The sequence below is a fragment of the Paraburkholderia graminis C4D1M genome (genome assembly GCF_000172415.1).
GTDB lineage: Bacteria > Pseudomonadota > Gammaproteobacteria > Burkholderiales > Burkholderiaceae > Paraburkholderia > Paraburkholderia graminis.
In genome coordinates this window covers 1-194,084 of the sequence record NZ_ABLD01000010.1, presented here as the reverse complement: position 1 = coordinate 194,084, position 194,084 = coordinate 1, and the positions used below count along the sequence as shown (strand labels likewise).

At 63.6% G+C, this 194,084-nt stretch carries 176 protein-coding genes, 6 tRNA genes, 1 other RNA gene, 3 pseudogenes and 1 riboswitch; of the genes and pseudogenes, 80 read left to right on the top strand and 106 right to left on the bottom strand.

From position 1 onward, the window contains the following. The 4 genes from rplS to rpsP form a co-directional block, all read right to left on the bottom strand. On the bottom strand, window positions 1–311 hold a 311-nt coding region (gene rplS, locus BGRAMDRAFT_RS18250), incomplete at its 3' end, for a 50S ribosomal protein L19 (RefSeq protein WP_044021323.1). Between the two features lie 146 nt (window positions 312–457). Beyond that, window positions 458–1,225: a tRNA (guanosine(37)-N1)-methyltransferase TrmD gene (gene trmD, locus BGRAMDRAFT_RS18245; protein ID WP_006050282.1), complete on the bottom strand. Its 768-nt coding sequence runs from the start codon at window positions 1,223–1,225 to the stop codon at window positions 458–460. 38 nt (window positions 1,226–1,263) lie between these two features. After that, window positions 1,264–2,010 carry a ribosome maturation factor RimM gene (rimM, locus tag BGRAMDRAFT_RS18240; protein ID WP_006050281.1) on the bottom strand — a complete coding sequence of 249 codons (747 nt, stop codon included), beginning with the start codon at window positions 2,008–2,010 and terminating at the stop codon, window positions 1,264–1,266. Between the two features lie 132 nt (window positions 2,011–2,142). Then, window positions 2,143–2,397: a 30S ribosomal protein S16 gene (gene rpsP, locus BGRAMDRAFT_RS18235; RefSeq protein WP_006050280.1), complete on the bottom strand. Its 255-nt coding sequence runs from the start codon at window positions 2,395–2,397 to the stop codon at window positions 2,143–2,145. Between the two features lie 171 nt (window positions 2,398–2,568). Between rpsP and BGRAMDRAFT_RS18230 the strand changes: the two genes are divergently transcribed. Together BGRAMDRAFT_RS18230 and BGRAMDRAFT_RS18225 are read left to right on the top strand one after the other, a co-directional pair. Further along, window positions 2,569–3,756 carry a PQQ-dependent sugar dehydrogenase gene (locus tag BGRAMDRAFT_RS18230; protein WP_409372881.1) on the top strand — a complete coding sequence of 396 codons (1,188 nt, stop codon included), beginning with the start codon at window positions 2,569–2,571 and terminating at the stop codon, window positions 3,754–3,756. Window positions 3,757–4,173: 417 nt separating this feature from the next. Then, window positions 4,174–4,641 carry an NINE protein gene (locus BGRAMDRAFT_RS18225; RefSeq protein WP_006050276.1) on the top strand — a complete coding sequence of 156 codons (468 nt, stop codon included), beginning with the start codon at window positions 4,174–4,176 and terminating at the stop codon, window positions 4,639–4,641. Between the two features lie 33 nt (window positions 4,642–4,674). Here the strand turns inward: BGRAMDRAFT_RS18225 and BGRAMDRAFT_RS18220 are convergent, their stop codons facing one another. After that, window positions 4,675–5,820 (bottom strand): PA0069 family radical SAM protein, encoded by a 1,146-nt coding sequence (locus tag BGRAMDRAFT_RS18220; protein ID WP_044021321.1) that lies wholly within the window; start codon window positions 5,818–5,820, stop codon window positions 4,675–4,677. Between the two features lie 97 nt (window positions 5,821–5,917). Then, on the bottom strand, window positions 5,918–6,418 hold the full coding sequence (locus tag BGRAMDRAFT_RS18215; protein ID WP_006050274.1) for an Lrp/AsnC ligand binding domain-containing protein: 501 nt from the start codon (window positions 6,416–6,418) through the stop codon (window positions 5,918–5,920). A 108-nt stretch (window positions 6,419–6,526) separates the two neighbouring features. On the opposite strand from BGRAMDRAFT_RS18215, the gene BGRAMDRAFT_RS18210 reads away from it, so the two are divergent. After that, window positions 6,527–7,870 (top strand): D-amino acid dehydrogenase, encoded by a 1,344-nt coding sequence (locus BGRAMDRAFT_RS18210; RefSeq protein ID WP_332309988.1) that lies wholly within the window; start codon window positions 6,527–6,529, stop codon window positions 7,868–7,870. Window positions 7,871–8,068: 198 nt separating this feature from the next. Here BGRAMDRAFT_RS18210 and BGRAMDRAFT_RS18205 read toward each other — a convergent pair whose 3' ends face one another. The 6 genes from BGRAMDRAFT_RS18205 to BGRAMDRAFT_RS18180 all read right to left on the bottom strand — a co-directional run bounded on the left by BGRAMDRAFT_RS18205 (window position 8,069) and on the right by BGRAMDRAFT_RS18180 (window position 14,426). Next, window positions 8,069–9,859: an acyl-CoA dehydrogenase gene (locus BGRAMDRAFT_RS18205; RefSeq protein ID WP_006050272.1), complete on the bottom strand. Its 1,791-nt coding sequence runs from the start codon at window positions 9,857–9,859 to the stop codon at window positions 8,069–8,071. Between the two features lie 132 nt (window positions 9,860–9,991). Further along, a complete protein-coding gene (locus tag BGRAMDRAFT_RS18200) occupies window positions 9,992–10,927 on the bottom strand; it encodes an electron transfer flavoprotein subunit alpha/FixB family protein (protein WP_006050271.1) in 936 nt (311 codons plus the stop codon). Window positions 10,928–10,948: 21 nt separating this feature from the next. Continuing rightward, on the bottom strand, window positions 10,949–11,698 hold the full coding sequence (locus BGRAMDRAFT_RS18195; protein WP_006050270.1) for an electron transfer flavoprotein subunit beta/FixA family protein: 750 nt from the start codon (window positions 11,696–11,698) through the stop codon (window positions 10,949–10,951). A 237-nt stretch (window positions 11,699–11,935) separates the two neighbouring features. Next, window positions 11,936–12,733, bottom strand: coding sequence for a MetQ/NlpA family ABC transporter substrate-binding protein (locus BGRAMDRAFT_RS18190; protein WP_006050269.1), 798 nt, complete (start codon window positions 12,731–12,733; stop codon window positions 11,936–11,938). A 15-nt stretch (window positions 12,734–12,748) separates the two neighbouring features. Then, the gene (locus BGRAMDRAFT_RS18185; RefSeq protein ID WP_006050268.1) at window positions 12,749–13,402 is read right to left on the bottom strand and encodes a methionine ABC transporter permease; all 654 of its coding nucleotides are present in this window, start codon (window positions 13,400–13,402) and stop codon (window positions 12,749–12,751) included. Beyond that, window positions 13,392–14,426, bottom strand: coding sequence for a methionine ABC transporter ATP-binding protein (locus BGRAMDRAFT_RS18180; protein WP_006050267.1), 1,035 nt, complete (start codon window positions 14,424–14,426; stop codon window positions 13,392–13,394). Before BGRAMDRAFT_RS18180 ends, BGRAMDRAFT_RS18185 begins: the two co-directional genes overlap by 11 nt. 240 nt (window positions 14,427–14,666) lie before the next feature. Between BGRAMDRAFT_RS18180 and BGRAMDRAFT_RS18175 the strand changes: the two genes are divergently transcribed. Further along, the gene (locus tag BGRAMDRAFT_RS18175) at window positions 14,667–15,599 is read left to right on the top strand and encodes an alpha/beta hydrolase (protein WP_006050266.1); all 933 of its coding nucleotides are present in this window, start codon (window positions 14,667–14,669) and stop codon (window positions 15,597–15,599) included. Between the two features lie 3 nt (window positions 15,600–15,602). Here BGRAMDRAFT_RS18175 and BGRAMDRAFT_RS18170 read toward each other — a convergent pair whose 3' ends face one another. Further along, window positions 15,603–16,403, bottom strand: a complete 801-nt coding sequence (locus BGRAMDRAFT_RS18170) for an enoyl-CoA hydratase (protein ID WP_006050265.1) — start codon at window positions 16,401–16,403, stop codon at window positions 15,603–15,605. A 13-nt stretch (window positions 16,404–16,416) separates the two neighbouring features. Continuing rightward, complete coding sequence (locus BGRAMDRAFT_RS18165; RefSeq protein WP_006050264.1) at window positions 16,417–17,340, bottom strand: histone deacetylase family protein; 924 nt, start codon at window positions 17,338–17,340, stop codon at window positions 16,417–16,419. A gap of 313 nt (window positions 17,341–17,653) precedes the next feature. On the opposite strand from BGRAMDRAFT_RS18165, the gene mltB reads away from it, so the two are divergent. Continuing rightward, window positions 17,654–18,826: a lytic murein transglycosylase B gene (gene mltB / locus BGRAMDRAFT_RS18160; protein WP_006050263.1), complete on the top strand. Its 1,173-nt coding sequence runs from the start codon at window positions 17,654–17,656 to the stop codon at window positions 18,824–18,826. Window positions 18,827–18,965: 139 nt separating this feature from the next. Here the strand turns inward: mltB and cysM are convergent, their stop codons facing one another. The 17 genes from cysM to gyrA form a co-directional block, all read right to left on the bottom strand. Further along, window positions 18,966–19,868 (bottom strand): cysteine synthase CysM, encoded by a 903-nt coding sequence (gene cysM / locus BGRAMDRAFT_RS18155; protein WP_006050262.1) that lies wholly within the window; start codon window positions 19,866–19,868, stop codon window positions 18,966–18,968. A 259-nt stretch (window positions 19,869–20,127) separates the two neighbouring features. Beyond that, complete coding sequence (locus BGRAMDRAFT_RS18150) at window positions 20,128–20,493, bottom strand: ComEA family DNA-binding protein (protein WP_006050261.1); 366 nt, start codon at window positions 20,491–20,493, stop codon at window positions 20,128–20,130. A 76-nt stretch (window positions 20,494–20,569) separates the two neighbouring features. Continuing rightward, on the bottom strand, window positions 20,570–21,562 hold the full coding sequence (gene rfaD / locus BGRAMDRAFT_RS18145) for an ADP-glyceromanno-heptose 6-epimerase (protein WP_006050260.1): 993 nt from the start codon (window positions 21,560–21,562) through the stop codon (window positions 20,570–20,572). Window positions 21,563–21,703: 141 nt separating this feature from the next. After that, window positions 21,704–22,717, bottom strand: a complete 1,014-nt coding sequence (rfaE1, locus tag BGRAMDRAFT_RS18140) for a D-glycero-beta-D-manno-heptose-7-phosphate kinase (protein WP_006050259.1) — start codon at window positions 22,715–22,717, stop codon at window positions 21,704–21,706. Next, window positions 22,683–24,086, bottom strand: coding sequence for a UDP-glucose dehydrogenase family protein (locus tag BGRAMDRAFT_RS18135; RefSeq protein WP_006050258.1), 1,404 nt, complete (start codon window positions 24,084–24,086; stop codon window positions 22,683–22,685). The genes rfaE1 and BGRAMDRAFT_RS18135 overlap by 35 nt, the downstream gene beginning before the upstream one ends. A gap of 68 nt (window positions 24,087–24,154) precedes the next feature. Then, window positions 24,155–25,330: a lipopolysaccharide assembly protein LapB gene (gene lapB, locus BGRAMDRAFT_RS18130; RefSeq protein WP_006050257.1), complete on the bottom strand. Its 1,176-nt coding sequence runs from the start codon at window positions 25,328–25,330 to the stop codon at window positions 24,155–24,157. A 70-nt stretch (window positions 25,331–25,400) separates the two neighbouring features. Beyond that, on the bottom strand, window positions 25,401–25,694 hold the full coding sequence (locus tag BGRAMDRAFT_RS18125; RefSeq protein ID WP_029967902.1) for a LapA family protein: 294 nt from the start codon (window positions 25,692–25,694) through the stop codon (window positions 25,401–25,403). A 382-nt stretch (window positions 25,695–26,076) separates the two neighbouring features. Further along, window positions 26,077–26,400, bottom strand: coding sequence for an integration host factor subunit beta (locus BGRAMDRAFT_RS18120; RefSeq protein ID WP_006050255.1), 324 nt, complete (start codon window positions 26,398–26,400; stop codon window positions 26,077–26,079). A gap of 94 nt (window positions 26,401–26,494) precedes the next feature. After that, on the bottom strand, window positions 26,495–28,228 hold the full coding sequence (gene rpsA / locus BGRAMDRAFT_RS18115) for a 30S ribosomal protein S1 (RefSeq protein ID WP_006050254.1): 1,734 nt from the start codon (window positions 28,226–28,228) through the stop codon (window positions 26,495–26,497). Between the two features lie 188 nt (window positions 28,229–28,416). Beyond that, a complete protein-coding gene (gene cmk / locus BGRAMDRAFT_RS18110) occupies window positions 28,417–29,100 on the bottom strand; it encodes a (d)CMP kinase (protein ID WP_006050253.1) in 684 nt (227 codons plus the stop codon). 34 nt (window positions 29,101–29,134) lie between these two features. After that, entirely contained in the window at window positions 29,135–30,439 is a 1,305-nt protein-coding gene (gene aroA, locus BGRAMDRAFT_RS18105; protein ID WP_006050252.1) for a 3-phosphoshikimate 1-carboxyvinyltransferase, read from the bottom strand. 33 nt (window positions 30,440–30,472) lie between these two features. Then, window positions 30,473–31,414, bottom strand: a complete 942-nt coding sequence (locus tag BGRAMDRAFT_RS18100) for a prephenate dehydrogenase (protein WP_006050251.1) — start codon at window positions 31,412–31,414, stop codon at window positions 30,473–30,475. Between the two features lie 51 nt (window positions 31,415–31,465). Then, complete coding sequence (hisC, locus tag BGRAMDRAFT_RS18095; protein WP_006050250.1) at window positions 31,466–32,578, bottom strand: histidinol-phosphate transaminase; 1,113 nt, start codon at window positions 32,576–32,578, stop codon at window positions 31,466–31,468. An 87-nt stretch (window positions 32,579–32,665) separates the two neighbouring features. Then, complete coding sequence (gene pheA, locus BGRAMDRAFT_RS18090; RefSeq protein ID WP_006050249.1) at window positions 32,666–33,748, bottom strand: prephenate dehydratase; 1,083 nt, start codon at window positions 33,746–33,748, stop codon at window positions 32,666–32,668. A gap of 75 nt (window positions 33,749–33,823) precedes the next feature. Then, the gene (gene serC / locus BGRAMDRAFT_RS18085; protein WP_006050248.1) at window positions 33,824–34,906 is read right to left on the bottom strand and encodes a 3-phosphoserine/phosphohydroxythreonine transaminase; all 1,083 of its coding nucleotides are present in this window, start codon (window positions 34,904–34,906) and stop codon (window positions 33,824–33,826) included. Window positions 34,907–35,222: 316 nt separating this feature from the next. Further along, window positions 35,223–35,825: a DUF2059 domain-containing protein gene (locus BGRAMDRAFT_RS18080; protein ID WP_006050247.1), complete on the bottom strand. Its 603-nt coding sequence runs from the start codon at window positions 35,823–35,825 to the stop codon at window positions 35,223–35,225. Window positions 35,826–35,944: 119 nt separating this feature from the next. Next, window positions 35,945–38,599: a DNA gyrase subunit A gene (gene gyrA / locus BGRAMDRAFT_RS18075; RefSeq protein WP_232292291.1), complete on the bottom strand. Its 2,655-nt coding sequence runs from the start codon at window positions 38,597–38,599 to the stop codon at window positions 35,945–35,947. 487 nt (window positions 38,600–39,086) lie between these two features. Here gyrA and ompA point away from each other — a divergent pair, with 487 nt between their 5' ends. From ompA to BGRAMDRAFT_RS18055, 5 genes are all read left to right on the top strand, one after another. Beyond that, window positions 39,087–39,734 carry an outer membrane protein OmpA gene (gene ompA, locus BGRAMDRAFT_RS18070; RefSeq protein ID WP_006050245.1) on the top strand — a complete coding sequence of 216 codons (648 nt, stop codon included), beginning with the start codon at window positions 39,087–39,089 and terminating at the stop codon, window positions 39,732–39,734. Between the two features lie 144 nt (window positions 39,735–39,878). After that, on the top strand, window positions 39,879–40,577 hold the full coding sequence (ubiG, locus tag BGRAMDRAFT_RS18065; protein ID WP_006050244.1) for a bifunctional 2-polyprenyl-6-hydroxyphenol methylase/3-demethylubiquinol 3-O-methyltransferase UbiG: 699 nt from the start codon (window positions 39,879–39,881) through the stop codon (window positions 40,575–40,577). 25 nt (window positions 40,578–40,602) lie between these two features. Next, a complete protein-coding gene (gene gph, locus BGRAMDRAFT_RS18060) occupies window positions 40,603–41,316 on the top strand; it encodes a phosphoglycolate phosphatase (RefSeq protein ID WP_006050243.1) in 714 nt (237 codons plus the stop codon). A 149-nt stretch (window positions 41,317–41,465) separates the two neighbouring features. After that, window positions 41,466–41,835: a transfer-messenger RNA gene (gene ssrA, locus BGRAMDRAFT_RS33410) on the top strand. 312 nt (window positions 41,836–42,147) lie between these two features. After that, window positions 42,148–42,507: a COG4315 family predicted lipoprotein gene (locus BGRAMDRAFT_RS18055; protein ID WP_006050242.1), complete on the top strand. Its 360-nt coding sequence runs from the start codon at window positions 42,148–42,150 to the stop codon at window positions 42,505–42,507. Window positions 42,508–42,595: 88 nt separating this feature from the next. Here BGRAMDRAFT_RS18055 and BGRAMDRAFT_RS18050 read toward each other — a convergent pair whose 3' ends face one another. Both BGRAMDRAFT_RS18050 and BGRAMDRAFT_RS18045 read right to left on the bottom strand, forming a co-directional pair. Further along, a complete protein-coding gene (locus BGRAMDRAFT_RS18050; RefSeq protein ID WP_006050240.1) occupies window positions 42,596–42,859 on the bottom strand; it encodes a hypothetical protein in 264 nt (87 codons plus the stop codon). A 121-nt stretch (window positions 42,860–42,980) separates the two neighbouring features. Beyond that, the gene (locus BGRAMDRAFT_RS18045) at window positions 42,981–44,060 is read right to left on the bottom strand and encodes a substrate-binding domain-containing protein (RefSeq protein WP_006050239.1); all 1,080 of its coding nucleotides are present in this window, start codon (window positions 44,058–44,060) and stop codon (window positions 42,981–42,983) included. Window positions 44,061–44,194: 134 nt separating this feature from the next. On the opposite strand from BGRAMDRAFT_RS18045, the gene BGRAMDRAFT_RS18040 reads away from it, so the two are divergent. Genes BGRAMDRAFT_RS18040 through BGRAMDRAFT_RS18025 form a run of 4 tightly spaced genes read left to right on the top strand, consistent with a single transcriptional unit; the run spans window position 44,195 to window position 49,495 of the window. Then, window positions 44,195–44,680 (top strand): NAD(P)H-dependent oxidoreductase subunit E, encoded by a 486-nt coding sequence (locus tag BGRAMDRAFT_RS18040; protein WP_006050238.1) that lies wholly within the window; start codon window positions 44,195–44,197, stop codon window positions 44,678–44,680. After that, a complete protein-coding gene (locus BGRAMDRAFT_RS18035) occupies window positions 44,677–46,242 on the top strand; it encodes a formate dehydrogenase beta subunit (RefSeq protein WP_006050237.1) in 1,566 nt (521 codons plus the stop codon). Before BGRAMDRAFT_RS18040 ends, BGRAMDRAFT_RS18035 begins: the two co-directional genes overlap by 4 nt. A gap of 15 nt (window positions 46,243–46,257) precedes the next feature. Beyond that, entirely contained in the window at window positions 46,258–49,236 is a 2,979-nt protein-coding gene (fdhF, locus tag BGRAMDRAFT_RS18030) for a formate dehydrogenase subunit alpha (RefSeq protein ID WP_006050236.1), read from the top strand. 7 nt (window positions 49,237–49,243) lie between these two features. Then, window positions 49,244–49,495, top strand: a complete 252-nt coding sequence (locus tag BGRAMDRAFT_RS18025; protein WP_006050235.1) for a formate dehydrogenase subunit delta — start codon at window positions 49,244–49,246, stop codon at window positions 49,493–49,495. Between the two features lie 30 nt (window positions 49,496–49,525). On the opposite strand, the gene BGRAMDRAFT_RS18020 is transcribed toward BGRAMDRAFT_RS18025, so the two are convergent. The 3 genes from BGRAMDRAFT_RS18020 to BGRAMDRAFT_RS18010 form a co-directional block, all read right to left on the bottom strand. Continuing rightward, window positions 49,526–51,253 (bottom strand): FAD-dependent monooxygenase, encoded by a 1,728-nt coding sequence (locus tag BGRAMDRAFT_RS18020; protein WP_006050234.1) that lies wholly within the window; start codon window positions 51,251–51,253, stop codon window positions 49,526–49,528. Between the two features lie 186 nt (window positions 51,254–51,439). Continuing rightward, a complete protein-coding gene (locus tag BGRAMDRAFT_RS18015) occupies window positions 51,440–52,513 on the bottom strand; it encodes a cation diffusion facilitator family transporter (RefSeq protein ID WP_006050232.1) in 1,074 nt (357 codons plus the stop codon). Next, window positions 52,510–52,869, bottom strand: coding sequence for an ArsR/SmtB family transcription factor (locus BGRAMDRAFT_RS18010; RefSeq protein ID WP_083803828.1), 360 nt, complete (start codon window positions 52,867–52,869; stop codon window positions 52,510–52,512). The genes BGRAMDRAFT_RS18015 and BGRAMDRAFT_RS18010 overlap by 4 nt, the downstream gene beginning before the upstream one ends. A gap of 125 nt (window positions 52,870–52,994) precedes the next feature. Between BGRAMDRAFT_RS18010 and BGRAMDRAFT_RS18005 the strand changes: the two genes are divergently transcribed. Beyond that, window positions 52,995–54,842, top strand: a complete 1,848-nt coding sequence (locus tag BGRAMDRAFT_RS18005; RefSeq protein WP_006050230.1) for a tetratricopeptide repeat protein — start codon at window positions 52,995–52,997, stop codon at window positions 54,840–54,842. Between the two features lie 197 nt (window positions 54,843–55,039). Here the strand turns inward: BGRAMDRAFT_RS18005 and tcuC are convergent, their stop codons facing one another. Continuing rightward, window positions 55,040–56,341: an MFS transporter gene (gene tcuC, locus BGRAMDRAFT_RS18000; protein ID WP_044021330.1), complete on the bottom strand. Its 1,302-nt coding sequence runs from the start codon at window positions 56,339–56,341 to the stop codon at window positions 55,040–55,042. A gap of 356 nt (window positions 56,342–56,697) precedes the next feature. On the opposite strand from tcuC, the pseudogene BGRAMDRAFT_RS17995 reads away from it, so the two are divergent. Both BGRAMDRAFT_RS17995 and BGRAMDRAFT_RS34565 read left to right on the top strand, forming a co-directional pair. Next, a pseudogene (locus tag BGRAMDRAFT_RS17995) lies at window positions 56,698–57,213 on the top strand (N-acetyltransferase family protein). A 338-nt stretch (window positions 57,214–57,551) separates the two neighbouring features. Further along, on the top strand, window positions 57,552–59,264 hold the full coding sequence (locus BGRAMDRAFT_RS34565; protein ID WP_157140628.1) for a hypothetical protein: 1,713 nt from the start codon (window positions 57,552–57,554) through the stop codon (window positions 59,262–59,264). Window positions 59,265–59,332: 68 nt separating this feature from the next. Here BGRAMDRAFT_RS34565 and BGRAMDRAFT_RS17980 read toward each other — a convergent pair whose 3' ends face one another. The 3 genes from BGRAMDRAFT_RS17980 to BGRAMDRAFT_RS17970 all read right to left on the bottom strand — a co-directional run bounded on the left by BGRAMDRAFT_RS17980 (window position 59,333) and on the right by BGRAMDRAFT_RS17970 (window position 64,051). Continuing rightward, on the bottom strand, window positions 59,333–60,082 hold the full coding sequence (locus tag BGRAMDRAFT_RS17980) for a DUF2968 domain-containing protein (protein WP_006050225.1): 750 nt from the start codon (window positions 60,080–60,082) through the stop codon (window positions 59,333–59,335). 433 nt (window positions 60,083–60,515) lie between these two features. After that, window positions 60,516–62,165, bottom strand: a complete 1,650-nt coding sequence (locus BGRAMDRAFT_RS17975) for a gamma-glutamyl-gamma-aminobutyrate hydrolase family protein (RefSeq protein ID WP_006050224.1) — start codon at window positions 62,163–62,165, stop codon at window positions 60,516–60,518. A 128-nt stretch (window positions 62,166–62,293) separates the two neighbouring features. Beyond that, on the bottom strand, window positions 62,294–64,051 hold the full coding sequence (locus BGRAMDRAFT_RS17970) for a cation:proton antiporter (RefSeq protein WP_006050223.1): 1,758 nt from the start codon (window positions 64,049–64,051) through the stop codon (window positions 62,294–62,296). A gap of 181 nt (window positions 64,052–64,232) precedes the next feature. Here BGRAMDRAFT_RS17970 and BGRAMDRAFT_RS17965 point away from each other — a divergent pair, with 181 nt between their 5' ends. From BGRAMDRAFT_RS17965 to guaD, 10 genes are all read left to right on the top strand, one after another. Further along, on the top strand, window positions 64,233–64,919 hold the full coding sequence (locus BGRAMDRAFT_RS17965) for a DUF2848 domain-containing protein (RefSeq protein WP_006050222.1): 687 nt from the start codon (window positions 64,233–64,235) through the stop codon (window positions 64,917–64,919). Between the two features lie 7 nt (window positions 64,920–64,926). After that, entirely contained in the window at window positions 64,927–66,288 is a 1,362-nt protein-coding gene (locus BGRAMDRAFT_RS17960) for an MFS transporter (RefSeq protein WP_006050221.1), read from the top strand. 77 nt (window positions 66,289–66,365) lie between these two features. After that, window positions 66,366–67,046, top strand: a complete 681-nt coding sequence (locus tag BGRAMDRAFT_RS17955; RefSeq protein WP_006050220.1) for a GntR family transcriptional regulator — start codon at window positions 66,366–66,368, stop codon at window positions 67,044–67,046. An 80-nt stretch (window positions 67,047–67,126) separates the two neighbouring features. Then, on the top strand, window positions 67,127–68,506 hold the full coding sequence (locus BGRAMDRAFT_RS17950) for an amidase (protein WP_006050219.1): 1,380 nt from the start codon (window positions 67,127–67,129) through the stop codon (window positions 68,504–68,506). Between the two features lie 162 nt (window positions 68,507–68,668). Next, the gene (locus tag BGRAMDRAFT_RS17945; RefSeq protein ID WP_006050218.1) at window positions 68,669–69,178 is read left to right on the top strand and encodes a disulfide bond formation protein B; all 510 of its coding nucleotides are present in this window, start codon (window positions 68,669–68,671) and stop codon (window positions 69,176–69,178) included. A 517-nt stretch (window positions 69,179–69,695) separates the two neighbouring features. Further along, window positions 69,696–71,240: a xanthine dehydrogenase small subunit gene (gene xdhA, locus BGRAMDRAFT_RS17940; protein WP_006050217.1), complete on the top strand. Its 1,545-nt coding sequence runs from the start codon at window positions 69,696–69,698 to the stop codon at window positions 71,238–71,240. Then, on the top strand, window positions 71,240–73,699 hold the full coding sequence (gene xdhB, locus BGRAMDRAFT_RS17935) for a xanthine dehydrogenase molybdopterin binding subunit (RefSeq protein WP_006050216.1): 2,460 nt from the start codon (window positions 71,240–71,242) through the stop codon (window positions 73,697–73,699). The genes xdhA and xdhB overlap by 1 nt, the downstream gene beginning before the upstream one ends. 144 nt (window positions 73,700–73,843) lie before the next feature. Beyond that, entirely contained in the window at window positions 73,844–74,860 is a 1,017-nt protein-coding gene (gene xdhC, locus BGRAMDRAFT_RS17930; protein WP_006050215.1) for a xanthine dehydrogenase accessory protein XdhC, read from the top strand. A 48-nt stretch (window positions 74,861–74,908) separates the two neighbouring features. Then, window positions 74,909–75,955 (top strand): adenosine deaminase, encoded by a 1,047-nt coding sequence (locus BGRAMDRAFT_RS17925; RefSeq protein WP_006050214.1) that lies wholly within the window; start codon window positions 74,909–74,911, stop codon window positions 75,953–75,955. A gap of 102 nt (window positions 75,956–76,057) precedes the next feature. Continuing rightward, window positions 76,058–77,425 (top strand): guanine deaminase, encoded by a 1,368-nt coding sequence (guaD, locus tag BGRAMDRAFT_RS17920; protein WP_006050213.1) that lies wholly within the window; start codon window positions 76,058–76,060, stop codon window positions 77,423–77,425. 24 nt (window positions 77,426–77,449) lie between these two features. Here guaD and BGRAMDRAFT_RS17915 read toward each other — a convergent pair whose 3' ends face one another. After that, a complete protein-coding gene (locus tag BGRAMDRAFT_RS17915; RefSeq protein WP_006050212.1) occupies window positions 77,450–78,682 on the bottom strand; it encodes an NAD(P)/FAD-dependent oxidoreductase in 1,233 nt (410 codons plus the stop codon). A gap of 121 nt (window positions 78,683–78,803) precedes the next feature. Here BGRAMDRAFT_RS17915 and BGRAMDRAFT_RS17910 point away from each other — a divergent pair, with 121 nt between their 5' ends. Then, window positions 78,804–79,532 (top strand): class I SAM-dependent methyltransferase, encoded by a 729-nt coding sequence (locus tag BGRAMDRAFT_RS17910; RefSeq protein WP_006050211.1) that lies wholly within the window; start codon window positions 78,804–78,806, stop codon window positions 79,530–79,532. A 43-nt stretch (window positions 79,533–79,575) separates the two neighbouring features. Here BGRAMDRAFT_RS17910 and BGRAMDRAFT_RS17905 read toward each other — a convergent pair whose 3' ends face one another. The 18 genes and pseudogenes from BGRAMDRAFT_RS17905 to BGRAMDRAFT_RS17820 all read right to left on the bottom strand — a co-directional run bounded on the left by BGRAMDRAFT_RS17905 (window position 79,576) and on the right by BGRAMDRAFT_RS17820 (window position 96,714). Further along, window positions 79,576–80,019 carry an excinuclease ABC subunit A gene (locus BGRAMDRAFT_RS17905; RefSeq protein ID WP_006050210.1) on the bottom strand — a complete coding sequence of 148 codons (444 nt, stop codon included), beginning with the start codon at window positions 80,017–80,019 and terminating at the stop codon, window positions 79,576–79,578. A gap of 72 nt (window positions 80,020–80,091) precedes the next feature. Beyond that, window positions 80,092–80,517 carry a hypothetical protein gene (locus tag BGRAMDRAFT_RS17900; protein WP_044021313.1) on the bottom strand — a complete coding sequence of 142 codons (426 nt, stop codon included), beginning with the start codon at window positions 80,515–80,517 and terminating at the stop codon, window positions 80,092–80,094. Between the two features lie 55 nt (window positions 80,518–80,572). Further along, the gene (locus BGRAMDRAFT_RS17895) at window positions 80,573–81,826 is read right to left on the bottom strand and encodes a beta-ketoacyl-[acyl-carrier-protein] synthase family protein (RefSeq protein ID WP_006050208.1); all 1,254 of its coding nucleotides are present in this window, start codon (window positions 81,824–81,826) and stop codon (window positions 80,573–80,575) included. Further along, a pseudogene (locus BGRAMDRAFT_RS17890) lies at window positions 81,823–83,048 on the bottom strand (beta-ketoacyl-ACP synthase). The gene BGRAMDRAFT_RS17895 and the pseudogene BGRAMDRAFT_RS17890 overlap by 4 nt, the downstream one beginning before the upstream one ends. Next, a complete protein-coding gene (locus BGRAMDRAFT_RS17885; protein WP_006050206.1) occupies window positions 83,048–83,773 on the bottom strand; it encodes a 3-ketoacyl-ACP reductase FabG2 in 726 nt (241 codons plus the stop codon). Before BGRAMDRAFT_RS17885 ends, BGRAMDRAFT_RS17890 begins: the two are co-directional and overlap by 1 nt. After that, complete coding sequence (locus BGRAMDRAFT_RS17880; RefSeq protein ID WP_006050205.1) at window positions 83,770–84,255, bottom strand: hotdog family protein; 486 nt, start codon at window positions 84,253–84,255, stop codon at window positions 83,770–83,772. The genes BGRAMDRAFT_RS17885 and BGRAMDRAFT_RS17880 overlap by 4 nt, the downstream gene beginning before the upstream one ends. 5 nt (window positions 84,256–84,260) lie before the next feature. Next, window positions 84,261–85,457 carry a beta-ketoacyl-[acyl-carrier-protein] synthase family protein gene (locus BGRAMDRAFT_RS17875; protein WP_006050204.1) on the bottom strand — a complete coding sequence of 399 codons (1,197 nt, stop codon included), beginning with the start codon at window positions 85,455–85,457 and terminating at the stop codon, window positions 84,261–84,263. Beyond that, complete coding sequence (locus BGRAMDRAFT_RS17870) at window positions 85,454–87,919, bottom strand: MMPL family transporter (RefSeq protein ID WP_006050203.1); 2,466 nt, start codon at window positions 87,917–87,919, stop codon at window positions 85,454–85,456. Before BGRAMDRAFT_RS17870 ends, BGRAMDRAFT_RS17875 begins: the two co-directional genes overlap by 4 nt. Then, on the bottom strand, window positions 87,919–88,599 hold the full coding sequence (locus BGRAMDRAFT_RS17865; protein WP_006050202.1) for an outer membrane lipoprotein carrier protein LolA: 681 nt from the start codon (window positions 88,597–88,599) through the stop codon (window positions 87,919–87,921). The genes BGRAMDRAFT_RS17870 and BGRAMDRAFT_RS17865 overlap by 1 nt, the downstream gene beginning before the upstream one ends. Beyond that, on the bottom strand, window positions 88,587–89,018 hold the full coding sequence (locus BGRAMDRAFT_RS17860) for an acyl-CoA thioesterase (protein WP_006050201.1): 432 nt from the start codon (window positions 89,016–89,018) through the stop codon (window positions 88,587–88,589). Before BGRAMDRAFT_RS17860 ends, BGRAMDRAFT_RS17865 begins: the two co-directional genes overlap by 13 nt. Beyond that, entirely contained in the window at window positions 89,015–90,628 is a 1,614-nt protein-coding gene (locus tag BGRAMDRAFT_RS17855; protein ID WP_006050200.1) for an HAL/PAL/TAL family ammonia-lyase, read from the bottom strand. The genes BGRAMDRAFT_RS17860 and BGRAMDRAFT_RS17855 overlap by 4 nt, the downstream gene beginning before the upstream one ends. Continuing rightward, on the bottom strand, window positions 90,615–92,339 hold the full coding sequence (locus BGRAMDRAFT_RS17850) for a glycosyltransferase family 2 protein (RefSeq protein WP_006050199.1): 1,725 nt from the start codon (window positions 92,337–92,339) through the stop codon (window positions 90,615–90,617). Before BGRAMDRAFT_RS17850 ends, BGRAMDRAFT_RS17855 begins: the two co-directional genes overlap by 14 nt. Further along, window positions 92,339–94,045, bottom strand: a complete 1,707-nt coding sequence (locus BGRAMDRAFT_RS17845; RefSeq protein ID WP_006050198.1) for an AMP-binding protein — start codon at window positions 94,043–94,045, stop codon at window positions 92,339–92,341. The genes BGRAMDRAFT_RS17850 and BGRAMDRAFT_RS17845 overlap by 1 nt, the downstream gene beginning before the upstream one ends. Continuing rightward, window positions 94,045–94,707 (bottom strand): COG4648 family protein, encoded by a 663-nt coding sequence (locus BGRAMDRAFT_RS17840; RefSeq protein ID WP_006050197.1) that lies wholly within the window; start codon window positions 94,705–94,707, stop codon window positions 94,045–94,047. Before BGRAMDRAFT_RS17840 ends, BGRAMDRAFT_RS17845 begins: the two co-directional genes overlap by 1 nt. Further along, on the bottom strand, window positions 94,707–94,964 hold the full coding sequence (locus BGRAMDRAFT_RS17835) for an acyl carrier protein (protein ID WP_006050196.1): 258 nt from the start codon (window positions 94,962–94,964) through the stop codon (window positions 94,707–94,709). The genes BGRAMDRAFT_RS17840 and BGRAMDRAFT_RS17835 overlap by 1 nt, the downstream gene beginning before the upstream one ends. Beyond that, a complete protein-coding gene (locus BGRAMDRAFT_RS17830; protein WP_006050195.1) occupies window positions 94,961–95,260 on the bottom strand; it encodes a phosphopantetheine-binding protein in 300 nt (99 codons plus the stop codon). The genes BGRAMDRAFT_RS17835 and BGRAMDRAFT_RS17830 overlap by 4 nt, the downstream gene beginning before the upstream one ends. Next, a complete protein-coding gene (locus tag BGRAMDRAFT_RS17825; protein ID WP_006050194.1) occupies window positions 95,235–96,029 on the bottom strand; it encodes a lysophospholipid acyltransferase family protein in 795 nt (264 codons plus the stop codon). The genes BGRAMDRAFT_RS17830 and BGRAMDRAFT_RS17825 overlap by 26 nt, the downstream gene beginning before the upstream one ends. Then, entirely contained in the window at window positions 96,013–96,714 is a 702-nt protein-coding gene (locus tag BGRAMDRAFT_RS17820) for a beta-ketoacyl synthase chain length factor (protein WP_006050193.1), read from the bottom strand. The genes BGRAMDRAFT_RS17825 and BGRAMDRAFT_RS17820 overlap by 17 nt, the downstream gene beginning before the upstream one ends. 521 nt (window positions 96,715–97,235) lie before the next feature. Further along, a riboswitch (yybP-ykoY riboswitch) is annotated at window positions 97,236–97,454 on the top strand. A 10-nt stretch (window positions 97,455–97,464) separates the two neighbouring features. On the opposite strand from BGRAMDRAFT_RS17820, the gene BGRAMDRAFT_RS17815 reads away from it, so the two are divergent. Continuing rightward, complete coding sequence (locus tag BGRAMDRAFT_RS17815) at window positions 97,465–98,037, top strand: TMEM165/GDT1 family protein (protein WP_006050192.1); 573 nt, start codon at window positions 97,465–97,467, stop codon at window positions 98,035–98,037. Between the two features lie 75 nt (window positions 98,038–98,112). Here the strand turns inward: BGRAMDRAFT_RS17815 and BGRAMDRAFT_RS17810 are convergent, their stop codons facing one another. Continuing rightward, a complete protein-coding gene (locus BGRAMDRAFT_RS17810; protein ID WP_006050191.1) occupies window positions 98,113–98,811 on the bottom strand; it encodes a DUF4136 domain-containing protein in 699 nt (232 codons plus the stop codon). A 270-nt stretch (window positions 98,812–99,081) separates the two neighbouring features. On the opposite strand from BGRAMDRAFT_RS17810, the gene pepN reads away from it, so the two are divergent. From pepN to BGRAMDRAFT_RS17785, 5 genes are all read left to right on the top strand, one after another. Further along, window positions 99,082–101,787: an aminopeptidase N gene (gene pepN, locus BGRAMDRAFT_RS17805; protein ID WP_044021312.1), complete on the top strand. Its 2,706-nt coding sequence runs from the start codon at window positions 99,082–99,084 to the stop codon at window positions 101,785–101,787. A 197-nt stretch (window positions 101,788–101,984) separates the two neighbouring features. After that, a complete protein-coding gene (locus BGRAMDRAFT_RS17800) occupies window positions 101,985–102,266 on the top strand; it encodes a type II toxin-antitoxin system RelE/ParE family toxin (protein ID WP_029967972.1) in 282 nt (93 codons plus the stop codon). Between the two features lie 16 nt (window positions 102,267–102,282). Continuing rightward, the gene (locus BGRAMDRAFT_RS17795) at window positions 102,283–102,738 is read left to right on the top strand and encodes a HigA family addiction module antitoxin (RefSeq protein WP_044021311.1); all 456 of its coding nucleotides are present in this window, start codon (window positions 102,283–102,285) and stop codon (window positions 102,736–102,738) included. A 165-nt stretch (window positions 102,739–102,903) separates the two neighbouring features. After that, window positions 102,904–103,920: a class 1 fructose-bisphosphatase gene (locus BGRAMDRAFT_RS17790; protein WP_006050187.1), complete on the top strand. Its 1,017-nt coding sequence runs from the start codon at window positions 102,904–102,906 to the stop codon at window positions 103,918–103,920. Between the two features lie 55 nt (window positions 103,921–103,975). Continuing rightward, window positions 103,976–104,051, top strand: a tRNA-Thr gene (locus BGRAMDRAFT_RS17785). A gap of 125 nt (window positions 104,052–104,176) precedes the next feature. Here BGRAMDRAFT_RS17785 and BGRAMDRAFT_RS17780 read toward each other — a convergent pair. Beyond that, window positions 104,177–104,377, bottom strand: coding sequence for a hypothetical protein (locus tag BGRAMDRAFT_RS17780; protein WP_175130875.1), 201 nt, complete (start codon window positions 104,375–104,377; stop codon window positions 104,177–104,179). A 675-nt stretch (window positions 104,378–105,052) separates the two neighbouring features. On the opposite strand from BGRAMDRAFT_RS17780, the gene BGRAMDRAFT_RS35005 reads away from it, so the two are divergent. Both BGRAMDRAFT_RS35005 and BGRAMDRAFT_RS17770 read left to right on the top strand, forming a co-directional pair. Continuing rightward, on the top strand, window positions 105,053–105,202 hold the full coding sequence (locus BGRAMDRAFT_RS35005; protein WP_006050185.1) for a hypothetical protein: 150 nt from the start codon (window positions 105,053–105,055) through the stop codon (window positions 105,200–105,202). Between the two features lie 279 nt (window positions 105,203–105,481). Beyond that, window positions 105,482–106,078, top strand: coding sequence for a chorismate mutase (locus tag BGRAMDRAFT_RS17770; protein WP_006050184.1), 597 nt, complete (start codon window positions 105,482–105,484; stop codon window positions 106,076–106,078). Window positions 106,079–106,169: 91 nt separating this feature from the next. Here BGRAMDRAFT_RS17770 and BGRAMDRAFT_RS17765 read toward each other — a convergent pair whose 3' ends face one another. The 3 genes from BGRAMDRAFT_RS17765 to BGRAMDRAFT_RS17755 form a co-directional block, all read right to left on the bottom strand. Further along, a complete protein-coding gene (locus BGRAMDRAFT_RS17765; RefSeq protein WP_029967980.1) occupies window positions 106,170–107,324 on the bottom strand; it encodes an exonuclease domain-containing protein in 1,155 nt (384 codons plus the stop codon). Between the two features lie 195 nt (window positions 107,325–107,519). After that, window positions 107,520–108,890: a group II intron reverse transcriptase/maturase gene (gene ltrA / locus BGRAMDRAFT_RS17760; RefSeq protein ID WP_006046962.1), complete on the bottom strand. Its 1,371-nt coding sequence runs from the start codon at window positions 108,888–108,890 to the stop codon at window positions 107,520–107,522. Window positions 108,891–109,372: 482 nt separating this feature from the next. Beyond that, complete coding sequence (locus BGRAMDRAFT_RS17755; RefSeq protein ID WP_006050182.1) at window positions 109,373–109,576, bottom strand: cold-shock protein; 204 nt, start codon at window positions 109,574–109,576, stop codon at window positions 109,373–109,375. A 428-nt stretch (window positions 109,577–110,004) separates the two neighbouring features. Here BGRAMDRAFT_RS17755 and BGRAMDRAFT_RS17750 point away from each other — a divergent pair, with 428 nt between their 5' ends. Beyond that, the gene (locus BGRAMDRAFT_RS17750; RefSeq protein WP_006050181.1) at window positions 110,005–110,268 is read left to right on the top strand and encodes a hypothetical protein; all 264 of its coding nucleotides are present in this window, start codon (window positions 110,005–110,007) and stop codon (window positions 110,266–110,268) included. Window positions 110,269–110,806: 538 nt separating this feature from the next. Further along, window positions 110,807–111,952 carry a porin gene (locus BGRAMDRAFT_RS17745; protein WP_006050180.1) on the top strand — a complete coding sequence of 382 codons (1,146 nt, stop codon included), beginning with the start codon at window positions 110,807–110,809 and terminating at the stop codon, window positions 111,950–111,952. A 126-nt stretch (window positions 111,953–112,078) separates the two neighbouring features. Here the strand turns inward: BGRAMDRAFT_RS17745 and greB are convergent, their stop codons facing one another. Beyond that, window positions 112,079–112,648, bottom strand: a complete 570-nt coding sequence (gene greB / locus BGRAMDRAFT_RS17740) for a transcription elongation factor GreB (RefSeq protein WP_029967984.1) — start codon at window positions 112,646–112,648, stop codon at window positions 112,079–112,081. A 120-nt stretch (window positions 112,649–112,768) separates the two neighbouring features. On the opposite strand from greB, the gene BGRAMDRAFT_RS17735 reads away from it, so the two are divergent. Both BGRAMDRAFT_RS17735 and BGRAMDRAFT_RS17730 read left to right on the top strand, forming a co-directional pair. Continuing rightward, window positions 112,769–112,845 (top strand) — tRNA-Arg (locus BGRAMDRAFT_RS17735). 68 nt (window positions 112,846–112,913) lie between these two features. Continuing rightward, a tRNA-Arg gene (locus BGRAMDRAFT_RS17730) sits at window positions 112,914–112,990 on the top strand. Between the two features lie 117 nt (window positions 112,991–113,107). Here the strand turns inward: BGRAMDRAFT_RS17730 and BGRAMDRAFT_RS17725 are convergent. From BGRAMDRAFT_RS17725 to BGRAMDRAFT_RS17705, 5 genes are all read right to left on the bottom strand, one after another. Beyond that, complete coding sequence (locus tag BGRAMDRAFT_RS17725; RefSeq protein WP_006050178.1) at window positions 113,108–113,599, bottom strand: phage protein NinX family protein; 492 nt, start codon at window positions 113,597–113,599, stop codon at window positions 113,108–113,110. 92 nt (window positions 113,600–113,691) lie between these two features. Then, a complete protein-coding gene (locus tag BGRAMDRAFT_RS17720) occupies window positions 113,692–116,055 on the bottom strand; it encodes a RelA/SpoT family protein (protein WP_006050177.1) in 2,364 nt (787 codons plus the stop codon). Window positions 116,056–116,184: 129 nt separating this feature from the next. Next, a complete protein-coding gene (rpoZ, locus tag BGRAMDRAFT_RS17715; protein ID WP_006025620.1) occupies window positions 116,185–116,388 on the bottom strand; it encodes a DNA-directed RNA polymerase subunit omega in 204 nt (67 codons plus the stop codon). A 60-nt stretch (window positions 116,389–116,448) separates the two neighbouring features. Continuing rightward, the gene (gene gmk, locus BGRAMDRAFT_RS17710) at window positions 116,449–117,132 is read right to left on the bottom strand and encodes a guanylate kinase (RefSeq protein ID WP_006050176.1); all 684 of its coding nucleotides are present in this window, start codon (window positions 117,130–117,132) and stop codon (window positions 116,449–116,451) included. 17 nt (window positions 117,133–117,149) lie between these two features. Then, window positions 117,150–118,073, bottom strand: a complete 924-nt coding sequence (locus BGRAMDRAFT_RS17705; RefSeq protein WP_006050175.1) for a YicC/YloC family endoribonuclease — start codon at window positions 118,071–118,073, stop codon at window positions 117,150–117,152. Window positions 118,074–118,293: 220 nt separating this feature from the next. Between BGRAMDRAFT_RS17705 and rph the strand changes: the two genes are divergently transcribed. The 5 genes from rph to BGRAMDRAFT_RS17680 all read left to right on the top strand — a co-directional run bounded on the left by rph (window position 118,294) and on the right by BGRAMDRAFT_RS17680 (window position 121,575). Further along, on the top strand, window positions 118,294–119,034 hold the full coding sequence (gene rph / locus BGRAMDRAFT_RS17700) for a ribonuclease PH (protein WP_006050174.1): 741 nt from the start codon (window positions 118,294–118,296) through the stop codon (window positions 119,032–119,034). Continuing rightward, complete coding sequence (rdgB, locus tag BGRAMDRAFT_RS17695; protein WP_006050173.1) at window positions 119,027–119,674, top strand: RdgB/HAM1 family non-canonical purine NTP pyrophosphatase; 648 nt, start codon at window positions 119,027–119,029, stop codon at window positions 119,672–119,674. The genes rph and rdgB overlap by 8 nt, the downstream gene beginning before the upstream one ends. Next, window positions 119,671–120,900, top strand: coding sequence for a radical SAM family heme chaperone HemW (hemW, locus tag BGRAMDRAFT_RS17690; protein ID WP_006050172.1), 1,230 nt, complete (start codon window positions 119,671–119,673; stop codon window positions 120,898–120,900). The genes rdgB and hemW overlap by 4 nt, the downstream gene beginning before the upstream one ends. Window positions 120,901–120,956: 56 nt before the next feature. After that, window positions 120,957–121,046 (top strand) — tRNA-Ser (locus tag BGRAMDRAFT_RS17685). A gap of 157 nt (window positions 121,047–121,203) precedes the next feature. Next, window positions 121,204–121,575 (top strand): DUF3800 domain-containing protein, encoded by a 372-nt coding sequence (locus BGRAMDRAFT_RS17680; protein WP_006050171.1) that lies wholly within the window; start codon window positions 121,204–121,206, stop codon window positions 121,573–121,575. A gap of 23 nt (window positions 121,576–121,598) precedes the next feature. Here the strand turns inward: BGRAMDRAFT_RS17680 and BGRAMDRAFT_RS17675 are convergent, their stop codons facing one another. Both BGRAMDRAFT_RS17675 and BGRAMDRAFT_RS17670 read right to left on the bottom strand, forming a co-directional pair. Next, window positions 121,599–121,829: a hypothetical protein gene (locus tag BGRAMDRAFT_RS17675; RefSeq protein ID WP_006050170.1), complete on the bottom strand. Its 231-nt coding sequence runs from the start codon at window positions 121,827–121,829 to the stop codon at window positions 121,599–121,601. A gap of 162 nt (window positions 121,830–121,991) precedes the next feature. Beyond that, complete coding sequence (locus tag BGRAMDRAFT_RS17670; protein WP_006050169.1) at window positions 121,992–123,212, bottom strand: Bcr/CflA family multidrug efflux MFS transporter; 1,221 nt, start codon at window positions 123,210–123,212, stop codon at window positions 121,992–121,994. Window positions 123,213–123,462: 250 nt separating this feature from the next. Here BGRAMDRAFT_RS17670 and BGRAMDRAFT_RS17665 point away from each other — a divergent pair, with 250 nt between their 5' ends. The 10 genes from BGRAMDRAFT_RS17665 (at window position 123,463) to BGRAMDRAFT_RS17620 (ending at window position 131,846) form a co-directional block, all read left to right on the top strand. Then, window positions 123,463–124,050, top strand: coding sequence for a hypothetical protein (locus BGRAMDRAFT_RS17665; RefSeq protein WP_006050168.1), 588 nt, complete (start codon window positions 123,463–123,465; stop codon window positions 124,048–124,050). A gap of 166 nt (window positions 124,051–124,216) precedes the next feature. Further along, window positions 124,217–125,500 (top strand): glutamate-1-semialdehyde 2,1-aminomutase, encoded by a 1,284-nt coding sequence (hemL, locus tag BGRAMDRAFT_RS17660; protein ID WP_006050167.1) that lies wholly within the window; start codon window positions 124,217–124,219, stop codon window positions 125,498–125,500. 58 nt (window positions 125,501–125,558) lie between these two features. Further along, complete coding sequence (gene ribD, locus BGRAMDRAFT_RS17655) at window positions 125,559–126,716, top strand: bifunctional diaminohydroxyphosphoribosylaminopyrimidine deaminase/5-amino-6-(5-phosphoribosylamino)uracil reductase RibD (protein ID WP_006050166.1); 1,158 nt, start codon at window positions 125,559–125,561, stop codon at window positions 126,714–126,716. A gap of 15 nt (window positions 126,717–126,731) precedes the next feature. After that, window positions 126,732–127,346: a riboflavin synthase gene (locus BGRAMDRAFT_RS17650; RefSeq protein WP_006050165.1), complete on the top strand. Its 615-nt coding sequence runs from the start codon at window positions 126,732–126,734 to the stop codon at window positions 127,344–127,346. Window positions 127,347–127,633: 287 nt separating this feature from the next. After that, window positions 127,634–127,870: a type II toxin-antitoxin system CcdA family antitoxin gene (locus BGRAMDRAFT_RS17645; RefSeq protein ID WP_149029194.1), complete on the top strand. Its 237-nt coding sequence runs from the start codon at window positions 127,634–127,636 to the stop codon at window positions 127,868–127,870. After that, window positions 127,870–128,184 carry a CcdB family protein gene (locus tag BGRAMDRAFT_RS17640; RefSeq protein WP_006050163.1) on the top strand — a complete coding sequence of 105 codons (315 nt, stop codon included), beginning with the start codon at window positions 127,870–127,872 and terminating at the stop codon, window positions 128,182–128,184. Before BGRAMDRAFT_RS17645 ends, BGRAMDRAFT_RS17640 begins: the two co-directional genes overlap by 1 nt. Before the next feature lie 190 nt (window positions 128,185–128,374). Then, window positions 128,375–129,511 (top strand): bifunctional 3,4-dihydroxy-2-butanone-4-phosphate synthase/GTP cyclohydrolase II, encoded by a 1,137-nt coding sequence (ribBA, locus tag BGRAMDRAFT_RS17635; protein WP_006050162.1) that lies wholly within the window; start codon window positions 128,375–128,377, stop codon window positions 129,509–129,511. A gap of 48 nt (window positions 129,512–129,559) precedes the next feature. After that, window positions 129,560–130,066: a 6,7-dimethyl-8-ribityllumazine synthase gene (gene ribH, locus BGRAMDRAFT_RS17630; protein ID WP_006050161.1), complete on the top strand. Its 507-nt coding sequence runs from the start codon at window positions 129,560–129,562 to the stop codon at window positions 130,064–130,066. Further along, window positions 130,063–130,497 (top strand): transcription antitermination factor NusB, encoded by a 435-nt coding sequence (gene nusB, locus BGRAMDRAFT_RS17625; protein ID WP_006050160.1) that lies wholly within the window; start codon window positions 130,063–130,065, stop codon window positions 130,495–130,497. The genes ribH and nusB overlap by 4 nt, the downstream gene beginning before the upstream one ends. A 152-nt stretch (window positions 130,498–130,649) precedes the next feature. Next, complete coding sequence (locus tag BGRAMDRAFT_RS17620; RefSeq protein ID WP_006050159.1) at window positions 130,650–131,846, top strand: pyridoxal phosphate-dependent aminotransferase; 1,197 nt, start codon at window positions 130,650–130,652, stop codon at window positions 131,844–131,846. 172 nt (window positions 131,847–132,018) lie between these two features. Here the strand turns inward: BGRAMDRAFT_RS17620 and BGRAMDRAFT_RS17615 are convergent, their stop codons facing one another. After that, window positions 132,019–133,233, bottom strand: coding sequence for a lytic transglycosylase domain-containing protein (locus tag BGRAMDRAFT_RS17615; RefSeq protein ID WP_006050158.1), 1,215 nt, complete (start codon window positions 133,231–133,233; stop codon window positions 132,019–132,021). A 614-nt stretch (window positions 133,234–133,847) separates the two neighbouring features. Here BGRAMDRAFT_RS17615 and BGRAMDRAFT_RS17610 point away from each other — a divergent pair. Together BGRAMDRAFT_RS17610 and BGRAMDRAFT_RS17605 are read left to right on the top strand one after the other, a co-directional pair. Then, window positions 133,848–135,416: a UbiD family decarboxylase gene (locus BGRAMDRAFT_RS17610; protein ID WP_006050157.1), complete on the top strand. Its 1,569-nt coding sequence runs from the start codon at window positions 133,848–133,850 to the stop codon at window positions 135,414–135,416. A 58-nt stretch (window positions 135,417–135,474) separates the two neighbouring features. Continuing rightward, entirely contained in the window at window positions 135,475–136,173 is a 699-nt protein-coding gene (locus tag BGRAMDRAFT_RS17605) for a LysE family translocator (protein WP_006050156.1), read from the top strand. 81 nt (window positions 136,174–136,254) lie between these two features. Here BGRAMDRAFT_RS17605 and BGRAMDRAFT_RS17600 read toward each other — a convergent pair whose 3' ends face one another. From BGRAMDRAFT_RS17600 to BGRAMDRAFT_RS35000, 3 genes are all read right to left on the bottom strand, one after another. Continuing rightward, complete coding sequence (locus BGRAMDRAFT_RS17600; RefSeq protein ID WP_006050155.1) at window positions 136,255–137,229, bottom strand: threo-3-hydroxy-L-aspartate ammonia-lyase; 975 nt, start codon at window positions 137,227–137,229, stop codon at window positions 136,255–136,257. 191 nt (window positions 137,230–137,420) lie between these two features. Beyond that, complete coding sequence (locus tag BGRAMDRAFT_RS17595; RefSeq protein ID WP_006050154.1) at window positions 137,421–137,732, bottom strand: hypothetical protein; 312 nt, start codon at window positions 137,730–137,732, stop codon at window positions 137,421–137,423. 368 nt (window positions 137,733–138,100) lie between these two features. Beyond that, entirely contained in the window at window positions 138,101–138,262 is a 162-nt protein-coding gene (locus tag BGRAMDRAFT_RS35000; protein WP_165919826.1) for a hypothetical protein, read from the bottom strand. 274 nt (window positions 138,263–138,536) lie between these two features. On the opposite strand from BGRAMDRAFT_RS35000, the gene BGRAMDRAFT_RS17585 reads away from it, so the two are divergent. The 4 genes from BGRAMDRAFT_RS17585 to BGRAMDRAFT_RS17570 all read left to right on the top strand — a co-directional run bounded on the left by BGRAMDRAFT_RS17585 (window position 138,537) and on the right by BGRAMDRAFT_RS17570 (window position 140,847). Continuing rightward, complete coding sequence (locus tag BGRAMDRAFT_RS17585; RefSeq protein WP_006050152.1) at window positions 138,537–139,493, top strand: Rossmann-like and DUF2520 domain-containing protein; 957 nt, start codon at window positions 138,537–138,539, stop codon at window positions 139,491–139,493. 77 nt (window positions 139,494–139,570) lie between these two features. After that, window positions 139,571–139,891, top strand: a complete 321-nt coding sequence (locus BGRAMDRAFT_RS17580; RefSeq protein ID WP_006050151.1) for an EthD family reductase — start codon at window positions 139,571–139,573, stop codon at window positions 139,889–139,891. 233 nt (window positions 139,892–140,124) lie between these two features. Then, window positions 140,125–140,688, top strand: coding sequence for a YggT family protein (locus BGRAMDRAFT_RS17575; protein WP_006050150.1), 564 nt, complete (start codon window positions 140,125–140,127; stop codon window positions 140,686–140,688). A gap of 85 nt (window positions 140,689–140,773) precedes the next feature. Then, a tRNA-Gly gene (locus tag BGRAMDRAFT_RS17570) sits at window positions 140,774–140,847 on the top strand. Between the two features lie 67 nt (window positions 140,848–140,914). Here BGRAMDRAFT_RS17570 and BGRAMDRAFT_RS17565 read toward each other — a convergent pair. After that, on the bottom strand, window positions 140,915–141,187 hold the full coding sequence (locus BGRAMDRAFT_RS17565) for an aggregation-promoting factor C-terminal-like domain-containing protein (RefSeq protein WP_006050149.1): 273 nt from the start codon (window positions 141,185–141,187) through the stop codon (window positions 140,915–140,917). Between the two features lie 548 nt (window positions 141,188–141,735). On the opposite strand from BGRAMDRAFT_RS17565, the gene trmB reads away from it, so the two are divergent. Further along, window positions 141,736–142,518 (top strand): tRNA (guanosine(46)-N7)-methyltransferase TrmB, encoded by a 783-nt coding sequence (gene trmB, locus BGRAMDRAFT_RS17560; RefSeq protein WP_006050148.1) that lies wholly within the window; start codon window positions 141,736–141,738, stop codon window positions 142,516–142,518. Between the two features lie 107 nt (window positions 142,519–142,625). Here trmB and BGRAMDRAFT_RS17555 read toward each other — a convergent pair whose 3' ends face one another. The 3 genes from BGRAMDRAFT_RS17555 to BGRAMDRAFT_RS34555 form a co-directional block, all read right to left on the bottom strand. After that, window positions 142,626–143,468 (bottom strand): undecaprenyl-diphosphate phosphatase, encoded by an 843-nt coding sequence (locus BGRAMDRAFT_RS17555; protein WP_006050147.1) that lies wholly within the window; start codon window positions 143,466–143,468, stop codon window positions 142,626–142,628. A gap of 87 nt (window positions 143,469–143,555) precedes the next feature. After that, the gene (locus BGRAMDRAFT_RS17550) at window positions 143,556–144,146 is read right to left on the bottom strand and encodes a DUF1439 domain-containing protein (protein WP_006050146.1); all 591 of its coding nucleotides are present in this window, start codon (window positions 144,144–144,146) and stop codon (window positions 143,556–143,558) included. 74 nt (window positions 144,147–144,220) lie between these two features. Next, the gene (locus tag BGRAMDRAFT_RS34555; RefSeq protein WP_006050145.1) at window positions 144,221–144,529 is read right to left on the bottom strand and encodes a YkgJ family cysteine cluster protein; all 309 of its coding nucleotides are present in this window, start codon (window positions 144,527–144,529) and stop codon (window positions 144,221–144,223) included. Between the two features lie 266 nt (window positions 144,530–144,795). Between BGRAMDRAFT_RS34555 and hemN the strand changes: the two genes are divergently transcribed. Continuing rightward, a complete protein-coding gene (gene hemN / locus BGRAMDRAFT_RS17540) occupies window positions 144,796–146,181 on the top strand; it encodes an oxygen-independent coproporphyrinogen III oxidase (protein ID WP_006050144.1) in 1,386 nt (461 codons plus the stop codon). A gap of 106 nt (window positions 146,182–146,287) precedes the next feature. Next, a tRNA-Leu gene (locus BGRAMDRAFT_RS17535) sits at window positions 146,288–146,372 on the top strand. A 141-nt stretch (window positions 146,373–146,513) separates the two neighbouring features. Here BGRAMDRAFT_RS17535 and BGRAMDRAFT_RS17530 read toward each other — a convergent pair. Then, window positions 146,514–147,919: pseudogene (locus BGRAMDRAFT_RS17530) on the bottom strand (amino acid permease). A gap of 215 nt (window positions 147,920–148,134) precedes the next feature. Between BGRAMDRAFT_RS17530 and BGRAMDRAFT_RS17525 the strand changes: the two are divergent. Next, window positions 148,135–149,148, top strand: a complete 1,014-nt coding sequence (locus BGRAMDRAFT_RS17525) for an alpha/beta fold hydrolase (RefSeq protein ID WP_006050141.1) — start codon at window positions 148,135–148,137, stop codon at window positions 149,146–149,148. A gap of 22 nt (window positions 149,149–149,170) precedes the next feature. Here BGRAMDRAFT_RS17525 and BGRAMDRAFT_RS17520 read toward each other — a convergent pair whose 3' ends face one another. The 9 genes from BGRAMDRAFT_RS17520 to BGRAMDRAFT_RS17480 form a co-directional block, all read right to left on the bottom strand. Then, window positions 149,171–150,007: a M55 family metallopeptidase gene (locus BGRAMDRAFT_RS17520; RefSeq protein WP_006050140.1), complete on the bottom strand. Its 837-nt coding sequence runs from the start codon at window positions 150,005–150,007 to the stop codon at window positions 149,171–149,173. Next, a complete protein-coding gene (locus BGRAMDRAFT_RS17515) occupies window positions 150,007–151,104 on the bottom strand; it encodes a DmpA family aminopeptidase (RefSeq protein WP_006050139.1) in 1,098 nt (365 codons plus the stop codon). Before BGRAMDRAFT_RS17515 ends, BGRAMDRAFT_RS17520 begins: the two co-directional genes overlap by 1 nt. Further along, window positions 151,101–152,006, bottom strand: coding sequence for a glutathione ABC transporter permease GsiD (gsiD, locus tag BGRAMDRAFT_RS17510; RefSeq protein WP_006050138.1), 906 nt, complete (start codon window positions 152,004–152,006; stop codon window positions 151,101–151,103). The genes BGRAMDRAFT_RS17515 and gsiD overlap by 4 nt, the downstream gene beginning before the upstream one ends. Before the next feature lie 7 nt (window positions 152,007–152,013). Then, window positions 152,014–152,934 carry a glutathione ABC transporter permease GsiC gene (gene gsiC / locus BGRAMDRAFT_RS17505; protein ID WP_006050137.1) on the bottom strand — a complete coding sequence of 307 codons (921 nt, stop codon included), beginning with the start codon at window positions 152,932–152,934 and terminating at the stop codon, window positions 152,014–152,016. Between the two features lie 118 nt (window positions 152,935–153,052). Continuing rightward, a complete protein-coding gene (gene gsiB / locus BGRAMDRAFT_RS17500) occupies window positions 153,053–154,615 on the bottom strand; it encodes a glutathione ABC transporter substrate-binding protein GsiB (protein ID WP_006050136.1) in 1,563 nt (520 codons plus the stop codon). 123 nt (window positions 154,616–154,738) lie between these two features. Further along, complete coding sequence (locus tag BGRAMDRAFT_RS17495; protein ID WP_006050135.1) at window positions 154,739–156,661, bottom strand: dipeptide ABC transporter ATP-binding protein; 1,923 nt, start codon at window positions 156,659–156,661, stop codon at window positions 154,739–154,741. 59 nt (window positions 156,662–156,720) lie between these two features. Further along, entirely contained in the window at window positions 156,721–157,722 is a 1,002-nt protein-coding gene (locus tag BGRAMDRAFT_RS17490; protein WP_006050134.1) for an isoaspartyl peptidase/L-asparaginase family protein, read from the bottom strand. Further along, window positions 157,719–158,702, bottom strand: coding sequence for a MurR/RpiR family transcriptional regulator (locus BGRAMDRAFT_RS17485; RefSeq protein ID WP_006050133.1), 984 nt, complete (start codon window positions 158,700–158,702; stop codon window positions 157,719–157,721). The genes BGRAMDRAFT_RS17490 and BGRAMDRAFT_RS17485 overlap by 4 nt, the downstream gene beginning before the upstream one ends. Window positions 158,703–158,859: 157 nt before the next feature. Continuing rightward, window positions 158,860–160,113: an MFS transporter gene (locus tag BGRAMDRAFT_RS17480; protein WP_006050132.1), complete on the bottom strand. Its 1,254-nt coding sequence runs from the start codon at window positions 160,111–160,113 to the stop codon at window positions 158,860–158,862. A 93-nt stretch (window positions 160,114–160,206) separates the two neighbouring features. On the opposite strand from BGRAMDRAFT_RS17480, the gene BGRAMDRAFT_RS17475 reads away from it, so the two are divergent. Together BGRAMDRAFT_RS17475 and BGRAMDRAFT_RS17470 are read left to right on the top strand one after the other, a co-directional pair. Beyond that, on the top strand, window positions 160,207–160,926 hold the full coding sequence (locus BGRAMDRAFT_RS17475) for a pseudouridine synthase (protein WP_006050131.1): 720 nt from the start codon (window positions 160,207–160,209) through the stop codon (window positions 160,924–160,926). A 222-nt stretch (window positions 160,927–161,148) separates the two neighbouring features. Further along, complete coding sequence (locus BGRAMDRAFT_RS17470; RefSeq protein WP_006050130.1) at window positions 161,149–161,337, top strand: hypothetical protein; 189 nt, start codon at window positions 161,149–161,151, stop codon at window positions 161,335–161,337. A 103-nt stretch (window positions 161,338–161,440) separates the two neighbouring features. Here the strand turns inward: BGRAMDRAFT_RS17470 and BGRAMDRAFT_RS17465 are convergent, their stop codons facing one another. Then, a complete protein-coding gene (locus tag BGRAMDRAFT_RS17465) occupies window positions 161,441–162,499 on the bottom strand; it encodes a Rossmann-fold NAD(P)-binding domain-containing protein (RefSeq protein ID WP_044021327.1) in 1,059 nt (352 codons plus the stop codon). A 137-nt stretch (window positions 162,500–162,636) separates the two neighbouring features. On the opposite strand from BGRAMDRAFT_RS17465, the gene BGRAMDRAFT_RS17460 reads away from it, so the two are divergent. The 3 genes from BGRAMDRAFT_RS17460 to BGRAMDRAFT_RS17450 all read left to right on the top strand — a co-directional run bounded on the left by BGRAMDRAFT_RS17460 (window position 162,637) and on the right by BGRAMDRAFT_RS17450 (window position 165,601). After that, the gene (locus BGRAMDRAFT_RS17460) at window positions 162,637–163,668 is read left to right on the top strand and encodes a CDP-6-deoxy-delta-3,4-glucoseen reductase (protein ID WP_006050128.1); all 1,032 of its coding nucleotides are present in this window, start codon (window positions 162,637–162,639) and stop codon (window positions 163,666–163,668) included. A gap of 261 nt (window positions 163,669–163,929) precedes the next feature. Beyond that, window positions 163,930–165,114 carry an acetylornithine transaminase gene (locus BGRAMDRAFT_RS17455; protein ID WP_006050127.1) on the top strand — a complete coding sequence of 395 codons (1,185 nt, stop codon included), beginning with the start codon at window positions 163,930–163,932 and terminating at the stop codon, window positions 165,112–165,114. Window positions 165,115–165,133: 19 nt separating this feature from the next. Further along, complete coding sequence (locus BGRAMDRAFT_RS17450) at window positions 165,134–165,601, top strand: GNAT family acetyltransferase (RefSeq protein WP_044021325.1); 468 nt, start codon at window positions 165,134–165,136, stop codon at window positions 165,599–165,601. A 142-nt stretch (window positions 165,602–165,743) separates the two neighbouring features. Here BGRAMDRAFT_RS17450 and BGRAMDRAFT_RS17445 read toward each other — a convergent pair whose 3' ends face one another. From BGRAMDRAFT_RS17445 to BGRAMDRAFT_RS17415, 7 genes are all read right to left on the bottom strand, one after another. Continuing rightward, on the bottom strand, window positions 165,744–166,448 hold the full coding sequence (locus tag BGRAMDRAFT_RS17445) for an ABC transporter ATP-binding protein (protein WP_029968028.1): 705 nt from the start codon (window positions 166,446–166,448) through the stop codon (window positions 165,744–165,746). Between the two features lie 17 nt (window positions 166,449–166,465). Continuing rightward, window positions 166,466–167,242 (bottom strand): ABC transporter ATP-binding protein, encoded by a 777-nt coding sequence (locus BGRAMDRAFT_RS17440; protein WP_006050124.1) that lies wholly within the window; start codon window positions 167,240–167,242, stop codon window positions 166,466–166,468. 23 nt (window positions 167,243–167,265) lie between these two features. Continuing rightward, on the bottom strand, window positions 167,266–168,435 hold the full coding sequence (locus tag BGRAMDRAFT_RS17435) for an ABC transporter permease subunit (protein ID WP_006050123.1): 1,170 nt from the start codon (window positions 168,433–168,435) through the stop codon (window positions 167,266–167,268). 22 nt (window positions 168,436–168,457) lie between these two features. Further along, complete coding sequence (locus tag BGRAMDRAFT_RS17430; protein ID WP_006050122.1) at window positions 168,458–169,408, bottom strand: branched-chain amino acid ABC transporter permease; 951 nt, start codon at window positions 169,406–169,408, stop codon at window positions 168,458–168,460. A 229-nt stretch (window positions 169,409–169,637) separates the two neighbouring features. Further along, window positions 169,638–170,837 carry a branched-chain amino acid ABC transporter substrate-binding protein gene (locus BGRAMDRAFT_RS17425; RefSeq protein ID WP_006050121.1) on the bottom strand — a complete coding sequence of 400 codons (1,200 nt, stop codon included), beginning with the start codon at window positions 170,835–170,837 and terminating at the stop codon, window positions 169,638–169,640. Between the two features lie 544 nt (window positions 170,838–171,381). Continuing rightward, window positions 171,382–172,341, bottom strand: coding sequence for a 4-hydroxy-3-methylbut-2-enyl diphosphate reductase (gene ispH, locus BGRAMDRAFT_RS17420; protein WP_006050120.1), 960 nt, complete (start codon window positions 172,339–172,341; stop codon window positions 171,382–171,384). Window positions 172,342–172,343: 2 nt separating this feature from the next. Continuing rightward, the gene (locus BGRAMDRAFT_RS17415; RefSeq protein ID WP_006050119.1) at window positions 172,344–172,799 is read right to left on the bottom strand and encodes an FKBP-type peptidyl-prolyl cis-trans isomerase; all 456 of its coding nucleotides are present in this window, start codon (window positions 172,797–172,799) and stop codon (window positions 172,344–172,346) included. Between the two features lie 177 nt (window positions 172,800–172,976). Between BGRAMDRAFT_RS17415 and radC the strand changes: the two genes are divergently transcribed. From radC to nadB, 4 genes are all read left to right on the top strand, one after another. Then, window positions 172,977–173,741 carry a RadC family protein gene (radC, locus tag BGRAMDRAFT_RS17410; protein ID WP_006050118.1) on the top strand — a complete coding sequence of 255 codons (765 nt, stop codon included), beginning with the start codon at window positions 172,977–172,979 and terminating at the stop codon, window positions 173,739–173,741. Between the two features lie 283 nt (window positions 173,742–174,024). After that, window positions 174,025–174,258, top strand: coding sequence for a 50S ribosomal protein L28 (rpmB, locus tag BGRAMDRAFT_RS17405; protein WP_006050117.1), 234 nt, complete (start codon window positions 174,025–174,027; stop codon window positions 174,256–174,258). Window positions 174,259–174,268: 10 nt separating this feature from the next. Then, window positions 174,269–174,436, top strand: a complete 168-nt coding sequence (rpmG, locus tag BGRAMDRAFT_RS17400) for a 50S ribosomal protein L33 (protein ID WP_006050116.1) — start codon at window positions 174,269–174,271, stop codon at window positions 174,434–174,436. Between the two features lie 238 nt (window positions 174,437–174,674). After that, window positions 174,675–176,273, top strand: a complete 1,599-nt coding sequence (nadB, locus tag BGRAMDRAFT_RS17395) for an L-aspartate oxidase (RefSeq protein WP_006050115.1) — start codon at window positions 174,675–174,677, stop codon at window positions 176,271–176,273. Window positions 176,274–176,354: 81 nt separating this feature from the next. Here the strand turns inward: nadB and nadC are convergent, their stop codons facing one another. The 6 genes from nadC to purN all read right to left on the bottom strand — a co-directional run bounded on the left by nadC (window position 176,355) and on the right by purN (window position 183,308). Continuing rightward, complete coding sequence (nadC, locus tag BGRAMDRAFT_RS17390) at window positions 176,355–177,284, bottom strand: carboxylating nicotinate-nucleotide diphosphorylase (protein ID WP_006050114.1); 930 nt, start codon at window positions 177,282–177,284, stop codon at window positions 176,355–176,357. Then, entirely contained in the window at window positions 177,284–178,423 is a 1,140-nt protein-coding gene (gene nadA, locus BGRAMDRAFT_RS17385; RefSeq protein WP_006050113.1) for a quinolinate synthase NadA, read from the bottom strand. The genes nadC and nadA overlap by 1 nt, the downstream gene beginning before the upstream one ends. A gap of 130 nt (window positions 178,424–178,553) precedes the next feature. Further along, a complete protein-coding gene (locus tag BGRAMDRAFT_RS17380; RefSeq protein WP_006050112.1) occupies window positions 178,554–179,750 on the bottom strand; it encodes a DesA family fatty acid desaturase in 1,197 nt (398 codons plus the stop codon). 202 nt (window positions 179,751–179,952) lie between these two features. Next, entirely contained in the window at window positions 179,953–181,326 is a 1,374-nt protein-coding gene (locus BGRAMDRAFT_RS17375; RefSeq protein WP_006050111.1) for a mechanosensitive ion channel family protein, read from the bottom strand. Between the two features lie 72 nt (window positions 181,327–181,398). Then, on the bottom strand, window positions 181,399–182,658 hold the full coding sequence (locus BGRAMDRAFT_RS17370) for an RsmB/NOP family class I SAM-dependent RNA methyltransferase (protein WP_006050110.1): 1,260 nt from the start codon (window positions 182,656–182,658) through the stop codon (window positions 181,399–181,401). Beyond that, a complete protein-coding gene (gene purN, locus BGRAMDRAFT_RS17365; RefSeq protein WP_006050109.1) occupies window positions 182,655–183,308 on the bottom strand; it encodes a phosphoribosylglycinamide formyltransferase in 654 nt (217 codons plus the stop codon). Before purN ends, BGRAMDRAFT_RS17370 begins: the two co-directional genes overlap by 4 nt. A 116-nt stretch (window positions 183,309–183,424) precedes the next feature. Here purN and BGRAMDRAFT_RS17360 point away from each other — a divergent pair, with 116 nt between their 5' ends. The 6 genes from BGRAMDRAFT_RS17360 (at window position 183,425) to dut (ending at window position 190,844) form a co-directional block, all read left to right on the top strand. Continuing rightward, window positions 183,425–184,420: a bifunctional riboflavin kinase/FAD synthetase gene (locus tag BGRAMDRAFT_RS17360; protein WP_006050108.1), complete on the top strand. Its 996-nt coding sequence runs from the start codon at window positions 183,425–183,427 to the stop codon at window positions 184,418–184,420. A gap of 166 nt (window positions 184,421–184,586) precedes the next feature. Beyond that, window positions 184,587–187,424, top strand: a complete 2,838-nt coding sequence (ileS, locus tag BGRAMDRAFT_RS17355) for an isoleucine--tRNA ligase (RefSeq protein ID WP_006050107.1) — start codon at window positions 184,587–184,589, stop codon at window positions 187,422–187,424. Window positions 187,425–187,435: 11 nt separating this feature from the next. Then, a complete protein-coding gene (lspA, locus tag BGRAMDRAFT_RS17350) occupies window positions 187,436–187,942 on the top strand; it encodes a signal peptidase II (protein WP_035569887.1) in 507 nt (168 codons plus the stop codon). A 139-nt stretch (window positions 187,943–188,081) separates the two neighbouring features. After that, window positions 188,082–189,296 carry a bifunctional phosphopantothenoylcysteine decarboxylase/phosphopantothenate--cysteine ligase CoaBC gene (gene coaBC, locus BGRAMDRAFT_RS17345; protein ID WP_006050105.1) on the top strand — a complete coding sequence of 405 codons (1,215 nt, stop codon included), beginning with the start codon at window positions 188,082–188,084 and terminating at the stop codon, window positions 189,294–189,296. Window positions 189,297–189,360: 64 nt separating this feature from the next. Then, window positions 189,361–190,380 (top strand): LLM class flavin-dependent oxidoreductase, encoded by a 1,020-nt coding sequence (locus BGRAMDRAFT_RS17340; RefSeq protein ID WP_006050103.1) that lies wholly within the window; start codon window positions 189,361–189,363, stop codon window positions 190,378–190,380. A gap of 17 nt (window positions 190,381–190,397) precedes the next feature. Beyond that, on the top strand, window positions 190,398–190,844 hold the full coding sequence (gene dut / locus BGRAMDRAFT_RS17335) for a dUTP diphosphatase (protein ID WP_006050102.1): 447 nt from the start codon (window positions 190,398–190,400) through the stop codon (window positions 190,842–190,844). A 95-nt stretch (window positions 190,845–190,939) separates the two neighbouring features. Here dut and clpA read toward each other — a convergent pair whose 3' ends face one another. Both clpA and clpS read right to left on the bottom strand, forming a co-directional pair. Beyond that, window positions 190,940–193,237 carry an ATP-dependent Clp protease ATP-binding subunit ClpA gene (gene clpA / locus BGRAMDRAFT_RS17330; RefSeq protein WP_006050101.1) on the bottom strand — a complete coding sequence of 766 codons (2,298 nt, stop codon included), beginning with the start codon at window positions 193,235–193,237 and terminating at the stop codon, window positions 190,940–190,942. After that, window positions 193,234–193,548, bottom strand: a complete 315-nt coding sequence (gene clpS / locus BGRAMDRAFT_RS17325) for an ATP-dependent Clp protease adapter ClpS (RefSeq protein WP_006050100.1) — start codon at window positions 193,546–193,548, stop codon at window positions 193,234–193,236. Before clpS ends, clpA begins: the two co-directional genes overlap by 4 nt. Between the last annotated feature and the right edge of the window lie 536 nt (window positions 193,549–194,084).

Below are 194,084 nucleotides of genomic sequence, written 5' to 3'. Positions count from 1 at the left end.
AGGTAGTACAGCTTTGCACGACGCACATCGCCACGACGCTTGACGACGATGCTTGCCAACAGCGGCGAGTACGTCTGGAACGTACGCTCGACGCTTTCGCCCGACGAAATCTTGCGGACGATGAACGACGAATTCAGACCACGGTTACGCTTGGCGATGACGACGCCTTCGTAAGCCTGGACACGCTTACGCGTACCTTCAACCACGTTCACGCTGACAATCACCGTATCGCCGGGAGCGAATTCGGGAATGGTCTTCTCGCCGAGGGCGCGCGCGATTTCTTCCTGCTCGAGTTTTGCAATCAGATTCATCACTGACTCCTAAGTCCATCTTGTCGGCGTTCGTACCTGCCTTGCATCGATATGCGCGGCTACGGCCCCGATAGAGGATGGGTTCACATCAGGCGCCGAACACGCATGTGCGGCGCCGCCTGGTGTCCGCTCGAAAGGCCGGGGCTCTACGCCTTCGGCTCTTCCTTCGCGAGACTTGCAAGCCATGCCTCGTCGGCACGGCTCAACATCTTGTTCTTTCTGGCCTTAACGATCAAATCGGGCCGCTTGTGCCACGTATTGCGCAAAGCTTCCCGCCGACGCCACGCTTCGATCTCCGCATGATGGCCGCCGAGCAGCACATCGGGCACACGCACGCCGTGGTATTCCTCAGGCCGCGTGTAGTGCGGACAATCGAGCAGCACATCGACAAAACTGTCCTGTACCGCCGACTGCGAATCGTTGAGCACGCCGGGCAACTGGCGCACGACTGCATCCATCAACGCCATGGCGGGCAACTCGCCGCCCGACAGCACGAAGTCGCCGAGACTGATTTCTTCGTCGACAACCCGGTCGAGCAAACGCTGGTCGATCGCCTCGTAGCGGCCGCACAGCAAAATCAAACCAGGCTGGGAGGCGAACTTCATCACACGTTCGTGATTCAGCGTGGCGCCTTGCGGCGACATCATCACGACACGCGGGGCGCCGATGCCCTGCTCCGCCTGCGCAGCCTTCGCTGCACCGATCGCGTCTTCCAGCGGCTTGGCCAGCATGACCATGCCGGGGCCGCCGCCGTACGGGCGATCGTCGATTGTGCGGTAGTTGTCCGTGGTGAAATCACGCGGATTCCACGTACGCAACCCATAGCGCTGCTGCTTTGCTGCCCGGCTGGTAATGCCCCAGTCGGTCAGCGCGCGAAACATTTCGGGAAAGAGCGTGACGACATCGAACTGCATCGCTCTCTCCGTTGTAGCGAACTCGATTTGCTGAACTATCAATAATCGGCTTCCCAGTCGACGATGATCTGCTTCGCCGCCTGGTCCACCGTTTTGACAAACACGCCGACGAACGGGATCAAGCGCTCGGCCGTGCCCGGCTTGCCGGTTTTGTCGGCCGCTGCGTATTCGATGCGCAGCACCGAATGCGCACCGTTGTCGATCATGTCTGCAACCTTGCCCAGGTTGACGCCGGCAAGGTTCACCACGTCCAGGCCGAGCAGGTCAACCCAGTAGAATTCGTCGGCTTCAAGCGCCGGAAATTCGCTGCGGCTCACGTAGACGCGCGAGCCGCGCAGCGCCAGCGCCGCGTCGCGGTCAGCGACGCCGCCCAGAAGGGCCACGACACTGTCGCTATGCGTTTTGGCTTGCAGCGACGGCGCCGACTGGCGCTCGCGGCCTTTCATGAGCCACCAGCGCTTAGCGCTCAGCAAAGCGTCGCCGCCATGCCCGGCGTCCGCATGCGCGGCCACCTTGACCCAGCCTTTGAGGCCGTAAGCGTCGACGACTGCACCGACTTCGACCGCGTCGGCCGGCCAACTCTCCGCCGTTTCCGCGCGCATTGCTGCTGCCTCGGAACCGGCGTTTTCAACATTGGCTTTCGCCTTGCCGCCGGCCCGCTCGCCCGACTTGCGGACGAATGCACCGAACGGCGCCTGAGCAGGCGTCTTTGCGCGCGGGCTCGCCTCTTTAGTCGCTTCCGCTGGCTTTACGCGACCTGAACTGCCGGAATCACGCTCAGACATGACGGGACCTCAGATTGAGCCTTGCTGCGAACTTCGACGCCTGTTTCGGCAAAACATTTTGCGCATCGGACTGCTCACGCGAGTTGCGCGAGCCGCCGGCCAAACCGACGACGATACGCATGCGAGCTACCATTAAGCAGCCGGCTGCGCCTTTTGCGCTTCTTTCACGAGACGCTCGACGGTCGGCGACAGTTGTGCGCCAACGCCTTGCCAATACGTCAGGCGATCTTGAGCGATACGCAGCGATTCGCCCTTCGTAGCGACCGGGTTGTAGAAGCCAACGCGCTCGATGAAGCGGCCGTCACGACGGTTACGCGAGTCGGTTGCGACGATGTTGTAGAACGGGCGCTTCTTGGAGCCGCCACGAGCCAAGCGGATGATGACCATACTAGAATCCTTGAAAACCGGGGTTCGGAACGACTGAAACACGCGATTATAGCGGGAAACCGACGCCATAACAAACACTTACCCGGATAAACTGAGCAATCGGGGTGCGTCGCCCCGACAGCGCGGGCGCGCAAGCTGGCGCAAACACATGGAGGACCTGACGGAATGCCTGTGAAATCTCTGCTGCAAACCGCGCTGTTTCGCATCCTTTCCGCCCGCCGGCCTGCATCCGTTTGCCGTCCGCGCGGTTTTCGTGGTTTCCGCAGTTTTGGCAGCGCGGTGGGCGCGTTGCTGGCCGCCTTTGCGTGCAGCGCCCTGGCCGCGCCGCCTGTGGAGCGCATCAAACTGCCGCCGGGCTTTCATATCGAAGTCTTGTCGGACGCAGTACCGAGCGCACGCGCGATGGCTTTGTCGCCAAAGGGCATTCTCTATATAGGCAGCCTCGACGGCCACGTCTATGCGCTCGAACTGCAAGGTGCGCGAGTCGCCGCCCGACATATCGTGGCCACGGGTCTCGATGCCCCCGTCGGCGTCGCCTGGCACGACGGCGCGTTGTACGTTTCGGCGGTGTCGCGAATTTTACGCTTCGATTCGATCGACACGCGCCTGAGCGCGCCGCCGCAGCCGGCGGTCGTTACGGACAAATTGCCCGCCGAGACTCATCACGGGGCGAAATTCATTGCTTTCGGGCCAGATGGCAAGCTTTACGTCCCGCAAGGCGCGCCCTGCAACGTCTGTCTGAAAGATCGCGACCGCTACGCGATGATCGGCCGCATGGACCCAGACGGCAGCCATTACGAGGTGGTCGCGCGCGGCATACGCGACTCTGTCGGCTTCGCATGGCATCCGGCGACGCACGAACTCTGGTTCACCGACAACGGCCGCGATCTGCTAGGCGACGACGTACCGGACGACGAACTCAACCGCGCCCCGCGCGCCGGACTCGATTTCGGCTTTCCGTACTGTCACGCCGACGCGGTAGCCGACCCGCAATTCGGCGCGGGCCATCCATGCAGCGCATTCACCCCACCGGTCGTCAAATTGGGCGCGCATGTCGCCGCGCTCGGCATGCGCTTTTATAGCGGCTCGATGTTCCCGGCCGACTACCGCCACAACATTTTCATTGCCGAGCACGGTTCCTGGAACCGCAGTAAGAAGTCCGGCTACCGCGTGGTAAGAGTCGTGACGGAGCCGGACGGCAGCCACGTGCGGCAGGAGGTTTTCGCCGAGGGATGGCTTCAGCCGGGAGAAACCGTGTGGGGCCGCCCCGCCGACGTGCTGCCGCTGCCAGACGGGTCGCTGCTCATCAGCGACGACTACGCCGGCGCGATTTACCGCGTCACGTACTCGGTGCCTTGAGCGGCTACCCTGGTGCCGGGCGGCTCGGGGCTTGTGGTCGCGGTCCGGCACGTCACGCGGACGGATGTGCCCGGGGCAGGCTAAGACGCATGGGCCGGGCGTGCCGCTGCCGGTGTGAAGCCGGCGATGCCGCAACGGTGGTCGCTGCCGACGCCAATGCTGAAGCCCTCGGCGATGCCGCACCTGCAACCGCCGCCGAAGAACACGGCAACGCCCCCGCCTTGCCTGCGCGCCCGCCGCCTGAGGCTCTACGCCACGTGACCGGTCGCCCGCCGGCGGCGTAGAATGCGCGACGGTTCGCGGCCAACAACGCGGCCAACAATTCACCGCTCATTTGCACCACAGCTTTCGACCATCCGTCCGCGCTGCCGTCTTTGCCCGTCAGTTCGCGCTGCCCATCACGTTACCCACGCCCACATGTCCACGTCTGCTTCGACCTCGACTTACTTCCGATCCAAAACGATTACCGCCGCGCTGGCGTTTTTTCTGGGCAGCCTCGGCGCGCATCGCTTTTATCTGTACGGTCCGCGCGACGTCTACGGCTGGGCCCACGTGCTCGGCACCGTAATCGGCATTCCCGGCGCGATGTTGCTGGTAGCGAGCGAACGCTCTTCGATACTCGGCTGGGTGCTCGCATTCCCCGGCGCCGTTTCGCTTCTGGCCGCGTTTCTCGCCGCGATCGTCTACGGTCTGCGTCCGGACGAAAAGTGGGATCGGCAATTCAACGCGCACACACAGCGACAAAGCCGCTCCGGGTGGACGGTGATCTTCGTGGTGATCTTTTCGCTGCTGATCGGCGCGTTTCTGTTGATGACCGGTCTCGCCATTTCCTTCCAGACCTACTTCGAAGGCCAAGTCCAGGCGGCGAAGGCGCTGTCGCAATAGCAGAAGGACCACGCGCACTACACGCACCATCGGCTAAAAAAGATCGAGCTGCGGATTATCGCCACTCGCGGCCTGCCTCCGCGGCACCTCATGACGCTTGAAGTGCGACATATCCAGAATGCCGCGGTCGCGCTGATTCAGCCCTAGACGGCGCACCGCCTTGTGGAATCGCTGCTTGAGCAGATCGGCCCACAAGCCTTCCCCCTTCATTCGGGTGGAGAAAGACGAGTCGTAGTCCTTGCCGCCCCGCATATCGCGCACACGCGCCATGACCCGTTCGGCGCGATCGGGAAAATGCGCGGCCAGCCAGTCTTTGAACAGCGGCGCGACTTCCCACGGCAGGCGCAGCACGATATAGCTCGCGTTGCTGGCGCCGGCTTCCGCACACGCTTCGAGCACGCGCTCCATGTCCGGCTCCGTGACAAACGGAATCACTGGCGCAATGCTCACCCCGACCGGAATGCCCGCTTCGCTCAGCGTGCGGATCGTGCGCAAGCGCCGCGACGGCGTAGCCGCGCGCGGTTCGAGCGTGCGCGCAATGCCGGCGTCGAGCGTCGTGATGGTAATGGCCGCCATGAATTGCCCGCGAGCCGCCATGGGCGCAAGCAGATCCAGGTCACGCTCGATCAGCGACGATTTCGTAATCGCCGCAAAAGGATGATTACGCTCGCTCAGAATCTCGACGACGCGCCGTGTGAGCCGCCACTCGCGTTCTGCAGGCTGCCACGCGTCGGTATTGACGCCGAGCGCAATGGGCTCCGGCTCATAAGACTTTTTCGACAGCTCGCGCTCAAGCAGCTCGGGCGCGTTCACCTTCGCATAAATGCGGCTTTCGAAGTCGAGCCCCGGCGAGAGGCCGAGATAACTATGCGTGGGCCGCGCAAAACAATAAATGCAGCCGTGCTCGCATCCGCGATAGGGATTCAGCGACACGCTAAACGGAATGTCCGGCGACGCGTTGCGAGTAAGAATGCTTTTCGCCCTTTCCTCGAACACCTGGGTGCGCAGCGCCTTCGGCGCTTCACCTTCTTCCGGCGTGGCCAACCAACCGTCGTCCACCGCTTCCCGCTGGTCGACCTCGTAACGGCCTTGCACGTTCGTGACCGCGCCGCGCCCCTTGCGGGGCACCGGCGGCGCGATTGGAAACTCGGCAGCGGAAGGCAAATCGGGCTCGGTCACGGCTGGCTGGACAAGTGAACAGGGCAAACAAAACGGCGCAAAACACCTGTATAAATATACAGCGTTTACGCCGTTTGTCGAGCCCCGTGCAACGAGCCTAGCGCGTGGTTTCATCCCCGACCGGAATGGTCAGCGTTTCCTTGATCTCCTCCATCACCACATAGCTTTTCGACTGCACGGCGCCCGGAAGCTGAAGCAGGATGTCGCCGAGAAGCTTACGGTAGTCGGCCATCTCGCCGATGCGCGCCTTGATCAGATAATCGAAATCGCCCGACACGAGATGGCACTCGAGCACTTCGGGGATCTTCTGCACCTCGCGGCGAAACTGGTCGAACATGTTGCCGCTCTTGTGGTCGAGCGTGATTTCGACGAACACCAGCAGCGCCGCGCCCAGCTCGGCCGGATTCACGCGCGCATAGTAGCCGGTGATCACGCCGTCGCGCTCCATGCGCTTCACACGCTCGATGCACGGCGTGACCGACAGTCCGACCTGCTCCGCGAGGTCTTTCATGGCCATCCGGCCGTCCTGCTGCAGCAGCCGAAGAATCTTGTGATCGAGCTTGTCGAGGGTTCGGACCGGCTGACGTTGGGTGCGCATAGTGTTTCTTCTGAAAATCGCAGAAATACAATAACAAAACCTGCAAGCTCGCCAATAGTATAGCGCTTAACACTGGGCGCACCGCGTTTCACGTCGTTAATCGAACGATTGAAGCGAACTGAACAACACAACGCCCGCGAATCTTGCGAATCATCTGGAGCAGCTATGCGAATCGTCGTTTTGGGCAGTGGCGTCGTCGGCGTAACGAGCGCGTATTACCTCGCACGCGCGGGTCATGAAGTGACCGTGATCGATCGTGAGCCGGGCCCGGCGCTCGAAACCAGTTTCGCCAACGCCGGCCAGATCTCGCCGGGCTATGCGTCGCCGTGGGCCGCGCCCGGCGTGCCGCTGAAAGCCGTCAAGTGGATGTTCCAGAAACACGCGCCGCTCGCCATTCGCCTCGACGGCACGCAGTTCCAGTTGCAATGGATGTGGCAGATGCTGCAGAACTGCACGGCGTCGCGCTACGCGGTCAACAAGGGACGCATGGTCCGCCTCGCCGAATACAGCCGCGATTGTCTGCAAGCGCTGCGCGCCGAAACCGGCATCCACTACGAAGGCCGCACCGGCGGCACGCTGCAGGTATTCCGCACGCAGCAGCAATTCGACGGCGCGGCCAAAGACATCGCCGTGCTGCGCGAGGCCAACGTGCCGTTCGAACTGCTGTCGGCGGCGGAACTGGCTCAGGCCGAACCGGCGCTCGCTGCGGTCTCGCACAAGCTCACCGGCGGTCTGCGCCTGCCGGGCGACGAAACCGGCGACTGCCAGATGTTCACCACGCGTCTCGCCGCGCTGGCCGAGCAGATGGGCGTCAAATTCCGCTACAACACGCCGATCGACGCGCTCGCCATGGCCGGCGACCGCATCGCCGGCGTGCAGTGCGGCCAGGAATTGGTACGCGCCGATTCGTTCGTCGTCGCACTCGGTTCTTACTCGACGAAATTTCTGTCCGGCCTCGTGAAGATTCCGGTCTATCCGCTGAAGGGTTACTCGATCACGGCGCCCATCGTCAACGAAGCCGCCGCGCCGGTTTCCACCGTGCTCGACGAAACGTACAAGATCGCGATTACGCGCTTCGACAACCGGATTCGCGTCGGCGGGATGGCTGAGATCGTCGGCTTCGACAAGTCGTTGCGGCAAGCGCGCCGTGAAACCCTCGAGCTGTGCGTGAACGATCTGTTCCCGGGCGGCGGCGACACGTCGAAGGCCAGCTTCTGGACCGGCCTGCGGCCCATGACGCCGGACGGCACGCCGATCGTCGGCCGCACCCCCGTGCCGAACCTGTTCCTCAACACGGGGCACGGCACGCTCGGCTGGACAATGTCGTGCGGTTCGGGCCAGTTGCTCGCCGATGTGATGTCCGGCAAGCAGCCGGCGATCAAGGCAGACGACCTGTCGGTGCATCGCTATTTCGGCGAGACCGGCGCTGCACATCGTCCGGCTTATGCCTGAAGCTTCTAGCGCCGGGCGTGGTCATGCTCGGCGCGTTTCCAGCCGGCTGTAACAGCACAAGCCGGCTCGCCAAAAGACAAACGGCGCCTTGCGAACTGACCGCAGAAATTGGATCAATGTCCAATTGCCTGCGCTTCAGTTAAACGCTGCAAGGCGCCGTTTTCGTTTACTCAGCAAGACCTCAGACTTCGCGCCGCATCAAAACTGATCCGCGGACAACGCCAGCACGCCCTCGCCGCCCTTCGCACTGACAATCGACGCCTCCAGCGCGGTCGCGAGCGGCAACACATGCTCCGCGTAGAATTGCGCCGTCGCGATCTTCGCGCCGTAAAACTGCTGGTCTTCGTCGCGCTTCTGAGCGGCCGCGAGCAGCGCACGCGCCATTTGCCAGCCGCCCAGCACAATGCCCGCGAGCTTCAGATACGGCACGCTGCCGGCAAACACGGCATTCGGATCGCCCTTCGTGTTCGCGACGACGAAATCGACCACCGCGCCCAACGAGCGCTGCCCCTCTGCAAGATACTTTTCCATCGATCGGAACGCCTGACCTTGTTGCGCGCCAAGCAATCCGACCGTTTCGGCAACGCTTGCCAGCAGCGACTTCGCGACTTTGCCCCCGTCACGCACCGTCTTGCGGCCGATCAGATCGTTCGCCTGAATCGCGGTCGTGCCTTCGTAGATCGGCAGAATGCGAGCGTCGCGGTAATACTGCGCGGCGCCCGTCTCTTCGATGAAACCCATGCCGCCGTGCACCTGCACGCCAAGGCTGGTTACGTCGATCGACGACTCCGTGCTCCAGCCCTTCACGATCGGCACGAGAAACTCGTAAATCGCCTGATGCTCGGCGCGCTTCGCTTCGTCCGGATGACGATGCGCAATGTCGCAATGCCCAGCCGCGACATAAGCCAGCGCGCGCGACGCTTCGGTGAGCGCGCGCATCGTCGAAAGCATGCGGCGCACGTCGGGATGCTCGATGATCGCCACCGGCTGTTTCGCGGAGCCGTCGACGGGACGGCTTTGCACGCGCTCCTTCGCATAGGCCGCCGCCTTCTGATACGCGCGATCCGATACGCCGACGCCTTGCATGCCCACGGCGAACCGCGCCGCGTTCATCATGATGAACATGTACTCGAGACCGCGATTTTCCTCGCCGATCAGATGCCCGATCGCGCCGCCGTGGTCGCCGAATTGCAGCACCGCCGTCGGACTCGCCTTGATGCCGAGCTTGTGCTCGATCGACACGCAATGCACGTCGTTGCGCTCGCCGAGCGAACCGTCCTCGTTGATCAAAAACTTCGGCACGATGAAGAGCGAGATGCCCTTCACGCCTTCGGGTGCATTCGGCGTGCGCGCAAGCACGAGATGCGCGATGTTCTCCGCCATGTCGTGCTCGCCCCACGTGATGAAAATCTTCGTGCCGAACAGCTTGAACGAGCCGTCGCCTTGCGGCTCGGCGCGCGTGCGCACGAGCGCGAGATCCGAGCCGGCCTGCGGCTCAGTGAGGTTCATTGTGCCGGTCCATTCGCCTGAAATGAGCTTCGGCACATAGGTCTGTTTTTGCGCGTCGGTGCCGGCGGTCAGCAGCGCCTCGATCGCGCCGTCGGTCAGCAACGGACACAGCGCGAACGACAGATTCGATGCGTTCAGCATCTCAACGCAAGCTGTGGCGATGAGTTTCGGCAGCCCCTGGCCTTCATACTCCACAGGATGCTGCACGCCTTGCCAGCCGCCCTCGGCGAACTGACGGAACGCTTCCTTGAAGCCGGGCGTCGCCGTCACGACGCCGTCTTTCCAACTGCTCGGATTGCGATCTCCTTCGACGTTCAGCGGAGCCAGCACCTCGCCGCACAGTTTCGCCGACTCTTCCAGCACGGCCTGAGCGGTGTCGAGGTTCGCGTCCTCGAAGCCCGGCAGCGTCGCGATCTGTTCGAGATCCGCCAGTTCGTTCATCACGAACAGCATGTCCTTGATGGGCGCCGTATAGCTCATTTTCTGTTCTCCTCCTGCCTGATGGAAAAAGGGCGCGGGACTTGTTCGGTCCAGCGCCCTTCTTGTGTCGCCAATGCGTTGCGAAACGCCGTTAAACGGCTTTGCAGATGGCTTTATATGGCGCTAACACGCTCAGCCGAGTTCGCTCACGAGTTCCGGCACAAGCGTGAACAGATCGCCGACGAGACCGTAATCGGCGACGCTGAAAATCGGCGCTTCCGGGTCCTTGTTGATCGCGACGATCACTTTGCTGTCCTTCATGCCGGCCAGATGCTGGATCGCGCCGGAAATGCCGACGGCCACATACAGTTGCGGCGCGACGATCTTGCCCGTCTGCCCGACCTGATAGTCGTTCGGCACAAAGCCGGCGTCGACCGCCGCGCGCGATGCGCCCAGCGCCGCGTTCAGCTTGTCGGCCAGCGGTTCGAGCACCTTCGTGTAGTTCTCGCCGTTGCCGAGGCCGCGACCACCCGAAACGATGATCTTCGCCGACGTCAGTTCCGGACGGTCGAGCTTCGTCACTTCGCGGCTCACGAACTGCGAGATGCCCGCGTCTGCCGCCGCTTCGATTTTTTCCACCGATGCGTTGCCGCCTTCAGCCGCCACTGCGTCGAAGCCGGTGGTGCGGACCGTGATGACCTTGATCGGATCAGCCGATTGCACCGTCGCAATCGCATTGCCCGCGTAAATCGGACGCTCGAAAGTGTCGGTGGAATCGACCGCCGTGATGTCGCTGATCTGCGCGACGTCGAGCTTGGCGGCGATACGCGGCGCGATGTTCTTGCCGTAAGCGGTAGCCGGCGCGAGGATATGCGAGTAGTCCTTCGCGATGTTCAGCACCGTCGCCTCGACGTTTTCCGCGAGTCCTTCGGCGAGTTGCGGCGCGTCGGCCAGCAGCACTTTCGAAACGCCCGCGATTTTCGCGGCTGCGTCCGCTGCGGCCTGCGCGTTCTGGCCTGCTACCAGTACGTGAATGTCACCACCGATCTTCTGCGCGGCTGCAATGGTGTGCAGCGTCGCGGCCTTGATCGATGCGTTGTCGTGTTCTGCAATTACAAGATTCGTCATTTGCCCTGTCTCCCGCGTTCCTTAAAGCACCTTGGCTTCGGTCTTCAGCTTCTCGACCAGCGTCTTCACGTCCGGCACCTTCACGCCGGCGGAGCGCTTCGGCGGCTCAACGACCTTCAGCGTCTTTAGACGCGGCGTGACATCGACGCCGAGGTCTTCGGGCTTGACGACTTCCAGCGGCTTTTTCTTCGCCTTCATGATGTTCGGCAGCGTCACGTAGCGCGGCTCGTTCAGGCGCAGATCGGTCGTGATGACAGCGGGCAATTTGAGCGACAGCGTTTCCGCGCCGCCATCCACTTCGCGCGACACGGTCGCCTTGCCGTCAGCGACGACAACCTTCGACGCAAACGTCGCCTGCGGCAAACCAGCCAGCGCGGCGAGCATCTGGCCGGTCTGGTTGGAGTCATCGTCGATAGCCTGCTTGCCGAGAATCACCAGTTGCGGCTGTTCCTTGTCGACGAGCGCCTTCAGCAGCTTCGCGACAGCCAGCGGCTGCAATTCTTCGTTCGACTCGATGAGGATCGCGCGATCCGCGCCGATGGCGAGCGCCGTGCGCAGCGTTTCCTGCGATTGCGTCGCGCCCGCCGACACGGCGATCACCTCGGTCGCCACGCCCGCTTCACGCAGACGCACCGCTTCTTCAACCGCGATTTCGTCGAACGGATTCATCGACATCTTCACGTTCGCGATGTCGACGCCCGTGCCGTCCGACTTGACCCGGACCTTCACGTTGTAGTCGACCACTCTCTTGACTGGCACCAGGATTTTCATGCACACGCTCCAAAGTTACGAATACGTCAACCCAACGAACATTATAACGACTGCCCTCGTGGCAGCTTTGTCGCGGGCGCTCTAGCAGGAGGATATCGCTCCCCAGCGGCGTGACGGCAATATCGAACGGTCGTTCTATTTTAATCGCGAAAAAACCCGGGTGACAACCCCGGGTTCCGATTTACGACTCTAATTTTCATATCGCCGGCTGCTCACGCGGTATCTGACGGCTTCAGATCACCAGGCCGTGACCACCGAACCGCCGAATTTGCTGTCGACAAACTGCTTCACTTCCGGCGAATGGTAGGCGGCCACGAGCTTGGCGACCCACGGCTTGTTTTTGTCGGCCTCGCGGATCGCGATAACGTTCACGTACGGACCCTTCGGGTCTTCGATCGCGATCGCATCCTGCTTCGGCTTGAGGCCGGCTTCCATCGCGAAGTTGGTGTTGATCGCGGCGGCATCCACGTCGTTAAGCGAGCGCGGAATCTGCGCAGCGTCCAGTTCGACAATCTTCAGCTTCTTCGGATTTTCGACGATGTCGAGCGGCGTCGCCTTCAGGCCCGCTTCGGCACGCAGCTTCAGCAGCCCCTGCTTTTGCAGCAGCAGCAAGGCGCGGCCGCCGTTGGTCGGATCGTTCGGCACGGCGATCTTCGCGCCTTGCGGCAGTTCGGCCAGCGACTTCACCTTCTTCGAGTAGATGCCCATCGGGTACGTGACCGTATCCGCGACGCGAATCAGCTTGTAGCCGCGGTCCTTGACCTGCGCCTGCAAGTACGGGTCGTGCTGATAGCTGTTGGCGTCCAGATCGCCGCCCGCGAGCGCCGCGTTCGGCTGCACGTAGTCGGAGAACTCGACGACCTTGATGTTCAGACCGTTCTTTGCGGCGACGCTCTTCACGACTTCCATGATCTGCGCGTGCGGACCGCCGGTCACGCCGACCTTGATGGTGTCTTCAGCGTGGGCCGCATTCGCGGCGAACAGCGACGCGGCGCCGAATGCCGCGACCAGCTTGAGTATGAAACGACGTTGCATGATGGACCTTTTGATTTATTTATGGCTCAGACGACGCACGAGCCAATCCCCGAACGACTGCACCAACTGCACGAACACGATAAGAATCACGACGACTGTCAACATGACTTCCGGCAGAAAACGCTGATACCCGTAGCGAATGCCGAGGTCGCCAAGACCGCCGCCGCCGATCGCACCGGCCATCGCCGAATAACCGACCAGCGAGACAAACGTGATGGTCAAGCCGGCCACGACGCCCGGCAGCGATTCCGGCAACAGCACCTTGAAGACGATCTGGCTGGTGGTCGCGCCCATCGCCTGAGCCGCTTCGATCAGCCCGCGATCGACTTCGCGCAGCGCCGTTTCCACGAGACGCGCGATGAACGGCGCCGCGGCAATCGTCAGCGGCACCACGGCCGCGGCCGTGCCGATCGACGATCCGACCACGAGGCGCGTGAACGGAATCACCGCCACGAGCAGGATGATGAACGGCGTCGAGCGCACCGCATTCACGACCATGCCGACGACGCGATTCACCGCGACGTTCTGCAACACGCCCTGACGGTCGGTCAGATACAGCAGCACGCCGAGCGGCAAGCCCACCAACGCGCCGACCAGTCCGGAAATGCCCACCATCACGAGCGTTTCCCAGAACGACTGGACGAACATATCGAACATTTCACTCAACATACGAGAGCTCCTCCACCACCACACCCTGTTCGCGCAGATACGCGAGCGCCTGCGCCACCTTCGCCGGTTCGCCGCCCGCGAGCACCGCGAGCGAGCCGAACGCCTGCCCCTGAATCTCGTCGATCTGGCCGTGCAGGATGTTGAAGTCGAGTTCGTAGCGGCGGATCGTCTCCGAGAGAATCGGCTGATCGACGCCCGAACCCGTGAACGCGAGGCGCAGCAAGTGACCGCTGCCCGTCTTCAGACGTTCGGCGACGCGCGCCTTCATCGCGGGCGGCAGTTCCTGCGCGATCACGTCGCCGATCAGCGCGCGCGTGACTTCGTGATGCGGCTGCAGAAACACGTCGATCACCTTGCCCTGTTCGACGACGCGGCCCGCGTCGAGCACGGCGACGCGATCGCACACCTGCTTGATCACATCCATCTGATGCGTGATCAGCACGACGGTCAGGTTCAGTTCGCGGTTGATGCGCTTGAGCAGATCGAGAATCGAGCGGGTGGTTTCGGGATCGAGCGCGGACGTCGCTTCGTCGGAAAGCAGCACCTTCGGCTTGCTTGCCAACGCGCGCGCGATGCCGACGCGCTGCTTCTGCCCGCCGCTGATCTGCGCCGGGTAGCGGTCCTTCTGCGCGGACAGGCCCACGAGTTCCAGCAGCGGCAACACGTTCGCCTCGATCTCGTCGCGCTTCATGCCGGCAAGCTCGAGCGGCAACGCGACGTTCTCGAACACCGTGCGCGACGACAGCAAATTGAAGTGCTGAAAGATCATGCCGATCTCGCGGCGCGCTTCGCGCAATTGCGCGGCGGGCAGCGTGGTCAGATCGCGGCCGTCGACGACGATGTTGCCTTCGGTCGGACGCGTCAGCAGGTTGATCGTGCGGACCAGCGTGCTCTTGCCCGCGCCGCTGCGGCCGATGATGCCGAACACCTCGCCCGCCGGAATCGACAGATTGACGTTGTGCAGCGCCTCGACCCAGCCCCGGGGCCCCGCGAACCGCTGAGAGATATTGCGTATTTCGATCATGGAAAAACGAAACGGCGGGTTTGCCGACGAGCGTCGTGCGCTCCCCGGCCAAGCGGCCGCCGTTACTTTTATTGGGAATTTGAGCCCGCGATTCTACCGCGCCCGGGGCATTCCCTTTAATAATCAATTACGATCTTTTCATAACTGTTAGATATTAGAGGACGGACCCGCCGCCCATTTCCGCTGACGCGAGGGGCGACGGTCTATGATCGCGCGAACCCCAATTCACGGACGCGCGCCATGGAGACCTCGCAACAGCCCTTCGCCTCTGACGATGAAACCGGAGCAGACAGCGCGGAGCCGGTGCGCTCGACCGCCACCACGGCGGATGGCCTCGAACTGCCGCTATACCGTTGGCCAACCCGCGAAGCGCCGCGCGCGAGCATTGCGCTGATTCCCGGACTCGCCGAGCATGCGGGCCGCTATTCGGCGCTGGCCGCGCGGCTCAATGCAGCCGGGATCGAACTGCTGGCGATCGACTTGCGCGGTCACGGCCGCGCGCCCGGCAAGCGCGCCTACGTCGAACGATTCGACGATTACCTGCTGGATGCGCAGGCGTTGCTCGACGCCGCGGCGCGCACTGTGCGGACCGAGACGCCGCTGTTCCTGATGGGCCATAGCATGGGCGGCGCTATCGCCGCGCTCTACGCAATCGAGCGCGCCAGCGCCGCCTCGCAAGCAACAGGCAGCCGCGCCAATCTGAGCGGTCTGATCCTGTCGAGCCCCGCGCTCGCGCCTGGCCGCGACGTGCCGGGCTGGATGCTCGCGCTGAGCCAGGTTATCAGCCGCGTCTGGCCAGGCTTTCCGGCGATGAAAATCGACGCCGCCCTGCTGTCTCGGGTGCAATCCGTCGTGGACGCCAATCGCAGCGACCCGCTCGTGCATCACGCGGCGATTCCGGCGCGCACCGGCGCGGAACTGCTGCTCGCGATGGCGCGGATCGAACGCGGACGCGCGGGACTGCGTCTGCCGCTTCTCGTCTATCACGGCACCGCCGATAAACTCACGGAGCCCGAAGGCAGCCGCGCGTTCGGCGAGCACGCCGGCTCGCCGGACAAGACGCTCCGGCTATACGAATTGGGCTATCACGAGACGATGAACGATCTCGACCGCGATCGCGTGATCGGCGAACTGATCGAGTGGGTTCTTCAGCGCGCGCAGCGGGCGCTTTAACGCCTAGCGCTTCCAGTCAGGCGGGCGTTTGTCGATGAACGCCTGCACGCCCTCGAGCGCGGAGTCGTCCATCATGTTGCAGGCCATCGTCTGGCCCGCGAGTTGATACGCGGCCTCTATGCCCATTTCCAGTTGCCGGTAGAAGAGACCCTTGCCCGCGCTCACCGCTTCCACCGGTTTCGCGCAGATGCTGGTGGCAAGCCGCGCCACTTCCGCGTCGAGCGAGTCCAGCGGCACGACGCGATTGACGAGGCCCTGCTGCTTCGCCTCGGCGGCGTCGATGAAATCGCCGGTCAACAGCATTTCGAGCGCCGCCTTGCGCGACAGATTGCGCGACAGCGGCACCGACGGCGTCGCGCAAAAGAGCCCGAGATTCACGCCCGACACAGCGAAACGCGCGGTATCGGAAGCCACGGCGAGATCGCACATCGCGACGAGCTGGCAGCCCGCCGCCGTCGCGATGCCATGCACTCGCGCGATCACCGGCTGCGGCAAGCGCTGGATCGTCAGCATGAGTTTCGTGCAGCGGGCGAACAGCGCCTGGTAATACGCAAGCGACGGCGCCGCGCGCATTTCCTTCAGATCATGTCCCGCGCAGAACGCGCGCCCCGCGCCGGCGATCACGACCACGCGCGCCTCCGATCGCGCGACTTCGTTCAGCGCGTCCTGCAACGCGTCGAGCATGCCTTCGGAGAGCGCGTTGAAAGCGTCGGGCCGGTTCATCGTCAGACGCACGACGCCGGGTACGCCGTACGCGCCGGTTTCCGTCTCCACTAGCGAAGCGCTGCGTGCATCCTCGTTCATGGCTTGCTCTCCCTCAGATTTCGGCCAGCGCGCGCACGTGGGCAACCACGCTGCGCCCGAGCGCGGACAGGTTGTAGCCGCCTTCGAGACAACTCACGATCCGCCCGCTCGCATAGCGTTTCGCGACGTCGCGCATCTGCTCGGTAATCCACACGTAGTCGTCTTCGACGAGGCCCATGTTGCCGAGGTCGTCTTCGCGATGCGCGTCGAAGCCCGCGGAAATGAACAGCATCTCCGGCTTGAAGTCGTTCAGCCGCGGCAGCCACAGCATGTCCACCGCCTCGCGCACGGCCATGCCTTTCGAGCGCGCGGGCATCGGCACATTGCACATGTTGGGCGCCTGATTGTCCGCGCCCGTGAACGGATAGAACGGATGCTGGAAGATGCTGCACATCAGCACGCGCGGGTCGCCGGAAAACGCCGCTTCGGTGCCGTTGCCGTGATGCACGTCGAAGTCGATGATCGCAACGCGCTGCAAGCCGTGCACCTCGAGCGCATGACGCGCGGCGATGGCGACGTTGTTGAAGAAGCAGAAGCCCATTGCACGCGCCGGCTCGGCGTGATGGCCGGGCGGGCGCACGCTGCAAAAAGCGTTGTCGAAGCGGCCTTCGATGACCGCGTCGGTAGCGGCCACCGCCGCGCCGGCTGCGCGTAACGCTGCCTGCAAGGTGTGCGGGTTCATCGACGTGTCGGGGTCGATCTCGGCGCGGCCCTCGGCGGGCGAACAGCTACGGATGTAGTCGATGTGCGCCTGCGTATGCACGCGCAGCAGCGCCGCTTCGTCGGCGAGCGGCGGCGATTCGCGTTCGATCAACGCGTCGATGCGGCTCGCGATCAATTGATCTTCGATGGCCTGCAGCCGTGCGGGGCATTCGGGATGCCATTGCCCCATATCGTGCAGCAGACAGTCGGCGTGGGAATAGAAACCTGTTGCCATGATTCTTTTCTGCGGCGCAGCGCTGGCAGCGTGCGCGGCGTGTCTCCGTCCAGGGGCGCGCGCCCACGGCGCGCCAACATTCATGAAGTTACCACACGACGCAGCGATGACGCGTCGTTCCGCATCACGCCGCTGTGACGTGTCCGGCACAGTTTCGCAAGAGGCCTCGGGTATACTGCCCGTTCCGTTTTCCTCCCGTCTTTGTCCTTTCGCTCTGCGCCCCCAGCTCACTATGACCGTCAAGCTTGCTCTGTCTGCACGAAACCGGCTCAGCATCCGAACCATCGCCGCCGCACTCTCCACCGCATCGTGCATGTTCATGGCAACCACTCCGGCTCTCGCGCAGAGCACCGGCAAAAAACCGCCCGTACTTGTCGCTCAGGCGCAGCCGCAAACCGCCGTTCCGCAAGGGCAAACGTTTGAGGAAGAAATTATTCCGCAGCGTTACGCGAACAACGCGAATGTCGATGCGTTCATCAACGACATGGCGGCGCGCTACGATTTCGACGAAGCGGCGCTGCATTCGCTGTTCGCCGGCGTCAGCTATTCGGCGACCGCGGTGAAGCTGGTAACGCCGTCGCCGTCGGCCGCGGTGAAAAACTGGCGCGTGTACCAGTCGCGCTTTCTCGATCAGATCCGCATCAACGCCGGCATCCGTTTCTGGCGCGCGAATCGGGCCACGCTGCAGCGCGCGTATGAAGAGTTCGGCGTGCCGCCGGAAGTGATCGTCGGCATTCTCGGCGTGGAGACGATTTACGGGCGTTTCATGGGCAACTTCCGCGTGCTCGACGCACTGACCACGCTCAGTTTCGATTACCCGAATACACCGAATCGCGCGGACCGCCAGGCGACCTTCCGCAAGAATCTCGAAGACTACCTGGTGTGGACGCGGGATTCGCAGATCGATCCGAGCACGGTGCTCGGCTCGTACACCGGCGCGATCGGCATTCCGCAATTTCTGCCGAGCAGCATCGTGCAGTATGCGGTCAGCTACGATGGCCACAAGGACATCGACCTGCGCACGAGCCAGGCCGATGCAATCGGCAGCGTCGCCAACTATCTGCGCAAGAACGGCTGGGAAAACGGCCGGCCGGTCGTGTGGAAGATCGGTAGCGATGCGGGCAGCCTCGGCGTCGCGCAAGCAGCCGCCGACGGCGCGCCGGAACCGCATTGGCCGCTCGACCAGTTGTTGCGCGCCGGGCTCGTGCTCAATGAGCCGAACGTGAATATCTCTTCCGAAGTGGCAACGCCGGTTACGGTGGTCGACCTGCCCTCGCCCGGACGCGGCACGGAATACATGCTGGGCCTGAAGAACTTCTATGTGCTGACGCGCTATAACCGCAGCTTCTTTTATGCGCTCGCGGTTTATCAGTTGGGGCAGCGCATCAAGTCGCAGATGGAAGCGAGCGACGGCGGCAATGCCAACGGAAATTCCAACGGCAATTCCGTCGATAACGCGGCGCCGGCGAGCGACGCTTCGCAATGACACCATGCAACGCGAGGCGCGCTGTCTGAGCGCTTCGCATGTGATGTGATGGAAAAGAAAAAAGCGCCGGCAGGCGCTTTTTTCTTTGTCCGCAAGCAGCAAGGCGCCGAACGCCGCCAGCCGCACCCGTATTGCCGCCTTACGCCGGAAACACGCCCGTCGACAAATAACGGTCGCCGCGATCGCAGACGATAAACACGATGGTCGCGTTCTCGACTTGCCGCGCGACGCGCAACGCGACTTCGCACGCGCCGCCCGACGAAATGCCCGCGAAGATCCCTTCCACCGATGCAAGCCGCCGGGCCATTGCCTCGGCTGCCGCCTGGCTCACGTTCTCGACGCGATCCACGCGGCTGCGGTCGAAAATTTTCGGCAGATACGCTTCCGGCCATTTGCGGATGCCTGGAATGCGCGAACCTTCCTCCGGCTGCGCGCCGATAATCTCGATTGCCTGGTTCTGCTGCTTCAGATACGTGGACACGCCCATGATCGTGCCGGTCGTCCCCATCGACGAAACGAAGTGGGTGATGCGCCCTTCGGTATCGCGCCAGATTTCGGGGCCCGTGCCTTCGACGTGCGACGCCGGATTGTCCGGGTTCGCGAACTGATCGAGGATGATGCCCTTGCCGTCGCGCTGCATCTGTTCGGCGAGATCGCGCGCGTACTCCATGCCGCCCGTGACCGGCGTGAGGATGATTTGCGCGCCATACGCGGCCATGCTCTGACGGCGCTCCACCGACAGGTCTTCCGGCATGATCAGCACCATCTTGTAGCCGCGGATCGCCGCGGCCATCGCGAGTGCGATGCCGGTGTTGCCGCTCGTCGATTCGATCAGCGTGTCGCCCGGTTTGATACGGCCGCGCGCTTCCGCTTTCTTGATCATCGACAACGCCGGGCGGTCCTTCACCGAGCCGGCGGGATTGTTGCCCTCGAGCTTGGCGAGCACCACGTTATTGCGGCTGCGGATCTCGTCGTCGGTGAGCCGGACGAGTTGCACGAGCGGCGTATTGCCGATCGTGTCTTCAATTGTTTTGTAAGCCATATCGGTTCAGGTGCTGTCGATGCGCGGAGTCTCAATCCATCGATTCTAAACCACGGTGCCCGCCGCTGCCGCGCGGCCCTTCTCGCCGCATGGATGCACGCCGCGCGCACGCAAAAAACCCGCGGCTGAGTACCGCGGGAGCCAGTCATGCGAATGACAGCTTAAGGAGCGGCATTGCCGGCTCCAACCATGAAGGACAACGATGGCGAATCGCGCGCGGCTACACGCGCCGCGCGCGACCCCGCGTCAGGCTGTCAGGCTATTTCTTCACCGCCACGGTAGCGCCGCCTTTCGGCGTATTGGCCGCAACGGCCGCGCCCTTGTTCTGTGAAGACGCCGCAACCTGCGGGCCAGCAGCCGCGCCAGCCGGACCGACAGCGAGACCCTCCGCCTGCAGGCGCTCGACGGTATGCCCGCCCATGCCCTTGACGCGCTTGCCGAGGTCGGCCGGGTCCTTGAACGGACCATGTGCGGCGCGCTCTTCGAGAATGGCTTTCGCTTTGGCAGGACCGATGCCTTTGACGCCGCGCAGCGCGTCCTCGTTAGCCGTGTTGACGTCAACCGACGCATACGCGTGGCCGAAAGCGGCGAGCATGGCCGCGGTAACCAGAATTTTTCGAAACATATGGAATCTCCCTTGTACAACCGGTCGGCGACATCACCAACCGGGAGATTCCAGTTTAAACAGGTATCCGAACTATTTACACCTGGCCGAATAGCCAACGTACGTATCGGTCGACACCTTCCTGCACGCTCAGAAACGGCGCATCATAGCCGGCCGCGCGCAGCTTCGACTGATCCGCCTGCGTGAAGCACTGATACTTGCCGCGCAATGCGTCGGGGAACGGAATGTATTCGATCAGGCCGCGCTGCACCTGGTCGGCGAGCGACAGCGGCGGCTCGTTGTTCAGCGCGCGCAAGGTATTAACGACCGTGCTCGCGATGTCGTTGAACGGCTGCGCGCGTCCGCTGCCCAGATTGAAGATGCCCGACTTGTCCGGGTTGTCGAAGAAGAACAGGTTGACCTTGACCACGTCTTCCACCGAGACGAAATCGCGCGTCTGCTCGCCTGCGGCATAGCCGTTGTATTCGCCGAACAGCTTGACCTTGCCCTCGGCGCGGAACTGGTTGAAGTTGTGAAACGCCACCGACGCCATGCGCGCCTTATGCGTTTCGCGCGGACCGTAGACGTTGAAATAGCGAAAGCCCGCGATCTGGCTTTTCGCGGTGGGCAGCACGCGGCGGATCACCTGGTCGAACAGGAACTTCGAATAGCCGTACACGTTCAGCGGCTGCTCGACTTCGCGTTCTTCGACGAAACGGCTCGAGCCGCCATACGTTGCCGCCGACGACGCGTACAGGAACTGGATGTTCTGCGCGAGGCACACGTCGAGCACGTCGCGGCTGTAGCGGAAGTTGTTGTCCATCATGTAGCGGCCGTCGGTTTCCATCGTGTCCGAACAGGCGCCTTCGTGGAAGATCGCGCGCACTTTGCCGAAGTCGCCGCGCTTGAAGCGCTCGACGAATTCGGTCTTATCCAGATAGTCGTCGATTTCGCAGTCGACCAGATTCTTGAACTTGTCGGCGCGCGTCAGATTGTCGACGGCGATGATGCGTTGTTCGCCGCGCTCGTTGAGCGCTTTCACGAGGTTGCTGCCGATAAAGCCGGCCGCGCCGGTGACGATGAGAGTCATGATGGTCCCGCGGTAATGAGCCTTGTGTAGGATCGAAGCGGGCGACGAGACGCCGGCTTCGATCGGCAGGTCTGGTTGGCGTTCCGCCGATCCTTCTTGCGCGCTGCCGTCGGCTTGCGGTGCAGGATCGGGCGGGCCGCGTCAGTGAAAGAGTTCGTCGTAGTCGACGGTGGCCGTGCCTAGCTTACCGACCACGATGCCGGCTGCGCGATTGGCGAGACCGACTGCTTCGACCAGCGTGAGACCCGCGCCCAGCATGGCCGCGAGCGTCGCGATCACGGTGTCGCCCGCGCCCGAAACATCATACACTTCGCGCGCGACGGCCGATGCGTGCAGGATGCCGTCGTCGGAGAAGAGCGTCATGCCTTCTTCCGAACGCGTGAGCAACAGCGCCTTGAACTGCAGATCCGCGCGCAGTTTGTTCACGCGCTCGATCAGGTCTTCTTCGGACTTCCACTGGCCGACCACCTCGCGCAACTCCGCGCGATTCGGCGTGATGAGCGTGGCGCCGCGATAACGCTCCCAGTCGTCGCCCTTCGGATCGACCAGCACAGGCTTGCCCGCGGCATGCGCTCTCGCGATCATCTGCGTGACGTGCGTGAGCCCGCCCTTCGCGTAATCGGACATCAGGATCACGTCGTGCGCGGGCAGCAATTCGTCGAAGCGCGCGAGGCTTGCAAGCAGCACCTCGTGCGCCGGCGAGTTCTCGAAATCGACACGCAGCAACTGCTGTTGACGCGACAGCACGCGCAGCTTGATCGTCGTGAGCAGCGCGGGGTCGCGTTCCAGATGCGGATTCACGCCGCTCTCGCCGAGCAACTGCACGATGCGCTCGCCGGGCTCGTCGTGTCCGACGACGCACAGCAGGCCCGCTTGCGCACCGAGCGCCGCCGCATTGCGCGCGACGTTGGCCGCGCCGCCGAGGCGGTCTTCCTGGCGCTGCACGTGCACGACCGGCACCGGTGCTTCCGGCGAGATGCGATTGACGTCGCCGAACCAATAGCGATCGAGCATCACGTCGCCGACGACAAGCACGCGCGCGGCCGCGAGTTGCGCGCGCGGCACCACCGTCAGTGCCGGCGACGGCGACGGCGATGGTGTGATGGAGCCGGGCCGCGCCTCAGACATCGGTCGCAAGTTCAGTGGGTTGGGCATAGGGGCGTCCAATCGAGTGATAGTCGATGCCGAGTTCGTTCATCGCATCCGGCTCGTACAGATTGCGGCCGTCGAAAATGACCGGCGACTTCAGCACCGATTTCAGATGCACGAAGTCCGGGCTCTTGAACTCCTTCCATTCGGTGACGATCACGAGTGCGTCCGCGTTCGTGAGCGTTTCGTCCTGCGTGCTCGTGAACGTGAGACGCGCGAGCTGGTCGGGCGCGTCGTGCAGATCCATCGCGAAGACGCGGCGGGCTTCGGTCACGGCCACCGGATCGTACGCGCGCACCTGCGCGCCGCGCGCGAGAAGCTCGGCGATCACGCGACGGCTCGGCGCTTCGCGCATGTCGTCGGTATTCGGCTTGAACGCGAGGCCCCAGACGGCGAACGTGCGGCCGGCCAGATCGTTGCCCCACTTGTGCGTGATCTTCTGCACGAGCACGTCTTTCTGCTTGTCGTTCACTTCCTCGACGGCTTCGAGAATGCGCAGATTGTGGCCCTCTTCGCTCGCGGTGCGGATCAACGCCTGCACGTCTTTCGGGAAGCACGAGCCGCCGTAGCCGCAGCCGGCGTACAGAAAGTGATAGCCGATACGCGGATCGGAGCCGATGCCGCGGCGCACCGCCTCGATGTCGGCGCCGACGCGGTCCGCGAGATTCGACATTTCGTTCATGAACGAGATACGCGTGGCCAGCATCGCGTTGGCCGCGTATTTCGTGAATTCGGCCGAGCGCACGTCCATGTAGAGCGTGCGTTCGTGGTTGCGATTGAACGGCGCGTAGAGGCGCTTCATCAGTTCGCGCGCGCGCTGGCCGGCCTGGTCTTCGTCGCTGCCGAGCACGATGCGGTCGGGCCGCATGAAGTCGTCCACCGCCGCGCCTTCCTTCAGAAACTCGGGATTCGACACGACCGAGAAGCGATGCTTTTCGCTGCCCGCGAGCCCGCGCTTCGCGAGCTCTTCTTCGACGACCGCGCGCACGCGCTGCGCGGTGCCGACCGGCACCGTCGACTTATCGACGATCACCTTGAAGCCGTTCATTGTGCGGCCGATATTGCGCGCCGCTTCGAGCACGTATTGCAGATCCGCCGAGCCGTCTTCGTCGGGCGGCGTGCCTACCGCGATGAACTGCACGTCGCCGTGTGCCACGCTCGCCTCGATGTCCGTCGAAAACGTGATGCGCCCGGCCGCGCGCGTGCGCGCGATGATTTCCTGCAGGCCCGGCTCGTGGATCGGCACGCCACCGTTGTTGAGGATTTCGATCTTGCGCGGATCGACGTCGAGACAGAAGACGTCGTTGCCGATTTCAGCGAGACATGCGCCCGTGACGAGGCCCACATAGCCAGTGCCGATAATGGTGATTTTCATACGCTTTCCGGTTGAAAGTTCCGGTGATGATCCCGGTCATGAACACGCTGCCGAAGCCGCGGACGACCTCAGTTCGACGCAGTGATCGGCTCGACCCGGCGCGGCGCGTAGGTTTCCCAACCGCTGCAGCCGGGACACTGCCAGTAGAAAAGCCGCGCCCTGAAACCGCAATTCTGGCACGTATAGCGCGGCAGATTCTTGGTGCGCTGGCGGATCAGCGTGCGCATCAGTTCGAGCTCGCTGCGCCGCGGCTCTTCCGCGACAGCCTGCTGCGCCTCGAGCAGGCGCGTCATGCCGGCGAGATTCGGCGACTTCTGCATCTGCGAACGGGCCAGCGCGTGCGCGGCGTCCGGCCCGCGCAACGACGCGACGTGCTGATAGGCGACGTCGAGCAGATCGTTGCTCGGATAGCGGTCAACCCACGTGGTGAGCAGATCGGCGCCTTCCTGCGCGCGGCCGAGCGCTTCATAGGCCTTCATCAGCTTTTCGGCGACGAGCGGCAGATACGCCGGATTCTGCTCCTCGACGCGCCGCCATTGCGCGATCGCGGCTTCCTGCGCGCCGCCGGCTGCGTCGACATCGCCGAACAGAATCGTGGCGCGCACGTTGCCGGGGTTCGCCTTCAGCGCGAAGCCGAGTTGACGGCGCGCTTCGTCGGGCTTCTGGTGTTGCAGCGCTTCCTGCGCGAGCTCGCAATGGAACTGCGCGATTTCCTTGTCCAGCGACTCCGCGCCCATCGTTTCGAGATGCCGGGCGGTGTCGATCGACTTGATCCAGTCCTTCTCGATTTCGTAGATGGTGAGGAGCGCACGCTGCGCGCCCAACGCGTAGTCGCCGGTTTCGAGCGAACGGAAGGTTTCTTCCGCGCGGTCCAGCAGACCGGCCTTCAGGAAGTCCTGCCCGAGTTCGAACAGCGCGTGATCGCGCTCACTGACCGGCAGATCGGCGCGGCTGAGAAGATTCTGATGCACGCGTATCGCGCGATCCGTCTCGCCGCGGCGGCGGAACAGGTTGCCGAGCGCGAAATGCAATTCGACGGTTTCGGGATCGAGCTTGACGACTTCGATAAACGCGTCGATCGCCTGGTCCGGCTGCTCGTTGAGCAGGAAGTTGAGGCCGCGGAAATAGGAACGCGGCAGATTGGCGCTTTCTGACAGCAGCGTCTTGAGGTCGTAGCGCGCAGCCATCCAGCCGAACGCGAAAGCGACGGGAATGACGAGCAGCCACCAGAAGTCTAGATCCATGCGATGAATGCAAATGAGCCGGAAGGCGGGAACGGGATGCCGCGCACGGGGCGCGCGGCGAACGGCACAATCAGATCAACGGCGGCATGGGCGGCTGTTCAACAACCACCGGCGCCTCGCGAGCCACCCGCAACTCGCGCTTCAAGCGGCCGTTTTCCATGCGGAGGCGGACCACAGCCGGCATCGACGAAACAAGGCCGGCGACAAGCCCGACCGCGAAAAACGCGAGGCCGATCAGGATGAGCGGTGCCGACCAGGCGTAACCCGCGAGGAAATTCAGCGTAGCGGGTTGTGTATTGGAGAGTGCCAACACGAGCAGCAGCACGAACACCAGTACACGGATCAGCCAGACGATAAATTTCATGAATAGATCTCTTGACGGCAGTTGCGGGGTGACGCCGGCCTGATGACGCGTCGCGCCACGGTATTTGCCCGCGCCGAAGTGACCCGTATTGTAATTGAAGCCCTCGCGGCTGGGCAGGAACTGGCGGATCGCCGGCTTACAGAATGTGCCGGCGAAACGCGATGCGAAATGCGGCTGGGAGCGGGACAGGAAGCTGGAGTAAAAGCGCGGCTCGCCGGAAGCGCGGTTTCGAGCGCGACTGATAGCGCGGCTCGGGGCGCCGTTAGTGGAGTACATGCCTGCGTGTCGACAAAGCGCACGGGCAAAAAAAAAGCGCCTAAAGGCGCTTTTTCTGGTCTTTTGCCGACCGCTGCAGAGTGCATACCGCGCACAGAGCGGTCTTTTACAGATCGTCATCCGGCTCTTCGGCCTTCAACGGCTCGCCCGCGCGACGATCGACCCGCTCACGCAACTCCTTGCCCGGCTTGAAATGCGGTACGTACTTCTCAGGCACCAGCACTTTTTCGCCCGACTTCGGATTGCGCCCGACGCGGGAAGGACGGCGGTTCAGGCCAAAGCTGCCGAAACCTCGAATTTCGATGCGGTGACCTTTGGCAAGCGCCTCAGACATCGCATCGAGCATCGTCTTGACCGCGAAATCCGCATCTTTCAATACAAGTTGCGGAAAACGCGTAGCCAGTTGGGCGACCAATTCCGATTTGGTCATACTGCAGCAGACCTCTCAAGAAAACGCCGAGCCACCCCCAAGACTTCCCCGTTGGGGAACCTGCCGCGAACGGCAGGCTGGGGGCGTTCCTCAATTACTGGTTCTGGCCGTCGAGCTTGGCCTTCAGCAGCGCGCCGAGGTTCGTCGTGCCGGTAGCAGCCGCGCTGGAATCCGACGAAGCCAGGCCGCGGATCGCTTCCTGTTGCTCAGCCGAGTCCTTCGCCTTGATCGACAGGTTGATGCCACGCGACTTTCGATCGATGTTGATGATCATCGCGTTGACCTTGTCGCCTTCCTTCAGCACGTTGCGAGCATCTTCCACGCGGTCTTGTGCGATTTCCGAAGCGCGCAGGTAGCCTTCGACTTCCGTCGACAACTGAACCACTGCACCCTTCGCGTCCACCGTCTTGACCACGCCGTCGACGATCGAACCCTTGTCGTTCATTGCAACGAAGTTGCTGAACGGGTCGCCTTCGAGCTGCTTGATACCCAGCGAAATGCGTTCCTTCTCGACGTCGATGCCGAGAACAATCGCTTCCACTTCGTCGCCCTTCTTGTACTTGCGAACGGCTTCTTCGCCCGTTTCCGACCACGACAGGTCCGACAGGTGAACCAGACCGTCGATGCCGCCCGGCAGACCGATGAAGACGCCGAAGTCGGTGATCGACTTGATTGCGCCTTGCAGCTTGTCGCCCTTCTTGAAGTTGCGGCTGAAGTCGTCCCACGGGTTCGGCTTGCACTGCTTCATGCCGAGGCTGATACGGCGGCGGTCTTCGTCGATTTCGAGAACCATGACTTCGACTTCATCGCCCAGTTGCACAACCTTCGACGGTGCAACGTTCTTGTTCGTCCAGTCCATTTCCGACACGTGGACGAGGCCTTCGATGCCCGATTCCACTTCGACGAATGCGCCGTAGTCGGTGATGTTGGTGACCTTACCGAACAGACGCGTGCCCGACGGGTAACGGCGCGAGATGCCTTCCCACGGATCGTCGCCCAGTTGCTTGATACCGAGCGAAACGCGGTTCTTTTCCTGGTCGAACTTGAGGATCTTCGCGGTAACTTCCTGGCCAACCGACAGCACTTCGCTCGGGTGACGCACGCGACGCCATGCGATGTCGGTGATGTGCAGCAGGCCGTCGATACCGCCGAGGTCCACGAACGCGCCGTAGTCGGTGATGTTCTTGACCACGCCTTCCACGATCGCGCCTTCCTTCAGCGTTTCGAGCAGCTTCGCGCGCTCTTCGCCCTGGGTTGCTTCGATCACGGCGCGGCGCGACAGCACGACGTTGTTACGCTTGCGGTCGAGCTTGATGACGCGGAATTCCAGCGTCTTGCCTTCGTACGGGGTCGTGTCCTTGACCGGACGCGTGTCGACCAGCGAACCCGGCAGGAACGCGCGGATGCCGTTGACCATCACGGTCATGCCGCCCTTGACCTTGCCCGTGATCGTGCCGGTCACGAGTTCGTTGTTGTCGAGAGCCTTTTCCAGCGACAGCCACGAAGCCAGACGCTTCGCCTTGTCGCGCGACAGGATCGTGTCGCCATAGCCGTTTTCCAGCGCGTCGATCGCGACGGAAACGAAGTCGCCCGCCTGCACTTCTACCTCGCCCGCGTCATTCAGGAACTCTTCGAGCGGGATGTAGGCTTCGGACTTGAGACCAGCGTTGACGACCACGAAGTTGTGGTCGACACGCACGACTTCGGCGGAGATCACTTCGCCGGCGCGCATGTCTTGCTTGGTCAGCGACTCTTCGAACAGAGCCGCAAAAGATTCGGTATTCGGGGTAGAGGTTTGCAGGTCGGACATAAAAATCGAAATTTGCATGGTTCTCGCGCTGCCCGGCTGGCCGGACGGTCAGCAACTACGGCAAGAATGCGAATGCCACGCGGGGTTAAAGGGTTAATACAACGCTTCGCGACCATCGCGAAGCACCAGCAATCAATGAAACTACGACCGCGGCCGCCTGTTCGGCGAGAGCCATGCTTCATGGCAGCCATGCGTCAGGCAATCAATCACGCATGGACCAGGGCTTCGTACCATTGCACCACCTGCTCGACCGCCTGATCGACCGACAAGGCGGACGTGTCGAGCAGTTTTGCATCCGCTGCGGGCTTAAGCGGCGCGGCTGAGCGCTGACTGTCGCGCTCGTCACGCTCGCGCAAATCCCGGAGCAAGTCATCAATATTAGCAGAAAAGCCTTTTTGTATCAATTGCTTATGCCGCCGCGCCGCGCGGGCCTCCACGCTGGCGGTCATGAACACCTTCAGAACGGCGTCCTGGAAGATGACGGTGCCCATGTCGCGACCGTCCGCGACCAGCCCCGGTTCCTTACGAAAAGCCCGTTGGCGCGCCACCAGAGCGGCGCGCACCGGCGCGTGCACGGCGATCGCCGACGCACGGCTGCCGACTTCCTCCGCGCGAATTTCCGCCGAGACATCGACACCGTCGAGTTGCGCCAAACCCTCGCGAAACGTGATATGCAGGTCGTCGATCAGCTTTACAAGCGCGTCGACGTCGTCTGCCGCGACGTTGTAGCGGATGCTCGCGAGCGCCGCGAGCCGGTACAGCGCGCCGCTGTCGAGCAGGTGAAAGCCGAGGCTCGCGGCGACCAGCGCGGCCACGGTGCCTTTGCCGGAGGCACTGGGGCCGTCGATTGTAATGACGGGCGTCTGGTGAAAGGGACGGATCGGTTTCATCGAAAAGGTCGCACGTCAGGCGATTCGTAGCGAATCAAGGGTGAGTGAGCGCGGTGAAGCGCTCGAAATAATCGGGGAATGTCTTGGCGACGCACTTCGGGTCGTTGATCCGCACCGGCACGCCGCCCAGGCTCACGAGCGAAAAACACATCGCCATGCGGTGATCGTCGTACGTGTCGATCGACGCGTTCGGGATCAGCTTTTCAGGCGGCGTGACCATCAGGAAGTCTTCGCCCTCCTCGACTTTTGCGCCGACCTTGCGAAGTTCCGTCGCCATGGCCGCGATCCGGTCGGTCTCTTTCACGCGCCAGCTCGCGATGTTGCGCAGCGTGGTCGTACCGTCGGCGAACAGCGCGGCGACCGCGATAGTCATCGCGGCGTCCGGAATCAGGTTGAAGTCCATGTCGATCGGGTCGAGCTTGCCGTGGTCGGTGCCGACGCCGCGCACTTCGATCCAGTCGTCGCCCATTTGCAGGTTCGCGCCCATTCTGATGAGCGCGTCCGCGAAGCCGACGTCGCCCTGAATGCTCGAACGGCCGACGCCTTCGACTTTCACCGGCCCGCCGCCGAGCGCTCCGGCCGCGAGCAGATAAGACGCCGACGACGCATCGCCTTCCACCATGATCGTGCCCGGCGACTGATAGCGCTGTCCTGCCGGCACGACGAACTGATGCCAGCCATTGCGCTCAACGTCGATGCCGAAACGCGCCATCAGCTTGATCGTGATCTCGATATAGGGCTTCGAGATCAGTTCGCCGTCTACCTGAACGGTGGTCACGCCGCTTGCGGTGCGCACGAGCGGCAGCGTCATCAGAAGCGACGTGAGGAATTGACTCGAGACGTCGCCGCGCACGCGGATCGGCGCCTCGGCGGAAATCTGCCCGGGGCGGATGCGCAGCGGCGGATAGCCCTCGTTTTCCTCGTAGTCGATTCTCGCGCCGATCTGCCGCAGCCCGTCGACGAGATCGCCGATCGGCCGCTCGTGCATGCGCGGCACGCCGTGGATGCGGTAATTGCCGCCATTCACGGCGAGCGCCGCCGTCAGCGGGCGAACCGCCGTGCCGGCGTTGCCGAGAAAGAGATCGGCCGTGCGCGCGGTGAACGCGCCGCGCGTGCCGGTCACGACGCACGTATCGCCTTCGCGCTTCAGACGCACGCCGAGTTTCTCGAGCGCGTCGAGCATGACGCGCGTGTCGTCGGAATCGAGCAGGTTCGTGATCGTCGTTTCGCCTTCGGCGAGCGCGGCGAGCAGCAGCACCCGGTTCGAAATGCTTTTCGAGCCAGGCAGACGAACCGTGCCGGACGCACGAGAAAATGGTCCGAGATCGAGGAATTCCATGATTGAGTCCAGTTTCCGGTTATTTCGACGCGGCTATTTCGATGCGTCGCCTTGCGCGGCGCCGCCCGCGCGTTGTTCCTGCCACTCTGTGCGCGCCACGCGCGAGCGCGCGAATACGGCTTCGAGCGCCGCGCCGTCGCCAGCTTCAATTGCGGTGCGCAGCCGCGCGAGCACCGCCGTGTAGGCGTCGAGTTCGTCGAGCAGTGCGGCGCGATTCGCGACGCAGACGTCGCGCCACATTTCGGGACTCGACGCCGCAATGCGCGTGAAGTCGCGAAAACCGCCCGCGGCAAAAGAAAACTTCAACGCGGCATCGGGCGAATTCAGAATCTGCTCGACGAGCGCGAACGACAACACATGCGGCAAATGACTGACCGACGCAAACACCTGGTCGTGCTGGCCGGGCGCCATGTCGCGCACGAGTGCGCCGGTCGCGCGCCACATCGCCGCCACACGCTCGACGGTATGCGGTGCATTTTCCGGCAACGGACACAGCACGACATTGCGGCCGACGTACAGGTCGGGCAACGCGGCCTCGACGCCGCTCGACTCGCGGCCGGCGATTGGATGCCCCGGCACGAACTGCCCGATGCGCGCACCGAGCGCGGCACGAGCCGCGGCCACGACGTCGGACTTGGTGCTACCGGCATCGGTCACGATGGTGTTCGCGTCGAGAAACGGCGCGATGCGCTCGAGCAGCGGCTGGGTCTGCGCGACGGGCGCTGCGAGCAGCACGAGGTCAGCGCCAGCAAGCGCGTTGCGCAACGCCGCGTCGTCGTTTAATGCGGCGGCGCCGTCGATCACGCCCAGTTCCAGCGCACGCGCGCTCGACGCAGCCGAACGGCCCACACCGATTACCGTGCGCGCCCCGTCGGCTTCGCCGCGCTCGCGCAGCGCGCGCGCAAGCGATCCGCCGATCAGGCCGACACCGAAAATCACCAGCTTGTCAAAAGAAAACGCGGCCACGTCGGTCACACAAAAAGCGCGCCGCTCATATAGACGGGCGCGCGGGTCAGAATTCGCCGCCTAGACGGTGGCGAGGGTTTTTTCGAGCGCGGCGATGAACGCTTCGTTTTCTTGCGGCAGCCCGATGGTCACGCGCAGCCACTGCGGCAAACCGTAGTTCCCGACTGGACGCACGATCACGCCCTGCTTCAGCAATTCGAGATTCACGCGATTGCCCGCCGCGTCGTCGTTGCCGACGCGCACCAGCACGAAGTTGCCGTCAGACGGCACGTATTCGAGGCCGAGTTTGTCGAACGCTTCTGTCAGACGACGATAGCCCTGCGCGTTCAGCGCCGCGGTCTTTTCGAGGAACGCCTGGTCGTTGAGCGCGGCAATCGCCGCAGCTTGCGCGAGCGTGTTCACATTGAACGGCTGGCGCAGACGGTTCAACAGATCGGTCAACTCGGGCTGCGCGATCGCGAAGCCGACGCGCAAGCCTGCAAGGCCGAACGCCTTCGAGAACGTACGCGACACCAGCAGGTTCGGATATCGGCGCACCCACTCGATCGAGTCGTAGCGCTTTTCTGCCGGCAGATATTCCGTGTACGCCTCGTCCAGCACCACGGCCACGTGGCGCGGCACCTTGTCGAGAAACGCTTCGAGCTTCGGACCTTCGATAAATGTGCCGGTCGGGTTATTCGGATTGGCGACGAAAATCAAACGGGTGTCGTCGGTGATCGCGGCGAGCATCGCGTCCAGATCGTGGCCGTACTTGACGGCCGGCACGACGATCGCGCGCGCGCCAAGACCCTGCGTGGCAAGCGCATAGACCGCGAACGAGTACTGCGCGTAAATAATCGCCTGGCCTTTTTCGACGAACGCGTGCGCGGCAATTTCGAGAATGTCGTTGCTGCCGTTGCCGAGCGTGATCCAGTCCGACGGCACGCCGTAGCGCTCGCTCAACGCGGTCTTCAGTTCGAACGCGTTCGCATCGGGATAGCGGCCCAACTCGCTCGCCGCCTGCGCCATCGCGCGTTGAGCCGACTCGGGCATGCCGAGCGGATTCTCGTTCGACGCCAGTTTCACGATCTTCGCTTCGTCCAGCCCGAACTCGCGCGCGACTTCCGAAATCGGCTTGCCGGCGATGTAAGGCGCTATGGCGCGCACGTAAGAAGGACCGAAGGACGTTGTCATGAAATCTCCGAACGATTATTGGAAAAGTCGCGGCGAGCGCGTCGGCATACTGCCTGACTCGCGCTTGCCCGCCGCGTGGCAGTGTTGTTAGCGGGCGCGCGGATACGAGCCCAGAATCTTCAGGAATGCTGCCTTCTCACCGAGCTCGGTCAGCGCGGCGGCCACTGCGGGATCGTCGCGATGGCCTTCGACGTCGATGTAGAAGTAGTACTCCCACGTGCCCACGCGCGCGGGCCGCGATTCGAAGCGCGTCATCGACACGCTATGGCGCGCGAGCGGCTCCAGCAGCTTGAATACCGCGCCCGGCTCGTTCGGCACCGACACGATCAGCGACGTCTGGTCATTGCCGCTCGCGCCGGTGCGCTCCTTGCCGATCATGACGAAGCGCGTGCGGTTGTGCGGATCGTCCTGAATCAGCGCGTAGGCGACCTGCAAACCGTAGTGAGTCGCCGCGCGATCGCCGGCGATGGCCGCGACGCTCGGATCTTCCGCCGCCATGCGCGCCGCTTCCGCGTTGCTCGATACCGCCTGGCGTTCCAGATGCGGCGCATTCGTCGCGAGCCAGCGCTGACATTGGGCGAGCGCCTGCGCGTGCGCGCAAACGCGCGTGACGCCGGTCAGGCCGCCGTTCAGCGTCAGCAGATTGTGATGAATCGGCAACGCAAGTTCGCCGCCGATGGTCAGTTGCGTTTGCAACAGCAGATCGAGCGTGCGCGACACCGCGCCTTCGGTCGAATTCTCGACGGGCACGACGCCGAATTCGGCAGCGCCCGCCTCGACGGAGCGGAATACTTCGTCGATGGACGGGCATGGCAGACCCTCGATCGACTGGCCGAAGTACTCGTGCATGGCCTGCTCGCTGTACGTGCCGACCGGCCCGAGATACGCCGCCTTGATGGTCTTTTCGAGCGCGCGGCTGGCGGCCATGATCTCGCGCCAGATTGCGCTGATGTGCTCGCTCGCGAGCGGCCCTTCGCTCATGTCCTGCAGACGCGCGATCACCTGCTGTTCGCGCTCGGGCCGAAACACCGGCGCGTTGAAATGCTTCTTGACCTCGCCCACTTCCAGCGCCACCGCGGCGCGCTGATTGAGAAGCGCGATCAACTGCGCGTCGAGCGCGTCGATGCGTTCGCGAAGCGGCTTGAGTCGATTATTGAGTTCGTCGTCCATGCGTGAAAACGGTCCTGCCGGTAGCTGCTGCAAAAATGCATGCTGAAAGGATACGCGCGCCGAATGCCGAAGCACTCAGGCGCTGTGGCGTTCGAATTCCTTCATGTATTCGACAAGCGCTTTGACGCCTTCGAGCGGGACCGCGTTATAAATCGACGCCCGCATGCCGCCGACGGACTTGTGGCCCTTGAGCTGCACCATTCCCCGCGCTTTCGCGCCGGCAAGGAAATCTTCGTTGCGCGACTCGTCGGCGAGGAAAAACGGTACGTTCATCCGCGAGCGCGAGCCACGCTCGACCTTGTTCAGATAGAAGCTGCTCGAGTCGATTGCGTCGTACAACAGCTTCGACTTTTCGACATTGCGCGCTTCCATCGCAGCGAGGCCGCCCTGCTTTTTCAACCATTTGAACACGAGCCCCGCGATGTAGATCGCGTAGGTGGGCGGCGTGTTGTACATCGAATTGTTTTCGGCGACCGTCTTCCATTCGAACGCCGACGGGCAGATGGGCATGGCGCGCTCCAGCATGTCCTCGCGCACGATCACCACCGTGACGCCGGCCATGCCGATGTTCTTCTGCGCGCCGCCGAACAGCACGCCGTATTTGGCGATGTCCATGGGACGCGACAGGATGTGCGACGACGCGTCCGCCACTAGCGGGATGTTGCCGAGGTCGGGAATCTCGAATGTCTCGACGCCGTGGATCGTCTCGTTCGTGCACAGATGCACATAAGCCGGGTCGTCCGACAATTGCCACTCGGAAAATGCCGGCGCGCGCGTGAAGCCGTCCGCCGTCTGGCCGCTCGCGGCGACGTGCACGGTGCCGTATTTCTGCGCTTCCTTGAAGGACTTTTGCGACCACGACCCGGTGACGACGAAATCGGCGCGCGGCTTGGAGCCAAGCAGGTTCATCGGCACGATCGCGTTTTCGCCGAGACCGCCGCCTTGCAGAAACAGAATCCGATGGCTCGCCGGCACGGCCAGCAATTCGCGCAGATCGACGAGCGCTTCCTCGTGGATCGACATGAATTCTTTCCCGCGATGGCTCATTTCCATCACGCTCATGCCGCTGCCTTGCCAGTCGAGCATCTCGTCGGCTGCCTGACGCAGCACTTCTTCGGGCATGGCCGCGGGGCCGGCGGAGAAATTAAAGACGCGCATCGTGAGATCCTGAAAGCGGTGCGAACACGAAAAGCCGGGGCGCTGGTCGGCGAATCGGCGAGTCGGTCGCCGCGAAAACAAACTACCGGAAAGTGACTACATCTATTGGCCGGCGGGAATCGCGGTACTGGACCGCTGCAGCCTGGCAGACCGCTGCAGCGCGGACATTTCCCGCCGAAAAAAGTAATGGCCGTTTGCGCACTCGCGCAAACGGCCATTATCGCATTGTCCCCGCTAACCCGCCAAACGCGGCGGCCTGGAATCAGACCGCCGGGCGACGCGCTAGCGCAGTATCAGTGCAGCTTTCGCGTCGGGCTTACTTAGCCGGCTTGACCGAAGCGACTTCCTTGTCAGCCTGGTCGCGCGTTGCCTTGATCGATTGCGGCATGTACTTCTGCATCAAGCCATTGACGACGTCGCGGCCAACCTGGTCTTGAACCTGGATGAACTTGCGGCCGGTCGGGCTCTTGTAGAACGAAGTCAGATCCTTGATTTCCGACGTGCTGTAGTACTTCGCGTACGCGTCGTACTGAGCTTGCATTGCGTCCTGGCGGAAGCTGTCCGTCGCGAACACCTGGCCCGCGCCGTCAACCAGCTTCGGCACTGCATTCTTTTGCAGCGTCGGGACGGAAGCCTGCTTCTGCTTGTCCGTCAGCGTCTTGTTTTCGCTCAGCGCGTCCGACAGGATTGCCGGAACCAGCTGCTTTGCCTGCATTTGCGCGCTATTGCCAATTGCGCCGACGAGCTTTTGCGCGTCGATTGCGTCCAGCAGGTCCTTGATGGCAGCCTGCTTGGCCGGATCAACCGGTGCTGCAGCAGCAGCCGGAGCCGACGAACCCGGGCTCTGGAGTGCTTGAGCCATGGCAAAGGTCGGCACGAGGGCAGCCAGCAACATCAGTTGTTTGAATCGTTTTTGCATCATTACTCCCTAATAGAAATTAACTTGAACTGCCAGCCGCGCAAGAAGCGTGTCGGCCCGACACGCTATATGTCCTGCGGAGCTTTCAATCAGTCACCGGGCGTGAAGCGAAAGCACGGTCAGCGGATCCAAGTGGGATCAAGCCGCGCCGCCGTCTTCCCCGCCGTTACCACCTTCAGCAGGACCTTCGGCGTCACCTTCGACATCGCCTTCCGCTCCGCCTCGGCAACCTGTTGCAGACCTGAAAGCTTGGTGCCTTCGTCAAGGCTGATGAGTGTAACACCTTGAGTTGCACGGCCCATTTCTCGAATTTCCGACACGCGCGTACGGATCAGAACGCCCGTGGTCGTGATCAGCATGATCTGCGCTTCCTGGTCGACCAGCGTGGCCGCGACGACCCTGCCGTTGCGCTCGGACGTCTGGATTGCGATCATGCCCTTCGTGCCGCGGCCGTGACGGGTGTACTCGGTGATCGGCGTGCGCTTGCCGAAGCCGTTTTCCGTTGCGGTGAGCACCGACTGCTGCTCGTCGCCCGCCACCAGCAACGCAATCACGTTCTGGCCTTCGTCGAGTTGCATGCCGCGCACGCCGCGCGCCTCGCGGCCCATCGGCCGCACGTCGTTTTCGTCGAAGCGAACTGCCTTGCCCGAATCCGAGAACAGCATCACGTCGTGCTGACCGTCTGTGATGGCGGCGCCGATCAGGTAGTCCCCGTCATCCAGACCGACCGCAATAATACCCTTGCGCAACGGCCGGCTGAAGGCTTCCAGCGGCGTCTTCTTTACTGTTCCTAACGCGGTCGCCATAAAGACGAACTTGTCTGCGGAAAATTCCTTAACCGGCAGCACAACATTGATCTTCTCGCCGTCTTGCAGCGGGAACATGTTGACGATCGGGCGGCCGCGAGAATTGCGCGAGCCCTGCGGCACTTCGTAGACCTTGACCCAGTACACGCGGCCGCGGTTCGAGAAGCACAGGATGTGATCGTGCGTGTTCGCGATGAAGAGCGTGTCGATCCAGTCGTCTTCCTTCATGGAAGTCGCCTGTTTGCCGCGACCGCCGCGCTTCTGCGCGCGATATTCCGACAACGGCTGCGATTTCACGTAGCCCGCATGCGACATGGTCACGACCATTTCTTGCGGCGTAATCAGGTCTTCGGTGTTCAGCTCGGTGGCGTTCAGTTCGATCTTCGAGCGACGCGCGTCGCCGAATTCCGACTTGATCGACGTCAGTTCGTCGACGATGATCGCCGTAATGCGTTCCGGGCGAGCCAGAATGTCCAGCAGGTCGGCGATCTGCGCCATCACGTCGCGGTACTCGCCAATGATCTTGTCCTGCTCGAGACCCGTCAGGCGTTGCAGACGCATCTGCAGAATTTCCTGAGCCTGGGTGTCGGACAAACGGTAAAGGCCGTCGGCCTGCATACCGAAAGACGGATTCAATCCGTCAGGGCGATAGGCTTCGCGGCCACCCGCCGACGCGTTTTCCTGCTCCGCGCGCGACAACATCTCACGAACCAGCGACGAATCCCACGGACGCGCCATCAATTCCTGCTTGGCGATGGGCGGAGTCGGCGCGGCTTTGATAATCGCGATGAACTCGTCGATATTGGCGAGCGCAACGGCCAGACCTTCGAGCACGTGACCGCGCTCACGCGCCTTGCGCAGTTCGTATACCGTGCGCCGCGTCAGCACTTCCCGGCGATGCGACAGGAAGCACGACAACATCTCCTTCAGGTTCAGCAGCTTCGGCTGGCCGTCGACCAGCGCGACCATGTTCATGCCGAAGGTGTCCTGGAGCTGGGTCGCCTTGTACAGATTGTTGAGAACGACTTCAGGCACTTCGCCGCGCTTCAGCTCGATCACGACGCGCATGCCGCTCTTGTCGGACTCGTCGCGGATGTCGGAAATGCCTTCGAGCTTCTTCTCGTTGACCAGTTCGGCGATACGCTCGAGCAGCGAGCGCTTGTTCACCTGATACGGCAATTCGTCGACGATGATCGCCATGCGCTGGCCGCGATCGATTTCCTCGAAGTGCGTGAGCGCGCGCATCACCACGCGGCCGCGGCCGGTGCGATAGCCGTCGCGCACGCCCGCCACGCCGTAGATGATGCCGGCGGTCGGGAAATCGGGCGCCGGAACGATCTCGATCAACTCGTCGATCGTGGCTTCGGGATTCTTGAGCAGGTGCTGGCACGCGTCGACAACCTCATTGAGGTTGTGCGGCGGAATATTCGTCGCCATGCCGACCGCGATGCCGGACGAACCGTTGATCAGCAGATTGGGAATGCGCGCCGGCAGAATGGCCGGCTCGTTTTCGCTGCCGTCGTAGTTCGGCGTGAAGTCGACCGTTTCCTTGTCGATGTCGGCGAGCAGCTCGTGGCCGATCTTCGCCATGCGGATTTCGGTGTAACGCATGGCCGCGGCGTTGTCGCCGTCGACGGAACCGAAGTTGCCCTGGCCGTCCACCAGCATGTAGCGCAGCGAAAAGTCCTGCGCCATGCGGACGATGGTGTCGTAAACAGCCGTGTCGCCGTGCGGGTGGTACTTACCGATGACGTCACCGACAATACGCGCCGACTTCTTGTACGCGCGGTTCCAGTCGTTGTTCAGTTCGTGCATCGCGTACAGCACGCGCCGGTGCACCGGCTTCAGGCCATCGCGAACATCGGGAAGCGCACGCCCTACGATCACGCTCATCGCGTAATCGAGATACGAACGGCGCATTTCCTCCTCGAGGGAGATTGGCAGAGTCTCTTTGGCGAATTGATCCATTATCCGTATCTTTTACGTGCGAAGGCGGCGAGAATCCGGCGCCCTCGCGTAAGCATTGCAGGCGCAATGCATCACGCGATTCTAACATGCCGGGAATCCGCGCCCGACCACGTCACGTCACCCGACGTATACCTATTAGCAAGCCGTCCCGAAAAAGTTCCGCGCGGCACTTCTTTTGGGCGGATCAGGCTCGATTCATGCGTGGGGCAATTCGCCGCCGAGCCATGACTGGCGGGACGCTGCGGGCGATTGCTTCTGTTGCGCATGCACCACAATTGGAAGGCGATTTGATCGGGGGCGGATTTTTTTATCGTCGGAAGGGAACGATATGGCAAAATGCCAACGCACAAAGAGTCAGACGCTGCTCGAAGTCTACACACAACGTTTTTTGTTCCGCACCAATGTTATACTTCGAGCAATGTATGACTTGTCTTCGTCAACAGGCTCGCAGTAAACCTGCGGTAATCTCAATTTCGAGAGGAGAAATATGAATAAACTTTCAAAGCTCGCGTTCATTGCAGCTACCGCGGTTATGGCTGCATCCGCCATGGCACAGTCGGTGCCGGCGTCGCGACAAGCTACCAATGACAACTGGGTGAATGGTACTGGCGAATACGTGTGGATGAACGGCACGAACGAGCTTTGCTGGCGCGATGCATTCTGGACGCCGGCAACGGCTAACGCAAAGTGCGACGGCGCACTGGTTGCCCAGGCTCCGACGCCGCCGGCTCCGGTCGCACCGGCACCGGCCATCACCAGCCAGAAGATCACCTATCAAGCTGACGCGCTGTTCGACTTTGACAAGGCTGTCCTGAAGCCGGCTGGCAAGGAAAAGCTGGACGATCTGGCATCGAAGATTCAAGGCCTGAACCTCGAAGTCGTCGTGGCAACGGGTTACACGGACCGCATCGGTTCGGACAAGTACAACGACCGTCTGTCGCTGCGTCGCGCTCAAGCTGTGAAGGCGTACCTGGTCAGCAAGGGCATCGAATCCAACCGTATCTACACGGAAGGCAAGGGCAAGCGCAACCCGGTCACGACCGGCTGCAACCAGAAGAACCGCAAGCAACTGATCGCCTGCCTCGCACCGGATCGTCGCGTGGAAGTCGAAGTTGTCGGTACTTCGAAGCAGTAAGCTGCAAAATACGCAGTATCAAAAGCCCCGCTTCGGCGGGGCTTTTTTATTGCCGGCGGCATTTTGCCGCTCCGGTCCGTCGCCTATATACTCCGGGTTTATCCTCGAGCGCCCGCTCACCGCTCTCATCGAGGCAGCTTTGCCATGACCAACGCCGATCCCCACGAACTGCAGAAATTCAGCGACCTCGCACATCGTTGGTGGGACCCGAACGCCGAATTCAAACCGCTGCACGAACTCAACCCCGTCCGTCTGAACTGGATCGACGCCCACGCGCATCTGGCCGGCAAGCACGTGCTGGACATCGGCTGCGGCGGGGGCATCCTGTCGGAATCCATGGCAGGCCTCGGCGCGCACGTCAAAGGCATTGACCTGTCGAGCGAGGCACTCGGTGTCGCGGATCTTCACAGCCTTGAAAGTGGTGTAACCGTAAGTTACGAGGAAATCGCGGCGGAGGCGTTGGCCGCCCGCGAACCGGGCACCTACGACGTCGTCACCTGCATGGAAATGCTCGAGCACGTACCGCAGCCGTCGGCGATAGTCGAGGCGTGCAAGACGCTCGTCAAACCGGGCGGCTGGGTGTTCTTCTCTACGCTCAATCGCAACGTGAAGTCGTACCTGTTCGCCGTGATCGGCGCCGAATACATTGCGCGGATGCTGCCCAAGGGCACGCACGACTACGCGCGGTTCATTCGCCCGTCGGAGCTCGCCGGTTTCGTGCGCGCGGCGGGGCTGCGTACGGCGGACATCAAGGGTATCGTGTACCACCCGCTCAGCAAGCACTTCGCACTGTCCGCCGACACGAGCGTGAACTACATGCTCGCCTGCCGCCGCGACGCGTGATCCCCCACTGCCGACAAGAAAATCAATGAGCGATCCCACGCCCCTGCCCCAGCGCGAAGACAACGAAGATTCGCTCGGTCTTTGCCAAGCCGTGCTGTTCGACCTCGATGGCACGCTGGCCGACACGGCGCCCGACCTGGCCGCCGCCGTCAACAAGATGCGTCACGATCGCGGACTGGAAATGGTGCCGCTCGAAAAGCTGCGCCCGCTGGCGTCGGCCGGCGCGCGCGGGCTGATCTGCGGCGGGTTCGGCATTGGGCCGGACGACCACGAGTTTGCGTCGATGCGCGAGGAGTTTCTCGCCAACTACGAAGCCGACCTGTGCATCGAGACCACGCTGTTTCCCGGCATTCCCGAATTGCTCGACGAACTCGACGCGCGCGGCGTGCGCTGGGGCATCGTCACGAACAAGGTCGCGCGGCTGACGGAACCGCTGGTCGCCCAACTTGGTCTGGAGGAGCGCGCAGGCTGCGTGGTGAGCGGCGACACGACGCCTCACTCGAAGCCCCACCCCGCGCCGCTGCTGTACGCGGCAAGGGCGCTCGATGTGGCGCCGGAGCGCATTGTCTACGTCGGCGACGATCTGCGCGACGTGCAGGCGGGCTTCGCTGCCGGCATGAAGACCGTGGCCGCGGCATACGGCTATTGCGGCGACGACATCCCGCCCACGCAATGGCATGCGCAGCACGTTGTGCAGTCGCCAGCCGAGTTGCAGCGGCTGTTGCGCGATATCGGCTAACAACCCAATCGATGTGCGGCGCGGGTGGCCGTTACGCGCGGCTCGAACGGCACAGAAACGTCCCAGAAACGCGCCGAAAGCAAGCCGAGACACGGCCGTCAAATTATTGTAAAATCTACTTTGGCTCAACGTTCCGAGCAACGAACCGCGGGGGCGACCTGGTTTCGACAGGGGTTGCGAAGCGGCTAGGGCATGTCGAGGACCCGTCACCTCGTTAATCAATGGGAAAAACGTAACTGCAAACGACGATACGTTCGCACTGGCAGCCTAAGGGCCGCCGTCCTCTGCCTAGTTCACTGACGGGCTAGTGTCGCAAGACCGGTAGCAATACCGACAGAGGTCATATACGTCAGTTAAGCCTTGACGGAGTCACGACGTCCGGGTCGAAAATCTAGTGAATCGCCGTAGTGCAGCGTGTTCGTCCGCGTCACTACGGTTAAATCAAAAGACAGAACTAAACATGTAGAACTGGTCGTAGAGTGCTTCTGGACGCGGGTTCGATTCCCGCCGCCTCCACCACACACCTTGCAGCAAAGCGCAGTGCTTTGCGCACCGCTTAGACTAGAACCCCGACGGCGTGAGCCTTTCGGGGTTTTTTTATTTTGCATCGCCGATGCATCGACGGATAAGCCGCGCCTCCCACCGCCCGCTGCCTGCCTGCTCCAACCGCGCGCCGCTGCCCAGAACGGCCCTTCAGGCCAGCACCGCGCGCGCGCACGAAACACCCACGAAACACCCCCGGAATAAACCCACCTCCCCATCCGTTAATACTCACGCGCCGACGCACGCCGCGTCGCACGCGAATCCACACAACAAACAGGAGCCGACATCATGCGCAAGACCCTCTTCTGCCTCGCCCTGCTCGCCTTGCAACAGAGCGCTTTCGCCGAGCCTCCGAAAGTGGTCGACGGCCGCTTCGTCAGTGCCGACGGCATGACGCTCTATACCTTCGACAAGGACACCACGCCCGGCGTGAGCGCGTGCACCGGCGGCTGCACGAGCTATTGGCCGGCCGCGGTCGCGAGTTCGTCGGACAAGCCGTCGGGAGACTGGACGCTGATCCCGTCCGCGGACGGCAAGCAGCAATGGGCATACAAAGGTCATCCGCTCTATCGCTACGCGGCCGACAAGCAGGCGGGCGACACCAAAGGAGACGGGTTCAAGGACGTGTGGCACACCGCGAAGCCCTGACCGTCGACACCCGCGAGCCCATAAAAAAACGCCGGCAAATTGCCGGCGTCGTCGAGATTCGTGCACTTCGAGCAGGCCGCTAAGCCTGCTATTCCTTCGGACATTGCAGATTGCAGCCGTTCGGATCGCCCAGGTCGCCGCGCTTGCGCATCGCCGATTTCTTGCCGGACTGATACTTGTCTGACGGCGCCGACGCGGCAAACGGCATTTGCGGATGTTCGGCAAGCCGGAACTGCTCCTGCAGAATGCCGCCCGGCACGCCCGGCGAGTTCTGCGCGACAGCGACCGAGGCGGTCGCGAGCAGCAAGCCGACCGACGCGGCCGCAGCACATGCATGTAGAAGAACTTTCATATCGATTCGAAGCGCGGCGACGCGCGGGGTTGGCAAAAAACGGAAGCTTAGAGAGTATCGCAAACGAAAGCCATCCGCAGCGGCGAGCGCGTGAGATGCGCGGCGCGTTGTTTACCACCGCTTACGCGCCCGCTCCGCTCAGTCCCGCTTCGAGATCCACCAGCTTGCCGCAGTCACGCGGATCGTAGCCTTGCAGCCGATCGACGCTCGCATGAAACGCGCTGCTTCGCAGCAGTTCGATCACTGCGGACAGCGGCGCGCGCTCGAGCCGAGCGCGGTCGCACGCGAAGTAATAGTCTTCGTCGACAGCGGGAATGAAGTCGAGCCCGAAATGATGCGCGGCAGGTTCCACGCCGAAACCCACGTCCGCCATGCCGCTCGCGACGAACGCCGCGATCGCCGAATGCGTGAGTTCCGCCGACGCATAGCCGTTCACGCCATCCGGGTCGATGCCCAGCTTGCGCAGCGCCAGATCGAGCAGCATGCGCGTGCCGGAACCATGCTGCCGATTGACGAAGCGAATGTCGTCGCGAGAAAGATCTGAGAGGCCAAGAATCCGTTTCGGATTGCCCTTGCCGAGAAAGAGCCCTTGCTTGCGCCGCGTCAGATGCACGAGCACATGACGCTGCGGATCGAGCCAGCGCCGGTACGTGTCCGCACATGCCGCGCGAAACTCGCCGAGCGGCAAGTGAAAACCGGCCAGCTCGCACTCGCCGCGCGCGAGCGCGCTCACGGCGTCTGCGCCATCGCGGTACTTGATGTCGACCGGAAGCTCCTGCGCGACCAAGGCGGTGACGAGCGCGGCCACCGCGTAACCATGCGACGCATGAATGCGCACGTGATCGACGGGCGGCGCGAGCCAGCGGTTCAGATCGCTCGCCACTTCGCTCGCGAGCGCCTGCATGTTGCCGTCGAGCCGTTCGCCGCACAGACGCTGCGCGCGCAGCACGGCTTGACCGAGTTCGGACAGCACGGAGCCGCGGCCGCGCTCCTTCGCGATCAGCGGACCGCCCAGACGCTCCTCGATTGCGCGCAACAAACCCCACGCATGACGGTAGGACAAACCCTTAAGCGTCGCCGCCTGCGCGATGCTGCCGGATTCGTCCACGAGAGCGAGCAGCGGCACGACGTCCGACAGGCTTGCCTCCCGGCCATCCGGGCCCTTCAATACTAGTTGAGCGTGGCACTCGATTCTGATCATATATGTGCAGGTATTTCCTATTGCATCGGCCGTTTCGCCCGCCTATCGTTCGGCTATCCCATATCGAATAGACGAAGCATAAGTGCACGCATTATGAATAACAAGTGCATATATGACTTTGGAGGAGCCCCCACTTGGACGATCTCATCGCCATCGCGCCGGAAGAGCTCGTAGCGCGCCACGCACAACCTGGCAGGTCGCTGCTGGCCGTGCTGCACGCGATTCAGGACGAACTCGGCTACGTGCCGCCCGCCGCCGTTCCACCTCTCGCACGCACGATGAACCTGTCGCGCGCGGAAGTGCACGGCGTCATCACGTACTACCACCATTTCCGCACGCAGCCCGCCGCGCCCGTCACGGTGCAACTGTGCCGCGCGGAAGCCTGCCGCAGCATGGGCACGGAGGCGCTCGCGCAGCACATCGAGTCGCATACGGGCTGCCGCTTCGACGCCGAACACAAAGCCGGCGCCGCGGTGGAACTGGAGTCGGTGTACTGCCTCGGCCAATGCGCGCTTTCGCCCGCGATGATGGTGAACGGCACGCTGCACGCGAAAATCACGCCGCAAAAATTCGACGCGATTTTCGCGGCTGCCAGCAAATGCGTGGAGGTGACGGCATGACGCGTATCTATGTTCCCCGCGATTCGTCGGCACTCGCACTGGGCGCGGACGCGCTCGCCGACGCGATCAAAGCCGAGGCGGCACGCCGCGGCATCACGATCGAACTCGTTCGCAACGGCTCGCGCGGCTTGTTGTGGCTCGAACCGCTCGTCGAAGTGCAAACCGCCGCAGGACGCATCGGTTACGCGAACGTCGACGAAAGCGACGTGGCCGCGCTGTTCGACGCAGGCTTTATCGACGGTGGCGAGCATGCGCGCCGCGTCGGCGTGGTCGACGAGATTCCGTATCTGAAGAAGCAGCAGCGCCTGACGTTCGCGCGCATCGGCATTACCGACCCGCTTTCAACCGACGACTACGTCGCGCACGGCGGCCTCGAAGGTCTGCGCAACGCGCTGCAGACCGACGGCGACGCCGCCTGCGAAGCGCTGATCGAATCGGGCCTGCGCGGGCGCGGCGGCGCCGCGTTCCCGGCCGGCATCAAGTGGCGCACGGTGCGCGCCGCGAAGGCCGCGCAGAAGTACATCGTCTGCAATGCCGACGAAGGCGACTCGGGCACCTTCTCCGACCGCCTCGTGATGGAAAGCGATCCGTATGTGCTGATCGAAGGCATGATCATCGCGGGCGTCGTGACCGGCGCGACGGCGGGCTACATCTACGTGCGCAGCGAGTATCCGCACTCGATCGCCACGCTCGAAGCGGCAATCGCGAAGGCGCGCGCCGCCGGCTGGCTCGGCGACAGCGTGCTCGGCTCCGCGCATCGCTTCGAACTGTTCGTCGCCAAGGGCGCGGGCTCGTATGTGTGCGGCGAGGAAACGGCGCTGCTCGAATCGCTCGAAGGCAAGCGCGGCATTGTTCGCGCGAAGCCGCCGGTGCCTGCGCTCGTCGGCCTCTACGGTCAGCCGACGGTGATCAACAACGTCATCACGCTGGCAACGGTGCCGATCATCTTCGCGCGCGGCGCGGCGTTCTACAAAGACTTCGGCATGGGTCGCTCGCGCGGCACTCTGCCGTTTCAGCTCGCGGGCAACGTCAAGCAAGGCGGGCTCGTGGAGCTTGCATTCGGCGTGACGCTGCGCGAACTGATTTACGACTATGGCGGCGGCACGGCAAGCGGCCGGCCGGCCCGCGCCGTTCAAGTGGGCGGCCCGCTCGGCACTTATCTGCCGGAAAGCCAGTGGGACATTCCGATGGATTACGAAGCGTATGCGGCAGTCGGCGCCGTGGTCGGTCACGGCGGCCTTGTCGTGCATGACGACACGTCGAATCTCGCCGAACTCGCGCAATACGCGATGCACTTCTGCGCGATCGAATCGTGCGGCAAGTGCACGCCGTGCCGCATCGGTTCGACACGCGGCGTCGAAGTCATCGCGCGCATTCGTAACGGCGATACGTCGACGCGGCAAGTGCAGTTGCTGCGCGATCTGTGCGACACGATGGTGTCCGGATCGCTTTGCGCGATGGGCGGCATGACGCCGTATCCGGTGATGTCTGCGCTCGACCATTTTCCTGAAGACTTCGGCCTCGCCGGCGCTGGCGCCGATGCACCGAAAGCTGCGGCCTGAACGAGGAGCCCAACTATGTCAGACATGCTCAACTCTACTGCCGGCGCCCCGAAGCAAGTCCCCTCGGCGGGCGGCTGCGGATCCGGCAACTGCGCGTGCAAATCGCAAGCGCAGGCTCAAACGCAAGCCCCGCGCTCGTACTTCGACGAAACCGATTTCGGCACGCCCGCGCGTCATGCGGACGTCGACGTGACGCTTGAAATCGACGGCCAGGCGGTTACCGTGCCGGCCGGCACGTCGGTGATGCGCGCCGCCGTCGAAGCAGGCGTGAACGTGCCGAAGCTCTGCGCGACCGATTCGCTGGAACCGTTCGGCTCGTGCCGTTTGTGTCTCGTCGAGATCGAAGGCAAGCGCGGTTATCCGGCCTCGTGCACGACGCCGGTCGAAGCCGGCATGAAAGTGCGCACGCAAACCGATCGTCTGCAATCGCTGCGCCGCAACGTGATGGAGCTGTACATCTCCGATCACCCGCTCGATTGCCTCACGTGCCCCGCGAACGGCGACTGCGAGCTGCAGGACATGGCGGGCGTGACCGGCCTGCGCGAAGTGCGCTACGGTTTCGACGGCGCGAATCACCTGAACGACAAGAAGGACGAATCGAATCCGTACTTCACCTACGATCCGGCGAAGTGCATCGTCTGCAATCGCTGCGTGCGCGCGTGCGAGGAAACGCAAGGCACGTTCGCGCTGACCATCGCCGGGCGCGGTTTCGAATCGCGCGTGGCCGCGAGCGAAAACCGGCCGTTCATGGATTCGGAGTGCGTGTCGTGCGGCGCGTGCGTGGCCGCTTGCCCGACCGCGACGTTGCAGGAAAAAACCGTGATCATGCTGGGCCAGGCCGAGCATTCGGCCGTCACCACCTGCGCGTATTGCGGCGTCGGCTGCTCGTTCAAGGCGGAGATGAAGGGCAACCAGGTCGTGCGCATGGTGCCGTTCAAGAACGGCCAGGCCAACGAAGGACACGCGTGCGTGAAGGGCCGCTTCGCATGGGGCTACGCAACGCACAAGGACCGCATCACGAAGCCGATGATCCGCGCGAAGATCACCGACCCGTGGCGCGAAGTGAGCTGGGAAGAAGCGATCAATTACGCGGCCTCGGAATTCCGCCGCATTCAGGCGAAGCACGGGCGCGATTCGATCGGCGGCATTACGTCGTCGCGTTGCACGAACGAAGAAACCTATCTCGTGCAGAAGCTCGTGCGCGCCGCGTTCGGCAACAACAACGTCGACACCTGCGCACGCGTTTGCCACTCGCCGACCGGCTACGGCCTGAAGACGACGCTCGGCGAATCGGCGGGCACACAGACCTTCGCCTCGGTCGATAAAGCCGACGTCATCATGGTGATCGGCGCAAATCCGACCGACGGCCATCCGGTGTTCGCCTCGCGTCTGAAGCGCCGCGTGCGCGAAGGCGCGAAGCTGATCGTGGTCGATCCGCGCCGCATCGACATCGTCGATACGCCGCACGTGAAGGCATCGCATCATCTGCAATTGCGCCCCGGCACCAACGTCGCGGTGGTCAACGCGCTCGCTCATGTGATCGTCACCGAAGGGCTGCTGAACGAAGCGTTCATCGCCGAACGCTGCGAAGGCCGCGCGTTCGAGCAATGGCGTGATTTCGTCGCGCTGCCGGAGAATGCGCCCGAAGCAACGGAAGCCGTGACCGGCGTGCCGGCCAAGGACGTGCGCGAAGCCGCGCGCATCTACGCGACGGGCGGCAATGCGGCGATCTACTACGGCCTCGGCGTCACCGAACACGCGCAAGGCTCGACGATGGTGATGGGCATCGCGAACCTTGCGATGGCGACGGGCAACATCGGCCGCGAAGGCGTCGGTGTGAATCCGCTGCGCGGCCAGAACAACGTGCAGGGTTCGTGCGACATGGGCTCGTTCCCGCATGAGTTGCCGGGCTATCGCCACATCAGCGATACGATCGTGCGCTCGCAGTTCGAAGACGCGTGGAATGTCACGCTGCAAACCGAGCCGGGTCTGCGCATTCCGAACATGTTCGAAGCCGCGCTCGACGGCAGCTTCATGGGCCTGTACTGCCAGGGCGAGGACATCGTGCAGTCGGACCCGAACACGCATCATGTGGCGGCGGCGTTGTCGGCGATGGAATGCATCGTCGTGCAGGATATTTTCCTGAACGAGACCGCGAAGTACGCGCACGTGCTGCTGCCCGGCTCGACCTTCCTCGAAAAGGACGGCACCTTCACGAACGCGGAGCGCCGCATCTCGCGCGTGCGCAAGGTCATGCCGCCGGTGCCGGGTTACGCCGACTGGGAAGTCACGCTGCTGCTCTCGCGCGCGCTCGGCTACGAAATGGACTACACGCATCCGTCCGAAATCATGGACGAGATCGCGCGTCTCACGCCGACTTTCCACGGCGTGTCATACAAGAAGATCGACGAGCTGGGCAGCATCCAGTGGCCGTGCAACGAAGAGGCGCCGGACGGCACGCCGACCATGCACGTCGACACGTTCGTGCGCGGCAAGGGCAAGTTCGTGATCACGAAGTTCATCGCGTCGCCGGAAAAAGTCACGCGCAAGTTCCCGCTGCTGCTGACGACGGGGCGCATCCTGTCGCAGTACAACGTGGGCGCGCAAACGCGGCGCACGGAGAACTCGCGCTGGCACGACGAGGACCGTCTCGAACTGCATCCGCACGACGCGGAAGAACGCGGCATCAAGACGGGCGACTGGGTCGGCATCGAATCACGCGCGGGACAAACCGTGCTGCGCGCGAAAGTGACCGAGCGGATGCAGCCGGGCGTCGTTTATACGACGTTCCACTTCCCCGAATCGGGCGCGAACGTGATCACCACCGAGAGTTCGGACTGGGCGACCAACTGTCCGGAATACAAGGTGACCGCCGTGCAGGTGATGCCGGTCGAACAGCCGTCCGAGTGGCAGAAGGAGTATTCGCGCTTCAACGCGGAGCAACTCGAGTTGCTCAAGCAGCGCGAGCTGGCCAACGCGACATCGGGTAAGTGAGGCGACGATGGACACTCAGAATCTGATCGACATGGCGAACCGCATCGGCGATTTTTTCGATTCGATGCCGGATCGCGAAGAAGCCATCACCGGTGTCGCCGACCATATCCGCCGCTTCTGGGAGCCGCGCATGCGGCGCGCGCTGCTCGCAGCGCTCGATGCGCCGCAGGCGGGCGGCATCGAGATGTCGGCAATCGTGAAGGAAGCGCTCGTGAAGAACCGCGAGCGTCTGACGCCCGCTGAGCCTTCCATCGCGTGATGACTGCGTGACCGGTGCATGACGGCCGTCTCACACGGCCGTCTGCTCCGGTATCTGTCCATCGACGGTGAACCACGCTTCACAGTGCCGCAACAGGCCGTTCAGATCGGAGCCTGTGCGTCCGCGCGCGCTGATGTAGCCGTCGGGCCGCAGCAGATAAAACGACGGCCGCGTGCGTCCATACGATTCGGCCAACGACGGCCCGCCGTCGCCGCTCGTATCCGTCACGCGCCAGATGCGCACCGCCCCTTCCAATAGCTTCTCCATGTCGGCCGTCAGCCGCTCGAGTTCGGCGTCGGCGGGCGGTGCGTGCTTTGCGTCGGGATCGAGCGGTTTGTCGTCGGCGGGCAACGGCGGCACGAGCAGAAACAGCGAGAAAAACGCCGGGTCGTGCAGATCGTAAATACAGCCGATGCCGGGCGCGCGCCCAAGCGGACCGTCGACCACATGCACGACCGCATCCGGCGCGCGTTCGCCCGCGCGCGGCCCACCGTCGAGCACGCGCTCGAGCGTCAGCGGACTGCGCCGGTACTGGATCGACAACTCGCTGATCGTGAGCCGCGCCGCGTCGCGCAGCGGACCGAGCGCGGCAAGAACCGGCATCACCCGCTCGCGCAGCAGCTTGAGCGGACCGTGATCCGCCTCGGCCATCTGCGTGATGAAGCCGGTTTGCCGCAGCACGTCGCGCTCGATCGGATGCCGCTCGATATGGTAGGTGTCGAGCAGACGATCGGGCGCCGCGCCCTTCAATACGCGCGCGAGCTTCCAGCCGAGATTGAACGCTTCCTGGATGCCCGTGTTCATGCCTTGCGCGCCGGCCGGGCTGTGCACATGCGCGGCGTCGCCGGCAAGGAACACGCGCCCGACGCGCAGGCGCTCCACCATCCGGCTGTTCACATGGAAGTACGAGGACCACGCAAGCTCGGATACGTCGACGCGTTCATGCACGCGCCTCGCAACGAGCGCCTTGCATTCGTCGAGCGACGGCGCTCGTACGCGTGCGAGCGGCGGCTCGCCGAGCACCACCGGCGAGAGCGGCGCGGCAGCGGCCGGCGTCGGCTCGACGGCGTGATCCGCGATCAGACGATGCCGGCCGTGTCCCATCGGAAACAGTGCAACGAGACCTTCGCCTGAAGCGAAGATGTGAAATTCGTCGTCGGGCCAATCGGTTTCGGCATGAACATCGGCGAGCAGAAAGGTCTGCTCCGACGTCTTGCCCACGAAGTTGAGGCCGAGCCCGTGGCGGATCGCGCTGTGCGCGCCATCGGCGGCGATCATGTAGGACGGACGCAGCGTTTCCGTGTGGCCGTCGGCGCGCCGCAGCGTCGCCTGAACGCCGACCGAGCCTTGCGAGAACATCGTGAGTTCGACGCCGCGCTCGATCGTCACGCCGAGCGTCGCGAGATGCTCGGTCAGCAAACGCTCGGTCACCGACTGATCGAGAAACAGCAGATACGGATAGCGCGTGTGCAGCGGATCGAAGTCGAGCTGCGCGAGGCGCATGCCGTTCGAAAACAGATTGGCGACGCGCGCGCGATGGCCGAGTTCGAGAAACCGTTCGGCCAGCCGATGCTGCTCCAGCAGTTCAAGCGTGCGCGCCTGAATGCCGATGGCCCGCGAATACGGGTTCGGCTGCATCGCGCGGTCGATGAGACGCACGGGGATGTGAGCGCGCGCGAGACTCATGGCGGCGGCGAGCCCGGTCGGCCCCGCCCCGACGATCAGCACCGGCGACGCATTATTAGCAGCAGCGTTCATGCGAAACTCCGCAGACCACAGTGCGCTCTAGTGTACAACCCGCGCCCGCGCGCCGGACGGCGGGCTGCATCGGATGCGAGGCGTATCGCGCATAGCGTCGGGCTCGCGGCGGCCGTCCGCGCTTGCGTGTTCCGCGATGTGCGTCGGCGACGCGTTATGCATGAATGCGCGCTTTCGTCGCGTGCTTCAACGCGCAGTGTGCGGATGCTCCATCGCGCAACGATGATCGGTCGTGCCGAGGTCCACTTGCAGCGTCGCGTGCTGCATCGAAAAACGTTCGCGCAACGCGAGCACGATGCCGTCGAGCCGCTCGTCGCCGGGATGGCCTGCCGGCATCACGAGATGCGCGCTGAGCGCGTTGCCGGTGGTGGACAGCGCCCAGATGTGCAGATCGTGCACGTCCTCGACACCGGGCTGATCGGCGAGATAGTCGCGGATGCGCTCGACATCGACGCCCGAGGGCACCGCATTGAGCGCGAGGCGCACGGAGTCGCGCAACAGACCCCACGTACCGTAGACGACAACCGCGACCACGAGCAGGCTCATCAGCGGGTCCAGCCATGTCCAGTTCGTGTAGAGAATCACGAGGCCGCTGATCGCGACCGCCGCGGACACGCCGGCGTCGGCGGCCATGTGCAGAAAGGCGCCGCGGATGTTGAGGTCTTCCTTCTGCCCGCGCATGAAGAGACACGCGGACAGTCCGTTGACGACCATGCCCACCGCCGCGACGACGAACACCGCGAGGCCCGCGACGGGCGCGGGGTTCATCAGCCGGTCGATGGCCTCCGCGACGATCACGCCGCACGCGAACAGCAACAACGCCGCATTCGCCAGCGACGCGAGAATCGACGAACTGCCGTAGCCGAACGTGTAGCGCGCGGAAGGACGGCGCGTCGCGAGCCAGGCGGCGCCCCAGGCCAGCAGCAGGCCGAGCACGTCGGAGAGATTGTGGCCGGCGTCGGCGAGCAGCGCGGTCGAATGCGCGAGCACGCCGTACACGGCCTGAATCACGACGATCGCGACGTTCAGCGCGACGGCCAGCGCGAACGCGAAGCCGTGGCCGGCTACGGGCGCGTGGTGGTGATGATGGCCGTGGCCGTGGTCGTGGCTGTGGTCGTGGCTGTGGTCGTGGCTGTGTGAGTGCGAGTGGTGTGTGCCGTGGTTGTGGCCGTGGTCGTCGTGGTGGTGGTGTTCGCCGTGACCGTGACCGTGACTGTGCGTGTCCTGTTGCCCATCTTCTCTTTCTTCGATTGTCTTCATGGCAGATCCAATGCGTCGTCACTGGTAGGCTCAGCGACGTGTTCAAGCATGCCGGCCAGCATCGCGCTGATGTGGCGATCGGCGGCGAAATAGAAAACCTGTTTGCCCTGCCGCTGCGCCCGCACGATCCGCGCCGCGCGCAACAGCCGCAAATGATGACTCACGAGCGACGGCGACAAACCGAGCTCGTCGGCAATCGCACCGACCGCGCGCCGGCCGTCGACGCAGGCGAGCACGATGCGCAGCCGCGTCGGATCGCCGAGCAGGCGAAACAGATCGGCGAGCGGCGCGACGCTTTTTGGCGCGTGCGGCTCGAAGCCCGCAGGCGATGGCGCAGAGACCGTAGCAGGAATCATGGCAGCGTACATATGAACAGGTATTCACAGGTTAAGCGAAAGCCGCGCAACGGGTCAAACCGGAGCGAGCCTCCGCGAGTGTGGGAAAATGCGGCCTCTGCCTCACCCGACTACCATCCCCCGTCATGCAACCTGTATTTGACCGCGCTTTCGCGGCGCATCGTGACGGCCGCCTCGACGACGCCGAACGCGGCTACCGCGCGACGCTCGACGGCAATCCCGCGCACGTCGACGCGTTGCATCTGCTGGGCGTGCTGCGCCACCAGCAGGGCCAGCACGCCGAAGCCGCCGAGCTGGTGCGGCGCGCGGTCAACCTGCGCCCGCAAGACGCCGCGCTGCAGCTGAACCTCGGCAACGCGCTGAAGGCGCTAGGCCAGATCGACGAGGCCATCGACCAGTTCCGCAACGCGCTGACGCTCGCGCCGTCGTTCCCGATGGCGCACTACAACCTTGGCAACGCGTATGCGGCAACGGGCCGTCACGAGGACGCCGCGGACGCGTTCCGCCGTTCGTTGCACCTGCAACCGGACGACGCCTCCTCGCACAACAATCTCGGCAACGCGCTGCACGCGCTCGGGCGTCACGAGGAAGCCATCGCGTCGTTCCGGCGCACGCTCGAGCTGCGCCCCGGACACGCGGGCGCGCTGAACAACATGGGCATGTCGCTCAATGCGCTCGGCCGCGCAGACGAAGCGATTCCCTGCTTCAAGGCCGCGTTGGCCGCCGAGCCGCGCTTCGTCGCCGCGCATTTCAACCTCGCCAATACGTTCGACGCCACCGGCCGCCACGCGCAAGCCGTCGCGTCGTTCGAAGCGGCGCTCGCGTTGCAGCCGAACCTGCCGCCCGCCATCTACGGCATGGGCAATGCGCTGGCCGCGCTCGGGCGCCACACGGAGGCGATACCGTATCTCGAACGCTCGGTCGGGCTCGATCCGCAATTCGCGCTCGCCTGGCTGAGTCTCGGCACCGCGCACCAGGCGCTGGGCGCGCACGCCACCGCGCTTCGCGCATTCGATCAGGCGTTGCGCTTGCAGCCCGATCTCGCGTCCGCGCATATGAACCGCGCGCTCGCGTGGCTCGCGTTGGGCGATTTCGCGCGCGGCCTGCCGGAATACGAATGGCGTCTGCAAACCGTCGCCGAACCGGCGATCGAGACCTTGCCGCGCTGGCACGGCGAGCCGGCCGCGCAGCGCACGCTGCTGATCCACGCGGAACAGGGTTTCGGCGATACGCTGCAGTTCGTGCGCTTCGTCCCGCTGGCCGCGCAGCGTGCCGCGCGCGTCGTGCTCGAAGTGCAGCCGCCGTTGCTGCCGCTGCTGGCGCCGGTCGCGGAAGCGTGGCGCGTGACGCTCATCGCGCGAGGCGCGCCGCGTCCCGCCGCCGACATCCAATGCCCGTTGCTCAGCTTGCCGCTCGCGCTCGGCACGACGTTCGCCACGATTCCCGAGCGCACGCCTTATTTGAGCGCGCCGCCCGCGTATCGGCGCAAATGGCGCGGTTCGATCGGCGGCCAGGCGAAGCGCAAGATCGGGCTCGCGTGGTCCGGACGCATCCAGCAAAACGAAACGCGTTCGATGCCGCTCGCCGCGCTCGAGCCGCTTTTCGCGCTCGAAGGCATCGACTGGATTGTGCTGCAGCCTCACCTCAGCGCCGAAGAACGCGCGGCGCTCGACGGGCATCCGCGCGGCGGCTCGATTCATCGGTTCGACGAGCGGATCGGCGACTTCGCGGATACGGCGGCGATCATCGAACGGCTCGATGCGGTGGTGTCGATCGATACGTCGATTGCGCATCTCGCCGGTGCGCTGCGCAAGCCGCTGTGGCTGATGCTGCCGTTCGCGCCCGACTGGCGCTGGTGTCACGACGACACGCGCAGCCCGTGGTACGCCAGTGCGAAGCTGGTGCGCCAGCCACGGCCGGGTGCGTGGCGCGAAGTGGTGGAAGCCGTCGCGGAAGAACTGCGCCGCGGCTAGCGTCGCGCGTTGAACAAAGCGCTGAACAAGCGTTGAATCCGCGCGGAAATCCCGAGTCAAGCCAACAAACAAAAACCCTGCAGCGAAGCTCGCGTGCAGGGTTTTAATGACCATCTCAATGCGACCCCGCGTTCCGTCGAGCGCGGGGTTTTCTTTTATGCGCCGATGCCGCAGCAGGCGTCAGCGCGCGCCACGCCTCACGCGCCCTTGTATTGATTGCGCGATTCAGGCGTGCGGTACAACACGAGCGTCGCGATCAGTCCGCAGATCGCCGCCACGCCGAGGAAGAGACCCGGCGCCGCCTTGTTTTCGGTCGAATGAATCAGCAGCGTCGAAATGGCAGGCGTGAAGCCGCCGATCGTCGTCGCGAGACTGTAGGCCAGCGAAAAGCCCGCAGTGCGCACTTCGACCGGCATCACTTCCGTCAGCGCGACGACCATTGCGCCGTTATAGCTGCCGTACAGGAACGACAGCCACAGCTCGACCGTGAGCAGACGCGCGAACGACGGCTCGGCGACGAGCCATTGCAGCGCCGGATAAGCGCTCACAATGGTCAGCGCGGTAAAAGCCAGCAGCACCGGACGACGGCCGATGCGATCCGACAGCGCGCCCGCGAGCGGCAACCAGATCAGATTCGACAGGCCGATACACACGGTGACGACGAGCGTGTCGATCGCCGACAGCTTCAGCACTTCCTTGCCGAACGTCGGCGTGTAGGCGGTGATCATGTAGAACGACACCGTCGTCATGATGACCATGCCCATGCCGCCCAGCACCGTGACCCAGTTCGCGGCCATGCTCTTCATGATCTCGCCCATGCCCGGACGATGCTTGCGCGCGGAGAACTCCGCGGTTTCCTTCAGCGAACGGCGGATTATGAACAGGAACGGCACGATCAGGCAGCCGATCAGGAACGGCACGCGCCAGCCCCATGCGCTCATCTGGTCGGCGGGCAGCGTCTTGTTGAGCATCACGCCGATCAGCGCGGCGAACACCACGGCGACCTGCTGGCTGCCCGACTGCCACGCGCAATAGAAGCCCTTGTTTCCCTTGGTGGCAATTTCCGACAGATACACCGACACGCCGCCGAGTTCGACGCCCGCGGAAAAGCCTTGCAGCAGCCGGCCGAACAGCACGAGCACCGGTGCGAGCACGCCGATCGTCGCGTAGCCTGGAATGGACGCCACCGTGAGCGTGCCGAGCGCCATCAGGCCGAGCGTGAGAATGAGCCCCTTGCGCCGGCCATGATGATCGATGTACGCGCCGAGGACGATCGCGCCGAGCGGCCGCATCAGGAAGCCCGCGCCGAACACGGACAGCGAGAGCATCAGCGACGCAAATTCGCTGCCGCTCGGAAAGTAGGTCTTGGCGATCGCGGACGCGTAGTAGCCGTAGACCATGAAGTCGTACATCTCAAGAAAGTTGCCGCTGACCACGCGGAACACTGTCTTGACCTTGGATTCTTCCGACGAAGAAATAGCGGGGGACGCTGTTGACATTGACGTTCTCTGATAAGCCCACGCCGCGCGAACGACGGCGATCTGGCAGTTGAAACGGGCCGCCTGGTCGAACTGGCGGATGCCACAGGCAAACGGCCGCTGCGGATAGCGCCGCGCCGAGGGGCGCAGCATTTTGCAAGCGAAGGCGCTGGAGCGGTATCAGGGTAAACGTTGTGAACCGCCGGGAGCCGCGCCGCCACATGTTACCGTCGATGGCACTGTTGCGTATTCCCTACATTTTCATTACAGCCGGCGCGGCGGCAGGCGGCCGCTAAAATTGGGTTTCAGCCATTCCCGTCGATGCCGTTCCCACCCTTCCCACGCTTCCCATGCCTCTCATGTAGACCGCCCCTGCCTTGTCGCTGCGCACCGCCACCGTCGCCGACACCGCGCTCATCGCGTCGATTCACACCACGAGTTGGCGCGCCACTTACCGTGGCCTGCTGCCCGACGCTTTTCTCGACGGCGAGGTCGCGCAGGAACGCGCGGACTGGTGGCAGGCGCGCATGCGCGCGCCGGGCGGCGAGCGCCGCATCGTGCTGATCGCGGTGCTGGACGGCGAGCCGATCGGCTTCGTCTGTGTCGAGCGTCAGCCGGAGTCCGCGTGGGGCGTGCTGCTCGATAACCTTCACGCACTGCCGGGCTACCAGGGAATCGGCGTCGGGAAGCTGTTGATGCGCGCCGCCAAAGACTGGGCTCGTACGCAAGGTGAGACGTAGCTGCATCTGTATGTGCTCGAAGGCAATATGCCCGCGATCGGCTTTTATGAGCGGCAAGGCTGGCAGTTCGCCGGCGCGGAACCGGACCGCATGGGCGGCGTGGACATCACCGCGCTGCGTTATGTTTATCGATTGGACGGGGCTGGCGTTTGATCGGCGTTTGATCTGCGTCTGTCGTGTCCGTTAGCGCGGATCCAGGAAGTATCCGCAGGTACTTTGCGAAGCTTCCGAGCGTTACGGCGTTTCAATCCAGCGCATCATCTTCTCTTCCCGACGATGGCTTTCCACGCACGGCGCCGATGCGTCCTTCGCATGCGTGCGAGCGCGTGTTGGTGGGTTGCTGCGCCTCTGCGCTGTTGCCCTCGCATGCACGCGCGAGGCGCTTTCGCGTGATGTTTTTGCGTAGCGTTTTTGCGTAGCGCGCCGAGCCCCTCGTCACCGACCCACGGATGCCCAGGCGGCGTCCCTCCCCGAGGCGCTGCAAGAGAGCGATGTCCACCACACCGTTAACCGTAGTCGAAGGCGCGATGGCGTTGCCGCGCTCGCGCCCGTTCAATGATGTGCCGGCGCCATTTGGCCGCGGCTGGACCTTGCTCGCGCCATGCTATTCGCTGGACCGGGGGCTACACGGGCTATACCGCGCGGTCCTCGAAACGTTTGATTTGAGCCAGCAGCCGATTCGCTCGTTTTGTCGATGGGTGGCGCCGGAGGGTCGGCGTGAGGATGCGGTAGTTGCGATGGGTGTGGGGTCGGTGGGTGGCGAGGGGGCGTCGCGGATTGGCGAAGGGGTGGAGGTAGAGGCGTTGGAGGTTCCGTGGGGGGTGGCTTCTGCGGGTTCTGCGGGTTCTGCGGGTTCTGCGGGTTCTGCGGGTTCTGCGGGTTCTGCGGGTTCTGCGGGTTCTGCGGGTTCGGTGGCTTCGGTGGCTTCGGTGGCTCCGGTGGCTTCTGCGCGCTCGGTGGATTTGGTGCCGCCGGTGGGTCCAGCTTGGACGGATGCGCCGGTGCTCGCCGACGCATTGCCTTTCGCACAAGCTGCCGTTTCGCCGGATGCTTGCGCAACCGAGACAACACATCCTTCAGAAGCCGCACAGCGCGCGCCTCGCGCGCTATTCCCGCCGCGGTGGGCGCTCGCGGGCGGCGTCTGCGCTGTGAGCGGCGCGGCACTGCTTACGTGGATGGCCACCCATGACGGCGCCTCGCATCCGCGCAACGGTCACGACATGAAATCCGCGGAAGGAGCCGTTGCCGTCCCCAACACGATGGCTGCGCAAACTCCGTTGCGCCGCGGCGCCGACAGTTCCAACAAGACCCACGAAGCCGTGCGCGCGAAGCCCGCGAGTGCAGCTTCCGCGACGCAGCTTGCGCACGCCGCGTCGGTGCCGGAAGCGGGCCGAGGCATTGTCGTCGGCGCGACCGCTGGACGCCCGGAAACAGCAAAGCCTATCGAGCGGCGCATGTCAGCAGACAGGTCGATCACACGCGCACGCGACCAGCTTGCTGCAAGGAAAGACGGTCGTCATGTGGACATGCAACGGCATCTTGCAGATGGCGCCGCGGTGAGCCATCGGCGGTATGCAGCCGTCGACGCGTCGAGCATCGCAGCGCAAGCGACCGCGCCGCGAACGATCGTCAAGCCGTCCGTTGCGGGTGCATACTCACCGCTTCGGCCGGCGCAGTTGGGCACGCACGATTACGCGTCGATGGACATGAGCGCGGGCGTCGGTAGCAGCGGTCGCGCGCAAGCGGCGCAAATGGCGCAAATGGCGCAGTCGGCGCAATGGTCGCAAGTAGCGGAAGAAGTCCAACAGGCCCGAGACGCCGAACGCCGCCGAGACGCTCAAGACGCGCAACCCATAGAAAAAGCGCAACGGGGGAAACCGGCGCAACAAACGCAGCAGGCCAAACCAGTGCAACCTGCGCAACAGGCGAAGCCGGCGCAGGACGCCCAACAGGCCCAAGACGCTCAGCACCCGCGAGACGCCCAGGACGCACAACGCATCCAACAAGCGCAGCAGGCGAAACCGATCCAGCAAGCGCAGGAGCCGAAACCGGCGCAGCCTGCGCAACAAGCGAAACCGGCGCAACAAGCGCAACAACCCCAACCACCCTCATCCGCGAATCCATCGCCGAACACCAGCCCGCAATGGATAAACCGACTCTCGCAGCGCCGCGTGACCGAAGTCCCCGACCAATTCACTCGATAGCCCTGCAACGCGCGCCATAAAAAAACCCGGCTATCCAAGCCGGGTTTTTTCGCACTCCAACCGCGCCTTTACTTCTGGCCTGGCAGACCCATCTCCATCTGCCGTTGCAATAGCATGACCTGCCCTTGCACCTGCCGCAGTTGCGCCTGTGCGCGTTCCTTCTCTTCACGCAACGCGGCTGCTTCGTCCTGCGTCTGGCGCTGATAGTCGTTGACCTTCGCCTGCTGTGTGCGCGCGACTTCCAGATCGGCTTGCAGGCGCTTCGCCCGGTCTTCTGACAACGCAATAACGTCTTCAATGTACAGCTTCTGCGCCTGCAACTGCGTGCGGCGAATCTCGACCTCGGCAAGCTGCGCGGTTTGCTGCGCGAAGCCCGCGTAAATCGCCTCGGCCCGGCCCGCATCCGCCGACTTGATCACTCGCCAGAAATGCTTGTTCTGAAACAACGCGACGTAGTACGTCAACTCGCGTGGATAGAAAAACAGGCTCGCGCCGTAGCTGCCGTTGTACGTGGTGCGCAGTTCGCTCAGCTTCGTGTCCTGAATCATCTGCATCAACTCGGCGACATTGCCTTGCACTTCGGCCGACGACGACGCCGAAACCGAAGCCGACGACGCGGATGAACCCGATGAACCCGACGCCGCATCGCGCAGCGCGTCGGCGACAGGCTGCGGCGTCAGCGTATTGAGAGCCGGCCGCGTGCCGACGATCGGCGCGGCCTCTTCGCCTTGCGCGGCAAGCACAGACCCGCCATGCTGCAACAGCAGACACGACGCCGCGAGCAGCATGGCGCGCCGTACCAATAAGGGGTGCTTCATATCTGCATGCTCCATGCGGATCCAAAAAACAGCCTTGAATTATCGCGCGGATTTGTGCTTAAGCGAAGCATTGAAGCGTCGCAAAATTGGACTTTAAATCGAGATAAAACTATGGTGTCCGAATTAGGCGACAAAGACGCCTATCGCGAAATCTGAAGAGAGCCGGATGTGAGAAAAGCGCTAATCGCCCGACTCGGGGCGGTCAAAAACAAGATGTGTAAATAACCGTCAACGGCATAAAAAACCGAGGCGCCACCTGGACAGTAGCGCCTCGAAACGAATCAGATTTTCTAGTGGCCGAGCCGCGATCCGATCGGGTCACGTCGCATAGCCGCGCGGCCCAACGGCCAGGATATCCGTCGGCGCGCGGGGCGTGCCGCGTAAGCGGCGACGAGCGCGGACGCGCAGGCTGGATGCAGCTACGGCGCCTCGCCTAAAACCGCGTTTCCCGCGCCACCCGCAAGAAAGTATCGAGCAGCGGCGTGCAATCCAGCAACTCCGGCCCGCCCGCGCGATGAAACTCCGGATGCCACTGCACGCCCATCACGAAAGGCGCGCGCCGATAGCGCACGGCTTCGATGATGCCGTCGGACGCCGACACCGCCTCAATATTCAGATCGCGGCCGAGCGTCTTGACCGCCTGATGGTGAATCGAGTTGACGATCACATCGCGCCGCGCCGGGAACATGTTCGCGAGCGTCGACCCGTCCGGGAAATGGATCGCATGGCGGTGCTGATCGTAATCTTCGTTGACGTGCGCGCCCGCGGTCGGCACATCGGTCGCAATGTCCTGATACAGCGTGCCGCCAAATGCCACGTTGATGAGCTGGCAGCCGCGGCACACGCCGAGCACCGGTTTGCCCGACTCGATGAATTCATGCAGCAGTTCCAGCTCGTACATGTCGCGCACGCGGTCGCCGGGCCATTCGGGGCGGGTCGCCGCTTCCGCATACGACTGCGGCGACACGTCCGCGCCGCCTTGCAGCAGCAGCCCGTCGAGATGCTTCGCGTAATCGCGCAAACGGATATTGCTCGGATGCAGCATGCCCTGGTGCCCGACCGTCGGAATCATGAATACCAGCACGTCGCGCGACATCACCCAATGCGCAATCGATTCCTCGAGGTATTGCAGCGTCTTGCCGCGCAGCCCTTTCGCGCCGGGCTCGGGGTGAAAGATGCGCGCCGATACGCCGATGCGCAGCGTGCGCTGCGTGATCCGCTGGCCGGCACGGTCGAATAGCTGCCGCGCGCGCGCCGCGATGATGCGGCCGAACACCGACCACGCCGAATCCGTCTGCTTCAGATAGCGCGGCGGCGAAGGCGGCAATGCATTCGGCGGCGGCGGATTGGTCGCGCTGAAGTCGGGCGCCGCGCCGAAGCCCGGCGGCGGCGAGCCGGCGGGACGCGCGGTGGACGCCGTGGTGGCCTCGGCGTCGAGGACTTCGTCGGTCGAGGTGATCAGTTCGCCTTCGATCGGTTCGCTCGTGAGCGGCGCCGCGCCGCGAGGCTGTGAAGACTGCGTGGGCGGCGCGGGAGGAATGGACGACGCGGCGTCGCGGCCGCGCGTCGTGCGCGCATCGCGTTCGTGGACGGCCGCTTCCTGCTTCGCGACCGACGCCGCGGCGGCACTGCGCGCTTCGGCGGCGTCGCGTTGCTGGGCCGTGCGCCTGTCGACGGGCGTCACGGTGGACGCGCTTTCGGGAGCGTCCGTCGACGACCTCGCCGCGGCTTCGGACGAGCCTGGAGGCGCGGAGATCGGCGATGACACCGACGCACCGCCCCCGGACGAAAGAGCCGCCGCACGCCCCGCCGTCGATGACGACGAAGATAGCACCCCGGTCGAAGTCACAGGGTCTTTCACCGGCGACTGAATGGCATCTTCATGCGAGAGGGGCAAGGAAGCCGCCGGTTCGGCGGGCGCTTGACCAGGCGTTGTTGTGGTGCCAGGCGTCGCGGACGTCGCGGGCGTTCCCGACGTTGCCGAAGTCCCCGGCGTTCCAGGTGTTCCCGCCATCCCCGCCGTCACCGAAGACGTCGAAGTTCCACCGGCTTGACCGGCGTTTTCAGGTTTGTTTTCGCTCATGACTGTCGGAGGGGCGCCTTCCACGCGAACGAATGAATATGCCCTGATTATCCGCCAGCGTGCCGGACCGGGCAAACGCGCACACAATTGCTCACATTGTCCGGCCGCGCCGCCCACTGCCCTCAAACTTAAGGATCAGGCTGTTCGTCGAAAGTTTCGCGCAGCGCGATTTGCATAGCCGCGTGAATCTTCACGCACCAGCGCCAGACAAGCGCGAGCAGCAGCGCCGCGCAGATCAGCACGGCGACGAGCAGACCGGTCGGCGGCAGAATCCCGCCCGACAGCGCGGCCACGAGCAGAAACACGCCGACCATGCACACCACCGGCACCAGATCGGAGATCGCATAGCGTAGCGCGCTCGTGAAGCGCCCCGCCGTCGCGGGCTGCACGCTCACTTCCGCAAGCAGCAACGCGAGCGACTTGGTCTTGCGATAAACCGCCACGAGAAACGGCATCGACACAAGCAAGGCGGCGCTCCACAGCACCACGCGCTGCATCGGCTCGGCGCTGATCCAGTGCGTCAGCAAGCTGCTGATGTAAGGGGCGCCGTAGGACACCATCAGAAAGATCGCGGCGACGAGTGCGAGATTCACCGCAATCTGCAGGATGATTCGCCGCGTCATGCTGAAAAGCGTCGGCTCGCCGCTTCCGGTGCTCAGGCTGCCGAGCCACTGGCTATACATGCCGAACACGTTGACCAGCGTGCGCGGCATAGCGTGAGCCAAACGGCGCGTCAGCGGATCGGCGGCGCGAATCAGATACGGCGTGAATAACGTGGTGAGCGCCGAGACAGCGACCGCGATCGGATACAGAAACGCGCTCGTCACCTTGAGCGTCAAACCAAGCGACGCGATGATGAACGAGAACTCGCCGATCTGCGAAACAGTCATGCCGACGCGCATCGCCGTGCGTCCGTCCTTGCCCGCGAGAAAAGTGCCGAGCCCGCACGACACGATCTTGCCGACGATCACCGCGATCGTGATCACCGCGATCGGCCACGCATAATCGACGAGCACAGCCGGATTCAGCATCAAGCCGATGGTCACGAAGAAGATCGCGGAAAACGCATCGCGCAGCGGCGCGATCAGATGCTCGATGCGATGCAGATGCCGCGACTCGGCCATGATCGCGCCGATCAGAAACGCGCCCAGCGCAATGCTGTAATCGAGCTTGACGACGAGCAGACAGAAGCCGAAGCAGAAGCCGAGCACGGCGACGAGCAGCATCTCGTCGCTGCGGGCGCGCGCCACGTAGTTGAGCGCCCGCGGCACGACGAGAATGCCGACCACCAGCGACACCGTCATGAACAGCAACAGCTTGCCGAGCGTGACGACGGCGACGCCCGCGCTCAACTCCCCCGTCTGCGCGATGCCGGACAGCAGCACCAGCATCGCGATGGCTAGAATGTCCTCGACGATCAGAATGCCGAACACGAGCTGCGCAAAACTCTCGCGCTTCAGGCCGAGTTCGGACAATGCCTTGACGATGATCGTCGTCGACGAAATCGCGAGTATCGCGCCGAGGAACAGCGAATCCATCGGGCTCCAGCCGAACGCGCTGCCGATCTCATAGCCGAGCCACAACATCAGCACGATTTCGGAAAGCGCCGCGACGATCGCAGTCGCGCCGACCTTGAACAGCTTGCGCAGACTGAATTCGAGACCGAGCGAAAACATCAGGAAAACGACACCGAGTTCGCCGAGCGTCTTGATGGTCTGTTCGTCGTGAATCAACTGAAACGGCGGCGTGTACGGCCCGATGATCACGCCCGCCGCGATATAGCCGAGCACCACCGGCTGCTTCAGGCGATGGAACAGCACCGTGACGACGCCGGCGAGCGCCATCACGACCGCCAGATCCTGAATGAAGCCGATGCCTTCATGCATGCGTCCGATCCCTTACAAAAAGTAATGTGAGCGAAGAGTGTAACAAACGCGCGCTGATCGTCGAACCCGCGCCAAATAAAGCGCGACACCTCGCTCGTCCGAGTTGCAAATGTTTTTGACACGCTGGACGGCTGTGAAATATCACCATAATATTTGCCGCATATTTCTTTGGAGCCAAGTGATGCAGCAGGTGTCTTTTCAAGTTGTAGATCGTTCGGGCGCCGCGCGCACCGCGCCGATCAAAGTGGACCGTCTGACGATTGCCGGTTGGGCCGGCCGCGACCAGGCCGCGATCGAGCATCACATTGCCGAGTTGGCCGAACTCGGCGTGAAGCGCCCGTCCACTACGCCCTGTTTCTATCGACTCGGCTCCGAACTGCTCACGCAAGCCGAACAGATCGACGTGGTCGGCACGAAGTCGAGCGGCGAAGCGGAATGCGTGCTGGTGCAATCGGATGAAGGGTTGCTCGTCACCGTCGGCTCAGACCACACGGACCGCGAAGTGGAAGCCTATGGGGTGACGGTCTCGAAGCAGGTGTGCCCGAAACCCATCGCGCGCGATGCATGGCGTTTCGACGATGTCCGCGACCATTGGGACCAACTCGAATTGCGCGCGTTTGCGCTCGCGAACGGCGAGCGGCGCGTCTATCAGCAAGGCAGCGTCGCGTCGCTGCTGTCCGCCGCCGATCTGCTCGCGCGCGCCCCGCTTAGCGAAGGCGCGGCCATGTTCTGCGGGACGCTCGCGGTGCAAGGCGGCATCGTCGGCATGGCGGACGGCGACGCGCTCGAACTCGAATTGCACGACCCCGTCCTGAACCGCACGCTGCGCCACGCCTATCGCGTGCGCGCGTTGTCCATCGTCGAATGAGGCACTCATGAGCAACCCCTCGCCGTCCGCCGCGCACCCGTCCGCCGACCCGTCCACCGACGCCTCGCTCGAAGCCACCGCCATCCGCAAGATCACGTGGCGCATCATGCCGTTCCTGTTTCTCGTCTATGTGCTGTCGTATCTGGATCGCGTCAACATCGGTTATGCGAAGCTGCAGTTCACCGGCGACCTCGGCCTCTCCAACGCGGCGTATGGACTCGGCGCGGGGATTTTCTTCTTCGGCTATTTCGTGTTCGAAGTGCCGAGCAATCTGCTGCTGAAGAAGTTCGGCGCTCGCGCCACGATCGCGCGCATCACGATGCTGTGGGGCCTGCTGTCGTGCCTGATGATGTTCGTGCGCAGCGAAACGATGTTCTACGTGCTGCGCTTTTTTCTTGGCGTCGCCGAAGCCGGGCTCGTGCCAGGCGTGGTGCTCTATCTGACGTTCTGGTTTCCGTCGGACCGGCGCGCGCGGATGGTCGCCGTGTTCATGGCCGCGATTCCGGTGGCGGGCATCATCGGCGCGCCGCTGTCGGGCTTCCTGATGTCGGCGCTGCACGAAGCACACGGCTTGCGCGGCTGGCAGTGGATGTTCCTGATCGAAGGCATTCCGTCGATTCTCGCCGGCTTCTGGGCGCTCGCGGTCTTGCGCAACACGCCCGCCGAAGCCGCGTGGCTCACCGACGATGAAAAGCGCGTGATCCTCGCCCGCCTCTCGCGCGAAAACGCCGCGGCCGCCGCGCAAGGCGCCGAGCATAGCCTCGCGGTCGCGTTGCGCTCGGGCCGCTTCTGGCTGCTCACGCTGATCTACTTCTGCCTCGTCACCGGCAATGCGGGCTTCTCGTTCTGGCTGCCGCAGATCGTCAAGGACCTCGGCGTGACGAACCTCGTCAGCAATGGCTTCGTCACCGCGATTCCGTATCTGGCCGCGGGCATCGGCATGATTCTGATTGGCCGCTCGTCGGATGTGACGGGCGAGCGCCGCTGGCATTACGCGGTGTGCTGCTTCATCGGCGCGGCGGGGCTGCTCGGCAGCGCGTCGGTCACGAATTCGATTCCGCTTGCGGTCACGGGTTTGTCGATTGCGTATATCGGCATTCTGGCGGGCTTCGGCATTTTCTGGTCGATGTCGACGAGCTTCCTGCAAGGCACGGCTGCCGTCGCGGGCATTGCGGTGATCAACTCAATCGCGAACCTCGCCGGCTATGTGAGCCCGTATGTGCTCGGCATCGTCAAGGACGCGACGCATAGCGTGACGTTCGGGCTCGTGCTGATCGCGGGCGCGCTGATCGTAGGCGGCCTCGTCACGCTGATGATGCCGCGCGTGAAAGTCGAGCACGCCGCAGCGGCGGTGCCGGGACGCGCCTGATAGCGCACGGGCCACCCGCACGTGCGCACAAAACCTTGCTCTACAATGCCCGGACGACCTAGTCCGCACTCTTTCACATGACGCTTTTGCAGACCGCCCGCCCTCCGCGACCCACCCGAGCGACCGCCAACGCGAGCCTCGCCGAACAGGCGTATGCGTTCGTCAAGCGCGAGATCATCACGATGCGTTTGCGGCCGAGCGAGGTGCTCAACGAGGCGGAGCTGATGGCGCTGACCGGGATCGGCAGAACGCCGGTGCACCAGGCGCTGCACCGGCTCGTGCACGAAGGGATGCTGACCATCATGCCGCGCAAGGGCATCATGGTTCGTCCGGTTTCGCTCGACGACGTGCTGTCGATCATCGACGTGCGCCTCGTCAACGAAAGCTATTGCGTCGAGCTGGCCGCGCGCCACGCGCAGCAGCACGACTACGACGCGATGCAGGCGCTGCTCGAACGCTCGGCCGTGTGCGTCGCCGCGCACGACATCGAAGGCATGATGGACATCGACCGCGAATTCCATCTGGCCATTTCGGCGGCCTCGCGCAATGCCGTGCTCGCCGACATTCTGCGCGGACTGCACGAGCGCTCGCTGCGCTTCTGGTTCATTTCGCTGTCCGAGCCGCATCATCTCGAAGACGTTCATGACGAACATGTCGAACTGTTCCGCCTGCTGCGCGAGCGCGACGCCGAAGGCGCGCGCCGCTCGGTGCAAAAACATATCGAGGCATTCCGCGCGACGCTTTTCAACCGCATCTGATCGACAAGCATTTGACCCAGCCGCTTGCGAGTCACGCTAGCGAAGCGGCTTCATACAGTCCAACCGGATCGAACTACATCATGGCCACCGAATTCACGCCCTTCCCGCCGCTTGCCCAACTCGCCGGCGATCTCGCCGCGGGACGGACCACGAGCCGCGCGCTCGTCGAAACCGCGCTCGAACGGATCGCCGATCCGGCCGGCCAGGGCGCGGTCGCCTTCATGCACGTCGACGCCGGCGGCGCACGCCAGGCCGCCGACGCGCACGACCGTCTGCGCGCCGCCGGTACGGTTCTGTCGCCGCTCGCGGGCATTCCGGTATCGGTGAAGGATCTGTTCGACATCGAAGGCCAGCCGACCCGCGCCGGCTCGACGGTGCTGGCCGACGCGCCCGCCGCGAAGCAGGACGCGGTGGCCGTCGCGCGCCTCAAACGCGCGGGCGCGGTGATCGTCGGACGCACCAATATGAGCGAGTTCGCGTTCTCCGGGCTCGGCCTCAATCCGCACTACGGCAACCCGCTGTCGCCGTACCGCCGCGACGTGAAAGGCGACGAGCGGATTTCGGGCGGCTCGTCGTCGGGTGCGGCGGCGTCCGTTGCGGACGGCATGGCGGCCGTCGCGCTCGGCACCGACACCGGCGGCTCGATCCGCATTCCGTCCGCGCTATGCGGGCTGACCGGCTTCAAGCCCACGTCCACGCGAATTCCGAAGCAAGGCGGCGTGCCGCTTTCGTCGACGCTCGATTCGTTCGGGCCAATCGGCGTTTCCGTGGCGTGCTGCGCGCTGGTGGACCGCATGCTCGCCGGCCTCGAGCCGCGCGTGCCGGCCGCGCGCCCGCTCGAAGGCGTGCGCCTCGGCGTGCTCACGAACTACGTCACGGACGGCGTCGAGCCCGCGGTCGCCGCCGCCATCGACACGGCGCTCAAGCATCTCGAAGCGGCCGGGGCGATTGTCAGCGAAGTGCGCTTTGCGCCGCTCGACCGTCTGCCGGAGATCAACCGCTTTGGCTTTTCGCCGATCGAGGCGTATGCGTGGCATCGTCCGTTGCTGGAAAAGCATCGCGAACAATACGATCCGCGCGTGCTGGTGCGCATTCTGAAGGGCCAGCCCGCCAGCGCCGCCGACTATCTCGACCTGCTCGCCGAACGCGACGCAATGCTCGCCGAAGCCGCCCGCACGCTGTGGCAGCGCTTCGACGCGGTGGTCGCGCCGACGGTGCCGGTGGTGCCGCCGCGCGTCGCCGAACTGGTTTCCGACGACGATCTGTTCGGCCGCACCAACGCGCTGATCCTGCGTAACCCCGGCGTGTTTAATTTTCTCGACGCGTGTGCATTGTCGCTGCCGTGCCACCTGCGCGGCGACGCGCCGGTCGGCCTGATGCTGGCCGGCGCGCCGCACGCCGACGACGCGCTGCTCGCTATCGGCCGCGGCGCCGAGGCAGTGCTCAACGCGATTCGCTGACGCGCGCCTGCGGCATCGAAGCGCGCCTGAGTGCGTGGCGCCGTGGGGGCGGGGGTTCGCGCTAGAATCGCGGGCACCTGCCCTTTTCGCTGACAGACGACCATAACGACCGCCTGACAGCCCACAACAGCCGCACAACACACGCACACAGCCACACGATCCATGAACAACGACAACGCGATGCTGCGCCGCGAGCGCTCCCTGCTGGTCCTGCTAGGCCTGATCTGCGTCGGCCTCGTGGCCGGCGCACTGTACCTGCAATACTTCAAGCACGAAGACCCGTGCCCGCTGTGCATCATCCAGCGCTATTTCTTCCTGCTGATCGCGATCTTCGCGTTCCTCGGCGCGCGTTTTAACAGTTGGCGCGGCGTGCGTCTGCTGGAAGTCATGGCTGCGCTGTCGGCGCTGGCCGGCATCGTGACCGCCGTCCGCCACGTGTATGTGCAGGCGAATCCGGGCTTTAGCTGCGGCTTCGACGCGCTCCAGCCGATCGTCGACAGCCTGCCGCCCGCGCACTGGCTGCCGGGCGTGTTCAAGGTCGCGGGGCTGTGCGAAACCGCTTATCCGCCTATCCTCGGGCTCACGCTGCCGATGTGGGCGCTGGTCGGCTTCGTGCTGGCGTTTGTGCCGCTGGCGCTGAGTCTGGTGCGCAATCGTCGACGGATCGCGTAGGCGGGATTCGCTGGTTGGGGCGGGGTTGGGGCTGCCGCTGGACTCCGGCCTCGCCCAGGCAGCCCGCTACGCTACCGCACCGCACACTGCCCTACCGAGCAGCGCCTCCGCCGTAGCGCGCCGTCCGGCACGGCCCACCGCCGCTCTCCGCCTCGTCGCGCGCCGCCCACCCCAGAACCGCGGCGGCGCCGTCAGCAAGTGCGAAAACACCGAGCTTTCGAAGCCGCGCACCATGCGGCACACGCACCGCGAGCGCCACACCCACCGCAGCGCCGCCCACCGCCTGGCAGGCAACACCGCCCCACCCCAACGCAACTTCCCCGCCCCTCACGAATCCGACACAAATCGGACTTATCTCATTGCTTGTTCCGCATAAGCTTCATGCGGCATCGGAAATATTTTTGGGGCGCGGGAGTGCTATCTTCGGTTCTGGATGGCGATCTACGTGCGCGAGGCCGGCTTTGGCGCGACCCCATGCGTAACGCGCGCCCGGTCCGCACTGTCTTCTGGATTCGCCATGACAACGCAAACCATCCGCTTTTATCGCCAGGGGTCCGTCCAAGAGGTCGCGGGCGTGCCCGCCTCGCGCACCGTGCTCCAGCATCTGCGCGAAGACCTGCATTGCACCGGCACCAAGGAAGGCTGCGCTGAAGGCGACTGCGGCGCCTGCACCGTGGTCATCGGCGAACTCGACGGGCGCGGCGCGCTCGCGCTGAAAGCGGTCAACGCCTGCATCCAGTTTCTGCCAACGCTCGACGGCAAGGCGCTCTTCACCGTCGAAGACCTGCGCGCCGCCGATGGCACGCTGCATCCCGTACAACAGGCGATGGTCGACTGCCACGGTTCGCAGTGCGGCTTCTGCACGCCCGGCTTCGTCATGTCGATGTGGGCGCTGTACGAAAACCAGCCGGCCGCGGCCGGCCTGCCGACACGCGACGAAATCAACACTGCGCTGTCCGGCAACCTGTGCCGCTGCACGGGCTACCGGCCGATCGTCGACGCCGCGCAGAAAATGTTCGACTACGCGCAATATCCGCGTACGACGCTCGACCGCGAGGCAATTGAAACAGCACTGCGCGAACTGCAACGCAACGACACCTTCGAATACCGCGCCGCCGATTCACGTGGCGCTGCCTTCGGCTCGCCGGCGTTTTACGCGCCCGTCGCACTCGACGCGTTCGCGCAGCTTCGCGCCGAGCATCCGGAAGCGCGGCTCGTCGCGGGCAGCACCGATGTCGGCCTGTGGGTCACGAAGCAGTTCCGCGATCTCGGCGACATCCTGTATATCGGCAACGTGCGCGAGCTAAAGACGGTCGAGCACGACGCGCAAACGCTGACCATCGGCGCCGCCGTCACGCTCGAAGACGCGTACGCGGCCCTCGCCGCCGACTACCCCGAACTCGCCGAACTCTGGACGCGCTTCGCGTCGCTGCCGATCCGCAACGCCGGCACGCTCGGCGGCAACGTCGCGAACGGCTCGCCCATCGGCGATTCGATGCCCGCGCTGCTCGCGCTCGGCGCCGAAGTCGTGCTGCGTCACGGCGCGAAAACGCGCACGCTGCCGCTCGACGCGTTCTATCTCGGCTATCAGAAGACGGCGCTCGCCGCGGGCGAATTCGTCGCCGCGCTGCGCGTGCCGCGGCCTGGCGGCATGCTGCGCTTTCGCACGTACAAAGTGTCGAAGCGCTACGATCAGGACATCTCCGCGGTGTGCGCGGCATTCGCGCTGCATATCGACGACAGCGGCACGATCCGCGAGGCGCGCATCGCGTTCGGCGGCATGGCGGCGACGCCTAAGCGCGCCGCGCAAACCGAGGCCGCGCTAACCGGCGCGACGTGGGACGAAGCCGCCGCGCGGCAGGCCATGAACGCGCTCGCCGCCGACTACCAGCCGCTCACCGACATGCGCGCGTCGAGCGCGTATCGGCTGAAGGTCGCGCGCAACCTGCTGTGGCGCTGCTATCTGGAAACGCGCGACGACGCGCCGCTCGCGCTCTTCGACGTCAATGTGTTCGCGTTCGAAGCCGGCACGCCGGACGCGATTGCGAAGGAGCCGTCGTGATGAACCGCACCGATGCTTTTGTCGAACGCGCCGCGGACGCCGGAGCGCATCCCGTTGAACGCCAGGCCGCCGCGCGCGAAAGCGAGGCCGCGATCGGCGTCGCGCTGCCGCACGAATCGGCCGCGCTGCACGTGAGCGGCGAAGCAACGTACACCGACGACATCGTCGAACTGCACGGCACCTTGCACGCGGCGCTCGGCCTCTCGCGCCACGCACATGCGCGCATCGTGTCGATGGATCTCGACGCGGTCAGAAAAGCGCCCGGCGTGATCGCCGTGCTGAGCGCCGACGACATCCCCGGTGAAAACAATTGCGGCCCGGTGCTGCACGACGATCCGATTCTCGCCGTGAATGAAGTGCTGTACCTCGGCCAGCCGGTATTCGCCGTGATCGCGGAAAGCCACGAACTCGCGCGCCGCGCGGCCGCGCTTGCGAAAAGCGATGACGTGATCCGCTATGAACCGCTCGAAGCGATCCTCACGCCGGCTGACGCGAAGGCCGCGAAGCAGTTCGTGCTGCCGCCGCTGCATCTGAAGCGCGGCGATCCCGATGCAAAGATCGGGGCCGCGCCGCACAGGATCAGCGGCACGTTCGAAGTCGGCGGCCAGGAACAGTTTTATCTGGAAGGCCAGGTCGCGTATGCGGTGCCGAAAGAGATGGACGGCATGCTCGTCTACAGTTCGACGCAGCATCCGAGCGAAATGCAGCAGGTCGTCGCGCATATGCTCGGCTGGCCCGCGCACAACGTGGTGTGCGAATGCCGGCGCATGGGCGGCGGCTTCGGCGGCAAGGAATCGCAGTCGGCGCTGTTCGCGTGCGTGGCCGCGCTCGCGGCGAAGCTGCTGCGCCGTCCGGTGAAGTTGCGCGCCGATCGCGACGACGACTTCATGATTACCGGCAAGCGTCACGACGCGATCTACGAATACGAGGCCGGCTTCGATAACAGCGGCCGCATTCTCGGCGCACGCGTGGAAATCGCGTTGCGCGCGGGCTATTCCGCGGACCTGTCAGGCGCCGTCGCGACACGGGCCGTCTGTCACTTCGACAACGCGTACTACCTGTCCGATGTCGACATCGTCGCGCTCTGCTGCAAGACCAACACGCAGTCGAACACCGCGTTTCGCGGCTTTGGCGGACCGCAAGGCGCACTCGTGATGGAGGTGATGCTCGACAGCATCGCGCGTCAATTGAACCGCGATCCGCTCGACGTGCGCGCGGCCAACTACTACGGCATCGGCGAACGCGATACGACGCCCTACGGACAGCGCGTCGAGGACAACATCCTCGCGCCGTTGACCGACGAGCTACTCGACTCGAGCGACTATCGCGCGCGCCGCGAAGCGATCGCCGCGTTCAACGCGACGAGTCCGGTGCTCAAGCGCGGCCTCGCGTTCTCGCCGGTCAAGTTCGGCATATCGTTCAACGTGCCGTTTCTGAATCAGGCAGGCGCGCTCGTGCATGTCTACAAGGACGGCTCGGTGCTCGTCAATCATGGCGGCACCGAGATGGGCCAAGGGCTCAACACGAAGGTCGCGCAAGTCGTCGCCGGCGAATTCGGCTTGCCGCTCTCGCGCGTGCGTGTGAGCGCAACGGATACGTCGAAGATCGCGAACACATCGGCGACGGCTGCTTCCACCGGCAGCGATCTGAACGGCAAGGCCGCCGAAGCCGCGGCGCGCACGATCCGCGCGAGGCTCGCGGAACTCGCGGCGAAGCAGTTGGGCGGCCATGCCGACGACGTGCGGTTCGCGAGCGGCGAGGTGTCGGTCAACGGCGGCGCAATGCCGTTCGAGCAACTGGTCGGCGCCGCGTATCTCGCGCGCGTGCAGTTGTGGTCGGACGGTTTCTATGCGACGCCGAAAGTGCATTGGGATGCGAAGACGCTCACCGGTCATCCGTTTTATTACTTCGCGTACGGCGCGGCCGTGTCCGAAGTCGCGATCGATACATTGACCGGCGAATGGAAACTGCTGCGCGCCGACGTGCTGCACGACGCCGGTCAGTCGATCAATCCGGCGATCGATCTCGGCCAGGTCGAAGGCGGCTTCATTCAGGGCATGGGCTGGCTCACCACCGAGGAACTCTGGTGGAATCGCGACGGCCGCCTGATGACGCACGCGCCGTCCACCTACAAGATTCCTGCGGTGAGCGACACGCCCGCCGCATTCAATGTGCGGCTCTACGACAATCAGAACGCGGAACCGACGGTGTTCCGCTCGAAGGCGGTCGGCGAACCGCCGTTGTTGCTGCCGTTCTCGGTGTTTCTCGCGATCCGCGATGCGATTGCGGCCGCTGTGCCGAACGCGCGATGCGCGCCGTCATTGCGTGCGCCGGCCACGCCCGAAGCGATTCTCGATGCGTTGGATGCGTTGAGTGCATCGAGTGCCGACGAAGCGAACGAGCCCGCATCGGCGCAACGCACTGCGAATCATGCGACGATCACGCACACCACGGCTTGAGCCGAACCGCACTCAACAAAGCACTGAACAAAACAATGAGTAACGCGATGAACAACGCCACAGCCCGACGCGACCCCAACGCATCGCGCCACGCTCAACCGGCCGCGCGGACACCGCGCGCGGCACTCCACGGAGAATCGCCGGATGCAAGCCTGGCTACCTGACCTGCAACATCTGCTCGCACACGGCGACGCGGCCGTGCTGGTGACGGTCGCGCGCGTCGAAGGCTCGGCGCCGCGCGAAGCCGGCACGAAGATGATCGTCACGCGCGATTCGGCAAAGCATACGATCGGCGGCGGCCACCTCGAATGGAAAGCGATCGAGACCGCGCGCCAGGTGTTGCGCGACGGCATGCGCTCGCCGCATATGCGCCGGCTCGAGCGTTTCGCGCTCGGCCCGAGCCTCGGTCAATGCTGCGGCGGCGCAGTGGTGCTCGCATTCGAACGGTTCGACGTGGGCGACCTCGGCTGGATCACGTCGATTGCGAAGCGCCTCGCGGCCGGTCAATCGACGGTGCGTAGCGTATCATTCGGCCCCGCGCCGGATGCGGTGATGCTGTCCGATCCCGAGCCGGGCGTGGATGCCGCCGACTGCCTGCTGTGGGACGGCGCCGGTTTCGACGACAGCGGCGCGCTGCTCACCGAAACCATCGCGCCAGGCGACTTCCCGGTCGTGCTGTTCGGCGCGGGCCACGTAGGCGCCGCGCTGGTTCGCGTGCTCGCCACGCTGCCTTGCACGGTGCGCTGGGTCGACGAACGCGACGCGCAGTTTCCGCCCGTCGAATCGCTGCACGCGCACAACGTGAAGATCGACGCGAACGACGCGCCCGACGAAGCCGTCGACGAGGCCGCGCCGAATACGTACTTCATCGTGATGACGCACAACCATACGCGCGATCTCGAATTGGCCGAGCGCATTCTGCGGCGCCGCGACTTCGCGTTCTTCGGCATGATCGGCTCGCATAGCAAGCGCAAGCAGTTCGAGCACCGGCTCGCCGCGCGCGGCATCGATCCCGCATGGATTGCGCGGATGAAGTGCCCGCTCGGGGTGGACGGCATCGTCGACAAGTCGCCGGAAATCATTGCGATTTCCGCGGCCGCGCAGTTGCTTCAAGCCGTCGAAGCCAACGCGAGCCTGCATCGCACGGCGCAAACGGTTTGACTGTTTCGACCGACGGCGAGCAACAACACACACACATTCTGACCGACCATGAATAGAACAAGCCCTGCCACTCTCGTTGAAAAAACCCTGCTCGCGCCGAAGGCCGAGTTGCATATCCACATTGAAGGCTCGCTCGAACCCGAACTGATTTTCGCGCTCGCGAAGCGCAACGGCGTGAAGCTCGCGTACGACTCGATTGAAGCGCTGCGCGCGGCGTATGCGTTCACCGACCTGCAATCGTTCCTCGACATCTATTACGCCGGCGCGAGCGTGCTGCTGCACGAGCAGGACTTTTACGACATGACGATGGCGTACGTCGAGCGCTGCCTCGCCGACAACGTGATTCACAGCGAAATCTTTTTCGATCCGCAGACGCATACCGAGCGCGGCGTGCCGATCGCGACGGTCGTGGCCGGCATCGAACGCGCGCTCGCCGACGCGCAACAGCGCGGCATGACGAGCAAGCTGATTCTGTGCTTCCTGCGGCATCTATCCGAGGAAGACGCGCTCGCCACGTTCGAAGAGGCGCGGCCTTTGTTCGAACAGTACAAGCATCGCCTGATCGGCGTGGGACTCGATTCGTCGGAGCGCGGCCATCCGCCGTCGAAGTTCGAGCGTGTGTTCGCGAAGGCGCGTGAACTTGGGCTCAAGCTCGTCGCGCATGCGGGCGAGGAAGGACCGCCGTCGTACATCTATGAAGCGCTCGACGTGCTCAAGGTCGACCGTGTCGATCACGGCGTGCGCAGCATCGAAGACCCAGCGCTCGTCGCGCGTCTTGCCGACACACGCGTCGCGTTGACGGTGTGTCCGCTGTCGAATCTCAAGCTCTGCGTGTTCGACGATCTCACCAAACATACGCTGAAGGATTTGCTCGATCGCGGCGTTGCGGTCACGGTGAATTCGGACGATCCCGCGTATTTCGGCGGCTACGTGAACGCGAACTACGCGGCCACCATCGACGCGTTGAAGCTCGACGACAGCCACGTCTACACGATTATCCGCAACGGCTTCGAGGCGTCGTTCGTGACGCCCGACGAACGCGCCGAACTGATCGCGAAGCTCGACGCGTACTGGAATCAAAACGGCCCGCATTAAAGGCACTAAAAAGCCGATAAAGGCCGATGTATCGCAGCGCGCGCGGCGTCAATCAAGCGCCGCACACGCTGCTTAGCTTTTCATTTCGGAGACGGTTTTCCCATGACTCATTCTGCACAGGCGCCGGCGCAATCGGCATTTCGCGCGCAATTGCTGACCTTTAACGGCGATCCGTCGCGCTCGCCCGATGCGGCGGTCTTCCATGAGGACGGCCTGCTGATCGTCGAAGACGGCCATGTCGTCGCGGCGGGCGCGTATGCCGCGCTCGCGTCGCAACTCGCGCCGGGCGCGTCCGTGCAGGACATGCGCGACAAACTCATCGTGCCGGGCTTCATCGACACGCACATTCACTATCCGCAGACCGACATGATCGCGTCGCCCGCGTCGGGTTTGTTGCCGTGGCTCGACACGTACACGTTTCCGACCGAGCGCCGTTTCACCGACGAAGCCTACGCACGCGACACCGCGGCCTTCTTCCTCGAGGAACTGCTGGCTTGCGGCACGACGACCGCGCTCGTGTATTGCACGGTGCATAAGCAATCCGCCGACGCGCTGTTCGCCGAGAGCGAGGCTCGCAATCTGCGCATGGTCGCGGGCAAGGTGCTGATGGATCGCAACTGTCCGGAGTTTCTGCGCGACACTGCGCAATCCGGTTATGACGACAGCGCCGAACTGATCGGCCGCTGGCACAACCGCGGGCGTCAGATGTATGCGCTCACGCCGCGTTTCGCGCCGACTTCGACGGAAGCGCAACTCGAAGCGTGTGGCGTGCTCGCGCGCGAACATGCGGATGTGTTCGTGCAGAGCCACGTCGCGGAAAATCTGGATGAAGTGAAGTGGGTCAATAGCCTCTTTCCGGGCCACCGCAGCTATCTGGACATCTACGATCACTACGGTCTGCTGCGCCGCCGCGCGGTGTACGGCCATTGCATTCACTTCGACGCGGAAGACCGCAAACGCATGGCGCAAACCGGCACGGTCGCGTCGCATTGCCCGACGTCGAATCTCTTTCTCGGCAGCGGTCTGTTCGATTTCGACAAGGCCGACGAAGCCGGCATGCCCGTTGCGCTCGCAACGGACGTCGGCGGCGGCACGTCGTTCTCCATGCTGCAAACGATGAACGAAGCGCACAAGGTTGCACGCTTGACCGGACATCATCTGACGGCCACGCGGATGTTTTATCTCGCGACCGCGGGCGCCGCACAAGCGCTCGATCTCGCGGATAAAGTCGGCACGTTGAAGCCGAAGTCCGAAGCGGACTTCGTCGTGCTCGATCCGCAAGCGACGCCGCTGCTTGCGCGCCGCACGGCGCGCACCGAATCGCTCGAAGAGTTGCTGTTCGCGTTCGCGCTGCTCGGCGACGACCGCGCGGTGTACGAGACGTATGCGGCGGGCAAGCGCGTGCATCGCCGCGACGATGTGCGCGAGCATGCGCCTCGCGTGGCGCACATGGCACCGGTTGTGGCCTGACGAAGCGCTACAACCAAAGCGCGATCAACGCTGCGTGCACACCTCGTGCAACGCGTTGAGCCTGCGCACCGGATCGGCGACATACGGGTTCGATTCGTCCCATGCGTAGCCTGCGAGCACCGAGCTGATCATGCGGCGAATCGACGGCGTCTGGTCCGGATAGAAAATGATGTCCTGCAACTCGCCCGTATACCAGCGCTCGACAAATGCGCGGAATGTGTCGATGCCCTTGCGCAAAGGCACATCGTATTGCGCGGACCAGTCGACCTGCTCGCCGTCCAGTTGACGGTTCAAGGTCTGCACCGCGAGATGCGCCGAGCGCAGCGCGATCGTCACGCCGGATGAAAACACCGGATCGAGAAACTCGCCCGCGTTGCCGAGCAGCGCATAGCCGGGCCCATGCAAGCGCTCGACATTCGCCGAGTACCCGCCGATGTGACGCACCGGCATCAGGAACGGCGCGTCGCCGATCAGCCGGTTGAACGTCGGCTCCTTCTGGATCAGCGCGCGCAGCATCGCCTCGCGTTCGTTTTCCGGCACATCGAGAAAACTCGACTCCGCGACGCAGCCCACCGACGACCGTCCACCCGCGAGCGGAATCATCCAGAACCACACGTCGCGACGCTCGGGGTGCGTGGCCACGCAGATCTTGTTGCGATCATGCGCGCCGGCCGGCAGACCGTCGTACACATGCGAGAACAGCGCCGCGCGCGTCGGCATGCGCGTGGGCGCTTCGAGATTCAGCAGACGCGGCAGCACGCGGCCGAAGCCGCTCGCGTCGAACACGAAGCGCGCTTCGATCTGATACGCATGACTGGCCTCGTCGGTCACGTCGACGCGCGGCGCAACGCTGTCCGTATGAACCGCCTGCACCGTGTGGCCGAAGCGCACGTCGGCGCCCTGCGCGGCCGCGCAGCGAATCAGGATGTCGTCGAACGCCGCGCGCTCGACCTGATACGTCGTGCCCCATCCCGCCGAATGCTTGTCGCGGAAATCGAACGACGACGACCGGTCGCGATACACGAACTGTGCGCCGTTCTTGTACTGGAACCCTGCTTCGACCACCGCTTGCAGCATCCCTGCTTCCTCGAGATAAGCCATGCTTTGCGGCAACAGGCTCTCTCCAATCGAAAAGCGCGGGAAGTGCTGACGCTCCAGCACGAGCACCGAGCGGCCCGCCTTGCGGAGCAACGCCGCGGCAACTGCCCCGGCCGGCCCCGCGCCGATGATGACGACATCGGCCGCCAAATGCTTCATGACATGTGTACTCAAGTTTGCCTCAATCGTTTGCTTGCTCGACGCAGCATTACGCTGCATCCTTACGCCTTGTTACATTGCATCTCTAACAGAAAGAACCGTTTTTTCCGGGGAGCCCAGCGTGCCGCCGTCTCATCCATCCACCGTGCCCTTCGTGCCGGAAACCGCATTCGGAATCTGGTTCCTGCGCACGCATACGTGGGAACACCACGTGCTGCGTGTCGCGATCGACGACCTCAAGCGTCTGATCGACACACCGTTGCCCGCGGCGCCCGTCATCGTCGACGTGGGCTGCGGACAAGGCATTTCGTTTCGTCTGCTCGCGGATGCGTTCAAGCCGCGCCGCATTGTCGGCATCGACTATCACGAGCCGTCTCTCGCGCTCGCCGCGAATGCGGCTCAAGCCTGCCGCGATAAAGTCGCCGACATCGAGCTGCTGCACGGCGACTGCGCCGAATTGCCGCTGCCCGATGCAAGCGCCGACATCGTGTTCTGCCATCAGACTTTCCATCATCTCGTCGAGCAGGACCGCGCGCTCGCCGAGTTCCGCCGCGTGCTGAAGCCAGGCGGCGTACTGCTGTTCGCCGAATCCACCGACGCGTACATCAGATCGTGGGTGATCCGGCTATTGTTTCGCCATCCTATGCAGGTGCAAAAAAGCGCGGATGGCTATCTCGACATGATCCGTCGCGGCGGCTTCAGCTTTACCGAACGCAACGTCTCGCTGCCCTACCTCTGGTGGAGCCGCGCCAAAGACTTCGGTCTGCTGGAACGGCTCGGCCTTTACCGTCCGCAACCCGGCAAGCGCCGCGAGACGCTCGTCAATGTCGCGGCGGTCAAGGCCGATTGAATCAGGTGCTCCGCAGCCCGCTTATTTGGCTTACTTAGCCTGCTTACTTACGCAGCGTGACGACATCGCCCTTCAGCGCGACGCCGGCAATCACGGCGCCCGCGCCGCAGGTGAACTCGGTCGCGCTCTCGCGCACTTCGTTCTTGTAGTTGCTCTTGATGTTGATGACCGCGTTGCCGCCTTCCTTGCGCGCGCGGTCCTGCAACTCGATCACCGCCGACAGGAACACATGCTGGCACGCGTCGGTATCGCTCTTGCCGAACGCGTTGGTCTTCTTGTTGGTGGCGAACTCGCCGATCTTCTTCGCGACGGCCGGATGCCGCTGGCCCGCGAAATACAATGCGATGTCGTCGCTGACCTTGCCCGGCTCGCTATGCAACGCCGGTTCGATCGGATAGTTTTCCACCGTGTCGCGTGCGAAAGCCGGTGCAGCGCTCAGCATGGTGAACGAAGCGGCGAGTGTGACAGACATCAGATGGCGTTTCATTGATACTCCTTTGCTGGTTGTTATCCGTTTTACGATTGACGTATCTACTATTGCCTCACGAGCGAGCGCGCCTTAGTTCGCCTCGAGCACGACGAGCCTGCCGCTCACTGCAATCGCCGCGGCGCTCTGACTTACGCCGCAGGTGAACTCGCGCGACGAATTGCTCTCGCTGCTGTGAAAGCGCGTCTTGATGTCGATCACCGCATTCGCGCTGCGTTCGCGTGCCGCCGCGCGCAGCTTGCCGATGGCTTCGGTAAGCGCGTCGCGGCATGCGTCGTCGGCATCGGCGACCTTGCGCGCAATGCGCACCGAGTACGAAACGTCGCCGAGGTCGCGCTTCACCGCCGGATGATTCTGCTCGCCGAAATACACCGGCACGGCGCCGCGCGATTCGCCGCCCGCAGCCGCGAGCGGCAGCGATTTGACTTGCGTCGCGCAGCCCGTCAGCGCTGCGGCTGCCATCGTCAATGTGCCCAGCATGAGCGCTGCTTTCACCATTCTCTTCGTTGCTTTTGTCATTCTTATTACCCTCGTTTTTAAAATCGCGGCCGTTTCAGCCGCCCCGCCACGCCTCGAACATCAAGCTCGCGCAACTGCCGCCAAATCCGAACGAGACCGACATCGCCGTATCGATGCGCGCGTCGCGCGTCTCGCGCACGAGCGGCATGCCGTCGATTGCCGGCTCCGCGCTTTCAATCCCCGCGCTTTCGATCCCCGTTGTCCCCGCGATGAAACCGTCGCGCATCATCAGCAGCGTGTAGATCGCCTCGTGCGCGCCGCAAGCGCCAAGCGGATGCCCGGTCATGCCCTTCGTCGACGAAAACGCGGGTATGCCTCGCTCCGAAGCCGCGCCGAACACTTGCGTCAACGCGCGCAATTCCTCGACGTCGCCAAGCGGCGTGGATGGTGCGTGCGTGTTGATGTAATCCGGTGCCTTGCCGGCTTCGTTCAGCGCGCCGCGCATCGCCCTCGCGATGCCCGCCGCGCGCGGCGTGACCATGCCGGCGTCGGTGCAATCACCGAATCCCGTCAGCTCCGCGTAGATGCGTGCGCCGCGCGCCAACGCGTGATCCAGCGCCTCCAGCACGAGCACGCCGCCGCCCGACGCGATCACGAAGCCGTCGCGCTCGCTGTCATAAGGACGCGACGCACGCTGCGGCGTATCGTTGAAGCGGCGCGACAGCGCGCCCATCGCGTCGAACATCAGCGTCATGTTGTCGTGCAACGACTCGCTGCCGCCCGCGAGCACGATCTGCTGACGGCCGGTCTGGATCAGTTGCATTGCCTGGCCGATCGCGAGCGCGGACGTCGTGCACGCCGACGACGGCGAATAGCTGACGCCTTCGAGCCCGAACACCTGCGCGACATTCGCCGACGCGGTGCTGCTCATTGCATGCGGCACCGTATAGGGCGGCACTTTTTCGACGCCGCGCGTGTTCGCAACGGCCATCGCCGCGTCGTAACTCGACATGGTGCCGACGCCCGAGCCGATCACCGTGCCCGCGTGCGGCGAGCGCAGCATGGCGGCGTCGAGGCCGGCGTCGTGAATCGCTTTCTTCGCGGCGTGACACGCGAAACGCGCGGTATCGCCCATGAAGCGCTCGAGCTTGCGCTCGAACGGCGGCTCGCTATCGACCGATGCGACGCCCGCGACCTGCGAGCCGAAACCGCGCTCGCGCCATGCGTCGATCCGCTCGATGCGCGACGTGCCTGCACGCAACGCGGCCGACACTTCGTCGAGCGTATTGCCGAGGCACGACACGATGCCCATGCCCGTGACCACGACGCGTTGCAGCTTCACACTCATCGAACGCGCCTGAAGATCAGCGACGTATTGATGCCGCCGAACGCGAAGTTGTTGCTCATCACGAGTTCGGCGTCGATCTCGCGGCCCGTGCCAACGATGTAGTCGAGCGGCGCGCAAGCCGGATCGACATTGTTCAGGTTCAGCGTGGGCGCGTACCAGTTGCGCTTCATCATCTCGATGGTCCACCACGCCTCGAGCGCGCCGCACGCGCCGAGCGTATGCCCGACATAGCTCTTGAGCGAACTGATCGGCATGCGTTCGCCGAAGGTCTGAAGGGTCGCGTGGCTTTCGGCGACATCGCCGCGATCCGTCGACGTGCCGTGCGCGTTCACATACCCGATTGCGTCGGGCGGAAGCTGCGCGTCGTTCAGCGCGAGCTGCATTGCGAGCGCCATCGTTTCCGCGGTCGGCTGCGTCATGTGTGCGCCGTCCGAATTGCAGCCGAAGCCGACAATCTCGGCGTGAATCCGCGCGCCGCGCGCCACCGCGTGTTCGTATTCCTCCAGCACGAGCGTGGCCGCGCCTTCGCCGACCACGAGGCCGTCGCGTGCGGCATCGAAAGGACGCGGCGTGAGATGCGGCTCGTCGTTGCGCGTGCTCGTTGCGTACAAGGTGTCGAACACGGCGACGGCGGGCCCCGACAATTCTTCGGCGCCGCCCGCGAGCATCAGCGTCTGCTTGCCCGTCTGAATCGCTTCATACGCGTAGCCGATCGCCTGGCTGCCCGACGCGCACGCGCACGAGGTCGGAATGATGCGCCCCTTGAGGTCCCAGAACAGGCTCACGTTGACGGCCGTGGTGTGCGGCATCATCTGCACGTAGCTGTTCGATGTGACGTCGCTCATCGAGCCGGTTTCAAGCATCGTGCCGAACGCGCGGATCGGCTGCACCGAACCCGACGACGAACCGTAGGCGACGCCCATGCGGCCGTCCTTGATGCGGCGTCGTCGGCGAGGCCCGCATCGGCGAGCGCGAGTTCGCTTGCGCGCACCGAATACAGCGACACAGGGCCCATCGAACGCGTTTTCTTGCGCGGATAATGCGCGGGCGCGACGAAGCCCGGCAACGGACACGCGAGCCGCGTATGCAGCGATTCGAAGTAGTCCCACTCGGGCATGCGCCGCACGGCATTCACGCCGCTTTTCAGGCGCGCTTCGATGGCGTCCCAACTATCGCCGAGCGCGGTGACGCCGCCCATGCCGGTAATGACGACTCGCTTCATCAGATCATCCCGCCGTTGACGCCGATCACCTGGCGCGTGACATACGAGGCCGCATCCGACATCAGGAAGCTGACCACCGACGCGACTTCCGCAGGCTGCCCGACGCGGTTCATCGGCACCGTCTTCAGCGCGTGTTCGAGCTGCATCTCTTCGAGCATGCCGGTTTCGATCAGACCGGGCGCCACGCAATTGACAGTGATGTTGCGCGTCGCCAGTTCGACCGCGAGCGCCTTGGTCGCGCCGATCAGACCCGCCTTCGCCGCGCTGTAGTTCACCTGGCCGCGATTGCCCATCACGCCCGACACCGACGCGATCGTCACGATGCGACCGCCCTTGCGCGCGCGGACCATCGGCATCGTCAACGGATGCACGACGTTGTAGAACGAGTCGAGGCCGGTTTCGATCACGATGTCCCAGTCTTCGTCGCTGAGCGCGGGAAACGCGGCGTCGCGCGTCACGCCGGCGCTGCATACGATGCCGTAGTACGGGCCATGCGCCGCGACATCGGCTTCGAGCACTTCGCGGCATACCGCGCGCTCGCGCACGTCGAACTGCAGCACGCGCGCGGTGCCGCCCTGCGCGGCGATGCCCGTTGCGACCGCTTCGGCCTCGGTGCGTCCGGTCCGGCAATGCACGGACACCGCGAAGCCGTCGGCGGCCAACTGGTACGCAATCGCGCGGCCAATGCCGCGGCTTGCGCCGGTAACGAGAACACGCCGGCTCATGAACTGAAACTCCCCTCAATGAATGACTGAAAATCGGCTGGCTGAAACACCTTGATCACGGCTTCGGCGCAGCACACGTCGCCGTCTTGAATCGTGCATTCGTACGCACCGTGGCCTTCCTCGCTGCGCAGCAGTTCCGTTGCGTGAACCAGCAGTTGTGCGCCGCCTGCGAAGCTCGGCTGCAACGCCTTGTAGCTGCGTGAACCGAGCAGCACGCCGGGCCGCGCACGGCCGCCGCCTCGCATGGCCAGCAGCGCGACATGCGCGGCAATGGTCTGCGCCATCAGTTCGATGCCGATCCACGCGGGCATCGCGCCTTGCGCGTCGGCGTACCATGCGTCGGCGTGAACGGTCGCGCGCGCGGTCAGCGTCTCTTCGCTGAACGTGTTGACCCCGTTGATCAGCAGCATGGTGCCGCGATGCGGGATGATCGCTTCGATCGGTTGCTGCAGCAGTTCGTCGATAGTTAGCGTGTCGTTCATCGCGCTCATCCTGCAAGAATCAGGCTGACGTTGCTGCCGCCGAATGCAAACGAGTTGCTCATCGCGTATCGGGTGCCTCCCTGCGTGGCCGCCTCGCGCGGCAAGAAACGTTCGGTTTCCACGAGGTCGAGCGCGGGCAGCGCCGGGTCGGCCTCGCCGTCCCACAGATGGCGCGGCAGCGCAACGTCCTGACGCGCGAGCGTGAGCCACACGAAGCCAAGCTCCGTCGCGCCCGCGGCGCCCAGTTGATGACCGGTCAGCGGCTTTGTGCCGCTCGTCGCGACACCTTCGGGAAAGACGCGCGACATCAGGCTCGCTTCCATCTCGTCGTTCTTGCGCGTCGCCGTGGCGTGCAGATTCACATAGCCGATAGACGACGGCGCAATGCCCGCATCGGCCAGCGCCTCGCGCAACGCGAGTTCGCCGCCCACGCCTTGCGGATCGGGCGACGAAATGTGATGCGCGTCGCTCGATTCGCCGACGCCCGCAAGACGCACCGCCGCTTCGTCGCGGCTCATCAGGAACACGGCTGCGCCTTCGCCGACATTGATGCCGCAGCGATTGCGGCTCATCGGATTGCTGCGCGCGCTGCTCGTCGATTCGAGCGACGCAAAGCCTTGCACCGTGAGCTCGCATAACGAATCGACGCCGCCCACCACGACCGCGTCGCATAGTTGCAACTGCAACAAGCGCCGCGCCGATGCGAACGCCTTCGCGCTCGACGTGCAGGCGGTCGAGATCGTATACGCCGGCCCTTTCACCCCGAGCGCCGCGGCCGCGAACGGCGCGGCCGTGCCGATCTCCATCTGCCGGTAATTGAAGCTCGACGGCAGCGCGCCCGCTTGTGCCTGATAGACGAACGCGGCTTCGGCCGCTTCGATGCCCGACGTGCTCGTGCCGAGCACCACGCCGATTCGATGCGCGCCATAGCGCTCGCGCGCTGCGTCGACGGCAGGCGCGATCTGCGCAAGCGCCGCGAGCAGCAAGCGGTTGTTACGGCAGTCGTAGCGCGCAAGATCCGCGGACGGCGCGAGTTCGAGCGGCGTCACGACGCTGCCGACAAACGCGTCGCCGATACCCGTGTGCACGCTTGCCATGCCGCGCGCGTCGCCCACCGCGAGCGCCGGCACGATGCTGTCGAGGTCGCCGCCGAGCGCGTTGATCATGCCGAGCGCGTGCAAATAAACTGATGGCGCTTTCATGCGGCCCTCCTTGTTTCCGATGGCATGCCGATCGGTGCAAGCAGCACCGATACCGCAATGCCGAGCGCGAGCGTCGCGCCGAAGCTCTTCAACGCGGGCATCGCGCTCATGCCGAGCATGCCGAACGACAGCAGCGTGGTCGCCGCCGACAACAACACGCCGGTCCACACCGCGCCGAGGTCGGCGTCCGCGCGCAGGCATCCTTCGCGCAGAAACACCGCGTAGTTTGCGCCCACGCCGAGCACGAGCATCAGCGCAAGCCAGTTGAACAGATTGAGCGGCACCCGCGCATAACCGAATGCGGCGAGCGTGACGCCGACAGCGAGCAGCACCGGCAACGTCACCGCGACGCCGCCGCGCACGCGCTCAAGCAGAGAGACTGCGCCGCCTGCATTCGGTGAGACACAGCGACGCGCAGCGTAACGCACGATCAGCAGAACCAGAACGAGCGTCAGCGCGCCGCCGAGCCACCAGCCGCTATCCACGCGATACGCGCCGAACAGCTTCGACACGCTCGCGGCTTTGTCGACGAACGCGACACCCGGCAGCGCCTGCGCGATGGCGATCAACGCGGACTCGTTGCGCGGCGTCACGCCTTGCGGAATCACGACGGCCGCATACGCATGGCTCGCCGCGTCGACCTGACCGAGCCACAAATGCCGATACGGTTGCGACCACGGCGCGGCGAGCCATGAGTCGATACTCAACAGCGCTTGCCGCTTCGCTTGAGCCGCGATCCACGCATCGGCGACTTCGTCTTTGAAGCCTGCTTGCAGCAGCGTCGCGCGCAACGCGGCGGGGTCGTTAAACAGATGTTGCGCGAGCAACGCACGGTCTTCATTCTGCCGACGCGCGGACGGCACGAATTGCGCAACCGACTGATAACCGCCCGTCTTGTCCGCCGTGCCGTTCAACGCGTCGAGTTTCGCGCCGAGCGCTTCGGCCCGCTGCAACACGACGTCCGCCGTCGCGCCGCGCACGACGAAAAACTGCGCGCTGTTATCCACGCCGACCGCTTCGCGCACCTTGTCTTCCTGCGCGACGAGCGACGCATCGCGCTGGATCAGCAGATGGATGTCGTCGTCGCTCGTGAGGCGCAGCCAGCCAGGAATCGCGGCAATCAGCAGCAGCGCGGCGACGAACCACGCGCGCTTGCCGCCGATCATGCGATGCCACACGCCGAGCAGGCGCGCGGCGCGCTCGAACAGACGCCGCGGGCTGCGCTTCGGCGCGTGCGGCAGCAACGCCGGCAACAGCCACATCACCGAAGCGAACGCCGTCACGATGCCCGCCATTGCAAAGCACGCGATCTGCTTGAGCGCGGGAAACGGCACCCATGTCAGGATCGCGTAGCCGAGCAGGCTTGTGGCCAGCGCGACGCTCAACGCGGGACGCACCGCGCGTGCGCCGCGCCGCGCATCCCAGTCTCGCCCCGCGCCGAGATAGACGACGAAATACTGAATCGAATAATCGACGGCTTCGCCGATCAGGCTCGCGCCGAACACGAGCGTCAGCAGATGCAGCTTGCCGAATACGAGCAACGTGACCGCAAGCGCGCAGACAATGCCGAGCGCGGTCGAGACGAAACCGAGCAGCAGCAGGCGCGGCGAGCGGAACACCCACATCATCAGCAACGCAATGCCGACGAGCGACGCAATGCCGATCGCGTGCACTTCGCGCTCCGATGCGCTGCGCGCCGATTCGGCGTAGAACACGGCGCCGGTGCGCGCCACCGACACATCGGGGAACGCGTGCTTCAGCGCGCTTTCGCCTTGCGCCAACGCGCCGAGCACCGCGTGCTGCGTCTTCGTTTCATAGGCCGAGCCGGGCAGCGTCGCGACGATCAGCACGCTTGTCGCATTGCCTCGATGCGAGACGAGCAGACCGTCCTCGAGTTCGAGGTTCGACGTGGCAAGCGGCAGATTGCCGAGCCAATGTTCGAGCCAGCCGAACGGGTCGTCCGATAGCGACGTGGTGAGTCCGCCGCGCAGCGGACTGTAGATGCGCTGAGCCAGCGCATCGCGCAGCGTCGAATCCGCTGCGTTCCCGCCGGCGATTGCCGCACGATCGGCAGGCGTCAGCAAGCCGAAGCGATACGGCATGTACAACGCCGCGATTTGCGACAGATCGAACGGCGGCAATTCCGCCGTCACCGAAGCGAATGCGCCGCTTGTCCGCAGCGATGCGCCGAGCTGTTTCGCCGCCGCTTTCGCGTGCGCGTCGTCGTGACTCGTGACGAGAAAAACGGTGCGGTCGCCGAGCGCGCTCGCGAGCATATCGACGGCTTTTTCCGCGACGGGGTCCGCTTCGGTCGCGGGCAACAGCGCGAGCAAATTGGTCTGCAACGGTGACGGTCCCGCGAAACGCCAGCCGCAATACAGCGCTGCGACGAGCGCGAGCGCGAGCCACGCGGCGCGCACGCCCCATGTCTGTCTCGCGGATCTGTGTCGCAGCAAATCCATTACGGCGTCCCGAACAGGCTGCGTTCGGCCGGCGCGAGTTCGCTCACCGCCTCGCTTTTACTGAACTCGAGTTGCGTCGTATCGCCGTTGGCAAGCGCAATGCGCAGGTTCTGCAGATAATCGCCGCCGCTCATCTGCAAGCCTTTGATGGACTGCGCGATTTGCGGCTGGTTCGGCGTGAGCTGCATGCGCCAGTGCGTGGGGCTGCCTTCGGCCTCTACGTCGAATTGCGAATACAGTGCGGACAGATCGCCGCCGAGCATCGCGCGCATCATCTTCGAGACTTGCGCGACGCCGCGCGTGCCCTGCGCGCTGTGCGCGGTGACACGCTGACCGTTGGCGTTGACTTCGGCGACGCCTGCATCGGTAATCACATACGTGGCTTTGTACGGCGTCGCGATTTGCCAGATCACGCCGCGCTCGCGCACGAACAGCAGCGAGCCCGTGCTGACGAGCGGCTGCTTCATCGCGGCGAGTGTCTGCGTCTGCGTGAACTGCGCGCGCACGCCCTTGGCCGCGGCAAGGTGCGATGCGATCTGCGAGACGAGTGCGGGGTTGCCGTCCGCGGATGCTGCCGAAGCCGGCGATGCGGCCACGCTGAATGCGCCCGAAAGCGCGAGAGCGCATAGCGCGTTGCATAGCGCTTTGCTTAGTCGCCCGTAGCAATTCATGCTGCCCATACGCGCTCCAGTTTTTCGAACACGACGGGCGGCGACACGAATTGCAATTCCTGCGTCGCGGCATCGACAGCCACCTGAATCGTGTAGCCCTTCGTGAGCCGCGCGCCCGACGCGCAATCGACGATTTCATAGCCTATTTTCAGGCGGTTTTCGTGTTCGAGCAGTTGCGCGCGCACGTCGAGTTTCTGGCCGTAGGTTGCCGGACGCACGTACTTCAAGTGCGCTTCGACAATCGGCCACAGATAACCCGACGCCTGCATTTCGCGGTAGTCGTAATCGAACGCGCGCAACAGCGCCGCACGGCCGATCTCGAAGTACTTCAGATAATGGCCGTGCCAGCACACGTTCATCGCGTCGACGTCGTGAAACGGCACTTCGACCGTCGCGCTCGCGCTCAATACCTTGCGGGCGGCGCTCATGCTTCTGAGCCTCCGCGATAGTCGTGCAGCAACTCGCATGCGGCGATGCGCGCGGTCAGTGCGCGCAGGTCGGATTCGAGCGCGCGGTCTTCGTCGACGAAAGGCGATTGTGCGCCGACGTTTTCCACGAACGTTTGCAACGGCGCGGGCACCGGCGTCGCACTGTCGATTCGCAGGCGCAACTGCGCCGCCTGCACGGTGGCAAGCGTATGCGCGGCCGCGACCTGCTCGGTCAATTCGAGCACACGCAGGCAGTCGCGCGCGGCGATCGTGCCCATGCTGACCTTGTCCTGATTGTGAGCTTCGGTCGAACGCGAAAACACGCTGGCGGGCATCGTGTTCTTCAGCGCCTCCGCCGTCCACGCGGACGACGAAATCTGCACGGCCTTGAAGCCGTGATTGATGGCCGCACGCGCGGGCGCTGCGCCGCTCAGGTTGCGCGGCAAACCGTTGTTGAAGTTCACGTCGACGAGCAGCGCCAGTTGCCGGTCCATCAGGTCGGCGAGATTCGCGACGGCCACTTTCAGCGAGTCCATCGCGAACGCAATATGGCCGCCGTAGAAGTTGCCGCCATGCAAAACACGTTCGTTGTCGGGGTCGATCAGCGGGTTGTCGTTCGCGCTGTTCAATTCGTTTTCGATGTCGCGGCGCACCCAGCTCAGCGCATCGCGCCCGACGCCGATCACATGCGGCGCGCAGCGAATCGAATAGCGGTCCTGCAAGCGATGACCCGGCGTATCGTCGCGTCCTTCGAGATCGGCGCGAATCCAGGCGGCGGCTTCGGCCTGGCCCGCATGCGGCTTCACTTCGAAGAGCGTCGCGTCGAAATGCGCGGCGCGGCCGTCGAGCGCGACGGTGCACAGCGCGGTCAGGCGCGCGGCGAGCCGCGTCAGATGATCCGCGCGCGCGAACGCGAGACACGCGAGTCCGGTCATGACTGCCGTGCCGTTCATCAGCGCGAGGCCTTCCTTGGGCGCGAGCGTGAGCGGCGTGTGTCCGAGTTCGCTCCACACTTCGCGCACGTCGCGCAGACGTCCTTCGAACATGACTTCGCGTTCGCCCGCGAGTGCGGCGGCGACATATGAAAGCGGCGTGAGATCGCCGCTCGCGCCGACCGATCCTTCGGCCGGAATACGCGGCAGCACGCGATGATTGACGAGGTCCGCGAGACGTTCGAGCAGCACGGGGCGCACGCCCGAAAAACCATACGCGAGCGAGTTCAGACGCGCGGCGATGACGGCAAGCGTCTCGCCGTCGTCGAGATAGCGGCCCATGCCGCAGCCGTGATAACGCGTGAGTTGCAGCGGCAAGGCTTCGACGAGTTCCATCGGCACATCGACCACGCAGGCGTCGCCGTAACCGGTGTTGACGCCGTAGACCGTCGCGCCCGCCGCGAGATGGCGGCGCAGGAAATCCGCGCCGCGTTGAATGCGCGCGCGCCACTCGGGGTCCGTATTCAATGCGACCGGCGCGCGATGCTGCGCGATCGCGACGACGTCCTCGATAGTCAGCTTGCGTGCGCCGATCACCACCGGAGCCGCGTTGCCGCCGCGATTTGAAACCGCTTGCACGCCGGCATCCGGCGCGTCGATCAGATCATGTTCGGCCATTCGCGCCTCGCTTGGGGCTGGCCCAGAAATCGAAGAAGTTGAACCATTGATAAGGTGCCTTGCGGCAATAATGTTCGAGACGCGCGGCATAACGCTGCGCCCACGCCGCGAGATGCTGCGTGCGTTCGCGCCGCGGCAACTCGATGCGCTCCGCGAACGGCTCGAAGTAAAGACGATAACCGCCCTGCTCTTTCAGGCAGAAGAACAGATACACCGGACAACCGAGCGCATGCGCGAGCACGTAGGGGCCCTGCGCGAAAGGCGCATCGGCGCCGAGAAAGCGCGCCTGGGTGGTGCGGCCCGCTTCGTGCGCAGGCACGCGGTCGCCGACAATCACGAGCAGTTCGCCGGCGTCGACACGCTGCTGCATCAGCATCGCCGTTTCAGGCCCGAAGTCCGCGACTTCGAGCAGATGCCGCGCGAACTCGCTGTTCGCCGACGCGAGCACGCTATTGAAGCGCCGCGCATGTTCCGTATAGACGACGGCCGTGACTTTCGCGTAGGCGCCCTGCGCGGCGAGCGCACGCGTCATCTCCAGATTGCCGAGATGCGCGCCGATCACGAGCGCGCCCTTGCCGCTCGCGACCAATGCTTCGAACGCCGAAGGATCTTCGAACTTGACGTCGGCATTGTTGACGCGGCCGGACCACGCGGCGAGCTTGTCGAAGCCCGATTGCGCGAACGCCAGCATGTGTCGATACGCGGACAGCCAGCCGGGTCGCGGCGTCTCGCCATGCGGCGCGGCCTCGCGCAAACGCGTGAAGTAATTGGCCGAGGCCTCGCGCGCGGCACGTCCCGTCAGCAGAAAATACGCGACGATCGGATGCAGCCATAGCGCGGTGAAACGTCGGCCGAACAGCTTGCAACTGAGCGCGAGCAACGACATGCCGAGGTGACTGCCGCGCTCCGCGATACGCCACCAGTCCTGCGCGTTCGGCTCGCTTTGCACGTCCGCGAGCACCGCGCGGCGCGGCATGAACTTGTGCGCGACGAGCATCGGCAGACGCAGCAGCATGCCGCACACGAGCCGCGTGTGACTGCGGCTGATGCGCACGTTGTCCCACAGCACGTCGAAATGCGAGACGCCGTCACTTGCGTACGTGACGCGCGTGGGAATCGCGCGAAACGCGGCGCGCCGCCAATACAGGCGCACCAGAATCTCGATGTCGAAGTCCATCCGCGTGGGTAACTGCACGCTGTCGATCAACTCGCACGCGAGCCCAAGCGGATAGAGGCGAAAGCCGCACATCGAATCGCGGATGGTCAGCGACAGCGTTTCGATCCACACCCACACATGCGTCAGATAACGGCCGTAGAGGCGCGCTTTCGGCACGCTCTCGTCATACACCGGACGGCCCAGAATGACTGCGCCGGGTTCGGCGCGCGCGGCTTCGATGAAACGCGGCACGTCATTGGCGTCGTGCTGGCCGTCCGCGTCGATCTGCAATGCGTGCGTGTACTTCGCGTTGCGCGCGGCGCGCAGGCCCGCCATCACAGCCGCGCCTTTGCCGCCGTTGACCGGCAGACGCAGCAGCGAGACTTGCTGCACGTATTGCTGTGCAAGCTCGGCGAGCACCTGTTGGGTGGCTTCGTCGCTGCCGTCGTCGACGATGAAAATCGGCAAGCCGTGCACCGCGAGATGCGCGACGGTCGCGCCGATCGCTTCCTTGTGGTTGTAGATCGGGATCACGATGCAGGGAGCGAAATTCATCACGCGCTCTCCCGATAAACGATCACGCCCGATGCGCAATCGCGCTCGTTCACGCGGTACGCAAACTGCACGCGCTGACGCGCGCTATCGTGCGCGAGCGTGAGCTTCAACACCGAACCCGGCGACACCGGCGCCATGAACTTCAACCGGTCGACGGACGCGACGCTGTGCGCGCACGGCAGTTGTTCGGCGGCCAGACGCACCGCCCAATCGACTTGCACGACGCCCGGCAGAATCGGCAGTCCGGGAAAATGGCCGGCGAAATGAATCAGCGTGGGCGGCACGCGCAGTTCGTAGTGCAGCGTGTCGCCTGCGCGCGCTTCGGCGAGCAGCTCGAAACCTTCGGCGCGCGGCTCGAACGCCGCGGCAACCGCGGACACCGGCAGCTTGCCGCGCGCGTCGAACGGCAACGCGAGACGGAAGCGCCAATGGCGCGGCAACACGACCGCGTCGAAGTAGTCGGCGAGATGGCGACGCAGGTTTTGTGCGAGGACCACGCGGCCTTCGTCGCGCAAAGCGTCGTTGCCCGCTTCGGTTAACGCGACGACCGCGCCGACGCGCTCACGCGCGCCGCCTTCGAGCGGCGCGATTGCCGCTTGCATCACATACGGATGCAGCGCGAGACGCGCTTCGAGTTCCGGCAGCGACACACGCTTGCCGTCGAGCTTCAGCACGCGATCGAGACGGCCTTGCAAACGGAAACGGCCTTGCGCGTCGAACGTGATTTTGTCGTCGGTGCGATGCCAGCCGCTATGATCGAGATGCGGCGAGCGCACATTGAGCGCACCGTCTTCGTCGCAACGCACTTCGATGCCGGTCGTCGCTTGCCATGCATCGGTCTGGTCCTGACGACGCCATGCAATGCCGCCCGTTTCCGTGCTGCCGTAGATTTCGAGCGGCGCGGCGCCGTAAGCCGCCGCATATTGCTGCGCGGCTTCGAGCGCGAGCGGACCGCCCGACGAAAAAAACGCGCGCGGCGCGGGCGTCAATGCGGCGAAGCCTGGCAGCGCGGGCCAGCGCGACAACTGCGCGGGCGTCGATACGATCACGGCCGCGCCGCATTGCGCGATCTGCGTTTGCAGATGCAGCGGTTCAATGCTGATCTCGCGATCGAATGCGCGGCCGGCGGCAAGCGGCCACATCACGCGAAACAGCAGACCGTAGATATGGTGATGCGGCACGCTCGCGAGCATGGTTGCGTCGCCGACGAGCGCGCCCCACTGCTTCTCGAGCGTGTGCACTTCGGCGTTGAACTGCGCGAGCGTTTTGCGGATCGGCTTCGGACGGCCGCTGCTGCCCGAGGTGTAGAGCGTGAGCGGCGCTTGGGGGTCGATGTTTTTGTCGAGCGCGGACGCGGCTGCCTCGGCTTGCGCATCGGCTTGCGCATGCAACTGCAGCGTCGCGTCGGTCAGCACGACGTCGTACGCGTCGGCGAGATCGGCAAGATAGCCGGGCGTCGCGTTCGCCGGAATCACCGGCTCCTTGCCGCACGCGAAGAGCGCGAACAACGCGCACGCGAAATCGAACGGATCGTCGATACACAGTGCATAGCGTTGCGCCGCTTGCGATTGCACCAGCGCAACGAGCGCCGCGACGCGCGCGCGAAACGCGGCGCGATCGAGCAGCGCCGTGCGATCGCGGCAAACGGCAACGCGTGAAGCGGCGGCATCGAGCGGAATGGACAACAGGTCGTGCAACGCGATCATCACGCCGCCTCCGAACGCGCGGCTCGCGGCAGCACGACGAGATAGCGCCACACGACCTCGGCGATCAGCAGCACACCGATCAGCAGATAGGCAATCGCGCCGTTATACAGCGACCAGCTTGCGCGGCTCCAGTAGAGCGCGGTATACGCGGAAAAAGCACCGTTCAGTAGAAAGAACACACACCACACCTGAGTGACGCGCCGCGTGTGGCGCACTGCGCCCGGCGGCAAGTCGGGCTTGCCGAGGCGCGCAAATTTTTCGACCATCGACGGACCGCGCACGAGCGTCGCGCCGAACGCGATCAGGAGCCCGAGATTGACGAGCGACGGATAGAGGCGCAACAGCAGCTCGCTGTTGGTGAGCACGATGGCCGCCGACGCGCAGCTCAGCAAGCCGACCACGGTCCAGTCGATGGCGGAAAGACGCCGCAGCGAAGTCGCGACCGGACCGCTGCCTGCCCAGCGCTGCAGCCACAGAATCGCAAACAGCATGCAGCCGACGTAACGCGGCGTGTCCCAACGCCACGCGCACAGAATCAACGCGGGATACGCGAGCTTCACCAGCACTTGCACGACCGCCTTCAGCCAATGGCGTTCAGCCGCGGACGAAGCGCTTGCGGCGGGCTGATCGGCCGCCCGTGTGCGCGAACGCACTGCCGGCATCAGCCTTGAGCCGCCAGCAGCGATTCGACCGCGCCGATCACGTCGCCGACCGTGCGCACCGATTTGAACTCTTCCGGCTTGATGCGGCGCCCGGTCATTTCCTGGAGCTTGATCGCGAGATCGACCGCGTCGATGCTGTCCAGATCGAGGTCTTCGAACAGATGCGCGTCGGGTGTCACGCGCTCGGGCTCGATTGCGAAGTTCTCTTTAAAGATGGCGCGGATGCGTTCAAGAATCTCTGCCTCGGACACGGTCATTCCCCTTTGCTGTTGGTTTCGTTCGCGGCGTGCGCCGCTTCGCGCTGACTTGCCACCAGCGCGGCCAGCGTGCTGATGGAGCGAAAGTGCTCGCGCGTGCGGTCGTCGTTTGCCGCAATGGTCAATTGATATTGTTTGCGCAGCACGATGCCGATTTCCAGTGCGTCGATCGAATCGAGACCGATACCGTCGGTATCGAACAACGGTGCATCGTCGTCGATATCGGCGGGGCTCAGGTCTTCCAGATCGAGTGCCTCGATCAGAAGCTGCTTAATTTCCAGTTTTAAAGAATCCATAATCGAACAGGTGCCGGGTAATGTGTGCTTCGACGGCGCTCGTCACGCTGCGCGCAGCGAGAGCCGGTGTTGTGTCGTCTGCCGCGAGCCGCTCGACGCCGAGCGGCTCCAGCACGTTCACGCGCATGCGGAACGCTCGCGCCGGCACGTCGTACCAGCGCATCTGTTTCGTGAACGCGGGCGGATCGCAATCCATCAGCACCGGCACGATCGGCGCGTCCACCTTCAGCGCCATGTGCGCGAAGCCGCGCGAAAACGCATGCAGCCGGTTGCGCGCGGGACTGCGCGTGCCTTCGGGAAAAATGATCATCGTATAGCCTGCCGCGAGCTGCCTTGCGCCTGCTTCGACGAGCTCTGCGGGATCGGCGTTGCTCACGTATTCCGCCGAACGCACGATGCCCCAGAAACACGGGTTGCTCCAATGCGCGTTTTTCACGACGCAGCATGCGTGCGGCGTGAGCGAAAGCAGCACCATCACGTCGAGGTAGGTCGGGTGGTTGGCCACCACGATCGACGGACCGCGCGCGCGCAGCGCCTCGCCGCCCGACACTTCGAGCTTCATCACGCCGATCAGCTGCAACGCGCCGACGAGCGCGCGGAAAAACCAGTGGATGATGCTCGTCACCGCGAACTGCCGCGACGCACGATGCGGCCACAGCCACGCGAGCGGAAACACCAGCACCGAAAACAGCACGCCGCAGATGCCGAACACGACGAAAGCCATGCCCGTGGCGAAGAATCGCCACGTGTAGTCAAGCCGCGCGGTCATGCCACTCCCACTGCCAAAGGACGCCGGCGCCTTGCCAGGCCGCGGGCTCGCCGGTTTCAAGACAATGCAGCAGCGCCTGGCTTTGCGTGGCGAAGCGGGTTGCTGCGGGCTCCGAATCGTGCAGGCGCGGCGACGCGGACTGTGTACAGACCAGATGGCCGAGCGCCGTTTCGTTACTCAAGAGCAGCGCGATCGCGCCGCCCTGCACTTCATCGTCGATCGTTCCGTATGCGGGGTCGGCCGGTTCGTCGGCGTAGACCAGCAGGACCGGTGACGCCAATTGCGTTGCGTGTTGCGCATACGCCTCGAGCAGCGCATAACCGAGCGTTTCCGGGCCCGCCGAAATGGCGCTCGCCGCCGAGCGGTCGCCGCGCGCGATGCCGAACACGCCCGTCATCGCATTGAGCACCGAGAGGCTAAAGGCCGTCGGCGACACCGGCTCGCCGGAACTGATGGCGCGCAGAATCTCCGTGGTGCGGCGCAGTTCGCCGTGCCGCGACGCGAAGACGACGCGCGCCTCGTCGGCCCCGACGCAATCGTGCGCCACCTTCAGCGCGGCTTTCGAGAGCGTGCTGAGACGCCGCCGCACGATCGGTTCGATAAAACCGATGTCGGGTGCGGCGGTGGTGGCAGCAGGCCAGCTAGACCAGCGAGCGACCGGAATGGTCCAGTGCGGATCGGGCATATCGGTGTTCGCGCGTTGAAGCAAGGAGAGGCTGAAGCGCCTGACGGAATACGCAGCCGTCACAGCGTATGCGCGCCGCGCGGACCGGCAATTTCCAGCCGGGGGACAATCCAGACTTCTTTTGTAGGGTTCAGCGAATTAACGGCACTTTGGCCCGATTATTTAGGCCATTGACGATTGGCCGTGTAGTTTGGCTCAGGCTTCCTTAGTCGCCGGAATCATACTGAATATTCTGAATTAAATCAGCCACAAAAGACGTATCCATCTGTATCCGTCTCGCGTTTACGACGCTAATTTGAGCGCTATGGCGATTTGCAGAAATTTCCCATCTGGGCCTGGGAATATCCCTACATCTGTAGGTTTTTGGGAATTCGACTGTCAGTGGTCGCGTTCGCAAAGAGGATCCCGCGAATGCTTTCAATTAACTTTCTGCGACGACTGTTGCAGTCGAATACATGCGATCCGATTTCACGCGAATTCTGCTCCCGGCAGAACGGTCGCGCGGCGACGCCTGCTATAATCCGTCCCTCATTGGGGAGTAGCCGCCCCGCGCCACGTTCGCCCGGCATCTAGCCGGGCTCGCAACAACGTGCGCTCGCGGGGGCGCCTGTCAACAGACTTGGCCGTCATGGCCGTGGCAGCCGCAGCCTCTGGCCTGGCGAGACCGATGACCCACACCCCGCCGCAATTGGGCCCGGCGTGTCGTGGGTCGTCGCTCGTTCATTTCCCGGCCCGCGGATTCCAACCCACGTGTTCCACGCTTTCCTCATTTCCACCGGAGCGGTCGCGCTCGCCGAAATCGGCGACAAGACGCAGCTGCTGTCGCTCGTGCTCGCCGCGCGTTATCGCAAGCCGATGCCGATCATCCTCGGCGTGCTGGTCGCGACGCTCGTCAATCACGCGGGCGCAGGCGCGCTCGGCGCGTGGCTCGGCTCGCTGCTCACGCCGGCCATCATGCGCTGGGCGTTGGCCATTTCATTCATCGGCATGGGTTTGTGGATTCTCGTGCCCGACAAGCTCGACGACGAAGAAGCCAACACGAACCGCACGCATCTTGGCGTGTTCGGCGCGACTGTCGTGGCCTTCTTCCTCGCGGAAATGGGCGACAAGACGCAGATCGCGACGGTTGCGCTCGCCGCGCGCTTTCACGACTTCTTCGGCGTGGTGGCGGGCACCACGCTCGGCATGATGATCGCCAACGTCCCGGCGATCCTGCTCGGCGACCGCTTCGCGCACCGTCTGCCGACCGGGATCGTGCACGGCATCGCCGCCGTGCTGTTCGTGGTTCTCGGAACGATGGCGCTGTTCGGCGGCGGGCTCTGACGAAGGTGCGCGATGCCGGCATTTGCCGGATCGCGCTCTTGTCACGCTTTTATCGCGCTTGCGGTTGCGTCGCGGTCATTGCACGGCTTTCGCGCCCGACGCTGCAGCCGGGGACGCGGCGGCAGCCGGCACCGCCGTTTCGTTGGAAGCACCGGCGCTGTTGCCAAGCGGAATCTTCACCGTGCGCACGACGCCGTTGCCGAGCGGGAAGTCGGCAAGCGCACTGCGCGCCAGATACGGCATGGCCCTCACCAGCGACGACTCGCCGCCCGAGTTGCGCGCGGTCACGTTGTAGACCTCCTTGCCCGTCGCGCGCTCGGTGATCCGCACGCCGAGCAGATGCGTGAAGATCGGATAGCTCTGGTTCACGTAGCCTGCGGGAAACGGACCCCACGGCCCCCACGGATCGTACGGACGGCCCCAGCCCCAGTAAGGCGCCGGCCACGGGTTGTAGTAGACCGGCTCGGCCACCGTCACCATGTCCGAGCGGATTCCATACGAGAGCCCGACGAGATAGCGCGCGTCGTTGCCGTCAACCTGGCGGAACGCATGCGTGGCGAGTTCGTTGGCGATGATGCGCTCATAGGTGGTCAGCTCGAGATTGTTCCGCTGGTCGGGCTCGCGTGTGAACGCGTAGGTGCGGGCCGCGTCGCCGCCGCTCCAGTCGGAGAACGCGGTGACCTGCGTGGTCACGTAGGTCGTGCAGCCGGACAGCAGCACGCTCAGTGCCGCGAGCAGCAGCATGGCCCGGCGCGTCCAGATATTCGTTGTCATGGTCTACCTCGTGAAGCGTTTCTGTTCGTTCGTCTTTGATTGTACGTATGACCGTCGATCGCGCCGCGCCGTTCCGCTCCCTTCCGCTCCCACGCCGCAGGAGCTTGAGCGTGAGCAAGAGCGGTGCGGGCGTCCGAGCGCGCATCGGCCGAACGGCTATCTGAAAAGCGCGCGCCGCACGATTGCCCGAGGCTTTGTACAATGGCTCGACAAGCCCGGCTCGCGCGTCTTCGTGCGCCGGCCGCTCGAGTCCCATCACTACAGAACGCCATGGCCGATACCGCAACGCCCAATGTGATCCGCCGCGCCGATTATGCGCCGCCCGCTTTTCTGATCGACACCGTCGCGCTCGAGTTCGATCTGCTGCCCGAACGCACGGTCGTAAAGAACACGATGCGCGTGCGCCGCAACCCGGACGCCGCGCGCGCGCCGCATCTCGAACTGATGGGCGAACAACTGGAGTTCGTCGGCGCGACGCTCGACGGTCAGCCGTTCGCCAACGCGCATCCGCACGAGCACGGGCTGGTGCTCGACAACGTGCCCGACAGCTTCGAGCTCACGCTCACCAGCATCTGCAATCCGGCGGCGAATACGACGCTCTCGGGCCTGTATGTGTCGAGCGGAAACTTCTTCACGCAGTGCGAGGCCGAGGGCTTTCGGCACATCACCTATTTCCTCGACCGGCCGGACGTGATGTCGACCTACAGGGTCATGCTGCGAGCCAGCAAGGCCGATTATCCGGTGCTGCTGTCGAACGGCAATCTGCTCGAGGAAGGCGATCTGCCGGACGGCCGTCATTTCGCGCGCTGGGAAGATCCGTTCAGGAAGCCGAGCTATCTGTTCGCGCTTGTCGCCGGCAAGCTCGTTGCGCTCGAAGAGCGTCTGAAAACCGGCTCGGGCAAGGAAAAGCTGCTGCAGGTGTGGGTCGAGCCGCACGATCTCGACAAGACCCGTCACGCGATGGATTCGCTGATCAATTCGATCCGCTGGGACGAACAGCGCTTCGGCCTCGAACTCGATCTCGACCGCTTCATGATCGTCGCGGTGAGCGACTTCAACATGGGCGCGATGGAAAACAAGGGGCTCAATATCTTCAACACGAAGTACGTGCTGGCGAACCCGGAAACGGCGACCGACACGGACTTCGCGAACATCGAGGCGGTGGTCGGCCACGAGTATTTCCATAACTGGACCGGCAACCGCGTGACCTGCCGCGACTGGTTCCAATTGAGCCTGAAGGAAGGGCTGACCGTGTTCCGCGATCAGGAATTCTCCGCCGACATGGCCGCCGGACTGACCAGCAGCGGCGACGAAGCGGCGCGCGCGACGAAGCGCATCGAAGACGTGCGCGTGCTGCGCCAGATGCAGTTCGCCGAAGACGCCGGCCCGATGGCTCACCCGGTGCGCCCGGAGAGCTACGTCGAGATCAACAACTTCTACACGATGACCGTCTACGAAAAAGGCTCGGAAGTCGTGCGGATGTATCAGACGCTGTTCGGCCGCGACGGTTTTCGCAAGGGCATGGACCTGTACTTCAAGCGTCACGACGGCCAGGCCGTGACGTGCGACGATTTCCGTCATGCGCTCGCCGACGCGAACGGCCGCGACCTCGCGCAGTTCGAGCGCTGGTACAGCCAGGCGGGCACGCCGCGCGTGTCGGTGCGCACCCGTTACGACGCGGCGGCGCGCCGCTACAGCGTGACGCTCACGCAGGGTTATGGCGACGCCGCGCCGGCCGCGCGCGAAACGCAGAAGGGACCACTGCTGATTCCGTTCGCCATCGGCCTGATCGGCAAGGACGGCAACGATCTGCCGCTGCAACTCGAAGGCGAAGCGCGCGCTTCCGACTCGACCACGCGCGTGCTCGAATTGACGCAGACCGAGCAGACGTTCACGTTCGTCAATGTCGAAGACGAACCGTTGCCGTCGCTGCTGCGTAATTTCTCGGCGCCGGTGATCGTCGAATACGATTATCCGGCCGAACAGCTCGCGTTCCTGCTCGCGCACGACAGCGATCCGTTCAACCGCTGGGAAGCCGGCCAACGCCTTGCCACGCGCGAGTTGCTGACGCTCGCCGGCCAGGCGGCGAACGGCGCGCAACTGCAACTCGACGACTCGGTGGTCGCCGCGTTCGCGCGCGTGCTCACGGACGAATCGCTGTCGCCGGCGTTCCGCGAACTCGCGCTGATGCTGCCGTCGGAGGCCTATCTGGCCGAGCAGATGACGGAGTCGAATCCGGCGGCCGTGCATGCGGCGCGGCAGTTCGTGCGCAAGCGTCTCGCGAATGCGCTCAAGGGCGAATGGCTGAGCATTTACGAGAAGCATCGCACGGCGGGTCCGTACGAAGCCACGCCGGCCGCGGCCGGACATCGCGCTCTGAAGAATCTCGCGCTCTCGTATCTGACCGAGCTCGACGATCCGGCCGAAGCCGTGCGGCTCGCGTCGGCGCAATACGAGGCCGCGAACAACATGACCGACCGCGCCGCGGCGTTGTCCGCGCTGCTCAACGCCGCAGCGGCCAATGGCGGCAGCGCCGAGGCGCAGCATGCGCTCGACGACTTCTACCGGCGTTTCGAGAAAGAGCCGCTCGTGATCGACAAGTGGTTTGCGTTGCAGGCCACGCAGCGCGGCAGTGCGCAGCGGCCGGTGATCGAAATCGTGCGCAAGCTGATGACGCATCCGGCCTTCAATCTGAAAAATCCGAACCGCGCGCGCTCGCTGATCTTCAGCTTCTGCGCGGCCAACCCCGCGCAGTTCCATGCGCAAGACGGCTCGGGCTACGCGTTCTGGGCCGACCAGGTGATCGCGCTCGACGCAATTAATCCGCAAGTGGCCGCCCGCCTCGCACGCTCGCTCGAATTGTGGCGCCGCTTCACGCCGACGCTGCGCGATGGCATGCGTGCGGCGCTGGAGAAAGTGGCGTCGCAAGTGAAGTCGCGCGACGTGCGCGAAATCGTCGAGAAGGCGCTCGCATGATGCGCGTTTGAGCGGTTCTCAACCCCGAAAGCCGGCACGCGTTGCCGGCTTTTTTTCGCCCTTGTGTTGCGACGACCCGGTGGCAGGTTCACGTCGACGTTAGCCATTTGGCCGACTGTTCTTAAGCGCCGCATTGAGGGAAAGTAAACGCATTCAATTAACGGTTTACGTTTAACGCGATGCGTTATATCATTCCCATGATCACGACATTTGGCGACAAGGCTACGGCAAGAATTTTTCAGGGCAGGTTCGTGCATGCGCTGCCGCGTCATATCCAGGCGCTCGCGTACCGCAAGCTGCTGATGATCGACGCCGCGGACACCGTCCATAGTTTGCATGCGCCGCCCGGCAACCGGCTCGAAGCATTGCAGGGGCAGCGCAGCGGGCAGTGGAGCATCCGGATCAATGCGCAATGGCGCATCTGTTTTCACTTTATCGACGGCGAGGCGCTGAATGTTGAGATTGTCGACTATCACTGATTATTGGGAGACCGACATGGTCATCAAACGCTCCGATCTGGCCAGCACCGATTTCTCCGGCATCGACACCGGAGACAGCATCGAGGAAATCCATCCGGGGGAGATTTTGCGCAGCGAATTCCTCGAACCGCTCGGCATGTCCGTCAATGCGCTCGCGCTTGCGTTGCGCGTACCGGCGCCGCGCATCAACGACGTGGTGCGTGGCAAGCGCGCGATCTCGGCTGACACCGCGCTGCGGCTCGAGCGCTACTTCGGCGCGAGCGCGCAGTTCTGGCTCAATCTGCAAATCGCCTACGACCTGCGCGTCGCCACGGCTGCGGCGGGCGCGCAGATCGAACGCGAGATCGAACCCATGCCGAAGGCCGATCGCCCGAAGCTCCCCAAGGTTTCCGCGGAACATGCGCGCGCCGCGGCGCTCGCAGCGAGCGTGAGCGGCAGCGCCACGGCGGGCAAGGTCCGGCGCAAAGGCTGACCGCCGGTTGTGGTTTGGGTTGTGCTTTGGCCGCCGGTTATGCTCGTTGCTGCTCACTGGCCGCGTCGCGCGCGTTTTTCATCTCTCCGCCCACAGCAAAAGCACGGGGCAGACACACCGAGCGGTTAAAATCCGGATATTCCTCAAGCCTCCTGGAGTACAGCAATGTCCTTGCAACGTCGTACCACTCTCACGAAGTACCTGATCGAGCAGCAGCGGGAAACCAATAACCTGCCGGCCGATCTGCGCCTTTTGATCGAAGTTGTCGCGCGGGCATGCAAGGCGATCAGCTATCACGTCAGCAAGGGCGCGTTGGGCGATGCGCTCGGCACCGCGGGCAGCGAGAACGTGCAGGGCGAAGTACAGAAGAAGCTCGATATTCTGTCAAACGAGATCCTGCTCGAAGCGAATGAATGGGGCGGCAACCTGGCAGGCATGGCATCGGAGGAAATGGAGCAGTTCTTCCCTATTCCCGCGAACTATCCGAAGGGCGAATATCTCCTCGTGTTCGATCCGCTCGACGGCTCGTCGAACATCGACGTGAACGTGTCGATCGGCACCATCTTTTCAGTGCTGCGCTGCCCGGACGGCCAGCAGCCTACCGAGCAGTCGTTCCTGCAGCCGGGCACGCAGCAGGTCGCCGCGGGTTACGCGGTGTATGGGCCGCAAACGGTGCTGGTACTGACCACCGGCAACGGTGTGAACTGCTTCACGCTCGACCGCGAGCTCGGTTCATGGGTGCTTACGCAAAGCGACATGCGCATTCCGGTCGAGACGCGCGAATATGCGATTAACGCGTCGAACGAGCGGCACTGGTATCCGCCCGTCGAGCAGTACATCGGCGAATTGAAGCAAGGCAAGGAAGGTCCGCGTCAAAGCGACTTCAATATGCGCTGGATCGCGTCGATGGTCGCGGACGTGCATCGTATCCTGAACCGCGGCGGCATCTTCATGTACCCGGCCGACAAGCGCACGCCGGACAAGCCGGGCAAGCTGCGTCTGATGTACGAAGCGAACCCGATGGCGTTTATCGTCGAACAGGCAGGCGGCGCCGCGACCAATGGCGAGAAACGCATTCTCGATATTCAGCCGAAGAGCCTGCATGAGCGCGTCGCGGTGTTCCTCGGCTCGAAGAACGAAGTGGACCGCGTGACCCGCTACCATCTCGAAACAAAAAATTGACCGAGGGGCTTGCCAAGCCAATAAAAGAAGTCCCTATAATCTCGCTTCTCCTGATGCCGGAATAGCTCAGACGGTAGAGCAGCGCATTCGTAATGCGAAGGTCGGGGGTTCGATTCCTCTTTCCGGCACCATCAAGATTCAAGCAAAAAGCCCAGTCCTCGCGACTGGGCTTTTTGTTTTGGCGATGCGTTTATCGAGGTTGGGACAACACGCGTCTGCGGTTACTAGTTGGCTTTGGCTATCCGCAGAAGTCCGCTCAGTCGCCGTGCAAGCGCGCGATCGTGACGAGGTTGCGCGCGACGACGGAATCGTTTGTCGCGACGCCCTGCTCGACGTTGCTGCGTTTCTCGCCGCAATACGCAGCGACCGCTTCCTGCGGCGCTGACGGAAACCACGAGATGCGGCCGTCGCATTCGATGCCAACCTGACGTCCCTTCCAGTACACAGCGTTTTCCATGACCCACTCTCTGAAGGCGAAGACGACCATCTTCCGCATCGGCAGACGCGCGTCCGTTGCCCAACGCACTCTCGGTTGCCGATACGTCTTCACATCATAGAAGCCAGGATCGCGGCTGCCGGCGTTGTCATCGAGCGATGATGTTTTGTCGCGAAATGCGCGAGCTGGAATGCAACGCCGGCCGAATGCTTAAACCATTCAGTGAAACTCCTAAAAAGTCTTAAGTCGCGTTTGAAAAAAGAGGCCGTTGATCGTCAACGGCGCGACACGTCGCTCGTTTACAAAGAGGTAAAGCTTTCTCGCGATATAAGGTCCGGCTCGGTAATAAACGAACGTTCGCCTTTTAGTGCGGAAAACGATTCCGATGCGGCGGCGCACAAGAAGCTTTGAATCGGGGAATACCCGGAATGAACAGGAGCGGACTCGCGAGACCGAGAGGCGGCAGTGCTTGGGCGGCCCGCCTGACAAGGCGCCAGGGAATCTACCGATGAATTGATGCGCTGAACGTACGCAAGCCCACAGAACAACACAAGCTGCGAACCTATAAATTTAATCAGAAGACTCTGCTGAAATGGTGCGCTGTGCCGTTAAAGCAACAAAGAACGCGTGATGTTAATCGGGCACTGGTGCTAATCGGGGCCCGAGGGAATAATGAGTTTGTAAAGGAGAAAGATCATGGATGCCAAACCACCGAAGATTCCGACCCCGGATAAAGTTTTTAGCCCGGATCCGGAACCTGTCGGCGTCGAATTTTTGGGTGCGGAACTGCCGGAGCACGTGCGCGCCTTTTTCGACGAACAACGTAAGTCGTGCGACGCAAAGTAACTGTGCAGTGGCGCAACGCAGCAGCGGTCTTCGTGTCTCGTGCATGAGGTCTGGTGGCTCGCGCGCTCCCCGATCGCTTTCGTTTGGACGCTACCAATAGACGGACTGCCGCCGCGTAGTGCCGGCGCCTGTCGTTGCGCTTGCGCGCTTCTGCTTGCGCGAGCATCGGTTGTGCTCTGCTTCCCAGCAGCGGCTCCGCCCGGGAGCGCGCCTGTGCGATCGTAGATCGTCTATTCTTCTGGTTTTTCCTTCTGCGCCACCCGGCCGACCGTTGATCCCATGAATCGATTGTTTCGCTTCGCTGCGCCGTGCGCGCTGGCGCTCTTCGCCTGTGCCGCGTTCGCGCCAGCCCCCGCCTTTGCCGATGGCGACGATACCGCGCTAACCAACGTGATCGCGCTTGCGTGGCAACGCCTTGCGCTCGCCGAGCCGGTGGCGCGCTGGAAGTGGGCCAACCATCAAGCGATCACCGACACGCCGCGCGAACAGGCGCTGCTCGCCGATGTGGAAAAGCGAGCCGCGGCGGCCAACGTGGATCCGGCGTTCGCGCGCGCTTTCTTCCAGGATCAGATAGACGCCAGCAAAGAGGTGCAAAACGCGCTGTTCGCGAACTGGCGCGCGACTCAGCCGCCACAAGAACCGGCGCCGGACCTCGCGACGAGCACGCGCCCTCAGTTGGACCGCTTGACGCAGGCGCTCGTCGCCGGCCTCGCCCGCGTGCAACCGCTGCGCGCGGCGCCGGACTGTCCGTCGCGCGTCGCGCAAGCGCTCGCTAACTGGAAGTCGCTGACCCGCTATGACTCGACCCGGTCGAATGCGCTAACTCATGCGCTTGGACACGTGTGCGAAAGCGGCGGCGTCGGCGCGACGGGCTGACGGCGGACGCCAGGAGGAAGGCGTGGACTGATCGCGCTGCGGGGCTTGCACGATCGGGCGGAACGAGCGGGTGAATGTGCAGGCGAAGCGGTCAGGCAACGCCCACGACAGGCTCCGCGTTCACGACCGTCAGCGGCGTCATCCGCAAACCGCGTGCGAGATGGCTTTGCAAAATCCGATACGTCGAAAGCTCAAAGCCGCTGCTATCCAGACGCGACGTGTGCAACTCGGTCGCCTGCTCCAGCGACGGCGCATGGCCGATATAACACCAGCGGTCGACAACATGAAAAGCGCACGCCTCTGACGCTTGTTCCCGCTCCTCGAAAACGACAGGCCCGACAAACGGCCACGGCGCGTCGATGGGATCGCTCTTGGCGACGCGCGGCGCGCGATTGTGCCCCGGCCGCAGCGCCGCAATCCACTGTGCCTCTGTCAGCATTGCGCCCAGCTCGCCGCCCGTCGCGCGCCATTCGACACGCCGAACCTGCTGCGCAAGCCGTATATCCTTCGACGAACGGCGCTCCCCTGTCAGATGCGCGCGAAGCCGCTGACGGACGCGAACGCTTCGTCCGACATACAGCGGCAAGTCGTCGTCTCCATAGAACGCGTAGACGCCGCAGCCCGCAGGCGCCGTGTCGAGCAGATCTTCGGTGATGTTGCCGGCCAGCCGGTAGCGCCGGGTCGTGCGCTCGATGTGCGCCCGTAAAACGTCGAGCGGCACGAGGCCATGCAGGCGCTGCCAGAACTGCCAGATCAGATCGGCGTCGGCGAGCGCGCGGTGGCGATCCGACGGCACGAGCGAATGACGCTCGACCAGCGCATCGAGTCCGTGACGCTTTTCGGACGGAAATAGCGCGCGCGACAGGCGCACGGTGCACAGCACGTCCGGGTCGAATGAAATACCGGCGCGCCGGAATTCGCCGCGCAAGAAACCCCGGTCGAAGCTCGCGTTATGCGCGACGAACAGTTTGCCGTTCAGGCGGGCAAAGAGTTCGGGCGCGATGGCGTCGAATGTCGGCGCGCCGCGCACCATCGCATTCGTGATGCCGGTCAGCTGCTGAATGAAGGACGGAATCGGTTGCTGCGGATCGACGAGGCTGCTCCAGCGCGTGACGCCGGCCGGCCCGACTTCGACGACGCCGACCTCGGTAATGCGGTGCTCGCTGGTCGAGCCGCCGGTGGTTTCAAGATCGACAAAGACGATGGGCTCTGCGAAGGCCGGTTCGGCCAAAAACTGTTCGGACATGGAGAGAATGCTTGGACGCGTGACTTTGCGCCAAGTATGCACTAGTTGGCGGCCGCCGACCGTGCGTAGATCGCGCCAGCGGGACCACACGCCCGACCGAAGCGAATAAATCGGCATAGGGGACGGCCATGAGGCCGTACCCCTGCCACACCACCCGGCATGCGGGTCCGCACCGGGCGGTTCGGGAAGTTGAGGTTATGAGAGTCGGGGTACGCCCAGTTGGTCGAAGTAGGCGATGGTCAGCACGCGCTTGAGCGCACCGTCGCTATTGCGCCACCAGCAACGACTGTTCGCCGCCACTTGTCGCGCCACAGCGGCCGATGCCCCCAGCGCACGCAGTTCCCGGTAGATGGTGGTGCCACGGCGCCAGTGTTTGAGATGGATCGCGCGCAACCGGTGACGCAGCCACTCATCCAGTGCCAACCACACACCGGGTGTTTGCGCCAACCTGAAGTACGCCTTCCAGCCTTGCACGTAAGGCCGTAGCTGTTCCACCACTTTCTTCATGCTGCGCCCGCCAGAGCGATGGGTCAGTTCACGGATGCGGTGTTTGAACGCCAGCAGCGGTTTGGCCGCCACCTTGCGTTTGACCACCCCACCCGCAGCCACCCACAGGCTGTAGCCCAGAAACTTGCGACCAAACACACTGGCCACCGCGCTTTTGGTCTCGTTGACCTTCAGCCGCAGTCGCCCATACAGACGCCGCAGCAGTGCCATCACCCGCTCACCCGCCCGGCGGCTACGAACATAGACATTCGCGTCGTCGGCGTAGCGCGCGAAGCAATGACCCCGCCGCTCCAGTTCCTTATCCACTTCGTCGAGCAGCACGTTGGCCAGCAACGGGGACAGTGGTCCGCCTTGCGGCGTGCCCTGATCCCGTTGCTGGACCACTCCGCCATCCATGATGCCGCTGCTCAGATACGCCCGGATCAGCCGGATTACGCCGGCATCATCGATTCGCTTCTGTAGACGGTCAATCAGGATGTCGTGGTTGACCCGGTCAAAGAATTTCTCCAGATCAACGTCCACCACGATTCGCCGACCCGACTGCACGTACGACTGCGCGGCTAACACCGCGTCGTGCGCACGCCGTCCAGGCCGGAAGCCGTGGCTGTGCTCGCTGAAGGTAGGGTCCAGAACCGGCTGCAGCACCTGTAGCAGCGCCTGCTGGATCAACCGGTCCGTTACCGTCGGGATGCCAAGCTCGCGCTCGCCTCCATCCGGCTTCGGTATCGTCACCCGACGTACCGGGCTGGGCCGGTACGTCCCCTTGAGCAACTGTTCACGGATCGCGGGCCACGCCGTCACCAGATGACGCGACGTCTGGTCAACGTCCAGACCGTCCACGCCAGCGGCTCCCTTGTTGGACCGGACCCGTTTGAACGCCTGCTTCAGGTTCTCTCCTGTCAGCGCCGCTTCCAGCAGCGCCGACCCTGTGTCCCCGGATTCATGTCGCGGGCAGCAGGCTTCATCGCTAGTCGGTGTACGCCGTGCAGCTTCACCGCACGTGACCCCCACCCGCCCCGCTTGCGCGGGCATCTGACGCATTGCCTGTCGCATCGACATGACGCTGGACACTCCTTCCCGTTTAGCCCTTCGTCACCAGCTTCGGCCTCATCAACCTGTCCTGTGACTACTACGGCCTCTGCTGACTTCTCGCTCCGGCTCGACGCCGTTGCCCTTTCAGGCACGAGGCGAGATCTCCCCAGGTAAGAACGCAATCCTTCACCGCACAACCGCCGCATTTACGTTGCCTGATCCTTGACCACGAGAGCTTCGCGCTTCTTTGCACGCTCGCCCTGATCGGCACCGCCTCATATCCGGTTCTTGTTCATCGGCTCGCGGTTTCGCTCCACGCTTCCTCCCCACGCTCGGTCGCCCTCACGCAGTTGCGCTTCACTTCGTTCGCTGTGGTCAACTCACGATGGGACTTGCACCCACAAGACTGCGCCCATGCTGGGCGCACAAAGAAAAGCCCCCGCGATGAATCGCGAGGGCCTTTAGCAGCGGACCCCGCCCCGCACGCTACGGGGCAGCGGCACTACCGCTTACAGCGGCTGGATATTCGCCGCCTGCTTGCCCTTGGGGCCGGCCTTGACGTCGAAAGATACACGCTGGTTTTCCTTCAGCGATTTAAAGCCTTCGCTGCGAATCTCCGAGAAATGCGCAAAGAGATCTTCGCCACCCGAATCGGACGTAATGAAGCCAAAACCTTTAGCATCGTTAAACCATTTGACGATACCTGTTTCCATTTTCCAGTTTCCCTCAACGAATTATCAAATCGGGCAATGCCCTCAACGCCTCAATCCATTGCCATCTTATCCATAAGGAATATCCCGGAGGCATTGCGCACTCGGAGCGGCTACTGAATTCAGCTTTGCCGTTATACGGGGCGCGGTGAATCACCGTCAAGTGAATTTTTAATAGTCCTTAAGTACGACATTGGATAAGCGAAAAGTTAGCCGAATGGCGGAAATAACCGGCGTTTGGGTGCTCGCGCTCGCGTCAAATTTACTCCTCCTTTAACGCGAGCACAGGAAAAGAGAAAGACTTCCCGAAATGCACGCGACGTTTGTAACGATTTGTGACTTTGGTAAGTGTTTCTCCGACTTGTTCGCCTCGCCGAACGAACCGCATCATGAAGCTATGTATTTGCAGTAATGCGCATCAGGAGATTGCCATGCAGTTCCATACCATCCGCCTCATTCTTGCCCGGCTCATTCCTCATTTCGCTCAATCACCGTCGCAAGCATCTCGCACTTCCAGTGCCGAAGCAGACCGGCAGAACTCGTCGGCCCTCGAATTCGACCCGGTATGGCACGGCGATCATTGGCAAAACCTGCTGTCGTCGCCGATGGACGCCCGGCGCTACGTCATGGAGGACTGGAGTTCCTCGACGCCGACCGAACGGTGGAACACCGACTACGCCGCACCGGCGCATTGAGCGGAAGTCACGCGCCAAATCGGGCTTCGCAGTTCTGAGCGCGCAAAAAAAAGCGCGACTGGGAAGTCGCGCTGACAAAGGTTTGGAGATCTTTTTCGACAACGAAAAAGTCCGCTTCGGAAAGCGGTAATTCAGTATAGCGCTTATTTCCGAGTCCGATTATTCACACAAATAACAATCGTCTATTGCATTAACAACAACAATAACTTCGCATAGCCGCTCTTGTTGTTTTTTCGCATCGGATAAGCGTCGTATATAAGCAACGCCAATTCCTCCGCACCCCTTGCATGAGCCCTTGGTACTCTCGAAAGCCTTAACCGGCGGGGCTTTCAACGCGTCCACATATCGTTTCGAACGGCGTAATACTCTATTGCGAAAACAGAAACGCCCATTGATTAGACGGTCTCTCTACACTTTGCGTAACCGGAAAACAGCGCCGCATTCAGACGCTCTTCTCGCGGATACGCCTCTCGCAGCGTCCGCGTGAAGGTTTTCCGAAGCAGCATTCACCGCCAATTCTTGCTTTCGGAGTAACAAGATGAAAAAGACTCTCATGGTCGCAGCCCTGACGGGCGTTTTTGCCACCGCGGCGCACGCCCAAAGCAGCGTCACTCTGTACGGCTTGATCGACGCCGGCATCACGTACACCAACAACCAGCACGGTCACAGCAACTGGCAGCAAACCAGCGGCTCGGTGAACGGCAGCCGTTGGGGCTTGCGCGGCGCTGAAGACCTCGGCGGCGGCCTGAAGGCAATCTTCACGTTGGAAAACGGCTTCGGCATCAATGACGGTTCGCTGAAGCAAGGCGGCCGCGAATTCGGCCGTCAGGCATTCGTCGGTCTGTCGAGCAACCAGTTCGGCGCCGTGACCCTCGGCCGTCAATATGACAGCATGGTCGATTTCGTCGGCCCGCTCGCATTGACCGGCACGCAGTACGGCGGCACGCAGTTCGCCCATCCGTTCGACAACGACAACCTGAACAACTCGTTCCGCATCAACAACTCGGTCAAGTACACGAGCGCGAACTACGGCGGCTTCAAGTTCGGCGGCCTGTACGGCTTCTCGAACCAGGCTGACGGCTTCGCCAACAACCGCGCTTACAGCGCCGGCGCATCGTACAACTGGGGCGGCCTGAATGTCGGCGCAGCGTACCTGCAACTGAATAACAACGGCGCGACGGGCGCGGCTGCGGCGTTCAACGCCGGCGGCGCAGTGTCGAGCGACAACACCTTCTTCGCTAGCCGTCAGCAGACGTGGGGCGCGGGCGCGAGCTACGCGTTCGGTCCGGCGACCGTCGGCCTCGTGTACTCGCAGACGAACCTGTCGGGCCTCGCCGGCATCGGCGCAGGCGCGTCGGGCCAGACGGGCGGCGTCGCCTTCGGTGGTGACAGCGCGCACTTCCAGAACTTCGAAGCTAACGCTCGCTACGCTCTGACGCCGGCTGTCAGCATCGCCGGTTCGTACACGTACACGCGCGCCAGCCTCGCCGGCACCCGTCCGCACTGGAACCAGTTCAACCTGCAAACGGCATACGCACTGTCCAAGCGCACGGACGTCTACCTGCAGGGTGAATACCAGCAAGTCAACGAGAACGCGGTTGTTAATGCGGACATCAACGGTCTGGCTGCTTCGAGCAACAACAAGCAGATCGCTGTCACGGCAGGCCTGCGTCACCGCTTCTAAAGCGGCAGACAGGACTCGCGACAGGGAAGGCGCCGCTTGCGGCGCCTTTTTTATTGCCTGCCCTGCCTGGAACGCCGCGAAGGCCACCGACGCGACGGACGCGGCGGAATCAGCCCGGATGGAACACTAGCCGCCGTTATCGGGCGGCGGATATTTGACGTCGAGTATGTCGATCGGCTGCGGTCCGGCAGGCGTATACAAAGTCACCGTATCGCCGACCTTCGCCTTCAGCAGCGCTCGCGCGATCGGCGAAATCCAGCTCACGTGCCCGATGTCCAGATCGACTTCGTCGATACCGACGATCGTCACCGTATGCTCGTCGCCGTCTTGCGTCGCGTATTCGACCGTGGCGCCGAAAAAGACCTGATCGACATTCTCCTGTTTGCTGCTGTCCACGATCTCCGCGAGATCGAGACGCTTGGTCAGAAAACGAATGCGCCGATCAATCTCACGCAGGCGGCGCTTGCCATAAATGTAATCGCCGTTCTCCGAGCGGTCGCCATTCGACGCCGCCCACGACACGAGCTTGACCACTTCCGGCCGCTCGACGTCGATAAGATGCAGCAGTTCGTCGCGCATGCGGCGGTAGCCCGCCGGCGTGATGTAGTTCTTGGTACCCGCTGGGATGTCCGGCTGGGCGACGTCGAGATCGTCGTCGTTATCTTCGCTCGACTCTTTGACAAAGGCCTTGTTCATGATGATCCATAAGCTGCAGCAAACGACTGCCTCACTAGGGTACACGATCATGGCAATGAGACAAATCGCAGTTACACGCTTCCCTTTTTTGAAACCTTTGCTATAATCTCGTTTCTGCGTGCGGCTGTAGCTCAGTTGGATAGAGTACTTGGCTACGAACCAAGGGGTCGTGGGTTCGAATCCTGCCAGCCGCACCACTTATTCGAGGGCCTTCCTCCGGGAAGGCCCTTACGTTTTACCCAATTTCGCTTTACCAGTTTCGCGTGCGGCTGTAGCTCAGTTGGATAGAGTACTTGGCTACGAACCAAGGGGTCGTGGGTTCGAATCCTGCCAGCCGCACCACTTTTCAAGGGCCTTCCAATCGGAAGGCCCTTTGTTTTTTCGACGACGTTTTTCGACGCCGCCGTTTTACTCCGATTATTCGATTCGACCAGCCACTCGTGGCCGCGGCGCGCTTATTTACGGCCGCGGCGGCGACTGAATATCGCCGATATGTCCGTCCGGGCTAGGAACGTCTTCGAACGTATCGCCCGCCGTCGCCTCGGCAATGCGCCGCGCGCTAACGCCCATCAGCAACTGCGGTTCATGCAGCACGTCGCCGACGCTATCGCCAAACCGGCTTTCGACAAACGCCCGCAGCAGTGCCACGCGCACCGAGTCCGCGCGCCCTTCCACCGGTCCGCGACCGCCTTCGAATTCCGCGACGCACTGTGCCGGCCCCTCTTCGCTGCGTTCGCGCATTTCGATCCGACGCGCGCGCTCCAGCACCACTGCCGCGGCATCCCACGACTTGCTCGGCGTGAAGCGGCCGTCCCACGGACGACCGCGGTCGTTGCCGCGAATCGAGACGGTTTCGCCGCTGTCGGTGAACTGGATTTCGCGCACGAAGTCGTGCAGGCTGCGGGCCACCCAATAGTCGAGTGCGAGGCCCTCTAGGTCAGCTACTTTCATCAGCGTTCTCCCTGAGTTTTCAGGTCAGACTCGCCTATCGCCGGTGTGTTCCTGCAGAAGAAACGACATTTGCTTCACCAGCACGCGCCGGATCAGTAATCGGCCCGCTCGCGCTCGATCCGCATGCCGCTGCCGCCGTCATGCCGATGATGCCCGTCGTCGCTCGGCCGTTCGCGCGCAATGCGCATCACGTCGGGATTCGTGCGCACGCGGCGCATGACGTTGGCAAGATGGACGCGGTCGCTGACCTGGATCACGAAGCGCAGAACCGTGGATTCCTGCGACAGATCTTCGTCCATCGCGATGTGCACGATGTTGGCGTCCGCCGACGTAATGTCCGCGGCCACGCGGGCGAACACGCCCTTGGTGTTCTTGACCAGCACCTTCACCGCGACGTCGAACAGACGCCCCGGCTGCGGCGCCCAGGCCACGTCGATCCAGCGCGCCGGATCGCGCCGGTGAATGCGCTGGGCAACCCGGCAGTCGGTGGTGTGGATCGCCATGCCGAGGCCGATGCCGATGTAGCCCATGATGTCGTCGCCGGGAATCGGACGGCAGCAGGCGGACAGTTGCACCGACATGCCCTCGGTGCCGGTGATCACGACCGGCGGCGCATGAGGCGCCGAGCCCGAATCGGAGCGCGAGTCGTCGTCGGCGTCGCGGCCGCTCATCAGCACTTCGATGCGCTTGGCCATGACCGCCGCCACGCGCCGGCCGAGACCGATGTCCGCGAAGATTTCCTGGCCGTTCTTGTTGCCGGTCCACTGAACGAGCTTTTCCCATGCCTCGGGCGTCACGTCCGACAGCGCGAGACCGTAGCCCTTCAGCGCCTGATCGACGAGGCGCTCGCCAAGCTGAACCGATTCGTTCAGGCGCATCGTCTTCAGATAATGGCGAATCGCCGAGCGCGCCTTGCCGGTGCGCACGAAACCGAGCCACGCGGGATTCGGCTTCGAATACGGCGCCGTAATGACTTCGACGATGTCGCCGCTCTTCAACTCCGTGCGCAGCGGCAGCAATTCGTTGTTGATCTTGACCGCGACGCACTGGTTGCCCAGGTCGCTGTGGATCGAATACGCGAAGTCGAGCGCGGTGGCGCCGCGCGGCAGCGCCATGATTTTCGACTTCGGCGTGAACACGTAGACCGCATCCGGAAACAGATCGATCTTGACGTGTTCGAGGAATTCGCTCGAATCGCCGGCTTCGCTCTGAATGTCGAGCAGCGACTTCAGCCACTGGTGCGCGCGCTTTTGCACGTCGTTGAGATCGGCGCTGCCGTTCTTGTACAGCCAGTGCGCGGCCACGCCGGCTTCGGCAATTTCGTGCATCTTGCGCGTGCGCACCTGAAACTCGATCGGCGCGCCGAACGGGCCGACGAGCGTGGTGTGCAGCGACTGATAGCCGTTCACCTTCGGAATGGCGATGTAGTCCTTGAACTTGCCCGGCACGGGCTTGTACAACGCATGCAGCGCGCCGATGCAGGTGTAGCACTCGAGCGCGCTGTCGACCACCACGCGAAAGCCGTACACATCCAACACCTGGGAGAACGACAACTGCTTGTCGCGCATCTTCTTATAGATGCTGAAGATGGTTTTCTCGCGGCCGGTGACTTCCGCGTCGATCTTCGCGTCGGCGATGGCGCGCTGCACCGATTCCAGAATCTTCCCGACCACTTCGCGCCGGTTGCCGCGCGCGGCCTTGACGGCTTTTTCGAGCGTGGCGTACCGATGCGGATTGAAGTTCGCAAAGCTCAGGTCTTGCAGCTCGCGATACGTATTGTTCAGACCGAGCCGGTGTGCAATCGGCGCGTAAATATCGAGCGTTTCGCGCGCCACGCGGCGGCGCTTTTCCGGCGGCACCGCGCCGAGCGTGCGCATGTTGTGCAGCCGGTCGGCGAGCTTGACCAGAATCACGCGGACGTCGCGCGCCATTGCGAGCAGCATCTTGCGGAAGTTTTCCGCCTGCGCTTCCTCGCGATTGCGAAACTCCATCTTGTCGAGTTTCGACAAACCGTCGACCAGTTCAGCGACCTTCGCGCCGAAACGCTCGGCGAGCTCGGCCTTGGTCACGCCCTGGTCTTCCATCACGTCATGCAGCAGCGCGGCCATGATGGCCTGGCCGTCCAGATTCCAGCCGGCGCAGATTTCCGCGACGGCAACCGGATGCGTGATGTAAGGCTCGCCGCTCTGGCGATACTGGCCGAGGTGAGCTTCGTCGCTGAAATGGAAGGCCGCCTTGACGTCCTTGATTTCCTCCGGCTGCAGATAGCCGGACAAAGCGGACGTCAGCTTGGCAATGGAAACGACGTCATGCCGGCGCGGTTGCTCCGGCGTGGCGGTCGGGCCGAACAGATGGCGAAACGACTGTTCGAGGACCGCGTCGATGTACTTGCGTGCGGACGAAGGTGAATCGGCGTCGTGCTCCGCTTCCGTGGCGGTGGGCGGGGTGGTGCTCATGTTCGCCTCCGTAGCGGTTAGGAGTGGACGCCGGTCTGCACGTTGATGCAATCAGGTAAAGCAGGTGTGACTGGAAAACGCGCCAGAAACATGTGGCGAATCAATAATCAGAAGCGGGGAAAGCGCGCCTTAAACCGGCACCTTCTTCAGCATTTCGACACCGACCTGGCCGGCAGCGATCTCGCGCAGCGCGACGACCGTGGGCTTGTCGCGGCTTTCGATCTTCGGCGTGTGACCTTGAGCGAGCTGACGCGCGCGATAGGTCGCGGCAAGCGCGAGTTCGAAACGGTTCGGGATCTGTTTGAGACAGTCTTCGACGGTAATGCGGGCCATGTTGGGTTCCTTCTCAGTATGTTGCTTATTCTACCTTATGTGCTCGAATCGCCGCCGCGCTCAGGGGTGCGGAAGGTGAATGCCGAGTTGCACAAAAAGCTGCGTATGACGCGCGTATTGCGAGGCGAAGCGTGAACGCGTCGCGGCCACGAGACACTGCAGTTCGCTGAGCGCGCGATCGAAGTTCTCGTTGATCACCACGTACTCCGCTTCGGCCGCATGCGCCATCTCGCTGCCCGCCGCAAGCAGACGTCGCGTGATGACGTTCGGCTCATCCTGGCCGCGCTTTTTCAGGCGCTCTTCGAGCGCTTCGAGCGACGGCGGCAAGATGAAAATCTCGACCGCGTTATGAAACTGCTTCTTCACCTGCTGCGCGCCCTGCCAGTCGATTTCGAGCAGCACGTCATGGCCGCTTTTCATCTGCTCCTCGATCCACACGCGCGACGTGCCGTAGTAGTTGCCGTGCACTTCTGCGCTTTCGAGAAACTCGCCGGCATCATGACGCTGCATGAAATCGTCGACGGTGGTGAAGTGATAGTGCTCGCCGTCCTGCTCCTTCGGACGCGGCGGGCGCGTCGTGTACGAGATCGACAGACGGATCGCTTCGTCGCGGGCGAGCAGCGCATTCACGAGCGTCGACTTGCCGGCGCCCGAAGGCGCGACGACCATGAACAGGTTGCCGGGATATGCGCCGGCATACGGGTTGCGCGGCGCGCCGCTGTCGCGTGTGTGATGATCGGTCATGTTGTGATGCTCCCGCCTTATTCCAGATTCTGTACCTGCTCGCGCATCTGTTCGATGAGCAGCTTGAGCGTCATCGACGAATCCGCCAGTTCTTTCGCCGCCGCCTTCGAGCCGAGCGTGTTCGCTTCGCGATTCAGCTCCTGCATCATGAAGTCGAGCCGCTTGCCGACCTTGCCGCCCTTCTGGATCACGTGACGCGTTTCGTTCAGGTGAGCCGTGAGGCGCGACAGTTCTTCGGCGATGTCGATGCGGATGCCGTACATCGTCACTTCCTGGCGAATCCGCTCGTTGATCTCTTCGCGCGACACGATGGTCGCGGCCGTATCCGGCGCCGCAATGCCGAGCGCTTCCTGCAAGCGCTCGACGATCTTCTGCTGATGCTTCGTAATCAACTCCGGCACGAGCGGCGTGATCTTCGTGACGATCGCTTCCATTTCCGTGACGTTGGCGAGCAGCATCGTCGCGAGTTGCGCGCCTTCGCGGGCCCGCACGTCGATCAGATCGGTAATCGCCTGCTTGCCGCACGCGAGCACGGCGTCGCGCAACACGTCCGGTGCCACGCCCGTCTCGGCGAGCACGCCCGGCCAGCGCAGAATTTCGCCGCTGCGCAGACGGCCCGCTTCCGGAAACGTCGCGAGCACGGTGCGCTCGAGCAGCGCCAGTTGCGTCAGTGCGTCATGATTGATCGAGCCTGCGTTCGCCGTCTGTTCGCTGCGCTGCAGATTGATGCGAATATCCACCTTGCCGCGCGACAGCTTGTTCATCAGCATTTCGCGCAGCGTGGGTTCGCACACACGCACGTCTTCCGGCATACGGAAGTTGAGGTCGAGAAAGCGCGAATTCACCGTGCGCAGTTCGACCGACACGCTCACGCCGCCCGTGCCCGAAGCCGCGACGAGTTCGCGTGTCGCGCTCGCATAGCCAGTCATGCTGTAGATCATCGTATTTCTCGCGATGGTGGCCTTGCGTAAAAGCATGGCCGAAGAGTCGAATCGCCCGGCGTGTACGAGACGCGAGGCGGTGAACAGGCATTATCCCATTTTTGTCGATGAGACCCCTTGTAGAGCCCCGGCCGACGCGCCCAGCCGCCGGACGCATGCGCGCCCCGATCGGCTGTAAAATCCTGCTTTCCCCTCCCGCTTTCTTCCTGACCCAATCCACATGACCGACACCACTCAACGCCCCAGCGGACGCCTCGCCCATCAGTTGCGCGACGTGCGCATCACGCGCCACTACACGAAGCACGCGGAGGGCTCGGTGCTGGTCGAATTCGGCGACACCAAGGTGATCTGCACGGCGAGCATCGCCGAGACCGTGCCTTCGTTTCTGCGCGATCGCGGCCAGGGCTGGCTCACCGCCGAATACGGCATGCTGCCGCGCGCCACGCATACGCGCAGCGACCGCGAGGCCGCGCGCGGCAAACAGACCGGGCGCACGCAGGAAATCCAGCGTCTGATCGGCCGCGCGCTGCGCTCGGTGTTCGATCTGGAAAAACTCGGCGCACGCACGCTGCATATCGACTGCGACGTGATCCAGGCCGACGGCGGCACGCGCACGGCGAGCATCACCGGCGCTTTCGTCGCCGCACACGACGCGGTGAGCAAACTGCTGGCCGCGGGCCGCATCGAAAGCTCGCCGATCAGCGATTACGTCGCGGCCATTTCGGTCGGAGTGTACGACGGTCTGCCGGTTCTCGATCTCGATTATGACGAAGACTCGCAATGCGACACCGACATGAACGTCGTCATGACCGGCGCGGGCGGCTTCGTGGAAATTCAGGGAACCGCGGAAGGCGTACCTTTTTCGCGCGATGAAATGAACGCGCTGCTCGATCTAGCGAGCGACGGCATTGCCACGTTGATCGCGAAGCAGAAAGAAGCATTGGAGTATCGAGGTGAATGAAGTTCGTGAAGCCAACGGCGCGGCTAGTTCCAGTTCGTCGTTGAACAAGGTCGTGCTCGCGTCGAATAACGCGGGCAAGCTGCGCGAGTTCGCAGCGCTGCTCGACGCGGCCGGCATCGAGTTGATTGCTCAAGGCGCGTTGGGCGTGCCGGAAGCGGAAGAGCCGCATCCCACGTTTGTAGAAAACGCTTTGACCAAGGCGCGGCATGCCGCGAAGCTCACGGGCCTGCCCGCCCTCGCCGACGATTCCGGTCTTTGCGTGCGCGCGCTGCGCGGTGCGCCGGGCGTTTATTCGGCACGTTACGCACAGCTAGCCGGCGGCGAGAAAAGCGACGCGGCGAATAACGCGCGGCTGGTTTCGGCATTGCAAGGCGAGAGCGATCGACGCGCGTATTACTACTGCGTTCTCGCGCTCGTGCGTCACGCGGACGACCCCGAGCCGCTGATCGCCGAAGGCCGCTGGCACGGCGAGATTCTCGATGCGCCGCGCGGCTCGAATGGCTTCGGCTACGACCCGTACTTCTTCCTGCCGTCGCTGAACGCGAGTGCCGCCGAGCTCGAGCCATCGGCGAAGAACGCCAGCAGCCATCGCGCGATTGCGTTGCGCCAACTGCTCGCGCGTCTGACGGAGGAAGCGTGATTCCGATCAAGCCGACGCCCGCCGATGTCGGCAATGGCGTCATCAAGGCATTCACGTCGCCAGGCAGCATACGGCTGACGTCGCTGCCGCCGCTTTCGCTGTATGTGCATTTTCCGTGGTGCGTGCGCAAGTGTCCGTATTGCGATTTCAACTCGCACGAATGGAAGGGCGACACGTTCCCCGAGAACGATTATCTCGATGCGTTGCGCGCCGATCTCGAGATGGCGCTGCCGCTGGTGTGGGGGCGGCAGGTGCATACGGTGTTTATCGGCGGAGGTACGCCGAGCTTGCTGTCGGCGGCGGGGCTCGACCGCATGCTGTCGGACATTCGCGCGCTGCTGCCGCTCGACGCCGATGCCGAGATCACGCTCGAAGCCAATCCCGGCACCTTCGAGGCCGCGAAGTTCGCTCAGTTTCGCGCGAGCGGTGTGAACCGGTTGTCGGTGGGCATTCAGAGTTTTAATGAAGCGCATCTGAAGGCGCTCGGCCGGATTCACGATTCGACGCAAGCGCGTCGTGCCGTCGAGGTGGCCGCGTCTACGTTCGATAACTTCAATCTCGATCTGATGTTCGCGCTTCCGCAGCAGACGCTTGCCGAGTGCCAGGCCGATATCGATACCGCGTTGTCGTTCGCGCCGCCGCATCTTTCGCTTTATCACCTGACGCTCGAACCGAACACGCTGTTCGCAAAGTTTCCGCCCGCCCTGCCCGACGACGATGCATCCGCCGATATGCAGGACTGGATTCAGGAACGCACGTCGGCTGCGGGATATGAGCGCTACGAAGTGTCCGCGTATGCGAAGCCACATCGGCAGAGCAAGCACAATCTGAACTACTGGCGTTTCGGCGACTATCTGGGCATTGGCGCCGGCGCGCATACGAAGCTGTCGTTTCCGAATCGCGTGCTGCGCCAGGCGCGTTATAAGCATCCGGCTACGTTTATCGAGCAGGCCAAAGCCGGCGCGGCGGTGCAGGAAGAACATGAAGTCGGACCGCGCGATCTGCCGTTCGAATTCATGCTGAATGCGCTGCGGCTGGTGGAAGGTTTTCCGGTGCATCGGTTTATCGAACGCACGGGTTTGCCGATGACGTCGATCGAGCCGGCTTTGCAGGAAGCGGAGCGCCGCAAGCTGATCACGCGCGATCACGAGAAGATTGCGCCGACGCCGCTTGGACAAGCGTTTCTGAACGATCTACAGGCGTTGTTTCTGAAAGATCCGCAGTGAATGCGGGATGGCTCGAGCGCCGCAGCGAGGTTTTTTCAGGTTACAATTTGCGGCTTGGAGGTGTGGCCGAGTGGTTTAAGGCACCGGTCTTGAAAACCGGCGAAGGAGTGATCCTTCCGTGAGTTCGAATCTCACCGCCTCCGCCAGGACTTGTCTTATACGAAACGGGCCGCCAGGCCCGTTTTTCGTTTGCGCCGATAAAAGATCTCATTGCCGAATGCATAGCGACTATATCGTTTTCGTTGACGAAAGCGGGGACCACAGCCGTACGTCTATCGACACGGATTACCCACTATTCGTGCTGTGTTTCTGCTCATCAAGAAAAGTGACTATGCAGACATCCTGGTTCCGCGGATCAAGAGGTTGAAGTTCGAGACGTTCGGCCACGATTGCGTCGTTCTGCATGAGTCCGACATTCGCCGCAAGCGCGGGGCGTTTGCCCGACTCAGCAAGGAGCCACGAGAAACGTTCCTTGAACGTTTGACCTCGATAATCGACGACTTACCCTTAACGGTGATTGGTGTCGTTATCGACAAACGTAAATTGAAGGACAGATACACCAATCCGTACAATCCTTATCACATCGGCATTCAGTACGGCCTGGAACGCGTGCGTCAATATCTGCGAATGAAGACCTCCAGCACCCGCCGATCCAACGCGCGTAGATCTGATTGAAGCCGCCTCGCGTCATCCTCGCATCAAACACTCACCGCCTCGACCCTCTCCCGCGCGTCCGCACAACGCCGGTTGAGATCGCGATGCATCAACTGACTGTCGAGCAGCGTCGATACATCGGTCAAGCCATAATCAAAGCGCAATACGTATTCGATGTCCGTGTAATCGTGATAGGCGCCGCTGTCGGCCAGCTTCTGCGCTTCGGCGAATGCCGCATGTTGCCGCTCGCCGTTCATCAAATCTCTGATCGCCATGATTGCCGCTCCGAGGAACAGTGACCTCATCATAGCAATGCAAATTCAAACGCAAGGTCGCGTGCGCGCAACACCTAGTGTTTTCCGCTAGATGCACGCTGCACGCCGGCCCCGCCGACACACAGCCAAAGTCAATAACACGCCGTCACCATGACGCTGCATTCAAACGACAGCCACGGGCGCCTTCGTTCCATGCCATCTGACGACCAGAATGCGGCCGACATAACACAGCGTCCCCGCCACGCCGACCACAATGCCCATGCCCTTCGGCGAGACATCGGTCCAGAGGCCGACCGCGAGACTCGACAGCGCGCCGAGCGCCAGTTGCATCGCGCCGAACACCGCGGCCGCCGCGCCCGCGTTGGCCGGATAGCGATGCATCAGATCGGTCGTGCAATTGGCCGACAGCAAACCCACCACGCCGACCACGAAGAAGAGCCCCGCTACGATCGACCACAACCCGCCCCAGCCCGTCAACGAGACGAGGCAGACGAACAGCGACGCGATGCAACTCACGGTCGCGGCAAACGAAATGATCGGCAATGACCCGAGTTGGCCGACGAGCCGCGTATTCATGAAGTTGCCGAACATGATGCCGACGATGTTCAGCGCAAACAAAAAGCCATAGTGCTGCGCCGACACGTGAAAATATTCGATGTACACAAACGGCGTCGCCGTGATGTACGCGAACATCGACGCGAACGCCATGCCCCCGCACAACATGTGCCCCCACGCGACGGGATCGCGCAACAGTCGGCCATACGCGGCAAACGACTTGTGAAGCACCGAGTGCGCGCGTTTCTCGCGCGGCCAGGTTTCCGGCACCTTGAGGAACGCGGTTATCGCGCAGACGGTGCCGAACAGCGTCAACGCGATAAACACGATGCGCCAGCCGCCAAGCAGCAGCAATTGCCCGCCAATCAGCGGCGCGAGCAACGGACCGATCGACGTGACGATGGCAAGCATCGACAACACGCGTGCCGCGTCGGTCGGACCATATGCATCGCGCGCAATGGCGCGAGCGAGCACGGAGGCCGCGCCTGCTCCGAGCGCCTGCACGAAGCGAAAGATGACCAGCGCGCCGATCGAGAACGACAGCGTGCACGCAATGCTCGCGAGCGCATACATGATGATGCCGCCGAGCAGCACGGGCCGGCGGCCATAGGTATCCGACAGCGGCCCATAAAGCAGCATGCCGATCGAAAAGCCGAACATGAAACTGGTGAGCGTGGTCTGCGCCGCGCTCGTGCCGATCGCAAATGCCTGCGCGATGGTGGGCAAGCTCGGCAGATACATGTCGATCGAAATCGGTCCGCAGGCGGCAAGCGCGCCGAGCAACAGAATCAGCCGGCCATCTGGCCGGCGTCCGGTGACATGAGACATGGGAATCCAGGTGAAGCGCGCGTCCTTAACGAGGCGGCGCGGTGATACGAAAGACCGGCATTGACCGGATGAATTGTACGCGACGCTTACCGCGTGTGCCGCGCCTGGCAAACGAAGCGCGCGGCAATTCGCACTCGACGAAGCCTCGCGGCAAGCGTGCCGCCGATCGGTTAAGCTGCCGCGTGAACCCTTGAGCGTCGTACGAAATTCCCTCGACGCCTTCAAAACGTGACTGATCTGCAACGCTGAAATGACTGCCTTTCTGTTGATCTGGAGCCCCAAAAAATGGCCGTGGCCGGAGTTGCCCGACGTGGCGAAACGCGTCGCCGCGGGCATCGCGGTCGCCGACGTCTGGGGCTGCGGATTTGCCCGCGGCATCCTGCGTGGCGATCGCGTGTTTCTGCATCGCGTCGCGATGGAACCGAAGGGCATTTTCGGCTCGGGCTACGTGACGCGCGCGCCCTACGAGGTCCCCGATTCCGCGACGAAGCGCGGCTATCGTCTGTGCATCGACTTCGTGTATGACTGGCTTGTGGATGCGCATCAGAACGTGGTGATTCCTCGCGACATGTTGCGCGTACATCCATTCTCAGTGCAGACGTGGGACGCGCAAAGTTCCGGCACAGTGATCAAACCGATTGCCGAAGGCGCGCTCGAGAAGCGTTGGGCCGAACTCACGGGAAAGCGCAAGCCGCCTGCAGTCGACGCGCCATCCGGTCCAGTGCGTTCGAGCAAGGTAACGGCGCATGCTGCGCACGCGAAGCTAGCCGGCGCCAACGCGCCGCCTGCCAGCGAGCCTGCCAGGGCGCCGGCCCGTAAGCGCCCGTCGCAGCGCTGAGAGTGCGCCTGAACGCCGCGCCCGCGCGCAAAAGCCGCGCAAAGTCCGCACAGCCGCCCAAAGCCTTCAGACACCGACTCCGGTACAATTTCCTCACCTACTCCGGCGCCGCGCGACTCGCCCGCAAGCAAACCGCGCCGCCGCGCAACCCAATCCAGTCATCGCCATGTCCAAAAATCAAACCCTTTTCGAGCGCGCGCAACGCACCATTCCCGGCGGCGTGAATTCGCCGGTCCGGGCATTCCGCTCCGTCGGCGGCACGCCGCGCTTCATCGAACGCGCGCAAGGGCCTTACTTCTGGGACGCCGACGGCCAGCGTTATATCGACTACATCGGCTCCTGGGGCCCGATGATCCTGGGTCATGTTCACCCGGAAGTGCTCGAAGCCGTGCAGCGCGTGCTGGCCAATGGCTTCTCGTTCGGCGCGCCCACCGAATCGGAAATCGAAATCGCCGAGGAAATCTGCAAGCTCGTGCCGTCGATCGAACAGGTGCGCATGGTGTCGAGCGGCACCGAGGCAACCATGAGCGCACTGCGTCTCGCGCGCGGCTTCACGAATCGCAGCCGCATCGTCAAATTCGAAGGCTGCTATCACGGCCACGCGGACAGCCTGCTCGTGAAAGCCGGCTCGGGCCTTTTGACGTTCGGCAATCCGACGTCGGCGGGCGTGCCGGTGGACATCGCGAAGCACACCACGGTTCTCGAATACAACAACGTCGCGGCGCTCGAAGAAGCGTTCAAGGCGTTCGGCAACGAAATCGCGTCGGTGATCGTCGAGCCGGTCGCGGGCAACATGAACCTCGTGCGCGCGACGCCCGAGTTCCTGCAAGCATTGCGGCGCCTGTGCACAGAGTACGGCTCGGTGCTGATTTTCGACGAAGTGATGTGCGGCTTTCGTGTCGCGCTCGGCGGTGCGCAACAGGTCTACGGCATCACGCCGGACCTGACGTGCCTCGGCAAAGTGATCGGCGGCGGCATGCCGGCGGCGGCCTTCGGCGGACGGCGCGACATCATGGCTCACCTCGCGCCGCTCGGCGGCGTCTATCAGGCGGGCACCTTGTCGGGCAATCCGATCGCGGTGGCCGCGGGCCTGAAAACGCTGCAACTGATCCAGGCGCCGGGCTTCTACGACACGCTCGCCGCGCGCACTGCCCGTCTCGCGCAAGGTCTGACGAAAGTCGCGCGCGAAGCCAATGTGCCGTTCGCGGCGGATTCGCTCGGCGGCATGTTCGGGCTTTACTTCACCGAGTCCATTCCGACGAGCTTCGCCGAAGTCACGAAGAGCGACGTGCCGCGCTTTAACGCGTTCTTCCACAAGATGCTCGACGCGGGCGTCTACTTCGCGCCGTCCGCATATGAGGCGGGCTTCGTTTCGATTGCTCACGACGACGCTATCGTCGACGCCACGATCGAAGCAGCGCGTGGCGCATTTGCGTCGCTGACTGCCTGAGCTGAACGTACTGACCGCACACGCCACCGCCCCGTCACCCGCACTCAACCAGGCACCGATGTTCTCGCAAACCGACTTCGTCCACATGGAACGTGCGCTCGCGCTGGCCAGGCGCGGCATGTACACGACCGACCCGAATCCGCGCGTGGGTTGCGTGATCGTCAAGAACGGCGAAGTCATCGGCGAAGGATTCACGCAGCCGGCCGGCCAGGACCACGCTGAAATCCGCGCGATGAAAGACGCGCGTTCGCGCGGTCACGATCTGCGCGGCGCAACCGCTTACGTCACGCTCGAGCCGTGCAGCCATTTTGGCCGCACGCCGCCTTGCGCGAACGCGCTAATCGAAGCGCAGGTCGCGCGCGTGGTCGCCGCGATGGAAGACCCGAATCCGCAGGTGTCGGGACGCGGCCTCGCGATTTTGCGCGATGCGGGCATCGAGGTGCGCTGCGGCCTGCTCGCCAACGAAGCGCATGAGTTGAACATCGGCTTCGTGTCGCGCATGACGCGCGGCCGGCCGTGGGTGCGCATGAAAGTGGCGGCCTCGCTCGACGGCCGCACCGGCTTGCCTTCCGGCGTCAGCCAGTGGATCACCGGCGAAGCAGCGCGTGCCGACGGCCATGCGTGGCGTGCGCGTGCGTCGGCGATTCTGACGGGCATCGGCACGGTCAGGGAAGACGATCCGCGCATGACGGTGCGCGCCGTCGACACGCCCCGCCAGCCGCAACGCGTGCTGATCGACAGTCAGCTGGAGGTGTCGCCGCACGCGCAGATTCTCGCCGGCGCGCCGACGCTGATTTTCTGCGGCAACCTGGATGAACGGCATCGCGAACGCGCAGAGGCGCTGCGCGAGCGCGGCGCGGAGATCGTCCAGATGGCCAACGCAGCCGGCAAGGTCGATCTACCCGGCCTGCTGAAAGTGCTTGGCGAGCGCCAGGTGAACGAACTGCACGTCGAGGCAGGCTACAAGCTGAACGGCTCGCTGCTGCGCGAAGGCTGCGTCGACGAACTGCTCGTGTATCTCGCGCCGAGCCTGCTCGGCATCGACTCCATGAGCATGTTCAATCTGGGCGCGCCCGAAACCCTGGAAGGCCGCGTCAAGCTGGCGTTTCACAACGTCGAGCGGATCGGCGAGGACCTGCGGATTCTCGCGCGCCTCGTGCCCGCCGGCGCCACGGCAAGCGACACCGACGCCGCGTCCCCACCCGTTTCGTTTTGATCGAGGATTAGTACGATGTTCACAGGAATCGTCGCGGCAGTGGGCCGCATCGAGTCAGTCAAGCCGCTCGGCACGAACGGCGACGCGGGCGTGCGTCTGAGCGTGGAAGCCGGCGGCCTGGACCTCGCCGACGTGCAGCTCGGCGACAGCATCACCATTCAGGGCGCGTGCATGACCGTGGTCGCGAAAACCGACCATTCGTTCGAAGTGGACGTGTCGCGCGAAAGCCTGAACTGCACGGCGGGTCTCGGCGAAGTCGGCGAAGTGAACCTCGAAAAGGCGCTGCGCGCGCATGACCGGCTGGGCGGCCACATCGTCTCCGGCCACGTGGACGGCCTGGGCACGGTCACCCACTTCGCGCCGGTCGGCGAGTCTCACGAACTGCGCGTGCTGGCGCCGCGCGAGATCGGCCGCTATCTGGCGTACAAGGGTTCTATCACTGTCAACGGCGTGAGCCTGACCGTCAACTCGGTTAAAGATCGCGACGATGGCTGCGAGTTCTCGATCAATCTCATTCCCCACACGGTGGAAGTCACCGCGCTCAAGCATCTGCGTGAAGGTACGCCGGTGAATCTGGAAATCGATCTGATTGCGCGGTATGTGGAGCGGATGTTGAACGCGCCGAAGTAAGTGGCAGTGGCGTCATGGATCACGATGAGCACGGCCGGCGAGCACGACGTTGGCTTCGCGCAGCCATACGGCTTTCTAGCCCCACGAGGCTCAAAAGTTCGTCGCCAGCCTTTGTTCACCCGCTCGGCCACTAACTTTGGTGCAGTGCAAAGTCGCGATGAAAGAAGGGCTGCTGGTTGCTACGCGGCGGACCTTGGCCAAGTCGGCATGAGCACCGGGAGCACAACACGTTCGTGTGGGCTACAATGCGCATAAACTCCCACATGAGAGGGACCGACATGCGACACATGACAACGGACACCAGCCCGCGCCGAGCCACCAACATCAGCCTCCCCGAGGACGTCTACAAGGACGCCAAGGAACTGGGCATCAACTTTTCGCAGACATGCGAGCGAGCCATCCGGCAGGCGGTACAGGCCGAAAAGGACCGCCAGTGGGCGATCAAATTTGCGGACTTTATTCAGGCTTATAACGACATGGTCGAGCGCGACGGCCTCCCGCTTGCGCAGTACCGGACGTTCTGATGGCCCGCTTCGACGTCTTCTCAAACCCGAGTGGACACTTGGGTACGCCATATGTCGTCGAGGTCCAGGGAAATCATCTGTCTGGATTGGCGACCCGCGTGGTCGTCCCGCTACGCCGCTTGGACCGGATTGCCCCGGTACCGCTTCCGCCGGATCTGATCCCCGTGTTCATCATCGAGGGTATTGAGTGCATGCTCGATACGCCGACACTCGCTGCAGTCCCACGGAGCGCGCTGACCAAGCCAGTTAGCTCGCTCGTACATCGGCAAGACGAAATCATGTCGGCGCTAGACCGATTATTTGGCGGATGGTGAACCTTTCAGCGTTGGCACCTACGTATGCCTCGCTAAAGAGGGTCCCCAGGACGGTCTTCCATCGTTTCGCCGAGCATAACAACTGTCGACGCCGCATCGCCAGTCGGCCAAACGGCCTATGCCATCCGGCGGAGGCGACTTGGGACCGCGCGTGGCGTAAAATACGCGCTTTCCCGAAAAACTCGCCACCATGACGCTCGCCTCCACTCCAGAGATCATCGCCGAACTCAAAGCCGGCCGTATGGTGATCCTCGTCGACGAAGAAGATCGCGAAAACGAGGGCGACCTCGTGCTCGCCGCTGAATTCGTCACGCCGGAAGCGATCAATTTCATGGCCCGCTACGGCCGCGGCCTGATCTGTCTGACGCTCACGCAGGAACGCTGCAAGTCGCTCAATCTGCCGCTCATGACGTATCGCAACGGCACGCAGTACGGCACCGCGTTCACCGTGAGCATCGAGGCGGCGGAAGGCGTGACGACCGGCATTTCGGCCGCCGACCGCGCCCGCACCATCGCCGCGGCCGTCGCGCCGGACGCGAAGGCCGAGCACATCGTGCAGCCGGGCCACGTGTTCCCGATCATGGCCCAGCCGGGCGGCGTGCTGGTGCGCGCGGGCCACACGGAAGCTGGCTGCGACCTGACCGCGCTGGCCGGTCTCACGCCGGCCGCCGTGATCTGCGAAGTCATTAACGACGACGGCACAATGGCGCGCCTGCCCGACCTGATGGAGTTCGCAAAACAGCACAACCTGAAAGTCGGCACGATCGCGGATCTGATTCACTATCGCAGCCGCACGGAGTCGATCGTCGAGCGCATTTGCGAGCGCACCATGCAGACGGCGCACGGCGCGTTTCGCGCGGTCATGTATCTGGACCAGCCGAGCGGCCAGCCGCACATCGCGCTCGTGCGCGGCACGCCGACGCCCGAGCAGAACACGCCCGTGCGCGTGCATGAGCCGCTTTCGGTGCTCGATCTGCTCGAAGTCGGCGAATCCACGCATTCCTGGACACTCGACGCAGCCATGAAAGAGATCGCCTCGCGCGAACTCGGCGTGATCGTGCTGCTCAATTGCGGCGACTCGAAAGAGCATTTGATCGACGTGTTCAAGGCGTTCGATTCGAAGGAAAAAGCAGACGCGCTCAAACGGCGGCCAGTCGACTTCAAGACATACGGCATCGGCGCGCAGATTTTGCGCGAGCTCGGCGTCGGCAAGATGCAGGTGCTGTCGAACCCGCGCAAGCTGGGCAGCATGTCGGGGTACGGTCTCGAAGTCACCGGTTTCGTACCCATGCCCGGCGGTATCGCAGAGACTCCGCAACAAGGCTGATCCGGCCATTCACGCGCCTCGCGCCCACTCAAACACTACGGAATTCACATGGAAATCGGACAATACCAACCGAACCTCGACGGCGACGGACTGCGCATCGGCATCGTCCAGGCGCGTTTTAACGAACCGGTCTGCAACGGCCTCGCGGACTCGTGCATCGAGGAACTGGAGCGCCTCGGCGTGACGGGCGAAGACGTGCTGCTCGTCACGGTGCCGGGCGCGCTCGAAATCCCGCTCGCGCTTCAGAAGCTCGCCGAGAGCGCGCAGTTCGACGCGCTGATCGCGCTCGGCGCGGTCATTCGCGGCGAGACGTATCACTTCGAACTGGTGTCGAACGAAAGCGGCGCGGGCATCACGCGCATCGGCCTCGACTTCGGCATCCCTGTCGCCAACGCCGTGCTGACCACGGAAAACGACGAACAGGCGGTCGCCCGCATGACCGAAAAGGGCCGTGACGCGGCGCGCGTCGCCGTCGAAATGGCGAATCTGGCGGTCGCGCTCGAACAGTTGGGCGGCGACGACGAAGAAGAAGACGAAGAAGAGGAAGAGGCATGAAGAGCGCACGCCGACGCTCCCGCGAACTGGCCACGCAGGGGCTTTATCAGTGGCTGCTGTCGGGTTCGCCCGGCGGTGAGATCGACGCGCAACTGCGCGGCGCGCAGGGCTTCGACAAAGCGGATCATGAGCATCTGGACGCGATTCTGCATGGCGTGATCCGCGATTCGGAGGCGCTGTCGGCCGACATCGCTCCGTGTCTCGACCGTCCGATCGAGCAGTTGTCGCCGGTCGAACGCGCGGTGCTGCTGGTCGCCGCATTCGAGCTGAAGAATCACGTCGACATTCCTTATCGCGTGGTGATCAACGAAGCCGTCGAGCTCGCCAAGACGTTTGGCGGCGTGGACGGCTACAAGTACGTGAACGGCGTGCTGGACAAGCTGGCTGCCAAGCTGCGCGCGGCGGAGATCGAAGCGGCTCGCAAGCGCTAGGCGTCAGAGTGCGGCGGGCTCAGGTGCGCAACGCCGCTGCCGCAGCCGCGCATCGGCCGGATTGGAACGAATCGCTGTAAGGACGCCGCCGTGCGCATGTGTCAACGCGCAAGGCGCCGTCCGGTTTCTGCTTTTGAACTGGATTTAATCGAATGAACTCCGTGACCGAACCTCTTATGCGGCTCGCCGCACGCGTCGACTCCATTCAGCCTTTCTACGTGATGGAGCTGGCCAAAGAGGCCGCGCTTCTCGAGCGCGAGGGGCGCGACATCATTCACATGGGGATCGGCGAACCGGACTTCACCGCGCCGGAACCGGTCATCGAGGCAGCCGCGAACGCGCTGCGCCGCGGCGTCACGCAATACACCAGCGCGCTCGGCCTGCACACACTGCGTGAAGCGATTTCGGCCCACTACGCGGAGGTCTACGGCGTCAACGTCGATCCTGCGCGAATCGTGGTGACCGCGGGCGCGTCGGCGGCGTTGCTGCTGGCGTGCGCGGCCCTGGTCGATCGCGACGACGAAGTGCTGATGCCCGACCCCTGCTACCCGTGCAACCGCCATTTCGTGATCGCCGCCGAAGGCAAGCCGGTGATGGTGCCGAGCGGCCCTGCCGAACGCTTCCAGTTGACCGCCGCCGACGTCGAACGGCTGTGGAACGAGCGCACGCGCGGCGTGCTGCTCGCGTCGCCGTCCAATCCGACCGGCACTTCGATCGAACCGGCCGAACTCGAGCGCATTGTCAAGGCGGTGCGCACGCGCGGCGGCTTCACGATCGTCGACGAAATCTACCAGGGCTTGAGCTACGACGCGAAGCCAATCTCCGCGCTGTCATACGGCGAGGATGTGATCACCGTCAACAGCTTCTCCAAGTACTTCAACATGACAGGCTGGCGCCTCGGCTGGCTCGTGGTCCCGCCGGGCATGGTGAGCGCGTTCGAGAAGTTGGCGCAGAACCTTTTCATCTGCGCGTCGGCGTTGGCGCAGCACGCGGCGCTCGCGTGCTTCGAACCGCAAACCATCGCGACTTACGAAGCGCGCCGTCTGGAGTTCAAGCGACGCCGCGATTTCATCGCGCCGGCCTTGCAATCGCTCGGCTTCACGGTGCCGGTCATGCCCGACGGCGCGTTCTACGTGTACGCCGACTGCGGGACCGTCAATCACCCTGCCGCCGGCGACAGTTCGGCGCTCACCAAGGCGATGCTGCACGACGCAGGCGTCGTGCTGGTGCCGGGGATGGACTTCGGCACGCATGCGCCGAAGCAATATATCCGGCTGTCGTATGCGACCGCGTATCCGAAGCTCGAGGAAGCGGTCGAGCGCCTTGCGGGGCTTTTTGGGCGAAAGTAGCGAGGTGTGGCGGCTGATGTAGGCGCGTCGGTCGCGTAGTTGCGAGGCCAGTGGCAGCAGCCATCTAACCGCCAACCCCACAACCAGCCCTCCAAACGCAAAAAAGGACACTCGCAAGTGTCCTTTTTTCTGCCCTCAGCTTTCGCCGAGAGCTACTTAAGCCGTCAACCCCTCACGCACCCAGCTCCGCATTCGAAGCCACATGCTTAGGCGCATTCACGCTGGCATCGTCCTGCTCCGACGAACCCGGCGTCTTGCCCGGCGGCGTAGCAGCGCTCAAAGGATGGCTTCCTTCGAGCGTCACCTGCACGCGCTTGCCATTGTTGCTATTCGCAGCAGCCGGCGCAGAAGAAGCCGACGCATTGTTCGACGCCGTGATTACCGGAGCCTGCGGCGCATTGATCGGCACCTTGCGGCCACGCGCGACGTCGCGCAGACGCCCGCGCTCGGCCATCACCTTGGCGCCGTAGCCGCCGTCGTCCGGCGAGGTCGAGCCGACATAGAGACGCAGACCGCCCGGCAACGAACCGCCGCGCGCGATGCAGTCCTTCAGCACCAGCGCGCCGACCTTGATGTTCGCGACCGGTTCGAGCGCCGCGCTCTCGCCGCCGAAATACTGGAATTTGTCCGAATGAACCTTGGACATGACCTGCATCAGACCCTGCGCGCCCACGCCGCTCTCGGCGTAAGGATTGAAGCCGGATTCGATCGCCATCACCGACAGCAGCAGCAGCGGGTCGAGACCGACTTCGCGGCCGGTGTCGAAGGCGGCCTTCACGAGCTCGCTGACGGGCTCCTGAGCGACACGGTAGCGCCGGGCAAGGTATGACGCGACGAGCGCCTGTTCACGCGACGAGACCAGCACGCGGTCATCGCGGGCGTCGGCGGAAACGCGTTGCGCCGGAATCAGCCGGGCAAGCGCGGTGACGCTTTGCATCGTGCGCGGATCGAGGCCGTTGAGCGCCGCGATCCCCATGCCGCCGGCCGAGCCGGTGCCGTCGAACGCGCCGTCGTAGCTGGTATTGCTGACGGCCACGCCGGCGTTGCTGGCGCCGTTGCCGTTGGCCGCGTCGGCGGCGTTCGTGTTCGTGTTCGAAGACAGCGTTTCGTCTGACGACGTGCGCCCCGGCGGCCCGAAAGCCGGCAGCGGATTGCCCTGCAGCAGACGCGCGGGTCCGGCCTGGACAGCGGCCGAGAGGACCGGCATCAGTTTGGCCGCGAGCGTGCCGCGCCACGTCGGCATCAGCCACAGCGCGATTGCCAGCACGACGGCCATGCCGCCGACAATGCTGAACAGGTGATGACTCAATTGCGTCCCACGACGCACGGCACCGCGCACGATCTGCGCGATACGTTCATCAGGACGCCACGATAACCAGGCGTTCATTCAGATCTCCCATGTTGCATGATCCGCGAATTCCGCTGAACAAACAGGCGGCAACACACATTCGCAGAGTCAAGACATCGCGCGCTCTGTCTGGTTAGGGCAGCAGCGACGTCGGGAAAACGGCAAATACCGTTGTGGGGAGCCATCTTGAAAGCGGTCCGCGGCAGGCTGCAAAGCATGCGGGCGGTGGCTCCCACGCGAAAAACCAGCGTCAGATGGCGCTGGCGAGGACATCAATAAGACCGACGAATACCGTGCAGGGCTTCGGTAAGCGGTGACGCGTTGCGTCAGATGGGACCGGGGGCGGCGGTAAAAAACTCCACGCCCTGCAACCAATGTGGACGGATTCTAGGGCACGGTTTTATAGATCGTCAACACTACAAACAGGCAAATGTATAACTAATTGTAATAACGACGGCCCTTCGGAGCCCGCGAACCACCGCGCGAAGCGCTTTTCGGGCGATTTTGCCGCGTCCGCGAGTCTTATGACGTTCGGCCGATCTACGTGCGCTAACCAACGCAGGTAAAATCGACAATCGCCTCGGCGCCGCCAATAGCGTCACGCCGTTCCAGCCGTTCCCTTTTTTCGCCGTTCGCGGCACTGAACCGCAAAGATGAAATACAAAGACTTGCGCGACTTCATCGGCCGTCTCGAGACGATCGGCGAACTGCGCCGCATTCCGCAAAAGGTATCGCCGGTCCTGGAAATGACCGAACTGTGCGACCGCGTTCTGAGAGCCGGCGGGCCAGCCTTGCTGTTTGAGAACAAGGGGGCGCATGCGTTCCCGGTGCTAGGCAACCTGTTCGGCACGCCGCGGCGCGTCGCGCTCGGCATGGGCGTCGACGCGCAGGCCGGCGAAGGCGATGGCGCGGCGCTCGAATCGCTGCGCGACGTCGGCCGCTTGCTGTCGGCGCTGAAGGAACCGGAGCCGCCAAAAGGGCTGAAGGACGCGGGCAAGCTGTTCTCGCTGGCGAAGGCGGTCTGGGACATGGCGCCGAAAACCGTGAGCGCGCCGCCCTGCCAGGAAATCGTGTGGGAAGGCAATGACATCGACCTCGGAAAACTCCCGATTCAGACCTGCTGGCCAGGCGACGCCGGCCCGCTGATCACCTGGGGCCTGACCGTCACGAGAGGCCCGAACAAGAGCCGACAAAACCTCGGCATCTATCGCCAGCAGCTAATCGGACGCAACAAGCTGATCATGCGCTGGCTCGCGCATCGCGGCGGCGCGCTCGATTTTCGCGAGTTCGCGCTGAAGAACCCGGGCAAGCCGTATCCGGTCGCCGTCGTGCTCGGCGCGGACCCGGCCACTATCCTCGGCGCAGTCACGCCAGTGCCGGACACGCTCTCCGAATATCAGTTCGCCGGCCTGCTGCGCGGCGGACGAACCGAGCTCGCCAGGTGCCTCACGCCCGGCGTTGATGGCCTGCAGGTCCCCGCGCGCGCGGAGATCGTGCTGGAAGGCTTCATCCACCCGCAGGAAGGCGCGCCCTCGCCTGCTCCTGCTGGCGCGCCGCCGCGGCCAGTGAAGGGCGCGTCGGCGGCTTACGAGCACGCGCTGGAAGGCCCCTACGGCGACCACACCGGCTACTACAACGAACAGGAGTGGTTCCCCGTGTTTACCGTCGAGCGCATCACGATGCGCCGCGACGCGATCTACCACTCCACGTACACCGGCAAACCGCCCGACGAACCGGCCGTGCTCGGCGTCGCGCTCAACGAGGTGTTCGTGCCGCTGCTGCAAAAGCAGTTCGCCGAGATCACCGACTTCTACCTGCCGCCCGAAGGCTGCAGCTACCGCATGGCCATCGTGCAGATGAAGAAGAGCTACGCGGGCCACGCCAAGCGCGTGATGTTCGGCGTCTGGAGCTTCCTGCGGCAGTTCATGTACACGAAGTTCATCGTTGTCGTCGACGAAGACGTCAACATCCGCGACTGGAAGGAAGTGATCTGGGCGATCACGACGCGCGTGGACCCGACGCGCGATACCGTGCTCGTGGATCGCACGCCGATCGACTATCTGGACTTCGCGTCGCCGGTCGCTGGACTCGGCTCGAAGATGGGACTCGACGCGACCAACAAATGGCCCGGCGAAACGGATCGCGAATGGGGCCGCCCGATCGAGATGGACGCGGCGGTCAAGCAGCGCATCGACAGTTTGTGGAACGAGCTGGGCCTCTGAGCGCCGCCCCGCATAACCGAACAACCTACTAACGAGATCGATGGAGCAGTTACTGCGGATGCATGCCTTTTCGATGATGTCCGACGGGTTTTTCCTGTCGTTGTCGCTGTGTCTCGACATCGGCCTCGTGAACGTCGCGATGATTTCTCTGGCGCTGTCGCACGGTTTCAAACCCGGCTTCTGGCTCGGCCTCGGGTCGTGTGTCGGCGATCTGATTTACGCGGCCCTCGCGCTCGCCGGCATGGCAGCGCTGCTGCAGTTCGAGTCGGTGCGGTGGGTCGTGTGGATAGGCGGCGCGGCCATCCTGCTGTTTCTCACATGGAAGATGGCGCGCGAAGCGATGTTCCCGGCGTCGGCGCCGCCGGTCGCCGGCGAGGCCGATGTCAACGCGCCGCATCTTTCGGCGTGGCGCGGCTTCTTGCGCGGCGTGTTGCTCGCCGTGTCGTCGCCGTCGGCGATTCTGTGGTTCGCCGCAGTCGGCGGCGCGTTGATTGCCAAGGCCGGCGCGACCAGTGCGGCCACCGCGCCAGTGTTCCTGGGCGGCTTCTTTCTGGGCGGCTTGTGCTGGACCGTGTTTATTTGCGGTCTGGGCAGTCACGGCCGCAAACGCGCCGGCACCGGTTTGCTGCGCGCCTGCCATGTGCTGTCCGCGCTGCTGTTCGCGTACTTCTCATATAGCGTGATCGTGAACGGCTATCGCGATCTGATATTGCAAACGGCGCAGCACTCGCCCGTTGCGCAAGCAGCGAGCGGATAAAAAACGGCGCGCGCCGGCAACGAGGCGAGGCCGTTTTCGCAAACATCAACGGCGGGCGGGCGCCGCCGGGCGATCAAGCGATCACGCCAGATACTGCGCGAGCTTCTCAAGGTCGACGTTGCCGCCGCTCACGATCACGCCCACCCGCTTACCCTTCACGGGCACGACGCCGTTGAGCACTGCCGCCGCCGCGAGGCAGCCGGTCGGCTCGACCACGATCTTCATGCGCTGAGCGAAAAAGCGCATCGTCTCGATCAATTGCTCGTCGGTGACCGTTTCGATGCGCGCGACCAGCTTGCGGATAATCGCGAACGTGTAGTCGCCAAGATGGGTGGACGCGGCGCCATCGGCGATGGTTCGCGGCGTGTCGATATGCACGACCTCGCCGCGCGCGAGCGATTGCTGACCGTCATTGCCTGCTTGCGGCTCGATGCCGATCACCGCGCACTCCGGGCTCAGTGCCGCCGCCGACAACGCGCTGCCGCCAATCAGCCCGCCGCCGCCCAGGCAGACGAACAACAGGTCGAGCGGGCCGGTTTCGTCGATCAGTTCCTTGGCCGCCGTGCCCTGCCCCGCGATCACATGCGGATGATCGTACGGCGGAATCAGCGTCATGCCGCGCTCCTCGGCAAGCCGCCGGCCGATCTCCTCGCGGTTTTCCTTGTAGCGGTCGTAGGTGATGACTTCGCCGCCGTAGCCCTTGGTCGCGGCAACTTTGGCGGCGGGCGCGTCGTGCGGCATGATGATCGTCGCGCGGATGCCCGCGAGGCGCGCCGACAACGCGATGGCCTGCGCATGATTGCCGGACGAGTAGGTCAGCACGCCGGCCTTGCGCTGCTCGGCGTCGAAATGAGAGATCGCGTTATAGGCGCCGCGAAACTTGAACGCGCCCATCCGCTGAAAGTTCTCGCACTTGAAAAACACCGACGCGCCGGTGCGCTCGTTGAAGGTGCTCGAGGTCAAGACCGGCGTGCGGTGCGCGACGCCTTCGAGGCGCGCGGCGGCGTCGAGTACGTCGTCGAATGTGGGAGCGGGGAGTGGCTGCTTCGGCTGCATCGGCGGAGATTCCTGAGCGGTGGCGAGACGGCCATTCTCCCAGCTTCGCCGCCGCTTTGGAACGCCGGCGAACATTCGCGCGAGGCAATGAAAAAACACGTCGAAAGCTAGTCAAAAAACAAAACGGCGTAACCCGGCAATCAAGCCGGCGTTACGCCGTTCATCGGGCTTCAGCTTGCTAGCTGACTCGCTTAGCGCCGATAGTAGCCGTGTCCGTAGCCATATCCACCACGGTAGTAGCCGTGGCGATAATACGGTCGGCCATAACCATAATAACCACCGTATCCGCCGACCACCACCGGCGGCGGCGCATAGACCACGGGCGGTGCATAGACGACGGGCGGCGGCGGCGGGTAGTACACCGGCGGAGGCGCCGCGTAGACCGGGTACGCCGGCGCGACCGGTACCCCGATACCGATACCGACAGAAACGTGCGCTTGCGCGACGGAGGCAAGCCCCACGCCGAGTGCGGCAGCAACAACAAACGGGACGATCTTTTTCACTTTGTTCTCCTGGCGCGGCCCACTCAAGGTCGCCGACTGCGCATGCCTTGCATGCTACGAAATCAATTTATCTAAAAAGCCCGCGCGACGCTGTTCGCATTTGTTGCAAATTGCAATAGGCGAAAAGAAATTACGTCGGTGGTGCGTCGGCGGCGCAGTTGGATATGCGGGAAGGTCGTGCAGAATCAAGCGATTGCGCGTGTCGCGCACGCGGCGAACGGTTTCCACAGGCGCATGCCGGTTCAACGGACGTCACCCCGGTAATCTTTAATTACAAATTAGCTTTAATACCGAGGGCGGCGCGCAACAGGCAATAAAAAGCCCGGCGCGCAGGCCGGGCATTGTCTCGTCCGAGGTTGGGTGCGGCGTCAGCCGACTTTCACGTAGGCAAATTCGCGGGACACATTCGGCGGAACGTACGCGACGCTGATCCGCACGCGCGGACTCAGACGTTTTTTCTGGTCCCACCAGCGACGCCGCTGCGCATGCGTCAGAAACCGCAGATGCTTCCGGTAAGAAAAAATGCTCATCGTGACCTCCCCGAGTTCGATTGCAACATTGCTAAGCGCGTACCCATGAAACAGCCACGGCCACATCGGCCATGCGGAAATTGTGAGCAGTTTTCAAGCCCGCGGGGCCGGCGCGCCGCCATGACCGGCTGTGCGCGTCATATCGCCGGCAAACTCATCTGACGACAGTCGTCGCCAGTTGCTCCACCTGCTTGCTCCGCCTGCTTGCTCCACCCGCCGGCCGATGCGCGATACTGCTGCTTTCCCGTCCAAGCCCCGTCTGGAGCCCGCCGACATGTCCCAGTCCCGTCCTCTGCCCCGCCTCGGTTTCATCGGCGCGGGCCGGCTCGCGCGTTGCCTCGCGCTCGGCTTTTCCCGCGCGGGCTATCCCGTGACGGCGGTGGCAAGCCGTACCGCGGCATCCGCCGCCCGGCTCGCCAGCCAGATTCCTGGCTGCTTGGCGCTCGACGACCCTCAGCAGGTCATCGACAACGCCGACGTCGTCTTTTTAGCCGTTCCGGACGACAGCATCGGTACGTCAGCGCACATACTGCGTTTTGAGCCGGACCAGGACCAGGACCAGGACCGAGACAAAGCCGGCGGCAAGGCGCTCGTGCATTGCAGCGGCGCATCGCCGGTCGAGCTGCTGGCGCCCGCGCGCGACCAGGGGGCGTCGATCGGCGGGTTTCATCCGCTGTACCTTTTCGGCGGCGAGGCGAGCGACGTCGACCGTATCGCCGGCTGTTCGATAACAATCGAGGCCGACGGCGCCTTGAAGGACACGCTGACCGCGTTGGCCCTCGCGCTGCGCTGCCATCCGCTGTCGATTCCGCCAGGCAGCCGCATGCTGTACCACGGCGCCGCCCACTACGCGGCGAGCTTCGCGCTGTGCAGCCTCGCCGAATGCGTCGCGCTGTGGCGCACGCTCGGTTTTGCCGAAGACGACGCGTTGCGTGCGCTCTTGCCGATGCTCGCGGGCACCATCGAAACCGCACGCGACAAGGGGCTGTCGAACGCCCTCGCCGGACCCATATCGCGTGGCGACACCGGGGTCGTGCAGAAACAGTTGGCGCTGTTCGAGAGCCTCGGCGGCGACCATGCCGCGCTGTACGGCTTGCTGTCGCGGCGCGCGGTCGCGCTGGCGCAACGCCGCGCCACGCCGCCCGCCGCGATCGACGCCATCTCGGACGCCGTCGAAGAATCGTTGGGACGGTCACTCAATCAGGCGGCAGCAGGTGCAAGCGTCAAGTAAGCCGTGATAATGTGACGTCCGGCGCCGCGCGCAATCCGCCGGCGCCTCGCTTCGGGACCAACAGACGAGAACGCACAATGATCAAGGTCAGCATCCTCTATCCGTACCGGGAAAACGGCCACTTCGACGTGGAGTATTACTGCGCCACGCATATGCCGCTTGCGGCGGAGCTGTTCGGCCCGTCGCTGAAGGGCTGGTCCGTCGACGTGGGCATCAACGCCGGGCCGCCGGGCACGCCGCCGCCGTATGTGGCCGCGGGCCATTTCCTGTTCGACAGCACCGAGGATTTCTACAAGGTCTTCAAGCCGGCGTCGGAGCGGCTTCTTGCCGACATTCCGAATTACACCGACGGCGGCAACGGCGCGATTTTCATCAGCGAGATCAAGGTTTCGGTGTAGTGACGCGGACGCGTGACGCGGAGCCGGAGCGGCACTGCTGGCGGCCGATTCGTGCGGCCAGTCGTTGCGCTTGCGTCGAGGCAACTGTGTTCCGCGTAGCTGTCTTAGCAACGTTGCACAACGCATGCGGCCGCATCGGCGGCGCATGCGACATGACAAACCGCCGTGCGCCCCACCGAAGCGCCGGCGCCCAGGCCATTGAACGGCTGCCATCAGAAGCATAAGGACACGAGATGTTTGGCGATATCGCCCGTTTTCTGCTCAATACCCTCTTCACGTTGTTCGGCGCGGCGCTGCTGCTGCGCGCGTGGCTGCAGGTCGTGCGCATGCCGCCGTACAACCCGGTCACGAACGCCGTGCTGCAAGCCACCAACTGGATCGTTCTGCCGTTGCGGCGAATTCTGCCGACCACGCGCAACGTCGACTGGGCGAGTCTCGTCGCAGCGCTGATCGCGGCAATCATCTACGTGGTGTTGATGGTGGTGCTGACCGGCGCCGATCCGCTCACGCTGCTGCCCACGCTGCTGATCGTCGCGGTGCTGACGCTGATCAAGTGGGCGCTGAACCTGATCATCTGGCTGACGATTCTGATGGCGCTCCTGTCCTGGCTCAATCCGCGTTCGCCGGCCATGCCGATTCTGTACCAGTTGACCGCGCCGTTTCTGAACCCGCTGCGGCGAGTGATCCCGCAACTGGGCGGCATCGACCTCTCGCCGATTCTGCTGTTCGTGATCGTGCAGGTTCTGTTGATGGTGGTCACGCGTGCTGCGGTTCAGCTCACTTACTTCGTGATCTGAGGCGCGCTCGCGCGGCCCATGAGCTAAGCAAGGCAGCGGCGCAATTTGCGCTTGCTGCCCTTTCGCGAGTAAAATAGCGCGCTCTGCGGGCGTCGTATAATGGTAATACCCTAGCTTCCCAAGCTAGAGCCGTGGGTTCGATTCCCATCGCCCGCTCCAGATACTTTCCGGCAGTTGCCCAATCGTTGCCGCTGTTCCGTGGAAAGTATCTGCATTCCCCAAAACTTCAAATCCAGTGATTCGCTTGCCACACCAACCGTGCGGACGCCGCATGGTGATAGCGGCCGAGAATATATCGAATACCGCCGCGGCATTCTTCCACGGCATCGCCGAATGATTCGATGCCGCCCGGATTCAATTCATATTGCGACGGCAGCAATTGAAAAAGCCCACGCGCGCCCGACTTCGAATTGCGCAGATTGACCGCGCCGCCCGACTCCTGCGCCATCAGCCACAGCAGGTCGTTGTATTGCGTCAGCGGCACGCGTTCAATCAGCATCGCTTTACGAAGCGCATTGCGTGAAGTAGCCGGAACACGGTTCGGCTCAATTGCGATCCAGCTGGTTTTCGGTGCTTTTGCTTCGCGGTGACTGTGTGCGTGCTGACTCATAACGGATATTCGCGTGAATTAATCGTTGGAAAGAAGAAATGGCTTACAGAACGATTAAATCACATAACCGGCGATTTCCGTTATCGAAACGTAATGTCGCCTGGTTCGCCGTTGCTGCCAAGTGGACTCTGTCTGGACGCGCCCTTTTGCGTTGTGCTACCTTACGCGCACTTGCAACGCCCGCTCCACCTGACTGCCGAGCCTTCGGCGGAAATCAAGCACGAGCCGCCTCGACGAAGGCGGCTTTTTTATAGCGACGGCTGGCCGGCGCGGCAACCCGGCGCGATCGCATGGCAGCCGACGCGGCAATCGGCGCGCACAATATGCCGCCGACGCGGCCTACGCGCCGCGCGCGGCGGCGGCGTCACAAAGCGCCCAAGCGCCCGATGCCCCATGCCCACGCCAACCGCGACCTTCACCTTGTAGCAGCATCGACCATGATCCACGATACCCACGACGCCGGCTTGCCCGACGAACTCCCGACACCCTCCAGCGACACCGACGCGCACCAGACCGACGCCGAAGCGTTGCAAGACGAAACCCTGCACCGCCGACGCATCCGCAGCTTCGTCACGCGCGCGGGCCGCGTGTCGACCGGCCAGCGCCGCGCGATGGACGAACTCGGTCCGCGCTTCGTCGTGCCGTTCGCGCCGCAGCAGCCCGACTGGAACAGCGTGTTCGGTCGTGAAGCGCCGCGCGTGCTCGAGATCGGCTTCGGCATGGGCGCGACGACGGCGGAGATCGCCGCACACCGTCCGGCCGACGATTTTCTCGGCGTCGAAGTGCATGAGCCGGGCGTCGGCGCGTTGCTGAAGCTGATGGGCGAGCAGTCGCTCACCAACATCCGCATCATTCAGCACGACGCCGTCGAGGTGCTCGAACAGATGATCGCGCCCGATAGCCTCGACGGCGTGCACATTTTCTTTCCCGACCCGTGGCACAAGGCGCGCCATCACAAGCGCCGCCTGATTCAGCCGAAGTTCGTCGCCCTGCTCGCCTCACGGCTAAAGCCCGGCGCCTATCTGCATTGCGCGACCGACTGGCAAAACTACGCCGAACAGATGCTCGAAGTGCTGAGCGCGGAGCCGTCGTTGCAGAACACCGTCGACGGCTATGCGCCGCGGCCTGACTATCGTCCGGTGACGAAGTTCGAGCGGCGCGGTCTGCGGCTCGGCCACGGCGTGTGGGATCTCGTGTTCCGCAAGCGCGAGATCGCGTAAAGGCGAAAGCGCTCACGGCCTGGACATCGGCCTCGGCCAATAAAAAAGGTCCGCCAACATAATTGGCGGACCTTCTTTTTTGTCTCGCGCAAAAGAGCGCGCCGGCGTCAATCCGTCCAGCTCAACGCGCCGCTATAGCCGACCAGCAGAATCAGCAATCCGAAGCCGATGCGATACCACGCGAACGCCGTGAAATCGTGCCCGGCAATATAGCGAAGCAGCCAGCGCACGCACAGAAACGCGCTGACAAACGCGGCCACGAAACCGAGCGCGAAGATGCCGAGTGCGTCGACGGACAACAGATGCCAGTCCTTGTACAACTCGTAGGCCGTCGCGCCGAACATGATCGGAATCGCGAGGAAAAACGAAAACTCCGTCGCCACGCGGCGGTCGAGACCAAACAGCATCCCGCCGATGATCGTCGACCCCGAGCGCGACGTGCCGGGGATGAGCGCGAAGCATTGGGCCAGGCCAACTTTCAGCGCGTCCATTGGCGTCATGTTGTCCACGTCGTGCACGCGGGCGGCCTTGCCTTCGCCGCCTTGCCCGCGCTGCCGAGCCTCGGCCCACAAGATGACGACGCCGCCCACGACGAGCGCGAACGCGACCGGCACCGGCGAAAAGAGCGCCGCCTTGATCGACTTTTCGAGCAGCAGTCCGAGCACGATCGCTGGAATGGTTGCGATGATTACATTGAGCGTGAAGCGCCGCGCCTCAGGACGGCTCGGCAAGCCGGTCACGACGCTGGCGATGCGCCGGCGAAACTCCCAGCACACCGCGAGAATCGCGCCGAGTTGAATCACGACGTCGAAGGTCTTCGCGTGTTCGTCGGTGAAATTGAGCAGACTGCCCGCGACGATCAGATGCCCGGTGCTCGACACCGGCAAAAACTCCGTCAGACCTTCGACGATGCCCAGAATCAACGCCTTGCAAGCCAATAACCAGTCCATCCGTGCCCCTCATCGCTATTGATTGTCGAATGCCGGAACTGGCAGGAGCAGCACGGCGACGCGCGGCCCTGCCGGCCGCGCACAGCGTCATTTCTCGACGATTTGCACGCGTATACCGTTTGTAAGGATCGTGATTGTACCGGGTTCGTAGTTCACTCCGGCAAATTGCAACTGTTCCGGCTTGAACGTGTAGATCGGGTAGTTGCTCAGCAACTGCGTCGCGAGGACGGCGGCGGCAGCATTGATCTGTTGCGTGTACGCCTGCGCCTGGCCGCTCACGCTGACGTTGTCGACATTCGGCGATTTAAGCACGACGGACCGGCTCGCGGCATCGTACGCGAGTTCGCTCGACAGTGTGAAAACGCCGTCGACCGGCTGCGGCATGAAGGGGCTCGCGAGGTGCGCGTCGAGCTTCACGGAGACGCGATTTGCGTCCGGCAGCAAGCCGACCACCGGATGGCTCAACGCGACGTCGAACACCTGAGAAACCGTACGCTGATACGGAAATTTCCGCTGCACGGCGTCCTGCACCTGCTGCTGCGAAAACGTGTAGTGCGACGGAATGAACGGAAAAGTCGACGTCGCGCACGCCGCGAGCGAGACGGCGCCAAGCGCGCTCGCGCCTGCCAGCGCGGCGAATAAAAAACGGCGCCGGGCCGGCGCAACCAATCGAGCCATACGGTTTCTCCAATCGACCACAGTTGAGGGCTTAGCCCTCTGTCAAAGCACTTGTTTCATCGCACTTGTTTGATTCAACGCGCGGGCTGCGTCTGCGCCTCCAGTTGCGTGAGCCACAAAAGCGCTTGCCCTCGATCGTCTCCGCACATCTCGGCTTGCGGCTGCAGTCCCGAACAGCACGCGGGACGCTCGGGCTGTCCGAAGATCGCGCAACGCAAATCGTCGCCAAGCTGCACGCAACGCACGCCTGCCGGTTTGCCGTTCGGCATGCCCGGAATGGGGCTCGAAATCGACGGCGCGATGCAGCACGCGCCGCAATCGGGCCGGCACGCATGATCGGTCAGAGACTCGCGTTTTGCAACGCGCCCATACACATCGTTCACGACGAAAATTCCTGGATTCGAACAACGGCGCCGCAGCGCCAGTCCCGCATTGTGCCACCGTGTCGCGTGCGACCTTTTTACACAATCGCGCGCGAGGCGGCTCCCCTACACTGGCTCTCGATCTGAGGATCCGAAGGATCTAAATAAAGGCCACGCTCACGAGGCGCCCGAGTACGTCGCACGCAGTTCCCACGCGGTCCGCAAAAAACCATGCGCAACCGGCGCGACTCGCGCCTCTTATCGCGGCCGTCGAATACAAGCCACTCATGACCAACGCCAATTCGCTCTTTCGCCCCGACCTGCTCGCCAAATACAGCGCGAACGGCCCACGCTATACGTCCTATCCAACGGCCCTTCAGTTCCGCGACGACTTCGACCTCGCCGACTATCTGCGCGCGGCAGCCGATCCCGGCGCGTCCGCTGCGGACCTCTCGCTGTACTTCCATATTCCGTTCTGCGACACCGTCTGTTTCTATTGCGGCTGCAACAAGATCGCAACGAAAAACCGCGGGCGCGCGCGCCCGTATCTGGAACAGTTGAAGCGCGAAATCGCCTTGCAGGCAGCGTGTTTCGACACGCGCCGGCCGGTGTCGCAATTGCATCTGGGCGGCGGCACGCCGACCTTCATGTCGAACGACGAACTCGCCGAATTGATGAGCGCGGCCCGCGAGCACTTTACCTTGCTGCCCGACAGCGAAGCCGAATATTCGATCGAAGTCGATCCGCGCGAGGCCTCGCCCGATACGATCGCGCATCTGCGCAAGCTCGGCTTTAATCGGCTGAGTCTCGGCGTGCAGGATTTCGATCCGCTCGTGCAGCAGGCGATCAACCGCATCCAGCCGCTCGATATGACCGCGTCAGTCATGCAGGCTGCGCGGCACGTGGGCTTTCACTCGATCGGCGTCGATCTGATCTACGGACTGCCGCATCAAACGGTGTCGAGCTTCAGCCGCACGCTCGACACGATGATCGAGCTCGCGCCCGATCGCCTGTCGGTGTTCGCGTACGCGCACATGCCGAAGCTCTTCAAGATGCAGCGTCAGATGGACGCCGCGGCGCTGCCCTCGCCTGCCGCGCGTCTCGCTATCCTGCAACGCGTCGTGGAGCGTCTGACCGCGGCCGGCTACGTGTACATCGGCATGGATCATTTCGCGCTGCCCACCGACGAACTCGCGCGCGCCCAGGCACAGCGGACCTTGCACCGCAATTTCCAGGGCTACAGCACGCGCGCCGAATGCGATCTGATCGGCTTCGGCGCGTCGTCGATCGGCAAGGTCGGCGACGTCTACGCGCAAAACGCAAAAGATCTGCCGGCGTATGGCGCCGCGATCGACGCGGGCCGACTCGCGATCACGCGCGGCGTGCGCCTCACCGCCGACGACCGTTTGCGGCGCGACATCATCACCCAGTTGATGTGCAATCTGGAACTGCGCTTCGACGAATTCGAAGCGATGTACGGCATTCGCTTCGCCGATACGTTCGAGCCGGAACTCGAACGCTTGCGCGGCTTCGAGCAGGACGGCCTCGTGTCGGTCACGGACCGCAAGCTCGAAGTGCGGACCGCCGGGCGCATGCTCGTGCGCAACATTGCGATGGTGTTCGACCGCTATCTCGGCCAGCAGACGCTCGAACGGTTTTCGCGCACTGTCTGAACGACTGGCGAATGGCGGCTGGGGGCGGCTTGCCCGTCGGCGGATTTTCGGCCATAATCTGCGTCTTCGCCGCGCGAGAGTTTTTAACGCGTGTGCCGCAAGATCTGCCCAGGTGGTGAAATTGGTAGACGCAGGGGACTCAAAATCCCCCGCCGCAAGGCGTGCCGGTTCGATTCCGGCCCTGGGCACCATCAAGTTTCCGAGCAATACCCAAGCAACACAAAGAAAACCCGCGCCGGCTGAACGCTTCGCGGGTTTTTCGTTTTTTGGCTTTCGCCATCTTGTCGCGCGGTTTGAGCAGCGCGACAGCAACCCGTCGCGCCATCTGATCGTCAACTCTGCCGCCCAACCACCCGCGCAGCACTCCCATGCGCCGCCGCGCGCCTGCGCTTGAACTCATAACCCGCCCACATCACCACAAGCCACACCGGCACGAGCCACACGGACACGGACAAACCGGGCGTCATCGCGAGAATCACGAGGATCAGCGCCATGAACGCGAGGCAGATCCAGTTGCTCACCGGAAACCAGAACGACTTGAAGACGAGCGTCTCGCCCGCGGCGACCATCGCCCGGCGCGACTTCAGATGCGTCAGGCTGATCAGCGCCCAGTTCAGCACCAGCGCGGCAACCACGAGCGCCATCAAGAGGCCGAGCGCTTCCGCGGGAATCAGATAGTTGACGATCACGCACGTGAACGTGGCGAGCGCCGACAGGCCGATCGCCATATACGGCACGCCGCGCCGATCGACCTTCATCAGCGCGCGCGGCGCATTGCCCTGTTCCGCGAGACCGTACAGCATGCGGCTATTCGCATACACGCCGCTGTTGTACACGGACAGCGCCGCCGTCAGCACCACGACGTTGAGCACGTTCGCGGTCAGCGTCGAACCGATCTGCGAAAAGATCATCACGAACGGGCTGCCGCCGGCCGCGACCTCGTTCCACGGATACAGCGAAAGCAGCACCGCCAGCGAGCAGATGTAGAAAATCAGAATCCGGTAGATGACCTGATTCACGGCCTTCGGAACGCTCTTTTGCGGCTCGTCGGCCTCGGCTGCGGTGATGCCTATCAACTCCAGTCCGCCGAACGAAAACATGATGACCGCGAGCATCGTGAAGAGGCCATGAAAACCATGCGGGAAAAATCCGCCGTGGCTCCAGAGATTCGTGACCGACGCCTGCGGTCCGCCGTGGCCGGGAAAATAAGCAGATAGCCCGCCCGAAGCAGGGATCCATGCCGATCACCGGCCACGACCCTTGACGATCGCAAACCCAGAACTCGGTTTTCGCCGTACGCCTTCACGTTCGCGAGATTGATCGCGTTGATGCCGGCAAAGCAGACGAGCGCCGATACCCACGTCGGCACACCCGGCCACCAGTAGTGGACATACGTGCCGACCGCCGTCAGTTCGGCCATGCTGACGAGCACGTACAACACCCAGTAATTCCAGCCCGACAGGAAGCCGGGAAAGTCGCCCCAATACTTGTACGCGAAGTGGCTGAACGAGCCCGCCACCGGTTCCTGCGCAACCATCTCGCCCAACTGCCGCATGATCATGAACGCGATGATTCCGCCGATGGCGTAGCCGAGAATCATCGACGGGCCGGCGGCCTGCAACACGCTCGCCGAGCCGAGAAAAAGGCCCGTGCCGATCGCGCCGCCGAGCGCAATGAGTTGAATATGGCGATTCTTGAGCCCGCGCTTCAGGCCCTCTTGCTGTAGTGCATTGTTCAAATTGCGCCCCAGTGTATGGATTTCGATCGCCCGACAGCAGACTTGTGGCCCGCCCCGGCAGAACCGAAAATTTTACCCCGGCCGATATTGCCCAAATACTGGTGTCAACCCGCGCTTCGTGCCGCGCCGCACTTGCCTCCGCCGAATGTGATTGTCACTGCGGCGCCGGTTCGGTATGTTGCCGTAGTCGGGTTGGCCGTCTCCGGAGATTCAGCATGTCGCCCAAAAAACGCCTCGTTTGCGCTGCCGTCTTGTGTCTTTGTTTTGCGAGCCGCGGCGCGTTCGCGCAGACTTACACGCCGGCTCCGGCGCCCGAGCCTGCAACGTCTGCCGCACCGGGCGTGGTGCCCATGCCGGGCCCGGCTGCCGAATCTTCCGCGCCCGCTGTACGGGATCGGATGCCCGGCCAGGCGCCTGCCGCCGAAGCCAGCGCCGCCGCCGCGCCCGCTCCCGCTTCAGGCGCGCCGAGCACACCGTCCGCACCACCCGCCAAAGCCGCCGCCGCGCCGCCCGCCACCGCGCCCATGACCGGTCCCGTGCGCAACGTCGTGCTGGTCCACGGCGCATTCGTCGACGGTTCGAGCTGGAACGGCGTGGTCGCGAAGCTGCAGCAAAAGGGCTATCGCGTGAGTTCGGTGCAGAACCCACTGACCTCGCTCGCCGACGACGTCGCCGCGACACGCCGCGTGCTGGCTCGCCAGCAAGGGCCGACGATACTCGTCGGTCACTCGTGGGGCGGCGTCGTGATTACCGAAGCGGGCGCGAATGCGCCGAACGTCGCGGGCCTCGTCTACGTGGCGGCCGTTGCGCCGGACTTGCACGAGTCGACGACGGACCTGCTGAAGCGCGCCGCGCCGATGCCGGCGGGCGCAGGCATCACGAAGGATGCAAGCGGCTTCCTGTGGCTCGATCGCAGCAAGTATCACGCGGATTTTGCCGCCGACGTCCCCGAGAACGTGACGCGCGTGCTGTCCGCGGCGCAGGTGCCGATCGCCGCGACGGCCTTCGGCGAAACGGTCAGTCAGGTCGCGTGGAAAGAGAAGCCTTCGTGGTACGTGCTGACGACGAAAGACCGCGCCGTGTCGCCGGACGTCGAGCGATTCATGGCCGAGCGGATGGGCGCGAAGGTCGTGCCGATTGCGTCGAGCCATCTCGCGCCGGTCTCGCACGCGGGCGCGATCGCGGACGTGATCGACCGCGCCGCGCGCGAATTGAGCCGGCAGCAGTAGGCGTAGGCCCGCAACACACTCGCTACCGCAGCATGAACGACATCGCGGACAGGCAGTTGAGCATGCGCACCACATGTTCCGCCGACGCCGCGCTAAAGCGCAGCGTGACCGCATCGACGCGCGTCATGGTCGGCCACTGACAGAAGAGATCGGCGAGCGCGCTGGTCTGCACGCGCAGTTCGCACTCGACGGGTTTTGCTGCGGCGGCGCGCGTTGCTTGCGGTGCGCGTCCTTCGGCGAGATGCTGCTGCACGACTTCGCGCGCCGCGCTCTCTATCGCCGCACGAGCGTTTGCCGGCGATTGCGTGACGCCGCTCGCGTGCCCCGTCGCGCTCTTCGTCACGACAAAACGCGCGCCTGGAAAACGCGGCGCGGTTTCCTCGGCGAATACATCGTCGCCCGATAAAAGCGCTACCTGTGCGCCATATTCTTCAGCGAGCGCACCGTACAAACCGGCCTCGCCCACCTCCACGCCGTTCAGCGAAACGCGCGCGAACGCAAAGCTGTTGATGGTGTGCGCGAGAATGCCGCGCGTTTGCGACATCGCGTGATAGCCGATCATGAACACGAGCGACGCACCGTATTCGAGGCCCGCCATCATGCCGAGCGTGCGCGGTTTGCCGAGCACCACCTGAGCGCGTGCGTCGAGCAGATCGGGCAGCAGATTGCGAAAGCCGCCGTGCGAGTCGTTGACCCACACTTGCGTCGCGCCGCCCGCAAAGGCGCCTTCGATTGCGGCGTTCGCTTCGAGCGTCATCCAGCGGCGCGCGGCCTCATATTCGCCGTTGCCCGCACGCGTTTGCTCGGGGTGAAATACGCCGGCTATGCCTTCGATGTCGGCGGAAATAAGGACTTTCATCAGGGACTTTGCTTGAGTAAATGAGCGAGGTCGGGGACGCTCTCGCGCAGCGATAGACGTCGATGGCCATCGCGGCCGGTGACGGATTGCGCGCTCCACAACGCGTCGAGAATCGCCTGCTCGACGCTGTCGGCGCAGGCGCGAAAAAGCGGGTCCATGCATTGATCGGCGACGAGCGGCGGCAGCGCAATGTATTGCGCGAGATGCGGCACCGTGTAGGCCGTCGAAAAGGCGAGCGCTATGTCGCCGCTGCCGTGGCCATACACCGAACCCGTCCGCGCGAGGCCCGCTGCCGCGCGCAACGAAAGGCGCTTGAGTTGACGCGCGTCGAGCGGTGCATCGGTGGCGACGATCATGATGATCGAGCCTTGCTCGGGCTTTGTTGCATCGGCATCGGCTTTCGCTTTCGCTGCGCGTTCAGCCAGGATGCGCCCGACAGGATGGCCGTCGACAACCAGCATCGGCAAACGTCCAAAGTTAGCGAGCGCGAGCGCACCGACGACGTACTCTCGCCCCGCAACGCTCACCACGCGCGATGCAGTGCCGATGCCGCCCTTCAGATCGAAGCACGACATGCCGCGGCCCGCGCCCACCGAGCCGCTTGCCACCTTAGTTCCGGCTGCCGCGTACGCATCGTTGAAATGCTGTTCGCCGATCGCAAGCGCCTGAATATCGTTGAGATATCCGTCGTTGCATTCGAACACCAGCGGATTGACGGTCGGCCACTCGCGCCCAATGCCTGGGTTCGCGTTAATCGCCGCGCGAATCTGCGCCTGCGCCACCGCGGCCACGCCGAACGTGTTGGTCAACGCAATCGGCGTTTCGAGCGTGCCGAGTTCGTCGATCTGCACGAGACCAACGCTCTTGCCGAAGCCGTTGATCACCGACACAGCCGCAGGCACCTTGTCGACAAACGGATCGTCCGCATGCGGACGAATCACGGTCACGCCGGTTTGCAGCGCGCCTTCAGCGAGCGTGCAATGTCCGACGGTGACGCCCTCTACATCGGCGATCGTGCCCAGCGCACCGCTCGGCAATGTGCCGATATGCGGCGCGTTGTTATCAGCCTGCGAAGGTTGCGATTGCATCGAACTCATGCGCGATCGAGTTTCGGATCGAGCGCATCGCGCAAACCGTCGCCGAGCAGGTTGAACGCCAGCACGGTGAGGAAAATCGCGAGACTCGGGAACAGCGCGATATGCGGTGCGGTCACCATATCGGCGCGCGCTTCGTTGAGCATCGCGCCCCACTCGGGCGTCGGCGGCTGCGCGCCAAGTCCGAGAAACGACAGGCTCGCGGCCGTGATGATCGACGTGCCGATACGCATCGTGAAGTACACGACGACCGACGAAATCGTGCCCGGCAAGATATGACGCACGATGATGGTCCAGTCCGACGCGCCGATACTGCGCGCCGCTTCGATATACGTAAGCTGCTTGAGCATCAGCGTATTGCCGCGCACGAGCCGCGCGAACGCCGGAATGCTGAAGATCGCCACCGCGCAGATCACGTTGACCATGCCGTTGCCGAGAATCGCGACCACGCCGATCGCGAGCAGAATGCCGGGGAAAGCGAACAGCACATCGGCCACGCGCATCGTGATGCGATCCCACCAGCCTTCGTAGTAACCGGCGAGCAGCCCGAAGAACGTGCCGATCACAGCGCCTATCGCAACGGAAAGAAAGCCTGCTTCGAGCGAGATGCGCGAGCCCGCGAGAATGCGGCTGAAAATATCGCGGCCCAGTGAATCGACGCCGAACCAGTGCGCAGCGGAAGGCCCCGCGTTCAACGCGTCGTAATCGAAGAAATTCTCCGGGTCGTAGGGCACGATATGCGGCGCGGCAATCGCGACCACGACCAGCAGCAGCACGAAAATGCCGGCGGCCAGCGCCACATGCTGCTTGCGAAACTTGCGCCAGAATTCGCTCCACGGCGTGCGGATCGTGCGCTCGGCGTTCTTGGTTTTGGCCGCATTCGGCTCGGTGGCTGTCGTGCTCATGCGGGCCTCACTTGAAACGGATAGTCGGATTGATCACGGCGTACAGCACGTCCACGACCAGGTTGATGATGATGAATTCGAGCGAGAACAACAGCACCTCCGCCTGAATCACCGGATAGTCGCGCATCGACACCGCATCCACCAGCAGGCGCCCGAGGCCCGGCCAGTTGAATACGACCTCGACGACAATCGAGCCGCCGAGCAGAAAGCCGAACTGAAGCCCCATCATCGTGACGACGGGAATCATCGCGTTGCGCAGGCAGTGCTTGACGATCACGAGCCGCTCGGGCACGCCCTTCGCGCGCGCGGTGCGCACGAAGTCTTCGTTCATCACCTCGACGAACGACGCGCGCGTGAAGCGCGCCATCACTGCCGCGACGGCGGCGCCGAGCGTCAGCGAAGGAAGGATGTAGCTCTGCCACGAACCATCGCCGACGATAGGCAGCCAGCCGAGCTTCACCGAGAAGATTTCCATCAGCAGCATGCCGAGCGCGAAGGCAGGAAACGAAATGCCCGACACGGCGAGCGTCATGCCGAGCCGGTCCGGCCAACGGTTACGCCACACCGCCGACACGATGCCGATGCCCATGCCCAGCACCACCGCCCACACCATGCTCGCGAGCGTGAGCAGCAGCGTCGGCATGAAGCGCTCGGCGATCTCCTCGCTCACGGGCCGCTTGCTGCGCGTGGAAATGCCGAAGTCGCCGTGCGCGATCTTCACGAAGAAGCGAGCGAATTGCTGCGGCATCGGCTTGTCGAGTCCGAGGTCGGCGCGCACGAGAGCGACGGTCGCTTCGTCGGCATCGGGACCGGCCGCGAGCCGCGCCGGATCGCCCGGCAGCAGATGCACGAACAGAAAGACCAGCACCGCGACGATCGCGAGCGTCGGCAGCAGACCAAAGAGACGTTTGACGATGAAATTCAGCATTGAAGCTCAATCCGGCAATGATTCGGGCAACGAAATACCATGTACTGCTCATGCGAGCGCGCGGCGCCGCGCGTCCTGAAGCGTCCTGATCGACGTGCAGCGCCGCGCGCCCGGCTCGTCACTTGATGGCGATTTCGTCGAAGTTAAACGAACCGTCCGGCGCGACATACGCACCCGACAGACGCTTGCTGCGCGCATACACGACCTTTTCCTTGACGAGGAAAATCCACGGCGCGTCGGCCCAGATGCGCTTTTGCGCGTCCGTGTAGAGCGCGGCTTTCTGCGCGCGGTCGGTGGTTTCGAGCGCCTGCTTCAGATCGCTGTCGACGGTATCGTTCTTGTAGTACGCCGTGTTCATCATCTTCGGCGGGAACGAGACGGTTGCCAGCAGCGGTGTGATCGCCCAGTCGGCTTCGCCCGTCGACGACGACCAGCCCGCGTAATACATGCGCACCGGCGCAGTGGCGGCGTCCTGCGCGCTTTCGACGCGGGCGACGCGCTGACCGGCTTCAAGCGCTTCGACCTGCGCCTTGATGCCGACCTGCGCGAGTTGCTGCTGCACGAACTGAATGACCTTCTGCGCCGTCGAGTAGTTGTACGCGGACCACAGCGTGGTTTCGAAGCCGTTCGGATAGCCGGCTTCCTTCAGCAACGCGCGCGCCTTCGCCGGATCGTACGGCCACGGCCCGAGCTTCACCGCATAGTCGACGCCCTGCGGCACCACGCCGTCAGCCGGCGTTGCATAACCGGCGAACACGACCTTCGTCAGCGCTTCCTTGTTGACCGCGTAGTTGAGCGCCTGGCGCACCTTCGGGTTATCGAATGGCTTCTGATTCAGGTTCAGGCTGATATAGCGCTGAATGATCGAAGGCGATGCGATCAGATCGACCTTCGGGCTCGACTGCAATTGCGCGGCCTGCTCGAACGGCACCTGAAACGCGAAGTCCGCTTCGCCGGTACGCATCAGCGCGGCGCGCGTGTTGTTGTCGACCACCGGCTTCCAGTCGATCGCGTCGATCTTCGGGTAGCCCTTCTTCCAGTAGCCGGCAAACTTCTTCACCGTCAGGTCGCCTGCCGGGTCCCACTTCACGAATTCGAACGGACCTGTGCCGACCGGATGGAACGCGATGTCCTTGCCGTATTTCTTCAGCGCGTCAGGCGAAATCATCACCGCCGACGGATGCGCGAGCACGTTCACGAATGCCGAGAACGGCGCCTTCAGCGTGATCTTCACCGTGTACGGATCGACCACTTCGGTCTTCTCGATACGGTTGAACATGTTGTAGCGCTTGAGCTTGTTCGCCGGATCGGTCACGCGGTCGAAGTTCGCCTTGACAGCGTTGGCGTTGAAGTCCGTGCCGTCCTGGAACTTGACGCCATGACGCAGCTTGAACGTGTAGACGCGCGCATCGGGGCTCGCTTCATAGCTGTCGGCGAGCACGTTGACGAGCTTCATGTCCTTGTCGAAGCCGAAGAGGCCCTGATAGAACGACTTCGCGACGGCTTGCGAGAGCGTGTCGTTGGCATCGTAGGGATCAAGCGTCGTGAAGTTCGTGGCGACGGCCATCACTGCAGTCGTTTCGGCGTGCGCGGCGTTGCCCGCGAGCATGGCGAACACTACTGCGCCGCCGCCGAGCAGCGCGCGCAAACGAAACGGAGAAGACGGGACCAGCAGGTTCATGAGTTGGCTCCAGGCTGCGAGTTGAAACGGTTTAGGTTGTGTTTGACGACTTGCTTCGGCGTGTCGGGCCGGCGCTTTTTGCTGTGCTGCTTTTGGTTCAATCGTTCTGCTTTGACGACTCGTTCAATACGCACCGCCCACGCGATGCTGCGCGACGAAATGATCCGGTCCGACCGCGATAAGCGGCGCTACCACAGGCTCATCGTTCAATGCGCGGATCGGGCTCGGGATTTCGTCGGCGGCGAGCATGCGTTTCGCGTGACGGCGCGCCGGATCGGCAACCGGCACCGCGCCCATCAGCTTTCTCGTGTACGGATGCTGCGGCGCCTCGAACACCGCGCGACGCGGCCCGATCTCGACGATCTGTCCGAGATACATCACGGCCACGCGATGACTGACGCGCTCGACCACCGCCATGTCGTGCGAAATGAACAGATACGCGACGCCCAGTTCGCGCTGCAAATCGAGCATCAGATTGACGATCTGCGCCTGCACGGAGACATCGAGCGCGGAAACGGATTCGTCTGCGATCACGACTTTCGGATTCAATGCGAGCGCGCGCGCAATTGCAATGCGTTGCCGCTGACCGCCGGAGAATTCATGCGGATAGCGGCGCGCGGCCTCGGGCGGCAAGCCGACTTTTTCGAGCAGCCACGCGACTCGCGCTTGCGCCTCGGCACCTTGCGCGACGCCGTGCACGAGCAGCGGCTCCATGATCGAAAAGCCGACCGTGAGCCGCGGATTGAGCGACGCGAACGGGTCCTGAAAAATGAACTGGATGTCGCGGCGTAATGCCTGTAGTGACGCGCCGGTCAGCGAACTGATTTCGCGGCCGTTGAATTCGATTGAGCCGCTTTGGCTTTGCACCAGTCGCAACAACGAGCGGCCCGTGGTCGACTTGCCGCAGCCCGACTCGCCGACGAGCGCGAGCGTCTCGCCCGGCCGCAAATCGAAGCTGACTTTTTCGACGGCATGCACGCGGCCGGTCAGGCGGCCAAAGAGACCGCTTCGCACCGGAAAGCGCGTGACGAGATCGCGCACACGCAGAATAGGCGGCGTGCTTTCATCGACGCGCGGCTGCTCTTCTTTCGCGACGGCGGCCGCGGGGCGCACGGGTTCATCGGCGCCGCTCAAGCTCGCCTGCTCGACGGTCAGAATCGGAAACTTCGCGGGCTGATCGGTGCCTTGCATTGCGCCGAGACGCGGCACGGCCGCGAGCAGCGCCTTCGTATAAGCATGCGACGGAGCGGCAAAAATCGTATCCGACGCGCCCTCTTCCACTTTTTCTCCGCGATACATCACGAGCACGCGGTCTGCGACTTCCGCGACCACGCCCATGTCGTGCGTGATGAAGATCACGCCCATGTTCATCTCGTCCTGCAAGCCGCGGATCAGTTGCAGAATCTGCGCCTGAATGGTCACGTCGAGCGCGGTGGTGGGTTCGTCGGCGATCAGCAACGCGGGCTTGCACGACAGCGCCATCGCGATCATCACGCGCTGGCGCATGCCGCCCGACAGTTGATGCGGAAAGCGCGCGGCCACGCGCCGCGCCTCGGGAATGCGCACGAGTTCGAGCAGGCGCAACGTCTCGGCGAAGGCCGCGGAACGGCTCTTGCCTTGATGCAGCGAAATGGCCTCGCTGATCTGATCGCCCACCGTGAAGACCGGATTGAGCGACGTCATCGGCTCCTGAAAGATCATCGCGATGTCGGCGCCGCGAATCGAACGCATCGTGCCCGACGACGCTTTCGCGAGGTCGAGCACGTTGCCGTCGCGGCGCCGGAACATGATGCTGCCGCCGGCAAGGCGCCCACCGCCGTGCTCGATCAGCCGCATCAACGCGAGCGATGTCACCGATTTGCCGGACCCCGATTCGCCGACGATCGCGAGCGTCTCGCCGCGCTCGACCGTGAACGACAGATCGCGCACCGCGTTAAACGTGGTCTCGCCGCTGCGAAACGCAACCGACAGGTTGTCGACCGACAGCACGCGCTGCGGCGGCAAGGGTTCAATAAGCGGGCTGGCGGTGTGCGATGAAGTCGGCACGGTGGTTCCTTTAAATTCGAACGCGCGGGCGGTTCTGCAATATTATTCTGGATGACGAACTAACGGTAGATCGCCGTCACCGGCGTTTCGCCGACGCGCGCGAAACCGCGGTACATGCCCTCGGTATTGAACGGCAGCGCAATGTTGCCGCGCGCGTCGACGGCGATCAGGCCGCCGCGGCCGTCGATCTTCGGCAGGCGGTTCATCACAACGTCGTGCGCGGCGTCGTGCAACGACACGTTGCGATAGGCCATTTGCGCGGCGACGTCGTAGGCGGCGACCATGCGCATGAACATTTCGCCGGAGCCGGTTGTCGAGACCGCGCAGGTCGCGTCGTCCGCATAACAGCCCGCGCCGATCAGCGGCGTATCGCCCACGCGTCCTACCTGTTTATTGGTGACGCCGCCCGTCGATGTCGCCGCGGCCACGTGGCCGTGCCGGTCGAGCGCGACCGCGCCGACAGTACCGAACTTGCGGTTCGGATCGATCGGTTCGTGCGGCGTGGGCTCGTGAGCAGCCGTTGACGTTGACGATGACGAAGCAGCGAGGCTCGCGCCGTCGTGGTCGAGCATCGCACGTTGCTGATCGCGCGCAAGCAGCCATTGACGATGACGCGCCTCGGTATCGAAGTACGCAGGCTCGACGAATTCAAGTCCCTGCGCGGCCGCGAAACTTTCGGCGCCTTCGCCGGTGAAAAGCACATGTTCGCTGCGCTCGAGCACACTGCGCGCCGCCAGAACCGGATTGCGCACGCGCTTCACGCAGCAGACCGCGCCGGCTTCGAGCGTGCTGCCGTCCATGATCGCCGCGTCGAGTTCGTGCGTGCCCGCCGCGGTGTACACAGCGCCACGGCCCGCGTTGAACAGCGGACAGTCTTCGAGCAGCCGCACCGCTTCGCTCACCGCGTCGAGCGCGCTGCCGCCGTCCGCGAGCACGCGTTGACCGGCGCTCAGCACCGCGTGCAACGCCGCGTGATATTCGGCTTCGGCGCTCGCCGCGAGCGACGCCCGCAGGATCGTGCCCGCTCCGCCATGAATGGCAATGACTGCGTTGGTGTTCATCGTTTGAGTTTGGGTTGGGCTTTTGCAGTGCGAGGTTTTGCGACAGCAGCGCCGGCCGCTTGCGCGACCGTACTCGCCAACGCCGACGCGGAGAGCGGATCGGTAAGCCACGGCAGGACAAATTCGGTGACTTCGGCGGCCGCCTTCACCGAGCGTTTCGCGCGATACGCAACCGCGTCGCACAGCGCTTCGATCACCGCGAGAACGGCCGCGTCCGCGTTCGCCGCAAGCCGGCGTTCGGAGCGCACATACAACGACAGGTCGGCGAATTGCGCGAGCGGCGAGCGCGGACCGTCGGTGAGCGCAAGCACGCGTGCCCCGCGCGTCGCCGCACGGCGCGCGAGTTCGATGGTGTCGTCGACATAACGCGGGAAGGCGATGCCGATCACCAGGTCGCCTTTATCGCAATTGAACAGACGCCGCGCGGCATGCGACGGTCCGCCGATGAACGCGAGCGACTGCACGTTGTCGTGATAGGCCATCAGGTTGTGCTCCATCAGCCCGGCGAGAAACGCGCTCGTGCCCGCGCCGAGCACGAACACGCGGCGCGCGGCGAGAATGGCTTCGACGACGGCTTCGGCGGCGGCGCTGTCGATCGCGGTGCGCGTCAAATGCAGATTGCTGGCCGCCTGTTCGAGCGACGCGTCGACGACATCGTCGCCCGCGGCGAGCGACTCTTGCGCGCTGCGTAGCCGCTCGACCGGCGCGAGCGTCGCCTCGAAGCCGCGCACGAGCGCCTCACGGAACTGCGGATAGCCGTCGAAGCCGAGCGAGCGCGCAAAGCGATTCGCCGTTGCAACCGACGCGCCGACCACACTCGCGAGTTCGTCGATCCGCATGGTGGCCGCGCGAAACAGATTGGCCAGCACGTACTCGCCCATGCGCCGATGAATCGGCGTGAGAGTGGGCATCGCCGCTGCGATGCGCGCGGCAATGGCCTGCTCTGCCTGACTGGATGCAACGGACGGTTGATGAATCATGCGGGCGATGCAGCGCGGTAGTGTCTTTGCAACAGCGAGTTTTTAGTGGTGTAAGCGGAATGCATGAAAGTATATTTACATGGAATCGGCCAAGAAAAAAATTCATTTTCATTTTTACGGGTTTGCCCTGGCGTCCTGCACGCGATGGAATTGATCTTCAGCAAGCGGCGGCATGCTGCTGTTCGGGAATGCGGGCGAGCCGCGCGGCAGGCGACATCGCAATGATCGACGCCTGCACGAGAAACGCCGCTGCCGCGACGACGAGGCACGCGTCCACACTCCAATGCGCGCTGATCAACGCGCCGAGCAATGCGCCCGCAGGCCGCGCGCCGTAGGTGGCCGTGCTGTTGAGCGCCGAGACGCGGCCCATCATCCGTTGCGGCGTGATGGCCTGACGCAGCGTGGTCGAGCCGACCACCCAGAGGATCGGCCCAACGCCGAGCAGGAAGAAGCTCAGCAGCGCGAGCCAGAACGACGGCGCGACGAGCGTCGCCACCATCACGAGCGAAGCCAGCAGTCCGCACGACGGCCCGATCATCAGCACGCGCCCGAACGCGAGGCGTCGCGCGGTGGCGGGCGCGGCCAGCGCGCCGCACACCATGCCGACGCCATACGCGCCAAGCGTGATGCCAACCGCCGACGCACTGAGCCCGAGCCGATGCACCGCATACGCCACGTACACCGCTTGCAGCACAAAGAAGCCGAGGTTGAAAAAGACCGCGGTCGCGAGCATCGGAAGCAGTAAGGCATCGTGCCAAACAAAACGCATGCCGTCGCGCAGTTCGTGCATGAAGTGACGCGCGGGCACTGGCGCGCGAGGCGGTTCGCGCAATCCCGCGAGCAAAGCCACCGCCAACGCCGACAAGCCGGCCGCGCAGCCGTATGCCCAGCCCGCGCCGATCCAGCCGACGAGCAACCCGCCGAGCGCCGGCCCCGCCGAATAGGCAACGCTGCGCGCCAGTTCAAGGCGTCCATTGGCGCTCGCATACGCTTCGCGCGAGACGATCGACGGCACCAGTGACGGCGCGGCAACGTTGTAGGCGACCGTGCCCGTCGCGGCGATGAAACCGAGCACGCCGAGCAAGGGAAGATTGAGCGCATGAGTCAGCAGAAGCATGAGAACGCATAGCATCGCGACGACACGCAGGCTTTCGGCGAGCGCCATCAACGTGCGGCGCGAGCGGCGGTCGGCCCAGACGCCGAGCGGAATCGACAGCAACAGGAACGGCAAGGTCTGCGCTGTCTGCAACAGGCCGGTGCCGCGCGCGTCGGCGCCGAGCGCGAACACTGCGACGAGCGGCGCGGCGGCAAGACTGATCTGCTCGGCCGATTGCGCGACGAGATTCGACCATGCGAGCCGCTGAAAAGCGGCCGGCAAAGCGACACGGGATGAGGACGGCGTGGCGTGCATCGATGGCTCCTGCAACGGATTAGGAAGTGACCATCGTGGCCGCGATCGCCGCGCGGCACGCCCCGCTTCTTGCGGTGTTATTCTTCGCTCGCCATGAATCTCGAAAGCATTCTTTTCTCCCAGGGCTTCGGCTCGCGCCGTCAATGCCGCGCGCTGATTGCGGACGCTCGCGTCGCGATTGGCGGCATCGTATGCACGGACCCGGATGCGGACTTTGCAACCGACGACGCGTCGTTCAGCTTCAGCGTCGACGGTGTGCCGTGGCCGTATCGCGAGCATGCGTATCTGCTGCTCAACAAGCCGGCGGGCTATGAATGCTCGCGCGATCCGCAGCATCATTTGAGCGTGTTCAGTCTGCTGCCGCCGCAATTCGCCGAGCGCGGCGTGCAATGCGTGGGCCGGCTCGATCAGGACACGACCGGCCTGCTGCTGCTCTCCGACGACGGCAAGTTCGTGCACATGTTCACGTCGCCGAAACGCAAGGTGCCGAAGGTCTACGTCGCGACCACGCGTCACCCCATCGACGACCGGCAGTTGAGCGCGTTGCGCGATGGCGTGATGTTGCACGGCGAGTCGAAAGCGGTGGCCGCGATCGACGCTCACGCGCGCGGCGAGCATTCGCTCGCGCTTACCGTGATGGAAGGCAAGTATCACCAGGTCAAGCGGATGATCGCCGCGGCGGGCAACCGTTGCGAAGCGCTGCATCGCGAGCGCGTTGGCGGCCTTGCGTTGCCCGCGACGCTTGCGCCCGGCGCGTGGCAATGGCTCGACGAAACCGAACTCAAGCTGTTGGGATCTTCACGGACTGGGTAAACGACAACAGCGCGACAACAGCGCGACAACAGCGCGACAACAGCGCGACAACAGCGCCGCTATAGCGCACGCAACTGTCTGACGACACAGGACATTCGATGCGCGCGGACGCACATTCGCTCGCGCCCTGCATGCGTTGAACGCTGCGCCGCAGCATGCGGTTGCTCATGGCTCGCCCTATACTCGTCTAAACAAAGACTACAAAGAGTTCAAGGAGGCGCCATGATCGTCCATAACGGAATCATGAACTCATATGTGATGGTGGCGTTCGTGTGTCTCGGGGTGCTGCTGATCGGCGGATTGCTGATCGTGATGCGGCGGCGGCACAAGTACGACCCCAATCTGATCGGCGCGTTGGTCGGCGCAATGCTGTGCTTTTTGCTGCTTGAGGCGCTGCCGGCGCTGACCTGAACGGCGAAGCGAGCGGCGCATGGCGCGCAGCGGTCGCGCCGGGTTCTCTGTTGTCCGCGGCCACGCGACGTGGCTATCGCGCTTCACAGTTTGGCGTCGTTCATCACTTCGAGCGCTGCTCGCCACGCCCCGCTTCCCGCAAAAAATCCTCGACGCTCGGATAGCGCAAACGCACGCCCAGCTCTTCTTTCAGCCGGCGATTCACGAGCCGCCTCGACTCGCGCATGAACGACAACAAGGTCGGCTCGATCTGCGCTTCAGCTTGCTCCCGCGTGATGCGTGGCGGGCGGGCCAAACCGAATGCATCCGCAACAAGATCGAAGTACTCGCCCATTTTCAGCGATGAGTCGTCGGACGCGTGGATCACGCGCGCGGGCCGGCCGTGTGTCGCGAGACGCACGAGAATCGCGGCGAGGTCGTCGGCGTGAATGTGGTTCGTGTAGACGTCGTCAGTAGCGACGAGCGCGGGCGTGCGTTTTTCGAGCCGCGCAAGCGGCAGGCGATTGCCCGCATAGATGCCGGGAATGCGCGCGATGCTCGCGGCAATCGAGCCGCGCGCGGTTGCGCGCCGCAACTGGCGCTCGGCGGACACGCGGCGCTTCGCGCGCGCATTGGCCGGTTCGACGCTGCGCGTTTCGTCGATCCACGCGCCGCCGCAATCGCCATAGACGCCCGTCGTGCTCGCATAGACGAAGCACACGGGCGCGCGCGAAGCCGCGGTCCGGCGAAGGCCGTCGGGTACAATATTGGCTGGTTCTGCCGCTGTGCCTGCTGTTGCCCACGAGGCGCGAGCGCGGCGCATGCGCCCAAGCGGCGCCGAGGTTGCATAGCGTGTTGCGCGTGCCAAAGCAAAGTCGCGGCGCATGCTCAAGGTGGCGAGCAACGCGCGGGTGCGGCGGTCGTCGTCGCCGGTTTTCTGCGGGGGTGCGAGATGCAGCACGGTCGGCGCGAGACCCGCGAGCCGTTTCAGACTGCGGCGCTCGTCGAGATCGCCGACCAGCGGCGAGACGCCCGCGGCGCGCAATTCGGCGCAGCGCCCGGCGTGGCTGGTGAGCGCGAAGACGTGAGCGTGCGGCAGCAGCAGAGGCACGCAACGCATGCCGACATCGCCGCAACCTACGATCAACACGCGCGGACGGCGGAAGTTTCGTGTCGCTTTCATGGTGCAGGCATTGTAGCCGCCACGCGCCGCGCGCATCGGGCGGCAGTGGGCGCAGCCCTTGCTGCTCCTCGCTGTAGCTTCGCCGTAGCCTCGCCGTGACTTATTAACGATTACCGACTTTCCATTTCCGAACACATATGGCATTTAACGTCACGCTCCGGCAAAGCGGCCGGCAGTTTCAGGTAGAACAGGACGAACCGGTGTTGACCGCGGCCTTGCGTCAGGGCATCGGTCTGCCGTACGGCTGCAAGAACGGCGCATGCGGTTCATGCAAGGGCGCCGTGGTGAACGGCCAGGTCGAGCAGCGCGCGCACTCGTCGTCGGCGTTGTCGAACGATGAAAAGACTCGCGGCATGGCGCTCTTCTGCTGCGCGACGGCGTGCTCGGATCTGGAAATCGACATCCGCGAAGTGGCCGGCGTGGGCGACGTGCAGGTCAAAAAGCTGCCGTGCCGCGTGAACGCGATCGAGCGCAAGGCCGACGACGTCGTCGTGCTCAAGCTGCAACTGCCCGCGAACGAACGCCTTCAGTATCTTGCCGGCCAGTACCTCGAGTTCATTCTGAAGGACGGCAAGCGCCGCAGCTATTCGATGGCGAACGCGCCGCACGCCGAAGGCCCGATCGAGCTGCATATCCGCCACATGCCCGGCGGCGCCTTTACCGACCACGTATTCAACACGATGAAAGAGCGCGACATTCTGCGCTTCGAAGCACCGCTCGGCACCTTCTTCCTGCGCGAAGAATCGGACAAGCCGATCGTGCTGCTCGCGTCGGGCACGGGCTTCGCGCCGCTGAAGGCCATCGTCGAACATGCGGTGTTCAAGAACCTGAATCGCCCGATGACGCTGTACTGGGGCGCGCGTCGCAAGAAAGACCTGTATCTGCTCGAGCTGGCCGAGCAATGGGCGCGCGAGATTCCGAATTTCAAGTTCGTGCCGGTGCTGTCGGAGCCGGATGCGAGCGATGCGTGGACCGGCCGTGTCGGCTTCGTGCATCGCGCGGTGATCGAGGATCTGCCGGATCTGTCCGCGTATCAGGTGTATGCGTGCGGCGCGCCGGTCATGGTCGAATCGGCGCAGCGCGATTTCACGCAACATCATCGCCTGCCCGAAGACGAGTTCTACGCGGATTCGTTCACGAGCGCGGCGGATCTCGCCAACGCCGTCTAAGCAAAACGCCGACGCGACGCGCTGTGTGCAAATTCGTGGTTTACACCGGCGCTTGCCTTGTCGTATTCTTTCGCGCATGAACCGCATCCAGTCCGAACTTCGACGTCGCCGCTCGCCGCTTCCCTAGGGACGCCGCCGGCTTCGTCACGGATTCGCGCTACAACAGAGCGCAAGCTGTTCGAATCATGAAAGCCACGGCATGCCGTGGCTTTTTTGTTTTTCCCTCACCCACTTGTTACCCGCTGCCTGGAGCCTGCCGTCATGAACTTCAATGAGTATCCGATCGAGTCGCTGATGTACATCACGAACCGGCCCGACATCGTTTTCACGCACGGCAAGGGCTCGTGGATCTACGACAACAACGGCAAGCGCTATCTCGACTTCATTCAGGGCTGGGCCGTGAACTCGCTCGGGCACTGCAACGAAGGCATGATCGAAGCGTTGAACAAGCAGGCGCAACTGCTCATCAATCCGTCGCCGGCTTTCTATAACGAGCCGATGGCGAAGCTCGCCGGCCTGCTCACGCAACATAGCTGCTTCGACAAGGTGTTCTTCGCGAACAGCGGCGCGGAAGCGAACGAAGGCGCGATCAAGCTCGCGCGCAAGTGGGGCAAGAAGAACAAGGACGGCGCGTTCGAAATCATCACGTTCGATCACAGCTTCCACGGCCGCACGCTCGCCACCATGTCGGCGAGCGGCAAGCCGGGCTGGGACACGATCTACGCGCCGCAAGTGCCGGGCTTCCCGAAAGCGGATCTGAACGACATCGCGTCGGTCGAAAAACTGATCAACGCGAAGACGGTCGCGGTGATGCTCGAACCCATTCAGGGCGAAGGCGGCGTGATTCCCGCCACGCGCGAGTTCATGCAGCAACTGCGCGAACTGACCCGCAAGCACAACCTGCTGCTGATCGTCGACGAAGTGCAAAGCGGCTGCGGTCGCGCCGGCACGCTGTTCGCGTATGAGCTGTCGGGCATCGAGCCGGACATCATGACGCTCGGCAAGGGCATCGGCGGCGGCGTGCCGCTGGCTGCGCTGCTCTCGAAAGCCGAAGTTGCAATCTTCGAAGCGGGCGATCAGGGCGGCACCTACAACGGCAATCCATTGATGACGGCCGTCGGCTATTCGGTGATCTCGCAACTGACCGCGCCGGGTTTCCTCGAAGGCGTGCGCGCGCGCGGCGACTATCTGCGCGCGAAGCTGCTGGAGTTGTCGGAAGAGCGCGGCTTCAAGGGCGAGCGCGGCGAAGGTCTGCTGCGCGCGCTGCTGCTCGGCAAGGACATCGGCAACCAGATCGTCGAAAAGGCGCGCGACATGCAGCCCGACGGCCTGCTGCTGAACGCGGCGCGTCCGAACCTGCTGCGCTTCATGCCGGCGCTGAACGTCACGAATGAAGAGATCGACCAGATGATGGCGATGCTGCGTTCGATCCTCGACACGCTGTAATCGAAGCGGGCCACGCATGATGAGCACAATCGCCGCGCTTTCGATCCGCCGTTTCGACGCACGCGACACCGACGCCGTGATCGCGTTGTGGCAACAGGCGTTTCCCGAGTACCGGGACGCGACGAAGCCGCAACGCAACCCGCGTCTGTCGATCGCAAACAAGCTCGCGACGCAGCCCGAATTGTTCTTCGTGGCCGTGCTGGGTGAACGCGTGGTCGGCACGGTAATGGGCGGCTACGACGGCCATCGCGGCTGGCTCTACTCGCTCGCCGTCGACGAGTCGTTGCGGCGGCATGGCATCGGCTCGCGTCTGGTCGCGCACGTCGAAGCGGCGCTGACCGCGCTGGGCTGCCCGAAGCTGAACCTGCAAGTGCTGTCCGCGAAGAACGACGTGCGCGCGTTTTACGAGGCGCTCGGTTATCGCGCGGATGAAGTCGTGAGTTTCGGCAAACGTCTTGGCGAGCTGGCGGATTCTTCGCGGGGTTGAGTGCTTCGTGGTGCGGTGTGCTGCGCCGCGCCGCGCAAAGACAAAGGCCGCATGCGTTGGTTACGCATGCGGCCTTTGTTATTGAGGCTTTAGTTTGCGAGGCTTATTCGCCCAACTCATTCACCCAGCTCATTCACCCAGCTCATTCACCCAGATAAGCCGCCCGCACCTTCGGATCGTCCAGCATCTGCTTCGCGTCGCCCGACATCGTGACGAGACCCGAGTCCATCACATAGCCGCGGTTCGCCGCCTGCAACGCGAGACGCGCGTTCTGCTCGACCAGCAGCACGGTCATGCCTTCACCCGAAATCGCGCGCACCACTTCGAAGATCTTCTCGACCATGATCGGCGACAGACCCATCGACGGCTCATCGAGCAGCAGCAGCTTGGGACGCGAGATGATCGCGCGCGCCATCGCCAGCATCTGCTGTTCGCCGCCCGACAGCGTGCCCGCGTATTGCGTGGCGCGCTCCTTCAGACGCGGGAAAAAGCCGAACATGCGATCGACGTCGGCCTTGATGCCGTCGGTGTCGGTGCGCAGATAAGCGCCCATCTGCATGTTCTCGACAATCGACATGCGCGCGAAGATGCCGCGGCCTTCCGGCACCATCGCGAGGCCGCGCTTCAAAAGCTCGTGCGGCGGCACGCCCTTGATCGACTGGCCCATATACTCGATGTCGCCCGCGGCATACGGCTTGAGACCCGTGATCGCCTTCATCGTCGTGGTCTTGCCCGCGCCGTTTGCGCCGATCAGCGTGACCAGCTCGCCCTGCGCGACTTCGAGATCGATGCCCTTGACTGCCTGGATGCCGCCGTAGTTGACCTGAAGGCCCTTGATTTTCAACATGGTTTGCGTCGTGGACATCAGTGGACTCCTGCACCCAGATAAGCTTCGATCACCTTCGGATCCTTCTGCACGTCTTGCGGCAGACCTTGCGCAATCACCTTGCCGTAGTCGAGCACCGTCATCTGGTTGCACAGACCCATCACGAGTTTCACGTCGTGCTCGATCAGCAGGATCGTCTTGCCGTCCGCGCGAATCTTGTCGAGCAGCCTGGTCAGTTCAACTTTTTCCGTTGCGTTCATGCCGGCTGCGGGTTCGTCGAGTGCGAGCAGCTTCGGATCGGTCGCGAGCGCGCGCGCGATTTCAAGCCGGCGCTGGTGACCGTACGACAGATTGCGCGACGTGTAGTCCGCGTACTGCGCGATGCCGACGTACTCCAGCAGTTCGATCGCGCGCTCCTTGATCTCGCGCTCTTCCTTGCGCTCGGCGGGCGTCTGGAACACCGCGCCGATCAGGCCGTGCTTCGTGCGCACGTGGCGGCCGACCATCACGTTTTCCAGCGCGGTCATGCCGCCGAACAGACGAATGTTCTGGAACGTGCGCGCGATGCCGGCCTTCGCAACCTGATAGACGGCCGTCGGCGTGTAGTTCTGGCCGTCGAGCTTGAAGTCACCCGAGTCAGGCGTGTAAAGGCCCGTGATCACGTTGAAGAACGTGGTCTTGCCGGCGCCGTTCGGGCCGATCAGACCGTAAATAGTGCCTTCCTCGATCTGAAGACCGACGTCCGATAGCGCCTGCAAACCGCCGAAGCGCTTGTTGACGCCCTGCACGGACAGACGGATTTTTTTATCGCTCATGTGATTTCTCCTATCCGCGTCCGTTACGCGCGCACCGGCTTCTTGCCGGCACGCTTCGACAGCTTCGCAATCTTGTCTTCGTGCTTCGGCGACGGCCACAGGCCTTCCGAGCGGTACAGCATGATCAGCACCATCGCCAATGCGTAGACGAGCTGACGGATCACTTCCGTATCGACGATTTCATGGCCGAAGATCATGTGCTGCAGCGGACCCATCGTCGAGCGCAGGAATTCGGGCAGCACCGCGAGCAGCACCGCGCCGAGAATCACGCCCGGAATGTGGCCCATGCCGCCGAGCACCACGCACGCGAGCACCACGATCGACTCGGGCAGCGTGAACGATTCCGGCGACACGAAGCCCTGGAACGCGCCGAACATCGCGCCTGACAGACCGCCGAACGACGCGCCCATCGCAAACGCCAGCAGCTTCACGTTGCGCGTGTTGATGCCCATCGCCTTCGCAGCGATTTCGTCTTCGCGGATCGCGGCCCATGCGCGGCCGATACGCGAGTGCTGCAAACGCGTACACACCCAGATCACGAGCAGCGCGGCGAGCACGAACAGGTAGTAGTACGAGTACACCGACGGAAACTGGAAGCCGAATAGCGAGTGCGACTGCGACAGGCTGAAGTCGCCCAGGTGCACCGGCGCAATCGCCGTGATGCCCTTCGGTCCGTTGGTGATGTTCACCGGACGGTCGAGGTTGTTCAGGAAAATCCGCACGATTTCCCCGAAGCCCAACGTCACGATGGCGAGGTAGTCGCCGCGCAGACGCAGCGTCGGTGCGCCGAGCAAGACGCCGAACAGCGCGGCCACGCCCATCGCGCACGGCACGATGATGAGGAACGGCACGTGCAGCCCGTTCGGCGCGAGATGCGCGATCCATTCGAATTGCGACGACAGATGCGGCGACGACAGCAGCGCCGCCGTGTACGCGCCGACCGCGTAGAACGCGATGTAGCCCAGGTCGAGCAGGCCGGCGAAGCCGACCACGACATTGAGGCCGAGCGCGAGCATCACGTACAGCATCGCGAAGTCGAGCACGCGGACCCAGTAGTTGCCGCCCGCGGTGCCGATGATCATCGGCGCGGCGATCACGAGCACCGCCGTGATGATGCCGACGGTCAGCGTCTTCGCCAGGTTCTTCTCGGGAATGAGCGTCGTGGACGGCTCGATCGGTTGAATTGAGGTCATTTGATTTACTCCTTGGCCTGGATCAAGCGCGATCCGCAACGCGTTCGCCGAGCAGACCCGACGGACGGAACACCAGCACGATGATCAGCACGATGAACGCAAACACGTCCTGATAGTTACTGCCGAACACACCACCTGTCAGGTTGCCGATATAACCCGCGCCCAACTGTTCGATGAGCCCCAGAATCACGCCGCCGACCATCGCGCCGCCGAGATTGCCGATGCCGCCGAGCACCGCCGCGGTGAACGCCTTCAGGCCTGGGATGAAGCCCATGTAGAAGTGCGCGTTGCCGTATTCGGAGGCGATCATCACGCCGGCGAGTGCGGCGAGCGCCGAGCCGATCATGAAGGTGGCCGAGATCACGAAGTTCGGGTTCACGCCCATCAGCGAGGCGACGCCGGGGTTCTCGGCAATTGCGCGCATTGCGCGGCCGAGCTTGGTCTTGTGCACGAGGAGCAGCAGGCCCGCCATCACGAGGAACGCGACGACGATGATCACGATTTCAGTCATCGAGATCACGGCGCCGGGCGTCGTATCGGTGGCCTTGATCACGTTCAGCGGATCGGTGGGCAGAAGCTGCGGGAACGGCAGTGGATTGCGCGACCAGATCATCATGGCGAGCGTCTGCAGCAGGATCGACACGCCGATCGCCGTGATCAGCGGCGCGAGACGCGGCGCCTTGCGCAGCGGCCGGTATGCCACGCGCTCGATTGTGTAGCCGACGACCGCGCAGACCACGGCGGCGATCGCCAGCGCGATGCATAACGTCGGCACATTGCCCAAGCCGGGGAAGTGGTTCTGCAGCACGCCTATGGCTGACAGCGCAACCATCGCGCCGACCATCAACACATCGCCGTGAGCGAAGTTGATGATGCCCAGAATGCCGTAAACCATCGTATAGCCCAGTGCGATGATGGCATAAACGCTGCCAAGCACCAGCCCGTTGAGGACCTGCTGGATGAAGATATCCATTTAATGCTCCTTAGCCCGTGCGGCTGGATTCGCGCTCTTCATCAGCCGGTGGGCGGTGATGCGTCACGCAATCTCAACGGCACTGCGGGTACTGATGTAAAAGACCGGTAAGGGTTTATCCGCCGCCGATTCACCTTCACGACTGGGTCACAGTCGCAGGCTAGCCTTCAGCGGATGCAAAAACGGCACCGTCGGGTGGTTCGGTGCCGTCAGGCTGAACGTCCCGTCATTACATCTTCACGACGTCGAGAACCGCTTTCTTGCCGTCCTTGAAGTCGTAAAGCGTAATGGCGCCCTCTTTCAAATCACCCTTGTCGTCGAACGCGATGCGGCCGATTACCCCGTGGTAATCGGTGGACGGCATCGCAGCCAGCACCTTGGGCGCCTCGATCGAATTAGCGCGCTTCATTGCATCGACAATCACGTACACAGCGTCGTACGTGAACGGTGCGTAAATCTGCACCGGCGTGTGGAAGCGGTCGACGTACTTCTTCTCGAAGTCCGCTCCCCTGTCCATTTTCGAAAGCGCGAGTCCCGCTTCCGAACAGACGAGGTTTTGCACGGCGGTTCCCGCCAGCTCACCTACCTTGTCGGTACACACGCCGTCGCCGCCAAGGATTTTTGCCCTGATACCGAGCGCCGCCGCCTGTTTGGCAAACGGCCCGCCCGTTGCGTCCATGCCGCCGAACATGATGGCGTCCGGATGAACACTCTTGATCTTCGTGAGGATGGCCCGGAAGTCCGTGGCCCGGTCGTTCGTCGCTTCGCGCGTGACGACTTTCGCTCCGTTCGCCTCGGCGGTCTTCGCGAATTCGTCCGCGAGTCCCTTGCCGTAGGCGGTCGCATCGTCCACGACGGCGATGCGTTTCGCGCCCAGCGCGTTCGTCGCGTAATTGGCGAGCGCGGGACCCTGCTGCGCGTCGGTGGCGACGACGCGGTAGGTCGTCTTGAAACCCTGCTGCGTGTAAGCCGGGTTCGTCGACGACGGCGAGATCTGCACGATGCTCGCGTCGCTATAGACCTTGGAAGCCGGAATCGACACGCCCGAATTCAGATGCCCGACGACGGCCACCACGTGATCGTCCACCAGCTTTTGCGCGACGGCCGTTCCCGTTTTGGGATCGGCGGCGTCGTCCTGCGCGTCGAGTTGCAAGTCGATCTTGTGGCCGTCGATCGTCAGGCCTTGCGCGTTGATTTCCTCGACCGCGAGACGCGCGCCGTTTTCGTTGTCTTTACCAAGATGTGCAATGCCGCCCGTCAACGGAGCCGCATGGCCGATTTTCACGACGATTGCTTCGCTTGCCGGCGCCGCGGATGCTGCTGCCGCCGACGCACCTGCTCCCGCCTCGCCATCCTGTTTTTTGCCGCACGCGGTCAACATCGCAACCGCGGCCGCGATGGACACGGCGTAAGCAAACTTGACTCGCATTAAATAGGTCTCCCGCCCTTGCAAATTCCATCGTCTGAAGGCGCTAAGGCCTTGAGAACGCGCGCATTGTAACTCCAATTTTGCGACGGGCAATATTGTTGAACCGGCAGGGTTTTCCTGCATTGCAACCGTATTTTGAGACCGCTTTCGCGCAAAAGGCGCAACCCGGTTGCGACTGTTTTTCGTGCATCAGTTGCACCGGCTTGGGAACGCATGGCATCAAGTGTTGCGGCCGAACGGCGCTGCGGCCCGCTACAGCGTGGTTTACGTCAAATGGTGGGTTTTGTTGAGCCGCCTTTGGCGAGCACCATTTTAGTGCGCCAAAATTGCGACAGGGCGGATAGGTCGCAAATAATCGGGGACGCATCATCCGAAAAGGGATTTAATGCCAGATCGAATTTCAAAAAAGATTGCCTGCGTCGGTGTGGGAAACCGCATTTCGCAGTGATGTGGCACCGTTTCTTGAATGGCCTTCGCGGCGTCAGGATGAAAAAAAACGCGCCCGAAGGCGCGCTTTCTTATGGTCTATGGTGGCTGCGAACCGTCAGGCCGGCAGACCCAAGCCACGCGGCAGCGGAAACGCGATGTTTTCCTCGATGCCGTCGAGCGCGCGAACATTGCGCACACCCAACTCCCGCAATCGGGCGATGACCGCCTGCGCCAGCACTTCCGGCGCCGAAGCGCCGGCAGTCACGCCGATGCGGCGCTTGCCCTCGACCCATGTCGGATCGATCTGATCCGGCGAATCGACCATATAGGCCGGCACGCCGAGCTTTTCAGCCAGTTCGCGCAGCCGGTTCGAGTTCGAACTGTTCGGGCTGCCGACCACGATCACCACGTCGCACTGCGGCGCCATGAACTTGACGGCGTCCTGGCGGTTCTGCGTCGCGTAGCAGATGTCCTGCTTCTTCGGCTCGCGGATGGACGGGTATTTCGCCTTTAGCGCGCCGATGATTTCGGCGGCGTCGTCGACCGACAGCGTGGTTTGCGTGACGAACGCGATCCGCTCCGGGTCGGCCAGTTGCAGCGCCTGCACGTCCTCGATGTCTTCGACGAGATGCATGCCCTCGCCCGCCTGGCCCATCGTGCCTTCCACTTCCGGATGGCCCTTGTGGCCGATCATCACGATGTCGAAGCCGTCCTGGCGCATCTTCGCGACCTCGATGTGCACCTTGGTCACGAGCGGACAGGTCGCGTCGTACACGCGCAGCCCGCGCGATTCGGCTTCGCTGCGCACCGCTTTCGACACGCCGTGCGCGCTGAAGATAACCGTGTTGCCGGGCGGCACTTCTTCGAGCCGCTCAATGAAAATCGCGCCCTTCTTGCGCAGATCTTCGACGACGTAGGCGTTATGGACGATTTCGTGACGCACGTAAATCGGCGAGCCGTGCAGCTTGATCGCGCGTTCGACGATCTCGATAGCCCGATCGACGCCGGCACAGAACCCGCGCGGCTGCGCCAGCAGGATCTCGGTTTCGGCAAGGGTCGTATCCGCGATGGTCATGTTTACAAAATCCCGATGATTTTCACTTCGAACGCCAGCGCCTGGCCGGCAAGCGGGTGGTTGAAATCGAACAGGGCCGACGTTTCGCTCACTTCTTTCAGAACGCCGGCGTAGCGGCCGCCACCCGGCGCGTTGAATTCGACCAGGTCGCCCGGAGAAAAATCCTCACCGATCATGCTGTTTTCGCGCAGCGTGGCCAGCGACACGCGCTGGATCAACTCGGGATTGCGCGGACCGAAGGCGACGCCAGGATCTAGCCGAAAGGTCGAATGGTGCCCGACCTTCAAACCCAGCAAAATGTCTTCCAGCGGCGGCGCGAGCTGACCGGCGCCGAGCAGCAGCGTGGCGGGCTTGTCGTTGAAGGTATTGATGACTTCGGCGCCATCGGCAAGGGAAAGCCGGTAGTGAAGCGTCACGTGTGAACCGGGCTTCACTTCGGAAATGTCGATGATGCTCATGCAGTGCTCGCTCAGTCGAAGCGCGCTCTCACGCGTGCGCCGCGGGCGCAGCCGACGCGTGCGGCACACCGTCGGCGTGCCGTGCGCAAAGCGTCTATTGTAAGCCACATGGCTGGCCTCGGCTTGCGTCCATCGCACGCACGAAGCTTCAACCCTAAGCGGAGGAATTGTCTCTATATGTCTGATTATGCGTCCACAATCGGCGATCCAATGTTGGATTTCGCTCGTTCGCCGCCCGTCGCCCGCCCTGCCGATGCGCCCAATCCGCGCCGCGGGCGCAAATGGCCCAAACACGATATGCCGCGCGAACGGCTCATCGATCAGGGCCCCGCCGTGCTGTCGGACACGGAGATGATCGTGCTCGTGCTCGGCTCGGGCCTGCCCGGCCACGACGTGTTCAGCGTGGCGCGCGAACTGCTCGACCGCTTCGGCTCGCTGCGGGCCATGCTCGATGCGACTTACGCGGATTTCGACGGCCTGCGCGGCATCGGGCCCGCGAAAAAAGCGCAGTTGCTCGCGATCATGGAAATGGCGCGCCGTTCGCTGGTCGACAAGATGCGCCGGCGTTCGCTGATGAATTCGCCCGAGGCCGTGGAAGATTACCTGCGGCTTCTGATCGGCGGCCGTCCGCAGGAAGTGTTCGTGTCGCTGTTCCTGGACGCGCGGCATCGGCTGATTCGCAGCGAGGAAAGCGCGCGCGGCACGCTCACGCGCATGGCGGTGTATCCGCGCGAGATCGTGCGGCGGGCGCTGGCGCTCAATGCGGCGAGCCTGATCGTCGCGCACAATCATCCGTCGGGCGCGGTGCAGCCGAGCGCCAGCGACTGCAGTCTGACGCGCACACTGCGTGAAGCGCTGGCGCTGATCGACGTGCAACTCGTCGATCATCTCGTGATCGGCGCGGACAGCGTATACTCGTTCGCCCGCGCCGGGTGGCCGTGACGCAGTGCGACCGGCACCTTGACGGGTCTTTCGGCGCTCTTTAGGCGACATGAAAAAAGCGTGAACGGGACGCGAAAAGGCGCCGCGCCGTGTCTCGCCACCGCAAATAAGGTTTGATTTTGCGGCTTTTTTCCTGCTAGAATTCCGGTTTGCCTATTTCCAACCCCCTGTTCCGAAGCCACCAAGGCGTTCCGGAAAGGATACGTGCCTGATTTCAGCGCGACTCTTTTCGGGAAACTTTCACGGCGTTCGAACTCAGAATTAGCGTATTAGGAGTGCTCTCATGGCACGCGTATGCCAAGTAACTGGGAAAGCGCCGATGAGCGGCAACAACGTTTCCCACGCGAACAACAAAACCAAGCGCCGGTTCCTGCCGAACCTGCAAAGCCGCCGTATTTGGGTGGAAAGCGAAAACCGTTGGGTGCGTCTGCGTATTTCGAACGCCGGCCTGCGCCTGATCGACAAGAACGGTATCGACGCTGTGCTCGCAGATCTGCGCGCACGCGGTGAAGCCTAAGGAGTAAATCATGGCGAAAGGCGCACGCGACAAGATCAAGCTGGAATCGACCGCAGGCACGGGTCACTTCTACACGACTACGAAGAACAAACGCAACATGCCGGAAAAGATGCTGATCAAGAAGTTTGATCCGGTCGTCCGTAAGCACGTTGACTACAAGGAAACCAAGATCAAGTAAGTCTTGGCTCCTGCCTTTTGACGAAGGCAAAGACATGTGCAAAAAGCCTCGCATTCGTGCGGGGCTTTTTTGTTTTTGGGTCGTCAAAACCGTCGTTTGACCTTGATGTGCGCGGTCGTGAAGTCTTATGCCGTCCGGCTAGCTTTCCCTCAACCGTCGCGGCGCGTATCCTTTCTCGTTTTAGCAGCGCGTGATTGACGCGTTTGCACAGCAAAACGAAAAGACGGAGATGCAAGCAATGGAATTCGATGTGGCGATTGTCGGTAGCGGTCTCGCGGGGCTGAGCGTCGCGCTCAATCTCGCAGAAACGCGGCGGGTTGCGGTGATCGCCAAGCGGTCGATGACTGAAGGCGCGAGTGATTGGGCGCAAGGCGGCATCGCCGCCGTGCTGGATTCCGCGGACAGCATCGACAATCACGTGCGCGACACGCTGATTGCCGGCGGCGGCCTGTGCGACGAAGCGGCGACGCGGTTCATCGTCGAACACGGGCGTGCCGCGATTGAATGGCTGATTGACCAGGGCGTGCCGTTCACGAAAGACGACGCGGCCGAGCTCGGCTTCCACCTGACTCGCGAGGGCGGCCATAGCCACCGGCGGATTATTCATGCGGCCGACGCCACGGGCCATGCGGTTGTCACCACGCTCAGCGAGCGTGTGCGGCGGCATCCGAACATCACGTTGCTCGAAGATCACTGCGCGATCGACCTGATCACCTCCGACCGGCTGGGATTGCCGGGACGCCGTTGTCATGGCCTCTATGCGCTCGATGTGCAAACCGGCCGCACCGTCACCATCGAGGCGCCGCACACGGTGCTCGCCACCGGCGGCGCCGGCAAGGTCTACCTGTACACCACGAATCCGGACACGGCGACGGGCGACGGCATCGCGATGGCATGGCGCGCGGGCTGCCGCGTCTCGAACATGGAGTTCATTCAGTTCCATCCGACCTGCCTGTTCCATCCGTACGCCAAGTCGTTTCTGATTTCGGAAGCCGTGCGCGGCGAAGGCGGCGTGCTGAAGCTGCCGGACGGCACGCGTTTCATGCCGAACCACGACGAGCGCGCCGAACTCGCGCCGCGCGACATCGTCGCGCGCGCGATCGACTTCGAGATCAAGAAGCGCGGCATCGATTGTGTGTATCTGGACATCAGCCATCAGCCGGCCGATTTCCTGCACGAGCATTTTCCGACGATCCTCGCGCGCTGCCTGGAATTCGGCATCGACATCACGAAGGAACCCATTCCGGTCGTGCCGGCGGCGCACTATACGTGCGGCGGCGTCGTCACCGATCTGGCGGGCCGCACCGATCTCGCGGGCCTCTATGCAGTCGGCGAGACCTCTTGCACGGGGCTGCACGGCGCAAACCGTCTGGCCAGCAATTCGCTGCTCGAGTGTCTGGTGATCGGCCGCTCGGCTGCGCGCGCCATCGAAGAAGAAGGCTTTAGCGGCGCGGTTCATGCGCCGTTGCCGGACTGGGACGAAAGCCGCGTGTCCGATCCGGACGAAGAAGTGGTGGTCGCCCACAATTGGGACGAGCTTCGCCGGCTCATGTGGAATTACGTGGGCATTGTGCGCACGGACAAACGGCTTGCGCGAGCGCGCCACCGGCTCGCCCTCTTGCGCGACGAGATTCACGAGTATTACGCAAACTTCAAGGTGAGCCGCGACCTGCTGGAGTTGCGCAATCTGGTGGACGTGGCTTCGCTAATCGTCGACGGCGCGCGCTCGCGGCGCGAAAGCCGCGGCCTGCATTTCAGCCGCGACTGGCCGGCGACTTTGCCCAAAGCGCTGCCGACCGTGCTCTCGCCGGAATACGTGCGCAACCGCAACGTGTGATGCAAACGGAAACGCCATCGCCGGCTTTCATGCCGGCGATGGCGTTTCATGTCTCACGAAGCCTAATTTCTGGAAACCGCGTCAGACGATTCGCAGCGAGTAATCGGTCGCTCGCACGTCTTTCGTCAGGGCGCCGATCGACACGCGGTCGACGCCTGTCTCCGCAATCGTCCGCACCGTCTCGAAGTTGACGCCGCCGGACACTTCCAGCACCGCGCGCCCGGCGGTGATGCGCACCGCGTCGCGCATTGCATCGAAGGAAAAGTTGTCGAGCAGAATGGACTGCGCGCGATGCGCCAATGCCGTTTCCAACTGTTCGAGCGTTTCGACCTCGATCTGAATCGGGACGCCCGCGTTGAGCGCAAGCGCTGCGTTCATGGCCGCGCCCACTCCGCCGGCGGCGGCAATGTGGTTTTCCTTGATCAGGATGCCGTCGTACAACGCGAGCCGTTGATTCGCGCCGCCGCCCACACGCACCGCGTACTTTTGCGCGAGCCGCAAGCCTGGCAAAGTCTTGCGCGTGTCGAGAATGCGCGTGCGCGTATGCGCGATTGCGTCGACGTACCGGCGCGTCGCGCTCGCCACGCCGGACAGCAACTGCAGAAAGTTGAGCGCGTTGCGCTCGGCGGTAAGCAGCGCGCGCACCGGCCCGCGCAGTTCGCACACCGGCGTGTCCGCCGTCATGCGGTCGCCTTCGCGATAACGCCACTGCGCCTCGATCCGCGGATCGACCTGGCGCAAGACGGCGTTGAACCAGGGCACGCCGCACAACACCGCATCCTCGCGGACGATGACGCGCGCGTCGCGCACTTCGTCGGCGGGAACGAGGCGGCCAGTCTGATCGCCAGTGCCGATGTCTTCCGCGAGCGCGTCCGCGACGTTGCGTGCCAGCGCGGCGTCGAACGCGGCGCCGTACTGCGCGCGGATCTCGGCGAAGAGCGGCGACACGGCTTCCGCCTGGCTATACGCGGCGGAACCGGCCTCTACCGAACTTTGCGCTACCGCGTTCATCAGGCGGCTCCTACGTTCGAATACAACTGCGCGTCGCGCGCCAGATCGCCGCTCGCCTGCACGCGCTTCTTGTGACGCGCGGCGAAGTCCAGCATGCGGTCGATCGGCAGACGAGCCCGTTCGCCAATAGCACGGTCGACGAAAATCTCGTTGTGGCCGCGCTCGAGCACGTCGGCCAGATTCGCGAGGCCGTTCATGGCCATCCACGGACAGTGCGCGCAGCTCTTGCAGGTCGCGCTGTTGCCGGCCGTGGGCGCGGCAATCAGCGTCTTGCCGGGCGCAGCGAGTTGCATCTTGTGCAGGATGCCGAGGTCCGTCGCGACGATGAAATGCGTCGCATCGAGCTTCTGCGCGGCGTCGATCAACTGAGTCGTGGAACCGACGACATCGGCAAGCGCCACGACGTTGGCCGGCGACTCGGGATGCACGAGCACTTTCGCGCCGGGATATTCGGCGCGCAGCAAATCCAGTTCGATGCCCTTGAATTCGTCGTGCACGAGACACGAGCCCTGCCACATGAGCATGTCCGCGCCGGTCTTGTTCTGGATATAACCGCCCAGGTGCCGGTCCGGCGCCCAGATGATTTTTTCGCCGCGCGCGTGCAGGTCGGCAACGATCTCCAGTCCGATCGATGAAGTCACCATCCAGTCGGCGCGAGCCTTCACCGCGGCACTGGTGTTCGCATAGACCACGACCGTGCGATCCGGGTGGGCGTCGCAGAAAGCCGAGAATTCATCCACCGGGCAGCCGAGATCGAGCGAGCAGGTAGCGTCGAGGTCCGGCATCAGAATGCGCTTGTCGGGGCTCAGAATCTTCGCGGTCTCGCCCATGAAACGCACGCCGGCCACCACCAGCGTTTGCGCCTCATGGTCACGCCCGAAGCGCGCCATTTCCAGCGAATCGGCGACGCAGCCGCCGGTTTCGTCGGCAAGCTCCTGCAATTCGGCATCGACATAATAGTGGGCCACGAGCACTGCTTTCTCGCGCTTGAGCAATGCACGGATGCGCTCCTTCAGCGCCACTTTTTGTTCTGCCGACGGCATGTCGGGCACCTTCGCCCACGCCTGTCCGATCCCGCAGGACGTGCCCTGCGCCTGCGGCCGGTCGTATTCGACGGTCCTGATCGCCTGCTGATCCATGATCTCCTCTGCCCTCGCTCTGCCGCCGCGGCCTGCGCACTGCGTCATGCTGCATTTTCCGCGGCCCAAAAAGCAAAACCCCGCCAACGCGGGGTTTTGTGACGTAACGAAATTTTAATGGATTTCGCGATCAAGCATAACGGCGCAGTCGCATTGCAAAATCCTGCAGCGCTTTGATGCCGCTCGCCTCAGCGCGATGACACCAGTCCTGCAACTGAACCAGCAACTGGTCGCGCGACGCGTTCGAGCGCTCCCACATTGCCGCGAGTTCGTTGCGCATGTCGATGTACGTCTTCAGTTTCTGGCTGTTCGCGAAGATTTGCGGCAGCAGACGTTTCTGCGGCTCGTCGAGCCCCGCTTCTTCCTTATGGAACCAGTTGCGCGCGCCGCGCATGAGCTGATACTTCTCGCGTGCGCCGACTTCCTTCAGATGCGCGAGCTCCTGACGATACGCACGCTTGAGCGCCTTGCCGTAACGCGCCATCACTTCGTAACGGTTTGCCAGCACGGCCTGCAACGTGTCCTGGTCGAGCACCAGCTTGCCGGTGGTCAGACGCGGCGTGGGCGCGATCTTCTTCACCTTCGCAAGACGGAAGGCCGACATGATGCGGATATACATCCAGCCGATGTCGAACTCATACCACTTGTTCGACAGCTTGGCCGACGTCGCATACGTGTGGTGGTTGTTATGCAGCTCCTCACCGCCGATGATGATGCCCCACGGGAAAATGTTCGTGCTGGCGTCCGACGAGTTGAAGTTGCGGTAGCCCCAGAAGTGCGCGAGACCGTTGACGACGCCGGCCGCCCAGAACGGGATCCACACCATTTGCACAGCCCAGATGGTCAGGCCGACGACGCCGAACAGCGCGACGTTCAGCACCATCATCAGGCTCACGCCGAGAATCGGGTACTTCGTGTAGACGTTGCGCTCCATCCAGTCGTTCGGCGTGCCGTGACTGAACTTGCGCATCGTTTCTTCGTTTTTCGCTTCGGTGCGATACAGTTCCGCGCCTTCGAGCAGCACCTTCCAGATGCCGCGCGTTTGCGGGCTGTGCGGATCTTCTTCGGTCTCGCACTTCGCGTGGTGTTTACGGTGGATAGCCGCCCATTGACCGGTCAGCATGCCCGTGGTCATCCACAGCCAGAACCGGAAAAAATGACTGACGACAGGGTGCAATTCGAGCGCGCGGTGCGCCTGGCAGCGGTGCAGATAAACCGTCACGCCGATGATCGTGACGTGCGTGACCGCGAGGGTGTACAGCACAAGTTGCCACCAGGAGAAGCGCAGCAGGCCGTGGGCAAGGAAATCGAGCAAGGAATTCAACAAGGCAATTTACCTGTGGAACGAGAGACACGAGACACCCGCGGACTGCGCGTGTCAAGAAAGTGAAAGCATACAGCGGGATTGGACGACATTCTACTGGAAGCGTTCCAAGTGTTTGTAACAAATAGGGATTTTTTGTGCGGCATCAACGAGCGATAGTCTGCAATGAGCCCATTTTGACTCACCGCAGACCCAGAAGTGCCCGTCAGAGCGCGTTGTCTGCCTGATTGGCGGCAGGCGCGGTCATAGTTACCGGCTGCGGTGCGACACCGGAGACATTTGCAATGTGTCCGACGTTGCCGACGATCCGCACTTCGCGTTGCGCGAAAGGAATCGAAATGCCGTGCGCGGAGAAAAGCTGCCAGATGTTGCGATTGACCGCCGAGCGCACGGCCGAGGTGCCGGTTGCGGCGTCGGCGATCCAGAAACCCAGTTCGAGGTTGATGCCGTCAGCGCCGAAACTCGTCAGGTAAGGCGTGGGCGCCGGGTCCGCGAGGACGCGCGGCACGCCGGCGGCGGCTTGCGCGAGCAGCGCCATCGCCTGTTCGACGTCGGCCGTGTAGGCGATCTGCACCGCCGCCTTCGCATAGCCGCGCGTCAGATACGACGACTGGTTCTGCACGACGTCGGTGATCAGCTTCTCGTTTGGAATCAGCGTCTCGATGCCGTCGAGGCCACGCACGACCGTGTAACGCGTGCGGATCTGCGTGACCATGCCTTGCAGGCCGCTCACGTTGATCGTGTCGCCGATCCGCAACGACCGGTCGATCAGGATGATGAAGCCCGACACATAGTTGCTCGCGATCTTCTGCAGCCCGAAACCGAGCCCCACGCCGAGCGCGCCGCCGAACACGCCGAGCACGGTGATGTCGATGCCCACGAGCGACAGGCTGATCAGCACGGCCGCCAGCACGAAAGCCGCACGGCCGACGCGCGCCACCACCACTTTCAGATTGGCGTCGAGCGTGGTGGCGCGCATCAGCCGGTCTTCGAACGCCGAGCCGAGCCACATCGCGACGATCATCGTCACGCCCACCCACAGCAGGCCGGTGACGAGCGAAAGCAGCGTCATATGCGCATTGGCGATGCGAAAGTGAACGCTCGCCATCCACTCGATCACGTCGTCCTGAATGCCCATCACGGTCAGCACCATGGCGACCCAGACGACCAGCGAGACGATTTTTTCGACGACGAAAAGCCACGGATGCGTCTCGCCGTCGTGGCTAAAGACGCGTCGCGCGAAGAAAAACACGATGTAAATCAAGCCGATGCCGAAAAGCGGCACCAACGCGAGATCGAGCAGCGCAGTGTGGATGAACTGGCCCGCGATCGCGCGCGCGAGCCACACCAGCACCGCGCCGATCAGCGGGAAAAACGCGCGGTTCAGGCTTTCGGCGCCGAAGCGCAGCGTCTGGTAGCGCGTCTGCCGGCGCAAATCGAGCGCCCGGCGCAGCACGCGCGCGAGCAGCCACGCGAGCGCGAGCGTCGTAAGCAGCAAGCCGATTTGCCACAGCATGACCGGCTGGCCGAAGTCGCGCGTGAGATCGCCGAAAAGGTGCGAAAAGAGTCGGTTTTGCATGGTGTTGCGGGAATGACCGGCTCGCCTCGATCGAACAACCGATCGGCGAGCCGGCGGACAGCCCGTCGGGCCTCAGCTCTGACGTTCGAGCACGGCGGCGAAGAAGCCGTCGGTCGCGTGGCGATGCGGCCAGAGCGACAGGTAATCGCCCATTTCAAGGTCGATGCGCTGCTCGGCCAGCACTTCACGCGCCGGGACGAGCGCGAAGTCCGGGTGATCCGCGAGGAACTGCTGCACGACCGCTTCGTTTTCCGCTTCGAGGATCGAGCACGTCGCGTACACGAGACGCCCGCCCTTCTTCACGAGCCGCGCCGCGCTCGCGAGAATCGACGCCTGCTTGGGCGCAAGCTCCGCGACCGATTCCGGCGACTGACGCCACTTCAGATCGGGATTGCGGCGCAGTGTGCCCAAGCCGCTGCACGGCGCATCCACCAGCACGCGGTCGATCTTGCCGGCGAGCCGCTTGATCTTGGCGTCGTGCTCGCTGTCGATCAGCACCGGATTCACGTTCGACAAGCCGCTGCGCGCAAGCCGCGGCTTGAGCTTGGCGAGACGCCGCTCGGAGATGTCGAATGCGTAGAGACGCCCAGTCGAGCGCATCGCCGCGCCGAGCGCGAGCGTCTTGCCGCCCGCGCCCGCGCAGAAGTCGACGATCATTTCGCCGCGCTTGGGCGCGACGAGCGAGCACAGCAACTGGCTGCCCTCGTCCTGGACTTCGAGCCAGCCTTGCTGGAACGCGTCGAGCTTGGTGAGCGGCGGCTTGCCGACCACCCGCACGCCGAACGGCGCGAACGGCGTGGCGCCGGCTTCAATGCCGGCCTTCGACAGCGCGTTCAGCACGTCGTCGCGGCTCGCCTTGATCGGGTTCGCGCGCAGGTCCAGAGGCGCCGGGTAGTTGAGCGCGGCGGCCAGTTGCGCGAGTTCCGCGGCTTCAAAACGCTTGGCCAGCGCCTGATAGATCCAGTCCGGCAGATTCAGGCGAATCCGCAGCGGCAGGCTTTCCGGGTCGATCATCGCGACGTGTTCCAGCCACCTGGATTCCGAGTCCGACACGAACGGCTTGAGCGCCGAGCGGCCCGCCGTCTGCATCAGACCGAGCAAAGCCATGCGGCGCGCCGGGCTGCCGGCGCCGCTTTCGGCCAGATGCGCGAATTCCATGCGCCGGCGCAGTACTGCGAAAACCGCCTCGGCGATCACGCCGCGCTCGCCATGCCCCAACTTCGGATGCGCGCGGAAAAAGCGGCTCGTGGTGGCGTCGGCGGGACCGTTCAGTCTTAGGACTTCAGCCAGCAAAGTCTCAGTTTGTCCAATCAAAAAACCATGCAATCTCATGCGCCCTCTCCGGCGGTGTGACCGGCAAAGAGCCATTGCGGCTCCGGCGGCGTAAGCGTGACACGCAGGCCGTCAAGAGCAAGACGCCCTTCGACGAACCAGCGCACCGCGCGTGGATAAATGATGTGTTCGGTCGCGAGCACGCGCTCGGCGAGCGTCGCGGGCGTGTCGCCGGCCACGACGGGCACCGCCGACTGCACGACGATCGGCCCGTGATCGAGCTGCGACGTCACGAAATGCACCGACGCGCCGTGCAGTCGCACGCCGGCGTCGAGCGCCTGCTGATGTGTCTTGAGTCCAGGAAAGCTCGGCAGCAGCGACGGGTGCACGTTCAGCATGCGCCCCGCATAACGGTCGACGAAACCGTCCGTCAGCACGCGCATAAAGCCGGCGAGCGCGACGAGATCCGGCGAGAAACTATCGATTTGTTCGGCCAGCGCCGCATCGAAGCGCTCGCGGTCGGGAAACTGGCGGTGATCGACCACCGCCGTCGCAATGCCGTGCGACGCCGCGAACGCAAGGCCTGCGGCGTCAGGACGGTTGGCAATCACAGCGGCCACCTGCGCGGCCCACCCTTCGTCCGCACACGCGCGGACAATGGCTTCCATGTTGCTTCCCCGCCCTGAAATCAGGATGACGAGTTTTTTCATGCGCGGATTTTATCATTCGGGGACACCCAAACCGCGAGGCGCCGCCGTCCGTTGCGCCGAGCGTTTATAATCGTTTGTTTTGCGGCACCCCGCCCGCCCTACCCCGACGCGCTATCGTGAGAGTCTTCCGCGGTCTTCCCAACGCTGAAAGCCGTGCGCCGTGCGCACTGACCATCGGCAACTTCGACGGTGTCCACCGCGGCCATCAGGCTTTGCTCGCGCACGTGCGCGCAGCGGCCGACGCGCGCGGCCTGCCCGTCTGCGTGATGACCTTCGAGCCGCACCCGCGCGAATTCTTCAACCCGGCCGGCGCGCCGCCGCGCATCGCGATGCTGCGCGACAAGCTCGAAGCGCTGCGCACCAATGGCGTGGACCGCGTGGTCGTCGAGCACTTCAATCACACGTTCGCGAGCCAGTCGCCGGACGCGTTCGTCGAACGGATCATCGTGAATGGGCTGCACGCGCGCTGGGTGATGATCGGCGACGACTTCCGCTATGGCGCGAAGCGCGCGGGCGACTTCACGTCGCTGAAGGCGGCAGGGCAGCATTACGGTTTCGAAGTCGAGCAAATGGCCACGGTCGCCGATCCGTCCGGTGCGCGCATCTCCAGCTCGGGCGTGCGCGCGGCATTGGTGGCCGGCGATCTCGACGCGGCGCGCGCCGCGCTCGGCCGCGACTATCTGATCAGCGGCCACGTCGTGCACGGCATGAAGCTCGGCCGCGATCTCGGCTTTCCCACGCTCAATCTGCCGATCGCGCACAAGCGTCCGGCGCTCGCGGGCATTTTCGTCGTGCGCGTGCATGGCGTGACCGACGAACCGCTGCCTGGCGTCGCGAGTCTGGGCCTGCGTCCCACCGTCGACGATTCCGGCCGCGTGCTGCTCGAAGTGCACCTGCTCGACTGGCACGGCGACGCTTACGGCAAGCTCGTGCGCGTCGAATTCCTGAAGAAGCTGCGCGACGAGGAAAAGTACGTCGACCTCGAAACGCTCACCGCCGCGATTGCACGCGACGTCGCCAACGCGCGCGCGTGGTTCGCGGCCGTCGGCGCGGGCACGCCGGGCAGCCGCTCAACCGGTTTCGCCACGTCGGCCACCGATCGAATTAGATAGCCGCCGCGGTCCCTGCGCGCGTTCACCTGCCGCATGGACCGCCGCTGCGCGTATCGAAGGACATCCGCGCATTGCGCGACATGCCTGCCGCCGCGCCCAACCCTCTCGCGCACCGTGCGCAACCCGCGCCCCGCTGCGCTTATAAAGAATTCACCGCGACCACATCATGAGCAACAAGAAAGCCGATTCGAAACCGCAATCACGCTACCCCGTGAACCTGCTCGACACGCCGTTCCCGATGCGCGGCGACTTGCCCAAGCGCGAGCCGCAATGGGTCAAGGAATGGCAGGAGCGCAAGGTCTACGAGAAGATCCGCGCAGCCAGCAAGGGTCGCAAGAAGTTCATCCTGCACGACGGCCCGCCGTACGCGAACGGCGACATCCACCTCGGCCACGCGGTGAACAAGATCCTCAAGGACATGATCGTCAAGGCGCGCAACATGGCGGGCTTCGACGCGGTCTACGTGCCGGGCTGGGACTGCCACGGCATGCCGATCGAAATCCAGATCGAAAAACAGTTCGGCAAGTCGCTGCCCGCCGCGGAAGTCATGCAGAAAGCGCGCGCGTACGCGACCGAGCAGATCGAGAAGCAGAAGCTCGGCTTCCGGCGTCTGGGCGTGCTCGGTGAGTGGGACAACCCCTACAAGACCATGAACTTCACGAATGAAGCCGGCGAAATCCGCGCGCTCGCGAAGATCCTGGAAAAAGGCTACGTGTTCCGCGGGCTGAAGCCGGTCAACTGGTGTTTCGACTGCGGCTCGGCGCTCGCTGAGGCGGAAGTCGAGTACAAGGACAAGACCGATCCGACCATCGACGTGCTGTTCGCCTTCGCCGAGCCGGAGAAGACCGCGCAGGCGTTCGGCCTGAACGCGCTGCCGCGCAACGAAGGCGGCATCGTGATCTGGACCACGACGCCGTGGACCATTCCCGCGAACCAGGCGTTGAACCTGCATCCGGGAATCGTCTACGCGCTCGTCGATACGCCGCGCGGCCTGTTGATTCTCGCCGAGGAACGCGTCGAAGCATGCCTGAAGGCGTATGGTCTGGAAGGCTCGGTGATCGCGACCACGCCGGGAGCGAAGCTCGTCAACTTGCGCTTTAACCATCCGCTCGCGTCCGCACATCCGAGCTACAAGCGCACGTCGCCGGTTTATCTCGGCGACTACGTGACGACGGAAACCGGCACGGGCGTCGTGCACTCGTCGCCGGCGTATGGCGTGGAAGACTTCGTGTCGTGCAAGGCGCACGGCATGGCCGATTCCGACATCATCAATCCGGTGATGGGCGACGGCCGTTACATCGAATCGCTCGCGCTCTTCGGCGGCCTGTCGATCTGGGCGGCGAATCCGCAGATCGTCGAAGCGCTGCAAAGCGCCGGTTCGCTTTTGCGCACGGAAAAGTACACGCACAGCTACATGCACTGCTGGCGCCACAAGACGCCGATCATCTATCGCGCGACGTCGCAATGGTTCGCCGGCATGGACGTGAAGCCGAACGACAGCGACAAGACGCTGCGCGAAACCGCGCTCGAAGGCATCGAAAACACGGCGTTTTATCCGTCGTGGGGCAAGCAGCGGCTCTTCAGCATGATCGCGAATCGTCCCGACTGGACGCTGTCGCGTCAGCGCCAATGGGGCGTGCCGATGGCGTTCTTCGTCCACAAGGAAACGGGCGAGTTGCATCCGCGCACGCTCGAGTTGCTCGAGGAAGTCGCGAAGCGCGTCGAGCAGGCCGGCATCGAGGCTTGGCAAACGCTCGATCCGCGCGAACTGCTCGGCGACGACGCGAATCTGTACGAAAAGAACCGCGACACGCTCGACGTGTGGTTCGATTCCGGCACGACGCATTGGCACGTGCTGCGCGGCTCGCACAAGGACGAACTGCAATTCCCGGCCGACCTGTATCTGGAAGGCTCGGATCAGCATCGCGGCTGGTTCCATTCGTCGCTGTTGACGGCTTCCATGCTCGACGGCCGTCCGCCGTATAACGCGCTTCTGACGCACGGCTTTACCGTCGACGGCGAAGGCCGCAAGATGAGCAAGTCGCTTGGCAACGGCATCGATCCGCATGAGGTGGCGAACCGCCTCGGCGCGGAAATCATCCGCTTGTGGATCGCGTCGACCGATTACTCCGGCGAGCTCGCGATCTCCGAGGAAATCCTCAAGCGCGTGACGGAAGGCTATCGCCGTATCCGCAACACGCTGCGCTTCCTGCTCGCGAATCTGTCGGACTTCGACTACGAGAAGAACGCGCGCCCGGTGGAAGACTGGCTCGAGATCGACCGTTACGCGGTGGCGCTGTCGGCGAATCTGCAAAACGATATCCTCTCGCACTACGACAAGTACGAGTTCCACCCGGTGGTCGCCAAGCTGCAGACGTTCTGCTCGGAAGACCTCGGCGGTTTCTATCTGGACGTGCTGAAGGATCGCCTCTACACCACGGCTGCTGATTCGGTCGCGCGCCGCTCGGCTCAAACCGCGCTGTATCACATCGCGCAAGGTTTGCTGCGTCTGATGGCGCCGTTCCTCTCGTTCACCGCCGAAGAAGCGTGGAAGGTGTTCCAGCCGAACAGCGAAACCATCTTCACCGAGACGTATCACGCGTTCCCGGCCGTGCCCGATGCGGGCGCGCTGCTCGACAAATGGACGCTGCTGCGCGCCGCGCGCGGCGACGTGACGAAGGCGCTGGAAGAAGCGCGCGTCGCTAACCTGATCGGCTCGTCGTTGCAGGCGGAAGTGGAAATCCGCGCGAGTGGCGCGCGTTACGACGCGCTGACGAGCCTCGGCGACGACCTCAAGTTCGTGCTGATCACATCGGCGGCAACGGTCGTGAAGGTCGCGAGCGAAGCGGAAGAAGGCGTCGAAGTGATCACGTCGAAGTATCTGAAGTGCGAGCGCTGCTGGCACTACCGCGCGGATGTCGGCGCGAACGCCGAACACCCCACGCTGTGCGGCCGCTGCATCAGCAATCTGTTCGGCACCGGCGAGGCGAGGAGCGCGGCATAATGGCGAGAACCATGGCGAAATCCACATCGAAAGCATCCGCCGGCAATAGTTCGCTGGCGCCCTGGCTGGGCGTCGCGCTGATCGTGATCCTGTTCGATCAGCTGACGAAAATCGCGGTGCAGAAGGTGTTTGCCTACGGCGTCGCGCATGAGGTCACGTCGTTCTTCAACCTGATCCTCGTGTACAACCGCGGCGCCGCCTTCAGCTTTCTCGCGATGGCGGGCGGCTGGCAGCGTTGGGCTTTCACCGCGCTCGGCGTGATCGCCGCGCTGGTGATCTGCTACCTGCTCAAGCGCCACGGCGGGCAAAAAATGTTCTGCACGGCGCTGGCGCTGATTCTCGGCGGCGCGCTCGGCAACGTGATTGACCGGCTCGCGTACGGCCACGTGATCGACTTCCTGGACTTCCACGTGCGCGCGTGGCACTGGCCGGCGTTCAATCTCGCCGACAGCGCGATCACGGTCGGCGCGGTGCTGCTCGTCATCGACGAGTTGCGGCGCGTACGCGGGTCGCGCTAACGGGCGGATCGTTGCAAGGCGCGGGCCGCCGGAAGTGGTTTTTCGCGCTTCGACGGCGGCGCGTTAGAAATCCGCTTTGAAGGCCGGCAACGGTGCAAGCGCGCCGCGCTCGGTCACCACGCTTTGTCGGAGGCTTTCGTTGGCAACCGCAGAACTCGCAGGAAAACACCTCGTCCTCGGCATGACGGGCGGCATTGCCTGCTACAAGATCGCCGAACTCACGCGTCTTCTGACCAAGGCCGGCGCGACCGTCCAGATCGTGATGACCGAAGCGGCCACGCGGTTCATCACGCCCGTCACGATGCAGGCGCTCTCAGGCCGTCCCGTCTACACGAGCCAGTGGGACGCGCGCATCGCGAACAACATGGCGCATATCGATCTGTCGCGCGAAGCCGACGCGATCGTGATCGCGCCCGCCTCCACTGACTTCCTCGCGAAACTCGCGCACGGCATGGCCGACGATCTGCTCGCCACGTTGTGCGTCGCGCGCGATTGTCCGTTGCTCGTCGTGCCCGCGATGAACCGGCAGATGTGGCGGAACCCGGCGACGCAGCGCAATGTCGCGCAATTGCGCGCGGACGGCGTCGAAGTGCTCGGCCCCGATTCGGGACCGCAGGCGTGCGGCGAAATCGGCGACGGCCGCATGCTCGAAGCCGCGGCAACTTACGAAGCGATCGCATCGTTTTTCTCGCCGAAGATTCTGTCCGGTCGACGCGTGCTGCTGACAGCCGGCCCGACGTTCGAACCGCTCGATCCGGTTCGCGGCATCACGAATCGCTCGAGCGGCAAGATGGGTTTTGCGCTCGCGCGCGCCGCGCAGCAGGCCGGCGCCGACGTGCATCTCGTCGCGGGTCCGGTCGCGCTCGACACACCGTGGGGCGTGTTCCGCGAGGACGTGCAGACCGCCCAGCAGATGCACGATGCGGTGATGCGTTCGGTAGCGGACGCGGACATCTTCATCGGCGTGGCCGCGGTCGCCGACTGGCGCGTCGATCACGCGAGCGAACACAAGATCAAGAAAGCCGCCGACCGCGCGCTGCCCACGTTTTCGTTCGTCGAGAATCCGGACATTCTGGCCGCGGTGGCCAATCTGCCGCATCCGCCGTTCGCCGTCGGCTTCGCTGCGGAAAGCGGCGATCTCGAAGTGCATGGCGAAGAGAAACGTGTGCGCAAGAATGTGCCGCTGCTAATCGGCAATCTCGGGCCGCTCACGTTCGGCATGGACGACAACGAAGTGATCCTGTTCGAAGCCGCCGGTGTGACCCGGCTGCCGCGCGCCGACAAGCAGACGCTCGCGCGCGCGTTGATCGCGGAAATCGCGAAGCGTCTGCCCGACACAAGCCTGATTCGCTGAACTTGCCGCGCGCCGCCGAGACACCACAAAGCGAAGCGAACCGAAGCATCTGGAGCACACCGACATGACGCTACTTTCCGTGCTCGATCAAACGCCCGTCATCTCAGGGCACTCGGTGGCGGACGCTATCGCCGCCACTGTCGAACTCGCGCAACTTGCCGACGACCTCGGCTACACGCGCTACTGGTGCGCCGAACATCACGGCTTGCGCGGCGTGTCGAACCCATGTCCCGAAGTGATGCTGGCGCGTCTTGGCAGCGTCACGCGACGCATCCGGCTCGGCTCCGGCGGCATCATGCTGCCGTACTACAGCCCGTTCAAGGTCGCCGAGCAATTCATGATGCTCGAGGCGCTGTTCCCGAACCGCATCGATCTCGGCGTGGGACGCGCGCCCGGCGGCGACATGCGCACCGCGCAGGCGGTCGCTGCCGGCGACTACAACCGCGGCGAATTCTTCTCGCAGCAAGTGGCCGATCTGGTGGGACTGATGCACGGCACGCTGCCCGCCCACCACATCGCGCAAGGCGTGCTGTTGCAACCGCAAGTGCCGACGCGCCCGCAACTATGGATGCTCGGCTCCAGCGAATTCGGCGGCCTGCTCGCCGCGCAGTTGGGCATCCGCTTCGCGTTCGCGCATTTCATCAACGCGCATTTCGGACATCAGGTTGCGCGCGCGTATCGCGAGCGCTTTGAGGCGAGTCAGGAAACACAGCAACCGTATCTGGCCGCCGCCGTCTTCGTGATTTGCGCCGACACGAAACAGGAAGCAGCGGATCTGGAAAAGGCCGTCGATCTGCGTCGCGTGCAAATGGCTTATGGCCTGAATGAGCCGATTCCGACCGTCGAACAAGGCATCGCGCAGGAGTACGGCGAGCGCGAGCAACTGGTGATCGATCGCGAAAAACCGCGCAGCATCGTCGGCACGCCCGAAGTCGTGACCGAGCGGCTCCGTGCATTGCAGGAACAATTCCAGGCCGACGAACTGATCGTGCTCACCGTCGCAGGCAGCTATCGCGCGCGTCTGCGTTCCTATGAACTTCTTGCCGACGCGTTCGAACTCGGGCGCCCGGCTTCAACTCCTTAAACTCTCGAAAAACCTGCATGAAACTCGACTTGAAGATTCTCGATGCGCGCATGCGCGATCAGCTTCCCGCGTACGCGACCACCGGCAGCGCGGGCCTCGATTTGCGCGCGTGCCTCAAAGAGCCGTTGACGCTCGAACCGGGTCAAACCGCATTAGTGCCGACGGGGCTCGCGATTCACGTCGGCGATCCCGGCTATGCGGCGCTGATTCTGCCGCGCTCGGGTCTCGGTCATAAGCACGGCATCGTGCTCGGCAATCTGGTCGGCCTGATCGATTCGGATTATCAAGGCGAACTGATGATCTCGACGTGGAACCGCGGCGAGACAACGTTCGTGCTGAATCCGATGGAGCGTCTCGCGCAACTCGTGATCGTGCCGGTCGTGCAGGCGCAGTTCAATATCGTCGACGAGTTCGAGCAAAGCGAGCGCGGTGCGGGTGGATTCGGCAGCACCGGCAAGCATTGATCCAGATTTGCTGAGCACAAAGAAAAACGGCGTGGACCCTGAGGTCCACGCCGTTTTTTGTTTGGCGAGTAGGCAGTACGCTTACTCGCTAACGCTTACTCGACTTCCACCGCTTCCGGATTCGGATTGCGCGGCGCCGGATGCTCGTCGAAGGTCAACTGCACCTTGTCTTCCGCATCGACGTCGACCGACACGCGGCCGCCGTTCATCAGCTTGCCGAACAGCAGCTCGTCGGCCAGCGCGCGACGGATCGTGTCCTGGATCAGACGCTGCATTGGCCGCGCGCCCATCAACGGATCGAAACCGTGCTTGGCGAGATGCTTGCGCAGCGCGTCGGTGAAGAGCGCGTCGACCTTCTTCTCGTGCAACTGATCTTCCAGTTGCATCAGGAACTTGTCGACCACACGCATGATGATCTCTTCATCCAGCGCACGGAAGCTGATGGTCGCGTCCAGACGGTTACGGAACTCCGGCGTGAACATGCGCTTGATGTCGACCATCTCATCGCCGGTTTCGCGGCGGTTCGTGAAGCCGATCACCGACTTGCCCATTGCCTCGGCGCCCGCGTTCGTCGTCATGATGATGATGACGTTGCGGAAATCCGCCTTGCGGCCGTTGTTATCCGTCAGCGTGCCGTGGTCCATCACCTGCAGCAGCACGTTGTAGATGTCCGGATGCGCCTTCTCGATTTCGTCGAGCAGCAGCACGCAGTGCGGCTTCTTGGTGACAGCCTCGGTCAGGAGGCCGCCCTGGTCGAAACCGACATAGCCCGGAGGCGCGCCGATCAACCGGCTCACCGCGTGACGCTCCATATACTCCGACATGTCGAAGCGGATCAGCTCGATGCCGAGCGTGAACGCGAGCTGCTTCGCCACTTCGGTCTTGCCGACGCCCGTGGGACCGGAGAACAGGAACGCGCCGATCGGCTTGTCCAGCTTGCCCAGGCCCGCGCGCGCCATCTTGATCGCGGCGGAAAGCGCGTCGATAGCCGGGTCTTGCCCGAACACCACGCTCTTCAAATCGCGATCCAGCGTTTGCAGCTTGCTGCGGTCGTCCTGCGACACGCTTTGCGGCGGGACGCGGGCGATCTTCGAGATGATTTCCTCGATCTCGTTCTTGCCGATGGTCTTCTTCTGCTTCGACTTCGGCAGGATGCGTTGCGCCGCGCCCGCTTCGTCGATCACGTCGATGGCCTTGTCCGGCAGATGACGATCTGTGATGAAGCGTGCCGACAACTCAGCCGCCGCCGACAGCGCGCCCGACGAATACTTCACGCCGTGATGCTCTTCGAAACGCGACTTCAGGCCGCGCAAAATCGCCACGGTTTGTTCGACCGAAGGTTCCGTCACGTCCACCTTCTGGAAACGGCGCGACAATGCCGCGTCCTTTTCGAAGATGCCGCGATACTCCGTGAACGTCGTCGCGCCGATGCACTTGAGCGTGCCCGACGAGAGCGCCGGCTTCAGCAGATTCGACGCGTCCAGCGTGCCGCCCGACGCGGCGCCCGCGCCGATCAGCGTATGAATCTCGTCGATGAACAGAATCGCGTGGGGACGTTCCTTCAGTTCCTTCAGGACCGTCTTGAGACGCTGTTCGAAGTCGCCGCGATACTTGGTGCCCGCGAGCAGCGCGCCCATGTCGAGCGAATACACCTGTGCGTCGGCCAGAATATCCGGCACTTCGCCGCGCGTAATGCGCCAGGCGAGCCCTTCGGCGATCGCCGTCTTGCCGACGCCCGCCTCGCCCACCAGCAGCGGATTATTCTTGCGGCGACGGCACAGCACCTGCACCACGCGCTCGACTTCCGACTCGCGCCCGATCAGCGGATCGATACGGCCGTCTTTCGCCATCTGGTTCAGGTTCTGCGTGAACTGGGCGAGCGGCGTTTCTTTCTGCGCGGCGGCTTCGTCGGACTCGGCATTCGCGTCGCTCGCTTTCGCGGCGTCCGAACTGCTCGTCTTGGCGATGCCGTGCGAGATGAAATTGACCACGTCCAGACGCGTCACGCCCTGCTGTTGCAGGTAATACACCGCGTGCGAGTCCTTCTCGCCGAAGATCGCGACCAGCACGTTCGCGCCGGTCACTTCCTTCTTGCCATTCGAGGTGGACTGCACATGCATGATCGCGCGCTGTATCACACGCTGGAAACCCAGCGTGGGCTGCGTGTCGACGTCGTCCGTGCCAGGCACGGTCGGCGTGTTGTCATGAATGAAGTTGCGCAGGTTCTGGCGCAGATCCTCGATATTGGCCGCGCATGCACGCAACACCTCTGCCGCTGTCGGATTGTCCAACAGCGCCAGTAAGAGATGTTCGACCGTTATGAACTCGTGCCGCGCCTGGCGTGCTTCCATGAACGCCATGTGCAGGCTGACTTCCAGTTCCTGGGCAATCATGCTTCCTCCATCACACACTGCAGCGGATGCCCGGCCTGCCGTGCGTGGGTAACGACTTGCTCGACTTTGGTCGACGCGATGTCCCGCGTATAGACCCCACAAACTCCCCTGCCCTCGCGATGCACCTTCAACATCACCTGCGTTGCGGTTTCACGATCTTTATTGAAATATTCCTGCACGATCATCACGACAAATTCCATTGGCGTGAAGTCGTCATTCAGCAGCACCACCTTGTACATGGATGGCGGCTTGAGCTTTTTCTCCTGCCGCTCCAGTACGGTGCCGTCCTGCTTGTCCGGGATAATCGCCATACACCCATTCTAAACAACTAGGACAGGCCCGCAATCCTGTCAAAACCCGGCCAGCCGGCCAGTGAGCCCGTTCGCTACCGCACGGCGAAAATTACCGCCTGCGTGCGCCATTCGACGAGCCGATTGCGGGGCCGGCTCCAGTCCAGATCATGCGTTGCGGCCGTGCTGCGCCGCAGTCGGATCGAGTATCGCACAACCTGCCGGAGCTGGCTGACCGCCGCCCACTCGCGCAACCGGCGGCGAGCGACCCGCAGAACACCATGTGAGACGATTATGCGACTTTTCAAGACAGCCCGCTTGCGCAACCGCACATAACGAAAGCGGGAAAAACCCTGGAAACCGCCTGTTTGCAACGTGTGTCAGGGCATCTCAAAATTTTCTTGACACTCGAATAAAGAGCCTCAACAATCAAGCTGGCACTTTTTTCACTGCGCCAAATTTCGAAAAAATGCCGATGGTGAGCTTGTGAGGAGGGAGCGGCTGCATCACGCGGCCGTCGAGCTTTTCGAGGGCTCGTGGTAGTGACATGAGTACAG

Bases quoted from the DNA above. Each gene is read 5' to 3' on its own strand.
- trmD (WP_006050282.1), bottom strand. From the start codon at position 1,225: ATGCAGTTCGATGTCGTCACGCTCTTTCCCGAAATGTTTCGCGCGCTG.
- rimM (WP_006050281.1), bottom strand. From the start codon at position 2,010: ATGTCTGAGCGTGATTCCGGCAGTTCAGGTCGCGTAAAGCCAGCGGAA.
- rpsP (WP_006050280.1), bottom strand. From the start codon at position 2,397: ATGGTCATCATCCGCTTGGCTCGTGGCGGCTCCAAGAAGCGCCCGTTC.
- BGRAMDRAFT_RS18225 (WP_006050276.1), top strand. From the start codon at position 4,174: ATGTCCACGTCTGCTTCGACCTCGACTTACTTCCGATCCAAAACGATT.
- BGRAMDRAFT_RS18215 (WP_006050274.1), bottom strand. From the start codon at position 6,418: ATGCGCACCCAACGTCAGCCGGTCCGAACCCTCGACAAGCTCGATCAC.
- BGRAMDRAFT_RS18205 (WP_006050272.1), bottom strand. From the start codon at position 9,859: ATGAGCTATACGGCGCCCATCAAGGACATGCTGTTCGTGATGAACGAA.
- BGRAMDRAFT_RS18200 (WP_006050271.1), bottom strand. From the start codon at position 10,927: ATGACGAATCTTGTAATTGCAGAACACGACAACGCATCGATCAAGGCC.
- BGRAMDRAFT_RS18195 (WP_006050270.1), bottom strand. From the start codon at position 11,698: ATGAAAATCCTGGTGCCAGTCAAGAGAGTGGTCGACTACAACGTGAAG.
- BGRAMDRAFT_RS18190 (WP_006050269.1), bottom strand. From the start codon at position 12,733: ATGCAACGTCGTTTCATACTCAAGCTGGTCGCGGCATTCGGCGCCGCG.
- BGRAMDRAFT_RS18185 (WP_006050268.1), bottom strand. From the start codon at position 13,402: ATGTTGAGTGAAATGTTCGATATGTTCGTCCAGTCGTTCTGGGAAACG.
- BGRAMDRAFT_RS18180 (WP_006050267.1), bottom strand. From the start codon at position 14,426: ATGATCGAAATACGCAATATCTCTCAGCGGTTCGCGGGGCCCCGGGGC.
- BGRAMDRAFT_RS18175 (WP_006050266.1), top strand. From the start codon at position 14,667: ATGGAGACCTCGCAACAGCCCTTCGCCTCTGACGATGAAACCGGAGCA.
- BGRAMDRAFT_RS18170 (WP_006050265.1), bottom strand. From the start codon at position 16,403: ATGAACGAGGATGCACGCAGCGCTTCGCTAGTGGAGACGGAAACCGGC.
- BGRAMDRAFT_RS18165 (WP_006050264.1), bottom strand. From the start codon at position 17,340: ATGGCAACAGGTTTCTATTCCCACGCCGACTGTCTGCTGCACGATATG.
- mltB (WP_006050263.1), top strand. From the start codon at position 17,654: ATGTTCATGGCAACCACTCCGGCTCTCGCGCAGAGCACCGGCAAAAAA.
- cysM (WP_006050262.1), bottom strand. From the start codon at position 19,868: ATGGCTTACAAAACAATTGAAGACACGATCGGCAATACGCCGCTCGTG.
- BGRAMDRAFT_RS18150 (WP_006050261.1), bottom strand. From the start codon at position 20,493: ATGTTTCGAAAAATTCTGGTTACCGCGGCCATGCTCGCCGCTTTCGGC.
- rfaD (WP_006050260.1), bottom strand. From the start codon at position 21,562: ATGACTCTCATCGTCACCGGCGCGGCCGGCTTTATCGGCAGCAACCTC.
- rfaE1 (WP_006050259.1), bottom strand. From the start codon at position 22,717: ATGCCCAACCCACTGAACTTGCGACCGATGTCTGAGGCGCGGCCCGGC.
- BGRAMDRAFT_RS18135 (WP_006050258.1), bottom strand. From the start codon at position 24,086: ATGAAAATCACCATTATCGGCACTGGCTATGTGGGCCTCGTCACGGGC.
- lapB (WP_006050257.1), bottom strand. From the start codon at position 25,330: ATGGATCTAGACTTCTGGTGGCTGCTCGTCATTCCCGTCGCTTTCGCG.
- BGRAMDRAFT_RS18125 (WP_029967902.1), bottom strand. From the start codon at position 25,694: ATGAAATTTATCGTCTGGCTGATCCGTGTACTGGTGTTCGTGCTGCTG.
- BGRAMDRAFT_RS18120 (WP_006050255.1), bottom strand. From the start codon at position 26,400: ATGACCAAATCGGAATTGGTCGCCCAACTGGCTACGCGTTTTCCGCAA.
- rpsA (WP_006050254.1), bottom strand. From the start codon at position 28,228: ATGCAAATTTCGATTTTTATGTCCGACCTGCAAACCTCTACCCCGAAT.
- cmk (WP_006050253.1), bottom strand. From the start codon at position 29,100: ATGAAACCGATCCGTCCCTTTCACCAGACGCCCGTCATTACAATCGAC.
- aroA (WP_006050252.1), bottom strand. From the start codon at position 30,439: ATGGAATTCCTCGATCTCGGACCATTTTCTCGTGCGTCCGGCACGGTT.
- hisC (WP_006050250.1), bottom strand. From the start codon at position 32,578: ATGACAACGTCCTTCGGTCCTTCTTACGTGCGCGCCATAGCGCCTTAC.
- pheA (WP_006050249.1), bottom strand. From the start codon at position 33,748: ATGGACGACGAACTCAATAATCGACTCAAGCCGCTTCGCGAACGCATC.
- serC (WP_006050248.1), bottom strand. From the start codon at position 34,906: ATGCGCGTCTTTAATTTCTCCGCCGGCCCCGCGGCCATGCCCGAAGAA.
- BGRAMDRAFT_RS18080 (WP_006050247.1), bottom strand. From the start codon at position 35,825: ATGCAAAAACGATTCAAACAACTGATGTTGCTGGCTGCCCTCGTGCCG.
- gyrA (WP_232292291.1), bottom strand. From the start codon at position 38,599: ATGGATCAATTCGCCAAAGAGACTCTGCCAATCTCCCTCGAGGAGGAA.
- ompA (WP_006050245.1), top strand. From the start codon at position 39,087: ATGAATAAACTTTCAAAGCTCGCGTTCATTGCAGCTACCGCGGTTATG.
- ubiG (WP_006050244.1), top strand. From the start codon at position 39,879: ATGACCAACGCCGATCCCCACGAACTGCAGAAATTCAGCGACCTCGCA.
- gph (WP_006050243.1), top strand. From the start codon at position 40,603: ATGAGCGATCCCACGCCCCTGCCCCAGCGCGAAGACAACGAAGATTCG.
- BGRAMDRAFT_RS18055 (WP_006050242.1), top strand. From the start codon at position 42,148: ATGCGCAAGACCCTCTTCTGCCTCGCCCTGCTCGCCTTGCAACAGAGC.
- BGRAMDRAFT_RS18050 (WP_006050240.1), bottom strand. From the start codon at position 42,859: ATGAAAGTTCTTCTACATGCATGTGCTGCGGCCGCGTCGGTCGGCTTG.
- BGRAMDRAFT_RS18045 (WP_006050239.1), bottom strand. From the start codon at position 44,060: ATGATCAGAATCGAGTGCCACGCTCAACTAGTATTGAAGGGCCCGGAT.
- BGRAMDRAFT_RS18035 (WP_006050237.1), top strand. From the start codon at position 44,677: ATGACGCGTATCTATGTTCCCCGCGATTCGTCGGCACTCGCACTGGGC.
- fdhF (WP_006050236.1), top strand. From the start codon at position 46,258: ATGTCAGACATGCTCAACTCTACTGCCGGCGCCCCGAAGCAAGTCCCC.
- BGRAMDRAFT_RS18025 (WP_006050235.1), top strand. From the start codon at position 49,244: ATGGACACTCAGAATCTGATCGACATGGCGAACCGCATCGGCGATTTT.
- BGRAMDRAFT_RS18020 (WP_006050234.1), bottom strand. From the start codon at position 51,253: ATGAACGCTGCTGCTAATAATGCGTCGCCGGTGCTGATCGTCGGGGCG.
- BGRAMDRAFT_RS18015 (WP_006050232.1), bottom strand. From the start codon at position 52,513: ATGAAGACAATCGAAGAAAGAGAAGATGGGCAACAGGACACGCACAGT.
- BGRAMDRAFT_RS18010 (WP_083803828.1), bottom strand. From the start codon at position 52,869: ATGATTCCTGCTACGGTCTCTGCGCCATCGCCTGCGGGCTTCGAGCCG.
- BGRAMDRAFT_RS18005 (WP_006050230.1), top strand. From the start codon at position 52,995: ATGCAACCTGTATTTGACCGCGCTTTCGCGGCGCATCGTGACGGCCGC.
- tcuC (WP_044021330.1), bottom strand. From the start codon at position 56,341: ATGTCAACAGCGTCCCCCGCTATTTCTTCGTCGGAAGAATCCAAGGTC.
- BGRAMDRAFT_RS34565 (WP_157140628.1), top strand. From the start codon at position 57,552: ATGTCCACCACACCGTTAACCGTAGTCGAAGGCGCGATGGCGTTGCCG.
- BGRAMDRAFT_RS17980 (WP_006050225.1), bottom strand. From the start codon at position 60,082: ATGAAGCACCCCTTATTGGTACGGCGCGCCATGCTGCTCGCGGCGTCG.
- BGRAMDRAFT_RS17975 (WP_006050224.1), bottom strand. From the start codon at position 62,165: ATGAGCGAAAACAAACCTGAAAACGCCGGTCAAGCCGGTGGAACTTCG.
- BGRAMDRAFT_RS17970 (WP_006050223.1), bottom strand. From the start codon at position 64,051: ATGCATGAAGGCATCGGCTTCATTCAGGATCTGGCGGTCGTGATGGCG.
- BGRAMDRAFT_RS17965 (WP_006050222.1), top strand. From the start codon at position 64,233: ATGCAGCAGGTGTCTTTTCAAGTTGTAGATCGTTCGGGCGCCGCGCGC.
- BGRAMDRAFT_RS17960 (WP_006050221.1), top strand. From the start codon at position 64,927: ATGAGCAACCCCTCGCCGTCCGCCGCGCACCCGTCCGCCGACCCGTCC.
- BGRAMDRAFT_RS17955 (WP_006050220.1), top strand. From the start codon at position 66,366: ATGACGCTTTTGCAGACCGCCCGCCCTCCGCGACCCACCCGAGCGACC.
- BGRAMDRAFT_RS17950 (WP_006050219.1), top strand. From the start codon at position 67,127: ATGGCCACCGAATTCACGCCCTTCCCGCCGCTTGCCCAACTCGCCGGC.
- BGRAMDRAFT_RS17945 (WP_006050218.1), top strand. From the start codon at position 68,669: ATGAACAACGACAACGCGATGCTGCGCCGCGAGCGCTCCCTGCTGGTC.
- xdhA (WP_006050217.1), top strand. From the start codon at position 69,696: ATGACAACGCAAACCATCCGCTTTTATCGCCAGGGGTCCGTCCAAGAG.
- xdhB (WP_006050216.1), top strand. From the start codon at position 71,240: ATGAACCGCACCGATGCTTTTGTCGAACGCGCCGCGGACGCCGGAGCG.
- xdhC (WP_006050215.1), top strand. From the start codon at position 73,844: ATGCAAGCCTGGCTACCTGACCTGCAACATCTGCTCGCACACGGCGAC.
- BGRAMDRAFT_RS17925 (WP_006050214.1), top strand. From the start codon at position 74,909: ATGAATAGAACAAGCCCTGCCACTCTCGTTGAAAAAACCCTGCTCGCG.
- guaD (WP_006050213.1), top strand. From the start codon at position 76,058: ATGACTCATTCTGCACAGGCGCCGGCGCAATCGGCATTTCGCGCGCAA.
- BGRAMDRAFT_RS17915 (WP_006050212.1), bottom strand. From the start codon at position 78,682: ATGAAGCATTTGGCGGCCGATGTCGTCATCATCGGCGCGGGGCCGGCC.
- BGRAMDRAFT_RS17905 (WP_006050210.1), bottom strand. From the start codon at position 80,019: ATGAAACGCCATCTGATGTCTGTCACACTCGCCGCTTCGTTCACCATG.
- BGRAMDRAFT_RS17900 (WP_044021313.1), bottom strand. From the start codon at position 80,517: ATGGTGAAAGCAGCGCTCATGCTGGGCACATTGACGATGGCAGCCGCA.
- BGRAMDRAFT_RS17895 (WP_006050208.1), bottom strand. From the start codon at position 81,826: ATGAGTGTGAAGCTGCAACGCGTCGTGGTCACGGGCATGGGCATCGTG.
- BGRAMDRAFT_RS17885 (WP_006050206.1), bottom strand. From the start codon at position 83,773: ATGAGCCGGCGTGTTCTCGTTACCGGCGCAAGCCGCGGCATTGGCCGC.
- BGRAMDRAFT_RS17880 (WP_006050205.1), bottom strand. From the start codon at position 84,255: ATGAACGACACGCTAACTATCGACGAACTGCTGCAGCAACCGATCGAA.
- BGRAMDRAFT_RS17875 (WP_006050204.1), bottom strand. From the start codon at position 85,457: ATGAAAGCGCCATCAGTTTATTTGCACGCGCTCGGCATGATCAACGCG.
- BGRAMDRAFT_RS17870 (WP_006050203.1), bottom strand. From the start codon at position 87,919: ATGGATTTGCTGCGACACAGATCCGCGAGACAGACATGGGGCGTGCGC.
- BGRAMDRAFT_RS17865 (WP_006050202.1), bottom strand. From the start codon at position 88,599: ATGGGCAGCATGAATTGCTACGGGCGACTAAGCAAAGCGCTATGCAAC.
- BGRAMDRAFT_RS17860 (WP_006050201.1), bottom strand. From the start codon at position 89,018: ATGAGCGCCGCCCGCAAGGTATTGAGCGCGAGCGCGACGGTCGAAGTG.
- BGRAMDRAFT_RS17855 (WP_006050200.1), bottom strand. From the start codon at position 90,628: ATGGCCGAACATGATCTGATCGACGCGCCGGATGCCGGCGTGCAAGCG.
- BGRAMDRAFT_RS17850 (WP_006050199.1), bottom strand. From the start codon at position 92,339: ATGAATTTCGCTCCCTGCATCGTGATCCCGATCTACAACCACAAGGAA.
- BGRAMDRAFT_RS17845 (WP_006050198.1), bottom strand. From the start codon at position 94,045: ATGATCGCGTTGCACGACCTGTTGTCCATTCCGCTCGATGCCGCCGCT.
- BGRAMDRAFT_RS17840 (WP_006050197.1), bottom strand. From the start codon at position 94,707: ATGCCGGCAGTGCGTTCGCGCACACGGGCGGCCGATCAGCCCGCCGCA.
- BGRAMDRAFT_RS17835 (WP_006050196.1), bottom strand. From the start codon at position 94,964: ATGACCGTGTCCGAGGCAGAGATTCTTGAACGCATCCGCGCCATCTTT.
- BGRAMDRAFT_RS17830 (WP_006050195.1), bottom strand. From the start codon at position 95,260: ATGGATTCTTTAAAACTGGAAATTAAGCAGCTTCTGATCGAGGCACTC.
- BGRAMDRAFT_RS17825 (WP_006050194.1), bottom strand. From the start codon at position 96,029: ATGACCGCGCGGCTTGACTACACGTGGCGATTCTTCGCCACGGGCATG.
- BGRAMDRAFT_RS17820 (WP_006050193.1), bottom strand. From the start codon at position 96,714: ATGCCCGATCCGCACTGGACCATTCCGGTCGCTCGCTGGTCTAGCTGG.
- BGRAMDRAFT_RS17810 (WP_006050191.1), bottom strand. From the start codon at position 98,811: ATGACAACGAATATCTGGACGCGCCGGGCCATGCTGCTGCTCGCGGCA.
- pepN (WP_044021312.1), top strand. From the start codon at position 99,082: ATGGCCGATACCGCAACGCCCAATGTGATCCGCCGCGCCGATTATGCG.
- BGRAMDRAFT_RS17800 (WP_029967972.1), top strand. From the start codon at position 101,985: ATGATCACGACATTTGGCGACAAGGCTACGGCAAGAATTTTTCAGGGC.
- BGRAMDRAFT_RS17795 (WP_044021311.1), top strand. From the start codon at position 102,283: ATGGTCATCAAACGCTCCGATCTGGCCAGCACCGATTTCTCCGGCATC.
- BGRAMDRAFT_RS17790 (WP_006050187.1), top strand. From the start codon at position 102,904: ATGTCCTTGCAACGTCGTACCACTCTCACGAAGTACCTGATCGAGCAG.
- BGRAMDRAFT_RS17780 (WP_175130875.1), bottom strand. From the start codon at position 104,377: ATGGAAAACGCTGTGTACTGGAAGGGACGTCAGGTTGGCATCGAATGC.
- BGRAMDRAFT_RS35005 (WP_006050185.1), top strand. From the start codon at position 105,053: ATGGATGCCAAACCACCGAAGATTCCGACCCCGGATAAAGTTTTTAGC.
- BGRAMDRAFT_RS17770 (WP_006050184.1), top strand. From the start codon at position 105,482: ATGAATCGATTGTTTCGCTTCGCTGCGCCGTGCGCGCTGGCGCTCTTC.
- BGRAMDRAFT_RS17765 (WP_029967980.1), bottom strand. From the start codon at position 107,324: ATGTCCGAACAGTTTTTGGCCGAACCGGCCTTCGCAGAGCCCATCGTC.
- ltrA (WP_006046962.1), bottom strand. From the start codon at position 108,890: ATGTCGATGCGACAGGCAATGCGTCAGATGCCCGCGCAAGCGGGGCGG.
- BGRAMDRAFT_RS17755 (WP_006050182.1), bottom strand. From the start codon at position 109,576: ATGGAAACAGGTATCGTCAAATGGTTTAACGATGCTAAAGGTTTTGGC.
- BGRAMDRAFT_RS17750 (WP_006050181.1), top strand. From the start codon at position 110,005: ATGCAGTTCCATACCATCCGCCTCATTCTTGCCCGGCTCATTCCTCAT.
- BGRAMDRAFT_RS17745 (WP_006050180.1), top strand. From the start codon at position 110,807: ATGAAAAAGACTCTCATGGTCGCAGCCCTGACGGGCGTTTTTGCCACC.
- greB (WP_029967984.1), bottom strand. From the start codon at position 112,648: ATGAACAAGGCCTTTGTCAAAGAGTCGAGCGAAGATAACGACGACGAT.
- BGRAMDRAFT_RS17725 (WP_006050178.1), bottom strand. From the start codon at position 113,599: ATGAAAGTAGCTGACCTAGAGGGCCTCGCACTCGACTATTGGGTGGCC.
- BGRAMDRAFT_RS17720 (WP_006050177.1), bottom strand. From the start codon at position 116,055: ATGAGCACCACCCCGCCCACCGCCACGGAAGCGGAGCACGACGCCGAT.
- rpoZ (WP_006025620.1), bottom strand. From the start codon at position 116,388: ATGGCCCGCATTACCGTCGAAGACTGTCTCAAACAGATCCCGAACCGT.
- gmk (WP_006050176.1), bottom strand. From the start codon at position 117,132: ATGACCGATCATCACACACGCGACAGCGGCGCGCCGCGCAACCCGTAT.
- BGRAMDRAFT_RS17705 (WP_006050175.1), bottom strand. From the start codon at position 118,073: ATGATCTACAGCATGACTGGCTATGCGAGCGCGACACGCGAACTCGTC.
- rph (WP_006050174.1), top strand. From the start codon at position 118,294: ATGACCGACACCACTCAACGCCCCAGCGGACGCCTCGCCCATCAGTTG.
- BGRAMDRAFT_RS17675 (WP_006050170.1), bottom strand. From the start codon at position 121,829: ATGGCGATCAGAGATTTGATGAACGGCGAGCGGCAACATGCGGCATTC.
- BGRAMDRAFT_RS17670 (WP_006050169.1), bottom strand. From the start codon at position 123,212: ATGTCTCATGTCACCGGACGCCGGCCAGATGGCCGGCTGATTCTGTTG.
- BGRAMDRAFT_RS17665 (WP_006050168.1), top strand. From the start codon at position 123,463: ATGACTGCCTTTCTGTTGATCTGGAGCCCCAAAAAATGGCCGTGGCCG.
- hemL (WP_006050167.1), top strand. From the start codon at position 124,217: ATGTCCAAAAATCAAACCCTTTTCGAGCGCGCGCAACGCACCATTCCC.
- ribD (WP_006050166.1), top strand. From the start codon at position 125,559: ATGTTCTCGCAAACCGACTTCGTCCACATGGAACGTGCGCTCGCGCTG.
- BGRAMDRAFT_RS17650 (WP_006050165.1), top strand. From the start codon at position 126,732: ATGTTCACAGGAATCGTCGCGGCAGTGGGCCGCATCGAGTCAGTCAAG.
- BGRAMDRAFT_RS17645 (WP_149029194.1), top strand. From the start codon at position 127,634: ATGACAACGGACACCAGCCCGCGCCGAGCCACCAACATCAGCCTCCCC.
- BGRAMDRAFT_RS17640 (WP_006050163.1), top strand. From the start codon at position 127,870: ATGGCCCGCTTCGACGTCTTCTCAAACCCGAGTGGACACTTGGGTACG.
- ribBA (WP_006050162.1), top strand. From the start codon at position 128,375: ATGACGCTCGCCTCCACTCCAGAGATCATCGCCGAACTCAAAGCCGGC.
- ribH (WP_006050161.1), top strand. From the start codon at position 129,560: ATGGAAATCGGACAATACCAACCGAACCTCGACGGCGACGGACTGCGC.
- nusB (WP_006050160.1), top strand. From the start codon at position 130,063: ATGAAGAGCGCACGCCGACGCTCCCGCGAACTGGCCACGCAGGGGCTT.
- BGRAMDRAFT_RS17620 (WP_006050159.1), top strand. From the start codon at position 130,650: ATGAACTCCGTGACCGAACCTCTTATGCGGCTCGCCGCACGCGTCGAC.
- BGRAMDRAFT_RS17615 (WP_006050158.1), bottom strand. From the start codon at position 133,233: ATGAACGCCTGGTTATCGTGGCGTCCTGATGAACGTATCGCGCAGATC.
- BGRAMDRAFT_RS17610 (WP_006050157.1), top strand. From the start codon at position 133,848: ATGAAATACAAAGACTTGCGCGACTTCATCGGCCGTCTCGAGACGATC.
- BGRAMDRAFT_RS17605 (WP_006050156.1), top strand. From the start codon at position 135,475: ATGCATGCCTTTTCGATGATGTCCGACGGGTTTTTCCTGTCGTTGTCG.
- BGRAMDRAFT_RS17600 (WP_006050155.1), bottom strand. From the start codon at position 137,229: ATGCAGCCGAAGCAGCCACTCCCCGCTCCCACATTCGACGACGTACTC.
- BGRAMDRAFT_RS35000 (WP_165919826.1), bottom strand. From the start codon at position 138,262: ATGAGCATTTTTTCTTACCGGAAGCATCTGCGGTTTCTGACGCATGCG.
- BGRAMDRAFT_RS17585 (WP_006050152.1), top strand. From the start codon at position 138,537: ATGTCCCAGTCCCGTCCTCTGCCCCGCCTCGGTTTCATCGGCGCGGGC.
- BGRAMDRAFT_RS17580 (WP_006050151.1), top strand. From the start codon at position 139,571: ATGATCAAGGTCAGCATCCTCTATCCGTACCGGGAAAACGGCCACTTC.
- BGRAMDRAFT_RS17575 (WP_006050150.1), top strand. From the start codon at position 140,125: ATGTTTGGCGATATCGCCCGTTTTCTGCTCAATACCCTCTTCACGTTG.
- BGRAMDRAFT_RS17565 (WP_006050149.1), bottom strand. From the start codon at position 141,187: ATGCTGATTGAACGCGTGCCGCTGACGCAATACAACGACCTGCTGTGG.
- trmB (WP_006050148.1), top strand. From the start codon at position 141,736: ATGATCCACGATACCCACGACGCCGGCTTGCCCGACGAACTCCCGACA.
- BGRAMDRAFT_RS17555 (WP_006050147.1), bottom strand. From the start codon at position 143,468: ATGGACTGGTTATTGGCTTGCAAGGCGTTGATTCTGGGCATCGTCGAA.
- BGRAMDRAFT_RS17550 (WP_006050146.1), bottom strand. From the start codon at position 144,146: ATGGCTCGATTGGTTGCGCCGGCCCGGCGCCGTTTTTTATTCGCCGCG.
- hemN (WP_006050144.1), top strand. From the start codon at position 144,796: ATGACCAACGCCAATTCGCTCTTTCGCCCCGACCTGCTCGCCAAATAC.
- BGRAMDRAFT_RS17525 (WP_006050141.1), top strand. From the start codon at position 148,135: ATGTCGCCCAAAAAACGCCTCGTTTGCGCTGCCGTCTTGTGTCTTTGT.
- BGRAMDRAFT_RS17520 (WP_006050140.1), bottom strand. From the start codon at position 150,007: ATGAAAGTCCTTATTTCCGCCGACATCGAAGGCATAGCCGGCGTATTT.
- BGRAMDRAFT_RS17515 (WP_006050139.1), bottom strand. From the start codon at position 151,104: ATGAGTTCGATGCAATCGCAACCTTCGCAGGCTGATAACAACGCGCCG.
- gsiD (WP_006050138.1), bottom strand. From the start codon at position 152,006: ATGAGCACGACAGCCACCGAGCCGAATGCGGCCAAAACCAAGAACGCC.
- gsiC (WP_006050137.1), bottom strand. From the start codon at position 152,934: ATGCTGAATTTCATCGTCAAACGTCTCTTTGGTCTGCTGCCGACGCTC.
- gsiB (WP_006050136.1), bottom strand. From the start codon at position 154,615: ATGAACCTGCTGGTCCCGTCTTCTCCGTTTCGTTTGCGCGCGCTGCTC.
- BGRAMDRAFT_RS17490 (WP_006050134.1), bottom strand. From the start codon at position 157,722: ATGAACACCAACGCAGTCATTGCCATTCATGGCGGAGCGGGCACGATC.
- BGRAMDRAFT_RS17485 (WP_006050133.1), bottom strand. From the start codon at position 158,702: ATGATTCATCAACCGTCCGTTGCATCCAGTCAGGCAGAGCAGGCCATT.
- BGRAMDRAFT_RS17480 (WP_006050132.1), bottom strand. From the start codon at position 160,113: ATGCACGCCACGCCGTCCTCATCCCGTGTCGCTTTGCCGGCCGCTTTT.
- BGRAMDRAFT_RS17475 (WP_006050131.1), top strand. From the start codon at position 160,207: ATGAATCTCGAAAGCATTCTTTTCTCCCAGGGCTTCGGCTCGCGCCGT.
- BGRAMDRAFT_RS17470 (WP_006050130.1), top strand. From the start codon at position 161,149: ATGATCGTCCATAACGGAATCATGAACTCATATGTGATGGTGGCGTTC.
- BGRAMDRAFT_RS17465 (WP_044021327.1), bottom strand. From the start codon at position 162,499: ATGAAAGCGACACGAAACTTCCGCCGTCCGCGCGTGTTGATCGTAGGT.
- BGRAMDRAFT_RS17460 (WP_006050128.1), top strand. From the start codon at position 162,637: ATGGCATTTAACGTCACGCTCCGGCAAAGCGGCCGGCAGTTTCAGGTA.
- BGRAMDRAFT_RS17455 (WP_006050127.1), top strand. From the start codon at position 163,930: ATGAACTTCAATGAGTATCCGATCGAGTCGCTGATGTACATCACGAAC.
- BGRAMDRAFT_RS17450 (WP_044021325.1), top strand. From the start codon at position 165,134: ATGAGCACAATCGCCGCGCTTTCGATCCGCCGTTTCGACGCACGCGAC.
- BGRAMDRAFT_RS17445 (WP_029968028.1), bottom strand. From the start codon at position 166,448: ATGTTGAAAATCAAGGGCCTTCAGGTCAACTACGGCGGCATCCAGGCA.
- BGRAMDRAFT_RS17440 (WP_006050124.1), bottom strand. From the start codon at position 167,242: ATGAGCGATAAAAAAATCCGTCTGTCCGTGCAGGGCGTCAACAAGCGC.
- BGRAMDRAFT_RS17435 (WP_006050123.1), bottom strand. From the start codon at position 168,435: ATGACCTCAATTCAACCGATCGAGCCGTCCACGACGCTCATTCCCGAG.
- BGRAMDRAFT_RS17430 (WP_006050122.1), bottom strand. From the start codon at position 169,408: ATGGATATCTTCATCCAGCAGGTCCTCAACGGGCTGGTGCTTGGCAGC.
- BGRAMDRAFT_RS17425 (WP_006050121.1), bottom strand. From the start codon at position 170,837: ATGCGAGTCAAGTTTGCTTACGCCGTGTCCATCGCGGCCGCGGTTGCG.
- ispH (WP_006050120.1), bottom strand. From the start codon at position 172,341: ATGACCATCGCGGATACGACCCTTGCCGAAACCGAGATCCTGCTGGCG.
- BGRAMDRAFT_RS17415 (WP_006050119.1), bottom strand. From the start codon at position 172,799: ATGAGCATCATCGACATTTCCGAAGTGAAGCCCGGTTCACACGTGACG.
- radC (WP_006050118.1), top strand. From the start codon at position 172,977: ATGTCTGATTATGCGTCCACAATCGGCGATCCAATGTTGGATTTCGCT.
- rpmB (WP_006050117.1), top strand. From the start codon at position 174,025: ATGGCACGCGTATGCCAAGTAACTGGGAAAGCGCCGATGAGCGGCAAC.
- rpmG (WP_006050116.1), top strand. From the start codon at position 174,269: ATGGCGAAAGGCGCACGCGACAAGATCAAGCTGGAATCGACCGCAGGC.
- nadB (WP_006050115.1), top strand. From the start codon at position 174,675: ATGGAATTCGATGTGGCGATTGTCGGTAGCGGTCTCGCGGGGCTGAGC.
- nadC (WP_006050114.1), bottom strand. From the start codon at position 177,284: ATGAACGCGGTAGCGCAAAGTTCGGTAGAGGCCGGTTCCGCCGCGTAT.
- nadA (WP_006050113.1), bottom strand. From the start codon at position 178,423: ATGGATCAGCAGGCGATCAGGACCGTCGAATACGACCGGCCGCAGGCG.
- BGRAMDRAFT_RS17375 (WP_006050111.1), bottom strand. From the start codon at position 181,326: ATGCAAAACCGACTCTTTTCGCACCTTTTCGGCGATCTCACGCGCGAC.
- BGRAMDRAFT_RS17370 (WP_006050110.1), bottom strand. From the start codon at position 182,658: ATGAGATTGCATGGTTTTTTGATTGGACAAACTGAGACTTTGCTGGCT.
- purN (WP_006050109.1), bottom strand. From the start codon at position 183,308: ATGAAAAAACTCGTCATCCTGATTTCAGGGCGGGGAAGCAACATGGAA.
- ileS (WP_006050107.1), top strand. From the start codon at position 184,587: ATGAGCAACAAGAAAGCCGATTCGAAACCGCAATCACGCTACCCCGTG.
- lspA (WP_035569887.1), top strand. From the start codon at position 187,436: ATGGCGAAATCCACATCGAAAGCATCCGCCGGCAATAGTTCGCTGGCG.
- BGRAMDRAFT_RS17340 (WP_006050103.1), top strand. From the start codon at position 189,361: ATGACGCTACTTTCCGTGCTCGATCAAACGCCCGTCATCTCAGGGCAC.
- dut (WP_006050102.1), top strand. From the start codon at position 190,398: ATGAAACTCGACTTGAAGATTCTCGATGCGCGCATGCGCGATCAGCTT.
- clpA (WP_006050101.1), bottom strand. From the start codon at position 193,237: ATGATTGCCCAGGAACTGGAAGTCAGCCTGCACATGGCGTTCATGGAA.
- clpS (WP_006050100.1), bottom strand. From the start codon at position 193,548: ATGGCGATTATCCCGGACAAGCAGGACGGCACCGTACTGGAGCGGCAG.